This is a genomic window from Pseudomonas fluorescens (assembly GCF_902497875.1).
Taxonomy (GTDB): Bacteria; Pseudomonadota; Gammaproteobacteria; order Pseudomonadales; family Pseudomonadaceae; genus Aquipseudomonas; species Aquipseudomonas fluorescens_BR.
In genome coordinates this window covers 1-230686 of sequence record NZ_CABVHY010000005.1, presented here as the reverse complement: position 1 = coordinate 230686, position 230686 = coordinate 1, and the positions used below count along the sequence as shown (strand labels likewise).

The following is a 230686-nucleotide window of genomic DNA, read 5'->3' as shown; positions in this document are numbered from 1 at the left end:
CGCGGAACACCGTGAAGCCTTCCTTGAGCGACAGCTGGAACCAGTCGCGGCAGGTCACGCGGTTGCCTGACCAGTTGTGGAAGTACTCGTGGGCGACCACTGCTTCGACCCGCTGGTGCGCAGCGTCGGTAGCGGTTTCGGCACGGGCCAGCACGCAGCTGGAATTGAAGATGTTGAGGCCCTTGTTCTCCATGGCGCCCATGTTGAAGTCGTTGACCGCGACGATCATGAAGATGTCCAGGTCGTACTCGCGGCCATAGACCTCTTCGTCCCAGCGCATGGATTTCTTCAGGCTGTTCATCGCGTGTTGGCATTTGTCGATGTTTTCCGGTTCGACATAAATGCGCAGCGCTACAGAGCGCTCGGTCATGGTGGTGAAGGTATCTTCGACGCACCACAGGTCACCGGCCACCAGCGCGAACAGATAGGCCGGCTTCTTGAACGGGTCTTCCCAGGTCGCCCAGTGCCGGCCGTCTTCGCCGGGACCTGAGGCAATCGGGTTGCCGTTGGACAGCAGCACCGGATAGCTGTGCTGCTCGGCGACCACCGTGGTGGTGAACGTGCTCATCACGTCCGGCCGGTCGAGGTAGTAAGTGATCTTGCGGAAGCCTTCAGCCTCGCACTGGGTGCAGAACATGCCGCTGGATTTGTACAGACCTTCCAGGGCGGTGTTGGTTTCCGGATGGATCCTGACGCTGGTGTCTACGGTGAACGATTCGCTCGCCGGGTGCAGGGTCAGATGATTGTCAGTCAGCTGGTAGTCAGCGGCGCTCAGCTCGCGGTCGGCCAGTTGCACCGACAGTAATTCAAGCTGCTGGCCATCCAGCACCAGCGGCGGCAAGCCCGGGCCGCGTTCCGGGTTGCGGCGCATCACCAGTTGCGCATGGACCAGGCTGTGGTCCTCGAACAACTCGAAGGTCAGGTGCGTCTCGTCGATCAGGTACTCAGGCGCCTGATAGTCCTTCAGGTAGATCATCTTCGGTTGTTCGGTGCGCATGCTGGAGTCCTTCTACTGATGCACGGCGAGCTGGTAGGCCGTGTACTTGCGAATATTGATAACGCCGGTGTCGAAGATCAGGTACTGGCCCTTGATCCCCAACAGCGTGCCTTCGGCAATCGGATTCTTGTCCAGATTGAAGCTGACGATCTTGGCCGGGTACTGCTCGACCGGATAATGGATGTCGATCGGTTCGACGTCATTGATCACTTGGATGGCCTGCAGGCCAAAGCGTTCCTGCAAACCCAGCAGGCCTTCGGCACAGCTGTCGAACAGCTGCTGACGAACCTGTTTGAGATCCACCGACACGGCATCGCCCTTGAGCAAGGCCCGCCAATTGGTTTTATCCGCCACCTGGCTGCGAAACAGGTCCTCGACGAAGCCCGATTGCTGGCGGGTCGAGACCCGCATGATCGGCAACGCCTGGCTCGCGCCCTGGTCGAGCCAGCGCGTCGGCAGTTGGGTGGCGCGGGTAATCCCGACTTTGACGCCGGAAGAATTGGCCAGATAGACCACGTGATCGGTCATGCAGAACTGCTCGCCCCACGCCGGATCGCGACAGGTGCCGGCGTCGTAGTGGCAACGCTCCGGGCTCATGATGCAGATATCGCACTGGGCCAGCTTGGTCATGCACGGGTAGCAATAGCCCTGGCTGAAACTGGTTTTGGTCTTGCGTCCGCAATGGGTGCAGTGAATCGCCCCCAGGTATTCAAGGCGCACCGTGGTGCCGATCATTGGGTTGACCGGCACCTCGATGTCGTCCAGACGGAATGCATATTGAACGGCCGACGCTTCGAGACGCGCCGACATTTTGCTGATTGCACCACGGCCAATCTCGATCAATGGATGGCGTCCGACTTGAACAACAGGTTCGGAATCGGTTCCGATTTGGAGCCGCACTCCTGCGGGCCCATGTAACCGGTACGCTGGTCTTCCGGCAGGTTCTGGATTTCCCAGGCGATCATCGCTTGCAGCGACAGCTCGCGTTGTTCGGCGGTCAGCTTGCCGCCGTCTGGCCATTTGCCGATCTCTACCGCCAGTTTCAGGTTCTGGTAGATATCCGGGGTGATGTTGTTGATCATTTCGTTAAAAGACGACATCAGGTCTCCGTGCTCTCTATTCATACGGCAATTTTAGACGGCCAGTTTACGTCGGCTGAACAAGCCACCCAACAAACCGGTAAAGCATCCGACGAGCAACCCGCCGACATGCGCCGCGTTGGCAATTTCACCGAAGCCGATCATCGAGATCAGCCCGGACATACACAGCAGCAGCCACACCAGCATCATCACCAACACCCCACGGGGCAGACGATAAGCCGGATTCGGCGACAAAATCTGATAGATCCAGCAATGTCCGAGCAGACCGTAAAGTACCCCGGACAACCCGCCAAACAAGGTCGGGCCGCTGAACAGATACTGGGCGTAATTGGACACCAGGCTGAACAGCAGCGTCAGGCCAAGCAGGTTGATACTGCCCTGGCGCATTTCGATGCGCCGGCCCAGTTCCCAATACCACATGCCATTCATGGCCAGGTGCAGGATGCCGAAATGGATCAGCATCGGCGTCACCAGGCGCCACCACTGCCCTGCTTCGAGGCTGTCGGCCAGTGGCGTGAACTGGATGTACTCGCCAGCGATGCGGAATTCGAGAAAGGTCAGCCAGCGTATGACATCAAGGTTGTCACCGAGCATGGTCACGCCGCCGATGATCAGGCTCAGCAACAGGATCAGTGCGGTAACCGGGCTGTGGCGCAATTGCTCGACGAAGCCCGGACGCCGGACTGCGGCCCGGGTATTGGGAATGTCCAGCTGCTGATCGGGATCACCGGTTGGAAAACGTTCATACAGTGAACGGACATCCTCGCTGATCGAGTCCGGCACCCAGAGCACCTGCTCGCCGGCTTCTTCGCTGACCCGATGCGGGACCTGCATGCGCTGCAGCAGTTTGACGAAACCACTCAGGTCGACTGCCAGCGGCAGGCGCAAGACCGCGACGGCACTCATTGCAGCACCTCCGGACGTTCGACATCGACCCAGACGAACTTGCGTGGATCGAGGCGGGTTTCCTGGTCCAGCCGGTAGGCGACCAGTTTGCCGTAGAGCACTGCGCTGTAGTCCAGGCAAGCCAGGTTCGGCCGGATCGGTGCCGGTTTGCCGCTGCGCCAGTAGTGACCGACGAACAACAACGGCTCGTCGACGCCATAGCGCAGCAAGGTGTTTTTCTCGATGGACGACAGCGGTGTCTGGGCAATCGGCTCAGGTAAGGCGTCAGGTTGAAACACGATGTCTCCATAGGTTTGCGGGTCGTCTTCCCAGAACGTGGTGCGGAAGAACGCCCGGGTCAGGCCGTCGCCGCTGGTCATGGTCAGGCCGTGGGGCAAGCGCATGTCGGTGCCGCGCAACAGCCGGTCGAACACCGTGCAGGCGAAACTGCCGGGCACGGCGGCGGCCTGGAGGAAGTGTTCGTCGATACAGCCATTGTGAAACTGCGCCCGCAACGGTTCGATCAGCCCGGCATCCCAGCAGGCATGCACCACCCGGAAGCGCCCGGCATCGACGAACAGCGGCATCTGGTAAAACCACTCGAGGAAGTCGTGCCAGTCCGCGGGATGCTGAGCGAATTGAGTCAGGGTTTCGTCGATCAACCGCGCATGCCGGGGGGTGTGTTCGCGCACGTATTGCTTGCCACTGCCCGGGGGTGCGGGCGTGCTCCAGCCGAGCGCGTTGAACTCATGGTTACCCATGATGCACAGCGCCTGCCCGGCTTCGGTCATGTCGTGGACGATATGCAGCGCCTCGCGAATCCGCGGGCCTCGGTCGATGATATCGCCGAGGAACACCGCCATGCGCGAAGGATGGCGCCAGGTACCGCCCACCTTGTGATACCCGAGCCGGTCGAGCAAATGTTCAAGGGTATGAGCGCAACCATGCACGTCACCGATCAGGTCGTAGCTACGCGCGGGATCAAGCATCAGTCGCCTCCACCACCCAAGCGGCTGCCCCAGCCGAGCTTGGTCCGGCAAACTTCATAATAATTGTGGTCCAGAGGATGGATCAGCTGCAGCTTTTGCGGCTTCTTACTGATGGTGATGGTGTCGCCCGGGGCGCAGGTGAAGTGGTTCTGCCCGTCACAGGAGACTTGCGGATATATCTGCATATCCTTGGACACGACGATTTTCAGCTCACTGTTGCCATCGACCACAATCGGCCTTCCAGACAAGGTATGGGGGTACATCGGCACGATAACAATGGCATCGAGCTTGGGATGCATGATCGGCCCGCCTGCCGACAGCGCATAGGCGGTCGAACCGGTCGGCGTCGCGACGATCAGGCCGTCGGCTTTCTGGCTGCAGACGAACTGGCCGTCGATGTACAGCTCGAACTCGATCATCCGCGTCGACTTGCCGGGGTGCAGCACCACGTCGTTCAACGCATCGCCCTGGCCGATGGCCTCGGCGTGGCGGCGGACTTCGGCCTGCAACAGGAAGCGGTTTTCGACCAGGTAATGGCCGTCGAGCACTTCGGCGACCTTCACTTCCAGTTCGTCGGGACGAATATCGGTCAGGAACCCCAGGCTGCCACGGTTGATCCCCAGCACCGGAATGTTGTGTCGAGCCAGCGCCCGGGCAGCGCCCAGCAGGCTACCGTCACCGCCGACGACTATGACCATGTCGCAGACTTCACCGAGCATCTTGCGCGATGAGGTTTGCAGGCCGTGGCCTGGCAGGACTTCGGCAATGGTGTCCTCGAGGATCACGTGCATGTGCCGGTCGAGCAGAAACCTTTTCAGTCGGCGAACCGTGTCGAGTACCTGGGAACTGCCCAGACGACCGATGATGCCGATATTGCGAAATTGCTCCATGGGGTTCCTGCGAAGTTCTGGGACGGGCCGAAAAGGACGATTATGGGCGAAAGCCGGCCGCAGACAAAATCCTTTCAGCTTCAAGGGTGTGTTCTCGACATGACGGCGCGCCCGTGATTTATCGAGAACACACCCTTTTAGGCTATGCTCGCAGAATGATCCTGTTTCCTGGCTTGCTCAACTTACCCCGCCAGTTGCGCCACCCCGAGGTGCGCGACCTGGCTTGGGTCATCCTCGCGCCGCCGATGCTCAGTGAAACCCCGTGGCCCCAGCGCCATCCGCTGGCCGGCAGTGATTGGGTAGAGGCTCCCGAACAGCTTGCGCAGTGGCTTGAACAGCTGGATCAGGACAGCAGCCCGTTGCGCCACTGGCTGGCTCTGGGTCCGACCCGCCGTCTGGGCCTGTATTACGAGCGTCTGTGGCAATTCGCCGTGCAGCACGCCCCTGGCATCGAATTGATCGCAGCCAATATGCCGATCCGTCGTGCCGGCCACACCCTGGGCGAACTGGACATGCTGCTGCGCGATCGCGACGGCGTGCACCACCTGGAACTGGCGATCAAACTTTATCTGGGGCCACAACAGGGCGATGGCCATGACACAGCGCAGTGGCTCGGCCCCGGCTGTCATGACCGCCTGGACCGCAAACTGGCGCACCTGAGCCAGCATCAGTTACCGATTTCTGCCCGCCCCGAGAGCCGCGAAGTCCTGGCTGCACTGGACATCCAGCAGTTCAGTGCGCAGTTGTGGCTGGGCGGATACCTGCTGTATCCGTGGCCAGGCAAGGCCCAGCCACCGGCCGGTGCGCACCCGCAGCATTTGAATGGCCGCTGGTTGCACCAGCGCGACTGGTCGAAATTTGTCCTTGAACAGCCACCGGGACGCTGGCAACCCCTGCCCCGCCATGCCTGGCTGGCACCGGCGCATTATCCCGCCGATCAGACCTGGGATGCCGACCAACTGAATGCCTGGCTGGCCGCTCTGGAACCCCAGGCGCCTGCACAGTTGATGGTACGCCTGACGGAAAACATCGCGGGCGAATGGGAAGAAGCCGAGCGCTTGTTCCTGGTGGCGGATCTTTGGCCGAATGTGCCGGGGTCAGGGTAGACCCACCGACAACCGCACCGCCAACGCCGCCAATGTCACCAGCAGCACCGGCACCGTCAGCACTATCCCGACCTTGAAGTAATAGCCCCAGCCGATCTGGATGTCCTTGCGCGCCAGTACATGCAACCAGAGCAAGGTTGCCAGGCTGCCAATCGGAGTGATTTTCGGTCCCAGGTCACTGCCGATGACGTTGGCATAGATCATCGCCTCCTTTACCACGCCAACGGCCTGGCTGGCATCGATGGACAACGCGCCGATCAGCACCGTCGGCAGGTTGTTCATGATCGAGGAAAGCAACGCCGTCAGCAGGCCGGTGCCCATGGCCGCGCCCCAGATGCCGTAGCCGGCAAACCAGTCCAGCAGCCCGGCGATGTGCCCGGTCAACCCGGCATTGCGCAGCCCATAGACCACCAGGTACATGCCCAGCGAGAAAATCACGATCTGCCACGGCGCCTCTTTCAGCACCTTGCGGGTGGAAATCTTGTGCCCGTGGGCAGCAATTGCCAGCAGCAAGGCCGCGCAAACCGCCGAGATGGCGCTGATGGGAATCCCCAACGGCTCCAGGGCGAAGCAACCCGCCAGCAAAATCATCAGCACCCACCAACCGGCGATAAACGTCGGCTTGTCGTGAATCGCGTGCTCCGGTTGTTCAAGCTGCTGCGGGTCGTAACTGCGAGGAATGTCGCGACGGAAAAACCACATCAGCATACCCAGGGTTGCCGCCACGCTGACCAGGTTGACCGGCACCATCACCGCCGCGTACTGGTTGAAACCGATCTTGAAAAAGTCCGCTGAAACAATGTTCACCAGGTTCGAAACCACCAACGGCAGGCTCGCGGTATCGGCGATAAACCCGGCGCCCATCACGAACGCCAGGGTAGCCGTCGGAGAAAAGCGCAGGGCCAGCAGCATTGAAATAACGATGGGAGTGAGGATCAACGCCGCGCCGTCGTTAGCAAACAAGGCCGATACCAGCGCCCCCAGCAACACCATAAACGCAAACAACCTGCGCCCACTGCCGCGCCCCCAGCGGGCGACATGCAAGGCGGCCCAGGCAAAGAACCCGGCCTCATCCAGCAACAGGCTGATGATAATCAACGCGACGAAGGTTCCAGTGGCATTCCAGATGATCTGCCACACCAATGGAATATCGCTCAGCTGTACCACGCCAGAGAGCAATGCCAGCACCGCGCCGAACACCGCACTCCAGCCAACCCCCAGGCCTTTGGGCTGCCAGATCACCAGAGTAATGGTCAGCAGGAAAATCAGCGACGCTATAAGCATGCAAAAACAGCCTTCGTAAATTCAAAAGTGGTCATTTGAGTTGATCGGCACGGGCAAGACAGTCGAACTGACAGAGGGCAAGTAGCTCGATGCAGCGAGCGCGAAATATATGGATTTTCGTATATTCAGTAAAGCGGGGATTTCCAGGCAGGGTTCATTCGTGACTGACCATTGTGGGAGCGAGCAAGTTCGCTCCCACAGGTTTCGAGTCGATCACACTATAGTGGGCGGATCTGGATCTCATGTGGGAGCGGGCTTGACCCGCGAACCGCGAAGCGGCCATTCACCTCAAAGGCGGATCACATGCCCCTCAACCGGAGGCACCTGACCATGGAACAGGCGGGAAATGACATCCTGCGCCGCCTCCAGCCCTTCACTGACCACCACTTCCAGCAACGGATTCGAGGGCGCGGTCACCTGCTGATAAAACCGCTGCAATCCCTCGCCAATATGCTGGCTGACCCGCTCTGGCCCCCAATCGGCATTGCGTTTGCGAATCTGGATCGGTGCGAAGAAGAACACCGGCTGCGGGCCTTCAATGGCACTCAACTGCGCCTCATCGGTGCTTTGCGCCGAGCCGGCGAAGCAGCTGTAGCGCAACTGCCCGGCAAAGTGCTGATGCACTTGATCACGCAGCTTCAGGTCGCCGGAAAAATCCACGTACAACGTCGGCCGGTCTTTCTCCAGAAGGTCCAGCTCGGCATAGGAAACGGTCCGTTCATAACACCCAAGCCCTTCGACAAAGCCTTTATTACCCGCAGAAGTGAGGGCTACTCGTTCAAGCCCGGGCAGCCCTTCCAGACATACGGCAGTGCCATAAGCGGTCTTGCTCGAAGCACTGGAAAACACCAGCCGGGTCGCACCGAAGAACTGGTTGTCCTGCAGGAAGTCCGCGAGCATCGACGAAGTCAAAAACAGCGGTTTGAGCAGGATCTGCAAATTTTCGGTGGCCGGACTGTAGTACTGATCCCAACTGCATCGGGTGTACTGGTTATAGGCCGAAGTCAGTGCCTGACGATGCTCGGCGGCGTCATAAAAGCCGCGCTCGCTGACCCGTTCGGGACGCATCCAGACATGGCTGGCCAACGGAAAATAGCCATAGAACCGCTCTCCCACCTCAACCCCATCGATAGTCGAGGCAACCACATCGGCAAAACCCCAGGTCGGTATATGGCCCCACTCCGAGAGCCCCGTCGGAAAGAAACCCCAGTAGTTCATCGAATCACCATAGGCGGCATAGGTGATGTTATTGGTAGTCAGTGCGCAGCGATCGATTTTCAGAATCGCCTCGCCGGCAGCCGGAATCAGGCTGCGCTGCTGCTGTTCGATACGACTCTGGTCCAGAGCATTCTTGCGGGTGATCAGCCGTGTTACCGTGCTCAAACTTTGCATTTCCAGGCTCCTGCTGCGTAGATAGTGGCGAGTCGCACCAGAGTAGTGGTAGCCGATGAAGAACGGGTTCGGAAACTCCAGGAGCACTGCGTCCACCCTGAACCCCGGGCCAAGCCGCTGAAACGGCCCACTCAGGCGCGGGCAATCTTCACCGTCGAGGCGATTTACGAAGCCTTTGTTCGGATTTGGCGGCGCGATGGCTGGTCGGGGTTGACCACTCGCTCAGTGGCGCTGGAAGCCGGGGTTGCAATCGGTACGCTTTACGACTATTTCCCCAGCAAAGAGGCGTTGCTCTCAGGTTATGTCCGACATTGCGTTGAACAACTGCTGCAACGCCTGGATGAGCAGGTCATACGGCCCAGCGACCTCGACTGGCGAACCCGGATCAACCGTTTGCTGCGCCTGGGCTATGACCCGGCCGACGCCCAACAGCCCTTGCTCGACTATGAACTGCTGATGCTCGAACACCAGATCGCCGAGCCCAAGCATCATCACCGGGTGTTCCAGGAACTCTCGCGCAAATGGCATGAAGCCTTTGCTGTCTGCAGCGATCTGCCGGAAAAACCTTCAGCGACAAGTATCGATGCCTGGCTGATCATGGCCTGGGGCGGCCGTCGCTACGGCATCACCCTGCAGTCCCCTGCCGCGCAAACAGCCGCCTGGCTGACAGAACTCGAAGCAATGATCTGTGAGCGACTGACCAGCGCCGGGTAGCCCGCCAGCGCTGGCGCCGCAGGCTTCAGACCTTCTTGTGCTGCTCGACCCAGGCCCCGTAGGCATTGATAAATTTCTGCAAGATCGGCTGGATAGCCTCGGAAGGCTTGCCCGCGTCGTCGAACGCGGAGCCGGCACCACCTAGATAGGTTTCGGGTTGCTGCATGCACGGCACATCGAGGAAGACCAATGACTGGCGCAGGTGGTGGTTGGCACCAAATCCGCCGATCGCTCCCGGTGACGCGCTGATCACTGCGCCGGGTTTTCCGCTCCAGGCACTTTTGCCATAAGGGCGGGAACCGACGTCAATCGCGTTCTTCAAAACACCGGGCACCGAGCGGTTGTATTCCGGGGTCACGAACAACACCGCGTCGGATGAGCTCACTTGTTGTCTGAAAGTGCTGTAGGCTGCCGGCGGTGCGGCATCAATGTCTTCGTTGTAGAGCGGCAAATCACCAATCTCGATGATGTTCAGTTTAAGATTGGCCGGCGCCAGTTCTGCCAATGCCATTGCGACCTTGCGGTTGATCGACTGTTTTCTCAAACTGCCGACCAACACTGCAATCGTGTAGACGTTGCTCATTGAGGATTCCCGACTATCTGGCTTTAGGTGCCTGTAGTTATAGATGATTCGGGCGGCATCACAACCGGCCCGCTTCACGGAATCGGTGTTCATGACTATATTTTTCCTGTAGGAAAACTTACCGCGCCCAATTACGGTCTACAGAGCCGCAAATTGAGTGATTTATCTCCAGAGGTTCTAAGCAGATGGCAGCAGTACTCGTTGGACAATTCCATGCAAGAGACGCGGAAGGCCGTGTCTATTCGGTGCATGAGTTCCAGGAATCCACCCCGTCGCCAGATGGCCTGGCCGGCTCGGCGCCTGTTACCTCCTATCGCCTGGCCATTGGTGATCGGGTCGACAAACTGAATGATAACGAGTTTCAGTTGAAGCAGTCGGGCGTCACGATCACTCGCGAACCCGAAACCTACATCGCCTCATAACCCCGTGTTATGAGCTGAAGTCATATGCGCGGACTTGGGTTAGGATTCAGTCAATGAATCCCTCACCCGCTGGACATGGACTTCACGCATGCGTTTACGTCATATCGAAGTGATCCAGGCGCTGCTGCAAACCAGTCATCTGGGCACTGCCGGCGAGTTGCTGCGACTACCGGTGGCCGAAGTCGAGGCGATTCTGCGTGACGCCGAGGATCAACTCGGCTTCATGTTGTTCGCCAGCGTGCGCGGACGGCTGCAAGCCACCCGCGAGGCACGAGAGCTGCAGGTCGAGATCGCCCGAGTCTACGAGGCGTTTGAACCTGTGCAGCGACTGGCCAGCAGTCTGAAGCAATATCAGGCGCCGCCGCTGCGGATCATCTGCACCCCTCCGCTTGCGCAGCAACTGCTGCCGCAAAGCATTGCCAACCTGCGCCGAAATTTTCCCGATGCGCCCTGCAATCTCGCCAGCCAACCCACTCGTGAGATCGTCAAAAGCCTGCTGTTGCGCGAAAGCGACCTGGGCTTGAGCCTGCACAACCCCGACCACGGCGACCTCAACTGCGAAGTGCTGGCTCAAGGCAAGCTGCAACTGCTGGCGCCCCATGGCTGGCTGCAGCCCAAGCAAAAATACCTCTCCGTGCAGGAGCTGGCCGGCCAGTCAATGGTTGGCCTGGAAGGTCATGACCCGCTGAGCGTGATGCTCGACAGCAAGCTGCAAGCCCTGCGCCCGGCCCCGGTGATCCAGATCCGGGTGCAGACCCATCAGATGATGCGCAGCATGGTCGAGGCCGGGGAAGGCCTGGCGATCGTCGACCCCTTTACCGCCCTCGGTGCACGAGCCGGTGGCCTGGATGTGTGTCCACTGTCCCCGCCGGTACCGATCACGCTCTATTCCCTCACGCTCAAGAACAGCACGCCTTCGCCCGCCCTGCAGGCCCTGCTGGAGATTGTCACGGAGAAAGCCGCGGCGATGCTGGCGGGTTGAACAGCGGCTTAATCCAGCGGGTTTTCAAACAACCGATACCAGAAAATCGCCACCTCGGCGGTATGCGGGTCGATCCCCCGATAGCGCAGATGATCAATTCCACCGATCACATAACCGCAGCGTTCATACAACCGGCAGGCGCCCAGGTTGTTGTTCTGGGTTTCCAGCATGATGCCCGGCAACTTCTTCTTGCGACTCCAGAACTGCGCGACGTCCAGTAACGCCTTGGCCACCCCGTGGCGACGCGCCGGCGCATGCACCGCCAGCTCATCGATATGGGCGTAACCGTTCCAGTTGGTACTGACCACCACATGCCCCACGGGCTGATCATCGAGCCAGGCCATGAAAATAGCGCTGTCGGCGGCGTTGTGGTAACTGTTGAACTCTTGCGGGTCGATGCCGTAACACTTGCGATAAGGCGCGATGTTCTCCACCGGCCATTGGTCGACGCTTAGACCGACCTGCGCCGCCGCGTAGGTACTGACCTCAAAACTGAAATCGCTGCCCCAGATGTAGGCCGCGAAGCCGTCATCGGCCACGCGCACCGACAAGCCGGGATATTTGGGATTAATCATTGGCTGCATGGCAGGAAACGTCCTCAAACCTTGATGCAATCGACGGTGTAGCAACGTCCATTGCCTTCGTCTTCGTGCTGCAAGCCATGCACGTCCGCGACAAAGCCTGGAAAGCTGCTGTCGAAGGTGCGGGCGAACGCCAGGTAATCGATGATCGAACGGGTCGACTCGGTGAAGCGCTCGCCAGGCATGATCAGCGGGATGCCCGGTGGATACGGCACCAGCATCACCGCGGCGATCCGACCCTGCAGGGCGTCGATGGACACCGCTTCAACCTCGCCACGTACCAGTTGATCGTAGGCATCGGCCGGTTTCATGGCAATCTCCGGCAGGACTGTGTACATGCGCTTGAGGTGTTTGGCCGTGGCATTGCTGCGATAACAGGCATGCAACTGGTCGCACAGATCGCGCAGGCCCATGCCCTGATAGCGTGCAAGATCCTGTTTGGCCACGCACGGCAGGCAGGTCGCCAGGCTGACGTTGGCGTCGTAGCTGCGCTTGAACTCCAGCAGTTCGGTGAGCAGCGTGCTCCATTTGCCTTTGGTGATACCCATGGAGAACAGCACCAGAAACGAATACAGACCGGTCTTCTCGACCACCAGGCCGCGCTCCCAGAGGAATTTGCTGACCACCGCCGCCGGGATGCCGCACTCGCTCAAGGCACCGCCGGCGGTCAGCCCGGGCATGACCAGAGTGACCTTGATCGGATCGAGCAGGACGTAATCTTCGGCAATATCGCCGAAACCATGCCAGTCCGCCTCGGGCTCGAGCAGCCAGTCAGCGGTGACAACCCGGTCGATCCCCTCGACCGATGGCGGCTGCCAGATCGAAAACCACCAGTCATCCGCGGCGATATGCTGACGCAGATTGGCCAGCGCCCGGCGAAAACTCAGTGCCTCATCGAACATTTCCTGCAGCAGCGAACGACCCGCCGGCCCTTCCATCATTGCCGATGCAACGTCCAGCGAAGCGATGATGCTGTACTGCGGTGAAGTGGAGATATGCATCATGAAGGCTTCGTTGAACCGATCACGGTCCAGTTGTCGCGCGCCGCCGTCCTGCACGTGAATCATCGAGGCCTGGCTGAACGCCGCCAGGAGTTTGTGCGTGGAGTGGGTGGTGAACACCAGGGGGCTGTCGGCGGTGCGCGAAGTGCCCATGCCGTAACGCCCGGCAAAGAACTCGTGAAACGCCGCGTAAGCGTACCAGGCCTCGTCGAAGTGCAAGACCTCGACGCTGTTGCCCAGGGTCTGTTTGATCAGCTCGGCGTTGTAGCACAGGCCGTCGTAGGTGGAGTTGGTGACCACTGCCAGCTTGACCCTGGGTGGTCGGCCCTTGGTCAGCGGGCTGGCATCGATCTTGGCCTTGATCGACTCGGGGCTGAATTCGCTCAGCGGAATCGGCCCGATAATGCCCAGCTCATTGCGCTCCGGGCAGAGGTACAGCGGAATCGCGCCCGTCATGATGATCGAGTGCAGGACCGACTTGTGGCAGTTGCGGTCTACCAGCACCAGGTCGTCACGCCCGACCATCGAATGCCAGACGATCTTGTTGGCGGTCGAGGTGCCGTTGATCACGAAAAAGGTGTGATCGGCGCCAAAATTGCGCGCCGCGCGGGCCTCGGCTTCAGCCAATGGACCGGTGTGATCGAGCAGCGAGCCCAGCTCCGGCACCGAGACCGACAAGTCCGAACGCAGGGTGTTTTCCCCGAAAAACTGATGAAACGCCTGCCCCACCGGGCTCTTGTGATAGGCCACGCCACCACCGTGACCGGGGGTGTGCCAGGAGTAGTTGGAATCGGCAGTGTGTTGCACCAGCGCCTTGAAAAACGGCGGCAACAGGCCATCAAGGTAATTGCGCGCCGCTCGCGCCACTTGTCGGGCAAGGAACGGCACGGTGTCTTCGAACAGATAGAGAATACCGCGCAACTGATTGAGCTCGCTCATGGCGTCGGCCGGGGCGTTTTCCAGGGTCACCTGCTCGCCCAGGGCGAAAATCGGCAGGTTCGGCGCACGCACCCGCGCCAGGCGGATCAGTTGGGCCATATTCTGCAGTAGATGGGTATTTTCCCTGGCGTCCTCCGCGGCGATCAGCATGCAGGCCAGGCCGTGGTGAGTCGAGGCCACCAGCCGCCCCTCGGTGTAATCCACCGCAGAAACGATACTGAAACCTTCCTGCTCCAGCTCCCGGGCGATTCCGCGGACCCGATCACCGGCGACGGTGTCAGCCTTGATGTCGCGGTGCACGATAAGGACGGGGAATTTCAAGTCTTTATACATGGGGCGGGTGTCCTGAGAGGGCAGACCGCAGCCTGCCAATGACCTCAGGGTAGAGGGTTGAGGCTCTTGTGGCGAGGGGCTTGTCGGAACGCCGCACCGCCCCGTTGGGTCGCGAAGCGGCCCTAAAACCTGCAATCACATTTCGTCAGGCACACCGCATTCACAGGTTTGCGGCTGCTGCGCACCCGAGCGGGGGCAAGCCCCCTCGCCACAGGCAAGCTCCCTCGCCACAATGGATTAACCCTTGGCCTCAGCCAGCTGCACCCAAAGCGCTGGCGCGCCGGCAGATTTGGCAATCGCTTCCATCCGCGCCACGTGTTCGGCCAGGTCGGTTTCACTGGCACGAATGATCCGGGTCGGCTGGCGATCGGCTGGCAGACGGCGAATCTCGCTGGGCCGGTTGCCCGAACCTTCGCCCGAACCGTTGCCATCCGAGGCGTTGCCAGCCAGGGACAGGCTGGTCTGGCCGCCGGTCATGGTCAGGTAGACGTCGGCGAGGATCTCGGAGTCGAGCAAGGCGCCGTGCAGCTCACGACCGGAGTTGTCGACGCCATAGCGTTTGCACAAGGCATCAAGGCTGTTGCGTTGCCCCGGATGGCGCTCACGGGCCATCATCAGGGTGTCGAGGATCGTGCAGTGCTGAGTGATATCAGCCCGATCCTTGCGCCCCATCAAGGCGAATTCATTGTTGATGAAGCCGACGTCGAACGCCGCGTTGTGGATGATCAGCTGTGCGCCCATGATGAATTCGAAGAACTCTTCGGCCACTTCAGCAAACCGCGGTTTTCCCACCAGGAATTCGTTGGTGATGCCGTGTACGCCAATGGCGCCTTCATCACTTTCCCGGTCCGGCTGCAGATAGACATGGAAATGCCGACCGGTCAGGCGCCGACCGATCAACTCGACGCAACCGATCTCGACAATCCGGTGGCCGTCGGTCACCGGCATGCCGGTGGTTTCGGTATCGAGTACAACGGATCTGTTGGCCATCAGGGTCAGCTCTCAACGGGTCATTCGTGCAAAAGCGGCGATATTAACACGCCCGCTGGTGTCTTTCAGATACACCGTTTTGCGCCCATCGCGAGCAGGTCAAACAGTCATACCGAAATCAGGACTGCTTGTAACCGCGCACTTCGTCCACGCCTCGGTTGGCCAATTGGTCGGCGCGCTCGTTGCCGTGGTGGCCGATATGGCCGCGCACCCACTTCCAGGTGACGTTATGGCGATTGACCTGCTCATCGAGCAGCTTCCACAGGTCAGCATTTTTCACCGGTTCTTTAGCGGCGGTTTTCCAGCCGCGTTTCTTCCAGTTGTCCATCCATTCGTTGATGCCTTTCATCACGTACTGGGAGTCGGTCACCAACAGCACATCGCAGGAACGCTTGAGCTCTTCCAGGCCACGAATCGCCCCCATCAACTCCATGCGGTTGTTGGTGGTGTTGGCTTCGCCGCCCCAGAGTTCTTTTTCAACGCCCTTGCACACCAGTAACGCGCCCCAACCGCCTGGGCCGGGATTGCCCTTGCAGGCGCCATCAGTGAAAAGTTCTACGCTATCGCTATCGCTCATTCCAACCTATCCAGAAAATGCCTGTGGCTTGCCGATCGTTGACCGACAACGCCCGAGGCCGGGCAAGCCCGGCCGGCCAATATAATATTAAAGAGAAAGAGTGTTTTACGGCTCGATGTCGCGACGATTGACCTTGGCCATCGGCAACGGAATCAGCTTGCCCATCGGTTCGCGGCGAACCTGACGCACCGGCCTCAAGCCGACCACGATCTTGCGCGCGACCAGTAAATAGAAGCCGCCACCGGACAATTGCCAGTCACCGGCCTTGCGTTCCCAACCCGCCAGACGGGCCTGCCACGCAGGGGACGCGAGCGGCGGACGATAGCATCCGAAGCGGCGTTTCTCCAGCGCAAAGCCCAGCAGGTTCAACCAGTCACCGACCCGTGAAGGCGAAATGCAGCGAGCCTTGCGCAGCGCGTCATGGGCGAACACATGGCGCAAGCCCCAGCTACTCCAGGGGTTGATGCCGACAATCAGCAAATGTCCGCCGGGGCGCACACTGCTGGCCGCTTCACGAAGCAAGCCATGGGGTGAGAGGCAGAAATCCAGCCCGTGCTGCAATACCACCACGTCGGCGGCATGCTCGCTAAGGGGCCAGGCCTGCTCCTCGCAAACGATTTCCACACCAGGCAACGGCGCGCCAAGCCGGACATTGCGCTGCACCTGGGGCGCCGCTGGCGGCGTTTCGGCCGAGGGCCCGTAATGCACCAGGTAGCCGCCAAAGAACCGTCCAAGCTCGTCTTCGAGCATGCGCCGCTCTTCGTCCAGCAAAAATTGTCCGATGGGACCGGCCAGCCATTCACGGGCCGCGCCGATCAATGCCAGCCAGTCAGGATCAGCCTGAGCGAACGCTTTATCGGTCATTGCATTCTCCAACTCGCCAAGAAGTTCTAAGATGCGCCATTGTTTCCTGCTTGGCGAATCCAACGATGATACAGATCAGTGCCCTGCCTGCCTTCACCGATAACTACATCTGGTTGTTACAGGATCACCGCACCCAGTGCTGCGCCGTGGTCGATCCGGGCGATGCCGCGCCAGTGCAGGCGTGGCTCGAGCAACATCCCGAGTGGACCCTGAGCGACATTCTGGTCACGCACCATCACCATGATCACGTCGGCGGCGTCGAGCAGCTCAAGCAAAGGACTGGCGCCAGGGTCTACGGGCCGGCAAGCGAAAACATCCCGGGCCGCGATGTGGCGCTGCACGACAATGACAGCATCAGTGTACTCGGCTGCGAAATGAAAGTAATCGCCGTCCCCGGCCATACCCTGGGGCATATTGCGTATTACCATCATGGGCTGCTGTTCTGCGGCGACACGCTCTTCGCAGCCGGCTGCGGGCGGCTGTTCGAAGGCACGCCCGAGCAAATGCACCACTCGTTGAGCCAACTGGCAGCCTTGCCTGAAGACACCCTGGTGTATTGCACCCACGAATACACCCTGAGCAATCTGCGTTTTGCCCAGGCGGTCGAGCCGAACAATCCTCACATCACCGAACGGCTGGCGAACGTCACTCAACTGCGCGAAGACGGCCACATGAGCCTGCCCTCGACCCTGGCCCTGGAAAAGCTCACCAACCCGTTCCTGCGCACTGGCGAAACATCTGTTAAACAAAAAGCGGACGAACGGAATGGCCTCGATAACCGTTGTCCCAGTGCGGTTTTTGCTGCCTTGAGGGCTTGGAAAGATAAATTCTAGACGTACTACTGTTGACACAAAAATTCTGAATGGTTGACCGCACCTCGAGTGCTTTCTAGAATCGCCCGACATTTTTGCCCGGAACTTACTTCCAGCCAATGTCGTCATTTATTAGTAAAGCCATCACTTCAGACGCATTGACCCGCCTGGCTCAAGCCATCGCGGTGGCTGTGTCCGCCACACTGGCGGGCTGCCAAAGCACCAGTTATGCCCCGCAAACCGACGCGGCGCATGTCCCGAATCTTTCCCACCGGGTCAAACAAAAGCCTATCTGGCTCAGCGAAAAACCCACCCCGCAAGTGCCTCAGGATGTCTGGGAGCGCATGCGTCTGGGCTTCCAGTTACAAGATGGGCTCGGCGTCAACCCGCGCATCGAACAGCAGCGCCTGTGGTTCGCCAGCAACCCGTCGTTCCTGGAAAACGCCGGTGAGCGTGGCAGCCTTTATATTCATTACATCGTCGAACGCCTCGAAGAACGCAACATGCCGCTGGAGCTGGCGCTGCTGCCGGTGATTGAAAGTGCCTACAACCCGATGGCCTACTCCCGGGCCAATGCCGTCGGCCTGTGGCAGTTCATCCCGTCTACCGGGCGTTACTTCAACCTGCGTCAGACCCGTTTCTACGATGGCCGGCGCGACATCACCGCCTCGACCACCGCGGCGCTGGATTACCTGACCCGCCTGCACGACATGTTCAACGGCGACTGGATGCTGGCGCTGGCGGCCTATAACGCTGGCGAAGGCACTGTCAGCCGGGCCATCGAGCGTAACGAAAAACTCGGTTTGCCCACCGATTACTGGAACCTGCCGCTGCCTGCCGAGACCCAGGCTTACGTCCCCAAGTTGCTGGCCCTGTCCCAAGTGGTGCTGGCGCCGCAAGCGTATGGCGTGAACCTGAACCCGATCGCCAACGAGCCCTATTTCGAAGTCGTCGAAATCAACCAGCGCATGGACTTGTCCCGTGTCGCCGCCGTGGCCAACATCGACGAAGACGAGTTGTTCCAGCTCAACCCGGCCTTCAAGCAACGCACCACCATCGACGGCCCCCAGCATCTACTGGTGCCGACGTCCAAGGCACAGCTGCTGACCACCAGCCTGTCGACCATGAAACCGGAAGAACTGATCAGCAAGCGCTCGCTCAAGCCGGTGTTCGATGACGTGGCCAGCGACGAATCCCCCAGGTTGAAGCGCAGCTACCGGGTAAAACGCGGAGACAACCTGACGCTGATCGCCAAGGCCAACAAGGTCGACGTCAAGGACCTGCAACGCTGGAACAAACTGACCGGCAAGAACTTGAAAGCCGGCCAGACCCTGGTCATGCAGGACACTGGCAAAGGCAAAGGCAACAGCGTTGCCAGCAACAAAAAGTCGACCCAGTACAAGGTCAAGCGAGGGGATTCGCTGTACATGGTCGCCAAGCGCTTCAATGTCGAGATGCAACACCTCAAGCGCTGGAACCCACGCACCGGCCAGGCACTCAAGCCGGGGCAGATGCTGACGGTTTCTGCGCCGCATTGAGTTGATGGGACCGAAAAGATCGCAGCCTTCGGCAGCTCCTACAGGGATTTGCGTACACCCCCAACATCCCGGGTGTATTCGGTCGGCGCGTAGGAGCTGCCGCAGGCTGCGATCTTTTTGAGGTACTCCAGGTGCTTTGGTGCATAACCTTTTTCCTGTCGATACAAGCTGTTACTGTACCGATCACAAAGCCCAAGCCGCCCGGATCGGATCTCTGACTTGATGCGTCCCCTCCTCCTGCTCCTAATCAGTCTGGCCTTGAGCTTTCCCGCAAGCGCAACAATCAGCGAAAGCCACGGTTATGCGCAGTTCGGCACGCTCAAGTACCCAGCCAAATTCACCCATTTCGATTGGGTCAACCCGCAAGCGCCAAAAGGCGGTACCTTGCGGGTCATGGCATTTGGCACCTTCGATACGCTCAATCCCTATACTTTCAAGGGGTCCAGCCCGGTTTCGACGTCCAACTTCCTGCAATACGGCGTCAACGAGCTGAATGAAACCCTGATGGTCGGCACCGGCCAATACGCCCCTTCCGGTGATGAGCCGACTGCCAGCTATGGCCTGATCGCGCAATCGGTGGAATACAGCGAAGACCGCAGCTGGGTAGTGTTCAACCTGCGCCCCGAAGCACGCTTTCACGATGGCACGCCGATCACCGCCTACGACGTGGCGTTTTCCTACCGTCTGCTGCTCAAGGAAGGACACCCGCAATACCGGACCAACCTTCAGGAAGTCCTGCGGGTCGACGTGCTCAACCCGCAACGCATTCGCTTCGTGTTCAAACGTGCCGGCAACCCGCTGCTGATCCTGCGTCTGGGCGAGCTGCCGGTCCTGCCCCGGCATTACTGGAAAGGTCGCGACTTCAAGGCCACCACCTTCGAACCGCCACTGGGCAGTGGGCCGTACCGCATCACTGCGGTGCAACCGGGACGCCAGCTGGTGTTCGAGCGGGTCAAGGACTACTGGGGCAAGGCGTTGCCGGTCAATCGCGGCAAGTACAACTTCGACCGGGTCGAGGTGGAGTTCTATCGCGACAGTGATGTGGCCTTCGAAGCGTTCAAGGCCGGCGAGTTCGACATCTATATCGAGCACCAGGCCAAAAACTGGGCCAATGGCTACAACTTCCCGGCGGTTCGTCGTGGCGAGGTGATCAAGGCACAGATCGCCCATCAGATTCCAACCCAGACCCAGGGCCTGTTCATGAACAGCCGCCGCGGCACCTTCGCCGACATCAAGGTGCGCGAAGCATTGGGCATGATGTTCGATTTCGAGTGGACCAACCGCACGCTGTTCAGCGGCGCCTATAAACGCGCCATGAGTTACTACCCCAACAGCGAGTTTGCCGCCACCGGGGTTCCGATCGGCCATGAATGGCTGCTGCTCTCACCGTACCGCAGCCAGTTGCCGGCCAACCTGTTTACCGAGGCCTTCAGCCTGCCGCGGACCGAGGGTCGAGGCATTCCGCGAGCCACCCTGCGCCGGGCCCTCGGACTGCTGGCCGAAGCCGGCTGGAAGCTCAATGGCCAGCGCCTGCAGAACAGCGCCGGCCAGCCCCTGCGCTTCGAAATCCTGCTGGTCAATCCCAATCTGGAACGGCTGCTGCAACCCTACGCCGAGAACCTCGCCAGCATCGGCATCGATGCGCACCTGCGCACGGTAGATCGCGCCCAGTACAAACAGCGTCTCGACCAGTTCGATTTCGACATGATCCTGATGACCCTCGATCAAACCCTCAGCCCTGGCCTGGAGCAATGGCAGTACTTCCACTCCAGCCAGGTCGGGGTCAAGGGCAGCAAGAATTACGCTGGCGTCGCCAACCCGGTGGTCGATCATCTGCTCGAACAGTTGCTCGCGGCGAAAACCCGCGACGAACAACTGGCCGCCGGCAAGGCCCTGGACCGGGTACTGCTGTGGCAGCACTACATCGTTCCCAACTGGTATATCAACTATCATCGTCTGGCGTACCGCAACCGGTTCGCCTTCGTCACCACGCCGCCCTACGCCCTGGGTCTGAGCGCGTGGTGGCTGAAGTCTTCGGAGAAAGCCCAATGATGCCTTTGCGTGCCCTGCTCCTGCGGGCCTGCGGCCTGTTGTTCACGGGACTTGCGTGTGCCGCCCAAGCCGCCCCGCAACATGCCCTGACGTTGTATAACGAGCCGCCTAAATACTCGGCCGACTTCAAATATTTCGATTACGTCAACCCGGATGCGCCCAAGGGCGGCACCTTCCGCCAGGCCGGTTTCGGTGGCTTCGACAGCCTCAACCCGTTCATCAACAAGGGCGTACCGGCCGACGATATCAATCTGATCTATGACACCCTGGCCAAACAGAGCCTGGACGAACCCTTTACCGAATACGGGCTGATTGCCGAAAAAATCGAAAAGGCCCCGGATAACAGCTGGGTGCGCTTTTACCTGCGCCCCGAAGCCCGTTTCCACGACGGCCACCCGGTGCGTGCCGACGACGTGGTGTTCAGCTTCCAGACCCTGATCAAGAGTGGCGCGCCGCTGTACCGCGGGTACTACGGCGACGTCGAAGAAGTGATCGCCGAAGACCCGCTGCGGGTGCTGTTCAAGTTCAAGCACACCAACAACCGCGAGTTGCCGCTGATCCTCGGGCAACTGGCGGTACTGCCCAAACACTGGTGGGAGAGTCGCGATTTCACTAAAGGCAACCTTGAGATGCCGCTGGGCAGCGGTCCTTACAAAGTCAGCTCGGTCAAGGCCGGGCGCTCGATTCGCTACGAGCGGGTCAAGGACTATTGGGGCAAGGACCTGCCGGTCAATCGCGGCCAATACAATTTCGACGCCATGACCATCGACTACTACCGCGACAACACCGTCGCGCTGGAAGCCCTCAAGGCCGGTCAGTTCGACTACTGGATGGAGATGGCGGCGAAGAACTGGGCCAACGCCTACAACACTCCGGCGGTGGCCGAAGGCCGGCTGATCAAGGAACAGATCCCCAACGGCAACCCCACCGGCATGCAAGGCTTCGTTTTCAACCTGCGCCGCCCGGTGTTCGAGGATGTGCGGGTGCGGGAAGCCTTGAGTCTGTTGCTGGACTTCGAGTGGACCAACAAGCAACTGTTCAACGGCGCCTATGCGCGCACCCGCAGCTACTTCGAGAACTCGGAAATGGCCGCCACCGGCCTGCCGGACCCGGAGCAACTGGCGATACTCGAACCGCTGCGCGGAAAAATCCCCGAGCAGGCGCTCACCGAAGCCTTCCAGCCATCGAAGACCGATGCCAGCGGCATGATCCGCGCCCAGCAGCGCAAGGCCTATCAGCTGCTGCAGGAAGCCGGCTGGCGGATTGTCGATGACAAGATGGTCGACGCCACCGGCAAACCGGTGACCATCGAGTTCCTGTTGGCCCAGACCGAATTCGAACGTGTGCTGCTGCCATTCAAGCGCAACCTGAGTGACTTGGGGATCGAGCTGGTGATCCGTCGCGTCGACGTCTCCCAATACATCAATCGCCTGCGCTCGCGGGACTTCGATATGGTCGTCGGCAGCTTCCCGCAGTCCAGTTCACCGGGTAACGAACAGCGCGAATTCTGGAAATCGGAAAGCGCCGACAAACCTGGCAGCCGTAACTATATCGGTCTGAAAGACCCGGCCATCGACCAGCTCGTCGAACAGCTGATCAATGCCGATTCGCGCAAGAACCTCGTGGCCCACGCCCGCGCCCTCGACCGGGTGTTGCAGTGGGGCTACTACGTGATCCCCAACTGGCACATCAAGACCTGGCGCGTGGCGTACTGGAATCATATCGGTCACCCGAAAGTCTCCCCTACCAACGACGTTGGCATTTCCACCTGGTGGATCAAGCCCGACGCCGCGCCGGCGGTAGAAATCCAGACCCAGGTGCAAGCCGAACCCGCAGGCGTGGAGCAATAAGATGCTGGCGTATATCTTTCGGCGATTGCTGCTGATTATCCCGACCCTGTTCGGCATTTTGCTGATCAACTTTCTGATCATCCAGGCCGCCCCCGGCGGCCCGGTGGAGCAGATGATCGCCAAGCTCGAGGGTTTCGAAGGCGCCACCAGCCGCATCGCCGGCGGCGGCGCCGAAGTCTCGGTGGCCGGCCCCAGCTACCGTGGCGCCCAGGGCCTGGACCCGGCACTGGTCAAAGAAATCGAGCAAATGTATGGCTTCGATAAATCGGCGCCGGAACGCTTGTGGATCATGATCAAGAACTACGCCAGCCTGGATTTTGGCGACAGTTTCTTTCGCGACGCCAAGGTCATCGACCTGATCAAGGAAAAAATGCCGGTGTCCATTTCCCTCGGGCTCTGGAGCACGCTGATCATGTACATGGTGTCGATCCCGCTGGGGATCGCCAAAGCCACGCGGCACGGCAGCCATTTCGACGTCTGGACCAGCTCGGCGATCATTGTCGGCTACGCGATCCCGGCGTTCCTGTTCGCCATCCTGCTGATCGTGGTGTTCGCCGGCGGCAGTTACCTTGACTGGTTTCCGTTACGCGGCCTGACCTCGAACAACTTCGACGAGCTGAGCTGGAGCGGCAAGATCCTCGATTACTTCTGGCACCTGGCACTGCCGGTGACGGCCCTGGTGATCGGTAACTTCGCGACCATGACCCTGCTGACCAAAAACAGCTTCCTCGACGAGATCAACAAACAGTACGTGATCACCGCCAAGGCCAAAGGCCTGACCCATCGTCGAGTGCTCTATGGACACGTGTTCCGCAACGCCATGCTGCTGGTGATCGCCGGTTTCCCCTCGGCCTTCATCGGCATCTTCTTCACCGGTTCCTTGCTGGTGGAAGTGATCTTCTCCCTCGATGGCCTGGGCCTGATGAGTTTCGAAGCGGCGATCAACCGCGACTACCCGGTAGTGTTCGGCACGCTGTTCATCTTCACGTTGCTGGGGCTGGTGGTGAAACTGATCGGCGACCTCACCTACACCCTGGTCGATCCGCGCATCGACTTCGAAAGCCGGGAGCATTGAGATGACGCTTTCCCCCCTCAATCGCCGCCGCTTCGAATTGTTCAAAGCCAACAAGCGGGGCTGGTGGTCACTGTGGCTGTTTCTGATCCTGTTCGGCGCAAGCCTGGGCGCGGAGCTGATCGCCAACGACAAACCGCTGGCGGTGCATTACGACGGTGACTGGTATTTCCCGGCGCTCAAGCGCTACCCGGAAACCGCCTTCGGCGGAGAGTTCCCGCTGGAAGCCAACTACAAGAGCCCGTACATCCGCGAACTGCTGAAGGCCAAGGACGCCTGGATCCTCTGGGCAGCGATCCCCTACAGCTACCAGAGCATCAACTACGACCTGAAAGTCCCGGCCCCCGCGCCACCCTCGGCCGATAACTGGCTGGGCACCGACGACCAGGGCCGCGATGTGCTGGCCCGAGTGATCTACGGCTTTCGGGTCTCGGTGCTGTTCGCCCTGACCCTGACCATCCTCAGCTCGATCATCGGGGTGATCGCCGGGGCCTTGCAGGGTTTCTATGGCGGCTGGGTCGATCTGGCCGGGCAGCGCTTCCTGGAGATCTGGTCCGGGCTGCCCGTCCTGTATTTGCTGATCATTCTCGCCAGCTTCGTGCAGCCAAACTTCTGGTGGCTGCTGGGCATCATGCTGCTGTTCTCCTGGATGAGCCTGGTCGACGTGGTGCGCGCCGAGTTCCTGCGCGGGCGCAACCTCGAATACGTGCGCGCCGCCCGAGCGCTGGGCATGCAGAACGGCGCGATCATGTTCCGGCACATTCTGCCCAACGCCATGGTCTCGACCATGACGTTCATGCCATTCATCCTCACCGGCGCCATCGGCACCCTCACCGCCCTGGATTTCCTCGGTTTCGGCCTGCCGCCCGGCGCGCCGTCCCTCGGCGAACTGGTGGCCCAGGGCAAATCCAACCTGCAAGCGCCGTGGCTGGGCATGAGTGCCTTCGCCGTGCTGGCAATCATGTTGAGCCTGCTGGTATTTATCGGCGAGTCCGCTCGCGATGCTTTCGACCCGAGGAAGTAAAATGAATCAGCACACTCTGATCGAAGTCCGCGACCTCTCCGTCGAATTTATCGTCGGTGAGCGCCGTCAACGGGTGGTCGAAAACGTCAGCTTCAAAATCAAGCGTGGTGAAACCCTGGCCCTGGTGGGCGAAAGCGGTTCAGGCAAATCGGTGACCGCCCATTCGATCCTGCGCCTGCTGCCCTATCCCCTGGCACACCACCCTACCGGCGCCATCCTGTATGCCAACCAGGATTTGTTGAGCCTCAGAGAGAAAACCATCCGCCACATCCGCGGCAACCGGATCGCGATGATCTTCCAGGAGCCAATGACCTCGCTGAACCCGCTGCATTCGATCGAGAAACAGATCAATGAAGTGCTCGGCCTGCACAAAGGCTTGATCGGCAAGGTCGCGACCAAACGCACCCTGGAATTGCTCGAACTGGTCGGTATCCCCGAACCGCACAAACGCCTCAAGGCCCTGCCCCATGAATTGTCCGGTGGCCAGCGCCAGCGCGTGATGATCGCCATGGCCCTGGCCAACGAGCCGGAACTGCTGATTGCCGACGAACCGACCACCGCCCTGGACGTGACCGTTCAGCTGAAAATCCTCGAACTGCTCAAGGAATTGCAGGCGCGTCTGGGTATGGCATTGCTGCTCATCAGCCACGATTTGAACCTTGTGCAAAGAATTGCACATCGTGTATGTGTCATGCAGCGCGGTTGCATCGTCGAACAGGCATCGTGCGAAGAGTTGTTCCGCGCGCCGAAGCATCCTTACACTCGGGAACTGCTGGCTGCGGAGCCTCGCGGCAACCCGGCGAACACTGTGGCCGGTGCGCCGTTGCTGGAAGTCGAGGACCTGAAAGTCTGGTTCCCGATCAAGAAAGGTTTTCTGCGCAGCACCGTCGATTACGTAAAAGCGGTGGATGGCATCAATTTCAGCCTGCCCCAGGGCCAGACCCTGGGGATCGTCGGTGAAAGCGGTTCCGGCAAATCCACCCTGGGCCTGGCGATCTTGCGGTTGATCGGCAGCAAAGGGGCGATCCGTTTCGAGGGCAAGCAGCTAGACTGCCTGACGCAGCAGCAGGTTCGGCCGTTGCGACGGCAAATGCAGGTGGTCTTTCAGGACCCCTTCGGCAGCCTCAGCCCACGGATGTGCGTGAGCCAGATTGTCGGTGAAGGGCTGCGGATCCATAAGATGGGCACGGAGGCAGAGCAGGAACAAGCGATTATCGCGGCACTGGTGGAAGTAGGCCTGGACCCGGAAACCCGGAACCGCTACCCCCACGAGTTCTCTGGCGGGCAACGGCAAAGAATCGCCATTGCCCGGGCATTAGTGCTAAAACCGGCGTTGATTCTGCTGGACGAGCCCACTTCGGCGCTCGACCGGACAGTCCAGCGCCAGGTGGTGGAACTGCTGCGCAAGCTGCAAACCAAGTACAACCTGACGTATTTGTTTATCAGCCATGACCTGGCGGTAGTCAAAGCACTCAGCCACCAGCTGATGGTGGTCAAGCAGGGCCAAGTGGTCGAACAGGGTGACGCGCAAAGTATTTTTGCCGCACCGCAACATCCCTATACACAGCAGCTGCTGGAGGCCGCTTTCCTGGCCCCAACAGCTGTCGAATAACCTGAAGAGAGGAGCAACACATGGGTTTTCTCGCCGGTAAGCGCGTACTGATCGTCGGTGTCGCCAGCAAGCTGTCCATCGCATCCGGCATCGCTGCCGCCATGCATCGCGAGGGCGCTGAGCTTGCCTTCACTTATCAGAACGACAAGCTCAAGGGTCGTGTCGAAGAGTTCGCACAAGGCTGGGGTTCGAGCCCTGAACTGTGCTTCCCGTGCGACGTGGCCAGCGATGAAGAAATCGCCAAGGTCTTCGAAGCGTTGAGCAAGAAATGGGACGGCCTGGATTGCATCGTGCACTCCGTCGGCTTCGCCCCGGGCGACCAACTGGACGGCGACTTCACCGAAGCCACCACCCGTGAAGGTTTCCGCATCGCTCACGACATCAGCGCCTACAGCTTCGTGGCCCTGGCCAAGGCTGGCCGCGAAATGATGAAAGGCCGCAACGGCAGCCTGCTGACCCTGTCGTACCTGGGCGCCGAGCGCACCATGCCGAACTACAACGTCATGGGCATGGCCAAGGCTTCGCTGGAAGCTGGCGTGCGTTACCTGGCCGGCTCCCTGGGCCCGGACGGCACCCGCGTCAACTGCGTATCGGCTGGCCCGATCCGCACCCTCGCCGCTTCCGGCATCAAGAACTTCCGCAAGATGCTGGCCGCCAACGAAGCGCAAACCCCGCTGCGTCGTAATGTCACCATCGACGAAGTCGGCAACGCCGGCGCCTTCCTGTGCTCGGACCTGGCGTCCGGCATCAGCGGCGAAATCATGTATGTAGACGGCGGCTTCAACACCACCGCCATGGGCAACCTCGAAGAGTGATGCCCCTGCTGTGAAAAAACCCGCCAATTGGCGGGTTTTTTTATGAGATTCATGTGGGGTTGGGATTGTCCGCGAAGACGTCCTTTGAAGCGACAACGCGGACCGTAGCAGCTGGCGAAGCCTGCGTTCGGCCGCGCAGCGGTCGTAGAACCTGCACCCTCGGTCAACCTGACACACCGCAGTGCCGGGTATTGCGACTGCTGCGCAGCCGAACGCAGCCTCGCAGGCTCGGCAGCTGCTACGGTCCGCGTCGTCGTTTATTCCTCATCCAGCAAACACCGTGCAAACAACTGCTGAATCGGTTGATTACGCTGGCCATGCCGCACCAGCAGCACGATCTCGCGGTAGAACGTCAGTTCCCCCAACGGGATGATCCTGACTTTCGCGCCATATTCGAGCCAGAGACCGGCTTGGGGAATCAGCGCGACACCCAGGCCGCTTTCGACCATTTTCACAATGGCTTCCAGCTCATCCAGTTCCAGTGCAACCTGCACCTCGATCTGCTGTTCCCGCAGGAAACGCGTCACCAGTCGCCCGCCGAACGAGGTTCGGTCATAGCGCACATGGGGTTGTTCGGCGAGCAGTTGCAGCGGGTCCCCACCCTCCAGGTGCGGGGGCACGATCAGCACGAAAGGCTCCTGGCGAATGAGCTGGGCAGTCAACTCCTTGGGCAGCTCGAACGGCGGTTTGATCAGGATCGCCAGATCGACTTCGCCAGTGTCCACCTGACTCAACAGATTGAGCGACACGCCGGGCACCAGCTTGGGTTCGAGCTTCGGCGCCTGTTGACGCAAGCGCAATAATGCCTGGGGCAACAGACCGGTCTGGGCCGTGGCCACCGCGCCGATCTTCAACTCGCCGCGAAATTCGCTGACGTCATCGCTGACCGCCATGCGGTTGAAGGTCTCGAGGATTTCCCTGGCCATCGGCAAGGCGCGCTGCCCGGCCGCATTGAGGATCGCCTGGCGCCCGGTACGATCGAACAGACGAATGCCCAGCGCCTGCTCCAGATTGCGAATCTGCGCGCTGATCGCCGACTGGGTCAGGCCGATGTGCATGCCCGCCGCGGCAAAGGTGCCGTAGCGCGTCACGGCAATGAAGGTTTTCAGTTCCCGAAGCATCGCCGCCCCTCGATTGATCGAAATAATTTGAGCTGGAAGCGAAAATTATCGTCTTTTAATCGAAAACCACAAGGCTAGAATCAGTCCGACTCCCAGCGAACGAGGCTTGATCCCGATGCGAATTTCTCCCTTTCACCTGGCCATTCCGGTGTTCGATCTACCTGCCGCACGGCGTTTCTATGGTGAGGTGTTCGGCCTGGAGGAAGGCCGTTCGAGCGAGCAGTGGGTCGACTTCAATTTCTTCGGCCATCAACTGGTCATCCATGCACACCCCAAAACCACCGCGCAGGAATCCGCCCACACCAATGCCGTGGACGGGCACGATGTCCCCGTCCCGCATTTTGGGGTGGTGTTGGCAATGGATGAATGGCAGGCCTTGGCCGAACGGCTGAAGTCCCTCGATACCCGGTTCGTGATCGAGCCCGGTATCCGCTTCAAGGGCCAGGTCGGCGAACAGGCCACCATGTTCCTCTTCGACCCGTGCGGCAACGCCTTGGAGTTCAAGGCATTCAAGGACATCGATCAGCTGTTCGCCAAGTAAGCCCGAGGATGAAGTATTAACCTTTTCCGAACACTTGCTTATGGGTGTGTATCGCCCAGTCGGCATCGGCCAGCAGACCCTCGATCGATTCGTGACGCTGCGGGTCATATTCGATCTGGCCGACGCTGAAGCGGATGGCGTAGCCGCGCTGCAAGGTCGAGTTACGCTCATCCAGAATCTTTTGCAGGCGCGCCATGATTACCGAAGTTTCCACGAGATGGGAGCCGGTCAGCAACGCCACGAATTCATCCCCATCCAAACGGCCGATCACATCACTTTCACGAAATGCGATGCGAAGCACGTCAGCGAAGGTTTTAAGCGCGTGATCACTCTCGGCATGGCCGTACAGGTCGTTGATCTGCCTGAAGTCGTCGAGATAAAAAAATAGCAGCGTCGCCGGTTTTTTCAACCGTTTACAGGCGCTCAACCCGTGTTGGGCCAGGGCCTCGAAACCACGGCGATTGGACAGCAGCGTCAGTTCATCCATGCTCGCCACCTGCACTGCCGCCAACTCCTGCTCAGCCATGCGCGCCAGCTCACGCAGCAGCTCGCGCTCTTCGTCGTCCAGTTGGCGGGGTTTGGTGTCGATCAAGCACAAGGTGCCGAGTGTGCTGCCATTGGCGGCGGTCAGCGGGCAGCCTGCATAAAAACGAACGCCTGGATCGCCGACTACCAGCGGGTTGTCATGGAAGCGCTCATCGTGCTGCGCATCCGACACCATCAGGATGTGGTTCTCAAGGATCGCATGGCCGCAAAAAGAAATATCACGCCCAGTCTCACTGGCAGCCAGCCCATCACAGGACTTGAACCACTGCCGGTCTGCGTCCACCAGACTGACCAAGGCGATCGGCACATTGAACAGGCGCCTGGCCAAACGGGTCAGGCGGTCGAAGCGCTCCTCCGGAGCGGTGTCGAGGACATTCAACGAGCGTAAAGTCTTTACGCGGGTACTCTCATTGACAGGTTTGATTGGGGTCAGCATCACGCACTCCCTTGGCATGTATGTTCCTTTGACCAGTGCACACTATTTCTCGATATCTCTCACACTAAGCTGGGTCGTCTCCAGGCCTTGATCTAACGGACAAGGCCCTCCCGCCTCTGCCCAGAGTCGATAGCGGCATCGCCGGGGATGTGGCCGTGCTGGCAGCGCGGGCTCTGGCAGGCTTTCTGCACCGTGGTAAAGGCTGCCAACGCCGCCTCGTTGACGGCAAACAGGTCCGGGGCATAGCCGCCCAGGCCGATTAACATTATCGACCCGAGAAACAGGTGTCTTTTCATCCCACACCCCCGCCAGTTGCAATGGCAATTCGCGCAGGCGTTGACCGGCAGGCACCGCATTGCGCCATGCCACAGCCCAACCTGGTGCAGGTCAAGTGCGCAACGTCGCGCAGCACCCAGAGCAATGACATGTCATCGGCGACGTCGAATTGCTGCTCGTTGGCGTTGATATTCAGGGTAAGCATGACTAGCGCCTTCTGCCGATCGCAGGACCCACGTGGTCCTTGAGCTGCGTCGCTGTGACCTTTTCCGGTCTACGCGCGCATTGGGTTATCCATACAGCTAAGCGCACTTTGCAGCGCAGGCCACCTTCATCGACCACCGGTCATGCAAAGACCGCCTCATCCGCGCGGCTTTTTTCACTCAGGAGCGAAGCGGCCTTTGTCGATCTACGGCACGGCCAGACGACTCTCGGCGGGCTACGCTTTATTTCAGCGTGCCTACCGGAAGAGGAGAACCGCCATGCAACGCATTCAAAAGATCACCCCATGCCTGTGGTTCGACTATCAGGCCGAGGCCGCTGCCGGGTTCTATCTACAAAGTCGCAACGGGTCATGCAAGCCCTGTTGCAGATGAAAAAACTCGATATCGCCACACTCCAGCAAGCCTTTGCCGGCCAGAGCTAATACACTCCAGAACCGGCCTGCCGATGGACGCCTGAGATGACCCGAAACCTTACGAAAGATGCCGACAAGGCGCCACGTTTCTGGCGTGACCCGGGGCTGCCGTTCATCGAGGCACGCTCCATCGCGGACGGTCGTGAGGTCTGCTATGCCCGGCATTCCCACGAGCATTTTTCCATCGGCGCAATCACCGCCGGGCACAGCACCTATCTCCATGAAAGCAGCCAGCTGCGGGTTGGTGCCGGCACGGTGGTGCTGATGAACCCCGGCGAAGTCCACGCCTGCAACCCGATCGACGATCAACCCTGGTCTTATCGCATGTTCTACGTCGACACGCCGTGGCTGACCGAGCTTCAGCACCGGTTGGGTTTCAGCCCGGAGCTGGGTTTCCGGGCCTTTTCCACCACCCACAGCACCGATGCCCGCCTGTATGCAGAGTTGAACCGGCTGTATGAGGTACTGATCGACGAACAGCTCGAAACACGGCACAAACACAGGGCCACGGTGGCGTTTTTTTCCGAACTGCAGCAAAGGCTCAACCCGGCAGAACTCCCCGGTCGCGAAGTCAACCTCAAGCTGGAACGGGCCGCAGCCTACATTGACGACCACTGCACCTCGGCCCTGAAGCTCGAAGACATCTGCGAAGCGGCAGAGCTGTCGGCGTCCTACCTGATCCGCGCCTTCAAACAGCACTACGGCATGACGCCCCATGCGTACCTGGTCAACCGCCGCATCCAGTTCGCCCGGGCGCAACTGCGCAGCGGCAAGTTGATTGCCGATGTCGCGCTGGAGGCCGGGTTTGCCGATCAGGCGCATTTTCAGCGAGCCTTCAAACAGCATCTGGCCGCGACGCCGGGGCAGTATCGGGGCTAAGCGTCACCCGCGATCTCTGTAGGAGCAGCCGGTCGACGCTCGATTGCTCGCGATGGACTCAAGGGCGGCGCGTTCATTCAGAAAACACGCGTTATCGTTAACGATCATCGCGAGCAAGCTCGCTCCCACAGGGGTCAGCGTGCGACTTTTGAATACCCTTCGCAGGGCCTTCTCTGCCTACGGCAACACCAAATAAACCGCACTCGCCGCCAGCAGCAACGCCATCAACCGATTGAACAAACGCATGCCCTTGGGATTACCCAGATAGTGCCGCAGAAAAGTCCCGGCATAAGCCCAGCACCCCACCGACACGTAGCAGACCACCAGATACACCGCGGCAAACGTCCAGATCAGCGATGCCTCGCCATTCGCCGCGAACGCGCCCATCCCCGCCACGCAGGCGAGCCAGGCTTTGGGGTTGAGCCATTGCATGAGCGCACCGTAGAACATCGATGGCGCCCTGCCCGTGCCGTCCGTATTCAGTTGACCATTGTCGACCGCCAGTTTGAAGGCCATGAACAACAGAAACGCCACCCCAGCCAGTTGCACCACCCGGGTCAGCGACGGCCAGAGCAGCAGCACTTCATGCAGGCCCAGGCCCATCAGTACCAACAACAGCACGAACCCGAGGGTCGCGCCGGCCACATGCCGCAGGCTGGCGCGAAAGCCGAATTGCGCGCCCGAACTCAAGGCGACGATATTGACCGGCCCAGGGGTAATCGAGGACGCCAGCGCAAACGCGGCCATGGAAACAATCAAGCTCATTGCACACCTTCTTCAGATCAGTAGGGGTTATTCCAGGGTTCAAGTTAAAAGAGTGCCGTGCCCCCTGTATTGAAGAAAACACCCCTCGCAACCTGGCGGCGAACGTGCCCCATACGCCGGTGTCTAAACATTGAACGGGATCGCGACCAACCGTGGGCTTTCGGCCCTTTTCAATCGTTAACCAGGCTGCGAATCCCTGCACCGCACTCACTGCGAAGGAGATTCACAGATGGTCACCCACTACAGGACCGCCGGGCATCTAGCCTGCGGCCACCATGGCGACAACCTCAGTTCAACCACTGAATTTGCGCGGGTCAAATGCCGCAGCTGCCGCAACACCGACGCCTTCAAGAATGCTCAAAAAGACAGCCGCAACGCAGCACGCAGGGCCGCACGCAAAGCCAAGATCCCTCACGCAGCGGTTGACTGGCGCGTATCCTGGATACAAAGACTCACCGATATGCCAGGCCAGCAACGCCTGCCTAGAGGGTTCAGTGGTCAGCCTTACGTCTAGCGTCCACTGACCCATTGACCGGCGCGATGAGCGCTGCCCGCAGGGACGGGTAGCTATCGTCGGCGCCAGTGAGGTATTTTCCAGTCCGGACGACGGCCTGTATCGCAGCGCGTCACGTCAATAAAAGGAATTGAGATGTCTGGCTTTTTCAACCGTCAGGACGACACCCGCAACGAAATCGACCTGCAAGCGCTACAAGGCCCTTGGGAACAAATCGCCCTGGAAGACAGCGGCGTCTTGAACCCGCCGGATGAACATGGCGCACCTGGCGCGTTGACCACCATAACAGGCAACCAATTCACAGTGGTCGCCCCTGAAGGTGCTGTGCTGCTGGCCGGCAGTTTTACCCTCGATGCGTCCACCACGCCAAAATCCATTACCTGGATCGATTCGATGGGTGCGGACCAAGGAAAACAGCTGCCCGCCAGTTACACCCTCGAAGATGATCATTTCGTTTTCATTGCTGGCGACGAAGGCTGCGACAGACCCACAGAGTTCCGCACCAGACAGGGCGAAACCATGCGCACGTTCATTCGCCAGCGAGCGTCCTGAGCCCTACCCGAAAATCGATAGGGCTTGCCCGGCAATTCAATCGTATTCAGCCTCCAGATGATCGCCCAGCAGCCGCAACTGACGCGGTGTGGCGGCGGCCAGCACTTCAGGATTGAAGCGCCAGTGCAGGTACGGCGAGAATTTCTGCGCCACCATTCGCCGGCCATAGTGCACCTGCAACAGGTAGCGGCTGCGGTCCGGGGTCCGGTTGTTGCTGCCGGCGTGCCATAGTTCGCTGCGAAACATCAGGGCGTCGCCGGCCTGGCACAACACCGGTTGAGCTGCCCGACCTTGCCACTGGGTTTCGCCGACAACCGGCGCGCGGCCGGCGCGGTGGCTGCCGGGGATCACGCGGGTCGGGCACAGGTCGGCGTCGATATCATCCAGGTAGAGGTGAACGGTGCAGATCTGCATCGGCAACTGGAAACCCGGATCGGCCAACAGGTCGGGGGGCAGCTCCATCACCAGATAATCCAGGTGCAGTGCCAGGCCGGTGAAGCCAGGGTGACTGCGCCAGGCTGTCTGGCCGATCAGGTGGCAATCGTCGCCGAGGGCCGCTTCGGCCAACTCGATGATCCCGGGCAGGTCGAGAAACGGCAGCCACAGCGGATCGCGATTGAACACGCAGGCGTAATGCTCGAGCAGGCCGCTGTAGTCCCAGTGTTGAGGCTTGAGGTGATCAATAGCATTGCGCAGGCTTTCCATCTGCACCCCATTCAGCACCTTGGGCAACAGGACAAAACCGTCTGTGTGCAAGGCCCGCAGACGCCTGCTGGTCAGGCGTGGCGAAACTTCAGTGGTGGCCATGGCAGGCACCCCGGCAAGCGCGAATCTCTCCAGCCATCCTTGCACGGCGCGGGTTATCGCGCCAAGTACCCTCGGGTCGGCTCAAATCAACCGCTTCCTCCCCTGGCATATACTTCAAGTACCGAAACTCACTCGATGCGCCACGCCGTCGTACCCGACGTACCCGCGTAGCGTATCCAGTGCTCGCTCGCCCAGGCTGCGCAGCCTGCCTTCACCAGAGGAAACCACCATGACTCGCAAATACATCGATTGCCGCGAATTTCCGAGCGATATCAATTGTTCGGTCGCGCTATCGGCAGACTCCGAAAACGAACTGCTCGAGGCAGCCGTACAGCATGCGGTGGCTGCGCATAAACATAGCGATTCGGCGGAACTGCGCACGCAGCTCAAGCAGCTGTTTCACGACGGTACGCCGCCTGTCGAAGCACCGCGTAAAGGGTAATACGGCGTGACCCGCTAAACCGGCTTACCCCCTGGAAGCCAGGATGCCCTACCTGCCCGATCAACTGCCGCTCTTGACCTTGCTCCACACTCGGGTACGTACACGTTCCAGTTTCAGCGGCAATGGCTCGAGAGGGAACAGAGTGTCCAAGACCTCCTTGGTCGGGTAAATGGCAGGGTTGTTGCGAATTTTCTCCTCGACCAGCGACCTGGAATCCTTGTTGGCATTTGGGTAGTTCAGGTAGTTGGACGACTGAGCGATGACTTCCGGGCGCAACATGTAGTTGATGAACGCCAACCCTTGCTTCGGATTGGGCGCATCGTTGAGCAACACCATGCTTTCCACCCACACCGGTGCACCTTCACGGGGGATGCTGTAGCGAATCTTGCGACCATTGCCGGCAAACTCTGACGATGTTTTGGCGTCCTGGACTCCCCCCGCCCAACCCAGCACCACACAGACGTTGCCGTTGGCCAGGTCGGTGATGAATTTGGATGAGTCGAAGTAACGGATGTGCGGACGCAGCTTCAGCAGCAGCGCCTCGGCCTTGCGGTAGTCCTCGGGGTTCTGGCTGTTGTGAGGTAGTCCGAGGTAATGCAACGCGATCGGGATGATCTCGCCGGGCGCGTCCAGCATGGCCACGCCGCACTGGCTCAACCTGGCCAGGTTCTCCTCCTTGAAGATCAAGTCCCAAGAGTTCACCGGCGCGTCGGGGCCGAGGATCGACGCTACCTTGTCCTCGTCATAGCCAATCCCGGTGGTCCCCCACATGTACGGAGCCGCATAGCGATTCCCCGGATCATTGCTGTGCAATTTGGCGAGGATCTCCGGATCGAGATGAGGCCAATTGGACAATTGCGACTGATCCAGCTCTTTGAGCACTCCGGCCTTGATCAGGTTCGGCAGCAGGTCGCCGGTGGCAACCACGACGTCGTAGCCGCTGCGACCGGCCATGAGTTTGCTCTGCATGACATCGCTGTTGTCGAACACGTCATACATTGCCCGGATGCCCGTCTCCTTCTGGAAGTTTTTCGTCGCATCCGGGGCGATGAAGTCGTACCAGTTGTAGATATTCACCTGGGCCTCGGCGGCGTCGGCTTGGGCGAGACTGAAACTGAAGACTGAGGCCAGGGCCAGTTGCAAACAACGGATCGGAATCATCTGGATACTCCAGGGCGGTAGCGGCATGTCCGTGGATAAGCGCTGCGCCTGCTATTTTATGGATTGTTATGGCAGGACCGGCATCGACACGATCGAAGACCTGTCGTTGTCTGAAACGACTGGCGCGGATCAGGGAATCAGCAGTTCACGGCGACCGTCCGGGTGTTCGACCTGTTCGCCAGCCAGGAACAAACGGCGGTCGCCGAGGTAGTCGTAATCGCGGCGGGCGGTCTTGAGCTGGTCGAGATCCAGATGGACCACCTGCCGACACTCTTCGCGCCCGGCTTCAAACAACACCCGACCAAACGGGTCGATCGCCGCACTGCCGCCGGCGAACACCAGGCCGTCATCGCCTTCCCCCACTCGATTCACCATGACGGCAAACGCCTGGTTCTCCTGAGCGCGAGCCATGATTGCGGTGCGATGGACCGGGCCGTAAGGGTCCATGTTGCCGTTGGTGACGATGATCAGTTCGGCGCCCAACTGGGCCAGGGCACGGCTGCTTTCCGGCAGCTCGATGTCATAGCAGATCAGGATGCCGACTCGCACGCCCTTCCACAGCGCCGTGACATAGCGGTCTCCCGGGCAAAACACCCCGCGCTCCGAGGGCCACAGGTGGGTCTTGCGGTAGCGCAAGGCGATACCTTCGGGCGTCACCAGCACGGAGGTATTGTAAAAGATGCCATCATCATTCTCGGCGATGCCGACTACCACCGAGACATTACGCTCGCGCACCACCTGCTCGATGGCGTGCAAGGTCGGGCCGTCCAGGGGTTCGGCAACGCTCGGCAATTGCTCGCTATCGACGAATCCCGTCAGGTGGGTTTCCGGGAAGACCAACAGATCCGTATCAGCCGCGCAGGAAGCGATGGCCTTCAAGGTACGTCCCAGGTTATAAACTGTATCGCCGTCACGGCCAGCCAGCTGCACCAATTCAATCTTCATCTTTGTTCCTTGCACAGGTTAATCAAGGTCCCAATCTGCCAACAGCACCCGCCAGGGCTGGGCAGAGTATGGGGCGCCGCGCAGCGGCAAGAAATGACATCGATGGGGTACCCCTCAATGGGTAGCAACATGAATCTGACGTTGCAGGACGTGGCTTGGCATGACGCGGTTGGCCGGTTGATCGAAACGCTGGACCGACCCAATTTCTGGACGGCGCTGGTGCGTTTGCTCGGTCGTTACGTGCCCGTGGACAACTGGGTGGTGCTGATCTTCAGTTCGGGAAGGCCGCAGGTACTGGCGGAATCTCCCGGCGAGGACGGTGGGATGGATTCGCTGTTTCAGGACTATCTCAAGGGTCTGTACCTGCTCGACCCCTTCTATCTCGCCAACCGCGAGGCACCGCAGAGCGGCCTTTTCCGCCTGGACGATGTCGCACCCGAGTGCTTTGAGCAGACCGACTATTATCAGCGTTATTTCCGCCTCAACATCGTCACCGACGAGGTACACATCAACGTCCAGCTCGATACTGAGCGGACTCTCAGCTTGTCTCTGGGCAGCCAGTGCCGCTTCAGCCTGGAGCACATTGCCTTGCTCGGCCTGATCCAACCCTGGGTCGGCGCCCTGATGCGGCAACGCCTGGTGTTCGAGCGGGAGGTGAAAGAAACCCCGGAGCTGCCACCCAGCTGGCAAAGCCGCCTGGAGTCGGCCACCCGGCAGCTGAGTTCGCCTCTGTCCGCGCGTGAGATGGAGGTCGGCCGGCTGATGCTCAGCGGTTGTTCGAACAAGGAAATCGCCCGCAAACTGACGATTTCCGCGGAGACCGTGAAGGTCCACCGCAAGCACATGTACAGCAAGCTCGGGATCAAGTCCCAGTCCGAACTGTTCTCGCTGTTTCTGCAGGCGCAGGAATGAAAAACGCCCGACACTCGCAATGAGTGCCGGGCGCCACCCGCCTTGGCGGGATCCGGGAGCGGATCAACTCATCCGGGGCTGCCAGCCGACTTTGCGCATGGCCGACAAGAGTTGCTCGGGTTTGAGCGCCAATGCTCGATTGCCACACCCTTCAAGGTCGCTGGCGCCAAGCATTGCATTGAGGATCGCCTCCTCGACCGCGTCGGCGGCCGCCACGAACAGCGCCGAAATATAGTCGTTGTTGACCATCTGCAAGGCGGTCGTCGGCTCGCCCGGACAGCCATGATTGGCTATCGGCAAACCGCGATTGCCTACCGAAAACGCGATGAAGATATCGCCGCTGGAGTCTTCCGTGCCACCGCCGACCCGTGCCAGGCCAACGCTTGCGCGCTGCGCCAGGCGTGTGCACTGATGCGGCAGCAAGGGAGCATCGGTGGCAATGGTAATCACGATCGACCCCATACCCGGCTCACCGACGTTCGCGGCACCTTCAAATGGTGATGGCACGTCATCCAGAACCCCGCCTACCGGATAACCCGCCACACGCAGCGCACCGCGCACGCCATAGTTGGCTTGCACCAAAGCGCCCACGGTCCAGCCACCCTGCTCGGCACTCAGCACTCGCGAGGACGTACCGATGCCCCCCTTGAATTCGTGGCAGATCATACCCGTGCCACCGCCGACACAGCCCTCTTGCACCGGTCCGGAACGCGCAGCGGCCAAAGCCGCCTGGACATGCTCGGCGGTGACATGTTGACCCCAAATGTCACTCAATACGCCGTCGTAGGTTTCCAGGACCACCGGCATGCACCAATAGGTGTGGAGCTTTGCCATCTCCCGTTCGGCAGCCACCAGCGCGTCCCGCACCACACCGACGCTATGGGTGTTGGTGTAAGCGATTGGCGTGGTCAGCAAGCCCGCTTCGCGAATCCACTCCAGGCCCGTGGCATCGCCATTGCCGTTCAACACATGGATCCCGGCAAAGCAGGGTTCCAGATGCGCCGCGACCGCTCGCGGCTCGATAACGGTAACGCCGGTATGGATGGAGGTTTCGCCCGACTCGACATTGAGCGTGTGATGACCGACCCGCACACCTGGCACATCGGTGATGGCGTTGTGAATGCCCGGGTTGCCCAAACCAATAGTGATGCCTAGGTCACGTAAACGCATTGTTCCATTCTCCACATTCGATCAATCAAGGTGCTCGAAGTGTAGAAACCTGATGGGCACTTAGCGATAACCTGCATTCAGTACCCCAAAAGCGTTAGCGGTGGCAGCCAGTTTGTTTAAGGAGCGCAGAGGGTAATGACCATTGCCCTCATGGAGCCCTCATGGATCTCGCGGGCCCTCACACTGTTTTCCCGGGGCTTGGATGCATCAGGCCCACCTCCGCAGTGAGGACTTCTTGTTTCCGATGACGCCCTGGAAATGGCGGAACAGACGGAAGTCTGACCACCCACTGCGACGGTCGATGCTAGACCGTCGCTGTCCGACCCAAAGCAGCCGCTCGCAGCCCCCGGGGGCCGTTCACGCTCATACCTGATCCATACCCTCGGCCACCCCCCGATCCTCGCCCAGAAACCCGCCACTCTGGTGGTGCCACAGCCGCGCATAGATGCCGTTCTTTGCGAGCAATTCGGTGTGGGTGCCCTGTTCGATGATGCGTCCGTCATCCATGACAATAAGTCGATCCATTGCCGCAATCGTGGACAGCCTATGGGCGATAGCGATCACGGTCTTGCCCTGCATCATTTCATCGAGGCTTTCCTGAATAGCCACTTCGACTTCCGAATCCAGCGCGCTGGTAGCCTCGTCAAGTAGCAGGATCGGGGCGTTCTTGAGCATCACTCGGGCAATCGCGACGCGCTGGCGCTGGCCGCCCGAAAGCTTGATGCCGCGCTCGCCTACCAAGGTGTCGTAGCCGGAGTGGCCTTGTCGGTCACTCAGTTGGCTGATGAACTCATCGGCCTGAGCACTGGCCGCGGCACTGCGGATTTGCGCGTCGCTCGCATCAGGGCGGCCGTAGGCGATATTGTCGCGAATGGAACGGTGCAGTAGGGAAGTATCCTGGGTGACCATGCCGATGGCGCTGCGCAAGCTGTCTTGCGTTACGTGCGCGATGTCTTGCCCGTCAATGCGAATCTCCCCGTTGTCGACGTCGTAAAAGCGCAGCAGCAGGTTGATCAGCGTGGATTTACCGGCGCCAGAGCGACCAACCAGACCGATTTTTTCGCCCGGGCGAATGTTCAGGCTCAGGCCATCGAGCACCTGGCGTTCGCCGTTGTAGTTGAAGCTGACATTGTCGAATGTTACCGCCCCGCCGGAGGTCACCAGCACACCCGCGTCCGGCGCATCCTGCACCTTGGGGCCGCGGGTCAGTGTTGCCATGCCATCCTGCACGGTGCCGATGCTCTCGAACAGCGAGGTCATTTGCCACATGATCCAGTGCGACATGCCATTGATACGCAACGCCATGGCGGTGATTGCCGCCACGGCACCTGCGCCGACCTCACCCTGGTGCCATAGCCACAGGGCATAACCACCTGCTGCCATGATCAAGGCCACCACCAATGCCTGGTTGACGATCTCGAACTGGCTTACGAGGCGCATCTGGCGAAAGCCGGTCTGCTTGAAATCCTCCATGGCTGCACGCGCGAAGTGCGCTTCACGATTGGAATGGGAGAACAGCTTCACTGTCGTGATGTTGGTATAGGCGTCTGAGATACGTCCGGTCATCGAGGAGCGTGCATTAGCCTGTTCCTGCCCCACTTTCCCCAAGCGGGGTACGAAGTAGAGCATGGCTAGCCCGAACAACAGGATCCAGGCAATGAAAGGCAGCATCAGTTTCAGTGCGAAGCCGCCGGCCAGCGCAATGATCGCGATGAAATACACCCCGATTCCGGGTGCGATCTCAATAAGGGTAAACAGCACGTCGCGCACGGCCAGCGCAGTCTGCATCACCTTGGTGGTGACCCTGCCGGAAAACTCATCGGAAAAAAACGAAAGGCTTTGCCGTAGCATCAAACGGTGGAAGTCCCAACGCAGCCGCAACGGTAGGTTGATCGCCAATATCTGGTGCTGCACCATGGTGCGCAACGCCACCAGTGCGACACTGGTCGCCATTACGATGCCCATGCCCCACAACACGCGAGTTTCCTGCGCAGCCGCATCACCGCCTGCCTTCCAGGTCGAGAGTAGATCCACGACCTGACCGAGGAAAGAAAACAGCCAGGCTTCGTAGATCGACACACCGGCACTCAGCAGCGCAAACGCAAGAATATAGCCGCGAGCGCCCCGTGTGCACGCCCACAGGAACCGAGCCAGGCCCTCGGGTGGCGGTGGTACCTCGTCAGGCGGAAAGGGGTCGAGCCTTCGTTCAAATGCGCCAAGCATGGTGGTCTCCAAAACGATCAAGTTCAGGAGATTCTGCCATTGAACGGTTGCTTTGAGGGTTTTGCGGGGTTGAGGCATGTCGCTGTTGGCAGCTTGCTTTGTGTATAGGGTTGCCGGATATGCAAACTCGACGGCGAGATCACTGCGATCGCGACAAGCGAGCCGTCCGCCGTCCGTCTTCAACAGCTGCGCGGCGTCGGCCCAATGATCGCTACAGCGCTCGTCGTTACCCCATGGTTTCATGGGCTGGGTAGAGTCGATACTTGGGCCTGGGTGCGTCAAGGCATAATAATTTCAGCTTCCTCGGTGAGCCAACTCGTCGTAAGACATTCCTGCAACGCGGCTGAATTCATGCACATTGTTCGTGACGACCCGTAATTGCGGTGTCGCACCAGTGGTTTGGATGCCGCGCATCCAGCCATGGCCACAAAACGGTGGCTACGGCTGGTCACCCAAAGGCAAAACTGCATCAGCGCCCTATAAACCGCTTATGGCAGAAAGCGGTCATGGAACTCCTGGCTGGCAATAAAGCTACCCACCACCGTGATCTCAGACACTCCCGTGTTTTGCTGGTTAACCCAGTAATCAAAGCCCGCCTGCTCGGCCGGGCGGCCCAACAAGCCCAGGTAGTTCATCGCCACGCTCAGCTTGGTCTCACTGGCCGCCTTGTACTCAGCTGACTCCGTCAGGCCCAGCAGCACGACTCCCCTGCTGGCGTCAGCGACCAACTGGGTGGCCCACTGCGTTTGCTCCTGAACAGTTGCGCTGCGCCCCAGCACACTTTGGTATTGGGACTCGATAAAGGCGGGGTTGTCCAGTCCGGCGTACTTGAGTGTGAATTCAGGACTGGCGGCAAAGGCGGCAGCAATCTGGCTTAAGGGGGTGCCAAGTTGCTGCTTGTCCATCCAGTAGCTCATGCCCGGCGCATCCGGCAGACGATTCAGGGAACCAAAATACAGGCGGGCAATGGCGCCAGTGCCGCCTTGAAGTTCGGTTGAGTCAAGGAAACTGGTCGCCACTTCGGCGTGTGATACGCCGGCGTCAAGGCGACCCTGCCAGTACTGAACACCGGCGCCTTCACCCTCGCGGTACAGGATGTCGCGGTACATCTGCATGGCAAAGAGCTTGCTGCTGGTGAAGACGTTGTTGTCCATGACGCCCACCGTGAGGCCGTTGGCGGCTTCCAGCGCATCTGGAAACTGGTCATGGTCGGCGTCTTTGGTGACGGCCACGCTGAAGCCCACACCACCGGGGTCGGTGATGACGCCATTGATGGTGTGGTCATCATCAAATTGACCACCGTCGGTGATGGAAAAGTCCAGCCGGGTCTTGCCGCCCTCTGAGACAACCTTGCCGCCGTATTCGCTGCTGGCCAGGTTGACCCAGGTGCCCGCTGCATTTTGTTTAAAGTAAGCGTTGGCACCCACGCTGGGGTCGACGTACAGGCTGAAGGTCTCGGTCACGCCCACACCGGCCACACTGCTTACGCCTACGGTCGAACTGAAGGAGATCAAGCCCATGGGCAGCTTGAGGTCGGCAGGCAGGTTGGCTGGCGCGTCGAGCTGATGCACGTTGTTGAGCGTGGCGCTGCTAGCGCCAGCCTTGCCCTCGACCGCGCCGGCAACCAGTGTGACATACACCGGTGTTGCGCTGGCGGGGTTGCTTTGCGAAGTCGGCGTGCTCAGGAAGGCCACCGAGGCGACCGCGGCTTGCTGGCTGTCGGCAATGCCGTCGCCGTTGCCATCGCCGGCCACCGCGGCCCCGCCGTTTGCAGGAGTAAGGCCGGGGGCCGAATTTTCCTGGGCGTCGGGGACGCCGTCTTTGTCCAGAACTGGGGTCGGGGCTGGCGCAACGTTGGCGTTCAGGCTGTAGTTGGCAGGCGTGCTCACTGCGCCATCGCTGACGCTGATGCCGATGCTGGCGGCCCCGGCGGCGGTGGCGGTGAAGGTGGCCGCCGCCAGGGCGGTGTTGATGGCTGCAGCCGTGCCGCTGAGCTGGATGCCGGCAGTAACGTTATCCGTGTCGGTCACGCCGTTGATCGTGCCGTTGCTGGCGGTCAGGGTCACACTCAGGTTGGTGGTGCCTTGCTCCGTGTCGGCCACGGTGAAGTCAGCCAAAGCGGCGGCTACGCCCACGGTCACGGCTTGCGCGGTATTGGGAACGCCGGTGAGGGTGGGGGCGGTGTTCGGGATCGTAGCCATCAGCACCAGATCGTTGCCGTCGCCACCTTTGTAGCTCACCTGATAAATCTTGCCACCCTGGCTGAAGGTGCCGCCCTCGATGAGCATGGTGTTGCCAATCGTGACGGTGCCGGTGATCGCATCCGTACCATCGTTGCTGATCAAAACAAAGCTGTCGTTCACAGCGGGCGTGAAGTTGCTCAGGTTGATGGACAAATTGGCGCCCGTGAGGTTGACCGCGCCATACACCTTGATCTGGTCATAGCCGGTGCCAGCGGTGTTGCCATTGATCTGGGCGGCAATGGTACCGCCTGCGGCCACCGTCAGGCCGTTGTGCAGGGTCAGCGTGCCCACGCCGTTACCCGCAGCCAGCGTGCCGCCCGACTGTACCGTGACGGCGCCGCTGGTGCTGCCCGTGCCGATGCTGCCGCTGCCGCCCAGCGTGGCGCCGCTGGCCACGGTGACCGAACTGCTGTTGGCCAGCGCACCATTGACCAGCAGCGTGCCAACATTCACGAACGTGGCGCCGGTGTATGTGTCGGTAGCCGAGAGTGTCAGCGTGCCGCTACCTTGTTTAAGCAAGTGACCGGTGCCGCTGATAACACCAGAAAAGTCGGTGGCATTGCTGTTACCCACATTCAGCGTGTTGGCACCCAGCGTCACCGAACCGGCTCCTGCCAGCGAACCAATGGAACTGTCCGAACCCAGCATCAGCGTACCGTTCGTGGACACCGTAACGGCTGAGGAATTGGAGATGGACGTGAGGTCGGTCAGCGCCAGGGTGCCGTTTGATACCGTAGTGGACCCGGTATAGGTGTTGTGCCCGGTCAGGGTCAGCGTCCCGGAGCCGGTCTTGGTAAGGCCGTTGCCGATGCCGGAGATCACGCCGGAGAAGGTGGTGGAGCTGTTGTCGCCGCCTGTCGTCAGCTTGTAGCCCAATACGACGTTACCGGCGCCAGCCAGCGAACCGATGGTTTCGGCTCCGCTAGCCAGGGTCAGGGTTGCATGGCTGGCGACCATTACCGCGCCGGTATCGGCGATGCTGTTGCCGCCTTGCAGCGTCAGTCCACCGGCCGACACCGTTGTGGCCCCGGTGTAGGTGTTGAAGCCCGACAGCGACAGTATGCCGGAGCCTGTCTTGGCCAGCGCGCCGCTGCCGCTGATAGCCCCGGAGAGGGTTGTGCTGGTGTTGTTCGCGCCCGTGGTCAGTGTGTTGGCGCCCAGCGCCACCGTACCCGCACCTGCCAGCGAGCCAATCGTTTCTGAACTGGACAGCGTCAGGGTGGCCCCGCTGGCAACGGTGACGGACCCGGTATCCGCAATCGCCGCACCGCCGCTCAAAGTCAACCCGCCCGATGTCACCACGGTGGCGGCGTGGGTGTTGGTGCCGGACAGCGTCTTGGTGCCGCCAGTGAGCGTGAGGGTGCCCGACCCGGAGATGTTGCCGGAAATCGTGACCGGGGCGCCACCGTCAATGCTGCCACCACCCGTACCGATGACCATGGCGTTGGTGATGGTGGGGTTGCTCATGAAAGACAGACCTCCGCCGTCTAACGTCACCGTCCCAGAGCCGAGCCCGAGTTGATCCGGCAACTGCAGCGTGCCGCCTAAAATCGATGTACCCCCCGAATGGGTGTTGGTGCCGTACAGTTTGAGTTGACCAGCCCCTTCCTTGATCAGCCCACCCTCACCCGCCACCACGGCCCCACCGCTGTACATGCCCAGCGTTTTGCCGCTGCCGTTGCTAAACGTGAGGTTGACGCCAGCCCCAAGGGTCATTGTGCCACTGCCAAACGACGCACCACTGGCGGAATAGCCATCTACCTTCAGGCTTTTCGACAAGACTGGGTTATCTGACGCTGAAATAGATTGTCCGGTCAGGGTGCTGTCCAGCACCAGCGTCTGGGAGCCAGTGACATGAGCATTTGCAATCGCAATCGCCTCGCTGAAGCTGATGCCATTGCTGACGTCAATTGTGGCGGTGTCGGTGGTGTTGGTGACGTAAATGTAATTAGTGGTCACCGTCACGTCAGCGTTGGTGGCGGTAGCGCCGTCGCTTAAAGAAAAACGGATGGTGGTGTCACCTGTGGGGGTGTCATTCCGGTAGGAAATGCTCCGCAACACCGACTGGACCAGCGCCGTGCTCGCAATCTGATTGAAGTCCCCATCTCCCGAAGCAGCTGCGCCAAACTGGATAGTCAATGTTCCAGTTGCATAGGTATAAGACCAGCGGGCGAACCAGCCTCCGTTTGCTGTGTCGTTCAAAGCCCCCGTGGCGTTCTGCTGAGCCGCGTAGGCAGTCGCAATCGATTGAGTCGGATAGACCGAGTAGGCGTTTCCCTCTTGCAAAGAAAAACTGCCGTTATCGATAAACTGGAGCTGGTCCCTGCTTGTGCCATCGACGCTGCCACCCGTGACCCGGTGGATGGTCAGGGTTGCGCCGTTCCAATTGCCATTGCCGCCATTTAGCGCCTCAAAAGTGGTGTTGGAGACAGTGGCATCGGTGGCGCGGTCCAACGTCACCCAGCTGCCCACGCCAGCCCAGGCGATGCTGTCGCTCAGGTTAGAGATCACCATTTCAGTGCCAGGGACTGCCCTGCGATCAGGGTGTCGGCGTCAATGAATACGATTAGATTTTGTGGTTGAGGGGTATTCATAAGGGGCCTTGATGTTTTAAGTGGTTTTTTGATCCCTGGTGGGATGCCGTGCTGCGCAGATGGCGGATATGGCGGATATGGCATAAAGCCAGTCGTTAGTATTACGGTAACATCATGCGATGCCGCTGCGAACGTCACGGTTCAGAATGAGTGACAACAAACGCAAGTATCAGTAGCCCAGCGTTGTATGAAGAAGGGCATGCCTGGTTAGGGAGGCGCCGCGACAGGCGCGAATCAGGACAAGCCCCCGTGAGTGTCTTTTTTAAATAATCGAAGTTCGTTATCGTAATTCGATTATTGATTCACCTGTTCGAACCAAGAGGCGATTACATGGCCGACTCTCATGCCGATCACCGCAGCAGCGCATGGTCGGTGTTTCTCATCTTCATGCGCCTTGGGCTCACCTCTTTCGGCGGTCCGATTGCGCACCTAGGCTACTTCCGCAATGAGTTTGTCACACGACGGCAGTGGCTGAGTGAGCGCAGCTACGCGGATTTGGTGGCGCTCTGCCAATTCTTGCCAGGGCCAGCCAGCAGCCAGGTCGGCATCGCGCTGGGTATGTCTCGGGCGGGGTATTGCGGGGCGCTGGCTGCGTGGGCTGGATTTACCCTGCCTTCAGCTATTGCCCTGATCCTGTTTGCGCTGGGCATTTCCCATTACGGCAGTGCCATCTCATCCGGCGCACTGCATGGCCTCAAAGTGGTGGCCGTCGCGGTGGTTGCTCAAGCGGTATGGGGCATGGCGCGAAACCTTTGCGCGGACGTGCCGCGAGTCACCATCATGGCCATTGCTGCATGCGTCGCCCTGCTTGAACCGTCCGCCTGGGGACAGGTCAGCGTGATTGCCGCCGCGGGTGTTGCCGGCCTGCTGTTGTTCAAACCCAAGCAGAGTGCCGAGCACGATCCACTGCCGATTACGATCAGCCCCCGCGCCGGGGCGATCTGGCTGTCGCTGTTTCTGATATTGCTGGTTGGCCTGCCGCTCTTGACCCAGCTGCTGCCCAATCCAACCGTGGCGATGGTGGATGCCTTTTACCGGAGCGGATCGCTGGTATTCGGTGGTGGTCACGTCGTTCTGCCCCTGCTGCAAGCCGAGGTAGTACCCTCCGGCTGGGTTAGCAATGAAGTCTTCCTTGCGGGGTATGGCGCCGCGCAGGCCGTACCCGGCCCCTTGTTCACGTTTGCCGCGTTCCTCGGCGCGTCGATGAGCCTCGCCCCTTCAGGCTGGATCGGCGGCATGATCTGCTTGCTGGCGATCTTCGCGCCGTCCTTCTTGTTGATTTTCGGCGCCTTGCCTTTCTGGGAACGGTTACGCCAGAGTTTGCGCACACAGGCCGCGCTGGCCGGAGTGAATGCGGCGGTAGTCGGTCTGCTGTTGGCCGCGCTCTATCAGCCTGTATGGACGAGTGCCATTTTCCAGCCTCAAGACTTCGGTTTGGCACTGGTCGCCCTCGTTGCGCTGATGTTCTGGAAACTCCCGACGTGGCTGGTCGTCGTTGGAAGCGGGCTCGCGGGGTGGTTTTTGAGTGTTGCGTTGTGAGGCGTGAGAAATGACCGACAAAGACCTCTACTGTGGCTTGATCCGCCTACACATCCTCCATCATGCCGCCAAGGAATCCGTTTTTGGGCTGGGTCTGATTGAAGAGCTGAGGCACCACGGGTACGAGATGAGCCCCGGGACGCTTTATCCGATGCTGCATGGTCTGGAAAAGAAGGGCTATTTATCCTCGCACTCCGAACGTACCGGGCGACGTGGGCGGCGTGTGTATGACATTACCGAGGCAGGCCGTGGTGCACTCATCAATGCACGTACGAAGGTCAGGGAACTGTTCGGGGAATTGATCGAGGGTCACTGAGTTTGGGGCCTATGATGTCCCTGCGTGAACTCAGCCGCGCACCAGGTAGGCCCCGAACGGAACCCGCTTTTGCAATTTCTTGCACTTGCCGGGTGCGGGCTGATGCCCCGGCGGGCGATCAGCAAACCAGATTCGGCATTTACCCGGAGGCGGCCAATGGCCGCGGGGAATCTCAACCTCATCAGACGCGGATTCTGGCTCGACGGAAGCCACTGGCAATTGTCCTTCGGGACGTGGCCTGCCACCCGCCGGCGAGTCCGATAGCCACTGCGCCTCTGCGCGAGCAACGGTGCCGGCGTGGCGCTCAGTGTCCGCAGCGGATTGTTTAGCAGCGGCAGTTTCTGCCTCGCGGCGCCTTTCGGCTTCCGCTTCCAGACCCTTCTGTACTGCAACCCGATCCTCTTCAGTGTTGGGTGGGGTGCTCGAAGCCTGGGCCTTCTGCGCCGCCTGGATCAATTGGATGTTGCGGTTGCGTAACGCGACGTTGCGACCAACCCGCATGTTGGAGCGCGTCGCCAGCGCTTCAGCCTGCTGGTACTGCCCCTGCTGAAGACGCAACACACCCAGGTAGTGCAGCGTCGCGGGATTGTTCGGCTGGATATGCAGCGCACGCTCCAGCGTGGCAGCGGCTTGGTCCAACTGGCCATCTGCATACTGCTGCGAGGCGGATTCCATCAGGGTGATTGATGCGTTGTTACTTTGCGCGGAAGCCCTTCGCTCGGCACCAACCGAGCAAAGCGACGCGGCTGCGCAGAACGCCAGGATAAGACCCGGCAGAAAACTCTTGGTTGGCATCAGGGGAGGACTCGGCTGATCTCGGACGGCACTGTCGTAAAACAGGCCTCCAGCGCTGCTCGGCTGGGGTTGGTCACTGCCCCATCATCACCGATGCAGGGCCTCTATTGACCTGGCCATTACCCTGAAGTTCCCGCTGAAACGAGCACCGCAACAATGCTCGGCGCAGCAACCAAATCGGCACCATCGACGATTCTTTCTATCTGCTGGACGCTGCTACTTCTCATGCTGATTGTCTGCGCCAAGTGCCGGGTGATGTGCCGAACTGGCGTTTGAATGCACGGCTGAACGCGGCTTCGGATTCGTAGCCAACCGCAAAGCCGATTTGCGCCACATTACCGCGACCTTCGCGCAGCTGTTGAGCCGCCACGTGCATACGCCAGAGCGTCAGGTATTGCATCGGTGGCTGTCCGACCAATGCCGTGAATCGCTCGGCGAATACCGAGCGCGACATGCCCACTTCAAGCGCCAGGGCTTCTGCAGTCCAGCCCTCGGTTGGACGAGCATGGAGCAGCGCCAGTGCGCGCCCGATATGCGGATCTCGCAAACCCGCCAGCCACCCGCGCCGCTCAGCGGGGAGGCTCGCGACATACTGGCTGACGGCTTCGACGAATAGCAATTCGGAGAGCTTGGCGATGACCGTTGCCGAGCCGACGCGTCCTGCCGCGATCTCACTGACAGCGAAACGGAATGAGCTTTCAATCCAGGCGCCCGAAGGCGTCGCGCGTACGTCCAGTTTCAATAAGGATGGCAGCGACGAAAGCAACGGACTGAAGGGTATTTCAGAGCCGAGGAATCCGCACAATAACTGTGTGGCCTCGCCGCCCCCACCGTACTTGATTCGTGAAATGCCGCCGACTTCCGGCGGTTGAATAACTTCGCGCGCCGACATGGGCGCAATGCTTAGATCACTGCCAAAAGTATGAACGTCATTGCGAGGAAGCAGAATGAGTTCGCCTGCCCGCACGTCGAGGGCGGCACCACCGTCGATACGCAATTGCATGTTTCCGGCGGCGACAAAATGCGACGCAATGACATGTCGAGGTGCCGCCAGGAACGGTTTGCAATCGTCTGCAGAGATTCTTCCGTTGATGCACCAGGGCGCAGTGAATTCCGCCTCGAGGAAGACCCCTCCAGACAGCCGAATCACACGCAAGACATCAGAAAGCGCATCCAACAATTGCCAGCCCTCCTTTCCGGAGTCCGGAGCATGTAATCAGGCGCACGGGGCATTCATCGCCTGAAGGGCGAGGCCTAGATTAGCACCAACGTGGACTCAGTGATCGAGACGATCCCCAGACGCTTCACCAAGGGTCATTGGCTCCGACGTTAACCGTAATTGCCCTATCCCGACTCGACCAGGGAAGCAGGAGATCAATATGAACACCGTTGCCAACATACCCGGCCCGGATTCGGGCAACGCCGCCCGTTATGCTCAACTTGTCAGATCATCGAAGAAAGCGGAATGGCAGATCGATCGCGATTTGCTACAGGACCGCAGCTTCGACTTCTCGCGCAAATTCTTGCCTGACGGACTATCGAGGATCGACCGCCTGACCTTTCTCGCCGCGGACGAGGCGCGCCTGCTCAGTCAGATTCAGGGCCGAACCTATGCGTATATCTTTGGCCTGGTCGAGCGTTTTATCAGTGCCAAAATGCTCGATCAAGGTCGGGCCCATGTGTTTGACGATCAGCTCGCACTCGAAGCGCTGGTGCGCTTTTCCAACGAGGAGATCAAGCACCAGGAGCTGTTCCGGCGCATGGAGACGATGATGGGTTCGCAATTGCCAGCGGGATATCGGCAAGTTGCCGATCCAAACGCTGTGGCGCGCGCGGTACTTGCGGCCAGCACCTGGTCGGTGCTGGCGCTGACCTGTCATATCGAGCTGTTTGTTCAGGCGCACTACGTGCAAAGCATCGCCCCGCGCGAGGAGTTGTGCCCACTGTTCAAGGATGTCTTCAAATTTCACTGGAAGGATGAAAGCCGGCACGTCGTACTCGATGAACTGGAGTGGAAGGCGGAACACGCGAAACTCTCGCCAGCCGAACGCGACCAGGCAGTGAACGATCTGATTGCGCTGGTGACGGCCGTCGACGCAATCCTGCAGGCACAATCGGCATCCGATGCCGACTACTTTATTCGAAATGTCTCACGATCGTTCAGTGTCGATGAGACAGCGCAAATCAAAGCCTGCGTGCTGGGCGCCTACCGCTGGCAATACATTATTTCGGGTGTGCAACATCCACACTTTGGCCGGCTGCTCACGCGCATGACAACACCCGCACAGATGTCCATGATTCAGTCCGCACTGGCGCCCATCATGAGCAATTGATCGACAGGGGCGACCGACTACGCGCCGGCCGCGCGGCTGTGGGATGACGTGCTGAAAACGATTGATCGAGGATGGCAGCCATGACGATACCGATGTGGATGTTGCTTGGATTTGCGACCTGGACTTTGCTGCTGTTGATGGCAACCGTCGGGGTGTATCGCTGGGTCGCAATCCTGTTCTCGAATGTTCCGATTGCCTCTTTCCGAAGCGATCAGCTCGAAGGCGAGGATTGGTATCGGCGCGGGACAAGAGCACACGCGAATTGTGTGGAAAATCTGCCGGTCTTTGGCGCCATCGTGTTGGTGATTTCTGCCCTTGGGGTCGACGGCCCTGCAGTGAGCTACTTATCCATCATCGTCCTGATCGCGCGCGTGTGCCAGTCTCTGGTTCACGTATCCCATGTGCAAACCGATACCTTCGTGGCGGTTCGGTTTACCTTCTTTTGCGTTCAGTTGGTCTGTTTTCTCGCGCTCATTGTTATAGCCGCTTGTTACGGCGTATGAATATAGCGCTGTACCGTATTGGAAATTATTCACACTATCCGTCCTTGGCCGCACTCTGTGCGTGACTGTCGGTGTGGCGTACGACAGCAGCGCCGTTTCGGATGGCAACCGAACTTTTACCGTGCCCATGGGCGAATCCTGGCGCATTGCGGCCGGAGCCACCTATGCTCTGAACAAGGTCACTGACATCAATGTCAACTGGGCCATGGTCTGGCTCCGCGGCATGCCGGCGGACCAGACCAAACCCACATCAGGCACGCGAACTTCCGGTCAGTTCGACAATGCCTGGATTCAAGCCGTGACCGGAAACATGACCTGGCGTTTCGAATGCCCAGCTACCGAGTAAAACGACTTAATCCATGGAGCACACACCACTATGAATCTGTCCCGAAAACTGTTTATTGGCGCTGCGCTGGCCAGCCTGCTGCTCGGCGGTTGCACCTCGAAAGTCACCGAGCGTGAGCAGTATTCCGGCTTCCTGTCCAACTACAACAACTTGCAGCAGGTCACCACCACCAGCGGCGAAACAGCCATGCGCTGGGTGAGCCCGTCCTGGAATGCAAATGCCTATAACACCGTGGCTTTCAACAAGCTGGAGCTCTACCCGGCGCCACAGCCCAACGAGCGGGTTAACCGGCAAACCCTGGACGAGCTGCAGAACTACATGACCAGCAAGGCCAAAGGCGTGCTGGACCAGAAGTATCGGGTTGTCTCGAGCGCAAAATCAGCGCCGGCCGGTTCAAAAACCTTGATCTTGCGCGCGGCGATCACCGGGGTGAATGCCGAAAACGAAGGCATGAGGTGGTATGAAGTGGTTCCGGTCGCTGCCGTGGTGGGGGGTGTTTCCGCTGTCAGTGGCCATCGCGATCAGGACACCACGCTGTTCATCGAGGCCGAGTTTATCGATGCCAGCAACAACCAGACCGTGGCCAAAGTGGTGCGCAAAGTCTTTGGCAGCACACTGTCAAACGCCAGCCAGAAGATCACCACTAAGGATTTCAAACTGGCGATCGACAAGCTGACCAATGATTTGCAAGCTTTCATCAGATAACTGAAAACATTGTATCAGCAGCGTTTTTGAGAGCGGCGAGTACAGTAAACCACCGGGCGCTGAGAGGTGATCGGGCCTGTAAGCCCACTCTAGCGCCTGCCTCCCCATAACTCGTCGAGGTTGCGAAACCCCCAGGCTTCGGGCGACTCACGGGCAACAATCTTGTCGAGGCCCGCAGTCTTGGCCAGGTCGACCACTTTCGGCGAAATCGGGGTGCGCCCCTTGGTTAAAAAAAACACCTTCACTTTGGGCGTCAACAACGACTTTTCATGTTGTTCGATCACCACCCCCAGCGCCCCGCTTGCCAGTCGTACCAGGGACCCCACCGGATAAATCCCGACGGTCCTGACAAAGGCCTGGAATACCTTTTCATCAAAATGACCGTGCCATTCCGCCATTTTGTGGATGGATTCCGCCGGCCCCCAACCGCGTTTGTAAGGTCGATCCGAGGTAATGGCATCATAGACATCGCAGACGGCCGCCATGCGCGCCAATAGACTGATCCGTTCGCCATCGAGATGCCTGGGGTAGCCGCTGCCGTCGACTTTTTCGTGGTGATGCAGGCACGCATCCACCACCAGGGCGCTGACGTGCTGGCAGGAGACCAGGATCGCCGCACCCGCCTCGGGGTGATTGCAGACCGTTGCGTACTCGTTACTGGTGAGCTTTCCGGGTTTATTGAGAATGTCGTCGGAAATGGTCACCTTGCCGATGTCATGCAGCAGCCCGGCGATACCCGCTTCATGCACCAGCTCTTCGCCAAGCCCCAGTTGCCGCGCCAGGGCAATCATCAGCGCACACACGGCCACCGAATGCATGTAGGTGTACTCGTCGGCATTCTTCAGACGTGCCAGGCTAATCAAGGCATTGGGGTGACGCAGAATCGAATCGGAAATCTCGTCGACCAGGCTGACGATCTGCTCCTGTTCGATCACCGCCCCCATGCGCGCATGACTGAACATCTGCACTACCGCTGCCTTGGACCGGGCACAGATACTGAATGCCGCCACGACTTCATCTTCCATGCTGACATGGGATGGTGGCTGTTTTCCGACAACGGCCTCCAAACGAACCTCGGCTATGCGCTCGACCTCTTCGACCGACAGGCTCGGATGCCCCTCAAGCACATCGAGCCCCTTGCTCGTGTCGATCCAGACCTGCGTGATGGAAGAGTGCAGGATCTGCTGCAGTTCGTGTTCGTTAGTCAGGGTGAATCGATCTCTCCAGAAGGGGTGGTCCATCCAGGAGCCACACAATTCACTGACGTGCATACCCAGGCAGAGCTCGGTAGTATTTATACGTTTCAGCATGGCAAGCAGCCTGTATTCAGTTAGCTCTTCGAGGTTCCCCGTTGCCGCCGCTCATCACGACCCATCGGCAGGCGGGCTCTGACCAAAGTCGACATTCAGCTGTTCAAGGCTTTGTTGCAGTAACCTGCTCAATTCGTCATACCATGTTGCGTCGGCAAAGCAGCTCGCTACAGATTCTGCATTGCCGAACTTCAGTCTGTGCTCCAGGTTGCCAGCCAGCAGCGATACCTCCCTGGCCCCCATGGTGCCGCTACTGCCTTTAATGCCATGGAGCACTGAAGCGGCCCCCGCTGCATCTTGCCGCTGGATCTGATCGTGCAATCGGCCAAGCTGTTTTTCCAGCTCGGGGCCAAAGTTACGCAGCACGTTGCGGATCAAATCGAGGTTGCCGCCAAAGCGCTCGATGATCGCTGCCCGAGACTCGATGACGCCTTCGCCGGTAGTGGTCAGTCCCGGGACCAGAGAGGCCTGGCTATCCTCGCGGCCGGTTTGAAACAGCAATGTTGCGACGAGTTTTTCCAGGTCTATCGGTTTGCCGACATGCTCGTTCATCCCCGCCGCAAGACTGGCCACACGGTCGGTACTGGAAGCATTCGCGGTCATCGCCACAATCGGCAGCGCTGCAAAACGTGGATTCGATCGAATGCGCCGAGTCGCCTCCAGGCCATCAATATCCGGCATCTGGATATCCATCAACACGGCGTCGAAGGACACTTTCTCAGCCATCACCCTGCTCACACCTTCCAGTCCACCTTCAGCCAGCGTCACCTGAGCGCCTTCCCCTGTCAGCAACTCATCGGCAACCTGCCGGTTGAGCATGTTGTCTTCCACCACCAATAGCCGCAGCCCGGCCAGGCGCGGCGGCCTGCCAACCGTTGAATCGGACGCAAGTGACTGGCGAAGGTCCTGGCCGTTGCAGGCTCGCCGAACAGCGTCGGCTATCTGCCTGGGCGTGACAGGCTTGGTGAGAAACTCCACGAAGGGAGCGTCTCCCGTCTGCTGGGCATCGGCCAGGACTGCCCGACCATAAGCAGTGATCATCATGATCATTGGAGGCGGCGCAATGTTGCCCTGCTGCCGGATCAATTGCGCAGCGCTCAGCCCATCCAGGTCGGACATCCGCCAGTCCATCAGCACCACGTCGTAGGCTTCGCCTCGCGCCTGGGCATTGCTCAACCATTCCCCCGCTTGCGTGCCGCCACTCACGAGGTCTGCCTGCCATCCCAATGCATGAACGGTTCGTAGCAGAAATTCTCCCGCCAAGGCGTGGTCATCGACTATCAGTATCCGTACGCTGATATCGACTCCAGAGCAGTCAGGACCCGGCAGCGAAGTTGGCGCAACCTCCAGGGTGATATCGAACCAGAAGCGACTTCCGACGCCCTGCTGACTCTCCACCTGCAGCTCGCCGCCCATCAAGGTGACCAACCGCTTGCAGATCACCAGGCCCAGGCCGGTGCCACCAAAGCGCCGGGTGGTTGAAGCCTCGGCCTGAGTGAATCCTTCAAAAATGTGCGAAATCTGCTCCGGGCTGATACCGATACCGGTATCAGAAACGGCGATGCGCAAGCTCACAGTGTTGTCCGTGCGCAGCCGTTGCTCGACGCTGACCACGATCTGGCCTTCCATAGTGAACTTGAGGGCATTACCCGCCAGGTTGATCAGCACCTGTTGCAGGCGCAGGCTATCGCCTATCAGGTCGTTGGGCAGCCTGGAATCCAGGTCGAACATGACCTCGACCTCTTTCTGGCCCTGGTTGCCTGCCAGCACCACGGCGAGGTCACGCATGAGCAGTTCCAGTTCGAACGGGTGCACATAGAGTTGCAACTTGCCAGCCTCGATCTTGGAGTAATCAAGGACGTCATTGAGCAAACCCAGCAGTGATTTCGCAGCGCTCCGTGCCTTGGTCACATAATCGAGCTGGCGACCATTCAGGTCAGTGTTCTGCACCAACTGCAACATACCCAGCACGGCGTTCATCGGCGTGCGTAGTTCATGGCTCATGTTGGCCAGGAAGGCCGACTTGGCGGCACTCACTGCATCGGCCTGCTCCTTGGCGTAAAGCAGGTAAGACTCCAGTTCGCGTTGGGCAGTTATGTCCCGATTGATACCCGTCACCCGTAAAGCCGCACCGCGCGGATCGCGCTCAATCTGCGCGCCAGCCTGTATGAAGCGGATCTGACCGTCCGGACGAACGACGCGGAAAATGGTGTCGAACACACCCGCCCCCTCGACTGCGGCAGTCAGCTTTTGCGCCGCGGCCACAGCATCGTCGGGGTGAACACGCGAGTACCAGTGTATATAGCTCAGCCCCTCATTGCGCAACGTCAGTGGCTGCCCGTAGATCTCGAACATGCGGTCATTCCACTGCAAGGCATTGTCAGCCAACGTCCAGGACCAGACACCCAGTTCGGCCACTTCAGCAGCCATCAGCAACTGATGGTGCACCGCTATCAGTTCGCTTCGTTGTTTCTGTGTCGTCTCAAGGCTGGCCGCCAGCTCCTTTTCTGCCGCCTTGCGTTCGGTGATATCTACCGCGATGCCCAGGTAACCGCTCAACTTTCCATCGTCATCGAGCATCGAGGTCACCACCAGCGTGACAGGAAACCGCGAGCCGTCCTTGCGTAGGTAAGTCCACTCCCGGGTTTCTGCGCCTTCAAGCTCGGGTTTATGGGTAAACACACGGAAACCATCGATGGCCTGACCGTACTTCTCGGTCAGTTCAACGCCACGAGCCGCAATTTCCTCGGGTACATGAAGGAGCAGCGGGGTGTCGTTACCCAGTAACTCATCGGCGTCATAACCCAACAGATGCTCGGCGCCTTTGTTGAACACACGGATCACGCCATAAAGATCCGTCACAATGATCGAGACTTCGGTGGCCGAGCGCAGCACGGTCCCCAACAACAGATTGAGCTGCCGCAACTCGGCAGTACGCTGCGCAACCTGTTCCTCCAGGTTGGAATTGAGTTCGAGAATCCGAGCTTCTGCGGCTTTTTGCGCCGAGAAATCTCTTAGCGTCTCGGAGGCTCCAACAACGCGCCCACCCTCGTCGTAGATGGGTGAGACGCTGGCAGAGACTTCAATCAGCCGACCGCCCTTGCAACGGCGTTGGGTATTGAAGCTGGAGATACGCTCCCCCGCCCTGATACGCACAAGGATCCCTGCCTCCTCAGCGACCAGCGCCTCGGGCACAATCAGCTCTGCGATTGTCTGGCCCAAGGCCTCCTCGCTGGTATAGCCCAGAAGGTGTTCGGCTCCTTTGTTCCAGTTAGTGACGATGCCATCGAGCGTCTTGCCGATAATTCCATCGGCCGAGCTTTCGACAATCGCCGCCAGCTTTGCCTGTTCGGCGAATATCTGCCGCCTGCGTTGGCGACTGACACCCACGACATCCGCCAGCGTCGCCAGAAGCAGGGTGACCAAACCACCAATCAACAGGACGAACGTTGGTGAAATCTGATGCAGGTGCTGGATGAACAACGGACGCGCGCCGAGCTCGATTTGCCATCGCCGCCCATATACCTCGCGTTCCAACTGATGGCTCATCAGCGTTTCACGGCCCGGCGAGTCATCGGTGCTTTCGTAAAACAGCTTCTCTTGCCCAGGGACAGTGATATCCCTCAGTCGCAGATGCACCGTCTCATTTTCTATGCGCAGGCTTCTGAGTACTTGCTCTGTCTGCAACACGACAAAGCTCCAGCCAAAAGCTGCTGCCTCTCGTTCAGTCGCGGTCACCGGAGTCGCTCCGCCGCGAAAGATTGGCATAAATATCAGGAAAGACTTCTGCGGTTGCGCAGTGTGCTGTATCAGAGTGATAGGGCCGGTGATCCGCGACAAACCGCTCTGTATCGAGGATTGGGCAGCCTCTCGCCGCGATGTTTCCGAAGCGATGTCCAAGCCCATTGCAAGTTGGTTACCCTCGACCGGCTCGACATACTGGATAACGTAACGCTCGCCTGAATGGGCCGAGAACTGACGAAGGGAGAAATCAGCTGTGCCATCGGCCCGAGCGTGCTTGAGAAACTCGCCTTCATCGCGCTCCGCTACACGCCTGATAAAGCCCAAGGCACTAGCACCGGGGAACTCGGAAGCGAGGTCGCGGGTTTTGTGATATTGGTCAAAAACCTTGCGGCTGATGCCATGTTCACCGGCTGTCAGAACCGTTCCACGAGCGCCTCGCAACCCGTACTGGTAAAGATCGAGACGATTCAGAACCAACTCTGCGGCCTGCTCGGTAGCCGCTACTATCGCTTCTTGAGCATGTTGTTGGTTGACGCGTTCAAGGATCCACCCCCCCAGAATGCTTGCCCCCAGCCCCACCGCCAGGGTGATGGAGACTTCCCGGTTCAATGCAAAGAACTTAAGTTTTCTCACCCACCCCTCGCAAATCCGTTGCATTGAATAACAAAAGATCCTGGACCCGCTTTTCAGCAGCGGGACGCCCGGTCTGCATTCCCGAATACCCTCAGGCCAGACCCGCCATTCGTTGCAGTCTTTCGAGGTCCGCTGCAGGCTCTCCATTATTCATGGCCGCCCCAAGACGCATGACCACTTGTTCACGGTGTACCTGCATGGGAGGCAACGCATAGATCGCGCCTATCAACTCACGCAATGCCAAAGGAAGTCCCCAGCAGGCTTTCAAGTTGATGGCAAATGGGGCTGAAAAATCACGCAGGGCATGACTGAGCACTTCTTCGCCCACGCTGTTTCCCCGGTTCTCCCACTTTTGGGTTTGGAACAGCACACAAAACTCGCCTATCCGATGCAGCAACGCCGCACTCTGCAGGGGCAAGGGATCCAGATTGCAGAGTCGAGCCAGGGAAGCAACCTGGTCAGCCAGGCGCTCGGCATTGTCCAGATAGGACTGCATGCGGGTCATCAGCAGCTTGTTCGTTTGGGTATTGGCCTGGCGTAATGCCTGGCTCAATGCCAGATTCACACTGGTAAGCTCTCCCAATCGTTTAATGGCATCAATCAAACTTGTGCAGGGTTGGCCAACATCGTTATAGAGAGCACTGTTGGCTACCGCAATGAGACGGGCGCAAAGCGCCGGGTCATGCTGCCAATCCTGGACGAGTTCGCGAATGTCCATCGGTTCGCCCCCGTATCCCAGCTGAAGTCTTTCCTTTACCTGAGCGAGTAAAGGCAGGTCCAACTCGTCGGAGGACAAGCCACTGAGATAGTCGATCAGGCTCTGATCAATGACCGGAGGCAGTTGCACAGGCGCATCTGGCGGAAGGAGCGTTTTGAGGCATTCAAGGACACGCGACACCTGAAACGGCTTGGTAAAAAAAGCGCTGATCCCCAGAGGCCTTACCGTCAGGACACTGTCTCGATCGGAACGCCCGGTGATCATAATCAGCGGTGTTTCCCGATCCTGCTCACGAATCGTCTGCAACAGGCTTACACCACTGGCATCCGGTAGGTTCCAGTCGGCTATTACCATCTGGTAGGTACTCGGATGCCAGGCCTGCAAGGCATCGGTAACATTGCCAAAGCACTCTACTTGCGCAAGCGGGCGCAGGCTCAAGACCAACTGTTTCAACAGTTCGGCTATCCAGGGGTCATCATCCAGAATCATCACTCGCATTCGTTCACCGCTCTGGATTGATGCAGCATTTCGCAAAGTCTTGCGACCAAATATTGGCCGACGACTAAATAGAGGTCGTTGACGTCAGAAGGTAACGTTGTGATCGAGCAATGGGGTGTAAGCCAGAACGATATCCATTTCAATTTTGGGTGTATTTAGGTGAAATAAAGTTCATGACTGAATCTATTCCTTGCCAGCGAACTATACAAGTGGTCAATACGGCTAATAGCCATCATCTGGGTAGTATGTGTAGGGTCCAGTCGTATTCGCCCTCCTCATGCTCTCCCGGCAAACGCCGTTGTTGGGGCGTGGCGACGTGGGGGCAGTACGCTGGGGCCAAACGTTGGCCATTCGCCGATTTTCTCGCCGAGATTCACGTAACCATTTTCGAACGCAGCTCTGCAATGACAAGGGGGCTTGATTTGTGTGGCTTTGAAGAATCATGTCAGGCCCTGCAACTGTTTGAGCCTGAGCACAAGAGGCACAAACAGCCAATGTCAGTTCCTTCTCCCCTCTGGGCGGTCCGGCGGTCCGGGTGGGCCTGGGAGAGGGCTAGCCTGAGGAATCGACCCTATTTTGTGTTCGGCGTAGATCCGCCCCTGTATCTGCCCCTCGCTACATCTCGCTGAAAATCAGCCCGGCATTGGCGAACTGTTGGTTCGCCTTGTGGCCCAGCAAGTAGATGACAGATTCAAGGGTGAAGTTGCCGATGTACTTGCCTTGGGAAGCGATACACGCGGCGATCTGACCGAAGATACTCAGCTGGTTCTGGCTCAGGGCCAGATTCGACGCCAGCAACAGGTTTTCCGTGCCCACCAGGGTATTGGCGTCCGCCAGCAGGCTGCGATAGCAGCCTTCAAGCACACCTCCGTCGGGTGCACCGGCCAGTTGTCGCAAACGCTCTAGCATCTCATCGCCCAGGCGCAACTCGCGTAAGCGGTTATTGCGCAGGCGTAGCTCGCCATTACCGGGGTTGAGTCGGACGCGGCCCCGGCTCAACGCCACGCCCAGATTCTTCAGCAGATCGAGGTTCAGCGCTTCATCGCTCTTGGCCTCGCCGTACAAGGACACGCGGCCGTTGATATGGTTGTCCGCCAGCAAGGTGTCGGCATCGGCATCAGCCAGGGCCAAGGCGAAGCCGGTGCGGTTAAGCAGTAGCTCAGTGCGCAACCGATCCAGCGAGAGTGCGAGCCGGCGTTGGCTTGCCCCCGTCTGGATTTCCCTGCGCAGTGCCGACAAGGCCAACAGTTCATGGGTGTTGAGGACCAACTGAAGGCGGTCCACCTGTTGCCCGAAAGCCTTGCGCTGAGCCGCGCTGTACGCTGCCAGGACGTCGAGCACCTTGCTCGGGATCGCCGCAAAAAGCTCGCCCTCGTCTGCATTCAACGCATTCTTCAGGGGGGCGAGCAAGGGTATGGCATCCAGCAGATCCCGGGCGTGTTGCGGCCCACTCAACGAGTAGGCATTGATCAGGCAGGCGCTCAGGTCGATGCGCTGGGCGTCTTCGATCTGCACCAGGCTGATGCCGGGCACCGTCAGCCCCGACAGGCGCATCCGCTGCAAGCGCACTTGCTGACAGCCTAGAAAACGCAGGCACTGGTTCTCGCCCAGCACGATGATGTCGAAATCCAGAAACGTCAGGGAGGCGAAGTCGAAACAGTTGAATTCTTGGTTGCGCAGCACTAGCCGGCTGGCGGGGCCGCTGCCGTGGATGAAGAGATGGGTGCCCTCCGGCGCGACCTGGTCGATGCTGTCGGCCAGGCGGTGCTCGCCGGGGAGCAGGCACAGGCAGATGTCGCGCTTGCCCTGTTCGAGCAACGCCTTGAGAGCGATGTCGAGGTTCTCGAACTCACCGCCGACACCGACACTGGTGCAGCAGCCACCGCCGTGGGTTTTTTGACAGAGCGCGTCGAGGGCGTCCTGCACGGTATGAATGCCCTGGGCGGCCATGTCGGCGCACTTCGCCGGGTCATAGGCAACCTGTGTCGCCACGGACAGGCTGGCGGAAAAATGCACGACGTTGTACTTGCCCGCCGCTACCTGGCCGGCTTCGAGCAGTTGCACCGTGCAGGTCTGGTTCAGCACGTTGGGTGCCAGGCTCCAGGCAGCACTGGCGATACCGTCCGCGCCGGTGGCGATGATCTGACTATCGGTGCCGTTGGGCAGCGTGCCGTGGCTGACACTGAAGCTGACCTCGGCCCCGGCAACCGGGAACTGGCCATTGAACACCGCGACTTCCAATGGGCTGGGCAACGGCAGGTTTTGTGGGGCTAATGGATTGGGCATGACCTCCTGGCCGTCGCCACCGACGTAATAGAGATTGGTCAGTTCGGTCAGGGCGGGAAACAGCTGGCGACAGTCGGACAGCGTGCTCCAGACCCCGGCCTGGCAGTTGAGCAAGGCCAGCCGGGTGAAGGCGCGCAACACTCCCTGCGGCGCCTGGAAGGCGGGTTTGTTGGCCACCATCGGCCACTCGATATCGGCGGTAGCGGTACGTGCGGGAATGGTCCAGAAATCACCGACGCGGTATTTGCCGGGGATGAATTTGATCTCGACGCCATCCTCCAGCGTCACCCAGCCGCTGTTCGAATTGGCTGCCGCCGGGGCCATCTTCGCCCAACCCTCCCAGCGCCGCACACGCGGGTTGTTCAAAAACAGAGCCTTGTCGAGCGGCCCGGTGGCGCTGGCCAGATCGAGGGTGACCAGGTTGCCTTCGGTCTTGAGCACCTGGACCAGGGTCCCCGGCCGGCCGAGCAGTTCGAAGGTATCGTCGAAGAACTCCAGCCAGCAGCCGGCAGTGATCGCCAGGTAGGCATCACGGCCGATGCTGGCGACCTCGAACTGGTCCGCCGTCGGCTCGCCCAGCCACCGTGTCACGCGGGTTTCGATACTGCCGTTGTCACGCGACCATTTGTAGCGCTGGTCAGATGAAACGCTGCCATCGTCGTGGATCTCGACGCGATACAAGCGGTTTTCCAGGCGTCGGTAACCCGCTTCCGGCGCCAGCAGGCAGGGATCCTTGGGCGGTGTGCTCGGTTCGGCGCGGGCCGCCAGCTTGCCATCGGCGGCAGTGGTCAGGGCGGTCCAGGCCGGTAGCGCGCTCAGGCAGTTCAGGTTGGCGCCGAGGTCACCGGCACGCAGCAGCTTGACCTGCCACACCAGTTGATCGCGGGTCGCGCTGTCCGGCCCACCGAGGGCGACTTCGCGGATAAGCGGATCTTCCAGGGCAGTGATATGCCGCAGCCAGGCTTCGAGATAGCCAAGGTAGAGCCCATCTGGAGGGTCAATGGGCGCTGCGTTGTTGTCGTAGACCTTGATCTCGCCAAGCTGCGGTGCGTTTGCCGGGGGCAATGGCAGCAGACTGGCATTGGCCGGCAACACCGGTGAGGCGTTGCCCGGTAAGTGCGGCTGGCTGGTCGCCGTCACCTGGCTGGGGTTTTCGCAGAGTAAGCCTTCGACATAGTAACGGCCGACGCCGATGCCGATGTTCTTGCCGCTGCCGGTCAGCAGGAAACCCGGGTTGGCCAAGGGCCCGCCACTGTGGCCGAGGGTATCGACGGTTTCGGTCTCGATCCGGCGATTGAGAATATCCTGCTGCTCGTTCCAGTCCGCATCCAGCTGCACCCGCCCCTGCTGCATGCGTACGGCGCGGTAGTGCTGGTCCTGCTTGTCGGTGGAGCGGGTGAGATCGGCTTTCATATTGGTATTCCTGGCCCGTTATTCGCGTTCAGTCAGTTGACGAAGATCACCCCGGCCTCCAGGCCGAAGCGCAAGTATTCGTCCAAGGCCTGACGCAAATTGGCCTCGCGCTGTGGTTGTTGCAGCAGATTCCAGACGCCCATTTCGGCGCCGTCCTCGGCGCCGGTGCGCAGTTCTTGAGCACATGAAAGACGCAGCTGGGCATAAGCCGGATGGCTGAAACTCACCGAGGTAAAGGCGGGTGTCACCCGCACCTGTTCGCTCTTCGCCTGGGCGGTCGGCAGCCCCTGGGTCACCAGGTCCGGCAGGCAACGGTAGCGGCGCGGCGTCCGTGAGTCCGGCGGCACATAGCAGAAGCGCACGCAACCTTCCTGGCGTCGGGCGATATTCAATTTGCCGCTGAACAGGCTGTTGCTGGCTTCCAGCTCCCCGGCTGCGCTGGCGCCGAAGACGCTGCAGCGATCGAGCTGCAGACGCGTGTCCGGCAACTCGAAGGCCAAGGCATCACCGTTATCGAACACACTGTTGCGGCCCTCGACCCCGGCGATGGCCTTGCTCACCCGCAACGGCCCGCACAGGCAATGGGTCAGGCGCAGCCAGAGCTGGTTGCCGGTGCCGGTGTGGCGGATGCCGCCCTTGCTCGGCGTCAGGCTGCAATACCGCAGATTCGCCTCGCCCAGGGCGCCGTGCAGGCGCAGCTGACCGTCCAGCAGCAGCCCGGACAGGCTGAGCCGGGTGTTGAGGTTGCCGCGGAACCGCAGGTCGCCGATCAGTACCGGCCGCCGCTGGTTGGCGGCTTCAATGGCCAGGTGGGTATCTGGCAGGTTGAGATCGGGAGTCAGTTCCTGGGTCCCGTCGTCCAGCAGATAAATCAGCGTACTGGTCCCGGCAATGACGGCCGCCAGCGCATCGGCCAGGGTCGCGTGGTCGCCCGGGACCCGCAGCCGTACCTGGAAATCCGCCGGGTCGAGCAGGCCCTGCAATGGCTCATCGTCGCGACGCACCGGGCGTCGGTCGTAGGGGCCGGCACCGACATCGCCGGGGAAGCCATAGCTGTAGGCGACCTCCACCCGACTCACGGTCGTGCCGGCCGGCAAGGCGATACGTCCGAGCACGGGATCGAAGCCCACTAGAACCTGGTTGGCAGCGCCGGGAAAGGTTTGGTCCGGCTGGCCGGGCTTGCTCGATTTCACCGTCACGCTGGCCGGTGGTCGCCGCCATTCCTCCGGCACCACGCCGGGCAAGGGCGAGAGATTGCACACCAGCAGATGCTCCGGCGGCACTTCTACAGCGTCCAGCCAGATCCGCAGCACCGGACCACCCTCTTCCTCCCGATCGAGGGGAAAGTACACCGAGTTGGGTGTCTCGCCATCGGTCAGGGCCTGACGCAGCGCCGTCAGTTCGTCGTGCAGCAGGCGCCGCGAGAGTGGTTCCGGCACGTTTTCCGGTTGCGCCAGCTGAGTGATTTCCTGCTCGCTGCGCGGCCGGTTGAACAGCATGCCCTCGCCCCGCAGCAGCGGCCCGGCGACGTCGCGCCCCAGGGCATCAAAACTGTAGAAACCCTCCAGGCTGGTCATGGCCCGGGCCGTGGCGCGTTGTAGCGCGTAGGCCTGCAAGCGCCAGAGATAGAGACCGACGTTGGCAATGTTGTAGCGCCCGGCCGGGAGCGAACGCACCTCGACCGTATGGGCGCTGCGGTCAAAGGGTCCGTCGACCCGCTCCAATTGCGCGGCGTCACGCAGGTTCGGCGTGCGCACGCTGTGTAGGCGGCAGTGATCGAGGTATTGGGTCGTGCCCAGCAGTTCGAAAAACTCCACCGCCCGCGCGCGCCAGCCGGTGGTGTCGAACGCCAGCTGTTCCAGTACCGGCAGCGTGCCCTTGCGCCGTCGCAGGCGCAGGCTGTTGGCCACATAGGCGCGCAGGCCGAACGCCGGGGTGCCGCTGACCGGATACAGACCGCGCACACCCAGCAGGTCGCCGATATAAGGCACCAGCCAGTCGTCGCAGGTTTCGATAAACCAGTTGTCGTAGAGCCGGGTGATGTCCTCTTCCAGCACGGCGCCCTGCTCGGCGATGACCTCCAGCAGCGCCCGCAGCGGCCCGCCCATTTCGGCATCGCGCTCGCGATAGAAGGCCGGCAGCCGTGCCATGAGGAATTCGGCGTCGATGCTCATAGGCTAAGCTCCGTCAACGTGACGGCGGCCGGGTCCAGCAACAGCAGTTGTGCCGCCAGTATCTGCTGGCTCTGCCAGCGGGCGCCGCGGGCGCGCAGTCGACCATCCGGCCCCGCCACACTGCTGCTGGCCAGGCCCTCGTAGAGCCGCAGGCTATCCAGATCCACCCGCTCCACTCCCGGTACCCGTTGCATCACCGCCAGTACCTCGCTGCCGCTGACGGGCTGCCCGTAGTACCGCGGCGCAAACCCGAAGGCCTGCCCCAGGGCGCTGCGCACTGCGCTCAGGACCGCCACGCTCTGATGGTCCGGGTTGACCCGGACCCTGGCCGTCACACCGAAACGCAGCACCACACCGGGCGCCAGCTTGAGCGGCTGATGGGCCGGGCGCACCGCGTCGATGGCCGCCGCCAGGTTGCGGTAGAGCGCCGATCCGGGATCGATGCTGACGCCCTCCACCCCGCTGACCGTGAGGTGCACCAACCGCTGCTCGCCATCCCACAACCACACCGCCTGGGCCTTGCCGACGCCGGCGAAGGCCGCGGCGAAGTCTTCGAAATCCCGCAGCGAGACGATGCGGTCCAGGGTCCGTACGCTCAGCGGAGCGTTCTGCCGGGCACTGTCGCGGTCTTCCGGGTCGACCCCGCCAGCCGCGGGTACCGGGTTGATCACCTCCTTGACCCCCAACGGACGGGACAGCAGCAGGCTGATCCGCCCACTGCCGAGGTTGCCGGCTGCACCGATGCCGACGCGATAGCAAGCCTGCACATTCATCTGCCCCGTGGGCAGGCGGCTACCGTGCACACCGTCACCGAATTGCACGGTGACCCGGCCATCGTCGCCCCGTCGCAGCAGATAGGCACGGTCTTGCGCGCCGAGCTCACCCAGGCGTGGCGCCTCGGGCCAGCGCACACCCTCGATGCGTACTTGCAGCGTGCTCTGGATGCCCGAAGGGGTCGGTGAGGAAACATAGGTCAGCGGTTTTTGCTGCAGCAGGAAGCGCTGGAAGGCCTGGCTGGCGTCGCCACTGCCGAGGATTTCCGGCTGGATCTGCATCTGCTTGCTGTCGCCATGACTGGCCGGCGCCACATTGGCGTTGATCCGCACACTCAGCGGCAGATAGGCATGCTGCAGATCGCTCTCAAGCTCCAGGCGCGAGCGCGGGCCGCTGCTGTCATTACGTTGCAGGCGCCGCACTTCGCTGGCGAAGCCCAGCAGCACTTCATGGCGTGCGCCATCGGTGAAGGACAGGCTGGCGACCCGGCCGTCCCTGGCGATTTCCACCGCCACCAGCGGATCATTGGCCAACAGCCGCTTGAGCGCCGGCGCATTTTGCGCCACGTCCGCCAAGGTGTGGCCGCTGACCGAGAGCCAGCGACCCGCTTCCAGCTCCGGTTGCAGATCATCCAGCGTCAGTACATGACCGCTAAGCAACCCGGACCTGGGCCGGGTCGCCCACGGCAGCTCGGTGGATTCGCCGTAGGCCGTGGTCTCGCGCAGCCGCTCGTTGAACAGCTCGCGCAGGTGTTCGCCACGCAGGTTCAGGCGCGTAGTCTTGCTGCTCAGGGTGAAGGCGGCGCGGGCATCCTCGCGGCTGTCGAGGATCTGATACAACTCCTGATAATCGGGCAGCGCCAGCACCAGCCAACTGCCCGTGACCAGCCGCGGATAGCTGGCATCCAGATGCACGCTGTGTACGTCTCGGGGGTAGAGCCGGCTCTGGGGGATGATCTGTTTGGCAATGCCCGGGCCCTGCCAGCGCAATTGAATCAAGGCTGTGCCGGCGTTCTCGAAGTACTCCAGGCGCAGGTCGAGCTTTTGTCCGGCCTTGAGCTCGCGCAGGGTCGCGCTGAATTCAGTGGGGTCTTGCAGGTGCCACTGATTGACCAGCAACTGGCCGCCAAGCCACAGCCGCACGCCATCGTCGGCCTTGACGAAAAAACTGTAGTTGCCGCTCTCGGGTATTTGCAGCCAGCCACTCCAGCGCACCGAGAAGGTATCGGCGGTCAACGTCGGGTCGGGGCTGGCGCTGCCCCAGTCGAAATCAACGGTGGCGTCGGTGCGGCTGAGCTTGCGCGTCTTGAGGTCGATGCCTTCGAAATACTCCCCATACAGGCCGCTGCCGGTGGCCTGCCGCGTCGGCGGATCGGAAATGTCGGCCAGGGTGAAGCCCGGCCACTGGCCGTGCAGGCTGATGTTCGCCTGATTCTCGTCGTCCAGGCCCAGATAGCTTGCCCGCAGGCTGCGCGGCATCGCCCGCCAGTCCGGCGCCGCCTGGCCGAACAGCGCGGCCTTGGTCCGCAGGGCAAAACAGCGAGGATTGGCCTTGGCCGGCTCGACGTGGGGCACCACCTCACCCAGCGGCCGGTCGAGCGTCACGACCGTGTAGCCGGCCAGTGGGTCGGCGCTCGGCTCCAGCGGCGAAATCACTTGCAGGCGGGCGACGCGGCGCAGGTCCCAGTTTTCGCTACCAGGATTTTTCAGGCGTTCGTCGCCGACGATCAGCAGCGAGTCGCCGGCTTGCAAGCGGGTGTTTTGCCCCTTCAGATACAGGGTGCGTGCGCCCCAGTAGGGCGGCACCTCTTCCTGGGTCTGCAGGCGCAAGGCATTCCAGGCGGCACGCGCGTACAACGGCTCCAGCGTTTCGAAAACCTGGGCCTGTTCATCCTGCTCGGGAATGCTCTGGCTCTTGTTGCCGGCGTCGATCCGCGCGGTCAAGGGCGCGCCCGGCGCGGTCTCCAGAGAAAAAGCCAGAAACGTCGAGGCCGCCACGCCAGGGCGCAACTCGTAGCCGATGGAGCGCCCCAGTTCCAATACCGAACGCCGCTCCGTGGCGGTGCGCAGGAAGCCCTCGTTGACGATCCGCTCCTGATAAAAACTCAGCACATCGAGGACTCCGGCCCAGGCATCGAGCAGCGCCAGTGCCGGATCGTCGGCATCGCGGGTGCTCAGCCCGAGCAGCTGCGGCTGGCCGGACAGGCGTGCCAACTGGCTCTCGCGAAAACGCCCATGGGTGCCGACCCGATAGTGCAACGTCGTCTGCCCTGGGGGGTTCAGTTCGTCGACCGGCGTCAGCACCTTGATCCCGGCGCAGCAACCGCATTGTTCGCCATTGCTCATAAGCCACCTTGCATCGTCAGCAGCAGCCGGCCGTTTTCAGGGAAATTCGGATCGTTATCCAGGCGCAGCACTTCCAGCGGCGCGGCACTGATCAAGCCCTGCTGTATTTCCTGGTTAGGGGTTTTGCCCCAGCGCTGGAACACCTCGACCTGGAGCGAGGCCACGCCGGTCACCGAATGCGCCGCCTCCATCAGGGCGGAGAGTGCCAGGCCCTGGCCGAAACTGAAGTGATCGGGATGAAAGAAGCCGAGTCGGCCTTGGCCGTCTTCGCCACTGCTCAGGCGCTTGAGCAGACCGAGCTTGACCGTCGCGGCAAAGTGGCCCGGCACTACGCAGACGTTCAACTGAATATCCAGCGGGGCATAGATCGGTTCGCTGAGGTCCAGGTCATAGCCGGCCAGCCGGTAGCGTTCCAGGTGGTGCAGCATTTCCTCGCGAAACGGCGCATCCAGCGGCTTGCCGCCCTTGCGGTCGAGGCTGACGAACATGCTGTACCAGCTTCCGGTCCAGCGCAGCCGGGCGGCTGCCCGTTGCACTTGCGGATGACGCTCGGCGACCCGCGCGTAGTCAGCCTCGGTGACCGCCCGTTCCTGGGTGCGCAAAGCCTGCGGGGCAAACAGCTTGATCGCATCAACGCTCTCCGGCTCCGCGCCGCCGCCGGCCGGCAACGGGTTGCGCAGCATTTGGATGAAGTCCTTGATCAGAGGGTCTTCACAGACCACCTGGGTGATGCTCTCGGCGCCGACATTACCGACGCTGCCACCGCCTTGGCGGTAGCTGGCCAACAGCCGGCTGTGGGGTTGCGGCTGCATGCCGAAACGGTTGTCGCCAAAGCGCAGGTGTGCGCTGCCGTCGGCTTCGGTCTCCACCACGAACTCCTGGGCGAAGCGGTCACTGCCGAGCAGATCGCGGCGCGGTAACCACTGGCTGGCACCGGGTTTGGGCTGGTCGCCATACTGATCGGGATCGTCTTCGCGCAGTTGCATGCCGGCCGGACGGGCTTGCCGGGGATCCTGATACAAGGTGCTGCTGGCGGAGCGTGTCGGGTCATGCTCATAGGCCTGGGCATAGACGATCCCGGGCTCGCGCAGGCGTGGGCGGTACTGGCCGGCAGTCGGTACTGCGTCCGGCAGCAGCGACTCATCGGCGCGGGTCAGGCCGTGGTCGGCCAACACCACATTGCCGCAGACCCGAGCGACCCTGAAGGTCTCGCTGACACCGGCCTGCTGAATACGCGCGCTGATGCACAGCGGGAACGGCAGCGCGTCCTCGGCGTGCCAACTGATCAGCTGCAGCGGCGTGTCGGTCAGCAGGTCGTGCCCCGGCTTGACCTCGGTCAAGCGCACCGCATGCCGGTGGCTGCGGTCGGCATCCGGCGCACGGCCGGTGCCGGGGCTCAGCACTTCTTCGAAGACCAGCAGCATGCCCGCCTGCAAGCTCAGCGGCGGATCGTCGATCAGGGCGGCCTCCTGCGCGCCTTTGCCCAGACAAAAGTCCGGCTCGCCCCAATGATGGATATCAATGCGGTTATGGGCGGACTGCAAGGGCAACGCGTGCATCGTTTCGAAGACCTGGGTGGCGCCGTCAGGCAAGGTTTGCAGCGCGGCTTGCGGCAATACCGTCCCGGGCTCGGCACTGCGGGTCAACAGTCGCGTACCCGCGGCCAACGCCTGGCCATCGGCCTGGGCGGTAACGCTCAGGCTGACGAAGACCCGGCTGTTGCAGCCGTCGTGGATCGGGTAATCCAGCAGCCGTGCATGCCGGCGCAGGGAGACGCGGCGGCGGGCGGTGCCCAGATACGCCTCGGTGGCGACTGCATCCTGGTAATAACTGAGCTGATCGCCGATATGCGCGAGCATTTCCACCAGGGCCACGGAAAAATCTGCCGGGTTGCGCTCGCGAAAGCCAGGAATCAACTGCCCCATCCGGTCCAGCATCAACCGACGAAAGCTCGCGTAATCCTTGGCCAGGTAATCCAGCAGCGGCTCGGCCGGCACCGGCGGCGGGCAGAGCGGCTCGTCGGCACAATCGAATTCGGACGGGCACTGCGCCTTGAAACTGAAGCGGATGCTCGACAGGCAAGGGTCGAAGCCCGGTGGTGGGTCCTCGGGCGCCGTGGGGTTGATCAACACGAAGCGGTACCAGGAGAAATCACCGGCTTGGTCCAGCGTAATGTCGAGCTGATTGCCGCTGATACTCAGGCTCTCGATGTGCACGCCGGTGATGCGCACCCCACCCTCGATCCGGCAATGGGCAGCGGTGATGCCGGCCAACGGATGGACGAACACCACGCTGAGCTTGCGCTGATTCGGGGACACCACTTCCAGGTAGTCGATGCCGTTCAGGCTCGGCGGGTCGAGGTCACGCAGCAATTGCAGGCGATGGCGGTTGTCGGACAAAAACTGGCGTTTCATGGCGCAAGCCCTCGGCTGAAGGTCGCCAGTTGCCGCTGGCGATCCCGGCGCATGACGTACTGCACCGTCACGCCGAGGCGCGCATCGAGGTTCTCGACCGTCACCGCCTCGACCTCGATCAGCTCCCCCAGCCACTGTTGCAGCGAACCTTGCACGGTCATCTGCACGGCGGCAGCGAGGGCGTCGCTGTTGGGCGCGAACACCAATTGCAACAGGCCGCAGCCGAAGTCCGGACGGTTCACCCGCTCGCCCGGCACGGTGAACAGCACCTGCTCGATCATGTCCCGCACCTGCAAATCGGCGAAGACCTCGGCACTGCGCCCGCGCGAGTCGATGCTGAAGGGAAAGTCCAAGGCCATATCAGACTCCCGAGACCCGTAGCTGGGTGACTGTGACCAGCATCGGCGTGCCGGTGGGGACGCAGATCGAGGTGCTCGATTGCAGCAGCACCGGCAGCCCACCGGCGAACACCCGGGTCGCGCCGACCAGCCATTGGCCGGTCACGCAGGGGCCATTGCCGGAGGGCGGTGGCGGCATGCCGCAGCCGGCAATCACATAGGGCGCGGCCAGGGTCGTCACCGGCTGGCCGGAGAGTGTCACCCGCGCAAAAGGCGCGGTCGGCGTCGCTTGGCCGCCGTGGCTGCACATCACTGTGGCGCCCAGATGCAGGAGAAAACCGAGCATCAGCGGTCCTCCCCTGTGAGGGCCGGGTTCGGCTGTGGGCCAAGGTGCCAATCGCCTGAAATGTTCATTTCAAATCACCGTCAATGCGCCTTGATTGATATTCACCGCCGGGCCGTTGAGCATGATCGTCGCGCCCTGGCCGTTGCTGATGGTGATCCCGATTTCGTTGATCGAAATCATCGCCCCGGTCAGGGTCTTGAGCAGGATGCCGCCCGTGGGGCCCGGCAGGTCGGAGATCGTCAGGCCGTTCTGGTTGCCGGTCTGCAGCACAATGCTTGGCGACACCGGCAGCCCCGCCAGCGCCAGGGCTGGCACCTCCGCCGCGCTGCCCCAGAAGCCGCCGACCCAGATCGGGTAATCCTGGTTGCCCTGCTCGAACTCGACCCAGACCCCGGCACCGATCTGCGGCAGCACGAACATCCCGCTCTGCTGCCCGGCGAACGGCACGCAGGGCATGGCCCAGCTGGAGATGCCGAGCCCCAGCACATCCGGCACCTGGACCTGGACCCGGGCCATCTGCATCGGGTCGATATTGTTCAACACCACACCGCGGAACTTGCCGTAGTACTTGCCTTGCTCAGCGTTCATACCGGTACCCTCGGCAGCGTCGAGATCAGGCCGTTGCGGGTCAGCGTGAAGTTCTGCTTGAACTCGCCCGGTTTGAAGTTGCTGGTCACGCTTTTCACGTAATACAAACCGTCGAAGGCGCTGCCAGCGCCGCGCACGCCGACCAGTTGGCGCGCCTTCAGCACCGAGCCGTAACGCAGTACATCGACCGAACCGGTGGCGGTCACTACATCGGCCGAGCCCGCCGCCTCTGCCAACCCCTTGGACAAGGCTGCCATCGGCGAGAGCTTGGCGGTGTCCTTGAGCAAGTGGATCGACTTGGGGATGGGCACCAGCGCGCCCAGCGGCGGGTTGAGCAGACTGATGTCGGGGATCGGCAAGGGAATCGGGAATTTAGTCAGCGGGTTCTGGATAAACACGATCGGCAGGCTGGCCTTGGTGTTGTCCACGCTGAACGACAGCGCCTCGACATTGCTGTGGGCATCCATCCCCAGGTTCAGCGCCGGTTGCGGTATCCCGAGCTTGATCTCCGGGCCCCAGTAGGCAGTATTCATCCCCGGCAGCGGGCCGGGTTCGACGTAAAACACGTAGCCGGCATCCTTGGCCAGCTTCTGCACATAGGCCAGGTCGGTGCCGTCATGGGTGGGGATTTTTTCCACCGGGATCGGCACATCGCTGAAAATTTGCGGGATCACCAGCGGCACCATGCCAAAGATCGCGTACTTGGCGACGATCAGCGCCACCCGCGACTCGGCCGGCATGGCCGGATAGGGAATGCCGTTGAATTCCTGCTGGTCCATGGCCACCGACAGGTCCTCACCGGTGATGGTCAGCGTGCTCTGCCCCGGCTCGTTGGAGCCACTGACTTCCTGGCGGGTGATCAGGCCGTCCATCAACACCATCGGCAGGCTGTTGAGGGTGATCACGATCAGCACCCGCAGCCAGGGCACTCGCCCGCCGGTGAGCAACAACAGGGTATGCAGCGGTGAGTTGTTTTGCAGGGCGAAGCTGATCTGGAAGCCACTGCGGGCGCCCGCCGCCGACGTCACCTGGATGCTCTGCAAGGCATCGATCAGTGGCTTGGGCACCGGCAACGGTATCGCCGGGCCGACCAGCAACGAGACATGCATGCCTTTAAGCATCGCTCGGCCCCTGCATGCCTTCAGGCAAGGTCAGGCGGATTTGCCGGCCCAACTCTTCCAGCTCCAGCGGGTGGAGGCTGCCATTGGCATCCGGCAGGCGCCAGAACTGTTCTGGATCGCCGAGCACCGCAGCGGCCATGCGATCGATCCGGTCGCCCTCGATCACGGTGTAGATCTGCAAGGTGACAAAGCTTGCCGGGTCGGGGACGAAGCGCCGCCGCAGGTAGACCAGGCGTCGACCGTCGGGCTGGACCAGCTCGGCGGTTTCGGTCGGGTAGTAACGGCTGTTGGGTGGGAAGCGCTCGCTCATGGTGGTGGTCCTTTTGTTCTTCAGCTAGCCGTTGTTTTAAAAAAGCGCGCTCAAGCCCAGGCTGGCCAGGGTCGCGCTGCTGGCCTTGCGCGCCAGGCGTTCGCGGCTCTGGTGGTAAACCATATAGAGGTGCCCGCCTTTGTCGCCGAAGCCCAGGTCATTGATGTTGAGCACGCGCATGCCAAGGGTGATGCGCGCGCGAATCGGATTGAGGTTGACGTCAAACGCCTCCTCGACGATCGAAAAATCGGTGATGCGCACCGGCACCACGCGTTCCTTGCTCCACACGAACAAGGGCAGCGGCGCCTGCACCGGAACGATTTCCAGGGTGCCGGCGCTGGCCATCTGGTTGTTGCGGATCAAAGCGTTGCTGTCCGGGTAGACGATGGTTTCGAGTGCCGCGAGCTGCGGGTGGATACCGACCTCGATCGCGCCGGGATGCTGGTCGGAGAACTCCAGCTGGTCGGTGGCATCGATCTCGGCGTCGAGCTTGATGGTTTCCACCGGTGGCCCCTTCAACCGTAGCGGCTCGCTGATCGCCGCACTGGCGCCGGTGCTCTGGGGTTGCAGGCTGCGGGTCAGCAGGTCGGGGTTGTACTGCAGGGCGATCACCCGCAGCACGGCACCGCTGGCCGGGTCGATCAGGATCAGCCCGCCCTTGAGCACTTTCGGCGAATTGGAAAAACCGGTCATACCTCGTGCTCCTCACTCTTGGCGTTGCTGAACAGGTTGGAAAGCATCTTCGACGGATCGAGATTGAGCTGCTCGGGTTCCGGTTTGATGTCGGAGAGCCTGGGCATGCGAAAGCCGTCGATGCTGTCATAGTGCAGCGGCAGGCGCACGCCGAGTTTCAGGTCGGTGTCGACTTTGCCACCGAGCAGCTTCCAGGTTTTTTCGGTACGTATCTTGAACCGCCAGACTCCGGCTTCGGCATAGACCCGGGCCTTCAGCGCCGCGTCCAGCACCACGGCGCCGCCGATAAAGGCCTTGGCATCGACGCTGAATTTGTCCTTGCTGTAGGCGATCTCGCCGTCCAGTTCAGCCTTGCCTTCAAGACCGACCGAGGCCTCGACGCTGAGGCCGCCACCGACTTCGGCGAGGTACAGATCGATGACCACGTCAGCGCCGACTTTGCCGCTGATCCCCCCTCCCGCCGGGATGCGGGCGATGGCCTTGAGGTTGAAACTGAAGTCCGGGTCGGCTTCAAAGGGGCTGAACTTGACCGTGGCCTTGACCCCGGTGAGCACGCCGGGGCCGACATAGTAGTAATACCCCAGGCTGCCCCAGAGCTTGACCTTGAGCCCGATCGGGCCGATGGAGGCGCCAGGGATCGGAATGCTGCCCGAGGCCGAGAAAATCGGTTGATTTACGTCTTTCTCCGGAAAGCGCTTGAACAGGGTGATGTCGGGAAAGCTCAGCTCGCCGTCGAAGGTGATCTTTTGCTGTTCGTCCACGGTGATGCCGGCCGTGGCCACCATGTCCTTCTTGATTTCGTAGGAGAGCCTGCCCTTGCCAATGATCTTTTCATTGGGCAGCAACTCGACGACGATATTGCCCTTGGCGCGGCCCTTGTCGATCTTGATATCGCCCTTGCCGTAGACCTTCTCCTTGCCGCCTTTGTTCTCGTAGGTGGCATCCACGATGCCCTCGAGACCCGAGAAGGCGAATCCGGCCTGGCCCTTGGCGATGAACAGCTCGCCGTCGTACCAGAGGCTGGCCTGGATCGGCTTGAGGTAGGGGTTCTTGACCTTGATCTTGCCGTGCCCCTGGAACACCCACTTGCTGCGGGTGTAATTGAGCTCCAGCGAGGCCTCGTTGCCACCTGGCAGTTCCAGGTTGATCTTGCCGCTGGCGTCAATCTTGCCGGCCTTGAGGAACACATCGACAGCGCCGCTCTTCACATAGGGAATCTTGCCGGCCATCTGCCCCGACTCGATATGCGCCCCGCCACTCCACACGCCGGCCTGATACTTGATTTCGCCCTTGGCTTCATCGACCCCAGGCAAGTAGACGAAGAGGACCCCGGTCAGCACCAGACCATTCTCGTCGGCACTGACCTCGACTTTGCTCGCGGCGATTTTCTTCGTGGTGCCGAACTCGAACGCCACGCTGCCGACTGGCTTCAGTTTGGGCGCCAGTTCGATGGCCAGGGAGGCCTCGGTGATTTTCACCCCGGCGAACGGTGGCTTCAGCTTGTTCTTGTCCAGTGGCGCCTTGAGTCGGAAATACTCCGGTGAGAAGGCCACCTCGAGCCGTTGCAGCAAGGGCACTTTGGTCGGCGTGATGTAGCCCTCGCCGGCGACCCCACCGGGTACCAGATCCAGTTTGGTGAAGCGCCCGGGGCTCAGGTAGTCGTAGGTGAAAGCGATACCGGCGTTCTTCTTCGCCGCCTCGGAGAGGGTCAGGCCGCCGTCCTCGGCGACATCCAGCAGCACCCCGGTGCCCTTGGCCGGCAGACTGATCGGCAGGCGCGTGCGGTCACGGTTGTCGATCATCGCGTTGATGGTGTCCTTGCCCTTGCCGACCCGGCGCAGGGTCATCAACAACAGCCCGGGAAGGATTTCCGCGCCCGCGACGTTTTCCGGGATACCGGACTCGAAGATCGACGGCGTCTTGGTCTTGTCGCTGACCCGCAGCATCCGCGTGCTGCCGCCGGCCATGACCGGGTAGTCGATGAGGATTTCCGTGGACTTGTCGGCGCGCCCGTCCTTGCCGGGCTTGCCAAGCTTCTTGCCGGTTTGGCAGCAGGGCCCGCACTTGCCGGCACTCTTCATTTTGGAATCGGCGAACACCATGCGGATCTGCACCGGCGGCTCCTCGCCGCCCTCCTCGATTTTTTCCGCAATGGCTTGTGCCAGGCCGAACACCTGCTGCTTGATCAGGCTGCCGCTCATGCCGTTGTCAAGGCGGTCGAGCACCTGGATATTTTCCTGGGTGTTATCGCCGCCCACCTGCAATTCGATGATGTGATCCATCTCGCAGGTGCCACCGCCGACCTTGGGAAACTCGGCGTCGCCTCCGGCCTTTTGCCAGGCGGCGTCCAGCGCATCGCCCATCTTCCAGCCGCGCAGGTTGACCCAGCGCGAACGCAGCTCGTCGGAACTGACGCGCATTTGCCACAGACCCGCTTCCTGGGCCTTGGCCCCCTGCAGCGTGATGATTGCACGCAGGGCCTTGGCCTTGGCCTTGCTTTGCCATTCCTTGAGCACCGGGCCCTTGACCTCATGCAACTCAAGGAAATCGACGTCGAACGAGGCCAGCTCCTTGTCCTTGCCCTTCACTTTGGCGGTGGTTTTCTTCTCCGGCGTGACCTTGTGCCCGGTGGTCATTTCCAGGTCCCTGTACCGGCTCTCCACCTCATAGTCTTGCGACTTGCCCTTGCGTGACAGGCGCGGCCCGCCCTGGCTGAGCACGCCACTGGCCAGAGGCTGGCCGCGCATCACGCTGTCGGCGACGAAGTCGGCCTCACGCTCCAGCCGCTGGTAGTGCGGCCCCTGATCGGCCAGGTTGCTGATACCTGAGCGCTGCAGGCCTTGTTGTTGCACGGTGTGGGCCAGTTCGTGGGCCAACAGGTGTCGACCGCTGTCGCTGTGGGGCTGGTATTGACCGTCGCCGAACACGATGTCCTGGCCGACCGTGAAGGCATGCGCATCCACGTCCCGGGCGCTGGCCCCGGCGGCGCTGTCGTCGTGTATGCGTACCGCAGCGAAGTCGCTGCCGAAGCGGCTCTCCATGAAATCACGGGTGTCGGCATCCAACGGCCGACCGGGACGCGCCAGGGTCTCGCTGACCGAGGCCGGCACGCCTTGCCCGCTCTGGGCACCGTTGCCCTTGCGTTGCAGGTTCTGCTCGCGGCCGGTGGCACAGCTTTCGCACTCGCCGCTGCTACCGGCACCCGCGCCACAGGCGCACTTGCGCTGTAATAACAGACCGCGCACGGCGGTCTTCGGCGGCGAGGCGTCGCGTTCGGCACTGGGGGCGAGTGCGTGTTCGGTCATTGTCCCGGCCCCCGCAGTTGTTCGGAAATCAGCCGTGCCAAGCGCCGCCCGGTGCGCTCCGGGCGTTCACCGGCGGGCGTGGCGAACCGGGGAATTTGCACCTGCTCAAGCGCAAAGCCCGGCCCTGGCAGCGGTCCCTGGATCAGTAAGCGTCCCAACTCGCGCTCCAGGGCGCCGGCCAGTCGCTGGCCATTGCGCAACGAATAACCGGGCAGCGCCAGGGTCCCTATCGTCAGGCTGATGGTTGGGGCGGCGGGTGCCGGGGTGCGGGTCATTCCCAGTCCCCCACTTCCGCTGCCGGCAGCGGTTTCTCCAGTTTGACGAACTCCGCTTCGGCCGCTGCGCGCAGATGCTGCATGCCGATGGCCATGTCCTTGTCCGCCGCGAGGAAGGCCGCGTTCAAGGCCAGGTTGCGGATGTGCCCGCCAGACAGCGAAAGCCGCGCCAACTTGCCAATATCCAGCGCGCTGCACGGCGCATCGGGCGGAAACGCCCGCTGCCAGATGGCGCTGCGGGCTTGCACATCGGGAAAGGGGAATTGCACGATGAAACGGATGCGGCGCTGGAACGCCGGGTCGATGGCCTGCTTCAGGTTGGTGGTGAGAATCGCCAGGCCACGGTAAGTCTCGATCCGTTGCAGCAGGTAGCTGACCTCCAGGTTCGCGTAGCGGTCATGACTGTCGCGCACCTCGCTGCGTTTCCCGAACAAGGCGTCGGCCTCGTCGAACAGCAGGATCGCGCCGCTGCTTTCGGCCGCGGCGAATACCCGCGACAGGTTCTTCTCGGTCTCGCCGATGTACTTGCTGACCAGCGCTGCCAGATCGATGCGGTAAAGGTCCAGCCGCAGTTCATTGGCCAGCACCTCGGCAGCCAGGGTCTTGCCGGTGCCGCTGCCGCCGGCGAACAAGGCGCTGATACCCAGGCCTCGGTCGCTGCGTTCGGCAAAGCCCCAGTCGCGGTAGACCCGCGTGCGCTGGCGGACCTGAGCCGCCAATGTATGCAGACTGGTCAGGGCCGCGTCCGGCAGGACCAGATCGTCCCAACCGGCGCGGGCGTCCACCCGTTCGGCCAGGTGCTCGAGGCCGCGTCGAGCTTCTTCGCGACACACCTGCCAGAGGTGTTCGGCACCGCCTTGGGGCCTGGCCTTGAACCCCTCGGCGAGACGCAGGATGGTGCTGCTGCTGAGCTGAAACTGTTCCGCCAGCAGACCGAGACGGCCGTTGACGCCGGCGACTGACTCACCCAATTGTTGCTGCCAGAGCGTGAGCCGTGCCGACGCATCGCTGCCCTGGACACTGACCCGGCATTGACGGCGACGCAAGGTCGGCGCGCTGTCACCACTGAGCAGCAGCAGGCTCTGCAGGTGATCGAGGAAGTCGCCCAGGCGTTGCGCCTGCTCCGGATTCAGACTGTGCGGGTGCAACCAGAGCAGCACGCCGTGTAACAGCGCTTCACGCTCCCACAAGTGCGCCAATTGCTCGCGCTCGGCTTGCCCGACAGGCAGCTCATGCTCGGCCATCCGGTAAAGCTTGAGCCCCAGTTCTGTCGCCAAGGCTTGGGCGTAGCCTTCGCCGTCGCCGTCCACCAGTCGCGCGATCGGCGCCAGGGCCAGGCTGGGCGCTGCCTGCCACTGGGTAGCGATCTCGAGGATGCTGGCCCTGGCCTGATGCCTATCGATAGCGACCGACGCGGCGTCCGCCAGGTTTTCCTGACGAAACCAGGGTTCCAGACGCGGGTCGGGAAAGCTCAGGCCGGCGATCCGGTGCAGGATGATTTCATCCACCACCAGCCGCGCTTGCAGCACCCCGCCACTGCCGCACGGTTCGAGCAATTGCCAGCGCCGCAGTCGGCCGATCGGGGTGATTGCGCTCCACTCAGGTTCCGGCAGCAGGCGCAGGGCCAGCTCGAAACTCAACCAGGGTTGGTTCGCGTCGCCCTGCGCCTGGGCCAGCAGGTCGCGAAAGCGTGGGTCGAGGTCCACCGCGGCGGCCAGCAGCAACAGGTCCTGCTCGAATCGGCTCAGCCCCAACCGCTCGCTCAGCAGCGCCAGGGCCGGCGGGGTTTCCAGATAAGCGCCCAGGGGCGCCGGCTCGCCTGCCAGCCGCGCCGTCAGGTAGGCGGCAAACGCATTCAACGCCTGGGTCAGCACGCGGCGGTTTTCGGCGAAATCGCGGCGCTGGCTCATGGCAGCACCTGCGGCGCGCTGAATTGCCCATCCGCGCCCATGACCAGTGCGCTGGTTCCGGCATCCACCTGCACCCTTGCCAGGTAGGCCCCCTGGGCGACGCCCTGGAATTCGACGGTGATTGTCGTGCTCTGCTCGGCCGGCGGGAGAATGCCATTGCCGTCAATCGCGCTGAAACCATAGGCCCGTGCCGGCCGATCGCTCGGCGGGTGCTTTTCGTTGAGCAGCAGGCGCACCCGCTGCCGCGGGCCCACTGGCGGAGCGCAGGTCACCTCAATGCTGCCGGAGCGATAGGTCACGCCATCGACCACCGAACTGGTGGCGCCGGGCTGTACGACAAAACTCGCCTGCGGGTTGAGGATGAACACGCCAAGGTTCGATTGCACCGCCCCATGCGCGACGGGCGGCGTACCCAGCCATTGCCCATGGGCCACCTGCAATGTGCAGACCCCCGCCCGCAAGGATGAAGGCAGCGCCGGCGGATGGGGCGGATCCGGCAACAGAAAGCCGAACTCCAGGGTCTCGTTTTCGACTTTGCTCAGGCCGGCGCTCAGGTCCAGTCCGTTGACCATCAGTTGTACGGCCTGGGCCTTGAAGTTGGCGCCGCTGACCCGCACGTTGCCGTCCGGCAGAATCGGCATGGCCGCACCGGCCACCGACTCGACCCGGTCCACCCGTGGCGTACGCAACAGCACCACATAGAGGTTGCGTGCCAGTACCGGCAGCGGCGTGCGCTGGCTCCTGGCCGTCGATTGCAGCAGCACGCTGATCAGGTACGCCGCGCTGGGCCGCGCCGGCACCTGGATCGCCGACCAGATGCGCGAGAGTTCGTCGGTGCTGAGGTTGAGGGGCGTGATCCGTAGTTGCTCCAGCTGATCGGCCAGCCCGGCGCGTTCCAGCGCCTTGGGCACATTGGGTTTGTTCGGCGCCGGCTTGAGCGCCTCGCGGATGGCATCGCGGCCCATTCCCGGGGTGTCGTGAAGGATCTGCATGGCGGCGCCAAGCAGGATCTCGGCGTGGAAGTCGGCGACGCCATAGGCGCTGATCAGTACGTGCAGGTCCAGCGCCAGGGGCGGATTGCCGATGCGCTCGCCCAGGCTGTCGCGGCTCGGCAGGCCGACGTTGGCCCAGCCGGGATTGCGCGTCTGGTTGTAGAGAAAGAGGTTCAGTTGGTCGCCACCGCCGACGGCATCTATGCGGTCCGGGCCGATACAGGTGACGCTCGGCGCACCGCCCAGCACATCGCTGACTTTCAATTCGGCCAGACCGCTTTCGAGCATTTGTTGGAGCGTCGCGAGCGCGGCTGCCAGCCCCAGTGGCGAACTCATGACCGCGGCCCTGCACCCGAGTTACGCTCGCTCAGGTAGTCATCCAGGGACTTGGCCGGCAGGCGCCGGGGCGGCTCTTCCCGACGCGTTACGGGCGCTGCCTCGTGCGCAAGGATTTCGATGCGACCGATAGTGATCTCGACCCGTGGCGCGGCGGCTTGCCCATCGACCTGCGCCGGGTGCGGTTCCTGCCGGGCATGCAGTGACTGCGATGCCGGGGTGGCGCTGGGCGCTTGCTCGCGCAGGCGTTCGACACGACGTTCGATCAGCTCCCGACTCAGCTCGTGGCGCTCGATCCGCTGTTCACTGTGGGAGCGTTCGATCAACCGGGTTTCCAGGCGCAGGGCTGACTGCTCTTGGGTGGTATCGACAACCGGCGGTGACGGCAGCGGAATCTGCGGCAGCCCGGCCTCCTTCGGCGCTTCAAACACTGACGAAAGCACAGTCTGCGGCGGTCCCGGCATGGGTGGCGGAACTGTCGCCAGCGGCGGCGTTGGCTGCAGCAGCGAGGCTACCCGGTGCAACACCGGCGTAACCGGCAGCTGCATCGGCGTTGACAGCTCGGGCCTCGGCTGCGCCGCCACGGGTATCGCGGCAGTCGCGGTGGGCAGTTCACGAGTGGATGCCAGCTGCGACTGCGACTGCGGCGCAGGCTCAACATCGCGCGGCACGATCGCGTCGTTTTCAAAGCGCGAACCGATTCGCGGGCGAATCGCCGGCGGCTGCAAGGCGCGCCGGGCCAGGGCCAGCAGCCAGTCGCTCATGACTGCAGGCGTTGCAGATAGCGGGCGCGACGCTGCGGGCTCAAGGCGAGAATCTGCGCCTCGCTCCAACCGTAGGCCGCGGCCAGTAGATGCACCTGATCGAGTGTCCGGTGCGCCCAATGATCAAGGCTTTCCAGCAGGTAACTGCCGATATCGAAGGCCTCGCTCCAGCGTTCCTCGCACGCCGGGCAGCACATGTCCAACTCGATCAGCGCTTGTGGATCGGCCTGGCTCATGGCCTCGCTCAAGGCTTGCAGTAGCCCCTGCGGCAAGGTCTCGAGCGATACCGGCTGCGTTCCCTTCACAGCCTCCAGCACGCAACGCCGGACCAATAGCTGCCGCGCCTGCTCGATGTCCAACAATTGGGCCAGGACCGCCAGGTCGAGGCTGTCTGGCAGGCGAAAACGCAGGCAGTAATCTTGCCACTCCAATTGCAGCTCCGGCGCCTCGCAGGGCGGATCATCCAGACGCAGGTCGGCCGTGTTCAGGTTCAACTCCAGGCGTTCCGCGCAGTGCCCGCAGCAGGTCATGGCGGTCAATTGCGGACCGAGCAGTGCGCCATACAGATCCAGCAGATGGGCATCGCGTCGCCCCACCGGCAACCGCTCGGCGCCCGCCAGGCCGTCGGCCAGCAACGGCGCCAATAGCGCGCAGGATTGCAGTGCGGGGGGCAGCGTCTGGCTATGGTCCCAGATCGCCAGCCAGTCAGCGGAATCAAGCTTGGACACAGTCAGGGATCTCCGTCATGCAAACGCCAGCAGGCACGATGCCTCGTCAGTTCGGCTCGTTGAAGCTTGGCTCGCTCGGTTCGGCCACCTCGTAATCGCGCTCCCAGCCTTCGTTTTCCAGCTTCAGACGGGCGATGGCCACGGCGTTGGCATTGGCGTCCAGGTCCGGCAGCGACTGGAACTCGCTGACCCAGCAGCGGAACACCTTGTACGCCAGGGCCAATTGGCCGGCCTCGTTGTACAGCTCGATGATGATGTCCTTGCGAAAGTCCTTGAGCGACACCTCCGCGCCCAGGCCGGAGGCGAAGTTCCAGACCTTGTTCGCCCAGCGCTCGAAATCGGCATCGTGGGTCACCCCACGTTCCAGGGTGATCGCCTCGAACTCGGTGCGTCCCGGCGATTTGCGGCTGCTGCTGGGGTCGCCGCCCTCGCGGTGCTTGACCACTTCAGTGGTGCGCTTGAGCGCCGAGACCTTGCTGATGCCCGCGACATAGCGACCGTCCCACTTGACGCGGAATTTGAAGTTCTTGTACGGATCGAAACGCTGGGCGTTGACCGTGAACTGAGCCATGGCATATCTCCCCGATGCAGCGGTTCAGCGGTCACCCACCCGGGCGGCCGCAGCCTTGATCACACCTGAATCTGCCCAGCCAGCTGCTGGATCCTGATCACCACGAACTCCGCCGGTTTCAGCGGGGCGAACGCCACCAGGATATTCACCACGCCGCGATTGATGTCGTCCTGGGTGGTGGTTTCACGATCGCACTTGACCAGATAGGCCTCGCGCGGCGTCTTGCCCTGGAAGGCGCCCTGGCGGAACAGGCTGTTCATGAAGGCGCCGAGGTTGAGCCGGATCTGCGCCCAGAGCGGCTCATCATTGGGCTCGAACACCACCCACTGAGTGCCGCGATACAGGCTTTCTTCGAGAAACAGGGCCAGTCGGCGCACCGGTACGTACTTGTATTCCGAGGTCATCTGGTCGGCCCCGCGCAAGGTCCGGGCACCCCAGGACACCGCGCCGTAGACCGGAAAACTGCGCAGGCAGTTGACCCCCAGCGGGTTGAGACTGCCATTCTCGCGGTCGTTCAATTGATAGTTCAGCGCCTGCACCCCGATCAGGCTGGCTTCAGTGCCGGCCGGCGCCTTCCACACACCACGGTCGCCATCGGTGCGGGCGTAAAGCCCGGCCACGGTGCCGCAAGGTGCGCTGAGACGCAGCTTGCCGTTTTTCAGGGGATCGGCGATGTAGATCCAGGGGTAGTAGACCGCGGCATGATCGGACTTTGGCAACGCGGTGCCGGATACCGTCGCCACCATCTGCTGTGGATCGACAGCCGTTGGCGGCGAGTCGATCACGAAGAATGCCCGGCGCTCCTCGCAGTAGGCCGCCGCATCCATCAGCACGCCAGTGTCGGTGATACCCGGCAGACAGAGGATGTTGAACAGGTCCACCGCTTCCAGGGCATACAGCCCTTTGCGGGTGTCACGGTCAGCGATGAAGGCAGAATAGATATCCGCGGCGGCATAGGCTGTTTCACTGCCACCCTGCAGCGTGACGTTCACCGGCTGGGTGGTGAGCGAGCCCGCCAGCAAGTGCAGTTGGCTGGCGATGCTGTTTAGCGGCGAAGCCGAGACCGCGATACTCGAGGCCGCGCCTTGGGTGCCGGTGGCAAGGACCAGGGTGCTGCCGGCCACCGCGCAGGTAAAGTTCCGGTAGGCCGGATCGCCCGGTTTGCGCGCACGCACCGCCGCCTGAATCCGCGCTGCTACGTCGCTCAGTTTGGCCGCCAGGTCGCCGCCAACCGCCAGCGCGTCACCGATATCGATCACGTCGGGATTGCCATCGAGGCTGATGCGCAAGCCGGTGTGGGTCGCATCCGGCAGTGCATCCAGGTCGTTGGCAGCGAAGGTGTCGCTGGTCAGGGTCGCCGGATCAGGCACCGGCACCGGACGGATCGCCCCGACCGCGTCGACCTCGACTCCACCGGCCTCACTGCCCAGTTTGAGCGCGGCGCTGGCATTGCTCTTCTGCCCGGGCAGCACCCGCACACTGGAGAATTCACCGCCGACACCGGAAGTCATCAAGATCGTTTGCGTAGTGGCCGGCCGCCCACAGGTAAAGTTCTGGTAGGCCAGTTGGCTGTTCGCCTGCGCCCGGACCTTGGTCTGGATCGCGCCACACAATGAATCCAGACGCTGGGTCGCAGTGCCGCCGGCGATATCCGCCGGCAGCGCGATCAGCACCTTGACCGGCGGCAAATTGTTCACGCTGACCCGAAACTCGTTGTGGTTGGCGTCCAGCAGGGTCGTCACATCGGCCAGGTTGGCGCTGCGCGAAGTGCCGGCGGCCAACCCATCCAGCGCCGACTGACCGACCACCCGACTCAGTTTTACCAATTGTGAAACAGCATTGACCTGATCCAGCGCGTAGCGGGCATCCATCGAGTTCATCGACAGATTTTCATAGCGTTCGGCGCGTCCATCCGAGGCGCGGATGAACGTGATGTTGAATGAGCTACCGGGGTTGATGGTGAGGTGATCCACCCGTACTTCGATACCGTTGCCAGAAGAGCCTTCGTCCAGCGCCTCGACCTTCAGCACGTCGATCGGCGTCGCGTTCTGCAAGGTTTTGCTCGCGGTGCTGGCATCCTTGACGATACGCACCACGTAAGCCTCGGTACCGCCGTTCTGGAAGAACTGGCGGACCGCATAACCCATCTCGGAATCCACCGCCAGGCCGCCAAAGCGCCGCTCGTAATCGGCGAAACTGAACAGGTGCTGGGCATTATTGATCGGCCCGCGTGGCGCCGAACCGGCAAAGGCAGCCACCGAGGTCGCGACACCGGTAATGGTCCGCACGCCGCTGGGAAGCTCTTCGATATAGACGCCTGGATAGCTGAGTTGGACAGGCATGGCGGATCCTTTCCGGACAGGATGCAGGAGGTTGATGGCCTAATCCCTTCAGAGGCAGATAACACTTCGCCTCACAACCAACACAACTACATCCGAACCCACCCACTGCTCGGAAAACCGTTGATGACCTGGACGCGGTTCAAATTCCCGGGGGGAACTGACGTGCCCACGATCCGAAAGGTATGGATAGCTATAGATCGTTTTTTTTAATATGCAAATTCAAGCATTTCCATCTGGGCTAATGGCTCAATGACATAAACCATTCAGCAACTACCTGAACTTAAAGAACTGCCGCCAAAGGGCAATACCCAATCGTTATAAAACATCGGATTAAAACAACAAATAACATTAAAAGTTCAATGATTGTTTTACTGTAACTCTAATAACCAGACATTATTAAAATCGGCGAAGGCTCATCTGCAGTTTCGGATCAGGACGTATTTCAGGCGAAGGCCTTGGCCGCATTCCGCAGGCGTGTGCCCAGGGTTAATCCACAACAAACAGCTTCGCACCGCGAGTGGTGAACGAGCGGTGTCCCTCAGCGTGGTTGCCCACCTGATAGCTCATCCCGGGGGTCAGGGTGAACTGGCGACCATCCTCCAGTTCCGTGTGCAACTCGCCTTCCAGGCACAACAGGATATGGCCTCTCCAGCACCAGTGATCGGCCAGATATCCGGGACTGTATTCAACCATCCGCACCCGCGTCGAACCAAACTGGCAGGTCCGCCACCAGGCGGTACCCGTCTGTCCGGCATGCTGGACCGGTTCGACAGTCGACCAATCGGTCGTACCAAAGGGAATTGCCGTCAGATCCATGGTTGCCTCATCGATAAAAGAGCGTCTGTGGACCCTACCCATCCCGTGGTGCTTTCGATAGACACAGATGACCGGTAAATATGGGATACAGGCGCCCGGAAAAAATCTCGAACTCAAGCCATACCGCAGGATCCAAGGTGTAGGCCAATGGAGGTACGCGATATGAACAACGATGACACTGTTAACAACATCGAGTCAGCAACAACATCAAACATTCCGCCCAGCGAAACGTCTGGCAAACACGTCAATGTGCTCGAAAGAGATCTTGAGGACAGGGAGAGTGACGCCAACGATGTGGATCAAACCATTACGCCCTCTTCTCCTCAAACCAAGGAGCAGGAGGCTGAGGAGCTCCGTCGAAAAATAGCCGAGATAGAACGGAAGGTGGCGGATGGTAACTAGCAAAATGCTTGGAGGCGTTGCGACATGGAGCGCAACCTCCGAGCCCAATCTAACCGGCCCACCCATCCATAGGTGACCCTGGAATCGTTGACGGACCAGACTTGTGGCCATTTGCTTCTATCCAGCACGGTGCTGGGCACGGCTGTTGCCGACGGCACCGGCAATTGGAGCATCACCAGCAGCACACTGTCGCTGGGTGTCCATACGCTGACGGCCAAGCAAATCGACCAGGCAGGGAACGTGTCGGCAGCCAGCGTCTCACTGGCACTGACGGTAGAGGCGAGACCGACACCAGCCTCGCCGCCTGCCACAACGCCCCTTATCGACGGCGTTGCAGTCCCCCAGCACCAGGTCAGCCTGCCGGGCGGCGGCAGTGGCACTCAGATCATCGTGCCGATGGTCAGCATCGACCGCACCGACTCCAGCGGCAGCACGGGCGTGGCCGACAACAGCGCCAGTTCGGACGATCGGGTGGAAAACCATGAGGGCTAGCGTCTCGCTCTGGAGCGGATGCACTGTCATTGCAGACCACTGGTATCAGGTGGCAGTGACATCCGCTCAACGGGCCGTTCCGGCCCAGAGTCCACTGACACCGATGCCAGAGCCTTGGAGCATCCCGTTGCGCAGCATGTCCTGATTGGCCATCCCCCACCCCACACGCTACCCTCGCCCCCAATCGTCACAGTGAGTGACGGTCCGCATTGAATCAGGACGATGAACGACTATTCCTTCAAACTCGCGAACTACTGGCGCAATTCCCTGGCCGATGCCGAAAATGGCAGCGGCGCCTTGTCCACCAGCCAAGCCGCAAAGCTCACCGCTTTACCCATCGAGGCCATATTCGCAGGGTGTGTGCCGGCAGAGCAGGTGAGCCTGTTATTCGCCAACGAACCCGCCGAATTACCCTGCGTAGAAATCACCCTGCGGCCCTTGGTTTACACGTCACGCCTGGAGCACCGCAAAGCCCGCAACGGGCTGCCAGCGTTCATCACCCCGGTTGTATGTCGAGTGTTAGTCGCCCGCGATGGTCGTCTTTATCCGACATCGCAAACCCTGATGCCCCGCGACATTCTCGAACCGCTGGACCGCGACAATTTCGCCATCGGTGCCCAAGTCGATGTGGACGCGTTTTTGTCCGCCGAAGCGGTGCCGCAGTTCGATCCATCCACCGAGGGTGAAGAACTGACCGCAGACCAGCACCGCGACAAGTGGAATGCCTATCTGCAGTTCTGCATGAAAATGTTCCGCAAGGTCACCGACGGCTGGGAGGGGACAGAGGATGGCTTCGACCTGGTCAACTTCTGCTATGTGTTCAAGGAAGACAAAGCTGACGGCTTCAGCCGCAATATCGTCTGCCTCTACGACCACTTGCGCGACAGCAAGCCCGACGCACCGCTGTTCGACCGCTTCGCTCAGCGCGATTCCAGCCCTGACGAAGTGTGCTTGCCCGCCAACAGCCAGTTTGCCGCGCGACTTGGCCATGCCGGGGACGAATATGCCTTGGCGCCCGCCCAACGTGATAGCTTGGCTCATCTCCTTGTCGCTGATACGGGGGATGTGCTGGCCGTCAACGGGCCGCCGGGCACTGGTAAAACTACCTTGCTGCTGTCGGTCGTTGCCTCGCTCTGGGCCAAGGCTGCGGTGGCCGGTGGCGAGCCGCCGGTGATCGTGGCCAGTTCCACCAACAACCAGGCCGTGACCAACATCATCAAAGCGTTCGGCAAGGACTTCTCAGAAGGGAGCGGCCCCTTTGCGGGGCGCTGGCTGCCCGATATCAAAAGCTTCGGCGCTTACTTTCCCAAGTCTTCGGCCGAAGCGGAAATGGCCCGCACCTACCAGACCAAGAGCTTTTTCACCGAGCTTGAGTCGCAGGCCTATCTGGACAAGGCGCAACAGGCCTACCTGACCCGAGCAGCCATCGCCTTCCCCGATGACTTGAGCCCGAGCGTCCAAGGCGCGGTCAAGCAGCTCCAGGCCGCGATCCGCTCGCGGCAGCAGCAACTCACCGATATCGAGCAGGCCTGGGCCAAACTGGTTGGCGCCCGCGAAGCCATCCAGGCACTGCTCGGCGTTGATCCACAGGCAGGCATCGCGTGTCTTGACGAACAGCATCTCAACCAGGCCGAACAGCTTGCGAACGCGCAAGCACGTCTGAAGGATTTCAAACACTACCTGGCCCATGAGTCGCTGATCTACACGCTGTTCGGCTGGTTTGGCCCGGTCGCTGGCAAACGTCTGCGCTTGGCGAAATTACACCTCGATGAGACCAGCACCGAACTGCAAAACGCCGCCAATGTCAGCGAAATAGAAACCCGCTTGACGGTCGCCGTGGCTCAAGCCAGCAAGGCCCAGGAAGTCATCGAGGCCCAACTGCAGCAGGCCCGGCAATTGCTGCAAGTCGAGCAACGTCAGGTCTTGAATTGGCAGGCCGTGATTGCCGTTCTGCCGATCCCTGCCGACAGGCCTGCTGCCGAGGTGACGCTCAACGACTGCGACAGCTGGGCGGACACTTCCCTGCGTTTCGAAATCTTCCTGCTGACTACCCATTATTGGGAAGGCCGTTGGCTGATGGAAGTCGCCGAAAGCCTGCCAGAGATTCTCAAGAGCCGCGGCAAAAACGGTCGCAAGACCCTGGAAAAAAACTGGCGGCGGTGGATGAAGCTCACGCCTTGCGTGGTGGCCACCTTCTTCAGGCTGCCCAAGGAGCTGCACTGCAAGCGGCACGACGGTAACGGCTTCGTCGATGACTACGCGCTGAATTTCATTGATCTGCTGATCGTCGACGAAGCCGGGCAAGTCCTTCCTGAAGTCGCCGCGCCGTCGTTCGCGCTCGCCAGGCACGCGTTGGTGATCGGCGACACTCAGCAGATCGAACCCATCTGGTCGATTCCGGTTGCGGTCGATATCGGCAACCTGATGAGCGCCGGTCTGCTATCGCGCGACAAGGTCGATGACGACTATGCCGCCTTCTGCGATAGCGGCCGTAGCGCGGCCAACGGCAGCGTCATGGCCATCGCCCAGGCGACCAGTCGGTATCACTACGATCACGACCTCGCCCGAGGCATGTATCTGTATGAACACCGTCGCTGTTACGACTCGATAATCGATTACTGCAATGCCCTTTGCTACAAGGGCAAGCTGCAACCGCGACGAGGGCGAAAACCGGAAGGTGGCTTGCCGGGGCTGGGCTACCTGCATATTGATGGAATGTGTCAGCAGAGCAATGGCGGTAGCCGTCATAACCTCCTGGAAGCGCAGACGATCGCTGCGTGGATTCAAGCGAATGGAGCCGTGCTGACAAAGCGCTACAAGAAGGACCTGTGGGAAATCCTCGGCGTGATCACGCCGTTCGGCGCACAGACGCAGGCGATCGTTCAGGCCTGCACAGCACTGGGCATCAAGACCGGTAAAGGCGATGGCGAGATGACTGTCGGCACGGTTCACTCCTTCCAGGGCGCCGAGCGGCCGGTGGTGATCTTCTCGGCGGTCTATTCCAAACATGCCGATGGCGAATTTATCGACCGCAAGGACAGCATGCTGAACGTTGCCGTTTCTCGGGCCAAGGACAGTTTTCTGGTGTTTGGCGACATGGACCTGTTCAGCCAGGTGCCGATCAGCAAGCCGCGTGGACGTTTGTCCCGGTTTTTGTTGGCGGATTCGGCGAACGAGCTGATTTTCGATTATCACCCCAGGGAAGATTTACAAACGGCGCGTACCGGCTTGAGCCACCTGCACGAAGTTGAAGAGCATGATCGGTTTTTGATGCAGACGCTGGAAACGGCTCGCCAGCAGGTTCAGATCGTAACGCCCTGGGTGAAATTGCGATGGATGCAGGAAAGCGGCGCGATGGACATCATGGGCAATACGGTGCAGCGCGGCGTCCAGGTGGTGGTGTATACCGACCTGCGATTCAACACGGGTATCCAGCGCGGCAAGCCTGGGGGTGACCCCGAGAGAATCGCCGAATTCAAAGACGCGATTGCAGCGCTGAAAACCCGGGATGTTCAGGTGTGCGTGGTCAACAAGGTGCACAGCAAGATCGTTATGGCTGATGAGGAATTGCTGTGTATTGGCTCGTTCAATTGGCTGAGTGCGCAGCGCTATGGCGACTATGTGCACCATGAAACTTCCATGGTCTATTGCGGCCCGGATGTAAGCGGTGAACTTGCAATCAACCGCACTAGCTTGGCGCAACGGGTGACGTCCAGCGCACTGTAAATTGCCCGGGAGGGCAACGTCAGCTTGGCGCTGCTGCCGGGCATACCCTAATGCCGTTCAGTTAAGTGAATGGGGTCCACTGTAGGAACGCCGCCCGGCGGCTCCTACAGATGGCGGCTCTTGGGCCAGTGGCCGACGTGAGGCCGTCCTCAGGACCTTAAAGCTTGAACTGCGCTACCAGGGTATTGAAGGAGCGGGCCAGCCGCGACAGTTCCTGACTGGAAGCTCTGGTCTGGTTGGCACCAGCAGCGGTCTGGGTCGAGAGGTCCTGGATGTTCAGATGTGCATGCCGAGCGCATGCAGGATGCACCGCACAAGTTCGAGCAGGAGGTGCGCGAACGCCTCGAATTGTCGCGTGAAGTCAGGGGCTGGCAATACATCCGCGCACAGGCCAGCCAGGTACGGCTCAAGACGGCGATGGCGCGCTTGTTCGAGCGCTATGACTTCCTGGTCTCGCCCAGCGTACCGATTACCGCGACAGCAGTCGATGCGCGCGAGGTCCGGGTTGGTGAGCAGGACATCGATGTGCGCGCCGCGCTGCTCAGCCATACCAGTGCCTGGAACCTCACCGGGCTGCCTGCGATCAGCCTGCCGGTGGGGCTGCAGGTGATTGGCGCCGCGGGGGAGGATGATCGTTTGTTGCGGGTTATGGCGCAGCGATTCGTGCGGGACTAACGGGTCAGCAGCGACACATACCCTGTAGCAGCAGGCTTCGCCAGCTGCTACAGGGATCGCATTTTGGCTTAACTGATCGGTATGTCACGGATCAGGCGCACAGCGCCAACCGCCAGCTGGAATGAATGTGCCGAGTGAAGACATGACGGCTTCATTGGCAAAAATATCCGGGGCAAACGGGTCCACCGATGTTGGCAGCAGGAACTGGCCAGTTTTGGCGGGGAGCGTTGAGCACTCGATTTTCCATGGGGTTTCTCCAGCGTGATGCCGGCCAAAAGACAGTTCGCAGGCGAACAGGGAAGCAGGGTTTATTGAGCTTTCGGGTTGGCTGAACTTTTCGCGCAAATGAGCGCCCGGTGTCAGCGGTGTGGGACGGCTGGCGGCGAACAGAAAATAGTCCCCGACCAATAGCAGACAGCCCTGACGCGATGGCTCATCCATCGCTTGCAACCATTGGCCACGACAAGCGCCGAGGGAGTCGGGCAAGCGTTCCCAAATTTCGTAGTAACTTTCGTCCAGAGCGGTTTCGATCAGGCACTCACTGGTTTCAAAGTGCATGCGACCAATGTCTTCAGCGTCACTGACCGGCTGATAGTCCATTTTGCGATGCCATTGGCAAATGTCGGCGTCTATCTGGGTCACCCCGGCGAAACCTTTCTGTTCACACAACGCCAGATGTTGAGCGTGGCTGAGTTCTTCGAGCGCCAGACTGGGGAGCGGATTGGAGGGGATTCGCAGGTCGGCAAACAGTCGCTGTGTCTGTAGCCAATACACGGCCGTTTCGCTGTCCGAACGCCCTGAGCGGTGCTGGATCAAACGCCGCTTCCATACGCCAAGATAACATTGCGCAACCTGATGCATTGATATTCCCTGTGTTACGCGTTGCGTTTGGCCAATAGCGCGGCAGATACAGTCCCGGATAGGCATCGAACACCCGCATGCCTTCCTCGGCCATGCGCGCAGTGATCTGCCCGTACAGCTGCACTGAGTGGGCGTAGACGCAGTCGCCCAGCTCCATAGCCAGGGCAAAGACGTCGATACCTTTGGGCAGTACCGGCAGCTCGAAATGGCGATCGTACCGTTTGTGCATCAGGTCGCCAAGCTCGATGTCGTGCTGACGGTCAGCCTGGGTGACTTCGGTCAGCCCGTGCCGGGCGAGGATCAGTTGGCGGGCGGCAGCGTCTTCGCTGTAGTTTCGATCAGACGCGCTGACAGCTTTTGCCGCCAGCAATAAATAACGGCGAGATATGAATTTTTTCGTGTCCTCTTGTATCTGATCTAGAAGAAGCCGTGCCATCAAAAAGATGGCTTCGGCAAAGGCAGACCCATTTAGCCTGTGCCACACCGGGCTCAGCGGTTTGCGTCAAGACAGGTCAGTGACAGAGTGGCTCACATGAAATCACGTGAGAAGAACGTCAAACCGATTCGATTGAAAGACATCACCATTGTCGACGACGTCAAGATGCGCAAGGCGATCACTGCTGCTGCACTCGGCAACGCAATGGAATGGTTCGACTTCGGCGTCTATGGTTTTGTCGCCTATGTTCTCGGCAAGGTATTTTTCCCCGGCGCTGATCCCGACGTGCAGATGATCGCCGCGTTGGCGACCTTCTCGGTCCCTTTCCTGATCCGCCCCCTGGGCGGTTTGTTCTTCGGTACGTTGGGGGACAAGTACGGTCGGCAGAAAGTCCTGGCGGCCACTATCGTGATCATGTCGCTCAGTACCTTCGCCATCGGGCTGATACCGTCATATGCCTCGATCGGCATCTGGGCGCCCATCCTGTTGCTGCTGGCCAAGATGGTTCAAGGTTTTTCGGTGGGCGGTGAATACACCGGTGCCTCGATCTTCGTCGCCGAATATGCCCCGGATCGCAAGCGCGGTTTTCTCGGTAGCTGGCTGGACTTCGGCTCGATCGCTGGCTTCGTCTTCGGCGCAGGCGTGGTCGTACTGATTTCCACCATTCTGGGCGAAGAGCAGTTTCAGGAATGGGGCTGGCGACTGCCATTCTTCCTCGCCCTGCCTTTGGGCATGATCGGGCTCTACCTGCGCCATGCCCTCGAGGAGACGCCGGCATTCCAGCAACATGTCGAGAAACTGGAACAGGATGTTCGTGAAGGCCTGGCCAGCGGCCCGAAAGTGTCTTTCAAGGAAGTGGCCACCCAGCACTGGCGCAGCCTGATGACCTGCGTTGGCGTGGTGGCGGCCACCAACGTCACCTACTACATGCTGCTCACCTACATGCCGAGCTACCTGACACACAACTTGCACTACAGCGAAAATCACGGCGTGTTGATCATCATCGCGATCATGGTCGGCATGTTATTCGTCCAGCCGATGATCGGTTTGATCAGTGACAAGATTGGCCGCCGCCCCTTCATCATTTGCGGTAGCGTCGGCCTGTTCTTCCTCGCCATCCCGGCCTTCATGCTGATCAACAGCGGCAAGCTCGGCCTGATCTTCTCCGGATTGCTGGTGCTGGCCGTGCTGCTCAACTTTTTCATCGGAGTGATGGCGTCCACCCTTCCGGCGATGTTTCCCACCCACATCCGTTACAGCGCACTGGCCAGCGCCTTCAACATCTCGGTATTGATCGCAGGTCTGACCCCTGCCGCCGTGGCCTGGCTTGTGGAAAGCACCCACAACCTGTACATGCCGGCCTACTACCTAATGGTGTTTGCCGTGGTGGGTCTGATGACCGGCGTGACTATGAAAGAAACGGCGAACAAACCGTTGCGTGGTGCAGCTCCGGCGGCTTCCGACATTGAGGAAGCGCAAGAACTGCTGCAGGAACATCACGACAACATCGAGCAGAAGATCGAGGACATCGACGCAGAAATCGCCGAGCTGAAAGCTAAACGTGAGCATCTCGTGCAGCAGCATCCGCGAATCGAATAACGGGGGGCACTATCGTCCAGGAGCGGTCATTGGTCAAAAAGCAGCTCCAATCACCGAATCTCCTCACCCCTTCCAACGCTGTAGTCACGCATGATGTCGCTCAGCGATAGGCGCATGTTCTGCCATCAGCTCAGCGACCCAATCGATGAACACGCGCAGCTTGATGCTGATATGCCGGTTCGGCGGAAATGCCACGTACAACGGCATCGGGTCGAGGCGCCAGTCCTCGAACAAGGGCACCAACTCGCCGCGCGCGAGGTGGGCCTTGGACATATAGTCGGGTAGCCAAAGAACTCCCAGGCCGGCCAGCCCGGCCGCGATGTAGGCATTGCCATCGTCGACCGCCAGCACGTAGCGACCCTGGATATGGACACTCTCTCCGTTGCTGCGCATGGCATACGGTAGCGCTTTGCCGGTTCGCGCCCACAGGAAGCCGACGATGCGATGATTCGAGTCTTCCAGCTCTCGCGGGTGCGAGGGCGTACCGACGCGCTCCAGGTAGCTCGGCGCCGCATAAACGCCAAGCTGCAGGTCGCCTACCCGCCGGGCCATGAGAGACTGATCGGTCAGCTCGCCGCCGCGCACGACGCAATCCACATTCTCACCGATCAGATCCACAATGCGATCGCTTACGCCCATGTCGATCTGGATATCGGGGTATCGAGCGTGAAACGCAGGCAATGCCGGCACCAGTATCATGCTGGCCAGCGGGCTGGGCACATCCACTCGCAACCGGCCCCTGGGCAGCGTTGAGGCACTGGACAGGCTAGTCTCGGCATCGTCCAGGTCGGCCAGCAGCCGCACCACGCGTTCGTAATAGACGGCGCCGTCGGCAGTTACGTTGACCTTGCGCGTCGTGCGGTTGAGCAATTTGACGCGCAACCGTGCCTCCAATTGCTGCACCAGTTGCGTCACGCTGGTCTTGCTCATATGCAGTGTTTCGGCCGCCTTGGTGAAGCTGCCCGTTTCCACCACCCGAGCAAATGCCTGCATCGCATCAAAACGGTCCATTTTTACCCCGGATAGCTAGCGGATTGTTTGGTTTTCACAAACAGTGATAGCTACAGTTGCTCGTTTATCGGGCAAGTACAAGCCCGTAAAGTCCTTCCATTGTTAGTTCAGGGTCGGTTTTGACCCGTTGATGGAGGCACGATATGACCAAGCGCGACGTTGTTTTTCCGCCCGGGCGCCAGGCGCTTTATGAGCGCAATCGCTATTCGCCGGCGATCCGCTCCAATGGCTTTTTGTTCGTTTCGGGGCAAGTCGGTAGCACCGAAGACGGCTCGCCCGAGCCCGACCTGGAGGCGCAGGTCCGGCTGGCGTTCAACAACCTGAACGCGATCCTGGTGGCTGCCGGTTGCACATTCGACGACGTGATTGACATAACCGTCTTCATCGTCGATCCCGAATCGAAGTTCGAGACGATCTGGAAGGTTGTCCCGGAGTTCTGGGGTCACTCGCCGCACCCGACATTAACCGCCGTCGGCGTAACGTGGCTCTATGGCTTCCAGTTCGAGATCAAGGTGATCGCCCGGCTTCCAGAAACCTCCAGGAGCTGAGCTGACCAACGACAGCGATCGCCTGCCGCGCTTTCATGACGACACCCACGATGTGCCGGCGATCGACGTCCTCGCGCCACTCTTTCACCCCCAGATAATCAGCGCCGCGCATTTACGCAAGATGCGGATATCGACTTGCCGATATCGGCTTTTTCGCCCCTGCCCCCTCCCCTACAGTGAGTACGACTTCAACGGTGAGCAGCGCTCGCCCCGTACAGGAATCGTGCATGCCCAGCCTGTCTTTGCGTATTGAACGGATCGACCCGCTCACGCCCCATATCCGCCGCCTGATTCTGGTCGCTGAAGCCGACCAACTCCTGCCCGGCTTCACCCCCGGCGCCCATATCGAAGTGCAGATCCCGGGCAGCAAACCGATGTGGCGGGCTTACTCGCTGGTCAGCCTGCCCGACGACCAGTACTACGAAATCGCCGTGCAGCTGGAAGACCAGAGCAGCGGCGGTTCTCGCTGGATTCATGGGGTACAGGCCGGGCAGCAGCTGACAGTGCGGGCGCCGAAGAACCACTTCCCATTGGTGGACGAAGCCGGCGACTACCTGCTGATCGCCGCAGGCATCGGCATCACCCCGATGCTCGGCATGGCCCGTTCGCTCGCCGCCAACCAGCGGCACTTCAGCCTTCACTACGCCGGTCGTGATGCGGCTCGCATGGCATACCTGGAAGAAGTCCAGGCACTGGGCACGGCTCAATGCTGGATCAGCGGCGGCGACCCGGCGCGGCGCCTGCCGCTGGCCACACTGCTGGACTCGCACACGGCGGGGCGCCACCTCTACGTCTGCGGCCCCAAGCCGCTGATTGCCAGCGTGCTGCAAACCGCTCGCGACCTGGGCTGGGACGACAGCCAACTGCACAGCGAATTGTTCGTCGGCACCCTTAACACCGAGACCGAAGCCGGTTTTGAAGTGGAGCTGCGCACCAGCGGCGTGACGCTCCAGGTGCCCGCGGGCAAGAGCGTGCTGGAAGCGATGATCGAAGCCGATCTTGACCCGATGTTCGATTGCCGTCGCGGCGACTGCGGCGTGTGCGTGGCCCAGGTGCTCGAAGGTAACGCTGAACACCGCGATATCTGCCTGTCGGAGCGTGAGCGGGCCGGCGGTAGTTTCTGTACCTGTGTATCACGCGCCAGCAGCGCCCGGCTGGTACTCGACTTGTAAGTGCGCCGCTGCAACGCGCGCCTATTGATGGCTGTTAAAAAAAGGAGAAACCATGATTCCCTCGAATGATCAGATCGCGGCCCTGGTACGCGACGACAGCGTGCACAAAAGTGTCTACACCGACCCACAGTTGTTCGAACTGGAAATGCAGCGCATCTATGGTCAGGCGTGGATCTACGTGGGCCACGAGAGTCAGGTCAAGAACGTCGGCGACTACCACACCACGCGTATCGGCGACCAGGACGTGATTCTGGTTCGCGGTGCCGACAAGCGCGTCAACGTGCTCTACAATCGCTGCCCGCACAAAGGCGCCAAGTTGGTAGCCGAGGGTGACGGCAATGTCGGCAAGTTCTTCCGCTGCCCCTACCACGCCTGGACCTTCAAGCTCGACGGCCAGCACCTCTCGGCCCCCTTGAAGAACGCTTTCGAAGGCACCTGCTTCAACCCCCAACACCCGGACTTTTCCATGGTCGGGCTAGCGCGGGTCGACAGCTATCGGGGCTTCGTGTTCGCCAGCCAGATCGAGCACGGCCCGGACCTGAAAAGCTTTCTCGGTGGAGTGATCACTTCCATCGACAACCTCTGCGACCGCTCGCCGGTGGGCGAGGTCGAAGTCGCTGGCGGTATTTTCCGGGTCATGCAGCGCTCCAACTGGAAGGTTTTCTACGAAAACCTCCATGACACCATGCACGCCCGTGTCACCCACGAATCCTCGGTAGACGCGGCCCGCAGCGAAGCCGAAGTGTTGGGTGAAATGCCCTTCGAGCTGCTGATCATGGACGGCAACGGCGAGCCTTACGACTTCTGGGAGAAACTCGAGCTGAGGGCCTACAACAATGGCCACGGCTACATGGAGGCGATCTTTGACCCGGCGGCCGCCGAGCGCGACGAGGTGTCCAAAGCCCACTTCGAGTGCCTGAGCGACGCCTATGGCGAAGACCGCGCCAGAGCCATACTGGGAATGAACCGACACAACACGGTGATCTACGGCAGCGGCTCGCCGCACACCGTGTTCATGCAATTCCGGGTGATCCGGCCGATGGCCGTTGATCGTACCCTGGTGGAAATCCAGACCTTTCGCTGCAAGGGCGCACCGGATGCGGTGTTCGACCGGGCGCTGACCTACGCCAACGTTATCAACTCCCCCTCCTCCAATGTCATGCCCGATGACGTGGAAGTCTATGCCCGCTGTCAGGAGGGCAACATGACCCGCGGCGGCGAGTGGATCAGCATGCACCGCTATGTCGGCACCGATAAGTTACTGCCCGACGGCGCGGTCTCCACCAATGGCACGAGCGAGTTGCCGATGCGCAATCAGTTCGCCGCCTGGAAGCACTACATGACCGCCACCCTGATCGCCAAGGAGAGTACCCATGCTGCTTGATCGCGCCTTCGACGTCTCGACCCAGGCCTTGACCCCGGCTCAGGTCCCCAGCGAAACCTTGCGCCAGATCGAGCAGTTTCTCTATCGCGAAGCGCGCCTGCTGGACATGCGACGCTTCTGGGAATGGGACCAACTGTTCACCGATTCGGGCATGTACTGGGTGCCGCAGAAACACGGCCAGGCCGATCCGTTCGAACATATCTCGCTGTTCTGGGAAAACCGCATGCTGCGCGAAGTGCGCATCCGCCGGGTGGAAAACGTCCGCAACTGGTCGCAACAGCCACCAACCCAGACCGCCCACCTGATCGGTAACGTGATGATCGAAGGGCTCGACAGCCAAGGGCTACTGGTGGTCAGCGCGACCTTCCAGGTCAGCGAATGGCGCCTCGAGCAACGCCAGTTGGCCGGACGCTACACCTACAAGTTGGCCAGCCAGGACAGCGGCGGCTGGAAGATCCAGCTCAAACGGGTCGACCTGATCAACTGCAACGACGTGTTCGCCAACCTCGAGGTGTTCGTCTGATGAGCCGACCGACCGTACTTGCCCTGCACTACCAGAACGATGTGCTGCACCCGGACGGGCGCATCCGGGTCGGGCTCGGAGCCGACGATCCGGCTCGTAGCGCGGTGCTGGACGCCGCCGTCAGGCTTGAGCAAGGCGCCCGCGCCCGGGGCTGGCCGATCATCCATGTGCGAGTGGCCTACCGCCCGGACTATGCCGATCTGCTGCAGAACGCACCGATCCTGCGGGCCGTGGCGGCCAGCGGCGCGGTCCAGGAAGGCAGCTGGGGCGCGCAGTTCCATGACGCCCTGCGGCCACTGGAAAGCCCCGACGAATTCGTCGTGACTCACACTCGCATCAACGCGTTCTATGGCACTGTGCTGGACACCCTGCTGCGCCAGCTCGACGCGCGGCAGTTGTTGATCGCCGGGGTTGCCACCCACTCGGTGGTGGAAAGCACCGTGCGCCATGCCGTCGATTGCGGTTTCGAGGTTACGGTGCTGGCCGATGCCTGCGCCGCCGCCCAATCGGCCACCCATCTGGCGGCCCTGGAAAGCATGCGCTTGATCGCCACCATCAGTGACGTCGAGAGTGCCCTGGAGCAAACGCCATGAAACCGGTCCCCACTGCCAACCTGCAAGACCAGGTGGCGATAGTCACCGGCAGCACCCAAGGTCTGGGCACCGACATTGCCCGTCAGCTGTTGCAGGCTGGCGCCAGGGTCATGCTGGTGGGTCGCAACCGGGAAGCCGGCGCGACACTCGCCGCCGAACTGGGCGAACACTGCCGTTTCGTTGCCTGCAATGTCGAACGGGACGAAGACATCGACGACTGTATCGAAGCGACCCTCGCCGCCTTTGGCCGCCTCGACATCCTGGTCAACAACGCCTGTGTCTACGACGACCAGGGGCTGTTATCGGACCGGGCGCAATGGCTGCACACCCTCAACGTCAACCTGATCTCGGCCGCGATTTTCGTCCAGAAAGCCGCGCCACGGATGAGCGAAGGCGGCACCGTGATCAACATTGGCAGCACCGGTGGCAAATTCGGCGCGGCCGGGCGCGCCCTCTATCCGGCGTCCAAGGCCGGGCTGCTGCAACTGACCCGCAACCTCGCGGTGACCCTGGCGCCCGCCGCGATCCGGGTGATCAGCGTCTCGCCGGCCTGGACCTGGTCGCCCTCGGTGGCGAACCTCAGCGGCGGCGACCTCGCCGTGGCTGACCGCGTCGGCGCCGCCTTCCACCCGCTGGGTCGGGTCGGGCGCGGCGAAGAAATCGGCCAGGTTGTCGCCTTCCTTTGCAGCCAGGGTGCGTCCTGGATAACGGGCGTAGATATCCCGGTGGACGGCGGTTTCTCGATCCTGGGTCCCGATCAGGGACTCTCGCCGCGCGTCTGGTTCGAACGATTGCGAGACCCGGTTTGAGTGGTCCGATAAGCTCCAGCGGTTAGCCACCATGAATACTACAAACAAGACCTACTGATGAGTCGATAACGAGGAAATGACATGGGCACCATGATCAATGTACAAGCCAGCGACGGCAGCGGCAGTTTCGCCGGTTACCTGGCACTACCCGCCAGCGGCAAAGGCCCCGGGGTGGTAATTGGCCAGGAGATCTTTGGCATCAACAGCAACATGCGCGAGGTGGCCGATTTCTACGCCGAGGAAGGTTATGTCGCCCTGGTGCCGGACCTGTTCTGGCGCCTGGAGGCGGGCGTCGATCTGGGCTACACCGAGGCCGACTTCGCCCGTGCCATTGATCTGTTCCAGCGCATGGACCTGGACCAGGCCGTCGACGACATCGACGCCAGTTTCAAGGCCCTGCGCGGCCTGCCCGAGGTCGAAGCCGGCGGCCTGGGCTATGTCGGTTTCTGCATGGGCGGCAAGCTCGCGTACCTGACCGCGACCCGTACCGATGTCGCCTGCTCCGTGGGCTATTACGGCATGGGCATCGAACAGCTGCTCGAAGAAGCCAACAACATCAAAGGCCGCCTGGTGCTGCACTTCGCCGAACAGGATGGCTACTGCGACGCCGATGCCAGGTCGCTCATCAGCAAACGTCTGGCTGGACGCGACAAGGTCGAGATGTACACCTACCCCGACGTCGACCACGCCTTCGCCCGCAACGGCGGCATGCACTACAACAAGCCGGCAGCGTTGATGGCCCATGAGCGCACCATCGCCGCGCTCAAGCAGGAAATCGGCCCGCACTACAACCTGTCCGACCTGTGGGAAAAGCACATCGAACTCGAATTCGCCGTGCGCGATGTGCCGGCGACCATGGCGACCATGGTCGCAGAACCCTACGTCAACCATATCCCGACCATGACCGGTGGCGTGGGCAACCGAGAGCTGAGCCGCTTCTACCAGAACCACTTCGTCCACGCCAACCCGCCGGACATGAAACTGGTGCCGATCTCGCGCACCGTCGGCGCCTCGCAGATCGTCGACGAGTTCGTCATGTGCTTCACCCACACCAGCGAAATCGACTGGATGCTGCCCAATGTCGCCCCGACCGGGAAGTACGTCGAAATCCCGATGCTGGGCGTGATCAAGTTCCGTGGCGACAAGCTCTGCCATGAGCACATCTATTGGGACCAGGCCAGCGTCCTGGTGCAGATCGGCCTGCTCGATCCCACCGGCCTGCCGGTGGCTGGCATCGAAACCGCGAAGAAGCTGCTCGACGAACAACTGCCGTCCAACACCCTCATGGGCAAATGGCCGAGTAGTGCCGACCGCTAAACCCAACACGCTCACTCAAGAAAATCTCGAGGCGAACGAGGGACTTGTGGCGAGGGGGCTTGCCCCCGTTGGACCGCGCAGCGGTCCTGAAACCAGCTAACGCAGTCTTCCAGATGGGCTCAATATGCCGCTTTACGACCGCTACGCGGCCGAACGGGGGCAAGCCCCCTCGCCACAAGTGTGAGGGCTTGGTTCAGTCTGCCCGGGCGCTGGAGGTCTGGTGCGGCAATTCGCCAAAACGCTCTCGGTAGTAATGGGCAAAGCGGCCGAGATGACCGAAGCCATGCTCCAGGGCGACTTCGGTGATGCTCAGGTCGCGACGACCGAGCAAACGTTCACGCACCGCTTCAAGCCGCAGGTTGCGCAAGCGCTCCATGGGCGTTTGCCCGTAACAGCGCTGGCACAAGGTGTTAAGACTGCGCACGCTCATCCCCCCCGCCGCCGCCAGCTTCCCCAGGGTGAGCGCTTCACCAAGGTGGCTGCGCATCAAACCTTCGATCTTCTGCAGCTGACGCATTGCCTGACGCTGTGCCGGCGACTCGACGATTGCCGTCGGGGCCGAGTCGACTTTCGGCGGGTGAGTCAGCAAGAACAGCGGCAGGCTCTCCTCCAGGTGACGCAGCCAGTGCCCATGCACCGGCCCGCCGGCGCTGGAGCCCAGTTGTTCGAGCAAGTCGTCCACCAACCGCAGCCAGCCACGCGTCTGGTCGGTGTCGAGCCGATAGGCTGGCGGCAAGGTAAACCCCACGGCAAGTCCCCCTTCATCCACCAGCCGCTCTTGCATCATCCTCAACAGGCTGCGCGGTACCTTTAGCAGCAATTGTTCGCAGCCGCTGTGCCAGACCAGGCGGGCCTGGCGGTTGGGCGAGAGGACCGCCACCTGGCCCGCTTCCAGCTCCAGCGAAAGGCCATCGCATTCAATGCTCGCCCGGCCCCGCAAGGGCATCTGCATCAGCACGAAATCGGTAAAGGGGCGTGGCCGCACCTCGACCTCCGCGCCATAGCGCAACACGAACAACTGGCAGCGCCCCACTTCGGCGCGAAAGAACGCCGTATCGACACTGCCGCCGCGCCAGCTCAGGTCATGCTCGACAAGCTCACGAGCGAGCAGCCTATGGCTCTCTTGCCGCGACCGGCTGGTGAATACGGGGGTCTGGCACAGCCGCGACAGATCGAGCCCGGCCCCGGCGCCAGAAGCCGGGTTGGCGAATAGCGACGCCATGGTTCAAAACGACCGGTTACGGCGGGCTTCGTTGCGCTGCAAGGTCATGCTCGGCGTTTCATTGAACAGCTTGCGGTACTCGCTGGAGAAACGCCCCAGGTGGATAAAGCCCCAACCCATGGCGATCACGGAGATATTGCGCGCCGAATTGTCCTCGAGGATTTCCTGGCGAACCGCCCCCAGGCGGTACTTCTTCAGATAAGCCATGGGCGACAGGCCGAAGTACTTCCTGAAGCCTTCGAACAGCTTGAAGCGCGACACCCCCGACACCACCTCGATATCTTCCAGGTGCAACGCCTCCCGGGCGTTTTCGTGGATGTATTGCTTGGCCCGGATCAGGTAATGCGGCAGCTTCACGCCGAGCACATCGCGCAACTCTGCGGAGTAGTTATTCGGCTGGGCAAGGATCAGGCCCTTGATCAGCGAGTTCTCGATATCCCGGGTAAAAAAGGTCTGGTCATACAGCTCGCGACTGCGCTCCAGCTCGCCGATAAAGTAGCGCGCCATCCGCCACCACGATGCTGACGAACCGTTGACAGCGTCCATCAGCGGTTCGAAGCGCAGAGGGGTTTCCAGGGTCCGTTGCAGCATGTCCTCAAGGGATGTGCGCATGGCCGCTCGGGTGATGACCACCTGGATCTTGCGGCAATCGCCGGCAATCGACAGTTCCTGGTTTTCGTGGGGCGACACGATGATCCCGTGATCGGGATCCGAGGTGACCTGGCAGCCGTTCTTGCTCAAATACTGCTCGCCTGTGAGAGGCAGGGTGAGGCTGTAACTGCTCAGGTGTTCGGCGTCTTCGATGCCCACCGTGACGTCAGTGCCGTACTCGATGGTCCCCAGGGTGGTGGACATCGACTTGAGCACATTGCCGCTGTGATGGAAGCGGATCCGGTTGGGGGTGCTGGTCTTGAGCAGGTGCGGCCCGCATATGCCAGCCATCCATTGGCGAGCGCCATTGAGGTCATAACGCTCGATACGAATGTCTCGAACATGTACATCAGGACTTGTACTCATCACGGGGCACCCAAGGCTATTTTATGGACGAGCTCTAACGGCGCGCCTTTAACTCGAAAGAGCAATCTTCATGCCGCGAACAGCCCTCCAGGGGTCTGGCGAAATATGCGGATAACATTCACCGAATAAACGGACAAAATCGGCCCTGTGCAAGAATGGGCTGTATGCCACAACGCATTCCCGGTCCGCGAACACTGGGGCAGCGCGGTAAAAAAGCGCATGGACCCACGTCCGGCACCCTCGTCATGCATCCGAGGAATGAGCTGATTGGGTATTACCTGCCCAGATGCCAGGCAGGTGTTACCTCAAACGGTGTTGAATACCGGCCGATCGCAACCTGGCGCAACTCCTGCAGTCGACACTGGCCGAGGCTCGACCTACCAGAATTTCCAGGTGTAGGCGGTTATCAGGCGGTTCTCGTCGAAGTCGTTGCCATGCTGGAACTTGACGTTGATGTTGCGCAATTCGACGCTGACGTTCTTCAGCGGTCCGTCCTGGACCACATAGGAAAGGTAGATGTTACGCTCGGATTCGCTGTTGTCGCTCAACGCGCCACGATCGATATCGCTGCCGCGCATGTAGCGGGTCATCAGTTTCAAGCCGGGCAATCCCAGGCCGGCGAAGTCGTAGTCATAACGCGCCTGCCAGGACTTTTCGTTGGGCTTGATGAAGGCTATGGCCGACCAGTTCACCAGATAAGGCTGTGGCGCATAGCCGTTGAGGGTTGGGAAGGCACTGTCGCCGAGCATCCGCTGGTAACCCAGACCAATGGCGTGGGGGCCTTTGCGCAAGGTGGTCATGGCGCCATAGGAACGGTTGTCGATGCGCCCGTACAGGGCATCGCCGTCTTCCTTGTTGTTGAAATAACGCAGGTCGGTCTTCAGACCGTAACCGCCGCCCAGGTCAGACAGGTAGGTGGCACCCAGGTAATGCTGACGGTAGATGTCTTCCAGTTGCCCGTAGAAATAGCTGGCGGTCAGCGCCGGGGTGAACGCGTAGCTCGCTCCGCCGAAGTTCAGGCCGTCGCTGCGGCGCTGCACGTCAGGCCCGTTGAACAGGTACATCTTTTCGCTATTGGAAGATTCGCGGCCACTGATTTCAGTGAATCGCCCGCCGGTGAGGGTCAGCTTGTCGACCTCCCTGGACTCGATCAGGGTGCCGTGATAAGTGGTGATCAACTGCCGCGAGTCGTCGGTATAGGCCACCGGCAACGTTGGCCGGTGTTCACCGAATTTCAGTTCGGTTTTGGAGTAGCGCACTTTCGCCGTGTAACCACCGCGCCCGTAATCGCTAGCCTGTTCCTGCTTGCTGACACTGTACGGAATGATGCTGTCAGGTCCCCTGCCGCCGCCGCCATCGAGCCGGTAAGCGTATTGCATCGAAGCGTCCAGGCCGAATTGCAGCGGGCCTTCGGTATAGCCGGAAATAAAGCGCAGGTCGAAGCCTTGGGTCCAACTGCCGACACGGGAATTCTTCGGGTTCTCGCCCTTGAAGTCGCGATCGATATAAAAGTTACGCAAGCCCAGGGCCAGGTGACTGTCTTCGATAAAATCCGCCTGGGCCATCAGCGGAGTGAACATTCCGGCCAGGCTGGCCGCCTGCACACAACGGGTTAACCAACTCGCTTGAAACATGACATCTCCCCTTTATTTAATGCCAAACACATTAATTAGCGGCGCGATCAAAACGATCACCCCAACAGTTGATAGTTGTTTCTTTATTAAAATATTCAGCGCTGGTCGTTATCGGCAACCGCCGTCCCGAGAACCACTGCAAGACTTCGCCAGTGATTAGGCCGCATCGGCGCCAGACTCTCTAGCCCGTTAATTCGAAACTCATAGCCAATTAATTCGCACTTTCCAGCCAGCGCCAAGCCCAACCCGGGCTGGCGCTTCAAGACTTCCAGACCGCGCCGTGAGCCGCCTGATTTTATGGACTGTGTTTGCCGACAAAGCGGATAGACCCCCAGGCGGGAAACTTATTTAATGCCAACACGAAACACTTACTCCATGCACGAATTAGCCCGATGCAAAGAGGTATTGATTAATGAGCAGCGCAAAAAGCGTCGAACAATGGAAAGGCTTTATTGAGAGCTGCCTGGACTTTCGTCCGGCAGAAGGCATCTTCCGGATTGCCCGGGATATGTTTACCGAGCCGGAACTTTTCGATCTGGAAATGGAGCTGATCTTCGAAAAGAACTGGATCTACGCTTGCCATGAAAGCGAGCTGGCCAACAATCACGATTTCATCACTATGCGTGCCGGGCGCCAGCCGATGATCATTACCCGTGACGGCGACGGTCAGCTCAACGCCTTGATCAATGCCTGCCAGCATCGCGGCACGACCTTGACTCGCGTCGGCAAGGGCAATCAGTCGACCTTCACCTGCCCCTTCCACGCCTGGTGCTACAAAAGCGACGGACGCCTGGTCAAGGTCAAGGCACCTGGCGAATACCCGGAAGGTTTCGACAAAGCCACTCGCGGCCTGAAAAAAGCCCGCATTCAGAGCTACAAGGGTTTTGTGTTCATCAGCCTGGACGTGCACGGCGATAACAGCCTCGAAGACTTCCTCGGCGACGCCAAGGTGTTCTTCGACATGATGGTTGCCCAGTCGCCCACCGGTGAACTCGAAGTGCTGCCCGGCAAGTCGGCCTACACCTACGACGGCAACTGGAAACTGCAGAACGAAAACGGCCTCGACGGTTATCACGTCAGCACCGTCCACTACAACTATGTGGCCACCGTCCAGCATCGCCAGCAGGTCAACAGCGAAAACGGCACCAGCACCGGCACTACCCTGGACTACAGCAAACTCGGGGCCGGCGACGCCGACACTGATGACGGCTGGTTCTCGTTCAATAACGGCCACAGCCTGTTGTTCAGCGACATGCCCAACCCGGCGGTCCGTTCCGGCTACGCGACGATCATGCCGCGCCTGGTCGAGGAACACGGCCAGGACAAGGCCGAGTGGATGATGCATCGCCTGCGCAACCTGAATATTTATCCCAGTCTGTTCTTCCTCGACCAGATCAGCTCGCAGCTGCGGATCATTCGCCCGGTGGCCTGGAACAAGACCGAAGTCATCAGCCAGTGCCTGGGGGTTAAAGGCGAGTCGGACGCCGATCGCGAGAACCGGATTCGGCAGTTCGAGGACTTCTTCAATGTGTCCGGCCTCGGCACCCCGGACGACCTGGTGGAGTTCCGCGAGGCCCAGCGCGGTTTCCAGGCACGCCTGGAACGCTGGAGCGATATATCCCGCGGCTATGACAAATGGGTCACCGGTCCGACCCGCAACAGCGAAGCCATCGGTATCGCCCCAGCCCTGACCGGCACCGAATTCACCCATGAAGGGCTGTACGTCAACCAGCACAGCAACTGGCAGAAATTTCTGCTCAATGGCCTGGAAGCGAAATCCCTGAAGCTGCGTGAGGTGTGAACATGAATGCGCAATTGCAGTACCAGATCGAACAGTTTTTCTACCGTAAATCCGAGCTGTGCGACGCTCAGGACTGGGACGCCTACATCGAGCTGTTCGACGAAAGTAGCGAATTCCACCTCCCCCAGTGGGACTCCGAACATGTCTACACCAAGGACCCCAAGCGCGAGATGTCGTTGATCTACTACGCCAACCGCTCCGGCCTTGAAGACCGGGTGTTCCGCCTGCGCACCGGCAAGGCGGCCTCGGCCACGCCGATGCCCAGGACCCTGCACCTGGTCAACAACCTGCGCATCGAACCCACGGAAAACAATGGCCTCGAGGTGCGCCTCAACTGGCACACGCTGTTCTATCGCCAAGCCACTTCCGAGCAGTTCTACGGTCGCGCCACCTACCAGCTCAAGCCGGTCGGCGACAGCTGGAAGATCACCCGTAAGCATGTGCTGCTGCTCAACGACACCATCAACTCGGTGCTCGATTTTTATCACCTTTGATTGGCGGGGTTCTGGATCATGAATCACAAGGTAGCGTTCAGTTTTGCCGATGGGAAAACCTTGTTCTTCCCGGTACAGAACAATGAAATCCTGCTCGATGCAGCGCTGCGCAACGGCATCAATATTCCCCTGGACTGTCGCGAAGGCGTTTGTGGGACGTGCCAGGGTCGCTGCGAGTCGGGCCAGTACAGCCAGGACTACGTGGACGATGAAACCCTGTCGGCCGAGGATTTGCGTCAACGCAAAATGCTGGCCTGCCAGACTCGGGTCAAGTCCGACGCGGCGTTCTACTTCAACTTCGCCTCGAGCCTGTGCAATGCCTCAGGGCCAGATCGGCTAAAGGGCATCGTGCGGGCCGTCGAGCAGGTCTCGCCCAACACCGCCATCCTGCACCTGGACGCCGGCGCCGATGGCCAGCAACTGGACTTCCTGCCCGGCCAGTACGCCCGACTGCAAGTGCCGGGCACGGACGGCAAGCGCTCCTACTCGTTCGCCAACCGCCCCAACAACGGCAACCAACTGCAATTTCTCATCCGCCTGCTGCCCGACGGGGTGATGAGCAATTACATCCGCGAACGCAGCCTGATCGGCGATGAGATCATGCTGGAAGCGCCGCTCGGTGCTTTTTACCTGCGCCACGTCGACAAGCCGCTGGTGTTCGTGGCCGGTGGCACCGGGCTCTCGGCGTTCCTCGGCATGCTCGACGAGATCGCCGAGCGTGGCGGCTGCGGTCATCCGGTACACCTGTACTACGGCGTGCGTAACGCCGCCGACCTCTGCAAGACCGCGCACATCGCGGCCTATGCCGAGCGGATCCCTGGCTTTCGCTTCACTCCGGTCATCAGTGACCCGACGCCGGACTGGAGCGGCAAGCGCGGCTACATCACCGAGCATTTCGACCTCGCCGAGTTTCGCGACCAGGCCCTGGATATGTACCTCTGCGGCCCACCGCCCATGGTCGAGTCGATCAAGCAGTGGCTAGTGGAACAAGCCCTGGACCAGACCCACCTGTATTACGAGAAATTCACCGAGAGCAACACCTGACACTGGAATCGATAACAACCCATAAATTTCCAGTCAGGTGTGAACACTGACCCGTGGCGAGGGAGCTTGCTCCCGCTGGACTGCACAGCAGTCCCATTTTGGGGCCGCTACGCAGCCCGGCGCGAGCAAGCTCGCTCGCCACAGAAACGTACTCGACTCAAAACCGCTTGACTGACCAGACACTTTTTTACTGCCCTCAACTAACAACTACGTCACGCGCGATGCGGACATCACTAAAGGCGGCACTATGAAAAAACAACTCGTGGGTACCCTGCTGGCGGCCAGCTGCTTCACCAGCCTCATGGCCCAGGCCCAGGACCCGGTGCGCATCGGTTTTATCACCACCCTCTCGACCCCCGCCGGCTACCTGGGCGAAGACTCGCGCGACGGCTTTCAGCTGGCCATCGACCAGGAAGGCGGCAAGCTTGGCGGCGTGCCGGTGAGCCTGCTGGTAGAGGACGACGGTCTGCAACCGGCAAAGGCCAAGCAGATCGTCGACCGCATGAGCCTGGACGGCATTTCACTGTACACCGGGGTGATCTTCTCCAACGTGCTGGCCGCGGTGGTCAATACCGCGACCAAGGACGGTTTCTACATCAGCAACAACACCGGCCCCTCGAGCCTGGCCGGCAAGCAATGCAAGCCCAACTACTTCGTGGCCTCGTACCAGAACGACACGATCCATGAGATGGCCGGCGTCGCGGCTAACGACCTGGGTTACAAGAAGATGGTCATCCTGGCCCCCAACTACCAGGGCGGACGCGATGCCCTGGAAGGGTTCAAACGTACCTACAAAGGCGAAGTCACCGAGATCTACACCAAGCTCAACCAACTGGACTTCTCGGTCGAACTGGCGCGGGTCCGCTCCCTGGCACCCGACGCGATCTTCGAGTTCCATCCCGGCGGCGCCGGCATCAACTTTGCCAAGCAGTACGGCAGCTCAGGGCTGAACAAAACCATCCCTATGGTCGTGCCCGTGTTCTCAATGGACGAACGCATGCTCGCGGCCACCGGCGAAGTCGCCAAAGGCATGAACATCGTGACCCTGTGGAACCCGCAGTCGAACAACCCGGCCAACCAGGCGTTCGTCAAAGCCTTCAGCGAAAAATACAACCGGGTGCCAACGGTGTATGCCGCCCAGACCTATGACACCGCCAGGCTGATCGGTGCCGCACTCAAGACCGTGGACGGCGACATGAAAGACCCCGAGGCGTATCGCAACGCGCTGCGCAACGTCAAGTTCGACTCGATCCGCGGTGATTTCGCCTTCGGCAAGAACCAGCACGCGGTCATCGACTGGTACTTGCTGCGCGTAGAAGCCGACGCCAACGGCAAGCTGATCCAGGTGCCGGTGCAGACCATCGCCAAATCGCAAGTGGACAGCTTCGCCGCCGAATGCGCCCTGTGATCCGACCTTTCGGTCTCGTGCCTGCCTGCGTGAGCGGCCGGCACTTTTCGTAGGATTTCCCAGCATGCTGCTACTCGAACAAATGCTTAACGGTTTGCAATACAGCGCCCTGCTGTTTTTGCTCGCGTCCGGCCTGACGCTGATCTTCGGCATCATGGGCGTCATCAACCTGGCCCACGGCGCCTTTTACATGGTCGGGGCTTTCTGCGCCGCCTACACCGCTTCGGCCAGCGGTTCGTTCTGGCTCGCCGGGCTGGCCGCCATGGTCGGCTCCGCGCTGTACGGGCTGCTGATTGAAACCAGCATCATGCGCCGGCTTTACAGCCGCGATCACCTCGACCAGGTGCTGGCGACCCTGGCCGTGGTGTTTTTCACCAACGAACTGATCACGCTGCTGTTCGGCCGCAGCCCGCCTGCCATGCCGACCCCCGAGTGGTACGGCACGTTCGTCGAAGTGCTGCCGGGGCTGATGTACCCGGTCAGCCGCCTGCTGTTCATCGGCGCCGGGGCGCTGGTGGCCATTGCCATGTGGCTGCTGATCAACCACACCCGCCTGGGGATGCTGATCCGCGCCGGGGCCGACGACCACGAGATGGTCGGCGCCCTGGGGGTGAACATCGCGCGTCTCTACACCCTGGTCTTCGTCTTCGGCTGCGTGCTCTGCGGACTTGCCGGCTTCATGGCGGCACCCCTGCTGTCGGTGGAAATCGGGATGGGCGAAAAAGTCCTGATCACCACCTTCGTGGTCATCGTCGTCGGCGGCGTCGGCTCGGTGCGTGGCGCCCTGGTCGGTGCTCTGCTGATCGGCATGGTAGACGGCCTGGGCCGGGCCTATATCCCGCAACTGCTCGACCAACTGTTGCCCGCCGAAGTCAGCGGCACCTTGAGTGGCGGGCTGATTTCCGCCAGCGCCTACATCGTCATGGCCGTGGTCCTGCTGGTCCGCCCACGCGGCCTGTTACCCGCGCGCGCCTGAGGAGAAAAACATGTCCCGCCGAGTCATTATCGATCTGCTTTGTCTGGCGACCTTCGCCCTTCTGCCGCTGCTCGCGTCGTTGTTGCACGAACCCTTTCTGGTCAGTCTGTTCACCCGTCTGGCGATCTACGGCATGGCCGCGGCGAGCCTCGACCTGCTGATCGGCTACGGCGCGATGATCAGCTTCGGCCATGCGGCCTTTTTCGGCCTGGGCGGTTATGTGGTCGGGGTCATTGGTTTTCACACCTCCCAGGTCATGCCGTTATGGGGCTGGGAAGGTTCCAACAGCGCGCTGATCGTCTGGCCGCTGTCGCTTCTGGTCTGTGGGCTATTTGCACTGGTGGTGGGCTATCTCTCCCTGCGTACCAGCGGCGTACAGTTCATCATGATTACCCTGGCGTTCGGCCAGATGCTGTATTTCGTCCTCAGCTCACTGTCGCTGTACGGCGGCGACGACGGCATCCTGCTCAGCGAACGCAACACGCTGCCGGGCCTGGACCTGGAAAACCCGGTGCAATTCTATTACCTGTGCCTGGGGCTGCTGGTGGCCTGGCTACTGTTCTGCCGCAGACTGGTGAACTCGCGCTTCGGCTTTGTTCTGCGCGGTCTCAAGCAAAGCGAACGCCGCAGCATCAGCCTGGGACTGCATCCGCTGCGCTATCGACTGAGTGCGTTCGTCATTGCCGGTGTCGGCGGCGGCCTGGCCGGTATTCTGTGGGCCAACTACGCGATGTTCGTCAGCCCCGACATGGGCGCCTGGCACAAGTCCGGCGAGTTGATGGCGATGGTCATTCTGGGCGGCGTCGGCACCCTGCTCGGGCCAGTGCTCGGCGCAGCGGTGTACCTGGGGTTGGAGCAGGTGCTGAGTCTATGGACAGAGCACTGGTTGTTGATCTTCGGTCCACTGCTGCTGGTGGTGGTGCTGTTCGGCAAAAAAGGTCTGTACGGCCTGCTGCTCAGTCCATGGCCGCGCTGGCGCAAGACCCCGACAACGCAGGGCCCGTCCCCTATCGCCAACGGCGAGATCAGTGAGGTACGTCCATGAACCCGCAACTCTCGATCCAGGGTCTGGAAAAAGCCTTTGGCGCGGTCAAGGCCACCAACGGTGCGAGCTTCGATATCGCCCCCGGCGAATTGCACGCCATCATCGGCCCCAACGGCGCTGGCAAGTCCACACTGATCTCGCAGATCGCCGGGGAGATTCGCCCGGACAAAGGGCGGATCTTCCTCGCCGGGAGTGACATCACCGACGTGCCCGCCCATCAGCGCCCTCGCCTCGGGCTGGCCCGGGCCTTCCAGGTCAGCCAGCTGTACCCGGATTTCACGCTGCTGGAAAACGTCGCCCTGGCGATTGCCGCCCGCGACGGTCAGACCTTTGGTTTTTGGAAGCCCCTGGCAAGCGACCGCCGCCTGCTGGAGCCGGCCGGCGGTTATCTGCAGCGCGTCGGCCTGGGTGCCCGTGGCCAGTCCCTGGTCAGCGAGTTGTCCCACGGCGAACGGCGGCAACTGGAGATCGCCCTGGCCTTGGCCCAGGAAGCCTCTGTGCTGTTGCTCGACGAACCGATGGCCGGGATGGGCGCCGAGGAGTCGGCGCGCATGACCCAATTGTTGCTCGAACTCAAGGGTCGCTACGCCATCTTGCTGGTGGAGCATGACATGGACGCGGTCTTTGCCCTGGCCGACCGCATTACCGTGCTGGTGTACGGCCAGACCATCCTGACCGGCAGCGTCGAGCAGATCCGCAACGACCCGCAAGTACGCGCCGCCTACCTGGGAGAAGAACATGCTTGAAGTCAGTGGATTGCAGGCCGGCTACGGCCTGAGCCAAGTGCTGTTCGACATGCACTTGAAGATCGAACAGGGCCAGGTGGTATCGCTGATCGGACGCAATGGCATGGGCAAGACCACCACGGTCAAATCGATCATGGGCCTGCTCAAGCCCAGTGCCGGCAGCGTATTGATCCACGGCCGGGAAATGCGCGGCGCGGCGCCCTACCGGATCGCCCAAGCCGGACTGGGACTGGTGCCCGAAGGCCGGCGCGGCTTTGGCAGCCTGAGCGTGCGGGAAAACCTGCTGGCCACCGCCACCCGGGGTAAGTGGGACCTGGCGCGAATCTACCAGTTGTTTCCGCGCTTGCAGGAACGCCAGGACCAGCTGTCCAAAACCCTCTCCGGTGGCGAACAGCAAATGATGGTGGTCGCCCGGGCCCTGCTCACCAACCCGCAACTGTTGATTCTCGACGAAGCCACCGAAGGCCTGGCGCCGATCATTCGCGAAACCATCTGGAGTTGCCTGGCGAACTTGAAGGCCGAGGGCGAGACCATCCTGGTCATCGACAAAAACCTCAAGGAAATGGCCCGCGTGGTCGATTGCCATCACATCATCGAAAAAGGCCGCCAGGTCTGGCACGGCACCCCGGCGCAACTGGCCGAACAACCGGAACTGTCCCAGCGCTACCTGGGCGTCTGAGCCTCCATTGCTGATAAGAACGAGCTCGCGCGTAGCGGTGTATCAGAAAGACCGCTGATCGCGAGCAAGCTCGCTCCTACCGGTCATTGCAGCGGTGAAAAGCTCGCGGGCAGGTAGATCGTCGAGTGCATGTCGCGCAGTTGCGGGCCGGAGTTTTCCGGCGGCCAGACGCCCTCTTGCACCGCTCGGGTGCGGACATCCAGGCGCTCTTCAAGCGTGGCGTAGGGCCAGATGTGCAGGTAGCGCGGCAACTGGCCGTCGGTGGCGTAGAAGGCCCCATACACCGGCGAGTACTGCTCGGTGGTTCTTGGCCCGACAGCCTTCTCCCAGCCCTTGAGCGTCGGCGCCAGGCCCGACGGCACCAGGTCATAGACCCGAAGCTCGTAGAACGGCCCATGCCGGCCAGCGGGCAGCGGTTCGATAAAGTCAAACAGCGTGTAGTTCTCCACCCGCATGTCCGTCAGGCAGGCCTCGATGCCGAACGCATCGGTGCTCGACAGATAGCGTTCGCGCTCGGCCTGGCGCGAGGCCTCATCGACAAAACCGCGCAGGACCGCAATCTGGTTCAACGGGCCGATCTCGGACGCCCAGCAGCCCATCAATTTCACATTGGCATTATCGCCGGCCAGGCACAGCTCCAGGCTGGTCATGGCAGTGGCGACAGTGCGCACGCGCACGGTGAACGTGATCAGTTCGTACAGCTTCATGACAACCTCGACTCAGGATCAAACACGTGCGTGGATGACCTGCACCCACAACGAAAAAACCGACGCACCCGTTCCGGTGCGCCGTTGCCCGGCAGCAAGATCAAAAGATCGCAGCCTGCGGCAGCTCCTACGCCGACCGCGTACATCCCTGGGTTACTGGATGAACACACCCCCCCGTAGGAGCTGCCGCAGGCTGCGATCTTTTGGCGGTTTTGAAGGAAGCGAAGCTGTCGCAAACACACGTCAGCCCCGCGCTCAGGACGTTGTCACGGCACCGTTGAAGACCGGTGACAGCCCCATCAACTCGAGCTTGCGGGTAAACTCACCCAGCCTCTGAAGTTTGTAGGCTTGCAGATCAACGTCCTGGTAATCGTAAAATCCCTGGCCTTCACGCAAACCGTTGCGCCCCTGGGCCATGTTCTCGGCGATCACCCGGGGTGGCAGGAAGCGTGGGTCGATGGCCTTGGCCAGGTAATGGGAGGCATAGAACAGGATGTCGCCGCCACCCCAGTCGATGAACTCGAGCATTCCCAGCACCGAGAAGCGCAGGCCGAAACCCACGCGGATGGCGGTATCGATATCCTCGGCGCTGGCCACGCCCTCCTCGACCATCCGCGCCGCTTCATTCATCGCCAGCGCCTGGATCCGCGGCACGATGTAACCCGCCGCCGGAGAGCATTGCACCGGCACTTTGCCGATCCGTTTGAGCAGCGCCATAAGGCGCTGCACCACCTTCGGGCAAGTGGTCTCGCTGCGGCTGACTTCGACCAGCGGCATCAGGAACGCCGGGTTCAGCCAATGGGCATTGACGAAGCGTTCCGGGTGCGTGACCAGTGCCGCCAACTCGGTCACCAAGAAGGTCGAGGTGGTGGAAGCAATCACGGTTTCACTGCCGCAGGCGGCGCTGAGCCAGGCGAAGGTTTCGGCCTTTCGCTCAAGCACCTCGGGTACTGCCTCGAACACCACGGCGGCGCCTTGCAAATCGTCGCCACTGCGCTCGCGGTCACTCAGGCGCAGATGGCTCATGACGTGCCCGACCTGGGCCGGATCGAGGGAGCCCAGGCGCGCGAGGGTCGCCAGTTCGTCCCGCAGATGGGCCTCGACCTGTTGGAAGTAGTGGTCCCGGGCCTCCTCGTCGCGCTGCTTGATATCGATCAGGGTCACCGGCAGTCCGGCGTACATGAACGCCAGGGCAATACCCTCGCCCATGCGACCCGCGCCCACGATGCAGATACGTTCCAGGCTGGCGTTCATGCCTGCAATCCCTGGGTCAGGCGTTCCGCCATTTCGCTGCGGGTCAGTTGGTCCAGGCCAAGGTTTTCCAGGGTGCGGCCCTCGGCATACAGATCGATCCCGCTGACCACCGTGGCCAGGCTCAGCAAGCCCTGGGCAACCGGCGTCGGAACCCCGGCCCAGCGCCCGACCGACACCAGGAACGACAAGCCCAGACGCGTGTCTTCGAGCATGTAGCGGTGTTTTTGCAGGTCGATGTCTTCGCGCCAGTCGCCGCTGTCGGTCAGCTTGCCATGGGCGCCGCGACCATACATCCACTCATCGCCGTCGGTGGCGTAGTGATCGGCCAGGGGGAAGTGCGGCGCCCCATAGCCCAGCGCTTCACGCAGGGCTATGCGTTCGGCGTCGAGGGCATTGGTCACGCGGCGGATCGAAGGCACGGTGCCTTCGTTGTGAATGTCCCAGGTTTCGAAATGTTCGAGGGGACCGGCGTTCATCAGGATCAACGGCGGATGAATGATCGGCCCTGCATTCATCAGTGCGCCACTGAGGGCATCCTCGATCGGTTCGACACTCGGGTAAGCCTCGCGCAACACGGCGAACGCCGACTCGCTCAAGCGACTCGGAAAGACCCCGGTCGGCAAACGGGTCGCATAGCCGCTGATGACCACTTGGTTGTCGCCATGTTTGCGCGCCAGATAGGGCAATGTGCCCGTTTCGGCGAACGCCACCTTGCTGCGGTTGCCCGCCTTATCCATGGCCTGGGCGAACACCATGCTGCCAAAAGTGCCCGGCGGCAGAAACACCACCTGACCGTCGCGCAGCAGCGGCGCCAACTCGACGGCCAGGGCTTCGTGGGAAGTCGACGGCAAGGCAATGACCAACAATTGCGCATCGGCTACGACCTGCGCCAGGTCAGCGGACAGCGTCAGGGCATCGCCGGGCTGACCGAGGCTCAGGGTGCGTTCACTGCGAAAGTCGCGCACCGCCAAATGGCCGAGGCTTTGCAGTCTTTCCAGGGCGGCACTGTCTCGGCGCCACAGGCGCACTGAGTGACCTTTTTCCGCCAACTCGATGGCTGCCGCATAGCAACCGTGACCACCGCCGATAACACTGATATTCATGAATGCACTCCTGTAGATGAGCCTCGATCCTAGCAACGGCCCCTCAGGCCCGCTGCCCGAAACGCGCAAGCACCGTCCCGATTCTGCACACCAATGGTCCTGCTCGCCCTCTGCAGGCGCGGCGCTCGCCATGGAACCTTTGCCCCTGCGCGCATCCAGCTGGCAGGAGGGCCGCAGGGCCTTTTCAGGCCATGCGGCGCTGGAACAACGTGTCGCGATCAAGGTAGTTGAGGTGGGTGCAACCCATGAGATTCATAGTCAGTTTCAATTCGTCGGTCAGCAGATCCAGCGCCCTGCCGGCACCGGCTTCGCCTGCCACCGCCACGCCGTAAAGGGTCGAGCGGCCCAGCAGGACCGCGTCGGCGCCAAGCGCAACGGCTTTGACAATGTCACTGCCACGACGGACCCCGCCATCGAGCAGCAGGCTGAGTTTGCCCTTCGCTTCGGGCGCAATGGCCGCCAGTGCATCGAGGCTGCTCAGAGCGCCGTCCAGTTGGCGCCCGCCATGGTTGGACACCACCACACCATCGAGCCCCAAGGCGATGGCGCGCTCGACATCCGCCGGATGCAACACGCCCTTGAGCAGCAACCGCTCGCCCCACTGGTCACGCAAGCGCGCGAGCATGTCCCAGTTGAGCAAGGTGTCCATCTGTTTGCCGATAAAGGCCATGGACCCCAGCGGATTACGCTCGTTCTGCGGCAAGTAGGGCTCAAGGTTACCCATGCCGGGCAGCCCCGACGGCCACATCACTTGCTTGAGCCAGCGCGGGTGGCGCACCACGTCGAATGTGTTGCGCCACGACAACTGCCGTGGCCTGGCGAAGTTGCGTCGGTCCCATTCGCGATTGCCCAGGACCATCGCGTCGCAGGTCAGCACCAGAGTGCGGCAACCCACGGCGTCGGCCCGGCGCAACAAGTCGCCTTGCACCCGGGGGTCGCGCATGGCGTAGAGCTGGAACCACAGGTCGACCCCAGGTGCGGCCGCGACGAGTTGTTCCAGAGAAGTGTTGGACGCGGTGCTCAGGCTGAAGGGCAGCCCGCGTGCGGTCGCGGCCCTGGCCAGATGAATGTCGGCATCGCGGTGCAACAGGCCGTTGTAGCCGGTCGGGCCGATCAGCATCGGCACCGGCAGCACTCGCCCGAACAAGGCGCGTCGCATATCGGGGGTATGGCACGGGACCATGGCCCTGGCGTGCAGTCCATAGGACCTGAACGCGTCAAGATTGTCCTTGAGTGTCAACTCGGCTTCGGCCCCTCCGCTAAGGTATTCCCAGGCGAAATAAGGCAAACGCCGCCGGGCCATGTCGGCCAGTTCGGCAATGCTGTGAACACGACTCAGGTCGGTACCGGTATGGAAACGGCGCATAGGCGATCCTTGAGTAAAGCGGTAAAAAACCGCTGCGAAAAAAAGCCCGGAGGGAGCGATCCGGGCGAAGTAAACCACGTGTTTCGAAACCGTTTATGCCCGGATGCGCGGGCAGAACCAGGAACCACCAACGGTTCCCGGGGACTTCAGAACTTCCAGGTGTAGGTAGTGATCAGACGGTTTTCCTGATAGTCCGCACCCGAGGCGCTGCCATTGCCATAGCGGGTCTTGACGTCGATATGGCGCCATTCCACGCCCAGGTCCTTGAGTGCACCGCTTTGCACCACATAACCCAGGGTGATGTTGCGTTCGCTTTCGACGTTTTCGTCCAGGGCATTGCTGCCACGGTCGATGCCGGTGCCGCGCAGGTAGCGGGTCATCAGTTTCAGACCCGGCAAACCCAGGCCCGCGAAGTTGTAGTCATAACGCAGCTGCCAGGAGCTTTCGTTCGGCTTGACGAACGCCACTGCGGACCAGTTCACCAGGTAAGGTTGCGGCGCGTAACCGTTGAGCGTCGGGAACATCGAGTCTCCGAGCATGCGCTGGTAGCCGACACCGAAGGCATGGGCACCCTTTTTCAGGGTGGTCATGACCCCGTAGGACTTGTTATCGATAGCGCCGTACATCGCCTTGCCGTCTTCATTGTTGTTGAAGTAGCGAAGGTCGGTCTTCAGCCCGTAACCGGCACCCAGGTCATGGTTATAGGTCAACCCGAGGTAGTGTTGCTGATAGATATCTTCCAACTGACCGAAGAAGTAAGTAGCGGACAGATTCGGGGTAAAGGCATACGTTGCACCGGCAAAATTCAAACCGTCACTGCGGTGTTTGATATCGCGACCGTTGAACAAATACATCTTCTCGGTATTGGACGATTCCCGGGAACTGATTTCGGTAAAACGGCCACCCGTCAGCGTGAGATTATCCACCTCCTTTGATTCGACCTGGACACCGTGGTAGGTGGTAATCAGCTGCCGTGAATCGTCGATGTAAGCCACTGGCAACGTCGGGCGAAGTTCACCGACTTTCAGTTCGGTCTTGTTGTAACGAACTTTGCCGGTCAGCGCCGCTCGACCATAGTCACGGACTTGTTCGCCTTTGCTGTGGTCATAGGGAATGATGCTGTCCGGGCCACGGCCACCGCCGCCATCCAGGCGATAGGCGTACTGCGCCGAGAGGTCCAGGCCAAACTGCAAGGTGCCTTCGGTGTAACCCGAGATGGCGCGAAAATCAAAGCCTTGAGACCAGCTGCCGATCCGCGACTGGGGGGCGTCATGCTGTTTGAAATCACGATCGATGTAGAAGTTGCGCATCCCCAGGCTGACCTGGCGATCGTTGATGAAATCAGCGCGCGCAATCAACGGTGTGAAGACCCCTATGACGGCCGCAGCGGTGACTCCGCGGCTTACCCAGTTCTTCTGAAACATGAAACCTTCCTTCTTTACACATGCACACAGGCACGGCGAGTGGGGGCAGATCAAATCAGCAAAGGTGAAACTTTGGCAGTTAATCAACCGTATTATTTTTATAACCACTTACTGCAAAAAAAGTCGCGATACGAACATTCGAAAAACAACCGAATTCGTTTTATAGTTATTATTAAATGCTTAATGCTTTGAAAATTACTTTCGATAATCCAATGCTTCTACAGCGTCAGGAAGTTGCTTTTGAGGCATCCCCCAAGTGGTGATAAGCCCGATTGAAATACACCAGGCCTTCCTGGCTTTCGCTATTGCGAATACCCAGCACTTCGCAATAGAAAATCGTGTGCGACCCCACTTCATGGGCTTGGGCAATACGGCAGTCGAAACTCACCAGCGCCTCATCGAGCAAAGGTGCACCACTTTCCAGGGTGCTCCAGGACGCGCAGGAGAAACGCTGTTCGGTATCGAGATTGCGGTCGGAAAACGCCCCCGAGACTTCCCGGTGACCGGGAGTCAGCACGTTCACGCTCAGCACGCCGTTGCTCTTGAAATGCACGTTGGAAAACGACGAGCGATTCATGCACACCAACAGCGTCGGCGGCTGGTCGGTGACGCTGCACACCGCCGAGGCGGTGAAACCGAAACGGCCGGCAGGACCATCGGTGGTGATCACCGAAACCGCGCCACCGAGCATTGCCATTGAGTTACGAAATCCAGTTGTATCGACCATGGTCTTAGCCTCCGGTCTATCAGATATCCAGCACCAGCTTCTTTGACTTTGCCCGGGAGCAACACACAAGAATCTGGTCATTGGCGGATTTTTCATCATCCGTAAGGTAGACGTCGCGGTGATCCGGTTCGCCTTCGATGACGTCGCACAGGCAAGTGCCGCAGACGCCCTGCTCACAAGACACTTCAATCTTGATCCCCACGGCGCTCAGCGCATCGACGATGCTCTGGCCCTCGGCGACCTGCACGGTCTTGCCGCTGCGCTGGGCGACCACTTCGAAGCCTGCGCCCGAGGCGTCGACGTCGACCTGGAAGTATTCGCGGTGCACATGATCGTCGGCATAACCCAGTTCCAGGGCTTGGGCGATGACCCAGTCCATGAAACCCGCCGGTCCGCAGACATACACATGCACGCCCGCCTGCGGGGTGCCCAGGACCTGGGGCAGGTCGAGTTTCTGTTCAGCCGCTTCATCGTCGAAGTGGGTGCGCAGCCGGGACGCGAACGGGGCATCGCCCAGCTCTTCGAGAAAGGCACTGCGGCTGCGGGAACGGCCGCAATAGTGCAGTTCGAAATCGCTGTCGCGGGCATTCAGCGCGTAGGCCATGGCGACCATCGGGGTGATGCCGATACCGCCGCCGATCAGGATCGAGCGGCGGGCATCGCTGGCCAGCGGGAAGTGATTGCGCGGCAGGCTGATTTCGATTTCGCGACCTTCGCGCAGCAGTTCATGTACCGCCACCGAACCACCCCGAGAGGCCGGGTCCTTGAGCACACCGAGGCGATAGGCGCTGGTGTTGGCCGGGTCGCCGCACAGCGAATACTGCCGAACCAGCCCGGTCTTGAGGTGGATATCAACGTGTGCGCCCGCTTCGAAGGCGGGCAAGGACTGCCCCGACGGATCGCTCAGATCCAGCACGACGACACCTTCGCCCTGCTCTTCGCGCTTGCGCACGACGACTTTCAATAATTGATCGCTCATACAGGATCATCCCGATTTCGTTGTAAGGGGGCACACCTGGGCGGCCCCCGCTGCTGTTCTGAAACGTGAAACTGAAAGGTGAAGCTCAATCCTGGCGCTGACCCGCGCAGGCTCAGCGCATGAAAAGCCCGCCATTCACATCCCAGGTCGCCCCGGTGGTGAAGTAGGCGTCTTCGCTGGCCAGTTGCACGATCAACTTGCCGATAAAGGCGGCATTGCCCAGTTGCTTGACCGGGATCGCCTCGATCAGTTTTTCCAGGCGATCGGGCGGCACGGCGGCGCGTACCGCGGGTGACTCGATCGGCCCGGGGGCGATGGCATTGACCGTGACACCGGACGCCGCCAGCTCCTTGGCGAAGATCTTGGTCAGAGTGATGATCGCGCCCTTGGACGCGGCGTAATGCGCACCGGTGGCGGTGCCGCCGTTCTGCCCCGCCAGGGAAGCCATGTTGATGATCCGCCCGTAACCCTGGGCCGCCAGGTAGCTGCCAAACACCTGGCAACCGACGAAGGTGCCGCGCTGGTTGATGCTCACCACCCGGTCGAACTCTTCCGGGCTGATCTGCATCACCGGCGTGGTCATGGTCATCGCGGCGTTGTTCACCAGCACCTGCAGCACGCCCCAGTGCGCCAGTACCGCGGCCAGTGCGTCCTCGAAGTCGGCCTTGCTCGACACGTCGAGCTTGAGCGCCAGAACCCGCTCGCCACTGGCATCGAGTTCAGCCGCGGTGGCCTGGGCCGATTCCAGCGAACGGTCGCTGATCACCACCCGGTAACCGGCGCCCAGCAGTTGTTCGGCGATGCTCTTGCCCAGCCCCTGGGCCGCGCCGGTGACCAATGCTACCTGTGTCATGACAACGTCCTCAGAGGATGTAACCGATACCGGCGAGGGTGTCGGTGGAGTTGATCAACTGAATCAGCTTGCGCTGGATCTTGAAGCTGTCGCCGCTGCGCACCAGTTGGAAGGTGACATCGGCGGTGTACTGCTTGAGCACATCCTTGCGAAATTCGCGCAAGTTCTGCGCGCAACGCACCGTGATGATCCCGTCTTCATCCGACAACAGGCGAAAGCGCGACTGGCTGCGCACGGTGCGCGCACGCGGGGTGGTCGAAATCGACTCGCCGCTGGTCAGCCGGGTCACGCGCAACTGACGCATGTGATGATCGTCGTAGGCGTAGTTCAGGGTGTTCTCGAAATCGGTTTCCAGCGGATCGATCGGGATGATGTAGGTCGCGGTCTCGGCCCACAGATCGAGCCATTCGACGAAATCGCCGTGGTCGAGCATGTCCGCTTCCTGCCAGATGAAAGCGCTGACCTGGTTGAGCAATTGCAGATTAATCATGGTGTTCTCCGTCGACTCAGGCCGACATCATCTTTTTCCACTGCTGGTAGCCAGCGCGCATGCCGGTCTCGGCGCTCACATCGCTCACCAGCCCGTCTTCGGACTCTCTTTCACCCGGCAAGCCGCGATTAAGCATGATCCACAGATCGGTGCCGGCGCTGGCACCGCGCTGTACGCGTTCCCAGGCTTCGGAGTCGTCCGGGGTGCCGAAACCCATCGGGCCCTGGAAGTGTTCATGCAGGCGCAGGCGATAACGGTTGGCCACGGCCGGGCCCCCATCCATGGTGATCACCGCGTGATGGATCTCGGTTTCGTTCACCGCGATCGGTTGCAGCACCCGGAAGAACGCCATGGAACACGCGATGTTCGGGAACAGGTTGAGGTTGAAGCCCGAACCGCCTACCGCGCGCACGATGCGCCGCACCGATTGCTCGTCCTGGCCTTCGGCGCGCAGCTGCTCGGCCAGTTCCTCGAAACGCGCCGGGATTGGCAGATCGAGGTTGGCTTCCAGGTCGATCAGGTCGGGGATCATCACCATCACGCTGTGGCCGTTGCCCAGGTCTTCGACGTAACCCGGCCCTTCGACGAAATCGAACAGCGCCAGGGTTTGTTCATCCACCGAAGACAGGAACGACTTGTGGACCAGCGGAAAGTGGTAGGCATCGGTGGTGTTTTCCAGCTGGATCTTCCAGTTGCCGGGGAAGCGGAAGCGATGCTCGCCACCCACTTTGACCGGGTAACCGGCGCCCTGCTTCATGAACAGGTCGATCCACTTTTTCGCCGGGCCGAGGTAATCGGCGAGCGGCTCGATATCATCCTTGAAGGTGGCGAAGATCATGCCGTTGTACTGCTCGACACGCAGGCTCACCAGGGGCAGCTCGCTCTTGTCCAGGCAGTCGGCGTAACTTTCCGGGTGCGGCACGCCACGCAGGCTGCCATCCAGGGCGTAACTCCAGCCGTGGTATGGGCAGACGAAGCTGTTGGTCTTGCCCTTCTTGTGTTCGCAGACCGTCGCGCCACGGTGGCGGCAGCGGTTAAGCAGCACGTGGACGTCTTTCTTGCGATCACGTACGACAATCACCGGCTGCTTGCCGACGTAGGTGCTCTTGTAGCTGCCCGACTCGGGAATCTCGCTGGCGTGGGCCACCCAGATCCAAGTGCTGTAGAAAATCTTGTCCAGCTCCTGGTCGAAGATCTTCCCGTCGGTGTACAGCGACGTGTGTACGCGGTCATGCAGGACCAGGTCGGCCGGGTTGGCCGGGTTGGCCGGGTTGGCTTCCAGCGTTACGGTGTTTATCAGGTTACTCACGATCACTCCTCGTCGGCGTGGCTGGCCGACTCTAAGAATTCTGGGCATTACTTTCAGGACTGGCAGGACTGGCCGGGCTTACCGGGGACGGGCAGGTGCGCGTCGCTGTTCCAGCTGCCCACCGGACGGCTGAACAGGTTCTCGGTCTGGAAGTGCGCCATGCACCACTGCCCCTGTTCCTGGGCGAAGCGCACTGTCAGTCGGGCGCTGTTCAGGTGCGAGGCACCCGAGGCAAAGGTCGAGGTCTGCAACATCACCCAGCTGGCATCAGCGACATCGCCCCTGACCCGGATCAGTTCCGAGGCGAGGAAATGCACGTTGAGCGAAAAGTGCGCCGGTTCCACCATATAGGTCGCGAACATGGCTTTGATCGCCTCGCGCCCCCGGTAGCCGCCGAAGCTGTTCTGATACTTGGCACCCTTGCCTTCCCAGACCGCCTCCACGGCGAACAGCCCGGCCAGTTCGTCGAGCGGGGAGTCCACGCCCAGCTCGTCGCACAGAAACATGTAGCGGTTCATGCAGGCACGGATGGCGTTCTCGCTTTCCAGCTGTTCGAGCCGTTGTTCCAGGGCTTGAAGATGCTCTTGCGGTGACATGGCGACTTCTCTCGACTCAGCGTTGGATGATCAGTTCGCGACCGGTACGGGCCTCGACCTTGCAGTACTTCCAGAGTTTGTAAGGGCCATCGCCAACCGGGGTGGTGCGGAACAGATTGCACGCGGCATGGACGGTTTCGATGTCCGGCACATCGGCCAGCAGGTAGGTGGTCCAGGGCCAACCGGCGGATGGGCCGACCATGCTTTGGTCGTCGTCCATATTGCCCAGCACGGTGACGCCCGGCAGGTCGGCGATGCCGTGCCACATGGCGCCGAACGCGGCCCAGACTTCAAGGGCCTCGGGACGTGGTGCATCGAAGAAGTTCTGGTTGATGCCAATGCAGAACAGAACTCGCAGGTTTTTTTTATCGGTCATGGGGTTCACCAATCAGTAGGGAAAAATTACAGGTAGCCAGGCAGCGGTTTGTTGCCGAAGAAGATCGCGCCGGCGTTCTGGTAAGTCATGTCGCCCATGAAAGCGTGCTGGGTGATGACTTGGGTATCGTTGACGAAACGCGACAACGGACTGGTGCGATAAACCCCGCTCATGCCCGATAGCATTTGCGCGGTGCGCGCCACTTCGGCCGCCACGCGAGTGGCATGGGTCGAGGACAGCCGCAGCATGTTGGTCTGTTCGACATTCACCGGATCGCCGGCGAGCACGCTGCTCCAGGCATCGTCGATGGCCTGGTAGAACCAGGAACGCGCGGCGCGTAGCGAGGCTTCGGCCTTGGCCATTTCGACCTGGGCCAGTGGCCGGTCGGACAACGACGGCGCACCGGTAACGGAGATCCGTCCACTGGCCATGCCGCACAACTCATCGAGTGCCGCGCGGGCAACGCCCAGAGCGACCACCGACAACACCTGAGTGGCGAAGGACAACGACGGATAACGGAAGAGCGGTTCGTCCAGGTTTGACGGACCGCCACGCACGAAGGTCCACTCTTCCGGCACCACCACACCTTCGACCACCACGTCATGGCTACCGGTGCCGACCAGACCGACGACGTTCCAGGTTTCCTCGATCCGTACTTTTTCCCGCGGCATGACCGCCAGGCGTGGCAGGCCGAGCATCTCGCCGTTTTTCGGGCTGATGCCCACACCAATCAGCGAAGCCCCCATGCAGCCGCTGGAGAATTTCCAGCGTCCATTGACCTCCAGACCGCCCTCGACAAAGGCCGCGGGCTGCGGAGGGAAGATCCCGCCGGCGAATACCACGTCGGGCGAATCGGCATAGATCTTCTTGATGGTTTCCAGCGGCAGAGACGACAGGTAAACCGGGCTCATGCCGAAGCTGGCGACCCAACCGGCGGAACCGTCGGCGATGGAAATGTCTTCGACCATCTGGCAGAACTCGGCCGGCGAACGCTCGTCGCCACCGAAGCGCTTTGGCACCAGGGCTCGATAAACGCCAAGCTTGCGAAACTGCTCGATGACGTCCTGAGAGATGAATTTTTGCTGGTCGAATTCTTCAGCCCGGGCACGCGCACGGATCTCGACCAGCAGTTTCTGAAACTCTTCACTCGCCGTGATCGGCACACAGCGCTGGTGATTCAGCTCGCTTAGCGCAGTCATGGGTTTCTCCATAGTAAGCATGATTATTCTTCCAGGCGCCGGACCAGCTCGCGGGCGACTGCACACAGCAGTTCATCCGCGCCATGGGCGGCAATGAGTTGAAGGCCAACCGGAAGTCCCGAAGCGCCTTCCAGAGGAATGCTCAAGGCCGGGTGACCGGAAAGATTGAAAGCGCGCACCAGGGAAGTCATGCCCAGGGCGGCGCGGGTATCGACGGCATCGGCGACCAGCAACGGGTAGTCGGGCATGGTCGGCAGGGCGAGAATCGGGGTGCGGGCCAGTGCCGCATTCACCTCGGCGGTAAACGCTTGGCGGATGCGTTCGGCATCAGCGAGGGAGTCGGCGCTGGTCAGGCTGGCGGCTTGCAGGCGCTCGGCGACATCCCTTCCCACCCGACCTGTTTCAAGAAGATGACCGCAAGCTGCCCAGGTTTCGGCGTTGATGACCACCATTGCGGCGTCATAAGCCGCCGACATCCCAGGCAGCGATTGCTCGACCAGGTTGAAGCCCGACCGACCGAGGGCCTGATTCACCGCTGCGTGGATCTCTGCGTGGGCCTGGACCGCCACGACACCAATAGAAAGATTCTCGGGCACCGGCATGGTCTTGAACGTCGGATCGATGGCATGCATCGCTTCGATCAGTCGGTCCATATCCATTGCCAGGGGGCCGACGCAATCGAGGGTGCTGCGCGTCGGCATCACGCCCTGGCGGCTGACACGGCCGAAAGTCGGCTTGAGGCCGAAAACCCCACAGCACGTCGCGGGAATCCGCACCGAGCCACCGGTATCGGTGCCCAGGGCAAAGTCGCAAAGCTGCGCCGCCACCGCCGCCGCCGAACCGCTCGAAGAGCCTCCAGGAATATGTCCGGGATAACGCGGGTTAGGAGCAGTGCCGACCCAGGCATTAAGGCCGGTAGTGCCGAATGCCAATTCATGAAGGCTGGTCTTGCCGGTGATCTGGCAACCCGCATCCAGCAGAGCCTGGACCACCTGCGCATGCTCAACGGCAGCTGGCGCATCGGCCAGCGCATAACTCGAAGCGCGGGTCGGGTAGCCGGCGATATCGATGGTGTCTTTCACCATCACCGAACGACCGCTCCCACCTAACGCTAAATCCTCGACGACGATCGACATACCTTTTACCTGTTTGTTATGGCTCACCAGAACGGTTGCTCTCGGCACGAAGGCCGGGGTGAACGCTTAAATCTAAAATCGTAATATTTACGTGAATTGTCAATTGAATTTTCACAAATAAACGAGTGTGTATTTTGGTGCGATTTTTCACTTTCAGCACCAAGATCGTGCACTTTGGTAACACCGCAAAATAACTGATCAAAATTCGAATAATCGTATTTTTTCCTTATATATCAATGTGTTAATAAGTAACTAATAATCACTATCAATAAAACAGGTAAAAAAATACCGCTGGGAATTTGCGGTAGACAATGAATTTACAAATAAAAAAAACGAGAAAATATGGCGGAAATATCACCTAAAAAAACGCGTTTTTTTAGGTTGTTTTTATCAGGATTTTTGCGATTTTTGCGCTTCCTTGATCCAGATCAAGGCCTTGTTCGCCATGGCGTGATGGGGGTTTTTAGCGCACTCAAAATCACCCCCGGCAAACCACCGGAACACCTTGGCCGGATCACCTTGCACACCCTGCCCTTTAGCCCGGCGGTAACAGCCATCTGCTACCGGCCAGAAAATTTTCTGGCATGCAATCTGCTTTTGCCCTACTCGCTCTTGACCGATAGCTCATGGTCGATCGGCACCCACGGCTCTCGGTAACACGCCAGGGATGTCGCAGCAGTTCAATAAAAAACAGGCCGTACCTTGGGCCGCACTCGCATCACATCGTGGTCGGGGCGGCTGGCCGCCAGCCTTTGCAGCGCCTTGCAACTCTTCGGAGAAAATCATGCTTTTCAGAAAAGCCGTGTCCACGTTGTTGTTGAGTGCCGCCTGCGCCGCCGCCGCGCAGGCTGAAGTGAAAATCGGTGTCATCACCTCCTCCACCGGTCCCATCGCCTTGGTCGGACTGCCACAGAAAAACACCATACCCTTGCTGCCGGCCCAGGCCGGCGACCAGGCGGTGAAGTACATTTCCCTGGATGATGCGAGCGACCCGACCGCCACTGTGAAGGCGCTGAAAAAGCTGATCGACGAAGAAAATGTCGACGCCATCATCGGCCCAAGCGGTTCGCCCAACGCCATGGGCGTGATCCAGTTCGCCGCCGAGGCCGGCGTGCCGTTGCTGGCACCGGTAGGTACCGCAGCCGTGGTGCTGCCGATGACCGAGCAGAAGAAATGGGTATTCAAGACCACCCAGAACGATGACTTGATCGCCAAGGCGCTGTTCGAGCACATGGCCAAAAAAGGCGTCAAGACACTTGCCTTTATCGGCACAAGCGACCCCTACGGCGAGAACTGGGCCAAGGTCATGGCCGGTCTGGCAGCAGCACAGAACATCAAGGTCGTGGCCACCGAACGCTTTCAGCGCCAGGACACCTCGGTGACCGGGCAGAGCCTGAAGATTCTCTCGACCCGCCCCGACGCGGTACTGGTCGCGGCGCCAGGCAGTTCGGCGGTGATGCCGCAGACCACGCTGTTCGACCAGGGCTATCGCGGCCAGATCTACCAGACCCATGGCGCGGCACTGCAAGACTTCCTCAAGCTCGGCGGCAAGAAAGTCGAGGGCACCGTCCTGGCCGCCAGCCTGATGCTGGTGCTCGATGAAATCCCGGACAGCCACCCTTCGAAGAAGATCGCCAGCGACTACACCGCAGCCTACGAGAAGCTCAACGGCAGCAAACCGGCGACCTTCGGCGGCAACACCTTCGACGCCGGCCTGCTGTTGCAGCAAGCGATCCCGATCGCTGCCAGGAAAGCCGCCCCAGGCACCCCTGAGTTCCGTGCGGCCCTGCGTGACGCACTGGAGCAAAGCCAAGAGCTGGCCGGCACCCAGGGTGTTTACAACATGACGCCGCAAGACCACAGCGGTTTCGACGAGCGCGGTCGCGAGTTGATCCAGGTGAAGAACGGCAACTGGACGCTGTTGCACGACAACTGATCGACACCCCGGGCGCGCAGCCCATTGCTTGCCCTGCCTGCCCGCCGACGATTCGATCCGCGCCGGCAGGCACGCTTGATATTCAATCTGTAGAAAAGAGCTCTCATTATGAATTTCCAGATAGCCATGCTGCTGGGCCAGGACGGTATGACCAACGGCGCGATCTACGCGCTGCTGGCCCTGTCGATCCTCCTGGTGTTCACCGTGACGCGGATCCTGCTGATCCCCCAGGGTGAATTCGTTACCTACGGCGCCTTGACCATGGCCACCTTGCAGAGCGGTCATCCGAGCGCCCTGGTCTGGCTGCTGCTCGGCCTGACGCTGATCGATTGCGCACTCGACCTGTGGGGCGCGACGCGTTCGAGCCAGGTCTTTCGTTTTCCCAAACGCATACTCTTCAAGCTTGGCTATGCCGGGCTGATGGCGGTGCTGATCAACACCCTGCCGCTGGCCCAATTGCCGATGGCGATCCAGGCGCTGCTGACGCTGGCGCTGGTGGTTCCGCTGGGGCCGCAGATCTATCGCCTGGTGTTCCAGCCGATCGCCTCGGCCAGCTCCCTGGTGCTGCTGATTGTGTCGATCGCCGTACACGTCAGCATGGTCGGCATCGCCCTGCTGCTGTTTGGCCCTGAAGGCGCCCGGACCCGGCCGTTCTCCGAAGCGGGCCTGGAATTGGGCCCGGTGACGTTCAACAGCCAGACGCTCTGGGTACTGGCCGTGTCCCTGGGGCTGATCGTCGGGCTGTATCTGCTCTTCGAACGCACGCTCTACGGCAAGGCCTTGCGCGCCACGGCGGTCAACCGCATGGGCGCCCGGCTGATGGGCATCTCGCCGACCCTGGCGGGCAAGTCGACCTTTATGCTGGCGGCCCTGATCGGCACCCTGTCGGGGATCCTGATCGCGCCGATCACCACACTGTATTTCGATTCCGGCTTCATCATCAGCCTCAAGGGCTTCGTCGGCGCGATCATTGGCGGGCTGGTCAGTTACCCGGCCGCCGCCCTCGGTGCGCTGGCGGTGGGCCTGATCGAGGCGTTCTCGATGTTCTGGGCCAGCACCTATAAAGAAATCATCGTGTTCACGCTGATTATTCCGTTCCTGCTTTGGCGTTCGTTCACCAGCCGTCATGTGGAGGAAGAAGAATGAATCCGCGCTACCTGTTGCTTGCCCTGCTGCTGGTGGTGGGCGTCGCGCCGCTGCTATTGCCGCCGTACTACGTCACCCTGCTCAACTACATCGGCATGTACACCCTGGTGGTACTGGGGCTGGTCCTGCTCACCGGCGTTGGCGGCATGACCAGTTTCGGTCAGGCCGCGTTCGTCGGGCTGGGCGCCTATACCTCGGCCTACCTGACCACCACCGAACAATTGCCGGCCTGGCTTGCCTGGGCCGGGACTTCGCCCTGGCTGACGCTGCTGGTGGGCGTCGTGCTGACCGCTTCGGTGGCGCTGATTCTTGGCGCGCTGACGCTCAAGCTGTCCGGTCATTACCTGCCGCTGGGCACGATTGCCTGGGGACTTTCGCTGTACTACCTGTTCGGCACCCTGGAATCCCTGGGCGGCCACACCGGCGTCAGCGGCTTGCCGTCGATTTCGCTGTTCGGCCTGACGCTGGATAAAGGCGAGAAGATCTTCTACCTGATCTGGGCCGTCTTGCTGGTGGCCATCGTCATCACCCAGAACCTGCTGAACTCACGCGAAGGCCGGGCCATCCGCGCGCTCAAAGGCGGTCAGGTGATGGCCGAGTCAATGGGGGTCAACACCTTCCGTTCGAAGATGGTGATCTTCGTCATCTCGGCCGTCTTCGCGGCGATTTCCGGCTGGCTCTACGCTCACACCCAACGCTTCGTCAACCCTACCCCGTTCGGTTTGAACATGGGCATCGACTACCTGTTCATGGCCTTGATCGGCGGCGTGGGCAGCGTCTGGGGCGCCCTGCTCGGGGCCGGTATCCTGACCCTGCTCAAACAGTGGTTGCAGGACTGGTTGCCGCACCTGCTGGGTAACACCGGCAACTACGAAATCATTGTGTTCGGCATCCTGATCGTCGTGCTGATGCAGCGTGCCCCTGACGGTCTGTGGCCGCTGCTGACCCGCCTGGTGCCGACCCGCTTCAGGGTGCGCGCCAAGGTGCAGAACGTCGACGCCAGCGCCGAGCCCCTGCCCCGTCGGCAATTGCCGAAACACGGCGAGCTGATCCTCGAAGCCCGCCACGTGACCAAGCGCTTCGGCGGCCTGGTGGCCAACAACGACATGAGCCTGGAAATCCGCTCCGGTGAAATCCTCGCACTGATCGGCCCCAACGGCGCCGGCAAGAGCACCATGTTCAACCAGCTGTCCGGGGTCGATACACCGACCTCCGGCGACGTACTGTTCATGGGCCAGAAGATCAACGGCCTGAGCTCGCGGCAAGTGGCGCGCATGGGCATGTGCCGGACCTTCCAGCATGTGAAATTGCTGGGGAACATGAGCGTGCTGGAGAACGTCGCCATTGGCGCGCATTTGCGTGGCCAGCAGGGCGTGCTGTCGGCCGCCTTGCACCTGGATCGCCGCGAAGAGGCTGAGCTGCTGGGTGAAGCCCGGCGTCAGCTGGAACGCGTGGGCCTCGGCGACTACCTGTACGAAGAAGCCGGCAGCCTCGCCCTCGGCCAGCAGCGGATTCTGGAAATCGCCCGGGCCCTGTGCGCCGACCCATGCCTCCTGCTGCTCGACGAGCCCGCGGCCGGTCTGCGCCTGAAGGAAAAAGAAGCCCTGGGCATCCTGCTCAGCCGTCTGCGCAGCGAAGGCATGGCGATTCTGCTGGTCGAGCACGACATGGACTTCGTCATGGGCCTGGTGGACCGCGTGGTGGTGATGGAATTCGGCCAGCGTATCGCCCAGGGCCTGCCCGAAGACGTGCAGAAGGACCCTGCGGTACTGGAAGCCTACCTGGGAGGAGTCGAATGATGAACATGCACGTAGAGCCGCAACCCGCGCCGCGCAACCAGGTCAGCGATGCCGTACTGGAGATCAAGGACCTCAGCGTGGCCTACGGCAAGGTCGAGGCCTTGAGCAATGCCAGCCTGACGGTCGGCAAGGGCCAGATCGTGACCGTGATCGGCCCCAACGGCGCCGGCAAGACTACCTTGCTCTCGGCGATCATGGGCGTGCTCGGTTCCCGGGGCCAGGTGAACTTCGACGGTAGCCTGGAAAGCCTGCCGGAAGTGGAAGTGATGGTCTCGCGAGGCCTGGGCCTGGTGCCGGAAAAACGCGAGCTGTTCGCCAGCATGAGCGTGGCCGACAACCTGCTGCTCGGCGCCTTTCAACGCCATCGCCGGGGCGACCGTCGCTACAGCGAGACCCTGGGCGAAGTCTACGCATTGTTCCCGCGCCTGTGGGAGCGCCGCGAGCAACTGGCGGCGACCTTGTCCGGCGGCGAACGGCAGATGCTCGCCGTGGGCCGGGCGCTGATGGCCAAGCCCAAGCTGCTGATGCTCGACGAACCGAGCCTGGGCCTGGCGCCGCTGATTACCCGGGAGATTTTCCGGATCATCACCAACCTGCGCGAACAAGGGGTGTCGATCCTGCTGGTGGAGCAGAACGCCCGCGCCGCCCTGCGGGTCGCCGATTACGCCTATGTCCTGGAAACCGGCCAGATCGCCATGCAGGGCCCCGCCCGGCAACTGGCCGACGATCCGCGCGTGATCGAAGCCTATCTGGGCCTGGCCAGCAAGCACCAGGAAATGCTCGCCACCTGATACCCGCCCTGCCCCGCTGCCGTTGCTCAAGACGGCGGCAGGCAGGCGTCGAACCCGGCCTTTTGCGGGCCATTGTGAATATTCCGGAGTCACCATGAACGCTTGCGCCTTGCGCATCTGCATCGCCGGTGCCGGTGCCATCGGCTGCACCCTGGCAGCACGTCTGGCCGCCAGCGGTCAGACGGTGAAGGTACTGGCCCGGGGTGAAACCCTGGCCACCCTCCGTCGCGACGGCATTCACCTGTCCGACCTGGACGGCAACCACCATGTGCGGGTCGACGCCAGCGACGACGCCGCCAGCCTGGGCGAACAGGACCTGATCTTTCTCTGCACCAAGGCTCCGGCCCTGGCCAGCCTGCTGCCGCAGATCCAACCCATGATCGGTGCCGGGACGGTGGTGATCCCGGTGGTCAACGGCGTGCCGTGGTGGTATTTCCACGGCGAAGGCGGACGCTACGACGGGCAACGGGTGAACGCGGTCGATCCTCAGTCAATCCTCAGCCAGGCCCTGGACCTGCGCCATGTGCTCGGCTGCGTGGTGTTCATTACCGCCCATTGCCCGGCCAACGCCGTGGTCGAATCGCGCAACCCGCACCTGATGATTTTCGGCGAACCCGACAACAGCCTCAGCCCGCGCCTGGAGCGCGTGCGCGCGCTGATCGAAAGCGCCGGGATCGAGGCGCGGGCCACCGAACGCATCCGCGACAACCTGTGGACCAAGATCATCGCCAATATCACCTCCAACCCGCTCTCGGTAATTACCGGTGCCACCCTTGAGCAGCTTTACAGCCTGCCGGAACTGCGGGACCTGGTCAGCACCTGCCTGCACGAAACCCTGCTCACCGCCGCTGCCCATGGCGCCCGCGTAAGCATCGATCCGCAGACTTTTCTCGAACTCGGCGCCGGCATGGGCGCCGTGCGCACCTCGATGCTGCAGGACTATGAAAAAGGCCGTCCGCTGGAGCTGGCCGCCATCGGTGACGCGGTACTGGAGCTGGCCGATTACATGGCGATTCCAATGCCCGTCACGCGACACCTCATTGCCCTGGCGCGCTTTCGCGGCGAACAGGCCTGTCACTGCCCCCCTACGATAAGGACTCCGACATGAACCACAGCCTTCTGGAAAAACCCGAACAGTACAGCGACGAAGAATGGGCGCTGCGCGTGCAGCTTGCCCATTGCTACCACCTGGTGGACTTCTTCGGCTGGACCGAGACCATCTTCAACCATATTTCCGCACGTCTGCCCGGCCCGACACACCATTATCTGGTGAACCCGTTCGGCCTGAACTACACCGAGGTGACCCCGGCCAACCTGCTCAAGGTCGACCTGCACGGCAAGAAGCTCGAAGACTCGGCCTATGACGGCAACCCCGCCGGTTTCGCCCTGCACAGCGCGGTTCACGGTGCGCGCCCGGACATCCAGTGCGTGATCCACACTCACACCACGCCGATCTCGGCCGTCGTCATGAAAAAGGCCGGTTTCAGCCATAACGACTTCTACGGCGCGCAACTCTACGGGCGGATCGGTTACCACACCTTCGAAGGCATCACGCTGTTCGATGACGAGAAAGCCCGGATGATCGACAGCCTCGGCGACAAGCACATCCTGGTGCTGCGCAACCACGGCATTGCCGTCGGCGAAAGCAGCATCGCCAAGGCATTCTTCCTGTTGTGGACGGTGCAACGCGCCGCCGAAATCCAGTGCCAGGCCGGCGCCCTGGGCGGCGAAGACAATCCGCTGCCGGAGGACATCAGCCACAAGTGCGCCGAGCTCACCGCCATGCTCATCCGCGACAGCGGTTTCGCCGTGAAATTCTTCGACGCCATGGTTCGCAAAATGCACGCCGAACGCGGCCAACGCTGGTAATCGCGGGAGCGTGTAATGAGTAAGTCAGTAGTACTCGCACACCCGGTCGCCTCCTCGGCGCTGGAAGAAGTCCCGATCTCGCGTCTGGATGTCCAGGGCCATGTGCTCGCCTGCAATGAGGCCTATCTGGCGCTCTGCGGTTATGCCAGGGAGGAGTTGCTGAACCAGCCGCATGAGCTGATCAACCACCCGCTGATGCCCAAGCGGGTCATCGAGCGCATGTGGCAAACCCTGCGCAGCGGCGTGCCGTGGACGGCCCCCTTGATGGGCCGCGATAAACAGGGAATGACCTTCTGGTGCAACCTGTATGTGGTGCCGTTGTTCGAGGGCGGTCAGTTGAACGCCCTGGGCACGGCCTATCACCCTCTGGACAGAGTCCAAAGCCTGCGGGCGGAAAAACTCTATCGCCGCCTGAACCACGGCCACGGCCCACTGACGTTTGCCCAGCGCCTGCAAGAGCACGCCGGCAGCCAGGGCATCGCGTGGCTGCTGGGACTGCTGGTCACGGGCGCCATGATCGTCGAACAGATCGATCTGGTGCCGGGGCTGATGGTGCTCAGCGGCGTATTCGCGTCGGCCTGGCAGTGGCGGACCAAGCAGCGCGCCGACGCGCGCCGGATCATGGCCCGCCATGAACAGGTCTACAGCGATGCCTTGCTGGCATCGCTGCAGGGTGACACCTCCTGCGTCGCCGGCCGCTTCGACATGGCCCTCAACAGCCAGAACACCCGGATGCGCACGGTCATGGCGCGGATCCGGATCAATGGCGAGACCGTGCGCAAACGGGCCGAAGAATCGTCGATGCTGGTTCAGGCCCAATCGGGCGACCTGCAACGGCAACTCGAAGCAGCCGAGCAGTCGGCCGCTGCGATCCATCAGATGAGCGCCACGATCCAGGAGCTGTCGCGCAATCTGCAACAGACGGCCCACGCCACCCAGGCCGTGGATCGTCTGGCCCACGAGGGCGACCGGACTTCCGATCAGAGCCAGCTGTCGATGACCGGCCTGTGCACGTCGGTCGAAGAAATCGGCCAGGCGGTCAGCCGCCTGGCCGAGTCCATCGAGTCCATCAGCGGGGTCGCCCATGTGATTCGCAGCATCGCCGAACAGACCAATCTGCTGGCGCTGAACGCCGCCATCGAGGCGGCCCGCGCCGGAGAGAGCGGGCGCGGTTTCGCCGTGGTGGCCGACGAGGTGCGCAGCCTCGCCACGCGGACCCGCGAGTCCACGGAGCAGATCCAGCGGTCCATCGAACAGTTGCGTGACGGCAGTGTCCAGGCGCTGGCCACCGCGCAACGCGGCGAGTCGGCCGCACGGGAGTCCCGCAAGGATGTGCAGCAGGTGCAAACGGCGTTGCGGCGCATCTGTGATGAAGTCGGGCAGATCTCCGGCATGAGCTTGCAGATGGCCTCGGCCATCGAACAGCAAGGGCAAGTCGCCCAAGAGATCAACGGGCAGATTTCCCGGATCGTCACCCTGGCGCAAACCAGCAGCGATCAGTCCCGGCGCAGCACCCAGATTGGTGAGGAGTTGCACCAGCTGGCCAATTCCCAACTGGACCTGGCCCAGCGCTTTCTTCAGGGCTGAGTGGCTCAACCCTGAAGTATCAGGCCTGGCGCCGCAGGGTGGCGGACGGCAAGCAACCGTATTGCTTGCGGTACTGCGTGGCGAAATGACCGAAGCTGCTGACGCCGTGACGAAGCAGGATGTCCGTCACGCTGTCGGCCGGCCCGGCCTGCTGCAAGGCCAGGTGTACCAGCGCCAGGCGGCGGGTACGGACATAGTCGCTGGGGGTTTGCTGAAGAAAGCGGGCGAAGCCGTTCTGCAAGGTCCGGATGGACACATCGCAGAACTGCGCCAGGCTCGCCAGGGCAATGGGTTCGGCCAGATGCTGCTCGATATAGTCGCGAGCCTTCTTGACATGATGGGGCATCGGCTGGCGCTGATCTTCCAGCAGGTCGACGGAGTAGTTGTGCGGCAACTGGGTCAACAGCACCGACAGCAAGTAATCCGACAGGCTACCGCCCATGACCGAGGTGAGCAGCGTCTGGCTCGCCTCGCTATACAACTGACAGATGTAGTCCAGGGTGGTGCGCACCGTGGCCATGCCGTGGTGGTCGGAATCAACCTGGATATCAAAGACCAGCGGCTGGCGCAAACGCCGGTTGAGCAACACTTGCAACTGGCGCTCCAGGGCTTCGCGATCGACCCGCAGGATCAAGTTACGGCAGTCCTTGTCGATACGAATAAAGCTGCGCTCGGAAGGCGATGAAATGGTCAGCCCGCCCTTGCGCAGGATGGCGTTCTGCTTGCCCAGGCTGACCATGCCGCTACCTTCGAGGGTGACCCGGATCAGGTAGTAGTTGGTGATATCGCCGGCATCGATTTCCACTGGTGCGCCATAGTGCAGATCGAACAAGGCCGAGCTGCCGAAGAACACCCCATAGAGCTGCGATTGCAGGGAGCCGCCCTGCTGCATTTTCATCTGATGGGGCCACAGGTAATGGCTGACCCGGTCCTTGACCTCGCCGAAACCGGCCGAACTCAAGAGGCAATGGTGACGTAGCGAAGAGCGGGTATCGAGCATGTCAATGCCTCAAAAAGGATGTCGTTGCGCACATCGGGAATTTAGTGGAAATGGAAAGCAATTTTCACGCCATCGAAACGCTTTCTGCACGCGCGGAACAGCCTCTGCGCCTGGCGCATAGAGTCAGGACAAACAAGGGCTTAAAAAGGTCGGGCAACACACGCAAGCCAAGCAATTGGCAACTTGGAACGCATAACAAAACCAAATAAACGTACCAGGCAAGGCACTCAGGTTACGCCGGCGTCACCGTTCCACTCAACTGCAAGGACCCGCTGCCGCCGACCGCCTGATTGCCATCCCTGAAGGGGCCAAACAGCATGACCAGCAAAACACCGACCGAGGTCACCCGAAAAAGCTATGCCTACGAATGGTATGTCGTTGCCGTTTGTATGCTTGCCTACATTTTTTCGTTTATCGATCGTCAGATCCTGGCGTTGATGATCGAGCCGATCAAACACGACATGCAGCTTTCAGACACCCAGTTCAGCCTGCTGCATGGATTGGCCTTTTCGCTGTTTTACGCCTTTATGGGCATGCCCATCGCACTGCTGGCGGATAGATTCTCCCGGCCGAAAGTCATCGCCATCGGTGTCGCGTTCTGGAGCCTGGCGACGGCCCTGTGCGGCCTGAGCAAGAACTTCCTGCAGATGTTCATGGCGCGCATTGGGGTCGGGATCGGCGAGGCGGCACTCTCGCCGGCCACCTACTCGATGCTCAGCGATATGTTCCCCCGGGAAAAACTCGGGCGCGCTGTGGCGATCTACTCCATCGGTTCGTTTATCGGCGGCGGCGTGGCCTTTCTGATCGGCGGCTATGTGATCGACCAGCTCAAGCACCTCGACAGTGTGATCGTGCCGCTGCTGGGCGAGATGCGGCCCTGGCAGGTGACGTTCTTTCTGGTCGGCCTGCCGGGCGTGTTGGTTGCCCTGCTGATCGCCCTGACCATCCGCGATCCGGCCCGCAAGGGCTTGAAGCTGGATGCCGCCGGCAAGGTCCACACACCCAGCATGAAGCAGGCGTTCACCTTCCTGTCGGTGCACCGCAAGACGTTCTTCTGCCATTACCTGGGGTTTTCGTTCTACGCGATGACGCTATTCTGCATGCTCAGCTGGACCCCGGCCTTCTACATGCGCAAGTTCGGCCTGGCCCCCAGCGACACCGGCTACATGCTTGGGATCGTGGTATTGCTGGCCAATACCAGTGGGGTCTTTTGCGGCGGCTGGCTGATCGACTGGCTGGCGAAGAAAGGCTATAGCGATGCGCCGATCCGCGCCGGAGTCATCGGAGCCATCGGCATGGCCGTGCCGGCGATTGCATTCACCCAGGTCATCGAGCTGTGGATGTCCGTGGCACTGTTGGCACCCGCCATGTTCTTCGCCTCCTTCCCTATGCCAGCCTCGACCGCGGCCATGCAGATCTTGCCGCCGAACCAGATGCGGGCGCAGATTTCGGCGTTGTTCCTGCTGATTTCCAACCTGATCGGCCTGGGTCTAGGCACCACGCTGGTCGCCCTGCTGACCGATCGGCTGTTCCAGAGCCCGGCCATGGTCGGCTCGTCGATTTCGGTGCTCAATGCCTTCGCGATCGCCCTCACCCTTTTCTTGCTGATCAAGGGCTGCAGGCACTATCGCGAGAGCCTCAAGCAGGAGGGTCTGGCCTGACGCCCCCCACGGCACGCCGTTCCCGGCGTGCCTGCTGGTTTTTTGCGGCGGGCGGCGCGACAATGACACCCGCCGCTCCACTTGCCTGGTGAACCCTTTGCAGCCGCAGTCGACAGCGCGCGCTCAAGCCTCTATAACCCCACTTCATCAGAAAGACTACGCGAACCTTTATGACCACCCCGAAAAAGCGCCTGAGCCGATACAATCCCGCCAGCGAGGACTTCAAGAAGGAAGAGTTTCCCTTCTACTGGTTGGCTCGCCTGCACGGACGCTACTCCATGGCCATGGAGAAAGCGCTGAAGAAAATCGACATGGACATCCCGCGCTGGCGGATCCTGTTCATCCTCAAGGAGAACGGCGAGTCGAGCATTTCGGAAATCTCCATCCATGCCATCGCCAAGCTCTCGACCATCACCAAGATCGTCTACCGCATGAAAGCCGACGGCCTGGTGGAAACCAACACCAGCGCCAGCGACGGCCGAGTCACTCAGGTCTCGCTGACCGATGTTGGCCGCCAGACCATCGAAGAAATCCAGCACGGCACCAGCGATATTTTCCGCACCAGCTTCAAAGGCCTGACCGAAGCCCAGATCACCAAGCTGAACGCGACATTGGAAAAAATATTCAACAATTTACCGGAAGATTGAACCACCCTACCGTCCGCAATGAACCACACTCCCGACTTCCCCGTCGAGCTCCCCGCGATAGCGACCGGCGTACCCGCGGTAACGTCCACGCTGACGGCTTTTTTCAATCAGGGGAGCTAAATCGGCAGATCGAGCCTGGGTCGCTGGCGGCCGGTCACGCGAGTTTGATGGCTCCGCCCTGGATGTTGTCGCGGGCCAATCGCAAGTCATTGGCGTCCTGATTGAGCCGGTGAATCAGGTTGAGCAACCGTTGGCGCAATACCTCATCGTCGAGCTGCTCAGCTGCTCGCATAACGTCCAGGGCCGCGACCTCGTTGTTGGCGGCGACGGAGTCGAGCAGTTTGCGCAAGCTTCTTGATGGCCGATTCATCTTTAGCACCCTCGGTTTCCGTTGACGCGAATCATACGGCCCGAATGTTTCGCCAGTGTTTCAGTTGCAAGCGTTGGCGTGGCGTCACCAGCGCCGGCTGAATGGCCGTGTGTCGCCGAATGGAATTCGCGAGCAAAGGTGCAGTACCTTGTAGGTGTAACACCCTCGTGTCGCCATCCTGTTCAGGTTGAGAGGTGGATTTCATGAACAACATCGTCTACATCGTCGGGGCAGTTGTGATCGTCCTGTTTATTCTGTCGTTCCTCGGGTTTGCATAGGTTCGAAGACCGACATTATTCAACGTTTGTGTTCGATTTACCCTGACGTAAACGTCCGTCTCATCACCATTCCTTCGATGGTGGTCACGGGCGTCACCCGCCACACGACGTTGCCGAAACCGACCGCAACCTACTGTCGGTTAACGTAGCGTGAGCGAATGACTGCCAAGCGCCGGGATCCTCCCTTCGTGACGGGCAACAATCGGCCAGAACCGGTCACTGAAAACCCGCTCGAAAAAACTCCAAAAACGATTCCATGAATCGGTTACATGGCCGTAACGCGCTGTATCGTGGGAGTTAAAAGCTTTCAAAAGGCTGTTCGTTGCACAACGGCGCCCATCTATCCTTCGATCCATTCCCCTACATAGGCGTATCCCTGGCGGCAGAGTAAACTGCGCTCCAGGCTTGTCGGAGTAATTCATTTTAATATCAGGAATTAATGTGCCCAAATCTATTGAGGATAATGCGTCCCTCGAATCCTTCTCTCTCGAGAGCCCCTCCCCCCTGTATGCACGGGTCAAGCAAATCATCATGCAGAAGATTCGCTCCGGTGCCTGGCTGCCCAATTCCAAGCTCCCCTCTGAAAGTGAACTGCTGAATTTGCTGGGGGTGAGTCGCATGACCATCAACCGCGCCCTGCGAGAGCTGACCATCGAGGGCTCGTTGGTGCGCATGCAGGGAGTGGGTACCTTTGTGGCCGAGCCCAAGGGACATGCAGCACTGTTCGAGATCCACAATATCGCCGAAGAAATTGCTGCCCGGGGTCATGAGCATCGCTGTGAAGTGATCGTGCTCGAAGAAATGCCCGAACGTGCCCGTGCTTCAATGCCCTTCCCGCTCGAAGGGGTCAAGCGCGTGTTTCACTCGGTTGTGGTGCACCACGAGAATGATGTACCGGTGCAGATCGAAGAGCGCTTCGTCAATGCCGAAGTGGCACCCGCCTATCTGCAGCAGGACTTTACCAAGGTCACGCCTTACGCCTATCTGATCCAGTTGGCGCCATTAACCGAAGGCGAACATGTGGTCGAGTCCATCCATGCCAAATCCGCGGAGTGCAAACTGTTGCACATCAAGCGCTATGAACCGTGCCTGTTGATTCGCCGTCGTACGTGGGCGGCAAAGGGTCAGGTCGGTTGCGCACGCCTGGTTTATCCCGGCTCGCGTTATCGCCTGGAAGGTAAATTCGGCAATTGAATCACGAGGCGAGCGGCCCCCGCCTGCCGCTCGATAAGCCTGCCTTGCAGACATTCTGCTGACGCTGATACTGCCACCGCCCTGAGTGGCAGAAAGGTGACACATCAGCGTAACACGCGCACAAAAGTGTTACGCAATGCCCATCCTCTCAAAAAACATTTACAAAGTTGCAACATGATTTTCAAGCAGCCTCTCTTTGCCATCTTCTTGACGAAAATCTCAAGTCATTGAAATAAATCTATTTTTTCAGTTTTTAAATTTTTCTCTACGTCAACAAAACCTGTTTTGGCCCTTCGCTTGCATTCACTTGTACATACAGGTTGGTATAAGCATATATGTACATCACAAGCTGCGGCTGCCAACCCGCTAGCCACTGAATGAGGAGATGACCATGATCGCCAAGACCACCCGCCTGCGCGATGTCGAAATTCGCGCCGCCCGCGGCAACCAGTTGACCGCCAAGAGCTGGTTGACCGAAGCGCCGCTACGCATGTTGATGAACAACCTCGACCCGGAAGTCGCCGAGAACCCAAAAGAACTAGTGGTCTACGGTGGCATCGGGCGTGCCGCGCGTAACTGGGAATGCTACGACAAGATCGTCGAAAGCCTGACCAACCTGAATGACGACGAGACCCTGCTGGTGCAATCCGGCAAGCCGGTCGGCGTGTTCAAGACTCACAGCAACGCTCCGCGCGTACTGATCGCCAACTCCAACCTGGTGCCTCATTGGGCAAGCTGGGAACACTTCAACGAACTGGATGCCAAAGGCCTGGCCATGTACGGCCAGATGACTGCCGGCAGCTGGATCTACATCGGCAGCCAGGGCATCGTTCAGGGCACCTACGAAACCTTCGTCGAAGCCGGTCGCCAACACTACAACGATGACCTGAAAGGTCGTTGGGTCCTGACCGCAGGCCTCGGTGGCATGGGCGGCGCTCAGCCTCTGGCCGCTACCCTGGCCGGCACTTGCTCGCTGAACATCGAATGCCAGCAGAGCCGTATCGACTTCCGCCTGAGCAGCCGTTACGTCGACGAACAGGCCATTGACCTCGACGACGCGCTGGCCCGTATCGCCAGGTACACCGCTGAAGGCCAAGCGATTTCCATCGCCCTGCTCGGCAACGCCGCTGAAATCCTTCCAGAACTGGTCAAGCGCGGCGTGCGCCCGGACATGGTCACCGACCAGACCAGCGCCCACGATCCGCTCAACGGTTACCTGCCGGCAGGCTGGACCTGGGACGAGTACCGCGCCCGCGCCAAGACCGAGCCGGCTGCCGTGGTGAAAGCCGCCAAACAATCGATGGCCATCCACGTCAAAGCCATGCTCGACTTCCAGAAGATGGGCGTTCCGACCTTCGACTACGGCAACAACATCCGTCAGATGGCGCAAGAAGAAGGCGTGGAAAACGCATTCGACTTCCCGGGCTTCGTACCGGCTTACATTCGTCCGCTGTTCTGCCGTGGCATCGGCCCGTTCCGCTGGGTTGCACTGTCGGGCAACGCTGAAGACATCTACAAAACCGACGCCAAAGTCAAAGAGCTGATCCCGGACGATGCACACCTGCACAACTGGCTGGACATGGCGCGCGAGCGCATCAGCTTCCAGGGTCTGCCGGCACGTATCTGCTGGGTTGGTCTGGGTCTGCGCACCAAGCTCGGCCTGGCGTTCAACGAAATGGTCCGTAGCGGTGAGTTGTCAGCACCGATCGTGATCGGTCGCGACCACCTGGACTCCGGTTCCGTGGCCAGCCCGAACCGCGAAACCGAATCCATGCAGGACGGTTCCGATGCCGTGTCCGACTGGCCACTGCTCAATGCCTTGCTCAACACCGCCAGCGGCGCGACCTGGGTTTCCCTGCACCACGGCGGCGGCGTCGGCATGGGCTTCTCCCAGCACTCGGGCATGGTGATTGTCTGCGACGGTACTGACGAGGCGGCCGAGCGTATCGCTCGCGTACTGCACAACGACCCGGCCACTGGCGTTATGCGTCACGCCGATGCTGGTTACCAGATCGCGATTGATTGTGCCCATGAACAAGGCCTCAACCTGCCGATGATCGGCAAGGCGTAACCCTACCCTCGAGGAGTCTGCAACATGACCAGCAGCCCGTTTACACAGCAGCTACAGGGCGTTCGCGTTCTGGACCTGAGCCGCGTATTGGCCGGCCCGCATTGCACCGCAATGCTCGCGGATCTTGGCGCCGACGTCATCAAATTCGAAGTTCCCGGGCACGGCGATGACAGCCGCCACCTGGGTCCATTCAAGGATGGCGAAAGCATCTATTTTGGCCTGATCAATCGCGGCAAGCGCAGTGTCGAGATGGATTTCAAGTCCACCGCCGAACGTGCGCGCTTATATGAACTGGTGCGTGACGCCGACGTCGTCGTGGAGAACTTCCGCCCTGGCGTAACACGTCGCCTGGGCATCGACTTCGACACCCTCAAGCAATACAACCCCAAGCTGATCTATGCGAGCATTTCTGGCTTCGGCCAGCACGGTCCGCTGTCGTGCAACCCAGCCTATGACATCGTCGCCCAGGCGATGTCCGGGCTGATGAGCGTCACCGGCTTTGCCGAGACAGGACCAACCCGCAGCGGCGAGGCTATCGGCGATCTATGTGCTGGCGTTTATGCCGCCTGGGCGATCAGCTCGGCGCTATTCGCTCGCGAGCGGCATGCGCCTGGAGCGCAATACATCGACGTCGCCATGTTCGATGTATTGTTCAGCCTGCAAATGACCGGCCTGTCCAATCTCTTTGCCAATGGCGTAGCGCCGGGACTGGTCGGCAACCGTCACCCGGTTTCTACACCCTTTGATACTTACCGCGCCGCCGATGGCCAAGTGGTCATCGCAGTGGCGAGCAACAAGCTGTTCCAGCGCTTATGCGAATGCTTGGGCAAGCCTGAGCTGGGCAACGACACGCGCTTTGCCGATGACCCGCAACGCACGTTGAACGAACCCGCGCTGCGCGCTGAAATCGAAACCTGGACGCGCCAGCTGAGCGTCGACCAGGTCTGCGACATCCTGCTCGATGCCGGCGTGCCGTCCTCCCCAGTGTGGAACCTCGCCCAGGCCGCCGAAAGCGAACAAGCAGAAATCCGTCAGCTGCTGATTCGACCCGAGGGCTCAGCGCAGCCGCTAGTGCCGCAACCGGTTTTTTTCAATGGTCACAAACCCCATACCCTTACCCTCGCCCCACGCTTAGGCGCAGATAACGAGGCATTCGGACTGCACAAACAGGAGCTCTCCCATGAACTTTGAATTGGATCTGGTCGAACTGGCCGTTGTCGAAACCGTCGAAAAACTTGCCCGTGAGGTGATCCAACCACGCGCCCAACATTACGACGAAACCGAGACCTTCTGCGCCGAGAGCCTGCAGGCTTTGGCCGAGTTGGGTGGCATGAGTATCAACCTGCCAGAGGAATACGGAGGACTGGGTATTGGCAGCCTGGCCATGAGCCGCGTGGTTGAAGCCGTGGCGGGTGCTTGTGCCTCGACTGCATCGGCCTTGACCGCGCATTTCCTGGCGACCGATTCGATCCTGATCGGCGGCACCGAGGCGCAGAAACAACACTGGCTGCCTCGGGCCGCCAGCGGCGAATTGCTCGGCGCCTTCGCCCTGACCGAGCCGGCAGCCGGTTCCAATCCGGCCGACATGCGTTGCCGGGCGCACCGTGAAGAGGGCGGTTGGCGAGTGCGCGGCAGCAAACATTACATCACCAACGCCCGCGAGGCCGGTTTCATCGTGCTCTATGCCAAGACGGACGCAGACGCCGGGCACAAGGGCATCAGCGCCTTCATGATTCCCCAGGGCACCGCAGGAATCAGCTTCTCCAGCCCGGAAAAGACCATGGGACTGCGTGGCAGTACGATCTATGAACTGGCCCTGGACTGCTGGTTGCCCGATTCGGCATTGCTCGGCAGCGAAGGCGCCGGCTTCAACACCGCCATGGCCGTGCTCGACCGCGGTCGGGTCGAAGTGGCAGCCATGTCATTGGGCATCGCCAATGCCGCCTTGCAGGCGAGCCTGAACTGGGTCCGCGAACGGCAGATCGGACCCAAGCCGCTTGCCGCCTATCAAGGCACCCAATGGCGCCTCGCCGATATGTACGCGCAGCTGGAAGCGGCCCGCATGCTGACCTGGAAAGCCGCCGCCCGCCGCGACAGCGGTGAGCGCTTCAGCCTGGATTCGGCGACCGCGAAACTGGTCGCTGCCGAATGTGCCGGCTTCGTCACCGATGCCGCGCTACAGCTCCATGGCGGCTATGGCTACATTCGCGACCTGCCGCTGGAGCGCTACGTGCGCGACGCACGCATCCTGCGGATTTTTGAAGGGACCTCGGAAGTGCAGAAAATCATCATTTCGCGAAGTCTGCTCGACGCCCAGCGCTAACCGAGCGAAAAACCGGGGCCTGTCCTACAGGCCTCCTCCTTAGTGTCTCAACCCTGAGAAGGCTGTCGTATCCAACGACACCCGAGAGGAACCGCCATGTCCGCCTCCAAAGAAAGTGCGCAGCGCAAGACGTATATAGAACGGCGATCCATCGATTACATCCCCGAGTCGGAGCGCCATGGCCGACTGCTCAGCCAGTTCACGCTCTGGTTCGGTGCCAACCTGCAAGTCACCGCGATCGTCACCGGGGCGCTAGCCGTGGTGTTGGGCGGTGATGTGTTCTGGTCGCTGATCGGTCTGCTGATCGGGCAACTGCTGGGCGGCGCGATCATGGCGTTGCACGCTGCCCAAGGCCCGCAGCTGGGCCTGCCGCAAATGATCTCCAGTCGTGTGCAATTCGGGGTCTACGGCGCCGTCATCCCCATCGTCCTGGTCTGCATGATGTATGTGGGGTTTTCGGCCAGCGGCTCGGTGCTCGCCGGCCAGGCCATCAGCCAACTGGTCAACGTCAGTGACGCCACCGGCATTCTCATTTTTGCGGCGATGATCGTCGTGCTGACGGTGCTGGGCTATCGGACCATCCATTGGATCGGACGGTTGTCGAGCCTGATTGGCGTGGTGTCGTTCTTCTATCTGTTCTACCGGTTGCTGTCAGCCCATGACATCAGTGAGCTGCTCGGCAACCGACACTTTTCACTGAGTAGTTTTCTGCTGGCGATCTCATTGTCGGCGTCTTGGCAGATCGCATTCGGCCCTTACGTAGCGGACTATTCGCGCTACCTGCCGCGAAAAACCTCAGCCTGGAAGACCTTTCTCGCCGTGGGCCTGGGCTCAGTCATCGGCACACAAATCTCCATGGTCTTCGGCGTTTTCGTCGCGGCCCTGGCAGGTGACCAGTTTGCTGGCCACGAGGTTTCCTACATCGTCGGAATGGGTGCCAGTGGCATCGTGGCTTCCCTGCTGTTTTTCAGCATTGTGTTCGGCAAGGTGACCATTACCACTCTCAACGCTTACGGCAGCTTCATGTCGTTGGCGACGATCGTCAGCGGCTTTCGCGGGAACCAGGAAATTTCCAAAACCTTGCGCATGATCTACATCCTGGTCATGGTCGGGCTCGCGACGGCACTGGCACTTCTGGGAAGGCACTCGTTCCTTCACGATTTTTCCGCCTTCATCCTGTTCCTGCTGGCCTTTTTCACCCCTTGGAGCGCCATCAACCTGGTGGACTTCTACCTGGTGACCAAGGAGCGCTATGACATACCCGCGCTCTCCGATCCGGATGGCCGCTATGGACGCTGGAATGTGCCGGGTATTGCGGTCTATGTCCTCGGCGTGCTGATACAGATGCCGTTCATTGCCACCAGTTTCTACACCGGTCCTTTGGTGGAAACCTTAGGCGGGACCGATATTTCATGGCTGATCGGGCTGACGGTACCTGCCCTGATTTACTACTTGGTGGCACGCGGCTCGCGGCAACGGATCCCCGCACAACTGATTCTTCCGCAAGAGACCAGCCCGGCCTGATCCACCCTCACCACAGGGCGGCCTGCCAGGGCCGCCACTGCTCATCTGACTGACCAACGCCGAATGATCGCTCGCTCATCTTTCCTCATTGATGGACCCACCATGCTTGCAGCCATCGCATTAGCCAATCCGGCACTCAGCGCTCGCGACCGACTTCTTGACGCCGCAATCGAGCTTTTCGCAACACGCGGCTTTCAGGCAATCGGCTTGCGCGATCTGGCGGGCCACGTGGGACTGCATGCTGGGTCCTTGTACCATCACATCGAAAACAAACAAGGCTTGCTGTTCGAGCTCATTGAGTCAGCCTTGTCAGACTTGTTGGTCGATACCAAGCGTCGGATGAAAGGCGCCAGGACCGCCTCTGAACGTGTACGCCGCTTTGTCCACGCCTTCGTAACCTTCAATCTGAATGAAAAGCATCGATTGGTCCTGGTAACCCGCGAGTTCGTGAATCTCAACGAAGAACACAAGTACCAGGCGAACCAACTGAAAAATGCCTACTGGTCTCTATTGAGCGCAATTATCGCCGATGAGTACGAAGTGAAAGGCAAGCTCGATGGTGAGATCGGCCTGATCACCAATGCAGCCATTGGAATGCTGTACGGTCAGTCACAGTGGAATGATGTGGAGATAACCGAAAAGCACCTGACAGAAGTACTCACAAGCTGTGTCATGTGCATTATCGCAAGTGGCAAGAAAACTACGGACCAGACATGACTATCATGCATCGTCAACGACAAGTCATCATATGGCGTCCCCTGCGCTGTCTCAGAGGCAGTCATCAAGGCCCCTAGATGCCGTTCGAAAAAGACAGTTATGGGTCGATTGCAGCCGGTCACGACCGACCGGAATCGACCGAGGCTGTGTAAAAACGCAGACACCGTTTTGACGTGTACGTTGCTACGTAAAATCTGCTCGCATTTGATTAGTCAGCTGACTTGGAATTTTCGTAGGAGCGCGGTTTTCATTCCCGTTCAGACCGAGAAACCTACTCAAAAACGTTGTTACACAGCCCCGGCCAGAAGTGGACACCTGGATTCCCCCGACCTACATCGCCTTGGAAGAGATCGCATTGGCCAACCCAAAACGTGACTTGAGCAAACGCGGCTAGGCGCGTTCACGCCGCTATAGTCGACTCTATTGCCGACCGTACTTCCAGGAGCCTTTTCCCAGTGTCTGACATGCCGACCAACTTCGCTTACACAAAACGCTTCAATGCCGTACTCGCCTACATTGATGCCAATCTCGAAGGTGACCTGTCGGTGAAGACGTTGAGCCATGTGGCGAACTTTTCGGTGTTTCACTTCCATCGGCAATTCACAGCGTTCGTAGGCGTGCCTGTCTCACGATATGTACAACTGATGCGGCTACGACGCGCGGCACATCGCCTAGCCGGCCTCACGGATTACTCGGTACTGGACGCCGCACTCGGTGCTGGCTTTGAAAGTCCCGAGGCATTTTGCAGGGCGTTCAGGCGGGCGATCGGTATGACGCCGAGTGCGTTCAGGAAGGAACCGAACTGGCAGGTCTGGAATGCGGTATTCGCAATCCCTCACTTTTCCAGGACTATCATCATGCAAGTACGAATCGTAGATTTCCCTGAGGTCAAGGTAGCAGCGCTTGAGCACTGCGGACCAGCCGGGCTCGTCAGTGAGAGCCTGCGCAGGTTCATCGAGTGGCGCATGCAGAGCGGACAGTCGCCGGAGGCATCGAGTCGCACCTTTGGCATTCCCTATAACAACCCCGATACGACACCTCCACAAGCATTCCGCTTCGCAATCTGCGGCGAGATTCATGAGGCCGTGGCGCCGAATGAGTTCGGCGTGCACGAGATCGTCATTCCTGGCGGTCGCTGCGTCGTGGTGCGACACGCGGGGTCACCGGATCACATCGGCGAAACGATCTATCCGATTTACCGCGACTGGCTTCCTGCCAGTGGAGAGGAACTTCGTGACCAGCCGCTATTCTTCAATTACCTGAGCGCCTATCCCAAGACACCGCTGGATCAATGGCAAACTGATGTGTATGTTCCGTTGCAATAGCGGAGCATGCAGCTTTCGACCCTGACGGACGTTGACGAGTGTCCGCTCAGGGTTGCAGCCTGTTCGCAACAGGCAGTAGTCGGCCACAACCGGACCTTCTGACCTGACCTCCAGCATCGCCAAAAGCAGACTTTTGGGCCGTCGGTTTCTCGTCATTTAAAACTTATGCAGAACCCCGAGACAGAGCAATGAACGGAGGGAAGTGGTCATGCCGTAGAAGGCAATGCAAGCAGTCTTGAGGTGTTTGGTCGATGAAGTCATTTGTAGAGTCTGAGAGGCTGCCTAAATTTTTAGGCAGCCTTGTTTCATCAGAACTTCATGGACTCACCATCCTCAGGAATCATCACCCGATCCTGAATTTTGTTTTCTTGCACAAAAGCGCGTAATTCCTTACGGCTGAGCGACATGTGGTTCACGACATCCATGTGTACGGCAACGATGGCCGCATTGGGCGCTGCCTTGGTGGCCTGCAGTGTGTCTTGCTTGCCCATGATGATGGGATGCTCCTCAAAACCGCTCATGAGAGCGCTGCCCGTGTTCAGGATCACCACGTCTGGCTTGTGCTGCTTCAATGCTTGATCCACTTCCGGGCGCCATACGGTGTCGCCGGCGACATAGACCGTTTTGGCTTTGGGAGCAGAAAACACGACGCCCATGACGGGGCCCATCGCTTCAGCACGTTCAGGGTCTGCAAACCACAAATCACTGCCGTGCTGGCCGTCGGTCTTGCTCAGCTTCACGCCGTTGAACGTGGTTGTGCCCTTGAGGACACGCACATCCTTAAAGCCTTGACCCCGAATTGTTTTGGCATCGACTTCGTTTTGCACAAACACAGGCATATTCTTGGGAATCTGCTTTTGCGCAGCTTCATCCCAGTGGTCCGTGTGGGTGTGGGTCACCACGACGGCTTCGACGCTGTTCAACACCTCATCAACCGAGAAAGGCAGGTCTACCAATGGGTTGCGCAATTCACTGCGGTAGGTGCCTGGAAAGCCTGGGAACCCACCCTTGGCTGAGAGCATGGGATCGACCAGAAACGTGGTGCCAGAGAAGTCGATCTTGACGGTAGCGTTGCGAATTTGCTGGACTTGGACTGCGTTCGCCACAGACGTGGACGCTGCCGGGTCGCTGGTGCCGGAGTAGGCGGTGCCGCAGGCGAGGAGCATAGCGATGCCACTCAGGACAATGCCGCTGCGCAAAGGGTTCAAGACTTTCATGGGGTTTTCCTTTTCAATAATTTGCTGATTGCGCGCAATGGAGGTTTCGTTTGTGCGTTGGGGTCAATTTTGCGGATCGGCAGGTTTTTGCACCACTGGCCCAAATGACAATGACAGATATAATTGGGCCATTTTTTTCACTTATTTCTGGAGACTCCATGCAGCCCGTCCGTGTCGCAGTGCTTGCTTTCGAAGGTGTCAGCCTCTTTCACCTCTCGGTGCCTGGCATCGTGTTCGGCGTGGCGCCGGCACCCAGCGGACTGCCTCCGTACGAAGTGCGGTACTGCGCGCCGACGCCTGGCCGTGTTCGTTGCGACCAAGGCATGGAGATTGAGGTGCCTGGCGGCCTCGACGCCATGGAGGATGCCGACCTTGTCATCGTTCCTGCTTGGAACCATCCCGAAAACGTTGCCCCCGCTGTCCTGTCGAACGCCCTGCGCAAAGCCCACGCTCGCGGTGCCCAGGTGGTCGGCCTGTGCCTGGGCGCCTTCGTGCTGGGTGATGCAGGCTTATTGGACGGGCGGCGCGCGACGACCCATTGGGCCTGCCGCGACCTCTTCGCCAAGCGCTTTCCGCTGGCGAACTTTCTCCCTGACGTGCTGTATGTGGACGACGCTAACGTCATTACGTCTGCAGGGACGGTTGCGGCGATTGACTGCTGCTTGAACCTTGTGCGTCAGCGCCATGGCGCTGACGTTGCCAACCGCGTGGCGAGGCTGCTGGTGACACCACCGCACCGCCAGGGCGGACAAGCGCAATACATAGAGCAGCCGGTGCCTGCACTGCCCAGCGAGAACCGTTTACCCGGCGTGCTGGAGTGGGCACGCGAGCATTTGTCGGAGCCGCTGTCGCTGGATGTATTGGCCGACATAGCGCGCATGAGCCGGAGAACCTTCACCCGACGGTTTCGTGAGGCTACGGGCACCACCTTCGTCAAGTGGCTGGCTGCCGAGCGTATTGCGAGGGCACAGCAGTTACTGGAAACCACGGATTTGTCGATTGAGCGCGTTGCGAGCGAGGTAGGCTTTGGCACCGCGCTGTCACTGCGTCAACACTTTGCAAGCCAGCTGCACACGTCACCCTCTGCATACAGGCGGCTCTTCTGTGAAGGCCAACAAGGCTCTTTGGACGCCTCAATCACAAGAGAGTATTGACCGCCCATCCATGCCTGTGAACAGTCAGCCATCAGTGTCATCTATGGATGTGTATGGCCGCTTTGGCGAAAGACGTATGTCTCTTGTGGGTCGTTTTCTCCCAGTGCTGACCGGCAGCTATGGGTCGAGGCTGTGTGAAAACGTTTTAGAGCAGGTTTGACAGTCAGGACGGGGCCGAAAATCGCGTTCCTACGCAAATTTTCGGTTTGTTGATTAACCAAACGCTGGCAGATTTTACGTAGCAACGCAGACTTCAAAACGGCGCATACGTTTTCACACAGCCTGGGTCGTTTGCAGCCCGTCGCGAGAGGCATAAATCGGCTAGAAGCAGACATTCATGGATAGCCGCACTCCTCTTATGCAGCCTGTCGACGCATGGTCAGAATGGCAGCTGCGAAGCAGATGAACGTCGCCCCCACCACCCGGCTGACCCACCGTGACAGCTCGGGCCGTGTCAACACGCCCTTGGCCCGGGAGGCAAGCGCGGCATACAGGCTCAAGGACGCCACCGACAACGCCATGAAGATCGAAGTGAGGATCAGGAACTGCGGCAGCAGCGTCGCGCTCTGGTCGATGAACTGCGGGAACAGCGCGGTGAAGAACATCGTCGCTTTAGGGTTGGTCACCGCTGTCAGGAAGGCCGACTTGTACAGTTTGAAGCGAGTGGGCCTGCTCTTCTTCAAGCCATCCTGAATACCCTCCGCGAGCATCGGGCTCTTTTTGAACAACTGCCTGGCCCCCAGGTGGAACAGATAACCGGCACCGATGATCTTCACCGCATTGAACAGCCATTCGGAACTGGCAAGTAACGCCCCCAGCCCCAGCATGGCAGCGGCCGACAGGCAGAACAGGCCACTCGCATTGCCGAGGGAGGACCACACTGCGCTGCGCTGCCCATGGGCCAGGCTGTTGTTGATCGCCATCAAGGTCGCGGGCCCTGGGCTGGCGATGGCAATCGCGGCGACCAGGGTAAAGGCAAGAATCGAGTGAGGCTCCAAGTCTCGCGCAGGGTTGGGAGGCATATTACAGAAGGGGACGGCCCAACAGGTTAGATGTCGCGCGGCTCCACCAGACTTCGCCACAACAATGGCGACCGACATAACCGCAACTCAGATCTGCCTGAACACGGCCGCCACCACTATCCCTGCCGCAATCGCCGGTAGAGGTTTTCTGAGCAGCAGCATCACGATTGCCGTGGTCAGCAAGGCGAGCCGTGCGCCATTGTCGCCCGTGACCGCCAAAGGGGCCAGAACGGCCACCAGCACCGAACCCGACATAGCGTTGATGAACTGCTGGACCCGGTAGTTGATGGGGACGAAAGACATCACGAAAACACCGCCCCAGCGCGTGACAAGGGTGACCACCGCCATGATCAATATGATCAGGATTGTGCCGAAGCCTGCACTATCAATGCTCAATTTTCTTCTCCATCCACACCGCGCCCAAAAGACCGCCAGCCAATGCACCCACGACGACATGGCTATTTTCAGGCAGGTACCAGTAGGCCAGCAGCGAAGAGCCGGCCGCCACAGTCCAGATGATCAGCATGCGCAGGTCCTTTTTTCCTCCAAGTACCATTGCCAGCAAGAAGCAACCCATCACCATATCCAGCCCCAGGCTTACCGGATCCCTGATCGCGCTGCCAAAATACAGGCCCAGCCAGCTACCCAGTGCCCAGGCCGACCACAGCGCGATGCCGCCGCCCAGTAGCAGACCCAGGCCCGGCTTGCCGCGATTGAATGCCTGCATCGACATCGCCCAGTTGGCGTCCGATACCACCAGCATTACCCCGTAGCGCTTAGCCAGCGGAAGATCGCGTAGCCAAGGATACAAGGTCGCCCCCATCAATAGATGTCGGGCATTAATTGCAAAAACCGTAACTATTAGCGGAAGAATCGGGACGTGCTCGCCCCACAGATCGAGAACAGCGAACTGCGCTGCGCCGGCAAACACCAGGGCACTCATGAGCAGCGTCGAAGCGTCCTCCAGCCCTGTCTGCGCGGCAGCAAGACCAAAGGCTATCCCGAAGACGATAACGAACAGCGAAATTGGCAGGAGCTGCTTGAAGCCAAACCAGACATCCCTCAAGCCCAGCTCGACCGAGCCTTTATCAATACTCAACAAAATGTCGCCTCCTCTGTTACGGCGTGCTGCGGTTTGGGCGGTATTTTGCAGGCTGGGATTGGGTCCAGAAAAGCGAATAAGTGTTATAAGGCGCATTCGATTTACGAATGACAGGTAAACAGGTGCATTCTCGGGATTTGCAGATCGACTGGCTGCGCACCTTCGTCGCAGTTGTCGATACGGGCTCAATGACGGCCGCGGCGCGCCAGGTCTCACGCTCCCAGTCAGCAGTCAGCATGCAGCTGAAGAAGCTCGAGGACAGCATTGGCCGTCCCTTGCTCAACCGGGAGCCCAGGCAGCTCTCCCTCACCCCTGCTGGCTATGATCTGCTCGGCCACGCCCGCAAGGTGCTGGAGTCCCATTCGACCCTGGTGTTGGCGATGCATGGCGGAACGCTTTCAGGGCGAGTGACCTTAGGAGTTCCGGACGATTATGCGCTGACCTACCTTGTGCCGGTGCTACGTACCTTCGCCGCCCGTTTCAACGAAGTCGAGGTAACCCTGGTGTGCGAGGAGTCCACCGCCCTGTGGGCAAAGGTCGATCGCGGTGAAATCGATCTGGCATTGGTCACGCGTGATGCGCCCTCGCGGGGCGAGCTGCTGTTCAGGGAAGCCCTGGTGTGGGGAGCAGCCGAGCAGCATGAAGTATGGAAACGCGACCCCCTGCCTATAGCCGTACACGAACTTGGTGGACGTCTGCGCACCGAGATTCTTGCAACGCTTTCATCCCAGCGGCGTAAATACCGCGTGGTGTATAACAGCCCTAACGTGGGTGGCCAACTGGCCATGGCAGAGAGCGGCATGGCAGTGGCGGTACTCACCCGGTGCAGCGTGCCGGCCAGCTTGAAAGTTGTCGACACGCGCCATGGGTTGCCCGAACTCCCCGTGGTGGAAGTCGTTCTGATGCGCAGCAAGGATTCGAAGGGATCCCGAGCAGTGGATGCGATGTACGACCAGGTCATGCGAACACTCAAAGATCCACTTTGCACCTGAATCGCGGGAAGAACCTCAGTCCTCCAGGTTGGCCCACGAATGCCTGCCTGAAGGCGCGAGCCAGCTTCTATGCTTGTATACAGCGCCCCCTCTGGGGTTTTTCCACGCTTCGTTAGCGAGCCTCCAATCCCTTGTGTATGCGCATTGTAGTGCTGGCCCTGGTCCTGGCGCTGTTCGGCTGCGCTACCGCGTCGGGCCCGCCGAAGAGCGAGGGCGGCGGTTGGCGGTCCTTCTATGTGGTGAATCATGGCCTGCATACCGGGTTGGCGATTGCGCGCCTCGATTTGCTTCAGGTGCTTCCCGCACTGGCCGAAGAGTTTGGCGACGGCGACTTCGTTGAGTTCGGCTGGGGTGACGAGGACTTTTACCGGGCCCCACAGGCCACCTTGAGCCTCGCCCTACGGGCCTTGTTCGGGTCGACGGCAACCGTGCTGCATGTGGTCAAGATTGCCGGGGACCCCAGGCGACGTTTCGCCGCAAGCGAGGTCATCGAGGTGCGGGTGACGGAGGATGGCTACCGGCGACTGCTCGCGTTCGTGGCCGGGACCTTCACCCACTCAGCTGCGGGCACCTTGGCGGCGCTCGGGCCTGGCCTGTATGGCGAGAGCCGGTTCTACCAGGCCGAGGGCAACTATTCGCTGTTCTATACCTGCAATACCTGGGTCGCAGAGGCGCTGGCCGCGAGCGGCTGCCCAATGTCGCCTGCAGCGGCGGTTACGGCGGGGAACGGTATGTCGCAGTTGCGCCGGGCGACAGCGGCCGGTGCATCTTGCCTGGCTACCCGCTAACCCGCGCCCGACGGCGGGTGTGTATTGCAGCGATGCTGACACCCGGTTCCAGTGATTGTGACCCACCTGCGCTGATGATTCTGACCCCACTCATTCCAGTGATTGTGAGTCCAGGCAGAACAACACGCTCAGCCCGATTGGGCGATCCGGTTGAGCTCTGCCTGTTTGATTTACAACGCGAGTTGACGCAGCAACGTAAAGGCCTGCTTCATTTGGTCTTCACTGACGACGAACGCCCGTAGCTGCCCGGCCATGTCCAGACCTTTGGCTACCAGTCCCTGTGACTCAAGGCTGATCTGCCATTGCAAGTCCTTACGGCTGGTTTCTCCCGCCAGGTGCAGCGGCATTTCCGGAGTCTTGACCTTCACCAGCATCGCCGGGAACTTTACTTCCTCATTGCCACCCAGCACATTACGCGCCAGGGTCATGGCGCTTAGCTGTATGGGTTGCAGAAACGGCAGTAGCTTGCCCTGGATTTGCGCGCAATCGCCAACGGCAAATATGTGTGGGTCAGAGGTGCACATGCGTTCATCAACTTCAATGCCACGACCCACCCGTAAGCCAGCCTGCGTCGCTAACGTCGTATCAGGCTCCAACCCAATTGAGGCAATGATCACATCGGTGGAGATGTGCCGGCCATTGGACAAAGTCGCCACCAGGCTATCGTCTCTCTTTTCAATGGATACCAAAGCCTGGTTGAACACCATTTCCACACCCATCTGGCATAACCGGTGCTGCAGGCGGCTACTCACCTCGACAGGAAGCAACGAAGCCAGCAGGCTGCAGGACTTATCCATCAGTACCACCTGCTTTCCGGCACGATTGACATCCATGGCCAGTTCACTGCCAATCAAGCCGGCCCCCAGGATCAGTACGCGCTCTGCAGCTTTCAGTGCATGTTGCGCATGACGGTATTCCTGCTGACTGTTCAGAGTCACCATCCACTCCCGGCCGGGAATCGGCGGAACTATGGCTTGCGCACCCGTGGCAAGAATCAATTTGTCGTAGCTGAATGCCTCATTGCCGGCGCTGATACGCTTGTTTTCGCGATCAATTGCAGTGAGCTGGCAGCCAGAATTCAGGGTCAACCGATACATCTCGGCAAACTCTGCTGCAGACTGGCGAGTCATGTCGTCCGCTGTCTGATTGAGACTGATGACGTGACTCAGGTCGGGCTTGTTGTACTCATCGCAACTGTCTGCAGCGATCAATCGAATGGGCACCGCTCCATCGAGCTTGCGCAAGTTCTTGACCACCTGGCGAGCCGCGAAGCCGGAGCCCACAATGACGATTTCCTTGTTCATTTCGCCTCCGAAACCAGCTCATCGAATACCGATTTGCCCAGTGAACATTCGGGGCACAGGAAGTAATCAGGCACCTCACACCAGGCCGTACCGGCCTGCACATCCTGCATGGGCTCCCCGATCGCCGGGTCGTAAATCCACTGGCAGACACTGCATTGCATACGCGGGTCGTTGTCCGCGATTGTCACTGCCTGGGAAGTTGCAGTTGCTGCAGGTCGTGCGAGTTGTGCCTCCGTCAATGGTTGCAGCGCCCATTGGCGAGCGATTTCGCGACCATGAGCTCGGCAAACCTCCAGCGAGTCACCATCTGGCCGCCACTTGGCTTTGAGCGCCAACGTGGTTTCAAAACCAGCGTCCATCAAGCGCGTCTGGATACGGTCTACCGCCCCACCATTCCAGCCGTAACTGCCAAACGCCGAAGCTTTTTTGTTGCGAAAACGCAGACCGGTTATTTCCTCCAGCAGGGCGGCGACTTTCGGCATCATTACGTTGTTCATGGTGGACGAGCCCACCAGAACACCTTTTGAGCGGAACACGTTGGTCAGAATCTCATTCTTGTCGTGGCGCGCGACGTTAAAAATCTTCACCGCCACACCCGGATCAACTTCGTGAATGCCTTGTGCGATGGCATCGGCCATCATGCGGGTGTTGTTGGACATGGTGTCGTAGAACAGTGTGATGCGGTCCTCCTGATAATCCGCAGCCCATTCCAGATAGCGGTGCACAATCTGCGTCGGATTATCACGCCACACCACGCCATGAGCGGTGGCAATCATATCTACCGGCAGATTGAAACCGAGGATCTCGGTAATCTTCGCAATGACCAGACGACTGAATGGAGTGAGGATATTGGCATAGTAGCGTTGGCACTGTTCGAACAGTTCGTTTTGATCCACTTCATCATTAAACAGGTGTTCGTCGCAGTAATGTTGGCCAAAGGCGTCATTACTGAACAGTACGGCATCGCCGGTCATGTACGTCATCATGCTGTCCGGCCAATGCAGCATCGGAGTTTCCACGAAAACCAGCTGTTTGCCATTGCCGACATCCAGGGTGTCGCCGGTATGTACGACGTGGAAATTCCACTCTGGATGATGGTGATGACCATTGATCGAATCCACGCCATTGGCGGTGCAATAGATCGGCGTATTCGGGATCAGCGACATCAACTCTGTCAGCGCCCCTGCATGGTCCTCTTCCGCATGATTGATGACGATATAGTCCAGCGTGTTCAGGTCGATTTCCGCAGCCAGGTTCTGTATAAACTCCCGGCTGAACCTGTGATCAACCGTATCAATCAGTACGGTCTTTTCTTCACGGATCAGGTAGCTGTTGTAACTGCTACCTTTGTGGCATTTGTATTCTGTGCCATGAAAGTCCCGCACTTCCCAATCGCGCTGACCGACCCAATGAATGTTGCTCTTGACGTGAATTGACATGTCCTGCCTCGTTATCGAAATGATGTTCTACACCGAAGATGGCAAAGTCCGTGCCAAATCATATGCTATTGATTTTAAAGGATTAATAAAACAACCCTTGTCAATATGACAATAGCGAATTACTGTCTTTATGACTAATGCATTGTCAAAGTGACTAATATGAGTCTCTCTATTGAATCCCTGGCACACATCGCTATCCAGTTGCAAAGCGGCATTTCCCATCAGGACCGCTTTCAACGTCTGATCAATACCTTGCGCCAGTTGTTGGGTTGCGACGCCTCTGCCTTGTTGCGTTATGAACAGCAACAGTTCCGTCCGCTGGCAATTGATGGCCTGGCACCGGATGTTCTGGGGCGACGCTTCAGCCTTGATGCACATCCGCGCCTGGAGGCCATCGCCCGCGCCGGTGACGTGGTGCGCTTTCCGGCAGAGAGTCATTTGCCTGATCCCTATGACGGACTGATACCAAACCGGCAGGACCTCAAAGTGCATGCCTGCATCGGATTGCCGTTGTTCGCGGACCAGACACTGATTGGTGCGCTGACCATTGATGGCATGGACCCGGCACAGTTTGATCATTTCAGCGATGAAGAGCTGCGACTGGTGGGAGCCCTCGCCTCTGCTGCCCTGAACAACGCACTGCTGGTGGAGCAACTGGAAAGTCAGACCATTGCTCCGCGCTCCATAAGCAATGTCCCGGCGGGCAAGCCCGGCACCGAAATGGTCGGGCTCAGCGAGGTCATGCAACAGCTGAAAAGAGAGATCGAAATGGTCGCAGGTTCCGACCTGAACGTCTTGATCACTGGAGAAACCGGGGTCGGCAAGGAGCTGGTCGCCAAGGCCATACATGAAGGTTCATCACGCGCCAGTCAGTCTGTGGTCTATCTAAACTGCGCTGCGCTGCCGGAATCAGTGGCTGAGAGTGAGTTGTTCGGCCATGTCAAAGGTGCCTTTACCGGCGCTATCCATCATCGCACCGGCAAGTTCGAAATGGCCGATAACGGCACGCTATTCCTCGACGAAATCGGTGAACTGTCGCTGAGTCTGCAAGCAAAACTGTTGCGGGTATTGCAATACGGCGACGTGCAACGGGTCGGTGACGATAACGTCTTGCGGGTCAACGTACGGGTGCTTGCCGCGACCAACCGTGATCTGAAGCAGGAGGTGTTGGACAATCGGTTCCGTGCAGACCTGTTCCACCGTTTAAGCGTATTCCCGGTGCATGTACCACCACTGCGTGAGCGTGGGCAGGACATCACATTGCTAGCGGGTTTTTTCTGCGAGCAGAGCCGGGTACGCATGGGATTGAAACGGGTGGCTCTGGCTGCCAACTGTCTGTCGTTGCTCAAGCAGTACACGTGGCCAGGAAACGTTCGCGAACTGGAGCATGCTGTTTATCGAGCGACAATCCTTGCTCGTGCGACGCAGCAAAGTGAAGAGCTGCTGCTTGAAGCACAGCATTTCAATCAAGTACCAGAGCAGATGGATACACGGCCTGTTGCTGTGGATGCTCCTTCCGGCGGCGTTGACCAAGGTCTACGGGATGCGACGGATAACTTCCAGCGTCAACTGATTGAGAACACGCTGAAAAATTGCGCAGAGAACTGGTCTGCCTGTGCGCGAATGCTGGATATGGACGTGGCCAACCTGCACCGACTGGCGAAGCGGCTGGGATTGAAATAACACCCAAACCTGCTTTAAAACGTTTCCCCGTCCAGCGCTTGACTTCAAGCACCGGCCAGCATCCGACATTTCCAGCGCCCAGTCCCAAGCAGCGCTGGTTAACGCGCCAGAGCCGTTTCGATCGCCGCGATGTCGATCTTTCTCATCCCCATCATGGCGTCGAACGCGCGCTTGGCCGCCGCTTGATCAGGATCGGTTATCGCGGCCGTCAGAACGCGTGGTGTGATCTGCCACGACAGTCCCCACCTGTCCTTGCACCAGCCGCATGCACTTTCCTGGCCGCCGTTTCCGACAATCGCGTTCCACAAGCGGTCCGTTTCGGCTTGATCGTCGGTCGCAATCTGGAACGAAAAAGCCTCGTTGTGCTTGAACGCCGGGCCCCCGTTCAGTCCAAGACAAGGGATGCCCATCACCGTGAACTCGACCGTCAAGACATCGCCCTGCTTGCCCGCCGGATAGTCGCCAGGCGCGCGATGGACAGCACCCACAGCGCTGTCCGGGAACGTCTCGGCGTAGAACTTCGCAGCGTCCAGCGCGGTGCCGTCGTACCAGAGACAAATCATGTTCTTGCTGATCATCTTGGTTCTCCAAAATCGGGACTGATACGTGCATTCTAGCAGCGCAGGCAGCGGGACTACTTCGGCCACCTGCGCGACCTACTCAGAGCGACCCGTGGCGTCACGATCGTGCTCGTATCGTCTCGTGAACGGAAACGGCGGCAACCAGCACTCGCGACGGATGATCCAGCTTTCGTAGGTGGGCATCAGTTGGTCCGGGGCATCCAGGGATCCCAGGTTCACTTCGATTTCGTCGGCGGTGCGGGCGAAAACGGACGAGCCGCAGCGCGGACAGAAAAACCGCCCGGCGTAGTCGCGTGTTTCGCCCTCGATCGTCACCGCATCCTGAGGGAACACCGCGCAAGCGTTAAAAAGGGCCCCATGATGCTTGCGGCAGTCGAGACAGTGACAAAGGCCGACCCGGTATGGGAGCCCCGAAGCCTCAATTCGGACATTGCCGCACAGGCAACCGCCGGTGAATCGGTCCATGCTGCGCCTCCTTTAAAATCATCTCAGATAGTAAAAAGCCATCATTTACACAGACTGAATAGCGCCTACGATCAAGACTGATACTTTCGTTACAGGAATCAATGTCCGATGGACACGCTCAACAAGGCCGAAATCGAAGCGGCTCTAGCTGCCAGACTTCCAAGCTATCACGTTGAGTGCAGCCTTCATCCGGATGGTACCCTCTCAGCGATTTTGACCGGACCCAATGCCGATCATTTCGCAATAACCGGCATAGTCAGATCGAATTACCGCGGAGCCGATTTAATTGCAAAGCTTGCCCGGGAGATTCTCGAAGAAATGGTCTTGTCCAGGCAGGGAATCAAGTCGGCTCGGCTTTCACCACTGTCTGATGTTGAGTTTTCCAGCTATCAGCAGACCTCTGAATTGGGGTAAAGGCTCCCGGCACAAAGCCTTCAGCTCCCGCACCAGCCTTCACTAGCGACAATCATGGTGTCAGCCCGCCCGATTTGCGCCAGCAACCGGTCCTTCCCGCTTCGTTTTGGCCCCAGTACCAGGTCCTCCACACTGCCATCCTGCCTATGAGCCTTATCGCGATTGAGCGGTAAGGGAGAAATCCATCGGGTCTTGGCTCGACTTGCGGGGATCACATAAACTCTCGGGATCCGTCGGCTGAAGTCCCAAGCCAGGGTGAAAGCCACCCGGCACCGGCAATAGAAAAATGCCCCCATGGAGCCTCTCATGGATCTCGCCACCCTCACACTGTTTCTCCCGGCCTGCTTCGCCCTGAACATGGCCCCCGGCCCGAACAATCTGCTGTCGGTCAGCAACTCGACTCGCTACGGCTACCGCACTTCCTGCGTCGCCGGGATTGGCCGATTGTTGGCCTTCGCCGGGATGATCGCCCTCGCCTCGGCCGGCCTGGCGGTGGTGCTGCAGACCTCGGAGCTGCTGTTCTACGGGATCAAGATCCTCGGCGCGGCCTACCTGTTTTACCTGGCCTGGCAACTGTGGCGAGCGAACCCCGAAGCTGAGCAGGCAGCGGCGACTGCCCCCATCGGGGTACTGGCCCTGGCCCGGCAGGAGTTTTTGGTGGCCGCCGGCAACCCTAGCGATGGTCAATATAAACAACCCCTATAGACTGCTTTCGGCCAACAGCAGACTTGTAGGATTCATCCAATAAATACGGCGTCCAGAAGTCTCAGTGAAAGATCAGACGCAGACTTCGCGCAAAGGAACTCTTCCCTTTAGTTCAAGCCAATACGCCCCCTTGACCAGTACGATATCTCCACTCTTGAAGACTTCATTTCTATTAAAAGTTTGAACGGCGCGTGGTGCCGCACCGCTGTCCACCGCCTGGCACATGATCAGATAACAAGCAGCGCCCGCTTGAACCAACTTCACATGACGCAAGCGTTCATCAGCACCGAGGTCATGAGCTGGCGGGTTTTCTTCAGAAATCCAGATGAATCGTTTCTCGTCAATTTTCTGAGTACCATCCTGCCAGACACGCATAAAAACAGTTCCGTCTGACGCCCTGACACTTCCCCACGACCAGCGCAAGTTGTTAAGTGGAGCACCAAGCTTTTCGAACATTTCGGCTTGACTCATTTTTAGCATCCTTACAATTCACAATCAGAGTGCGCAACAGCCGTTCGCGCGTCCTAACATTTATAAAAACTCATAAAATCTGGATCGCCCCTAATTTCTTAGACACTGCGAAGGCTCCAATGGGTGCTAACTGCCTCTCGTCAGAGGTAGCAATCGGCCAGAAGCGGACGCTGGCGATAATTAAGATCCCGGCCGAAAGATCGAGATGCGTCGTACCCACCTGGCTCGCGGACCTTAGTTCCGAAAACTGGAATATGGCAGCGTGCATCTTTCATTCCTTCGTTCTCGCGGAAGCGAAAGCCGCACCCCTACGTCCTCGGCCCCGGTTTTAGGCCGGGCTTGGGATGCAGCGGGCGACTTTTACAATCTGCGTGACATTGATGTAGCGGCAGTAACTATTCTGTTCAGCTGCTTAGCATCTCTGTTACTCATCGCTAAGGCGGTAGCGGCCCGAAGTCGGCAATCGCAGAACGGTAAACTGTGACAGTGCTCGATGCTCACACGGGCATTAGCTCTGCGTCAGCAGTGCTACGCCGTTATCGATCAGCCCGGTGATCTGTATCGCCAATTCACTGGAAGCCAGGAAGCCTTCTATGACCTGCGCACGTCCCTCGGCACCTGGCATATTGGCCAACTGAGCCTGCCAGTACGCGCCCCCCCCTGAATCCGGAGCGCGATTGAACGCATTACCGTAGAGCTGGTTCAGGAAGGCGGCATCGGAAAGCGCTCCATTGCCAGCAGCGAATTCGTTGCTGGCAACGAATGACCTGACGATCTGGCTGGTGCTGGCGCCACTGACACCCACACCGACGTGATATTGCCAGCCAGCATCGTCCGGGTTGCGACCCAGTGCCAAGTGATACAACTCGGCAAGTTGCGCACTGGCCGAGGTGACATTGATTGCCAGCAGACTGTCGTTGAACTGCAGGCGCTCGACATTCTTCATCGCTACGTTTGCCGAAGAATCCAGCATGTTTTGCAGAGTAAAGGTGCCATCGCTGTTGTGCGTCAGGCTGTATTGATCGCGCGCGCCATTGAGCACCACGGCATCGATATCGTCACCCCCGTCAATTTGATCGGATCCGCCGTTGGGGTAGAAGGTGTCTTTGCCGCCTAACCCGGTCAGGACGTCGCTATAAATCGTGCCGTTGAGAGTGCCACCAGTCACAGGCGCGGAGATGATGACTCCGCTAGATCCACCACTCGATACCGGCGCAGTGGTATTGCTCACCGCTGTTGCAGTGAAGCTGGCAGCGTCGTTGCCCAAAGTGTTTTGCAACGCATTGAGGTCATCACCAGCAGTAGGGTCGGTGTAGGCCAGCGTTACCGACTGCCCAGCCAGCACAGGGTTGGTCAGTGTCAGAGTGACCTTGTGAGTGGAACCATCGATACTCAGCGCGGCAACGGCATTGGCAGTGCCTGCAACCATCACACTGTAATCATTCAAAGCCGGAGCATGCAGCGCATCAAGCGCGAGACTGTCGGTGTATTCGATCACCAAGCTCGTGCCGTTTACCGATGCAGACGCAAACACCGGTGCCGCTGCACTGACCAGAACACCGCTGGTGCTGCCAACAGCATTAAGGGTCAGGGCCATGTCGTTTCCGGCCAGATCGCGGATCGTTGCACCGTTGGCGGACAGCGCGCCCAGCGATATCCCGTCTGAATCAACATTGCCCGGGGCTACGGAGTAACGAAAGGTCAACGCTGATCCGCCACTGCCACTGACATAGTTAGCGTAGACAGTTCCCCCCGTGTTGAGTGTCAGCGCCACCTGAGGCGTGCCGCCGGTGGTGTCGACTGTCACCGCTTCAGTCAGATTGATCGTGAAGTCCAGTACGTCACCGATGCGGTAAGTCGCATCTGTCGGAACAGCGACGCTGGTGACGACCGGCGCCGTAGTGTCCAGGATATAACTCTGAGTGGCTGTGGCGCCGTCATTGCCTGCTGCATCAGTCACTTTGAGCTTGAGAGAATGACTACCTTCGGCGAGGGTGACACCCGTCCAGCTCAGAGTGGCACCGCTGACCTTGGAGGTAATGTCGGTCCATGTCGCACCACCGTCCAGCGATCCGTAGAGCACATCGTCCGCCGCGAGAGGACTGCTGAGGGTGGCAAGCACCGTTTGTGCAGCCGTTTTTGTGATCCAATCACTGCTGCTGGTCCCAGTATCGGCCGACAGGGCCAGGCTGCTGAGCGTTTGTCCAGGAGCCGTCTTGTCGATCATTACCGACAGCGCGGCACCGACAGAGCTGGTCAGGCTACCTGTGGCCGAGGTTACTTGAGCATAGGCATTGTAAATGCCGTCGCTTAAACCGGACGTACTCAACCCATTCACCGTCCACGAGCCATTGTTGAGCGTTGCGGTGGACGATGCGTCGGTACCCGCGTCGTAGACGCCGTTGTTGTTCGTATCTATGAAGACTCGAACCGTGCTGTTGGTATCACCCGCTGCACTAGTACCGCTGAAGCCCAGCGTGGCAGCATTAGTGATGTTGTCAGCGCTCGAGCGCCCGCTATCGCTGACGGAGGCCAGGTCCGGCGCGCCTGGCGTTGAGGGCGCGACGTTGACGGAAATGACCCGCGTAGCGGTGGCGCTACCATCGGAAACCTGCACGGTGAAGGAGTCGGCGCCGGCGAAGCCTGCTGCTGGCGTGTAGCTCAGCGTGCCCCCAGGGGAAATATCGGAGCTGCCTGAGGCGGCAGTGGCGGCGATGAAGCTTGCTGTACCATGCTGGGGCGCTGAGATAGCGCTCCAGGTCACGGTTTGCCCACTATCAGTATCGCTCACATGGAGTAGGCTTGCGACAGAGGTGCTGCCAGCGTTTTGCGAGACTGACACTGGGGTAGCTGCGCCAACAAAAACCGGTGCGGTGTTCGGCAACGTGATGGTTTCAAAAGCATTACCGTTGATATTCGAAACATCTCCGCCAAAGAAAGCCGTATCCTCCATCACCACCGCCAGAGCGCCACTTACAGCATCGAGCTGAAGCGTCAGGGTATTTGCCCCAATCGTCTGGGTCACCTTGTTCGAGGAGGGGCCGCCGTTAGGGTCGTTGTCAGCAGTAATGCCACTTGAGAAGTCGAAAATCGTAACTGCCATGTTGATACTCCGGACAGAGGGGGACTATGCCGGAGCTGATGCCGCAGTCACGACGTCCATGTTGATGATGTTAATCTGCCTTCCATTTAACTCAGATAGCAGGTGTGCGCAAGACTAGCAAAAGCATCAGCATTCTTTTCCTAGGCTTGCTCGACTCTCTACCAACCAGCTACCGGCCTGCGGTTAGCGGTTAGCGGTTAGCGGTTAGCGGTTAGCGGTAGGTTGATAGCAAGGTGCCCTTTAGCTGTGCCGTCAGTGTGAGCGGCTGGCTTACTGACCGACTTGTGGATGCCCTACGTCGGCGTAGTTGTTCAGGTGTTGGTCGCTAGGATGCAGACATCGAATCTGTCCGTGCCTCTATAGACGTTGAACGGCAGCTCCTGGCCGATTGCCGTCTGTCGTGGAGGGCTGGAACCGGCCAAAAGCAGTCGGTTGAGTCTGGCAAAAAAAACCAAGCTGCCGTTGGTCCGAAGCATCCAACTCCGGGTTCGTTCAATAGCCTATATCCGAATAATCCGTGCAGTGAAAACCGTCGCTGTGACGTTTCATGCCGTACGGGGAGCCGGCACGCTTCTTCACGCATTTACCCACTGCATCATGTTTGACGTAAGGGTCACCGTTTACCGGGTGCGGCGTACGCGGCCCAGTCCAATAGGTGCAACTGGCGCATAGGTGCTTGGTCGTCAATGCACTGATCTTGCGGTGTTTGAGGGTAAAGGTGTTGAGGTCCGGTTTCCTGTCCACCGGTTTGCGCTCACGTGGCTGGCGATCTTCGTACTCGTCATCCTCATCATGCTCGCGGCGACTGCGGCCAATACCTTGTACCGAAGTGGTGTTCGCAACGTTGCGCACAACTGTCCATGCAATGAACAACCCACCGATCACCAGCACCCAGATGAATGCCTGCTTCAACAGAACCTTGAGCCGGTTTGGCCATGACTCGGCCTCTTCCTTAGCCAAGCGCTGGCGCTCTGCTTCCTGGACGTGGGTTTGTTGTGATGCGATCTGTGCCCAGACTTGCTCGGTCACTGAACTGAAGGCCTGTGGCTGGTACAAAGCCTTACTGCCATCGATGTTGCGAGCAGCGATTTCCCCGGAGCAAGCCGTTGCGTTGGTATCGAACGCCATCCGGCTGATGCTCGATGTGTTCAGGCGTGCCGTGGCGTTTTCCAAGCAGCGGGTGAACTGTGCCAGTTCGGCGTTGTGCAGTGGCGCTAGGGACAAGCCGCTGACTGTGGTGTATGGCGTTTTTGATGCTGGATACCAACTAAAGGGGGCTTCGTTGAGTTCGGCAAATCGCGTGTCGAGGTCGCTGGCCACGCGCTGGAACGAATAGGCGGTCACCGGGTTGGCGGCCTGGAATAGTTCGCCAAGCTTCTTGGAGAGAAGCTGCACCTTCAGGGCCTTGTCGAAGTTGATCCACTGTGTTCGTGACTGCTCGTAGAGGTCGTTCTGAGCGCGAGTGAAGGTAACCGACACATAGTCGCCTTCGCGTAGGGAGCGCACCGCCGGATTGCTCACCCGACATTCGGCAATTGTTCCTGCTTGCCAGCGGTTGGCGGCGTAGGCGTCCTGGACGCATTGGATATAACCCTCGACATCGTTGGGGGCCTGTTCGATAGGCGGCGGGGCAGCGTGCACGACAGCGGAAAAGGCCAACAGGCCAGTTCTGAGAAGGGAGCGGAAGTGCGCATTCATCCGTGATGGGTCCGATGTCCGATGATGGAAAAAATCGCAAACAGTATATCTACAAAGCAACAGTCAACGACCGTCATCTATGTCTGATTGAATGAGGTCTCAAGAAGACCCCGCGCTCGCCCGCTTGGGGTCGAAAACGGTCTGTGGTGAAAGGCAGGGATCGGCCAAAAGCGGACAAAAATGGACGCTTCCATCTGTGCAGTATTAGGCATGGCCAGAAGCAGACATTCAGGGCCTGAGCGCCACCGCTATCCCACAGGCGCTCACCCTAGGCATAGCGGCGCAGGAAAGAGCAGCATCAATAGCCACCCAGCCCCAAAAAGCCCGATTCCGAACGTCAGATGAGCTATGACACTTCTGCGCCTTGCCACGTTCGGTGCCGCTGTCTTCGAAGCGGCGATGCCAAAACCGAACGCGGGCTGCATGATGAAGAAAGGTGCAATCACACTGATCAAGCCAGTCACCAGCGCGGGCATCAGAGAGGGGTTGCAGATCCAAGCAAGCCCTTGGGCACCGAAGAGCACCATCGCGAAGACGCTGCCAGTGATGTAATGGAACACCCAACCAACCAGGCGTTCATTCCGGACACGGGGCGCAGTCACAATCGAGGCGTGACGAAACCGCCCTTGTAACATGTGGCCCAACCAACGACCGACGAGCCCATAGTCAATCGACGCCAAGCCAAATACTCGCGTTTGAATAAAAGCCGATACGTCCATGATCAGCGTGGCCCCCATTCCAACGAACAGAATGCGCAGTACCGTCTCACCTACTCCCATGGTATTTCCCCTTGCCTTCAGCCTGTTTTGGCGGTTTGATCCCGGCAGTCTGCAAGTTCAAGTCGACTTGAGGTCAAGCATGAAAGAGATGGATATCGGTGAAGTGGCACGACGTTCCGGTCTGCCGTCTTCAACCCTGCGCTACTACGAAGAAAAAGGTCTTATCCGCTCGATAGGTCGTCGTGGCCTGAGCCGCGTATTTCGTGCGGATGTACTCCAGCGGCTGTCATTGATCGCGCTCGGTCAATCTGCGGCGTTTTCATTGGACGATATCGCCGCCATGCTGGACGCGGACGGTCAGCCTGCCATTGATCACAAGCGGCTTGCAGAAAAGGCTGACGAACTGGACCGCACCATCGAGCGCCTCAGTGCCATACGCGACGAGCTTCGTCGTGCTGCGTCCTGCCCTGCTCCCCGTCATATCGAATGCCCGACGTTCCAGCAAATGCTGAACGCTATTGGGACGGGGGATCTCAAGAGAAAAACCGGCAAGGGCAGTCTACGCAGACATGGCTCCTGAAACGGTCGCATGCCCACTTTGGGTCGATTTCCGCCTGTCACGAGGGGCTGCAATCGACCCAGGCTGTGTGAAAACGCATGCACCGTTTTGAAGTCTGCGTTGCTGCGTAAAATCTGCCAGCGTTTGGTTGGTCAGCCAGACCTGAAATTTGCGCAGGAACGCGATTTTCGTTCCGGTTCTGACCGTCAAACCTGCTCTAAAACGTTTTCACACAGCCTGGACCCTTTGCTGACATTCGACCACGGATTGAGACAGGCCTAAGTTGCGTGGGATGAATGCAGGTCATTGCACTGAAAGCGTTGGCCTCGTGAGTGGTGGATCACCCGCTTGAGTTCCCTTTATCTGGTAAAACTGGCGAACTGCCGGATTCGACCCAGTGTGTGTAAAAACGCCTCCGCGAACCCTTGACAGTCCTTTTCCTGCAAATACCCATTGATCACGGCGAAGATTCCCGCCGCCAGTAGGTGCTTCTCCAGCAGGTGCCGGAAATTCATGATCGTAGTGTCTTCTGGGATCGGGGCACTCGAGGTAAGCCGCGCAAATTGGCGCAGCGAAGTGATTTCATAGAGCGCCTCTTCCATCGCCGGGTCCCTCAGCGCAAACCAGTTCTGCAGGAGATGAATACGCAGCATGGTTTCCAGCGGATAAGGTTTTCGACCACCGCCTGTTTTGGGGGAATACGGTTCGATCAGCGCGAGCAAACCGCTCCAGGGCACCACCTGTTCCATCTCGGCGAGGAAGCGTTCGCGGCGGGTTTGTTTGCGCTTGCCGGCGTACTCGAAGTCGGAAAAGCTCAAATGACTCATGGGCGGCTCGGTCAGGTGGTGAGCGCGTATGTCATCACAATTGGGGACTTGTTCGGAAAGTTCCTAATAGGGGGCACTGGATGCATCATCCGTTCAACCATGAGGATGGTTAAGCTACCTTGTCAGAATGCAGTGTTTGGCTATCCATGGAAATTCGGACTGCGTCATGGCGCCAGAACTCGCGATCGCAATCAAGAATCTGTCCATGTTGATCATAGTTGACGCGAATGATCATTAACAGCGGACTGCCTTCTGGCAGATTGAGATAATTCGCCACGCTGGCCTGTGCCGCGGTCGGGTAAATATCAAAAGTGGCGCGGCCGCAATGGATGTCATAGTGTTTTCGGTAAATCAATGTCAGCGACTGAGTCAGATCCAGTTTCAATATGTCCGGGAAAAACTCTGGTTTCAGATAATGTTCTACAAACATCACGGGGCGCCCATCGACTGATCGTAGACGGCGTATACAGTGCAGCATGCTTAACGGCAGCACCGCCAACTTCAGGCATAACTCCGGGCTCGCCAATTCCGTACTGGTCGAAATGACCTGTGTGAGCGCCTTGCGCCCCTGACTTTCGACCATCTGGTGGAACAGCGAATTTGTGAAGGGGTTGTATACCAGTCGGGGTGGGGTAACAAACCAGCCGCGCCTGCTTTCCCGATAGATCGATCCTTCCGCTTCCATTCTTTGCAGGGCTTCTCTGAGCGTGATGCGGGTAGTGGAAAACAGCTCGCTCAGCTCTCGCTCGGAAAGGAGCTTGCTACCGGACGCCAGCGTGCCGTTGATGATTTGCGTTGCCAAGGCGTGATAGATGGTGGCAGCTTGGGTGGTGATTTTTTCTGTCACGGTGATGGTCTGGATGATTTTTGAGCGCTGATATTATCCCAGTTCATGATTTCATTCCCTTTACGAGACTCAACGGACTCTCTTCGGGCACACCTGGCCCACTGCCCCTCTGACGTTTGATCACCCGGAGCGGGTGCTCGACCTTCGTCCGCGTTTGCGCTCTGGTGCATCTTGGGATCGCGCTTACCTTCGTTGTTCCTAGTCGAGCCGGGCGGGTGAATGAGCGTGGCATCGACAGACGTTCCTTGGCGCAACGACAGCCCTGTTCTATCTCGGTCAGGTGCTTACGCATATTTCATCGCATTAGGGGACTGAGTCGGAGCGTCCCAAGTGTCACATTTCGGTCATTTTTTATGGGTAGCATCCAGTTTCCGCCCCAATCTGGTCTATACCACACGACTATCCTATGAAAAAAATGCTGATTACGAGTTTGCTTGCAGGTGCCTTGTCGATTGCAGTTTCTAGTGCGTACGCGCAGTCGGACCTGGATGTCTTAGTCGCCGCAGCCAAAAAAGAAGGCGCGGTCAATAGTTTGGGTATGCCGGACAACTGGGCGAACTGGAAGGACACGTGGGCCGAGATCACGCAAAAATATGGCCTGGTGCACCTGGATACCGACATGAGTTCCGGGCAGGAAATCGCCAAATTCGAAGCCGAGAAATCGAATGCATCAGGTGACATCGGTGACGTTGGCCAATCTTTCGGCCCGATTGCCGTCAGGAAGGGTGTAACCCAAGCCTACAAGCCGACTAACTGGGACGAAATTCCAGCGTGGGCCAAAGACGCAGACGGTCATTGGGTAGTGGCTTACAGTGGGACCATTTCCTTCATCAGCAACAACAAGCTGGTCAAGAATCCGCCTAAGACCTGGGGCGATTTGCTCAAAGGCAACTATAAGGTGACCGTAGGCGAAGTGGGTGTTTCGGCGCAGGCCAACAGTGCGTTGCTGGCAGCGGCGATTGCCAATGGCGGCAACGAAAAGAATCTGCAACCTGCGTATAAGTTGTTTGCCGAGCTGGCTAAACAAGGGCGGCTCTCCATGACCGATGCGAGTATTGCCAACCTGGAAAAAGGTGAAGTGGAAGTCGCGCTGTTATGGGATTTCACCTCATTGGGCTACCGCGACAAGATTGATCCATCCTTGTTCACGGTATCCATTCCCGAAGATGGAAGCGTGAGTGCCGGCTATTCAACCCTGATCAACAAGTACGCGCAGCATCCGAACGCCGCCAAACTGGTGCGTGAATACATCTTCAGCGATGCAGGCCAGATTAACCTGGCCCGCGGTTTCGCGCGTCCGATTCGTAGCAACGTCGTTCTGCCACAGGATGTAAAGGACAAGATGTTGCCTGCTGCACAATATAACAACGCCAAACCGATCCAGGACTTCGTGGCGTGGGAGACGACCACCAAGGCCATACCGCGGCAGTGGCAAGAACAAGTCATGATTTACAACAAGTAATGCCAGTCGCGTTAGGCCACCTCGACAAACCACTGCGCGAACGTTACTCGTTCACTACGGTTTTTAGAGGTGGCCATTAGAACAGTGTTCGGGGCATTGGCCGCACTAAAGCTTTACTGCCGCGGTGCCCCGCTATCACTTATCAAAACCCAAGGAACACGGAGTTGCTAGTCGTATGACAGCTGCATCGAACCCGCTGGCAACCCCAGTGACTATCGACACCCGGCATTATCCACGCTTTCGCCACTGGCGGGCGGCGCTGGTCCTGTTGCCCTTGTTATGTGTATTGGCGCTGTTTTCACTGGCGCCGACAGCATGGCTGCTGATCAACAGCGTGCAGGTTGATGGCGCTTGGTCGCTGGCGAACTTCAGCGAAATCCTGAACTCCCCGTTTTACCGTCAGGCCTTTGGCAACAGCCTCTGGGTTTCCGTCTGCTCCAGCTTGATTGGATTAGCCATCGCGCTGGTGGCCGCCGCTTCGTTGAAACGGGTGGATTGCACTGTTCGCGACATAACGGTGGCATTCACCAATATGGCGGGCAACCTGAGTGGGGTGTCATTGGCATTCGCCTTCATTATCGTGATGGGAACCAATGGTGCCGTGACTTTGCTCTTGCGGCAATGGGGTTGGCTGACTGATTTTGATCTATACACGCAGACCGGGCTGACGCTGATTTACAGCTATTTCCAGATACCGCTGGCAGTACTGTTGCTCTATCCAGCCTTTGATGCGCTGCAGGACGATTGGCAAGAGGCCGCCTCTTTGCTGGGTGCCAGCCGCGCCAGTTACTGGCGCCGGGTTGCGTTGCCGGTGCTGCTGCCGGCGGTTTTCGGTACGTTCATTTTGTTGTTGGCTAATGCCATGGGGGCGTATGCCAGTGCGTACGCACTGATGACCTCCAACTACAACCTGGTCACCATCCGCATTTCCAGCCTGGTAGCTGGGGACATTTCTCTGGAACCAAATCTGGCGGCAGCACTGTCCGTGCTTCTGGTGGCGATGCTGGTGTTCGTGTCGATGGTCAACCAGTTCTTTATAAAGAGAAGCTACCATGCACACTAACCGTTATCACCAGTTCGTGCTGTATGGCTTGATGGCTCTACTCAGTGTCCCTGTTCTGGCGACCCTGATTTATTCATTTTCCCAGCATTGGGGTGCAACGATATTACCCGACGGGCTGACGTTCGACTGGTATCTCAAGTTGTGGCAAGAGCCGCGCTTCTTGACCGCATTTAGCCACTCCCTGTTGATTGCACTGAGCACATTGGCCTTCAGCACAGTGGTCATCGTGCCTGCCACATTTGTCGTGTTCTATTATTTCCCGCACTTGGATCGTTGGATGAACATCCTGATATTGATCCAGTTCGCGGTGCCGCCTGTGGTCTCGTCGGTGGGCTTGTTGCAGATTTATGCCGACGGCCCGTTACCGCTGATTGGCACGCCGTGGGTACTGATAGGGTGTTATTTCACGATTGTTCTGCCGTTCATGTACCGGGCACTCGCCAATGGTCTGCAAGGGCTGAACGTGCGCGACCTGATGGATGCGGCGCATCTGCTGGGGGCAAGTACTCCCGCTGCTTTTCTACGGGTGGTCTTGCCGAATATCCGCAAGGGATTGATGGCAGCCTTGTTTCTCTCATTCTCCTTCCTACTGGGCGAGTTCGTGTTCGCCAACATACTGGTTGGCAGCCGTTACGAAACCTTGAACGTCTACCTCTATTCCGTGCGCTCCACCAGCGGCCATTTTGTGAGTGCCGTGGTGATGAGTTATTTCATATTTACGCTGGTCGTGACCTGGATTGCCACCCGCTTGAGTCGATAGGACTGTGCGATGAATTATCTTGAAGTATCCAACTTGTCGAAACATTTCGGCAAGGGCTCGGGCAAGACCCGCGTGTTTGACGACATCCATTTCAATATCAAGGAAGGCGAACTGGTGACCCTGCTCGGCCCCAGTGGCTGCGGCAAGTCGACCTTGTTGCGCTGCATCGCCGGTTTAACTGAAGTCGATAGCGGCCAAATCCATGTGGCGGGAAATAACATTACCCATGTTGCTCCGCAAAAACGTGGCATCGGCATGGTATTCCAGAGTTATGCGCTGTTTCCGAATCTGACGGTGATGGGCAATATTGCCTTCGGCCTGAAAATGCAGGGCGTTTCTGTCGATGAAACCTTCCAACGCGTAACCGAAGCGGTGCGCCTGGTTGAATTGCAGGGGCACGAGAACAAATTCATGAGTCAGCTCTCCGGCGGCCAGCGTCAGCGTGTCGCCCTGGCGCGGGCATTGGTGGTGCGGCCACGCATCCTGTTGCTGGATGAACCGCTGTCGGCACTGGATGCACGCATCCGCAAAAACTTGCAGGAAGAGATCAGACGGATCCAGTCGCAGCTGAAACTGACGACCATTTTCGTGACCCATGATCAGGAAGAAGCGCTGATGCTGTCCGACCGCATCATTGTCATGGATGGCGGTCGCATCGTGCAGGAGGGGAGCGCCGAGACAATCTACACCCGTCCAGCCAATGGTTTTGTAGCGCGCTTCATGGGCAGCTACAACCTGCTGGATGCCCGCCAGGCGGAACAATTGCTTGGCCTGCGCATACAAGGACAACTGGCAATCCGGCCCGAAGCGATCCATGTAGCACAAGCCGGCCGCAGCTATGGCCCACATCTGGGGGCGCCGTGCCGCGCCACGGTCCGTCACCATCAACTGCTCGGCAACGTCATTCGTTACCACGTCGATGCGCAAGGCTGCTCGTTGATGGTCGATATGCTCAATCGCAGTTCAGGATCCTTGCTGCCGGCTGGCGCGCAGCTTGATCTGCTGTTCAATCGTGAAGAGCTGCAGGAGGTCGCATGACGATTTTGGCTATTTTTGACATGGACGACACCCTTATCGATTGCGATAGCTCCAGTCTCTGGCTGCGCTATCTGGTGCAACGCGGTGTGGCAGCAGCTGACATGCTGGTCACCGAGCAGGCGATGATGCAAGCCTATTATCTGGGCGAACTCTCCATGGCGCAGTACATGGACTTTACGCTCCAACCGTTGTCTGGGGTGGCCGTCAGCGAAGTGGAGCGATGGGCTGATGACTTTGTCTCCAGCATCATTGCCACCCGCATATATCCAGCCGCGCGTCGGCAAATTGAGTGGCATCGCCAACAGGGAAACAAGCTATTGATCATCTCCGCGACGGCTGACTTTATCGTCCGCCGTGTCGCGGCCATGCTGGGCGTGAGCGAGGTGATCGCCATCGAGCTTGAACAGGTAGCTGGCAATTTTACCGGCGCGACTAAAGGGATACTCAGTTTTCGGGAAGGCAAGGTGGAGCGCTTGCAGGCGTGGCTGCAGAACCATGGCAACAGCTTGCAGGGCAGCTATGGCTACAGTGACTCGGTGAATGATTTGCCGCTATTGCACGCGGTCCAGCATGCGTGTGTCGTCAACCCCGCGCCAGCGCTGAAACAGGTCTCCGACCAGCATCAATGGCGACAGTATGACTGGCAGTTGGCGCAAGATGAGCACAGCGTCACAGGTCAGACCCAGGGGGCGGCATGCCGTTGATCCAGTCGCGCTTCGATGCATTATTGCGCCACAAAGCAGCGGGCCTGCCGGTGCCTCGGCTAACCCCGGCGCTGGCGAGCAAGCTGCTTGAACGACTCGATAGCCTGCGCTTGTTCGCCCATGCTTACCCCCAGCTGATGAAGCTGACCTATGGTACATACCGGCCGATTGACCTGCTGGATTTCGCCTATCGTCATGCACTCGACGGCATCAGCATTCATCTGCTGGATGGCGAAGAGCGCAGTCTTCAGCAGATGAGCGACGATCAACTGCGCATTGTCAGCCGAAGGGCCGAGGCGCTGGGGTTGGCCATCCACCTGGAAATCAGTAGTACCCAAAAGGCGGACGTGGATCGGGTGGTTGAGGTGGCGTATGTGATGGGGTTGCAGAACATCCGCGTCTACTCGCGCTATGGAGGACGGCTTTCCGAGGTTTTAGAAACCATCGAATCGGACTTGCACTACCTCGCCAAACAAGCCGAGCGGTATGACCTCTACATTGACTTTGAACAGCATGAAGAGCTGAAAAGTAGCGAGATTGTCACGCTGCTCGAGCGCATCAATCATCCGCGCCTGCACGTGCTGTTCGATTTCGGCAATATGATCAACGCCGCCGAACAACCGTTAACGGCTCTGAAAACCTTGGCTGCGCATATCCGGCAAGTGCACATGAAAGGTGTGCGTGTCGTTCCCGAGGAAAATGGAGTCGGTCACTATGGCGTGCTACAGGGCAGTGCCGAGGATGACCTGCCCAATGCCCGTATGTTGTTCGAGCTGTTGATGCTCGGAGAGAATGGGCCCCAAGTCATTGCCTTTATCCTGGAGCAGGAAAACCACTATATCGCCCCCGCATTCCGCCACGTGGACGAGGACGAAGACCCCATTATTCCTTACCGAGAGATGAGTCAAACCTCACTGCCCGAAGGTTTTACGCTGGAGCAGATGATGGCCGAGGAGGAGCGTTGGGCAATCAACCAGATCATTTATGTCCGCGGTCTGCTGCAAGAGTTCAGATTGCTGGCAGAACTTGTGCTTCAGCGGGAGGGAGAGTCAGCATCGCCCTGCCAGGATTTGCCATGAGCCGCCATGGGGATGCACTTCCAGGCAGAGGCCTTGTTCGTCATAAAGGCGGCAGGCCTTGTCCGGTGGCTTGGCGTTAAGGTAGTTGGGGTCTTTCAAGGGCATTGGTGGCACATCCTTTCCGAACGGATTGATGTGCCACCAGTTTTGATAACTTTGCGAAGTTGAACCACACATATAAGTGTCGAAAAGTCCTAAAAAACAACCTTCTTTCGTCGGTCTGTAGCGAGCCATCCAGGCCTCACGCCGTTCAGGCATGGCTGTCTGATGTTATCCGCACAGCATTAAGTAACCAGGTCGCGATTGCATCAAACGGTTTGTCGCCAGGTGAGATTCGGAACTCCCCAGACCGGCCACCCACCGTTATTGTGATTGTCACAGCTGTGCTCGCCTTCCAGGGGCTCATGTTCTGCGTTTGCGCCATAATGGGTATCCAGCTTTACCAAGGCTATCTAAGTGGTTCGGTTATTACGCACTATGTAGACGTTAGGCTTCGCTATCTTGCCGTAATCTATAGCGTCGTTATGCTCGCACTGGCTTTTACCGCTGGCGCATGTTCGCTTGGCGAATGGGGTTCTTGGCGCTTTTTGGGGCGGTAGCCATCCAGACGTTTGGCTTGCTTGTCCAAGAGGATTTTGACAATGCGCGTAGTCCGGCCTTGATCTTCTGAGTCGTTTCTTTGGTTATCGTGATCGTCTGGGCGCGTTGGTGGTATGCGCAACGCGTCCATTTTACGATTGATCGGGGGAAGGTCCGCTTTTGGCCGATATCGGTCCTTCATCAGAGGCGCACTGCAGATGCAATATCTCGTTCAGTCCAGGCAACCCGCAAGCCATTTTGATTTTCACCGCGTTCCTGCCGCAGTTCGTCGACTCGACACAAGCGGTCGCTCCACAGTTCGCGGTACTCGGTGTGTTGTTCCTGTGCCTGGAATGGATCGCTATCAGCGCCTACGCCTATATGGGTCTGCACATGCGGCGCTGGTTCGCCGAACCGCGTGGCAAGCGCATGTTCAACCGCTGCTGCGCCGGGTTGTTATCGGCTGCCGCGTCGGTATTGCTGATGGCGCGTCGCGCCTGAGCAGGCTATGTCGGCAGGTACCGACCGTGCCTGCGCTGCATAAAGTTTGAACGCAAGAGACGGGGTGCGGCTCTGCTGCCTCAGGTTCAGACTGCATGGGGTAGCCAATGCCCGTCTCAGGAATCCCGATGCCCGACACTTACCTTCACGCCAGCGCATTCCTGGCCTCGATCGACGAGGACTGGGCGCGGCATATCGCCGCCATCGGCCCATGCCTGCACCAGCCAAAACCGGCTCGTGATCCCTGGGAAGCACTGGTGCGGGCAATTACCTATCAACAACTGCATGCCCGCGCGGGCGATGCGATTCTTGGGCGTTTGCTGGCGCTTTTTCCGCAACAGGACTTCCCGAGTGCCGAGCAGCTTCTGGCAACGGAATTTGACGTGTTGCGAGCCTGTGGTTTCTCCGCGAGCAAGATCGCGACGATTCAGGGCGTTGCCCAGGCCGCACTCAATGACGTGGTCCCGGACTATCCGAGCGCACTGCAAATGGACGACGAAGCGCTGATCGAAAGGCTGACCAGCCTACGCGGGGTCGGTCGCTGGACCGTGGAAATGCTGCTGATCTATTCCCTGGAACGCTCGGACATCCTGCCCGCCGACGACTTTGGCGTGCGTGACGGTTATCGCCGTCTCAAAGGCCTGGAACAACAGCCGACCCGCAAACAGATGATCGACCTCGGTCAGCCCTGGAGCCCCTACCGAACCGTGGCAGCCTGGTATTTGTGGCGAGTGCCCAGCCGTTGAGCCGCCCGTTTCTGTTGCTCGGCCCCCAGGGCCAATCCGTGCAAAGTGCTGAACCCGGGACCCTCGGCGGTCATCGCCGATCACGGATCTACGGTCGCCTGGACTGCCCCGCCGCCTTGCGCGCGATTGCCCGGGGCGGTTACGTGGCCCAGCGCGTGTTCTTTCTCGACGAGGCCACCGCGCGTGCCGCCGGTTATCGACCTTGCGCAGTGTGCATGCCCGGGCAATATGCCGAGTGGAAGGCCCAACACTCACCTCGACCTCCCCGGCAGACAGACAAAACCCGCCCCCTCTTGTGAGGGTGGCGGGTTTTTTGTTTCAGTCAGCCGGTCAGCTACATTCCCAACCACGCAGGCAACGCCAGCGAGATGAACGGCACGTAAGTCACCAGGACCAGGAACGCCAGCAGAATCATCAGCCACGGCATAGCCGCGCGGATGGTCTCGCCGAGGGTCAGACCGGTCACCGCCGAGGTCACGAACAGGTTTAGGCCCACCGGCGGATGCACCAGGCCGATTTCCATGTTCACCACCATGACGATCCCGAGATGAATCGGGTCGATGCCCAGCTTCATGGCAATCGGGAAGAAGATCGGCGCAAGGATCAGCACGATGGCCGATGGCTCCATGAAACTACCGGCGATCAGCAACACCACATTGACCATCAACAGGAAGCCGATGGGCGACAGCCCGGCATCGATCACGAAGGCGGTGATTTCCTGGGGGATCTGTTCGGTCGTCAGTACGTGGGCAAAGAGCATGGCGTTGGCGATGATGAACATCAGCATGATCGACAGCCGCCCGGACTCCACCAGCACTTTCGGGCAATCGCGCAGGCGCATGTCCTTGTAGATGAACAGCGCGACAAAGGCCGAATACACCGCCGCCACCGCCGCCGCTTCGGTCGGGGTGAACAGGCCGCTGTAGATCCCGCCAAGGATGATCACCAACAACAGCAAGCCCCAGAACGCCCGGCGCGCCGTGGCCAGCCACACCCGCAACGACACTCGAGGTTGCGCCGGCAGTTTCTTGATCCGCGCGACGATGTAGATCGTCACCATCAATATCAACCCCAGCAACAGCCCCGGAATCACGCCGGCCATGAACAGCTTGCCGACCGAGGTTTCGGTGGCCGCCGAATACACCACCATCACGATCGACGGCGGAATCAGAATGCCCAGGGTCCCGGCGTTGCAGATGATCCCGGCGCCGAATTCCTTCGGATACCCGGAACGCACCATCCCTGCTACCGCGATCGAGCCCACCGCCGCCACCGTCGCCGGCGACGAACCGGACAATGCGGCGAACAGCATGCAAGCCAGTACCGCGGCAATCGCCAGGCCGCCCCGGATGTGCCCGACGCAGGCGTTGGCAAAATCAATCAGCCGTTGCGCTACTCCACCGGTGGTCATGAAGGCACCGGACAGCAGGAAAAACGGGATCGCCAGCAAGGTATAGGCTTCAGAGGTTTCGAACAGCTTGATCGCCAGTGAACTCAGGGAGTCCGGGCTGAACAACAGAATCGATACCGCACCGGACAGCCCCAGGGAAATGGCGATCGGAACGCCGAGAAACATGAACACGAACAACAATAAAAACAGGCAGAGAATGGCCATCAGTGCTGATCCCCGTTATGACTGGCCAGTTTGCTGGCTTCGGCGGCTTCATCTGCCAGACCGAGGTTGATCTGCCCGTGCATGAGAATGCGCCACATGATTTCCAGATATCGGATCAGCACCAGGGCGAAACCGATCGGTACGATCATCGCGATATGCGACAGGTGAATACCGAACTGATCGAGGTCCTCGGCTTCGATACCGGCATCGATCAACGCCATCAACCATTTGAAACTGGCGACCATGAACAGTCCGGCATAGGCCATGCAGCACAGGCAGGCGATGACCGCGAGCAGCCGCTGCATCGGCTTGGATGTCAGTTTTACCAGCGCATCCACGCCCAGATGACCGGCCGTGCGCACGCCATAGGAAATGCCGAAGAAGATCAGCCAGCCAAACAGCAACTTGGTCAGCGACACGCTCCAGGCCATCTCCTGCGCCAGGCCCATCAGCCAGTCGCCGATGCCAAGGAACAAGGCGCTGCCGCCCTGCCAGGCATCGCCAATCGAGTAAAACAGCGGGTACAGGTTGTTGAGCACTACGTACACGAAAGTCACCAGCGTCATGGCCGCCAGCAGAAAGGCAATGAACGCCTCTTCAAAATGTTCCCAGAACCGCCTCAGCGTGTGCATTGAGGTTCTCCGCCAATGTGCGAGTAGAGTGCAGCCAATGAGAAGCTGCGGATAACGGCCGCTTCGAACGAAGCGGCCGTGCCTGCGATCACTGCGCCTGGTTGGACGCTTCGGCAGACTTGATCAGATCGGCACCGATATCGCCTTCGAACTTCTTCCACACCGGCTTCATGGTCTCGCGCCATTCGTTGCGCTGCTCAGGAGTCAGGGACGCGATTTGACTGGTTTTGGAGTCGATGATTTTCTGTCTGGCGGACTGGTTCAGGGCTTCGGCCTGCTTGTTCACTTCGACCGAGACTTCGGCGATGATTTTTTCCAGCTCGCTGCGCATGTCCGGGGCCAGCCCGGTCCAGAATTTGGTATTGGTGATCACCATGTAGTCGATCAGACCGTGATCGGTCTCCATGAAGTACTTCTGCACTTCATTGACCTTCTGGCTTTCATAGTTCGACCAAGTGTTCTCGGTGCCATTCACCACACCGGTCTGCAGGCCTTGGTAGACCTCGGCGAAACTCATCTTGCGCGGGTTGGCGCGCACCGCCTTGAACTGTTCTTCGAGCACGCTGGAAGCCTGCACGCGGAATTTCAAGCCACGGGCATCTTTGGGTTCAAGCAGTTGTTTGTTGGCCGATAGTTGCTTCAGACCGTTGTGCCAATACGCCAGGCCGAGAATGCCTTTGTCCTGCATGGCGGTCAGCAGCAGCTTACCGTCACCTTGCTGGAAACGATCGACCGCAGCGAGGTCATCGAACAGGAATGGCAGGTCGTAGATCTGGATTTTCTTGGTGTAGTGCTCGAATTTCGCCAGGGACGGTGCCAACAACTGCACATCCCCCAGCAGCAAGGCTTCCATTTCCTTGCCATCGCCGAACAGTGAGGAGTTGGGGTAGACCTCGACTTTGACTTTGCCCGGCAAGCGCTCTTCGGCAAGCTTTTTGAAAAGCAAGGCGCCCTGGCCTTTGGGTGTGTTTTCCGCCACCACGTGGGCGAACTTGATGATGATGGGGTCTGCCGCTTGAGCGAAACCGGCGGTCAGCAATGCGGCGGCGCAGAACAGCGCCCGAGACAGCTTGAGCATGGTAATCACCTTGTTATTTTTATGTTGTCAGGCAAGTTGCCTGAAGCTGCGTGTATAGAGAATTTCGAATGTTCGATACCCGCGTTCGTCTGGGCCGAACGCGTTGCTTCCCGGTCGTCGCTGAGGCGGTGAGGGAACCCTTGGTAAATTCAGCCCAACGCCAACAACCGCTGCGCCCGCAGCAACACCGGCGCGTCGACCATTTGCCCATCGATCTGATAGGCCCCGGCGCCGTGACTGCCGGCGTCCACCACACGTTTAGCCCAGGCCAGGTCTTCGGCACTCGGCGCAAGCGCTTCATGGATCACCGTCACTTGTTTGGGATGGATGCACAGCGCACCGGAAAATCCCATTTCGTAGGCATGACGAATGGATTGGCGAAGGCTTTCGGGGTCGTCGATGGCTGGATGCACACCGTCCAGCGGCGCGACCAGTCCGGCTGCGCGGGAGTGCACGATCACCGCCAGTCGCGCCTGATCCAGGGCGAACTGCGCCGCCGGCGAACCACTGCTCAGGTTCAGATCCAGCGCCAGGTCCAGGCCACCGAAAGACAGCCGCTCGACCTGCCGGGCGCTGGCAATCTCGGCCAGGGCCAGGAGCCCGCGCGCGCTTTCGATGATCGGCCAGATGACTTTACCGGTCGCGGCCACCACGCGGATCTGTGCCGCGCTTTCAACCTTGGGCAACAACACCCCCACCACCCCCGGCCGGGCTTTGCAAAACGCCAGGTCGGCCGGGTGTTCGGCATGCTCCGGGGCATTGACCCGCACCCAGACGCACGCCTGGGGGTTGCTCTGGAGAAACTGCGCGAGGTTTTCACGGGCCTGGCGCTTGAGCGGTTCTTCTACCGCGTCTTCGAAATCGACAATCACCGCGTCGGCGCCGCTGGCCAACGCCTTGGCAAAACGCTCGGGGCGACTGCCAGGGACGAACAATGCGGAGCGGACTATGGGTTGAGGCATGGTTTGGTTTCCTTATTGTTTATAGGGGCCACAAAGGTATTCAAACCACCCCGCGCGCCTGCAATTGCTCGACCGCTTCCGGCGACAGACCCAGCCCGGCCAGAATCGCCGCGCTGTGCTCTCCCAGCCCCGGCACCCCGTCCATCCTCGGTTCGAACGCGGCATTGCGCGCCGGTGGCAACAGGGACGGCAACTTGCCCGCCGGGCTGTCGATCTCGCGCCAGCTGTCGCGGGCCTTGAGCTGCGGGTGGTCCCAGACGCCCTGCATGTCGTTGACTCGGGCATTGGCGATTTGCGCCTGTTCGAGGCGCGCACTGACTTGCTCCACAGTCAGTGTCGAGAAGCTGTCGACGATGATCTGGCGCAATGCATCGCGGTTGGCCGAACGAGTGAAGTTGGCCGAGAAACGCTCATCGACGGCCAGCGTTGGCGTCAGCAGGACCTTGTCGCAGAACGCCGCCCATTCACGTTCGTTCTGCAATCCGAGCATGATCGTGCCGCCGTCCCCGGCCGGAAACGGTCCATAGGGATAAATCGTCGAGTGCGAGGCCCCCGCTCGCGGCGGCGGTGGTGCGCCATCGAAGGCGTAGTACATCGGGTAACCCATCCACTCCACCAGGCTCTCCAGCATGCTGACGTCGATGCGACTGCCCTCGCCAGTCTTGTCTCGCAACAACAGCGCCGACAGAATGCCGCTGTAGGCATACATGCCGGCTGCAATATCGGCGATGGAGCAACCGGCCTTGGCCCGGTCGTCCTCGCCCGGCCCGCCGGTCACCGACAAGAAGCCGCCTTCACTCTGAATCAGCAGGTCGTAGGCTTTCTTCTTTTCGTAAGGGCCTCCTTCGCCATAGCCGGAAATGTCACAGACGATCAACCGCGGGAAGCGCTCATGCAGCGCCTCGAAGGACAGGCCCATGCGCGACGCCGCGCCTGGAGCCAGGTTCTGCACCAGCACATCCGCCTGACCGAGCAGGCCATCGAGGATCGCCCCCGCCTCGTCCTGCTTGAGGTCCAGGGTCAGGCTTTCCTTGGAACGGTTGGTCCAGACAAAATGCGAGGCCAGGCCGCGCACCCGCTCATCGTAGCCCCGGGCAAAGTCACCACTGCCAGGGCGTTCGACCTTGATGACCCGCGCGCCGAGATCGGCCAGTTGCCGGGTGCAAAATGGCGCGGCGATAGCATGTTCGAGGCTGACCACAGTGATGCCGTCGAGTGGTCGCGGTTTCGCTCTTGGTTGTACGTTCATAGTCTTACCTCGGTCCCTGTCAGAGCCATTCATTCATAAGCTCGACGGTGCGCAGATCCCAGACTTTGCCGATCAGCACGACGGCTTGTTCAGGTGTGCGAGCAGCGGAGAACTGCACCAGCCGCAAGAACTTGTCGGCCAGTTCGGTCCGCGTCAGGCTGTTACCTGGATCGCCCTTGGGTTCATCAATGGCACCGAACAAGGTGCGACCGTCGGTGGTGGTGACCACCACCCGCCCCAGCCAGCGTTGCGGATAGGCCCCGTCGACTTCAGGGTCGAGGGTCATGCTGACTTTCCCGCGAAAGGCCGACACCGCCGGATCGCTCAGTGCCAGCTCATGGAATTCAGTCAGTCCGGCCTTGCCATGCACGGCAATCAGTCCGAGCACCGTGCCCATGGAAAACTTCGCCTGATGCACGCTCTGCGGCACGCTCACGCGCCCCAGCACATCGATGGCGCCCTGATGCACGCGGGTTTCGACAGCCGTGATGTGCTCGTGACTCAGGCCTTCACGCTGCATCAGATCCAGCAGCGCATCGGCGGCCGGATGGGTATGCCGGCACGAGGCGTGGAACTTGAATGAGGTCTCCACCAGCGCCCAGCGGCTGCCGAGGCGATCGGACAGCTTTGCAGGGCAGGCATCGCTGGACATGCCCGCGGCCATGCCCTGCTCACCCTCGAGAATATTGCGCGCACCGGTCAGCCCGTCCCGGGTCAGATAAGCCGCGAGCAAACCATCGGCAGCGGCCTTGGCCGTGTGCAGCTGCTTGGAGTCCGCCGCATCCCGCAGAAACTCCCACAACCCGGCGGCTTGAGTACCCGCGGTGCCCAACAGATTGATGAACTGTTCCTGATTGAAGTCGAGCAATTTGCCCACCGCCACCGCGGCGGCCAGGGTCCCGACTGTCGCCGTGGTGTGGAAGGTCCGGTAATGGGAACGGCCGAGGAATTCACCAATGCGAATCCCCGCTTCATAGCCGGCCACCGCGGCCAGCAGCAGGTCACGACCGGATTTTCCCAGGTCCTGGGCTGCCGCCAGCGCCGCCGGGAACACCACCGTTGCCGGGTGCAGGACCGAGCTGTTGTGCAGGTCATCCTGCTCCACCAGGTGGGACGAAGCGGCATTTACCAGCGCGGCGAAATACGCCGAGCTGCTGCGACCGCTAACGATAATCTGCGCCGGCCCACTGGCCGGGCCCATGTGTTGCGCATAACGCTCGAACAGCGGAATCGGATGGGCATCCTGGCTGGCCAGCGCAGAACCGAGCCAGTCGAGAAACAGGTCTTCGGTACGCGCCAGGACAGACTCCGGAAGCTGCTCGTACTGCAAGTCGGCGAGAAATCCGGCAAGGGCTTGGGTATGGCTCATGGTCGCGACCTCAGAAGCTGCGTGGCAGCTCGAGCAGGTGCTCGGCCACATAAGACAGGATCAGGTTGGTGGAGATCGGCGCGACCTGATACAGACGGGTCTCGCGGAACTTGCGCTCGACGTCGTATTCGCAGGCGAAACCGAAACCACCGTGGGTTTGCAGGCAGGCATTGGCGGCTTCCCACGAGGCCTTGGCCGCCAGGTACTTGGCCATGTTGGCACTGGCCCCGGCGTTGACGCCGCTGTCGTATTCCTCACAGGCGCGCCAGCGCATCAAGTCAGCGGCTTCGATCTCGATATGGGCTTCGGCAATCGGGAACTGCACCCCTTGGTTCTGGCCAATCGGTCGGCCGAACACCACCCGGTCACGGGCATAGGCGCTGGCTTTTTCGATGAACCAGCGACCGTCGCCAATGCATTCGGCGGCAATCAGGGTGCGCTCGGCATTCAGCCCGTCGAGGATGTAGCGAAAGCCCTTGCCCTCTTCGCCAATCAGACTGTCCAGGGGCAGCTCCAGGTTGTCGAAGAACAGCTCGTTGGTCTCGTGATTGACCATGTTGGCGATGGGCTGCACGGTCAGACCGTTGCCGATGGCCTCGCGCAGGTCCACCAGGAAGATTGACATACCCTCGGATTTTTTCTTCACCTCGGCCAGCGGTGTGGTACGCGCCAGCAGGATCATCAGATCCGAATGCTGGATCCGCGAGATCCAGACCTTCTGGCCGTTGATCACATACTTATCGCCACGCTTGATCGCGGTGGTCTTGATTTTGGTGGTGTCGGTACCGGTGGTGGGCTCGGTCACGCCCATCGATTGCAGGCGCAATTCACCGGCGGCGATCTTCGGCAGATAGAAGCGCTTCTGCGCTTCGCTGCCGTGGCGCAGCAGGGTGAACATGTTGTACATCTGGCCATGCACCGTGCCGGAGTTACCGCCGCAGCGGTTCACTTCTTCGAGAATCACCGAGGCCTCGGCCAGACCCAGGCCGGAGCCGCCGTACTCGGTGGGAATCATCGCCGACAGCCAGCCGGCGTCGGTCAAGGCCTTGACGAAGGCTTCGGGGAAGCCCTTCTGTTCATCGATCTTGCGCCAGTAAGCCCCATCGAAATCAGCGCACAGGGCACGCACGCCTTCGCGAATGGCATTGAGTTCTTCGTTGTCGTTCGGGTTCATCAAGTGGCTCTCCGCCTGTTATTTTGTGCAGCAGTTGGTTGAGCAGCGTTAGTCGAACAGCGCTTCTGCGCGCTGCGCCAGACCGCCTTCGTTGCCGGCCCAGAGTTCGGCGACACCAGGACGAACGATTCGCCCGCCGACTTCGAACGGTTGCGGTGCGATCAACGGACGCAAGCCGCGATAAGAGAACCGGCGCAGGTTGGCTGCTGGATTGGCGCGGCAGAACGCCCGAAGATTCAGGGTCGCGATCATTGGCCCGTGCACCACCAGGCCGCCGTAGCCTTCGGTTGCGGTGACGTAGGGATAGTCGTAATGGATGCGATGGCCATTGAAGGTCACCGCGCTGTAGCGGAACAACAGGGTCGGAGTCGGCTCGACGACTTCGCGCCAGTCGCCTTGAATCAGGGCTTCACCGCTGCTTTGCTTGGGTGGGGTGGGTTCGCGATAGACGATGTCCTGCTCTTCGCGAATCGCCAGCCGCCCTTGCTGGGAGTAGTCGTGGCGCACGGTGACGAACAACAACGAGCCCGTGCGACCGGTTTTTTCTTCGATCCGGGTGATCGTCGACAAGCGCGTCGCATCCTGTCCGGCGCGTAGCGCTTCAAAGAACTCGATACGCCCGCCGGCCCACATGCGGTTGCGGTTTTCGGCCGGAGGCAGGAAGCCGCCGCGGGCGGGATGGCCATCGGTACCCAATGCCGTCTCCGGCACTGGCTCCTGGAAAAAACACCACTGCCACAGTGGCGGCAGTGCTTCGCCATGGGCCGGGGTTGGCTCGCCGAAGGTCGCGGCAATGCGCTTGAGCAGGTTGTGACTCAACTGGTCGTGCGCTTCTTCGGTTCGGCCGATCCAGGCAGTTGGAGCTGTCGCACTCATCGGGTCATGTCCTCGTGCAGTTATTGTTCTGTCCGGATCATGCAAGCCGACAACCGTTCTGAGAATCTGCATTTCAATAATCCAGCGTTCGGTTATGCTGAACGCCAACAACCCACGCGGGAGTCGAATATGCACTTCGATCTGGCTGATTTGCGCCTGTTTATCCATATCGCCGAATCGCCGAGCCTGACTCAAGGCGCCAAGCGCGCCTTTCTTTCGCCGGCGGCGGCCAGTGCGCGGATCAAGGCGCTCGAAGGTCAGCTCGAGACCCGGCTGCTGTATCGTGACAGCCGTGGTGTCGAGGTGACCCCGGCCGGCGAGCGCCTGCTGCAACACGCACGATTGATCATGCGCCAGGTCGATTACCTGAAAAGCGAGTTCACCCAGTACGGCGCCGACTCCGCCGGGCATATCAGGATTTTCGCCAACACCACTGCAGTGACCGAATTTCTCCCGGAAGTGCTGGCCGGCTTCCTGTCGCAACGACCAGGGGTCACGGTCGATCTGCAGGAGCGCCTGTCCCGCGACATCGTCCGTGGCGTACTCGACGGCACCACCGACATGGGCATCATCGCCGGGCCGGTCGAAGCCAGCGGCCTGCAAGTACTGCACTTCAGCACCGACCACCTGGTGTTGATGGTGCCGGTCGACCACCCATTGGCCAGCGAACAGTCGGTCACTTTCGAACAAACCCTGGCCTATCAGCACATCGGCCTGCACGAAGGCAGTACCTTGCTGACCTTCCTGCGCGAACATGTCGAACGCTTGGGCAAGCAGCTGTCATTGCGGATTCAGGTGTCGAGTTTCGAAGCCGTTTGCCGCATGGTCGAAGCCGGGGTCGGGATCGGCATCATTCCCGAGTCAGCCGCCGTGCGGCACAGCCGGACCATGGGACTGGTCACCGTGAAGCTGGACGAAGCCTGGGCGATTCGCGAACGCAGCATCATTGTCCGCGAACTGGAGGCGCTGCCCGGAACCATTCGCGCCTTGATCGCGACCTTGATGCCGGAGTCGGCGCCGCCGGCGTAACCTGAAAGCCCGGAGCGACTAGGCTGTCAGGGGAACGCCAATTGCCCTGTCGGAGGTTCCCATGCAGCTCGAAGGTTCCTGTCATTGTGGTGCGGTCAGTTTCAGCCTCAACAGTGCCCATCCCTACCCTTACCAGCGCTGCTATTGCTCGATCTGTCGCAAGACCCAGGGCGGTGGGGGTTATGCGATCAACCTGGGGGGTGAAAGCAACAGCCTGAAAGTCCGCGGCCGCAAGCAGATCGCGATTTATCACGCCCGCTTGAAAAATGAAGGTGACAGCCGCGCCCACCGCAGCACCGCCGAGCGGCACTTCTGCAAGCTGTGCGGCAGTGCGCTCTGGTTGTTCAGCCCCGAGTGGCCGGAGTTGATCCATCCGTTCGCCTCGGCCATCGACACACCACTGCCGGTGCCGCCGGAACATACGCATCTGCTGCTTGGTTCGAAAGCCGGTTGGGTTGAGGTCGAGGCGCACCGCGGCGACCAGCAGTTCGAGGTCTACCCCGAAGAATCCATCGCCCAGTGGCATGAGCGGCTTGGCTTGAGCCGATAGGCAATCGGGAGCAAGATCAAAAGATCGTCCGAACGCGGCCCGAACCTGCGGCAACTCCTACGGAAACGAGGGCACGCCGCTGTGAAAGCGAAACTCGACGTCCGCAGACTCGATCAACTCCTGCTCGGCCGCCCTGACCCTGTCGATCACCTGGGCGATGTCCTTGGCGTCGCCGTACTGGTAAGCCAGTTTCAGATACCCCTGGAAGTGCCGGGCTTCGCTTTTCAGCAGGCCGAAGTAGAACTTGCCCAGCTCTTCATCCAGATGCGGCACCAGCGCTTCGAAGCGTTCGCAGCTTCGCGCCTCGATAAAGGCCCCGACCACCAGGGTATCCACCAGTTTCACCGGTTCGTGGCTGCGCACCACTTTGCGCAGCCCCGAGGCATAACGCCCGGCGGAGAGCTGGCGCAGTTCGATCTTGCGCTTCTTCATCAGGCGCATGACCTGTTCATGGTGGACCAGTTCTTCCCGGGCCAGGCGTGACATCAGGTTGATCAGGTCGACGTGGGAGTGATACTTGGCGATCAGGCTGAGCGCGGTGCTGGCGGCCTTGAACTCGCAGTTCTTGTGGTCGATCAGCAGGGTCTGCTGATCCGCCAGCGCGGCCCGGATCCAGCCATCGGGGGTGCGGCAACCGAGGAACTCGTGAATTTCCGGAAGAATCATCGGCACGTTTCCGCAAGTTCAGGAGCGTGGCAAGGCAGGACGGTAGCGACTTCAGCGATCAGTAACATGAGGCTCACGAGAGAAAGGTTCACAGCGAAGGGCGCTGATTATACCGGCCGCGCCGCAGACCACCAGTCGGCTGACTTGACGTGCATCAACATCATGCTTGGCGCACAGCAACTATAGTTGTGCAACGCAGCGTCTTTTCACTATGGAGATTCCCGATCATGCAAGCCATTCGCAGCATCCTGGTGGTTATTGAGCCCGAGCATTCGGAAAGCCTCGCCCTCAAACGCGCCAAGTTGATCGCCGGCGTCACCCAGGCGCATCTGCATCTGCTGGTGTGCGACAGGAAACATGATCATGCAGGCCTGCTCAGCGTACTCAAGAGCAGCTTGCAGGAGGAAGGCCACAGCGTCACCACCGAACAGGCCTGGAATGAAAGCCTGCACGAAACCATCATCGACGTGCAGCAGGCCGAAGGCTGTGGGCTGGTGATCAAGCAGCATTTCCCGGATAACCCGCTGAAAAAGGCCTTGCTCACTCCCGCCGACTGGAAACTGCTGCGTTATTGCCCTTCGCCAGTGTTGCTGGTCAAGACCGCCAAGCCCTGGACCGGCGGCGTGATTCTCGCGGCCATCGACGTCGGCAACACCGATGGTGAACATCGCAACCTGCACGCCAGAATTGTCGATTACGGCTTCGACATTGCCAGCCTGGCCAAGGGGCAGCTGCATGTCATCAGTGCCCATCCGTCACCGATGCTGTCGGCAGCCGACCCGGTGTTCCAGCTCAGGGAAACCATCGAAGCCCGCTACCGCGAGCAGAGCAAGGCGTTCCAGGCCGAATTCGACATCGATGACGCGCACCTGCACATCGAAGAAGGCCCGGCGGACGTGTTGATTCCGCACACCGCCCATCAACTGCAGGCCGCAGTGACGGTGATCGGCACGGTGGCCCGCACCGGATTGTCAGGTGCGCTGATCGGCAATACCGCGGAAGTGGTGCTCGACTCGCTGGAAGGCGATGTGCTGGTGCTCAAGCCGGACGAGATCATCGACCATCTGGAGGAGATTGTTACCAAGCATTGAGAGCCGGAAGATCAAAAGATCGCAGCCTGGCGGCAGCTCCTACAGAAGAACGCGGTCGGCGTAGGAGCTGCCGCAGGCTGCGATCTTTTGCATTCAATCAGGCGCCAAGGCATCCCTGAGAAAACCTGGCGCAATGTAACGCTGATAATGCGCTTCAGACAGCAGGAAAAATTCCCGATCAATGGCGTCACGCAGCTCGGGCAGGTTCCAGTCGCGAAACTCCGGCAACAGCACCATCCCGTAGGCCTCCAGATTGTTGATGACCCGCGCGCCACGGGCGATCAACTGATAAGCCCAGCAATACTCGGACTGATGGGGCACGAAGCGGATTTTTCGCTGTTCCAGCTGCAGCCGTAGCCGCTGGGGTTCGAAAATCTCCAGCTTGCCGGCCATCACCTGCACCAACAGCTGCTCCAGGCGCAGCCATACCGCACGTTTTTGTTCCTCGTTGTAGCCGTTCCAGTGAATCACTTCATGGTGGAACCGTTTGCAGCCACGGCACACCAAATCACCGTAAACAGTGGAGCAAAGGCCGACGCAGGGGGTCTTGATGGTTTGATTGGGCATGGGTAGGCAGGACGCGAGAAAGCAGGACAGGTCGGCATGTTAGCCCTTTGTCTAACATTGATCACCCCTCAAACTTCAGGGGTGAACTTACCTTTAGAAAATTTTTGCCGTAGAATCAGCCAGCCTTTTAAGGCGCCAATGTCCGTTTGAAGCTGTTTTCAAAGCGTCACGAGCACAGTCGTTCCTTCAGAGCGGTGTTGGCGAAGGGTTTTTCCAGCGGGGAAAAGCCCAACGCCAACCCTCATCAGCTCCCCGTTCTGCAGGCGTAAAACTTTGAAAGCAGCTTCTGTAAGGAATTGTCGGTAATTCTGGCTAAGCGGCCCACAACGCCACGCAGCGCATGAGTACGGCAATTTCGGGATGAGCGTCCCGGACACCCATTTGGGACCACTGATGAGGGTAATAACTGTGCTTGAAGCCTACCGCAAACATATCGAAGAGCGTGCAGCACTGGGTATCGTTCCCCAGCCGCTTAACGCCGAACAAACTGCAGGCCTGGTCGAGCTGCTGAAGAATCCCCCGGCTGGCGAAGAAGCTTTCCTCGTTGACCTGATCACCAATCGCGTGCCGCCTGGCGTCGACGAAGCTGCCTACGTAAAGGCCGGTTTTCTCTCTGCCCTCGCCAAAGGCGAAGCAAAATCCCCTCTGATCGACAAGAAACGCGCGGTTGAACTGCTCGGCACCATGCAGGGCGGCTACAACATCGTGACCCTGGTCGACCTGCTGGAAGACGCCGAACTGGCGCCAGTCGCCGCCAAGGAACTCAAGCACACCCTGCTGATGTTCGATGCTTTCCATGACGTCGCGGAAAAAGCCAAGAACGGTAACGTTCACGCTCAAGGCGTACTGCAATCCTGGGCTGACGGCGAATGGTTCCAGAAGCGCCCGGTGCTGGCCGACAAGATCAGCCTGCGCGTGTTCAAGGTCACCGGCGAAACCAACACCGACGACCTGTCCCCCGCTCCCGATGCCTGGTCCCGTCCTGACATCCCGCTGCACGCCCTGGCCATGCTGAAAATGGCCCGCGACGGCATCGTTCCGGATGAGCAAGGCGTCACCGGTCCGATGAAGCAGATCGAAGAAATGCGCGGTCAAGGCTTCCCGATCGCCTACGTCGGCGACGTGGTCGGTACCGGTTCTTCGCGTAAATCGGCGACCAACTCGGTGCTGTGGTTCTTCGGCGACGACGTTCCTTACGTACCGAACAAGCGTGCCGGTGGTTTCTGCTTCGGCAACAAGATCGCTCCGATCTTCTACAACACCATGGAAGACGCCGGCGCACTGCCGATCGAATTCGACGTGACCAACATGAATATGGGCGACGTGATCGACCTGTACCCGCATGCTGGCAAAGTCTGCAAACACGGCACTGACGAAGTCCTGACCAGCTTCGAAATGAAGACTCCGGTGCTGTTGGACGAAGTCCGTGCCGGCGGTCGTATTCCGCTGATCATCGGCCGTGGCCTGACCGAGAAGGCTCGTACCGAGCTGGGTCTGCCACCTTCGACTCTGTTCAAGCTGCCTGAAGCACCGGCTGAAAGCACCAAGGGTTACACCCTGGCGCAGAAAATGGTCGGCAAGGCATGCGGCGTAGCTGGCGTTCGTCCAGGTACCTACTGCGAACCGAAAATGACCACCGTCGGCTCCCAGGACACCACCGGTCCAATGACCCGTGACGAACTGAAAGACCTGGCGTGCCTGGGCTTCTCGACCGATCTGGTGATGCAGTCCTTCTGCCACACCGCGGCCTATCCAAAGCCGATCGACGTGACCACCCACCACACCCTGCCTGACTTCATCATGACCCGCGGCGGCGTTTCCCTGCGTCCGGGCGACGGCATCATCCACAGCTGGCTGAACCGCATGCTGCTGCCGGACACCGTCGGCACCGGTGGCGACTCCCACACCCGTTTCCCGATGGGGATCTCCTTCCCTGCCGGTTCCGGCCTGGTGGCTTTCGCCGCAGCCACTGGCGTCATGCCACTGGACATGCCGGAATCGATCCTGGTGCGCTTCAAAGGCAAGATGCAACCGGGCGTCACCCTGCGTGACCTGGTTCACGCCATTCCTTACTACGCGATCCAGGCTGGCCTGTTGACCGTAGAGAAGAAAGGCAAGAAGAACGCCTTCTCCGGTCGCATCCTGGAAATCGAAGGCCTCGATAACCTGAGCATCGAGCAAGCGTTCGAACTCTCCGACGCCTCCGCCGAACGTTCCGCTGCCGGCTGCACCATCAAGCTGTCGAAAGAGTCGATCACCGAGTACCTGAACTCCAACATCACCCTGCTGCGCTGGATGATCGGCGAAGGTTACGGCGATGCACGGACTCTGGAACGCCGCGCACAAGCGATGGAAGCCTGGGTTGCCAACCCTGAGCTGATGGTTGCCGATGCTGACGCCGAATACGCTGAAACCATCGAAATCGACCTGGCCGACATCAAAGAGCCTGTGCTCTGCGCGCCAAACGACCCGGACGACGCCCGTCTGCTCTCCAGCGTAGCTGGCGAGAAGATCGACGAAGTGTTCATCGGTTCGTGCATGACCAACATCGGTCACTTCCGCGCTGCCGGTAAACTGCTGGAAAAAGTCGAAGGTTCGCTGCCAACTCGTCTGTGGCTGTCGCCGCCGACCAAGATGGACGCTCACCAGCTGACCGAAGAAGGCTACTACGGCATCTACGGCAAGGCTGGCGCACGCATGGAAATGCCGGGCTGCTCGCTGTGCATGGGTAACCAGGCGCGCGTTGAACCGAACTCCACCGTGGTGTCGACGTCGACCCGTAACTTCCCGAACCGTCTGGGTGACGGCGCGAACGTCTACCTGGCTTCGGCTGAGTTGGCGTCTGTTGCTTCGATCCTGGGTCGCTTGCCGACCGTCGAGGAGTACATGGCCTACGCGAAGGAAATCGACACCATGGCCAGCGATGTCTATCGCTACCTGAGTTTCGACCAGATCGCCGAGTTCCGTGAAGCGGCTGCGAATGCCAACATTCCGGTCATTCAAGCCTAACGCTGCAACGCCATAAAAAACGCCGCCCATCGTGAGATGAGCGGCGTTTTTTTATGCCTGCCGATTATGCATCTGGCACTCTGGTCGCCACCTGTACGGCGCCATCCACACTCAAGCCACTGAGTACCACCTGCAAACGCTCGGTCACCGGCAAGGCCGACAATGCCGCTTTGGCTTCATGCTTCAAGCGCGCCAACAGCAGTCGCTTGCCATCGGCGCTGACGCGAGCAAAGAACGTTTCCAGCGCCTCGATACTGGTTCCATCCAGGTTTGATGACTCTTCCAGACTCAAAATGACCGTATGGATCGGTTCTTCACTGTGGCCTATCAACCTGAGCGCCCTGCCCAGGACTCGTTCGACATTGGCGAAAAACAGGGGCTCCGCGGGGCGAAGAATAAGCACTCCCGGAATTTTCAGGGCCGCGGGATGGCGTTGCAGATCGACGTAATCATGCCCTCCGCCCATTTGCCCGAGGATCTGGATATCCGCCGAGGACATCTGTCGCAACATCAGCACGACGCTGATGGCGACGGCCACCAGCAATCCGTCCAGCACACCCAGCACCAACACCGCAGCCACGGCACAGATCAGCAAAATCCGGTCGCGACGCCAGACAAAATAGCGCCCCAACGGTTCCAGACTCAGACCGCGAGCCAGGGCATGAATGACAATCGCCGCCAGTACCGGTTCCGGGGTCAAGGCAATGTACGGCAGTACTGTCAGCACGATGACCAGCACCACCAGGGCCGCGACACCGCCCGCCAGACGCGAGCCGGCACCCGCTGCCTCATTGGCCGAGGTCGCCGAATAGCCGGCGCCCGCCGGCATACCCTGGAACAGGCCGGACAGCAGGTTGGCCGCCCCCAGCGCCAGTAAATCCCGGTTCGACGCCACCCGATCACCGTGCTTGAGAGCAAAGGAGCTGATCGAGCCGTACGATTCGGCATAGAGGATCATCACCATGGCAAAGCCCAGCTCCCCGAGGCGTAACCAGTCAGTGAACGGCAGTACCGGCAAATGCGGGATCTCCAGAGTCAGATCGATCACACCGATCAGCTTCACCCCATAGGCCGTCAGGTTCAGCCATTGGCCCGCCGCAATACCGGCCATCACCACCAGCAGCCCACCCGGCAAGCGTTTGACCCGTGCGCACAAGCACAACAGCGCCAGCGCTACCGCCGCTACACCAGCACCGACCCAGTTCCAGCGCGGCAACTGCTCCAGCAGTTCAGGCAAAGAGCGAAGCAGATTGCTGTTGGTCAGGTGCACGCCGACCACGGTTGCGAGCTGTTTGAATACGATGGTGATCGCCAGGCCAAAAGCGAACCCGCGCAATACCGGCTTGGCAATGAAGGACGTCATGCTGCCGAGCCTGAACAGCCCAGCCAGCAAAAAGAACGCTCCGGTGACCAATACCAGACCGAATGCCAGGCTCAAACGCAGCGCCGAATCGCCACCGGAAAGCGTCATGGTGGCCGCCGCCAGCACCGCTGCCGAAGAGGATGTCGCAGAGACAATGGCAAAGCGGCTGGTGCCAAACAGCCCGTAACACACTAAACCGGCGAACAGCGCGATAACCCCGGCCTGAGGTGGCAACGCAGCGATGCTTGAATAGGCAACGGCTTCAGGCAACAGCAAGCCGGCAATCGACAAGCCTGCCAGCAGATCTCGCGCTCGGCCTGGCGGCGGGGAGGAGGAGGATGGCACTGGAATGGGAGAATGCGGACTATTGGGCAATCGAACTGCCCCAACCCGACAGGTAACGGGCCTTCGGACCGCGTGCGAGATTCATGGTGTTGGCCTGAAGATTCTGACCCTGATCGATTACCGGGTCACGGGCGATTCGGCTCCGGGAACATCAGCCCGGAGAAACTCACTGAACGGCGTTGTGTCAGTGAGGCGCAGCATAGCTGCCAAACGCGACAGGGTATTGATATCAATCAACCGGGCAGCGCGTTGCACTACACAACACTGTAGGGCTGAGTCCGTAGCAGCTGCCGAGCCTGCGAGGCTGCGTCCGGCCGCGAAGCGGTCGTAAAATCAGGCAACACGCTCTTTCAGGTAAACCGCGTGTACAAGATTTGCGAGGACTGCATCCTCGAACGCAGCCTCGCAGGCTCGGCAGCTGCTACGGGCTCAGGCGGTAAGCGAGTAAATCAACGCGGTAATCGCCACCAGGCCCACCGCCGTCACAAAGACGTTGGAAGCCTGACCACGATACCGTGCCATGGCTGGCACTTTACGAATCGCGTACATCGGCATCAGGAACAGAATCGCCGCGATGATCGGGCCGCCGAGGGTTTCGATCATGCCCAGAATGCTCGGGTTGAGCGTGGCGACGATCCAGCAGACCACCAGCATGAAGGCTGCGGTCATGCGGTCCAGGGTCTTCGGCGCTGGACGACGACCACTCTTGACGATCAAGCCCTTGAGACCTTCGCTGGCGCCGATATAGTGCCCCAGGAACGACTTGGAAATCGCCACGAAAGCAATCAGCGGTGCGGCGAACGCAATCGTCGGGTTGCTGAAGTGGTTGGCCAGGTACGACAGGATCGACAGATTCTGCGCCTTGGCTTCGGCCAGTTGTGCCGGCGACAGGGTCAGCACGCAACTGAAGACGAAGAACAGCACCATCACCACCATCAGGCCGTGGGCGCGAGACAGGATCTGCGAGCTGCGTTCTTCGGCATGCTCGCCATAACGACGCTTCTGGTCCACCGCAAAGGCCGAGATGATCGGCGAATGGTTGAACGAGAACACCATCACTGGAATCGCCAGCCACAAGGTATGCAGCAGCGCCGAAGGCTCAGGCAGTGTGCTCGCGGTGGCGAGAATGCCGCCGTTCCAGTGCGGAACCAGGAACACCGCAAGGAACAGCAACGCGACGATGAACGGATAAACCATCAGGCTCATGGCCTTGACGATCGCCTGTTCACCACAGCGCACCACCGCCAGCAGGCCGAGGATCAGCACCAGCGACAGAATCACCCGAGGGGGCGGCGTGATGTGCAGTTGGTGTTCGAGGAAACTGCCCACGGTGTTGGTCAGCGCAACGCTGTAGATCAACAGGATCGGAAAGATCGCAAAGAAATACAGCAAGGTGATCAACGCCCCGGCCTTGATCCCGAAATGTTCTTCGACCACTTCGGTGATGTCGGCGCCGGCACGGCCGGAGAGCACGAAGCGGGTCAGGCCACGGTGCGCATAAAAAGTCATCGGGAATGCCAACAGCGCCAGAATCATCAGCGGCCAGAAGCCGCCGAGACCGGCGTTGATCGGCAAAAACAGGGTACCCGCACCAATCGCAGTACCAAACAGGCCCAGCATCCAGGTTGTGTCATGGCGATTCCAGCTACTGAGGCTCGCTGGTGTCGCCGCTTCATAGCGTTCGTCGACGCTATTGGCCTGATCATTCATCCGGTCGGATCTCCGCATTCCAGTCATTTGCCACACAGTCGGAGCGAGTCAGAAAAAGCTGACAGGCAGCGCCCCGGCCGTAACAGGGGCGCGATTGTCCGGGATTAGCTAACAGAAGCAAAGACTTAGCTGAGGAGCGGTAAGGCGGATCAGTTTGACGGTTAGAGATTGCGGTGGCGGCTGCACCCTCTTCGCGGGCAAGCCACGCTCACACAAATGATCGCATTCCCCACACCGCACCGCGCCAGCGACCCTTGCCAATCATCTCTCGGGCCAGCAGTCTTGAGTCTTTTTTGAGAGATGTCCCAGGAATGGGCTAAACATTAATGACAACTTCGGCAAATCCACCGATTGAAATCCACAGGAGCGCAGTATGCCCGTCACCGTTCTGGTACTGGTTGAAACCATTAACGATTACCTGCCGATCCTCGAACAAAGCGGTTTTCACCTGATTCTTGCGCCTACACCGGCCGAGCGAGCACAGGCCATCAGGACCCACGCCAGCCAGATCAAGGCTGTATTGACCCGCGGTCCGCTTGGCTTGACCGCCGAAGAAATCGCCGACCTGCCGTATCTGGAAATCATTTGCGTGATCGGCGCCGGCTATGAACACGTCGACCTGCAGGCCGCCAGCAACCGCGGTATCCGCGTGACCAACGGAGCCGGGGTGAATGCCTCATCGGTGGCCGACCATGCCATGGCACTGCTGCTGGCCCTGGTACGCGACATTCCCCGGGCAGATGCCGCGGTCCGGCGCGGTGAGTGGCCGAAAATCATGCGCCCGTCCCTCGCCGGCAAACGCCTGGGCATTCTCGGCCTCGGTGCCGTCGGCATGGCCATCGCCAAGCGCGCGGCCAAAGGCTTCGAAATGACGGTCAGTTACCACAATCGTCAGCTACGCAGTGACGTGCCCTATGGCTTTTGTTCGACGCCCACCGAGCTGGCCCGGGCCTCTGATTTTCTGATCATTGCCACTCCCGGTGGTCTCGGCACACACCACCTGATCAACAAACAGGTGCTGGACGCCCTGGGGCCCAACGGTTTTATCGTCAACATCGCCCGAGCCAGCGTGATAGTCACCGCCGACCTGATCTCGGCGCTGGAGCAGCGCCGGATCGCCGGCGCTGCACTGGATGTATTCGATGCCGAGCCGCAGGTGCCGCAAGCGCTCAAGGTGCTGAGCAACGTGATCCTCACTCCGCATGTTGCCGGGCTGTCTCCGGAAGCGACCCAGGCCACCGTGGAATTGGTGGGTGAAAACCTTCTGGCCTATTTCTCTGGCCGCCCTTTACTGACCCCCATCGACCTGCCGCGAGCGAAATGACCGGAGGTCGCTGCCGGGCATTCAAACGCTTGTATCAAAAGCAATGATTGCCCGGCAACACGCTCACCTATAACGGCTTGCCGCGGGTTGTGGGCTCAGGGCGGGCGCATTAGATTAGACAATAATGTCGAGCCTCCAAAATAAGCAGAAGGGATAAGCATGGCGCTTACTGATCAGTCCACCGATGTCCGCTCCGGCGAAGAACTCGATATCAACCTCATCGACCCATACCTCAAGGCACATATTCCCGGCCTGAGCGGGACGCCACGGATCAGCCAGTTTCCGGGCGGCGCTTCGAATCTGACCTACCTGCTGGAATACCCCGGGCAGGAGTTCGTCCTGCGTCGACCGCCGTTCGGCCACAAAGCCAAATCCGCCCACGATATGGGCCGCGAGTACCGCATTCTCAATCAACTCAAGGACGGCTTCCCGTATTGCCCGAAAGCCTATGTGCATTGCACCGACGAGTCGGTGATCGGCACCGAGTTCTATGTGATGGAACGGGTCAAGGGCATCATCCTGCGCTCCGACCTGCCACCGGAACTGGGCCTCGACGCGCAGAAAACCGAAGCCCTGTGCAAGAGCTTCATCGACAAGTTCGTTGAACTGCATCAGGTCGACTACAAGGCCTATGGCCTGGCCGACCTTGGTAAGCCAGAAGGTTATGTGGCGCGGCAGATTCGTGGCTGGAGCGACCGCTACGAAAAAGCCCTGACCCCGGATGCGCCGAAGTGGGAAGCGGTCAAGGCCTGGCTCAACAAAAAGATGCCTGCCGACCACCCGACCTCGAGCATCGTGCACAACGACTATCGCTTCGACAACGTGATCCTCGACCCGAACAACCCGATGCAGATCATCGGTGTACTGGACTGGGAACTGACCACCCTCGGCGATCCGCTGATGGACCTGGGCAACACCCTCGCCTACTGGATCGAAGCCGATGATCCGGCACCGGTGCAACTGATGCGCCGCCAGCCGAGCCATGCGCCCGGCATGTTGACCCGCCGCCAGTTCGTCGATTACTACGCCGAACGCGCCGGCATCCAGATCGACAACTTCGACTTCTACTACACCTACGGACTGTTTCGCCTGGCCGGTATCGTGCAGCAGATCTACTACCGCTTCTTCCATGGCCAGACCCAGGACAAACGCTTCGCGCAGTTCATTCAGATGAACAAACTGCTGGAGCAGATGAGCCTGCAAGTCATCCACAAATCCAGCCTCTGACTGCGCGCCTCGCGCCTGGCATACAACAAGGAAAAACCATGTCCAAGACTCAGTTGTTCGACCTCGACGGCAAGATCGCTTTCGTTTCCGGCGCCAGCCGCGGTATCGGCGAAGCCATCGCCAAACTGTTGGCCCAGCAAGGCGCCCACGTAATCGTCTCGAGCCGCAAACTCGACGGTTGCCAGCACGTGGCCGATGCGATCATCGCCGACGGCGGCAAAGCCACGGCCGTTGCTTGCCACATCGGTGAAATGGAGCAGATCAGCCAGGTCTTCGCCGGGATTCGCGAGCAGTTCGGGCGCCTGGATATTCTGGTCAACAACGCGGCGACCAACCCGCAGTTTTGCAATGTGCTGGATACCGATCTGAGCGCGTTCCAGAAAACCGTCGACGTGAACATCCGCGGCTACTTCTTCATGTCGGTGGAAGCCGGCAAGCTGATGCGCGAAAACGGTGGCGGCAGCATCATCAACGTGGCTTCGATCAACGGCATTTCGCCAGGCATCTTCCAGGGCATCTACTCGATGACCAAGGCCGCGGTGATCAACATGACCAAGGTCTTCGCCAAGGAATGCGCGGAGTACGGCATTCGCTGCAATGCATTGCTGCCGGGCCTGACCGATACCAAGTTCGCCTCGGCATTGGTGAAGAATGACGCGATTCTGAATACCGCCCTGCAGCAGATTCCGCTCAAGCGAGTGGCTGCGCCGAGTGAAATGGCCGGGGCGGTGTTGTATCTGGCCAGTGAGGCATCGAGCTATACCACTGGGGTTTCGCTGAATGTGGATGGTGGGTTTTTGTCCTGATTGAAGCGGGTTTGGGATGAACAAGAGGCAGCCTTCGGGCTGCCTTTTTTGTTTGGTTGGAATGGATATTCATTGGTGCACTCAGGCTTTGATGGCTGGCCAATCGCGTCAGATTTCAGTCATTCAAGCCGCCAACTGACCGTCGGCAATCGCCGCCGACGCCGCCAGCATCGCCCGCAACAGCACCGCGCATCCGGCCGCCAGATCGTCCGGTGTGGCGTTTTCGATTTCGTTGTGGCTGATACCACCTTCGCACGGCACGAAGATCATCCCGGCCGGGCCCAGTTCGGCGAGGAAGATCGCGTCATGACCGGCACCGCTGACGATGTCCATATGCGACAGGCCCAAGCCTTGTGCGGCATTGCGCACGGCGTCGACGCAGCCCTTGTCGAAATACAGCGGCGGGAAATCGGCGGTCGGCGTCAGATCGAAACTCAAGCCGTGGTCCTTGCAGGTGGTGTCGATCACCTGTTTGACCTCGGCAATCATCGAGTCCAGCCGCGCGGGTTCGAGATGGCGGAAATCCAGGGTCATGCGCACTTCGCCGGGGATCACGTTGCGCGAGCCTGGATAAGCTTGCAGGCAACCGACGGTGCCACAGGCATGGGGCTGATGGCTCAAGGCGACGCGATTGACGGCCGAAACCACAATCGCCGCGCCGACCAGAGCATCCTTGTGCAAGTGCATCGGGGTCGGACCCGCGTGGGCTTCGACGCCCTTGAGTGTGAGGTCGAACCATTTCTGCCCCAGCGCGCCCATTACCACACCGATGGTTTTGCGCTCATCCTCAAGGATCGGTCCTTGCTCGATATGCGCCTCGAAGTAGGCACCCACCGCATGGCCGCTGACCTGGCGACTGCCGGCATAACCGATGGCGTTCAGCGCTTCGCCGACGGTCACGCCTTGGGCATCGGTCTTGGCCAGGGTTTCTTCCAGGGTGAATTTCTCGGCGAACACGCCAGAGCCCATCATGCACGGTGCAAATCGCGAGCCTTCTTCGTTGGTCCAGACCACCACTTCCAGCGGCGCTTCGGTTTCGATGCCCAAGTCATTGAGGGTGCGCAGCACTTCGACACCGGCCAGCACGCCGAAGCAGCCGTCGAATTTGCCGCCGGTGGGCTGGGTGTCGATATGGCTGCCGGTCATCACCGGCGGCAGGTCCGGATTGCGCCCGGGGCGGCGGGCGAAGATGTTGCCGACGGCATCGATGCTCACGGTGCAGCCCGCCTCCTCACACCAGCGCACGAAGATGTCACGGGCCTGACGGTCGAGGTCGGTCAGGGCCAGGCGACAGACACCGCCCTTGACCGTGGCGCCGAGTTTGGCCAGCTCCATCAGCGACTGCCACAGACGGTCGCGGTTGATGTGCTGATGGCTGGACTGCAGAACGTCAAGGGCAGCGTTCATGATGATCTCCTCAGGCAATTATTATGGTTTTCTCAGGCGGATCTGGAGTCTCGGGGCTCACTCAAATCCACCTATCTAAAGGCCAGAACTCCCGTAGCAGCTGTCGAGTAGAACGAGGCAGCGTCCGAGGACGCAGTCCTCGTAAAACCTGTGCTCGCGGTTTATCTGAAACACCGAGGCGCAGGGCTTTACGGCTGCTTCGCAGCCGAACGCTGCCTCGCTCTGCTCGACAGCTGCTACGCCCTGCCAAGCATCAAAAAATGTGTAGATACCTATGCTGCAAAGCCCGCGAAGCTTCGGGCCATTACACCGGCGTCTTGGCCACCGCCGTGTCGCTGCGGCCCATCATGCACAGCCCGTAATACAACAACCCGCCCAGCGCCGAACCGGTGAACCAGCCGTAGTTGTAGAACCAGCTGAAGGCGTCACTGCCCAACGACAGCACGGTCAGCGCCACCGGGATGCCAAAGGCGATAAATCCGTTCCAGTTCCACGCCGGATACACATCGTCGCGGTACAGGCCCGCCAGGTCGAGTTGCTGTTTCTTGATCAGGAAATAATCCACCACCATGATCCCGGCAATCGGCCCGAGCAGGCTGGAATACCCCAGCAACCAGTTGGAGTAGACCGTTTCCAGGCTGATATCGGAGACCAGCAAACCGAGTTTCTTCAATAGTTCGTGGGCCATCAAGCCCAACCCCACCAGCCCGGTCAGCATCACGGCCTTGGTCCGGTTGATCAGTTTGGGCGCAAGGTTCTGGAAGTCGTTGGTCGGCGAAACGATGTTCGCCGCGGTGTTGGTGGATAGGGTCGCAACGATGATCACAAACATGGCCAGCGCCACCCAGACCGGGCTTTGAATATGCCCGATCAGGGTTACCGGATCGGAGACCGTCACCCCTACCAGCTTGGCCGAGGCCGCCGTCATCACCACACCCAGCGAGGCGAACAGGAACATGGTCAGCGGCAAACCGATGATCTGCCCGACGATCTGATCCTTCTGGCTTTTCGCGTAGCGACTGAAGTCCGGGATGTTCAGCGACAGCGTCGCCCAGAACCCGACCATGGCGGTGAGCCCGGCCATGAAGTAACTCGTCACTCCAGCGCCTTCCGGGCGTTTCGGCGGTTGCGCCATCAGTTCGCTCATCGAGACGTTCGGCAAGGCCCAGAACAGCAAGCCCGCACCCACCAGCACCAGCAGCGGCGCGGAGAGGGTTTCCAGCCACTTGATCGAATCCGCTCCGCGCAACACCACCCACAGGTTGAGCGCCCAGAACAGCATGAAGCCGATCACCTCGCCGGTGCCGCCCAGGGCCTTCCAGCCCTCGAACACCGAGCCCAGAAACAGGTGAATGGCCAGCCCGCCGAACATCGTCTGGATGCCGAACCAGCCGCAAGCCACCAGTGCCCGGATCAAACACGGCACATTGGAGCCGATCACCCCGAACGACGAGCGCAGCAGCACCGGAAACGGGATGCCGTACTTGGTGCCGGCGAAGGCATTCAGGGTCAAGGGGATCAGCACGATGATGTTGGCGAACAGAATCGCCAGCAGCGCCTCACCGACCGACAATCCGAAATACGCAGTGAGCACCCCGCCGAGGGTATAGGTCGGTACGCAGATCGCCATGCCGACCCAGAGCGCCGTGATGTGCCATTTGTTCCAGGTTCGTTGGTGCACCTTGGTCGGCGCGATGTCGTGGTTATAACGGGGGCTGTCGAGGACGTCGCTGCCGGCCTCAAGCTCGTACAAGCCGTCGCGCTCGGTCACTTGCGATCTGATCTGGTGCATGGCCGCTCCACTGTTCTTTTGATTATTGTGCTCATCGGACGGGTTGACGGATTGAGCCGAAAACCGGGCGATGGCCGGAGTACGAACGACTTTCACGAACCGGCCAACGTCGCAGCGGCGGCACTCAATAAACGTGCCGGATATCCCGTTTGCGCGCCTGCCAGTTTCGCGAAATCCATGTAAACAACTGATGTTCATCAGTTTTATTCAGTAACTCTTGAGGCCTGGCTTACTTGCTCCATCACTCAAGGATCATTTCAGGCAAGTTGTCCAAACAGTCAGGGCTCAATCTGGTGCAGCCATGTTTTTTCAAATGTTTGCACACGCCCATAGGCATAGCTCAAGCAGCTGATTTCACATAAGAAATCTTGACCATATTTGGTTCCTGTCAAGTGCGTCAAAATGGTGAATGCCCGCACCATTTTGCTGATTTTGTTATTTAATTCATATTTTTCAACACGTTATATTGGATATAAGCTTATAAAAAATAATCTTGCCGAATCCAGTATCTCCAGCTAGCGTCTATTCCTGACAGCGCTGACAGGAATACAACTTCCTGCAGCTTGCCGCAACTACAACACCAAGAACTGGCAGCAGCCGGTCAAGCCTGTGAGGAACTCGCAATGTCGCTGTTGATCCGTGGTGCCACCGTTGTTACCCATGATGAAAGTTACCGCGCCGACGTGCTGTGCGCTGACGGTTTGATCCAGGCAATCGGTAATAACCTGGACGTTCCGGCGGACTGCGAAGTGCTCGATGGCAGTGGTCAATACCTGATGCCCGGCGGCATCGATCCCCACACTCACATGCAATTGCCCTTCATGGGCACTGTTGCCAGCGAAGACTTTTTCAGCGGCACCGCGGCAGGACTTGCCGGCGGCACCACCTCGATCATCGACTTCGTGATTCCCAACCCGCAGCAACCGTTGCTGGAGGCTTTTCATCAGTGGCGCGGCTGGGCCGAGAAGTCCGCCGCGGACTACGGCTTTCACGTCGCCATTACCTGGTGGAGCGAACAGGTTCGCGAAGAAATGGCCGAGCTGGTCAGCCAGCATGGGGTGAACAGCTTCAAGCATTTCATGGCTTACAAGAACGCGATCATGGCCGCCGACGATACCCTGGTAGCGAGTTTCGAGCGCTGCCTGGAGCTGGGCGCAATACCGACGGTGCACGCGGAGAATGGTGAACTGGTCTATCACCTGCAACGCAAACTGATGGCCCAGGGCATGACCGGCCCCGAAGCCCATCCCTTGTCGCGTCCCTCCCAGGTCGAAGGCGAAGCCGCCAGCCGGGCTATCCGTATCGCCGAAACCCTTGGTACGCCGCTGTATCTGGTCCACGTCTCGACCCGCGAGGCGTTGGATGAAATCACCTATGCGCGCAGCAAGGGCCAGCCGGTCTACGGCGAAGTCCTGGCCGGGCATCTGCTGCTGGACGACAGCGTCTACCAGCACCCGGACTGGCAGACCGCCGCCGGTTATGTGATGAGCCCGCCCTTCCGTCCTCGCGGGCATCAAGAGGCGCTGTGGCATGGCCTGCAATCGGGCAACCTGCACACCACCGCCACCGACCATTGCTGCTTCTGCGCCGAGCAGAAAGCCGCCGGTCGCGACGACTTCAGCAAGATTCCCAACGGCACCGCCGGTATCGAAGATCGCATGGCCGTGCTCTGGGACGAAGGGGTGAACAGCGGACGGCTGTCGATGCAGGACTTCGTTGGCCTGACCTCCACCAACGCGGCGAAGATCTTCAACCTCTACCCGCGCAAAGGCTCGATTCGCGTCGGTGCCGATGCCGACCTGGTGCTCTGGGACCCGGAGGGCACCCGGACCATATCGGCCAAGACTCACCATCAGCAGGTCGACTTCAACATCTTCGAAGGCAAGACCGTGCGCGGTGTGCCCAGCCACACCATCAGCCAGGGCCGGCTGGTCTGGGCCGACGGCGACCTGCGGGCCGAACGCGGGGCCGGGCGCTACATCGAGCGCCCGGCTTATCCGGCGGTGTTTGATTTGTTGAGCAAGCGGGCTGAGTTGAACAGGCCGGTTGCGGTGAAACGTTAGGGCCACCAAACCGTAGGAGCTGCCGCAGGCTGCGATCTTTTGATCTTGATCTTGGCGATTGAGGCCGGAACTGTGGCGTCCGCCTAAAGATCGCAGCCTTCGGCAGCTCCTACAGGGACCGAGTTCAACTTCAGCGATGTGTGCAAACCAATGCCCATCAGAGGCAGCACCTCAATAACCGTGAGGCCAACACCGTGATCAAGACCCTGAACCACCTCCCGCATCCCCACGAGGACGCGGTCGCCCTTGCGGGCCATTTCACCGACCTGGCGCCGCCGCTCAACGCCCGCCAGGCCCATCTGGAAGCCTCGCGCTGCCTGTATTGCTACGACGCGCCCTGCGTCAATGCCTGCCCCAGCGAGATCGACATCCCGTCCTTCATCCGCAATATCCATCAGGAAAACGTTCAGGGTGCCGCGCAGAAAATCCTTTCGGCGAACATCCTCGGCGGCAGTTGCGCCCGGGTCTGTCCGACCGAAATCCTCTGCCAACAAGCCTGCGTGCGTAACAACGCTCAGGAATGCGCACCGGTGCTGATCGGCCTGTTGCAACGCTACGCGGTGGACAACGCGCAATTCAACGAACACCCCTTCCAGCGTGCCGCGCCGACCGGCAAACGCATCGCGGTGGTCGGCGCCGGGCCGGCGGGGTTGTCCTGCGCTCATCGTTCGGCCATGCACGGTCATGATGTGGTGATTTTCGAAGCCCGCGAGAAAGCCGGTGGCCTTAACGAATACGGAATCGCCAAATACAAACTGGTGGACGACTTCGCTCAGCGTGAGCTGGAATTCCTGCTCGGTATCGGCGGGATCGAGATCCGTCACGGGCAGAAACTCGGCGACAACCTCAGCCTGACTGAACTGCATCAACAGTTCGATTCGGTGTTCCTCGGCCTCGGCCTGGCCGCCAGCAAGCAACTCGGTCTCGCCCATGAAGACGCGCCCGGCATGCTCGCCGCCACCGACTACATCCGCGAACTGCGCCAGGCCGATGACCTGACTCAACTGCCACTGGCCGATCGCTGCATCGTCCTCGGCGCCGGCAACACCGCGATCGACATGGCGGTGCAAATGGCCCGCCTCGGCGCACGCGACGTGAACCTGGTGTATCGCCGGGGCCTGGAGGACATGGGCGCCACCGAACACGAGCAGCACATTGCCAAGGCCAATCAGGTCCGCCTGCTGACCTGGGCCCAACCCGAAGAAGTGCTGCTGGATGAACAGGGCCAGGTCCGCGGCATGCGCTTTGCCCGCACGGGAATGGTCGACGGTCGTTTGCAGACCACCGGCGAAACCTTCGAGCTGGCCGCCGACGGGATCTTCAAAGCCATCGGCCAGGCCTTCGACGACGCAGCGTTGAGCGACCCGCTGGCCGGTGAACTGAAGCGCCAGGGCGAGCGCATTCTGGTGGACGAACAGCTGCGCACCAGCATCCCCGGCGTGTATGCCGGCGGCGACTGCACCAGCCTCGATCAGGACCTCACCGTCCAGGCCGTGCAGCACGGCAAGCTGGCCGCCGAAGCCATCAATGCCCAACTCAAGCTCAATGTGGAGGCTGCGTAAATGGCCGATCTCTCGATAGTCTTCGCCGGTATCAAAGCCCCCAATCCGTTCTGGCTGGCCTCCGCGCCACCCACCGACAAAGCCTACAACGTGGTCCGAGCCTTTGAAGCCGGTTGGGGTGGCGTGGTCTGGAAAACCCTCGGTGAAGACCCGGCGGCGGTCAACGTCTCATCACGTTACTCCGCGCACTTCGGCGCCAACCGTGAAGTCATGGGCTTCAACAATATCGAGCTGATCACCGACCGCTCGCTGGAGATCAATCTGCGGGAAATCACCCAGGTCAAAAAGGACTGGCCGGACCGCGCGCTGATCGTGTCCTTGATGGTGCCCTGCGTCGAAGAATCCTGGAAAGCCATCCTGCCGCTGGTGGAAGCCACCGGAGCCGACGGCATCGAGCTGAATTTCGGCTGCCCCCACGGCATGCCCGAGCGCGGCATGGGCGCGGCGGTCGGTCAGGTGCCGGAATACGTCGAGCAAGTGACCCGCTGGTGCAAGACTTACTGCTCGCTGCCAGTGATCGTCAAACTGACGCCGAACATCACCGACATCCGCCTGGCGGCCCGCGCGGCCCATCGTGGTGGCGCCGATGCGGTGTCGCTGATCAACACCATCAACTCCATCACCAGCATCGACCTGGAGCGCATGGTCGCCCGTCCGATGGTCGGCAGCCAAAGCACCCACGGCGGCTACTGCGGCTCGGCGGTCAAACCGATCGCGCTGAACATGGTCGCGGAAATCGCCCGCGACCCACAAACCCGTGGCCTGCCGATTTGCGGGATTGGCGGCATCGGCAGTTGGCGCGATGCAGCAGAATTCATCGCCCTGGGCAGCGGCGCGGTGCAGGTGTGCACGGCGGCAATGCTGCATGGCTTTCGCATAGTCGAGGAGATGAAGGACGGTCTGTCACGCTGGATGGACAGCCAGGGCTACGCCAACCTGCAGGAATTCTCGGGGCTGGCGGTGAGCAATACCACGGACTGGAAGTACCTGGACATGAACTACCAGATCATTGCCAAGATCGACCAGGAGGCCTGCATCGGTTGCGGCCGCTGCCACATCGCCTGCGAAGACACCGCGCACCAGGCCATCGCCAGCCTCAAGCAGCCTGACGGCACGCACAAATACCAAGTGATCGACGACGAGTGCGTGGGCTGCAACCTGTGCCAGATTACCTGCCCGGTCCAGGACTGCATCGAGATGGTGCCCGTCGACAGCGGCAAGCCGTTCCTGGACTGGAATCATGATCCGAGGAATCCGTATCACGTGGCGGGTTGAGCCGAGATGTTTGTTGTCTGATCCGCCGCCATCGTCGGAACGCCGCCCGGAGCAAGCTCGCTCCCACATTGGTCTTCAGTGGACACATAATTTGTGTGCAACTGCGACCCATTGTGGGAGCGAGCTTGCTCGCGATGGGGCCCTCAGCCACACCACCCCCCTCAAGGCTCCAACCCAATCCCCCTGAGTCACACTGGTCACTGCTCGTTCGGATAACCTATCCAACTCCGAAAAAAGTGCGCCTCGAACTAGCAGTTCTGCTAGTAGACGCCGCTCGAAAAATATCCGAGCCTGACACGACCCAGTGAGCCAAAAAGAGTAGAGCCCATGTCACCGTCATCGATGAAGATACTGTGCCGCTATCAATACGATCCGCTGGATCGCCTCATAGGCTTGGCGCCCTGGAGCGCGCAAACACACAGCGTTTCTATCAAAAAAACTACCTGGCTACCGAGATAGAAGATCAGGCACAACAAACGATATTTCGCAATGACGCTCAGCCGCTGGCACAAAGACAATGCATGGCTGGTGTCACTGAAACGACTCTACTGGCAACGGATCAACAACATTCGGTTCTGAAAACGACGGGCACAAACCCCCAGCAAATGGCCTATACCGCATACGGTCACCACCCTGTCGAAAGTGGCTTGAGCAGTTTGCTCGGCTTCAACGGTGAGCGTCCTGATTCAATAACCGGTCACTATCTATTGGGTCAGGGCAATCGTGCTTTTAACCCGGTATTGATGCGCTTCAACAGTCCGGATGAGTTGAGTCCTTTTGGTGAAGGTGGGATCAATCCGTATGCTTATTGCGGGAATGATCCGATCAACCGATACGACCCGACCGGAAATATTCCTGTTGCCAACTTCAGACCATGGAATTTCACAAAACTATTCAGACCATGGAAAAAGCAACCGCTGAACCTTTCATCCACCACTATTTCTCGATCGAGATTGGTAACGAGAAATCCACGCCTGGACGCGCAATTAGGTCAGCGAGGTACAACCACACGTAGACCAGACTCTTCAACATTAGTATCTCAGGCCGAGCCGTTTACCGGCCACCTTCCTAAAACTACAACAACGGGACAAAAACACGAATCTCCGAAAAGCTATGAAGCTATTCGCCTCCGAAAACTCATAGAAAGAGGGGATACGTTCGATCGTCTCACGGCATCAACCCCAGACTACAAGGTCTGGTCCAATCCAGACCTGACAAGTAGATTAAATAGATACACCGATCGATTATCGGAGCTGCAAAAAACAAATGCGGAAAAACGCCCTTTGGATAAAGCCAAGTATCAGATCAGATACACACAATACAGAATTAAAGAATTCAGCCTCGAAATTAATGGCGACCTGATTCGTTCCCAGCAAAACAGGTGATATTTATCTTGCCAACGTACGTAAGTGACAAATCACGGCTACCGCGCTCAGATCAAGGCTCCAACCCAATCCCCCGCAAAATCACACTGGTCACCGTCTGCACCGCCCGCTCGAACTGCATGTCCGACAGCGGCTGGTGATCATTGAGGATCATCACCTGGTGATCGAAGTCGGCGTAATGCTGGGTCGAGGCCCAGATCATGTACAGCAGACTCGAGGGCTCTACCGCGAGGATGCGTTTGTCTTCCACCCACTGACGAATCTTCGCTTCCTTCATTTTCGCCCAGTCGTACAGGCTGGCATCCAGCGCCACACCCAAGGTCGGTGCGCCGTGGATGATTTCATTGGCCCAGACTTTCGAGCCATAAGGCCGGCTGCGGGAGTGGTTCATCTTGGCGCGGATATAGCTGCTGAGCACCACCCGCGGATCGTCGAACATCTCGAAGCACAGCGCGTCCTGCTTCCAGACTTCCAGCAGGTCGAACAATACCGCGCTGTACAATTCGCTCTTGGTGCTGAAGTAGTAATGCAGGTTGGAGCGCGGCAGTTGCACTTCCTTGGCAATATCGGCCATCGCGGTACTGCCATAGCCCTTCTCGGCGAAGATTTTTTCCGCCGCCAGCAGAATTTTCTCGACGTTACTGCGACGGATCTCGATCTTGTGATTGCCCATGAGGGCTCCCTGGCTACAGCGTTGCTCAAGACTAGCATCCGCTCTAGCTCGGGGCGACAGCCGAAAACGAATCTTCTTACGCTAGACTTCCCCCGCGGGCATTTCACTCCTCGCGCGCTTCATGTTCTATTGACGCCACGTTGTACTCATTGAAGGTGCCCAACGATGCTGCTCAAAAAACGCCTGACCCTCACCGCCCTGCTGAGCTCGCTGCTCGCCGTATCTTCGGTGTTCGCCCACACCCATCTGGAAAGCGCGATACCGGCAGCCGAGAGCACCGTTGTTGCACCCCAGGAACTGCGCTTGTTGTTTTCCGAAGGGGTTGAGGCAGCCTTCAGCAAAGTCAGCCTGAGCAAGGACGGCATCGATGTGCCGGTCAAAAGCATCACCACCGAAGCCACCGACAAAAAGACCCTGATCGTGACCCCGGCAGCGCCGCTGGCAGCCGGTGACTACAAGGTCGAGTGGCAGGCGGTATCGGTCGACACCCACAAAAGCCAAGGCCATTACCGCTTCAAGGTCGGCCAGTAATTCATGTCGAACGCGCTGGTGCTGTGTCGTTTCCTGCATTTCGCCGTGGTGTTGATGCTGTTTGGCGCCTGTATCTTCAGACCCTTGCTGTTGGGCCGCGCGCCGCTGACCGAGGCGCTCGCGACTCTGGATCGACGCCTCAACGGCGTGACAAAACTGCTCGCCTTGTTGGCCCTGGCCAGCGGGCTTTGCTGGTTACTGCTGATCACCGCCAGCATGGCCGGGTCATGGCCGGCGGCGTTTGACCTGCCGACCGTGCAATTAGTCCTGAACAAGACCTTTTTCGGACAGGTCTGGAGCTGGCACCTGTTGCTCAATCTGTTGCTGGTCGTTTGCCTGATGACCCGATTGCAAACCTCATTGACCTTACGTTTCGTCCTCACGAGCCTGCTGCTGGCCACATTGGCGCCGGTCGGCCACGGCGCCATGCTCGACGGTCTCGACGGCCAGCTGTTGATCCTCAATCAGCTGATTCACCTGGCCTGCGTCGGCGCCTGGCTCGGCGGGTTGATGGTGCTGGCATTGATCCTGCTGCAACCCGCAGGCCAACCGATCGGTGTGATACTGCGACGCTTCAGCGGTATCGGTTATGGACTGGTGGCCGGTTTGCTGGTCACAGGTTTGATCAATATCCGGGTACTCACCGGGGTCTTTTGGCCGACGCCGCTGCTCTCCGGTTTTGCGCTGATCCTGCTGATCAAGGTCGCCCTCGTCGGCGGCATGCTGGCGCTGGCGCTGTTCAATTGGCTGCGGGTGAACGACTGCGAGCAGCGCCTGTCGACGCTGCGTACCAGCGTGATCATGGAATGGCTGCTGGGGGTGGCCGCGGTGGCGGCGGTTTCGTTGCTGGGGACGATGCCGCCGATGGGTGATTGAGTTTTCGACACGAAGATCAAAAGATCGCAGCCTGCGGCAGCTCCTACACCAACCGGGTACAACCGCGAAATAACGGATGTACACGATTCTGTAGGAGCTGCCGCAGGTTGCGATCTTGGCGATCTCGCGTGCGTCAAAAATCTCTCGGTGTTCAACCATCAAACCTGCGGGTGAAGAGGTCCGCGTTCCAGGCGCTTGCGATACTCCGACGGTGTCTCGGCCATTTCATGGCGAAAGTGCCGATTGAAGTTCGACAGGTTGGCATAGCCCACCTCGAAACAGATGTCCGAAATCGAAAGCCGGCTTTGCAGCAACAGACGACAGGCGCGCTGGATTCGCAGTTTGCGGGTCAGGTCGACGAAGGTGTGCCCGGTGGTGCGTTTGAAGAACCGTGAAAAGGCCGGCTCGCTCATCTCCAGTTGGCGGGCGATCACCGACATGCGCAGCTCTTCATGCAGATCCTTGAGGATGTAATCGAAGACCTGGGCCATGCGCTCGGAGGTCAGGCTGTCGAGCATCGGCGCGTACTGCTGACTGGCCAGGGTCCGGCCCTCCCCGGCGCCCGCCTCGTTCAGGGTTTGCAGCAGCGAGACAAACAGCGCAAGGCGCTTCAGGCCGTGACTGCGGCCGATCTCTTCGAGCAACTCGGCGGCCTGACGCCGAGTCGCGCCGCTGAACTCGATGCCCTGCCGCGCCCGACTGAACAAGCCGTGCAATTCATCCAGTTCCGGCAGGGTCTCGCGCAGTTTCAACAAGCTTTCGCCATCGAACTGCAGCACCACATCGCGGCCGATAATCTGCTCGCCGGGCGCCAGGTCACCGATCCAGTCATGGGGCAGTCCAGGGCCGATCAAGGCCAGATGCCCGGAACCGAAGTGGCCGATGTAGTCCCCGGCGAACAACCGGCCGCTGCCATGGCGAATCAAATGGATCTCGAACTGCGGATGATGATTCCAGCGCGCCAACGGGTACGGGTAGTCATGCTCGTACCAGCGAAAACTGTGCTGTGGCTCGGTGAAGATCACTTCAAGCTCGGAGAGCTTTTCAGTTGTTTTCTTGCTGTTCATCACCCGTGGGTTCCATTCTGGCAGGTCAACTCAAGGTCGGGTCGAAACTGATTTGCAGCTTTACATCCCCCGGCAAGGCACTGGCTGCCCGCTCGAAGGCTTCGACGCCGCGGGCAAAGGGAAAGGTCGCCGAGACCAGCGGTTTCAGATCGACCTTGCCGCTGGCGATCAGGTTTACCGCCCGTTGGTAGACATTGGCATACCGGAACACCGTTTCGATACGGATTTCCTTGGCCTGGGCAGCCACCACGTCAAATGCCACCGGTTCGACCGGCATGCCCACCAGCACCAGCGCGCCGCCAGGGCAGACACTGGCCAGGGCATCGTCATAGGCGCGGGGGCTGCCGCTGGCCTCGAACACCACGTCGGCGCCCCAGTTGTCGGTCAGCTCGGCGACCCTGGCCGGCAACTCGGCTTCGCGGACGTTGAGCGTAACGATACCGTCATAGCGGCGAGCAATCGCCAGTTTTTCCTCCATCAGATCCGATACCAGCACTTGGCTGGCCCCGGCCGCGAGCGCCGCCAGGGCGGTCATGATGCCGATGGTCCCGGCACCGATCACCACCGCCACATCGCCGGGTTTGATCCGCGCTTTCACCGCCGCCTGCATGCCGATGGCAAAGGGTTCGACCAGCGCGCCTTCGGCAAAACTGACGTGGGCCGGGAGTTTGTAGGTAAACGCGGCCGGATGAATCACTTCCGGCGTCAGGCAACCGTGCACCGGCGGCGTAGCCCAGAACACCACTGCCGGGTCGATGTTGTAGAGCCCCAGGCGCGAGGCTTTCGAGGTGGCGTCGGGAATCCCCGGCTCCATGCACACCCGGTCCCCGGCCACCAGATGCCGTACCCGGCTGCCGACCTCGACCACGGTTCCCGCCGCTTCATGCCCGAGCACCAGTGGCTGATCGACCACGAACGGACCGATCTTGCCATGGGTAAAGTAATGCACATCGCTGCCGCAGATACCCACGGTGTGGACACGAATCCGCACGTCGTCCGGGCCCATGAGCAACGGCAGGTCAACGTCGCGGATCGTCAGGGTGTGTTGTTTTTCCAGAACCAGGGCTTGCATGGTGAACCTCGCTTGTCGGAAGGCCGGTTCGATGCCGTCTCCCTCGGGTGGAAAACACCTGAACAAGTTCGGCTGGCCGTAGCGCCAGAATCCCATCGGCGCGCAACGCCAGCTAGCGCGGTGGTTTCGCCGCAGCGGTGGTTTTTTGCAAGGACGTGGGGGTTCGCACACACCCTGTGGCGAGGGGGCTTGCCCCCGTTCGGCTGCGAAGCAGTCGTAAAACCGGCTGATGCGTTCTACCTGAAAAACCGCGATTGCCGGTTTTAGGGCCGCTGCGCGCCCCAACGGGGGCAAGCCCCCTCGCCACAGCAAGCTCCCTCGCCACAAAACCCCATCAGCCCTTACACCTGCTTATGCCTTGACCAGCATATAACCCGCCACGACGATGCAAATGCTCGCAAACCCCACCTGCAACCCTCTGGCCGGCACACGCGATGACACCCGTCGGCCCAGCAGCATGCCGACGATGCTCGCGACAATGAACAGCACACCCGTCGAATTGATCGAAACGCCCGCGTAGAACGCACCGATCATCCCTATCGCCGAAATCAGGCTGATTACCATCAATGAGGTGGCGACGATTCCGCGCATTTGCACATCGGTCAGTTGCTTGAAGGCCGGCACGATCAGAAAGCCGCCACCCACCCCAAGCAGCCCTGACACAACGCACAGTTCCGGGGCGAAGTGCGGGATCCCGGTGAAATCCAGTGCCTCGCCTTCGGTGAAAGTGTCGCCGATCTGGATGGTGCTGTGGTTGCGCAAATCGATGATGACGCCAAGCAATGCCTAAAGATGCTCAAGCGTCGCGCAAAGAAAAGGAAACAACCTTACAAGAAACAGATCTGTCTGAAAGAATTTTCCGAAAAATCAAACAAAAAATATCAGTTCTTGAAATTTCAAACCTCAAAAAATATACATACACCTACACAACACCAATCTCAACATCACACGCTGTCTTCTCAAAGCCGGGGCATTATGAAAAACGCAATATCACCTACAAGAAGTGAAAACTTTTCCGAATGGTATCAACAAGTCATCAGCCAGTCTGAACTGGCTGAAAATTCTCCCGTTAGAGGTTGCATGGTCATCCGCCCTTGGGGCTATGGTATATGGGAACAGATTCAACGAGAGCTTGATCAAAAATTCAAGGATACAGGCCATGTGAACGCATATTTCCCACTTTTGATCCCATTATCCTTTCTTCAAAAAGAAACAGAACATGTCGATGGTTTTGCCAAGGAGTGCGCAGTCGTAACCCATCACCGTCTGGAACAGACCGCAGATGGAAAACTCACTCCCGCTGGCGAACTGGAAGAGCCTTTGATCATCAGGCCCACCAGCGAAACGGTGATCGGTGCCTCCTTTTCACGATGGGTGCAAAGTTATCGGGATCTGCCGCTACTCATCAACCAGTGGGCCAACGTCCTGCGCTGGGAAATGCGTCCAAGGATCTTCCTACGCACCTCAGAGTTCCTGTGGCAGGAAGGCCACACCGTTCACGGCTCCAGTGAAGAGGCCTTGGACGAGTCGCTGAAGATGCTGGATATCTATGAGCGGTTTACTGTCGATCACCTGGCCATACCAGTAATCAAGGGCGAAAAGTGCTCATGGGAACGTTTCCCGGGCGCCGTCAGTACCTACACCATTGAGGCGATGATGCAGGACGGTAAGGCCTTGCAAGCGGGCACCTCACATTTCCTGGGACAAAATTTTGCCCAGGCATCAGACATCCGCTTTGTTAACAAGGAAGGGGTAAAAGAACTGGCCTGGACTACTTCGTGGGGCGTTTCCACGCGTTTGATTGGTGCCATGATCATGGCCCATGGCGATGACGATGGCCTGGTGATCCCACCGCTGGTGGCACCGACGCAGGTCATCATTGTTCCGATCGTACGCAGTGAACAGGATGCCGAAGCCATCCATGCTTACTGCGACAAGTTGCAAAAGCAGATCTCCCGAAAAAAACTGAAGGGACAAAACCTGCGTGTAAACGTTGATAAGCGGGACATGAATGGCGGCGAAAAAAAGTGGTATCACATCAAGCGCGGTGTGCCTGTTCGGGTCGAGGTCGGGATAAAGGAACTGGAACAGAACATGGTTTCTTATTCCTGCAGAGACAACAGCAAAAAAACATTAAAAGTAGAGATGAATAGCTTTGTTAAAGACTTGCCAAAAACCCTGCAGGCCATTCAGACAGGCATGCTTGAAAGTGCCAGGAAAAAGCTGTCAGACAATACCGAAACAATTACTACGCTTGAAAACTTTAAACAAGCCTTCCAACGCAAGAACAAACTCAATACATTCGTTATCGCCCCCTTCATTGATGACGAGAAAGTTGAGAAAACCATCAGCGAACTGGGTGTAACCGTTCGATGCATTCCTCTCGCTCAACCCAAGGTTACAGCCACCTGTTTATTTACAGGTCAACCCACCAAATCCTGGGCACTGTATGCAAAGTCATATTGATGCCTGATCAGCAACAGCCCCGGCAGTATCAGGCGCTGTAGAGGGCTTAGGCCTTGAACAACATATAACCCGCCACGACGATGCAAATGCTCGCGAACCCCACCTGCAAGCCTCTGGCCGGTACCCGCGATGACACCCGTCGGCCCAGCAGCATGCCGGCGATGCTCGCGACGATGAACACCCCGCCAGTGGCGTCAATGGACACTCCGGCGTAGAACGCACCGATTACCCCTATCGCCGAAATCAGGCTGATTACCATCAATGAGGTGGCGACGATTCCGCGCATTTGCACATCGGTCAGTTGCTTGAAGGCCGGCACGATCAGAAAGCCGCCACCCACCCCAAGCAGCCCTGACACAACGCCGGTGACCGCGCCTAATGCGGCGAGGGTCGCCGAGCATTTCACGGTCCAGGAAAAACGCCCGGTCTGCTGATCGAGCATGCAGTTTTTCTGCCCCCAGGAAGCACTGCCATGATCACTCGGCCCGGCATCCCGGGATTCGCGACGCAGCATTCGCCACGCCACGATGACCATCAGCAGGCTGAACAGCACCATCAGGGTTTTTTCCGGCAAGCGATGGGCGAAGTAGATACCCACCGGCGAAAACAAGGCCCCGAGCAAGGCAATCAACAACGCCGCGCGGTAACGCACCAGGCCGTGTCGCAGGCCATCGATGGCGCCCACCGCTGCGGCGCTGCCCACTGCAAACAGCGCCACCGGCGCCGCCTGGGTCATGCTCCAGCCCAATCCCAGCACCAGCGCCGGCACCGCGAGAATGCCGCCGCCGGCACCGGTCAAGCCGAGAACCAGGCCCATCACCACACCAAAGAATGTTGCCAGAAGCATAGAACGCTCTTGATCCACTTAAAATAAAACCGGAAAGAACCCGGCCATTGAATGGCGCCCACGATACAACTCCACAAAGGTTTGCATCATTTAAAATCACATCCAGACTAGTCAGTGTGCGGATAAAGTACTTAACCTCTAGACGTCTCCCGAATGGATCTGCCCCTATGTCAGCGTTGATTCAAGCCTTCCTGGACGAAGCATCATCGACCTACACCTACGTGATCTTCGAGGGTGATGACGGGCACTGCGCGATCGTCGACCCGGTGCTCGACTACGATCCTGTCTCAGGGCGCACCGCGACTGTTCACGCGGATCGGGTGATCGCCTTCGTCCACGAACACCGCTTGCAGGTGCAGTGGCTGCTGGAAACCCATGCCCATGCCGACCACCTGTCCGCCGCACCCTATTTGCGGCAGGAACTGGGCGGCAAGATCGCCATCGGCGAGTCGATCAGCAAGGTTCAGGAAGTATTCAAGACCCTGTTCAACCTTGAGCCGGAATTTTCCGTCGACGGCTCGCAGTTCGACCACCTGTTCGCGCCAGACGAGGAATTCGCTATCGGCAACCTCAAGGCCAAGGCGTTGCACGTGCCTGGGCACACCCCGGCGGACATGGCGTACCTGATCGAAGACCAGTTGATCCTGGTCGGCGATACGCTGTTCCTGCCCGATGTCGGCACCGCCCGCTGCGACTTCCCCGGTGGCAATGCGCAGCAGATGTTCAGCTCAATCCACAAGTTGCTGGCCTTCCCTCCCGAGACCCGCCTCTACGTCTGCCACGACTACCCGCCCGCGGGCCGTGAGTCGCAATGCCTGAGCAGCGTCGGCGAACAACGCAAAAGCAATATCCATGTGCATGATGGCGTCGAGCAGGCTGCGTTCGTCGCCATGCGCAACCAGCGCGACGCCGGGCGGACTATGCCGACGCTGTTGCTGCCGGCGATTCAGGTCAATGTGCGCGCGGGAAATCTGCCGCCGGCCGAGGACAACGGGGTGAGTTACCTGAAGATCCCGATCAATCGGTTGTGACTGCTTCACCGGCAGTCAGCAATACCCGGCACCCTGAAGCGCCCGCCCCCAGACTCCGACATTTCCCACAGCCATAGCTCAGCCACTGGGCGCAAGGTACCCGGCCTGACGAACACCGCCGAATAACAGGCTTTGAGATCTTCCGGCCGTAGCGCGCGCAACGCTTGTGTAGGGGTCATGCCTTTAACAGCGGCCAACTGCAAAAAAGCCTCCTCGTCGACCAGCCGTTGAAAGGCTCCGGTGTTCACCACCATCACGCTGTGGGTGCTGCTCAGCGGGACCTTCCACCTGGACTCCCAGCGATGGGTATGCCCATAGACAAACAAATCAAATGGCCCCACGGCCTCTTCACGAGCCCTTAGGTGGCGCTTGAAAATCGCCGTCTTGGGCACCAGCACGTCCACCACCAGCGCAGACAACGCCGGGTTGCACGGGTTGATTTTGGTATACACAACGGCATTGCGGCATAACATTTCCAGGTCTTCGGTCGACATGCTCTTGAGCAGCTCATCGAGCTCGCGGCGCAGTTCCTCGCCTTCCGGATTGGTGTCCTGGAGTAGCGCCTTGAATGAATCCCCCTCCGGTAACGAATAGCTGAAAAGCCGGTGTCCGACCTTCTCCGCCGCCGCGCGATTGAACGGCGGGTCATGGGCGCCATTAGTCGACAACGCACGGTATTTCTGGCCCGGAGTGGTTTCAAAAATGTTGAAGGCAATGAACCTGGCCAGGTCCTGAATGGTTCCCCCCACGCCCCGCTCGCTCATTCGATAACGTGCTCCGGCGGTTTCCGGGTTCAGGTTGTCGATGACCGGATAGTTCATCTCCTGTTCATTGAACAACTGCTGCACGAACCGCTCTCCCCAAGGACGAATCATCAGTTGAGTGCCGCTTGCGTCGGTGGTGGTGACCTTCGGCCAATCGGCAAAGGCATTCACGTCACTGCCGATCTGCTGCCCGTGTTCGGCCACGATCCGCTTGTCTGCGGAGATCCACAGCCCACTTTCGACGAATATCACCCGCCCGCTCTGCGCCCCGAGACGCTCGACCAGCGGCGCCCGGACGGAGGGAATGAGCAAGGCCGCATCATGGTTGCCGGGCACCAGATAGAGTCGATTGCTCCCACGCGTGGAAAACTCCTGCAACGCCTGCAGATCGGCGTCATGGGCCTTGATGATTCGCCGGCTCAGGTCGACCAGCTCGGCTACCGAACAGCCGGCGCCGGCTCCGCTTCCCTGGCAGTGAATGTCATGGGGCAACTGCCACAGTTCCAGGAAGTCACCGACGATAATCAGGTCGACCTGGTCATTGCCCTCTTTGGAGGCTGCGGTCAGGAACCCTTTGAGCGCCCGCGGCCATCTGAAATCCTCATAGGGATGCCAACCTCCGTCGGTAGTACGTCCGAGCCCGAAATGCAGATCACTGACGAACACGCTCAGACGTTCTTGTGCATCCCCGTCACCCACGACAAACACACTTAAACAGGCCAATACAGCACTCCGGAGGCGACGCTTCATTGCACACCTCGCGCTTTCTGGTTTGACGCTGTCGGGGCACTACACATGTGCAGTTCGGGATCACCAATGATCTGGAACTCCAGGGCCATATCCGCGTAGCCCGAGCCTGGGCCATAGGTCTCGATGGTCTTCTGCAAGGCCTGATTGAAGATATCGATGACCCGGGCAGACGTACCACTGGCCCGCAACTGCTGGGCCACCGCAACGAAACTGACCGACAGCCGGGTACCGAAATCGGTGTCCACGGGAAAGGGTGACGCCACCACGGCACCCACGCCTCGACGCACCAGCATGTTGACGAACGTCTGGCTGGCCGCGGAGACACCCAGGGTCGAACACGCCGCCAGGACCGCCACGCTACCCGGCACAAACTGGCGTCTCATATCCGAGTCCAGCACCCGGTCGGGAAGCCCTGACGCAGAAAACGTCACATCGCCCTTGCCATGATGGGCCAGCAGGACCAGGGCACTGCTGACCGCGGAAGGCGGCTCGGCCTGGGTCATGAATTTGAGCAAGTCGGTGTTGTCCTGATACCAGTTGACCTCGCGCCCCTGCATCCGCCAGTCATCCTTCATCAGCAACTCCGCGGACTCGGCATTCACCCCATCCAGCATCCTGGGAATGGCAAAGTCCCAACCGCTGAAACAGGCACCGGGCTGGAGCGTCCGGGCATCCTGCAATGGCTGGACCACGGTAATGCGATGACTGAACAACTGGTTAGGCGCGTCCGCCCCCAACAAGGCCAGCGGCAGATTCTGCATTTGCCCAAACGAGTCGAAATAACGCACCAACACCACCGGAGCTTCGCTGCGTTGGCTCAGGCGCTGCATCGCCGTCCTTGCCCCATTGGCATTTCGCTGATCCGTCTGAGTACGGCCGTTGAACAGAATATTGTTCATCTGCCTGACGACCTCGGTATAAGGCTGTGGGGTCTCCAGGCGCTGGCGGGTGTTCGCGATGGACGCTGGCAGCATGGAGTCCTGCTCCAGAAAATGCGTCAGATTGCCGGCAAGCTCCCACGCATACACGGGTAGTGTCTTGCCCTGACGCTGAGCCGCGTCAATCTCCGAGCGATCGACGAACACCGCCACCGTCGTTGCGTCCCCCTCGCCCCTCGGGATCGAGTCGAATAGATGCAAGGCCGCGTCCGTGGGCGAAGACAGCCGCGCTCTTTTCCCCACCTCCAGCAACTGCTCCATTCCGGACACCAGTTCACCACCTCGGAGACTGGTGTCGCAGGCTTGCGGGTCCTTCTGACCGACTTCGCTCACTGGCACGCTGACCACGATGTAGTCCAGAGGGCGCAGCCCCGCAGCGTCCCAAATCGACAGCACAACCTGCGCGCAACCCGCCTGGCGGGCAATAAGCGGCCACACCATGGGTCCATCGACACTCAACTCCTTGGCCAGGTCACTCAAGGTGATCAGGTGATTGCGCGCTTTTTCCCGCACAGACTGATCGTTGACCCTGGCCGGCAGGCGATCGCGCTGGACATTGAATCGGCGCGCGCGAAAATCCGTACCCGGTGCCGGCTCAAGTATGCCGCCCATCAATACGGGTCGAACCAGCAAGTGGATCTCGTCGCTGTCCGGATCCGCAGCGATCTCTTCCTGCAGCAAGCCGCTGATCCCGCTGCTCAACGCTCCGGGATAAATCCCCCGGCCAAGATCCAGCACAAAGTCATAGGGCTTGCCTGCAACCAACGAAGCCTTGACCTGCCTGGGCGAGGATTGGAACCAGGCATTCCAGTTGATGGACCAGGGAGCACTGAGCACGCTGTAACTCAGGGTGGAGATCGGATTGATGCGCGCCTCGTACACCAGCGATGAACCAATCCTCTCGATCGCCGGCGCCTGGCGCGCAGCCAATGCGTCCTGCCATTGCGCCCGCACGCCCGAATCAACGCCCATCCAGGTAATTTCCGAGGACGCGCGCACCGCGTCGATGGCCTCGCGCTCCCGCGCGGCAATGGTCGAGGAGACATGCTCCTCGGCGTAGTTGATGACCTGGGTAATACGTTGCCGTGCCGGATCAGGCAATGTTGAAAAACGCGCAACCTGGTAGATGGCAATCAAGCCGCTGAAGCGGTGATCGCTTTGGGTCACGAATGCGGCATTGATTTTCGTCACCCGATCCCAAGGCACCTCTGCTGCATCGACCGCCCCGGAGGCCATTGCCGAAGCCATTTGGGTTTCAGACATTTCGATGGACTCGGCACCCACGCCTGACAAGTCCATCAACTGCCAATCCTCGCCGGAAACCGCGACCCTGGCACCCTTGAAGTCCCAGGGTGAACGCCTGGGCAATTGACTGGCGATAACCCGCGTTCCGCCGTACCAGACTCCGCCCAACGCCTGCAAACCCTGCGCCTTGAGTTGCTCGGCCAGTTGCGATTGCAACCGCGATCTCATGAAAAAGGAATAGGGCTTGATCTCCGGGAAGGTGAATGGCAGGCCGTAGATACCGAACGCAGGGGCAAATTCACTCAAGGCCCAAACAGGGACGATCGCCAGATCCGTCTCCCCTTGCATGACACTTTTGATCACGCTACTGGCAGATCCCACCTCGTGACTTCTCACGGTGGCAACGCCCTCCAGAGCCTTCTGAATGGCGCCCGTTGCCTGGTCAAATGTCGGGTTGTGGGGAATGGCGATGTCGATCAGAACGGGCCGATCCTCGGCAGACACCAGCAGCGAGGCGACGCACAACAGCAGCGCCAGGAGCCACCTGTGCCAGGTTGACCAGGAAGCTGCGCCCTTGCACTCGCAAACTTCCCTTTGGCCCATCACATCACCTCACGCTCGGCAACGCTTGTCGGCATGCGCAGCTGAGGACGACTGACTCTCTTATGCACCTTTATGAATAAAGCACCACGCCGGTGTTACTGCAAAGCCCCGTGATGAATGGAGCGGCCCCCTCAATGGAGCTACCCCGCCAGCGTCAAGCCATTGGCCGGCAACGGTAACGCGGTCTTGTAGCGGACCTGCTTGAGCGCAAAGCTCGAGCGGATATTCGCCACACCCGGAACCTTGGTCAGGAAATCCATCATGAACCGCTCCAGGGACTGGATGGTCGGCACCAGCACGCGGATCAGATAGTCCGGGTCGCCGGCCATCAGGTAGCACTCCATCACTTCCGGCCGGTCGGAAATCGCTTCTTCGAAATGCTGCAGGGCTTCCTCGACCTGTTTCTCGAGGCTGACGTGGATGAACACATTGACGTGCAGCCCCAGCAAGTCAGCGTCGAGCAAGGTGACTTGCTCGCGAATCAGCCCCAGTTCTTCCATGGCCTTGACCCGGTTAAAACAGGGGGTCGGCGACAGGTTGACCGAGCGTGCGAGATCGGCGTTGGTGATGCGGGCGTTCTCCTGGAGGCTGTTGAGAATGCCTATATCGGTACGATCCAGTTTGCGCATGAGACAAAACCACCTGTTTTTTGTGTTTATGAAGATTTTTTATCCTCAAATGAGTTAAAGCGCAACGAAACAGAGATAAATATTCTTCTTGGCGAGGCCTATGATTGTTGTAGGACAGGATTTCTTTTACCCAAAGAAAGATTGTCAGCGAGCGCGCCCACTACAAGAAATTCACAAGATCGAGCGTAGAAGCCATGAACCAACCGTATGAACCGCTGCGCCTGCACGTTCCCGAACCTTCGGGCCGCCCTGGCTGCAAAACCGACTTCTCCTACCTGCGTCTGACCGACGCCGGCACGGTGCGCAAACCCTCAATCGACGTTGAACCCGCCGACACGGCCGACCTGGCCAAGGGCCTGATTCGCGTGCTCGACGACCAGGGCAATGCCCTCGGTCCGTGGGCCGAAGGCGTGCCGGTGGAGATCCTGCGTAAAGGCATGCGCGCCATGCTCAAGACGCGGATCTTCGACAACCGCATGGTCGTCGCCCAGCGTCAGAAGAAAATGTCGTTCTATATGCAAAGCCTTGGCGAAGAAGCCATCGGCAGCGCCCAGGCCCTGGCCTTGAACATCGACGACATGTGCTTCCCCACCTACCGTCAGCAAAGCATTCTGATGGCGCGGGAAGTGCCGCTGGTGGACCTGATCTGCCAGTTGCTGTCCAACGAGCGCGATCCGCTCAAGGGCCGTCAGTTGCCGATCATGTACTCCGTACGCGATCACGGCTTCTTCACCATTTCCGGTAACCTCGCCACCCAATTCGTACAGGGTGTGGGCTGGGGCATGGCTTCGGCGATCAAGGGCGACACCAAAATCGCCTCGGCCTGGATCGGCGACGGCGCCACCGCTGAATCGGACTTCCACACCGCCCTCACCTTTGCCCACGTTTACCGTTCGCCGGTGATCCTCAACGTGGTCAACAACCAATGGGCGATCTCCACCTTCCAGGCGATTGCCGGTGGTGAAGCCACTACCTTCGCCGGTCGTGGCGTCGGTTGCGGCATCGCTTCCCTGCGGGTCGATGGCAACGATTTCATTGCCGTCTATGCAGCCTCGGCCTGGGCCGCCGAACGCGCGCGCCGCAACCTCGGCCCGACCATGCTCGAATGGGTCACCTACCGCGCCGGTCCGCACTCGACGTCCGATGATCCTTCCAAATACCGTCCTGCCGACGACTGGAGCCACTTCCCGCTGGGCGACCCGATTGCGCGCCTCAAGCAGCATTTGGTGAAAATCGGTCACTGGTCCGAAGAGGAACACGCCGCCGTCAGCGCCGAACTGGAAGCCGAAGTCATCGCCGCGCAGAAAGAAGCCGAGCAGTACGGCACCCTCGCCGGTGGCCAGACGCCGAGCGCCGCGACGATGTTCGAAGACGTCTACAAAGAGATGCCGGAGCACTTGAAGCGCCAGCGTCAGGAGTTGGGGATCTGACATGAACGACCACAACAGCAATATTCAGTTGGACACCGCCATGACCACCACCACCATGACCATGATCCAGGCCCTGCGCTCGGCCATGGATGTGATGCTTGAGCGTGACGACAACGTCGTGGTCTTCGGCCAGGACGTCGGCTACTTCGGCGGCGTGTTCCGCTGCACCGAAGGCCTGCAGAACAAGTACGGCACATCCCGGGTGTTCGATGCGCCGATCTCCGAAAGCGGGATCGTCGGCGTCGCCGTGGGCATGGGCGCCTACGGTCTGCGGCCAGTGGCCGAGATCCAGTTCGCCGATTACGTCTACCCGGCGTCGGACCAGATCATTTCCGAAGCGGCACGCCTGCGCTATCGCTCGGCCGGCGAGTTCACCGCCCCGATGACCCTGCGCATGCCTTGCGGCGGCGGCATCTATGGCGGCCAGACCCACAGCCAGAGCATCGAGGCGATGTTCACCCAGGTCTGCGGCCTGCGCACGGTGATGCCATCCAACCCCTATGACGCCAAAGGCCTGTTGATCGCCTCCATCGAAAACGATGACCCGGTGATCTTTCTCGAGCCCAAGCGCCTGTACAACGGCCCGTTCGACGGCCACCACGACCGCCCGGTCACCCCGTGGTCGAAACACCCGGCCGCGCAAGTGCCGGACGGTTACTACACCGTCCCACTGGACGTCGCCGCCATCGCTCGTCCGGGCAAGGATGTCACCATCCTCACCTACGGCACCACGGTCTATGTGTCGCAAGTCGCGGCTGAAGAAACCGGGGTCGACGCTGAAGTGATCGACCTGCGCAGCCTGTGGCCGCTGGATCTGGAAACCATCGTCAATTCGGTGAAGAAAACCCGTCGCTGCGTGATCGTTCACGAAGCGACCCGCACTTGCGGCTTCGGCGCCGAACTGGCCGCCCTGGTGCAAGAGCACTGCTTCCACTACCTGGAAGCGCCGATCGAGCGCGTCACCGGTTGGGACACTCCCTACCCGCACGCGCAAGAGTGGGCGTATTTCCCTGGTCCGTCCCGTGTGGGCGCGGCTTTGCATCGGGTTATGGAGGTCTGAATGGGCACGCACGTTATCAAAATGCCGGACATTGGCGAAGGCATCGCAGAAGTTGAGTTGTCGGTGTGGCACGTCAAGGTGGGCGACATGGTCGTCGAAGATCAGGTGCTGGCCGATGTCATGACCGACAAGGCGATGGTCGACATCCCTTCGCCGGTGAATGGCAAGGTCATCGCCTTGGGCGGACAGCCTGGCGAAGTCATGGCGGTTGGCAGCATCCTGATCAGCATTGAAGTCGAAGGCGCGGGCAACGTTAAAGAGTCGGCTCAGCCTGCGGCCGTTGCCGTTAAAGAAGCTCCGGTTGCGGCACCAAAGGCTGAAGCTGTGGTTGAGAGCAAACCGGCTGCAGCCCCGCGCCCAGCCGCCGTATGCCAGGGCCCGATGGTTGCTCGCGAGGCCGATGAGCGTCCGCTGGCCTCCCCGGCCGTGCGCAAACATGCGCTGGATCTCGGCATCCAATTGCGTCTGGTCCGTGGCACCGGCCCTGCCGGGCGGGTTCTGCACGAAGACCTCGACGCCTATCTAGCTCAAGGTCAACAGCCGCAATCGACCGCGGCTGCCGCTTACGCCCAGCGTAACGACGAAGAACAGATTCCGGTCATCGGCATGCGCCGCAAGATCGCCCAGCGCATGCAGGACGCCACCCAGCGCGCCGCGCACTTCAGTTACGTCGAGGAAATCGACGTCACCGCCGTGGAAGAACTGCGCGCGCACTTGAATGAAAAACACGGTGCGACCCGCGGCAAGCTGACTTTGCTGCCGTTCCTGGTCCGCGCCATGGTCGTGGCCCTGCGGGACTTCCCGCAGATCAACGCCCGCTACGACGACGAAGCCCAGGTCATCACCCGCCTCGGCGCGGTGCATGTCGGCGTCGCCACGCAAAGCAACATTGGCTTGATGGTACCGGTGGTGCGCCATGCCGAAGCCCGCAGCCTGTGGGACATCGCCGCGGAAATCTCCCGCCTGGCGACTGCCGCGCGCAACGGCAAGGCCAGCCGCGACGAACTGTCCGGCTCGACCATTACCCTGACCAGCCTCGGCGCGTTGGGCGGGATCGTCAGCACCCCGGTGCTGAACCTGCCGGAAGTGGCGATCGTCGGCGTCAACAAAATCGTCGAACGGCCGATGGTGATCAAAGGCCAGATCGTGATTCGCAAGATGATGAACCTCTCCAGCTCCTTCGATCACCGGGTGGTCGATGGCATGGACGCGGCGCAATTCATCCAGGCCATCCGTGGCCTGCTCGAACAACCCGCTACCCTGTTTGTGGAGTAAGTCATGCAACAGACTCTGAACACCAAGCTGCTGATCATTGGCGGCGGCCCTGGCGGCTATGTGGCGGCGATTCGCGCCGGGCAACTGGGCATTTCGACCATTCTGGTAGAAGGTCAGTCGCTGGGCGGCACCTGCCTGAACATCGGCTGCATCCCGTCCAAGGCGTTGATCCACGTCGCCGAACAGTTCCACCAGACGCAGCACCACAGCCAGCATTCGGCCCTGGGCATCAGCGTTTCGGCGCCGACCCTGGACATCGGCAAGAGTGTCGAGTGGAAGGACGGCATCGTTGATCGCCTGACCACCGGTGTCGCCGCGCTGCTGAAAAAGAACAAAGTCCAGGTCATTCAAGGCTGGGCCAAGGTCATTGACGGCAAAACGGTTGAAGTCGGTGACACGCGCATCCAGTGCGAACACCTGGTGCTGGCCACTGGCTCGAAAAGCGTCAACCTGCCGATGCTGCCCATCGGCGGGCCGATCATTTCCTCCACCGAAGCCCTGGCGCCAACCTCCGTTCCAAAACGGCTGGTCGTGGTCGGCGGCGGTTACATCGGGCTGGAACTGGGAATTGCCTACCGCAAGCTCGGTGCCGACGTCAGCGTAGTCGAAGCTCAGGACCGCATCTTGCCGGCCTATGATGCCGAGCTGACGCAGCCGGTACACGATGAACTGAAAAAACTCGGCGTGAAGCTTTACTTGAAGCACAGCGTCGAAGGCTTTGATTCGCAAGGAAACACCCTGCAAGTTCGTGACCCGAATGGCGATATCCTGAACCTGGAAACCGATCAGGTGCTGGTGGCCGTTGGTCGCAAACCCAATACCCAGGGCTGGAACCTCGAAGCGCTGAACTTGGACATGAACGGTTCGGCGATCAAGATCGACAACCGCTGCCAGACCAGCATGCGCAACGTGTATGCCATCGGTGACCTGAGCGGCGAACCGATGCTGGCCCACCGGGCCATGGCTCAGGGCGAGATGGTTGCCGAACTGATCAGCGGTAAAACCCGCGAATTCAACCCGACCGCTATTGCTGCCGTGTGCTTTACCGACCCGGAGCTGGTGGTGGTCGGCAGGACCCCGGACGAGGCCAAGGCTGCAGGTCTGGACTGCATCGTTTCCAGCTTCCCGTTCGCGGCCAATGGTCGGGCGATGACCCTGGAGTCGAAAAGCGGCTTCGTGCGGGTCGTGGCGCGGCGTGACAATCACGTGATTGTCGGCTGGCAAGCGGTCGGTGTGGGCGTTTCGGAGTTGTCGACGGCGTTTGGCCAGAGCCTGGAAATGGGCGCCCGGCTGGAAGACATTGCCGGCACCATCCATGCACACCCGACACTCGGTGAAGCTGTGCAGGAAGCGGCGATGCGGGCGCTGGGGCATGCGTTGCATATGTGATTCAGGGAGGTCGATGGCGTAGGTGATGGCCTCATCGCGAGCAAGCTCGCTCCCACAGGGGATTTGTGGTGTTTGTACATTTCAAGGCAAACCGGGATCAAATGTGGGAGCGAGCTTGCTCGCGATTTTCGAAGGCGACATCATTTATATGCCAATCACCCGACAGTCCGGGCTGCGAAACAACCCCGGAATGAAGTATTGTTGTACCCATCCAGAAAAACGTCAGAAGCCTTGAACCGTTGCGACGGTTGTTAAGCGATAGAGGGTGTCATGGGTAACGAGAGCATCAATTGGGACAAGCTGGGTTTTGACTACATCAAGACAGACAAGCGCTATTTGTCGCACTGGCAAGATGGCGCCTGGGACAAAGGCACCCTGACTGAAGACAATGTGCTGCACATCAGCGAAGGCTCCACTGCCCTTCACTATGGCCAGCAATGCTTCGAAGGGCTGAAGGCCTATCGCTGCAAGGACGGTTCGATCAACCTGTTCCGTCCGGACCAGAACGCCGCGCGCATGCAGCGCAGCTGCAGCCGTCTGCTGATGCCGCACGTGCCGACCGAAGACTTCATCGAAGCCTGCAAGCAAGTCGTGCGCGCCAACGAGCGCTTCATTCCGCCTTACGGCACCGGCGGCGCGCTGTACCTGCGCCCGTTCGTGATCGGCGTGGGCGACAACATCGGCGTGCGCACCGCGCCCGAGTTCCTCTTCTCGATCTTCTGCATCCCGGTCGGCGCCTACTTCAAGGGTGGCCTGACCCCGCACAAGTTCCTGATTTCCAGCTATGACCGTGCCGCGCCGCAAGGCACCGGTGCGGCCAAGGTCGGTGGCAACTACGCCGCCAGCCTGATGCCGGGCTCCCAAGCCAAGAAGGCGCACTACGCCGACTGCATTTACCTGGATCCGATGACCCACTCGAAAATCGAGGAAGTCGGCTCGGCCAACTTCTTCGGTATCACCCACGACAACAAGTTCGTCACACCGAGTTCCCCTTCGGTGTTGCCGGGCATCACCCGCCTGTCCCTGATCGAGCTGGCCAAATCGCGCCTGGGCCTGGAAGTGGTCGAAGGCG

General features: G+C 60.1%; 196 protein-coding genes and 11 pseudogenes (1 of these 207 cut by a window edge). 98 read left to right on the top strand and 109 right to left on the bottom strand.

Annotated features, from left to right (window positions below; genetic code table 11):
* The 6 genes in view from pepN to F8N85_RS06875 are tightly spaced (at most 33 nt apart) and all read right to left on the bottom strand, a layout consistent with a single transcriptional unit that may run on beyond the window.
* Positions 1–997, bottom strand: partial view of an aminopeptidase N gene (pepN, locus tag F8N85_RS06900; protein WP_150802902.1) — the 5' end (the start) only. The gene continues 1661 nt to the left of window position 1, outside the view; only the first 997 of its 2658 coding nucleotides appear in the window; its start codon is at positions 995–997; its stop codon lies beyond the left edge, outside the window.
* 12 nt (positions 998–1009) lie between these two features.
* Positions 1010–1840: a DUF2797 domain-containing protein gene (locus tag F8N85_RS06895; protein ID WP_150802901.1), complete on the bottom strand. Its 831-nt coding sequence runs from the start codon at positions 1838–1840 to the stop codon at positions 1010–1012.
* Entirely contained in the window at positions 1837–2097 is a 261-nt protein-coding gene (locus tag F8N85_RS06890) for a YeaC family protein (RefSeq protein ID WP_150802900.1), read from the bottom strand. The genes F8N85_RS06895 and F8N85_RS06890 overlap by 4 nt, the downstream gene beginning before the upstream one ends.
* A gap of 33 nt (positions 2098–2130) precedes the next feature.
* Positions 2131–3003 (bottom strand): rhomboid family intramembrane serine protease, encoded by an 873-nt coding sequence (locus tag F8N85_RS06885; protein WP_150802899.1) that lies wholly within the window; start codon positions 3001–3003, stop codon positions 2131–2133.
* Positions 3000–3974 carry a metallophosphoesterase gene (locus F8N85_RS06880; RefSeq protein ID WP_191636133.1) on the bottom strand — a complete coding sequence of 325 codons (975 nt, stop codon included), beginning with the start codon at positions 3972–3974 and terminating at the stop codon, positions 3000–3002. The genes F8N85_RS06885 and F8N85_RS06880 overlap by 4 nt, the downstream gene beginning before the upstream one ends.
* Positions 3971–4861, bottom strand: coding sequence for an NAD(+) kinase (locus F8N85_RS06875; protein ID WP_150802897.1), 891 nt, complete (start codon positions 4859–4861; stop codon positions 3971–3973). Before F8N85_RS06875 ends, F8N85_RS06880 begins: the two co-directional genes overlap by 4 nt.
* A gap of 155 nt (positions 4862–5016) precedes the next feature.
* Between F8N85_RS06875 and F8N85_RS06870 the strand changes: the two genes are divergently transcribed.
* Positions 5017–5967, top strand: a complete 951-nt coding sequence (locus tag F8N85_RS06870; RefSeq protein ID WP_150802896.1) for a DUF1853 family protein — start codon at positions 5017–5019, stop codon at positions 5965–5967.
* On the opposite strand, the gene F8N85_RS06865 is transcribed toward F8N85_RS06870, so the two are convergent.
* On the bottom strand, positions 5959–7251 hold the full coding sequence (locus F8N85_RS06865; protein WP_150802895.1) for an arsenic transporter: 1293 nt from the start codon (positions 7249–7251) through the stop codon (positions 5959–5961). The two genes, F8N85_RS06870 and F8N85_RS06865, sit on opposite strands and share 9 nt — an antisense overlap.
* Before the next feature lie 288 nt (positions 7252–7539).
* The gene (locus tag F8N85_RS06860) at positions 7540–8643 is read right to left on the bottom strand and encodes a DUF2855 family protein (protein WP_150802894.1); all 1104 of its coding nucleotides are present in this window, start codon (positions 8641–8643) and stop codon (positions 7540–7542) included.
* 24 nt (positions 8644–8667) lie between these two features.
* Here F8N85_RS06860 and F8N85_RS06855 point away from each other — a divergent pair, with 24 nt between their 5' ends.
* Complete coding sequence (locus tag F8N85_RS06855; protein WP_224795657.1) at positions 8668–9357, top strand: TetR/AcrR family transcriptional regulator; 690 nt, start codon at positions 8668–8670, stop codon at positions 9355–9357.
* A gap of 25 nt (positions 9358–9382) precedes the next feature.
* Here F8N85_RS06855 and F8N85_RS06850 read toward each other — a convergent pair whose 3' ends face one another.
* The gene (locus tag F8N85_RS06850) at positions 9383–9940 is read right to left on the bottom strand and encodes an NADPH-dependent FMN reductase (protein WP_150802937.1); all 558 of its coding nucleotides are present in this window, start codon (positions 9938–9940) and stop codon (positions 9383–9385) included.
* A 185-nt stretch (positions 9941–10125) separates the two neighbouring features.
* Between F8N85_RS06850 and F8N85_RS06845 the strand changes: the two genes are divergently transcribed.
* Together F8N85_RS06845 and F8N85_RS06840 are read left to right on the top strand one after the other, a co-directional pair.
* Complete coding sequence (locus tag F8N85_RS06845; protein ID WP_150802893.1) at positions 10126–10362, top strand: hypothetical protein; 237 nt, start codon at positions 10126–10128, stop codon at positions 10360–10362.
* 88 nt (positions 10363–10450) lie between these two features.
* On the top strand, positions 10451–11344 hold the full coding sequence (locus tag F8N85_RS06840; RefSeq protein ID WP_150802892.1) for a LysR substrate-binding domain-containing protein: 894 nt from the start codon (positions 10451–10453) through the stop codon (positions 11342–11344).
* Here the strand turns inward: F8N85_RS06840 and F8N85_RS06835 are convergent.
* The 5 genes and pseudogenes from F8N85_RS06835 to F8N85_RS06815 all read right to left on the bottom strand — a co-directional run bounded on the left by F8N85_RS06835 (position 11310) and on the right by F8N85_RS06815 (position 16629).
* Positions 11310–11928 (bottom strand): annotated as a pseudogene (locus tag F8N85_RS06835) (GNAT family N-acetyltransferase). The gene F8N85_RS06840 and the pseudogene F8N85_RS06835 sit on opposite strands and share 35 nt — an antisense overlap.
* Positions 11929–11942: 14 nt before the next feature.
* The gene (locus F8N85_RS06830; protein ID WP_150802890.1) at positions 11943–14198 is read right to left on the bottom strand and encodes an arginine/lysine/ornithine decarboxylase; all 2256 of its coding nucleotides are present in this window, start codon (positions 14196–14198) and stop codon (positions 11943–11945) included.
* A 237-nt stretch (positions 14199–14435) separates the two neighbouring features.
* Positions 14436–15188, bottom strand: coding sequence for a DNA polymerase III subunit epsilon (gene dnaQ, locus F8N85_RS06825; RefSeq protein ID WP_150802889.1), 753 nt, complete (start codon positions 15186–15188; stop codon positions 14436–14438).
* Between the two features lie 118 nt (positions 15189–15306).
* A complete protein-coding gene (gene rnhA / locus F8N85_RS06820; protein WP_150640872.1) occupies positions 15307–15765 on the bottom strand; it encodes a ribonuclease HI in 459 nt (152 codons plus the stop codon).
* A gap of 105 nt (positions 15766–15870) precedes the next feature.
* Entirely contained in the window at positions 15871–16629 is a 759-nt protein-coding gene (locus F8N85_RS06815; protein WP_150802888.1) for a methyltransferase domain-containing protein, read from the bottom strand.
* A gap of 65 nt (positions 16630–16694) precedes the next feature.
* Between F8N85_RS06815 and gloB the strand changes: the two genes are divergently transcribed.
* From gloB to fabI, 8 genes are all read left to right on the top strand, one after another.
* The gene (gene gloB / locus F8N85_RS06810; RefSeq protein WP_150802887.1) at positions 16695–17462 is read left to right on the top strand and encodes a hydroxyacylglutathione hydrolase; all 768 of its coding nucleotides are present in this window, start codon (positions 16695–16697) and stop codon (positions 17460–17462) included.
* Between the two features lie 98 nt (positions 17463–17560).
* The gene (locus F8N85_RS06805) at positions 17561–18979 is read left to right on the top strand and encodes a transglycosylase SLT domain-containing protein (RefSeq protein ID WP_150802886.1); all 1419 of its coding nucleotides are present in this window, start codon (positions 17561–17563) and stop codon (positions 18977–18979) included.
* A gap of 222 nt (positions 18980–19201) precedes the next feature.
* The gene (locus F8N85_RS06800; RefSeq protein WP_150802885.1) at positions 19202–21031 is read left to right on the top strand and encodes an extracellular solute-binding protein; all 1830 of its coding nucleotides are present in this window, start codon (positions 19202–19204) and stop codon (positions 21029–21031) included.
* Entirely contained in the window at positions 21028–22881 is a 1854-nt protein-coding gene (locus F8N85_RS06795; RefSeq protein WP_150802884.1) for an extracellular solute-binding protein, read from the top strand. The genes F8N85_RS06800 and F8N85_RS06795 overlap by 4 nt, the downstream gene beginning before the upstream one ends.
* 1 nt (position 22882) lies before the next feature.
* Positions 22883–23956: a microcin C ABC transporter permease YejB gene (locus F8N85_RS06790; protein ID WP_150802883.1), complete on the top strand. Its 1074-nt coding sequence runs from the start codon at positions 22883–22885 to the stop codon at positions 23954–23956.
* A gap of 1 nt (position 23957) precedes the next feature.
* The gene (locus tag F8N85_RS06785) at positions 23958–24977 is read left to right on the top strand and encodes an ABC transporter permease (RefSeq protein WP_150802882.1); all 1020 of its coding nucleotides are present in this window, start codon (positions 23958–23960) and stop codon (positions 24975–24977) included.
* A 1-nt stretch (position 24978) separates the two neighbouring features.
* Positions 24979–26589 carry an ABC transporter ATP-binding protein gene (locus tag F8N85_RS06780; RefSeq protein WP_150802881.1) on the top strand — a complete coding sequence of 537 codons (1611 nt, stop codon included), beginning with the start codon at positions 24979–24981 and terminating at the stop codon, positions 26587–26589.
* Positions 26590–26609: 20 nt separating this feature from the next.
* On the top strand, positions 26610–27404 hold the full coding sequence (fabI, locus tag F8N85_RS06775) for an enoyl-ACP reductase FabI (protein ID WP_150802880.1): 795 nt from the start codon (positions 26610–26612) through the stop codon (positions 27402–27404).
* A gap of 257 nt (positions 27405–27661) precedes the next feature.
* On the opposite strand, the gene F8N85_RS06770 is transcribed toward fabI, so the two are convergent.
* The gene (locus tag F8N85_RS06770; RefSeq protein ID WP_150802879.1) at positions 27662–28525 is read right to left on the bottom strand and encodes a LysR family transcriptional regulator; all 864 of its coding nucleotides are present in this window, start codon (positions 28523–28525) and stop codon (positions 27662–27664) included.
* A 115-nt stretch (positions 28526–28640) separates the two neighbouring features.
* Between F8N85_RS06770 and F8N85_RS06765 the strand changes: the two genes are divergently transcribed.
* Complete coding sequence (locus F8N85_RS06765) at positions 28641–29066, top strand: VOC family protein (RefSeq protein ID WP_150802878.1); 426 nt, start codon at positions 28641–28643, stop codon at positions 29064–29066.
* A gap of 16 nt (positions 29067–29082) precedes the next feature.
* Here F8N85_RS06765 and F8N85_RS06760 read toward each other — a convergent pair whose 3' ends face one another.
* The 3 genes and pseudogenes from F8N85_RS06760 to F8N85_RS06750 all read right to left on the bottom strand — a co-directional run.
* Positions 29083–30048, bottom strand: coding sequence for a sensor domain-containing diguanylate cyclase (locus F8N85_RS06760; protein ID WP_150802877.1), 966 nt, complete (start codon positions 30046–30048; stop codon positions 29083–29085).
* 92 nt (positions 30049–30140) lie between these two features.
* Positions 30141–30344, bottom strand: coding sequence for a hypothetical protein (locus tag F8N85_RS06755; protein ID WP_150802876.1), 204 nt, complete (start codon positions 30342–30344; stop codon positions 30141–30143).
* 47 nt (positions 30345–30391) lie between these two features.
* Positions 30392–30529: pseudogene (locus F8N85_RS06750) on the bottom strand (2Fe-2S iron-sulfur cluster-binding protein); the annotation flags it as partial.
* 348 nt (positions 30530–30877) lie between these two features.
* On the opposite strand from F8N85_RS06750, the pseudogene F8N85_RS34875 reads away from it, so the two are divergent.
* Both F8N85_RS34875 and F8N85_RS06735 read left to right on the top strand, forming a co-directional pair.
* Positions 30878–30970, top strand: a pseudogene (locus tag F8N85_RS34875) (VOC family protein); the annotation flags it as partial.
* 36 nt (positions 30971–31006) lie between these two features.
* The gene (locus tag F8N85_RS06735) at positions 31007–31840 is read left to right on the top strand and encodes an AraC family transcriptional regulator (protein ID WP_150802874.1); all 834 of its coding nucleotides are present in this window, start codon (positions 31007–31009) and stop codon (positions 31838–31840) included.
* A 177-nt stretch (positions 31841–32017) separates the two neighbouring features.
* Here F8N85_RS06735 and F8N85_RS06730 read toward each other — a convergent pair whose 3' ends face one another.
* Complete coding sequence (locus F8N85_RS06730; protein ID WP_150802873.1) at positions 32018–32605, bottom strand: LysE family translocator; 588 nt, start codon at positions 32603–32605, stop codon at positions 32018–32020.
* A 229-nt stretch (positions 32606–32834) separates the two neighbouring features.
* On the opposite strand from F8N85_RS06730, the gene F8N85_RS34870 reads away from it, so the two are divergent.
* Both F8N85_RS34870 and F8N85_RS06720 read left to right on the top strand, forming a co-directional pair.
* Positions 32835–33119 (top strand): hypothetical protein, encoded by a 285-nt coding sequence (locus F8N85_RS34870; RefSeq protein WP_150802872.1) that lies wholly within the window; start codon positions 32835–32837, stop codon positions 33117–33119.
* A 135-nt stretch (positions 33120–33254) separates the two neighbouring features.
* A complete protein-coding gene (locus tag F8N85_RS06720) occupies positions 33255–33671 on the top strand; it encodes a TIGR03067 domain-containing protein (protein ID WP_150802871.1) in 417 nt (138 codons plus the stop codon).
* 36 nt (positions 33672–33707) lie between these two features.
* On the opposite strand, the gene F8N85_RS06715 is transcribed toward F8N85_RS06720, so the two are convergent.
* Entirely contained in the window at positions 33708–34478 is a 771-nt protein-coding gene (locus F8N85_RS06715; protein WP_150802870.1) for a phytanoyl-CoA dioxygenase family protein, read from the bottom strand.
* Between the two features lie 229 nt (positions 34479–34707).
* Here F8N85_RS06715 and F8N85_RS06710 point away from each other — a divergent pair, with 229 nt between their 5' ends.
* Entirely contained in the window at positions 34708–34920 is a 213-nt protein-coding gene (locus F8N85_RS06710; protein WP_150802869.1) for a DUF1059 domain-containing protein, read from the top strand.
* Between the two features lie 60 nt (positions 34921–34980).
* On the opposite strand, the gene F8N85_RS06705 is transcribed toward F8N85_RS06710, so the two are convergent.
* Entirely contained in the window at positions 34981–36081 is a 1101-nt protein-coding gene (locus F8N85_RS06705; RefSeq protein ID WP_150802868.1) for a polyamine ABC transporter substrate-binding protein, read from the bottom strand.
* Between the two features lie 129 nt (positions 36082–36210).
* Positions 36211–37026, bottom strand: coding sequence for a carbon-nitrogen hydrolase family protein (locus F8N85_RS06700; protein ID WP_150802867.1), 816 nt, complete (start codon positions 37024–37026; stop codon positions 36211–36213).
* Between the two features lie 129 nt (positions 37027–37155).
* On the opposite strand from F8N85_RS06700, the gene F8N85_RS06695 reads away from it, so the two are divergent.
* Positions 37156–37938 (top strand): helix-turn-helix transcriptional regulator, encoded by a 783-nt coding sequence (locus F8N85_RS06695; RefSeq protein WP_150802866.1) that lies wholly within the window; start codon positions 37156–37158, stop codon positions 37936–37938.
* 63 nt (positions 37939–38001) lie between these two features.
* On the opposite strand, the gene F8N85_RS06690 is transcribed toward F8N85_RS06695, so the two are convergent.
* From F8N85_RS06690 to F8N85_RS06675, 3 genes are all read right to left on the bottom strand, one after another.
* The gene (locus tag F8N85_RS06690) at positions 38002–39108 is read right to left on the bottom strand and encodes a P1 family peptidase (protein ID WP_150802865.1); all 1107 of its coding nucleotides are present in this window, start codon (positions 39106–39108) and stop codon (positions 38002–38004) included.
* 363 nt (positions 39109–39471) lie between these two features.
* Positions 39472–41331, bottom strand: coding sequence for an ABC transporter ATP-binding protein (locus tag F8N85_RS06685; protein WP_150802864.1), 1860 nt, complete (start codon positions 41329–41331; stop codon positions 39472–39474).
* Positions 41332–41819: 488 nt separating this feature from the next.
* Entirely contained in the window at positions 41820–46088 is a 4269-nt protein-coding gene (locus F8N85_RS06675; RefSeq protein WP_150802863.1) for a DUF4214 domain-containing protein, read from the bottom strand.
* Positions 46089–46498: 410 nt separating this feature from the next.
* Between F8N85_RS06675 and chrA the strand changes: the two genes are divergently transcribed.
* Both chrA and F8N85_RS06665 read left to right on the top strand, forming a co-directional pair.
* On the top strand, positions 46499–47707 hold the full coding sequence (gene chrA, locus F8N85_RS06670) for a chromate efflux transporter (RefSeq protein WP_150802862.1): 1209 nt from the start codon (positions 46499–46501) through the stop codon (positions 47705–47707).
* 10 nt (positions 47708–47717) lie between these two features.
* Positions 47718–48023 (top strand): PadR family transcriptional regulator, encoded by a 306-nt coding sequence (locus F8N85_RS06665; protein ID WP_150802861.1) that lies wholly within the window; start codon positions 47718–47720, stop codon positions 48021–48023.
* 30 nt (positions 48024–48053) lie between these two features.
* Here the strand turns inward: F8N85_RS06665 and F8N85_RS06660 are convergent, their stop codons facing one another.
* Positions 48054–48818: a tetratricopeptide repeat protein gene (locus F8N85_RS06660; protein WP_150802860.1), complete on the bottom strand. Its 765-nt coding sequence runs from the start codon at positions 48816–48818 to the stop codon at positions 48054–48056.
* Positions 48819–49041: 223 nt separating this feature from the next.
* Positions 49042–49998 carry an AraC family transcriptional regulator gene (locus F8N85_RS06650; RefSeq protein ID WP_150802859.1) on the bottom strand — a complete coding sequence of 319 codons (957 nt, stop codon included), beginning with the start codon at positions 49996–49998 and terminating at the stop codon, positions 49042–49044.
* 199 nt (positions 49999–50197) lie between these two features.
* Here F8N85_RS06650 and F8N85_RS06645 point away from each other — a divergent pair, with 199 nt between their 5' ends.
* The 4 genes and pseudogenes from F8N85_RS06645 (at position 50198) to F8N85_RS06630 (ending at position 52705) form a co-directional block, all read left to right on the top strand.
* A complete protein-coding gene (locus F8N85_RS06645) occupies positions 50198–51151 on the top strand; it encodes a diiron oxygenase (protein WP_150802858.1) in 954 nt (317 codons plus the stop codon).
* A gap of 80 nt (positions 51152–51231) precedes the next feature.
* Complete coding sequence (locus tag F8N85_RS06640) at positions 51232–51654, top strand: MAPEG family protein (RefSeq protein WP_150802857.1); 423 nt, start codon at positions 51232–51234, stop codon at positions 51652–51654.
* Between the two features lie 67 nt (positions 51655–51721).
* A pseudogene (locus F8N85_RS06635) lies at positions 51722–52000 on the top strand (outer membrane protein transport protein); the annotation flags it as partial.
* 30 nt (positions 52001–52030) lie between these two features.
* Positions 52031–52705 (top strand): DUF3313 domain-containing protein, encoded by a 675-nt coding sequence (locus F8N85_RS06630; RefSeq protein WP_150802856.1) that lies wholly within the window; start codon positions 52031–52033, stop codon positions 52703–52705.
* Positions 52706–52794: 89 nt separating this feature from the next.
* On the opposite strand, the gene F8N85_RS06625 is transcribed toward F8N85_RS06630, so the two are convergent.
* From F8N85_RS06625 to F8N85_RS06520, 22 genes are all read right to left on the bottom strand, one after another.
* Complete coding sequence (locus F8N85_RS06625; RefSeq protein ID WP_150802855.1) at positions 52795–54015, bottom strand: HD-GYP domain-containing protein; 1221 nt, start codon at positions 54013–54015, stop codon at positions 52795–52797.
* A 54-nt stretch (positions 54016–54069) separates the two neighbouring features.
* Complete coding sequence (locus tag F8N85_RS06620; protein WP_150802854.1) at positions 54070–58392, bottom strand: PAS domain S-box protein; 4323 nt, start codon at positions 58390–58392, stop codon at positions 54070–54072.
* Positions 58393–58483: 91 nt separating this feature from the next.
* Positions 58484–59599: an HDOD domain-containing protein gene (locus F8N85_RS06615; RefSeq protein WP_224795656.1), complete on the bottom strand. Its 1116-nt coding sequence runs from the start codon at positions 59597–59599 to the stop codon at positions 58484–58486.
* Between the two features lie 624 nt (positions 59600–60223).
* Positions 60224–63307, bottom strand: coding sequence for an Ig-like domain-containing protein (locus tag F8N85_RS06610; protein WP_150802852.1), 3084 nt, complete (start codon positions 63305–63307; stop codon positions 60224–60226).
* Between the two features lie 32 nt (positions 63308–63339).
* The gene (locus F8N85_RS06605) at positions 63340–65481 is read right to left on the bottom strand and encodes a hypothetical protein (RefSeq protein ID WP_150802851.1); all 2142 of its coding nucleotides are present in this window, start codon (positions 65479–65481) and stop codon (positions 63340–63342) included.
* Positions 65478–68600: a putative baseplate assembly protein gene (locus F8N85_RS06600; protein ID WP_150802850.1), complete on the bottom strand. Its 3123-nt coding sequence runs from the start codon at positions 68598–68600 to the stop codon at positions 65478–65480. The genes F8N85_RS06605 and F8N85_RS06600 overlap by 4 nt, the downstream gene beginning before the upstream one ends.
* A complete protein-coding gene (locus tag F8N85_RS06595) occupies positions 68597–71014 on the bottom strand; it encodes a putative baseplate assembly protein (RefSeq protein WP_150802849.1) in 2418 nt (805 codons plus the stop codon). The genes F8N85_RS06600 and F8N85_RS06595 overlap by 4 nt, the downstream gene beginning before the upstream one ends.
* Positions 71011–71373, bottom strand: a complete 363-nt coding sequence (locus F8N85_RS06590) for a GPW/gp25 family protein (protein ID WP_150798274.1) — start codon at positions 71371–71373, stop codon at positions 71011–71013. Before F8N85_RS06590 ends, F8N85_RS06595 begins: the two co-directional genes overlap by 4 nt.
* Position 71374: 1 nt before the next feature.
* Positions 71375–71698 (bottom strand): hypothetical protein, encoded by a 324-nt coding sequence (locus F8N85_RS06585; protein ID WP_150802848.1) that lies wholly within the window; start codon positions 71696–71698, stop codon positions 71375–71377.
* 69 nt (positions 71699–71767) lie between these two features.
* Positions 71768–72286 (bottom strand): phage baseplate assembly protein V, encoded by a 519-nt coding sequence (locus F8N85_RS06580; RefSeq protein WP_064677268.1) that lies wholly within the window; start codon positions 72284–72286, stop codon positions 71768–71770.
* A complete protein-coding gene (locus F8N85_RS06575) occupies positions 72283–73407 on the bottom strand; it encodes a hypothetical protein (RefSeq protein ID WP_150802847.1) in 1125 nt (374 codons plus the stop codon). The genes F8N85_RS06580 and F8N85_RS06575 overlap by 4 nt, the downstream gene beginning before the upstream one ends.
* Positions 73400–73717 (bottom strand): LysM domain-containing protein, encoded by a 318-nt coding sequence (locus tag F8N85_RS06570; RefSeq protein ID WP_150802846.1) that lies wholly within the window; start codon positions 73715–73717, stop codon positions 73400–73402. Before F8N85_RS06570 ends, F8N85_RS06575 begins: the two co-directional genes overlap by 8 nt.
* 36 nt (positions 73718–73753) lie before the next feature.
* Positions 73754–74410: a hypothetical protein gene (locus F8N85_RS06565; protein ID WP_150802845.1), complete on the bottom strand. Its 657-nt coding sequence runs from the start codon at positions 74408–74410 to the stop codon at positions 73754–73756.
* Positions 74407–77715, bottom strand: coding sequence for a DUF4157 domain-containing protein (locus tag F8N85_RS06560; RefSeq protein WP_150802844.1), 3309 nt, complete (start codon positions 77713–77715; stop codon positions 74407–74409). Before F8N85_RS06560 ends, F8N85_RS06565 begins: the two co-directional genes overlap by 4 nt.
* Positions 77712–77990: a hypothetical protein gene (locus tag F8N85_RS06555; RefSeq protein ID WP_150802843.1), complete on the bottom strand. Its 279-nt coding sequence runs from the start codon at positions 77988–77990 to the stop codon at positions 77712–77714. Before F8N85_RS06555 ends, F8N85_RS06560 begins: the two co-directional genes overlap by 4 nt.
* On the bottom strand, positions 77987–79900 hold the full coding sequence (locus F8N85_RS06550) for an ATP-binding protein (protein WP_150802842.1): 1914 nt from the start codon (positions 79898–79900) through the stop codon (positions 77987–77989). The genes F8N85_RS06555 and F8N85_RS06550 overlap by 4 nt, the downstream gene beginning before the upstream one ends.
* Complete coding sequence (locus F8N85_RS06545; RefSeq protein ID WP_150802841.1) at positions 79897–81228, bottom strand: DUF4255 domain-containing protein; 1332 nt, start codon at positions 81226–81228, stop codon at positions 79897–79899. The genes F8N85_RS06550 and F8N85_RS06545 overlap by 4 nt, the downstream gene beginning before the upstream one ends.
* Positions 81225–81992 carry a hypothetical protein gene (locus tag F8N85_RS06540; RefSeq protein WP_150802840.1) on the bottom strand — a complete coding sequence of 256 codons (768 nt, stop codon included), beginning with the start codon at positions 81990–81992 and terminating at the stop codon, positions 81225–81227. Before F8N85_RS06540 ends, F8N85_RS06545 begins: the two co-directional genes overlap by 4 nt.
* On the bottom strand, positions 81989–82720 hold the full coding sequence (locus tag F8N85_RS06535; protein WP_150802839.1) for a hypothetical protein: 732 nt from the start codon (positions 82718–82720) through the stop codon (positions 81989–81991). The genes F8N85_RS06540 and F8N85_RS06535 overlap by 4 nt, the downstream gene beginning before the upstream one ends.
* Positions 82721–82766: 46 nt before the next feature.
* Entirely contained in the window at positions 82767–83291 is a 525-nt protein-coding gene (locus tag F8N85_RS06530) for a phage tail protein (RefSeq protein WP_057399652.1), read from the bottom strand.
* 59 nt (positions 83292–83350) lie between these two features.
* The gene (locus F8N85_RS06525; protein WP_150802838.1) at positions 83351–85633 is read right to left on the bottom strand and encodes a phage tail sheath family protein; all 2283 of its coding nucleotides are present in this window, start codon (positions 85631–85633) and stop codon (positions 83351–83353) included.
* Positions 85634–86119: 486 nt separating this feature from the next.
* A complete protein-coding gene (locus tag F8N85_RS06520) occupies positions 86120–86449 on the bottom strand; it encodes a DHCW motif cupin fold protein (RefSeq protein ID WP_150802837.1) in 330 nt (109 codons plus the stop codon).
* A gap of 162 nt (positions 86450–86611) precedes the next feature.
* Between F8N85_RS06520 and F8N85_RS06515 the strand changes: the two genes are divergently transcribed.
* From F8N85_RS06515 to F8N85_RS06500, 4 genes and pseudogenes are all read left to right on the top strand, one after another.
* Positions 86612–86851: a hypothetical protein gene (locus tag F8N85_RS06515; protein WP_150802836.1), complete on the top strand. Its 240-nt coding sequence runs from the start codon at positions 86612–86614 to the stop codon at positions 86849–86851.
* 111 nt (positions 86852–86962) lie between these two features.
* Positions 86963–87343, top strand: a complete 381-nt coding sequence (locus F8N85_RS06510; protein WP_150802835.1) for an Ig-like domain-containing protein — start codon at positions 86963–86965, stop codon at positions 87341–87343.
* A 222-nt stretch (positions 87344–87565) separates the two neighbouring features.
* The gene (locus F8N85_RS06505) at positions 87566–91069 is read left to right on the top strand and encodes an AAA domain-containing protein (RefSeq protein ID WP_150802834.1); all 3504 of its coding nucleotides are present in this window, start codon (positions 87566–87568) and stop codon (positions 91067–91069) included.
* 279 nt (positions 91070–91348) lie between these two features.
* A pseudogene (locus F8N85_RS06500) lies at positions 91349–91744 on the top strand (amidase family protein); the annotation flags it as partial.
* Between the two features lie 84 nt (positions 91745–91828).
* Here F8N85_RS06500 and F8N85_RS06495 read toward each other — a convergent pair.
* Positions 91829–92560 carry a hypothetical protein gene (locus tag F8N85_RS06495; protein ID WP_224795654.1) on the bottom strand — a complete coding sequence of 244 codons (732 nt, stop codon included), beginning with the start codon at positions 92558–92560 and terminating at the stop codon, positions 91829–91831.
* 73 nt (positions 92561–92633) lie between these two features.
* Positions 92634–92936: pseudogene (locus F8N85_RS34865) on the bottom strand (TetR/AcrR family transcriptional regulator); the annotation flags it as partial.
* Between the two features lie 201 nt (positions 92937–93137).
* Here F8N85_RS34865 and proP point away from each other — a divergent pair.
* The gene (gene proP / locus F8N85_RS06485; RefSeq protein ID WP_150802832.1) at positions 93138–94640 is read left to right on the top strand and encodes a glycine betaine/L-proline transporter ProP; all 1503 of its coding nucleotides are present in this window, start codon (positions 93138–93140) and stop codon (positions 94638–94640) included.
* A gap of 84 nt (positions 94641–94724) precedes the next feature.
* Here the strand turns inward: proP and F8N85_RS06480 are convergent, their stop codons facing one another.
* Positions 94725–95651 carry a LysR family transcriptional regulator gene (locus tag F8N85_RS06480; protein ID WP_150802831.1) on the bottom strand — a complete coding sequence of 309 codons (927 nt, stop codon included), beginning with the start codon at positions 95649–95651 and terminating at the stop codon, positions 94725–94727.
* Positions 95652–95794: 143 nt separating this feature from the next.
* Here F8N85_RS06480 and F8N85_RS06475 point away from each other — a divergent pair, with 143 nt between their 5' ends.
* The 7 genes from F8N85_RS06475 to F8N85_RS06445 all read left to right on the top strand — a co-directional run bounded on the left by F8N85_RS06475 (position 95795) and on the right by F8N85_RS06445 (position 101997).
* Positions 95795–96199, top strand: a complete 405-nt coding sequence (locus F8N85_RS06475; protein WP_150802830.1) for a RidA family protein — start codon at positions 95795–95797, stop codon at positions 96197–96199.
* Between the two features lie 227 nt (positions 96200–96426).
* Entirely contained in the window at positions 96427–97371 is a 945-nt protein-coding gene (locus tag F8N85_RS06470) for a PDR/VanB family oxidoreductase (RefSeq protein WP_150802829.1), read from the top strand.
* Between the two features lie 52 nt (positions 97372–97423).
* Positions 97424–98755: an aromatic ring-hydroxylating dioxygenase subunit alpha gene (locus tag F8N85_RS06465; RefSeq protein WP_150802828.1), complete on the top strand. Its 1332-nt coding sequence runs from the start codon at positions 97424–97426 to the stop codon at positions 98753–98755.
* Entirely contained in the window at positions 98745–99278 is a 534-nt protein-coding gene (locus tag F8N85_RS06460; protein WP_150802827.1) for an aromatic-ring-hydroxylating dioxygenase subunit beta, read from the top strand. The genes F8N85_RS06465 and F8N85_RS06460 overlap by 11 nt, the downstream gene beginning before the upstream one ends.
* Positions 99278–99871: a cysteine hydrolase family protein gene (locus tag F8N85_RS06455; RefSeq protein WP_150802826.1), complete on the top strand. Its 594-nt coding sequence runs from the start codon at positions 99278–99280 to the stop codon at positions 99869–99871. The genes F8N85_RS06460 and F8N85_RS06455 overlap by 1 nt, the downstream gene beginning before the upstream one ends.
* Positions 99868–100680, top strand: a complete 813-nt coding sequence (locus tag F8N85_RS06450; RefSeq protein WP_150802825.1) for an SDR family oxidoreductase — start codon at positions 99868–99870, stop codon at positions 100678–100680. Before F8N85_RS06455 ends, F8N85_RS06450 begins: the two co-directional genes overlap by 4 nt.
* An 81-nt stretch (positions 100681–100761) precedes the next feature.
* The gene (locus F8N85_RS06445; protein WP_150802824.1) at positions 100762–101997 is read left to right on the top strand and encodes a dienelactone hydrolase family protein; all 1236 of its coding nucleotides are present in this window, start codon (positions 100762–100764) and stop codon (positions 101995–101997) included.
* A gap of 193 nt (positions 101998–102190) precedes the next feature.
* Here the strand turns inward: F8N85_RS06445 and F8N85_RS06435 are convergent, their stop codons facing one another.
* The 3 genes from F8N85_RS06435 to F8N85_RS06425 form a co-directional block, all read right to left on the bottom strand.
* Entirely contained in the window at positions 102191–103219 is a 1029-nt protein-coding gene (locus F8N85_RS06435) for an AraC family transcriptional regulator (protein ID WP_150802823.1), read from the bottom strand.
* 3 nt (positions 103220–103222) lie between these two features.
* A complete protein-coding gene (locus tag F8N85_RS06430; RefSeq protein ID WP_191636128.1) occupies positions 103223–104236 on the bottom strand; it encodes an AraC family transcriptional regulator in 1014 nt (337 codons plus the stop codon).
* A 377-nt stretch (positions 104237–104613) separates the two neighbouring features.
* Entirely contained in the window at positions 104614–105870 is a 1257-nt protein-coding gene (locus F8N85_RS06425; RefSeq protein WP_150802822.1) for an OprD family porin, read from the bottom strand.
* A 412-nt stretch (positions 105871–106282) separates the two neighbouring features.
* Between F8N85_RS06425 and antA the strand changes: the two genes are divergently transcribed.
* The 8 genes from antA (at position 106283) to F8N85_RS06385 (ending at position 114063) form a co-directional block, all read left to right on the top strand.
* Positions 106283–107671, top strand: a complete 1389-nt coding sequence (gene antA, locus F8N85_RS06420; RefSeq protein WP_150802821.1) for an anthranilate 1,2-dioxygenase large subunit — start codon at positions 106283–106285, stop codon at positions 107669–107671.
* A gap of 2 nt (positions 107672–107673) precedes the next feature.
* Entirely contained in the window at positions 107674–108165 is a 492-nt protein-coding gene (gene antB, locus F8N85_RS06415) for an anthranilate 1,2-dioxygenase small subunit (protein WP_150802820.1), read from the top strand.
* Between the two features lie 18 nt (positions 108166–108183).
* Positions 108184–109209: an anthranilate 1,2-dioxygenase electron transfer component AntC gene (gene antC, locus F8N85_RS06410; protein WP_150802819.1), complete on the top strand. Its 1026-nt coding sequence runs from the start codon at positions 108184–108186 to the stop codon at positions 109207–109209.
* Between the two features lie 247 nt (positions 109210–109456).
* Positions 109457–110617, top strand: a complete 1161-nt coding sequence (locus F8N85_RS06405) for an ABC transporter substrate-binding protein (RefSeq protein ID WP_150802818.1) — start codon at positions 109457–109459, stop codon at positions 110615–110617.
* A gap of 64 nt (positions 110618–110681) precedes the next feature.
* Positions 110682–111593 carry a branched-chain amino acid ABC transporter permease gene (locus F8N85_RS06400; protein WP_150802817.1) on the top strand — a complete coding sequence of 304 codons (912 nt, stop codon included), beginning with the start codon at positions 110682–110684 and terminating at the stop codon, positions 111591–111593.
* 10 nt (positions 111594–111603) lie between these two features.
* Positions 111604–112638: a branched-chain amino acid ABC transporter permease gene (locus F8N85_RS06395; protein WP_150802816.1), complete on the top strand. Its 1035-nt coding sequence runs from the start codon at positions 111604–111606 to the stop codon at positions 112636–112638.
* Positions 112635–113384: an ABC transporter ATP-binding protein gene (locus F8N85_RS06390; protein WP_150802815.1), complete on the top strand. Its 750-nt coding sequence runs from the start codon at positions 112635–112637 to the stop codon at positions 113382–113384. Before F8N85_RS06395 ends, F8N85_RS06390 begins: the two co-directional genes overlap by 4 nt.
* Positions 113377–114063, top strand: coding sequence for an ABC transporter ATP-binding protein (locus F8N85_RS06385; protein ID WP_150802814.1), 687 nt, complete (start codon positions 113377–113379; stop codon positions 114061–114063). The genes F8N85_RS06390 and F8N85_RS06385 overlap by 8 nt, the downstream gene beginning before the upstream one ends.
* Positions 114064–114146: 83 nt before the next feature.
* On the opposite strand, the gene F8N85_RS06380 is transcribed toward F8N85_RS06385, so the two are convergent.
* From F8N85_RS06380 to F8N85_RS06315, 14 genes are all read right to left on the bottom strand, one after another.
* Positions 114147–114770 carry an NIPSNAP family protein gene (locus F8N85_RS06380; RefSeq protein ID WP_150802813.1) on the bottom strand — a complete coding sequence of 208 codons (624 nt, stop codon included), beginning with the start codon at positions 114768–114770 and terminating at the stop codon, positions 114147–114149.
* A 255-nt stretch (positions 114771–115025) separates the two neighbouring features.
* Positions 115026–116024 (bottom strand): 3-hydroxybutyryl-CoA dehydrogenase, encoded by a 999-nt coding sequence (locus F8N85_RS06375; protein WP_150802812.1) that lies wholly within the window; start codon positions 116022–116024, stop codon positions 115026–115028.
* On the bottom strand, positions 116021–117127 hold the full coding sequence (locus F8N85_RS06370) for an NAD/NADP-dependent octopine/nopaline dehydrogenase family protein (RefSeq protein ID WP_150802811.1): 1107 nt from the start codon (positions 117125–117127) through the stop codon (positions 116021–116023). The genes F8N85_RS06375 and F8N85_RS06370 overlap by 4 nt, the downstream gene beginning before the upstream one ends.
* 184 nt (positions 117128–117311) lie before the next feature.
* The gene (locus F8N85_RS06365; RefSeq protein ID WP_150802810.1) at positions 117312–118493 is read right to left on the bottom strand and encodes an alpha-hydroxy acid oxidase; all 1182 of its coding nucleotides are present in this window, start codon (positions 118491–118493) and stop codon (positions 117312–117314) included.
* A gap of 146 nt (positions 118494–118639) precedes the next feature.
* Entirely contained in the window at positions 118640–119917 is a 1278-nt protein-coding gene (locus tag F8N85_RS06360) for an OprD family porin (protein WP_150802809.1), read from the bottom strand.
* Positions 119918–120143: 226 nt separating this feature from the next.
* Positions 120144–120644, bottom strand: coding sequence for a flavin reductase (locus F8N85_RS06355; RefSeq protein WP_150802808.1), 501 nt, complete (start codon positions 120642–120644; stop codon positions 120144–120146).
* Positions 120645–120663: 19 nt separating this feature from the next.
* Positions 120664–121623 carry a PDR/VanB family oxidoreductase gene (locus tag F8N85_RS06350; protein WP_150802807.1) on the bottom strand — a complete coding sequence of 320 codons (960 nt, stop codon included), beginning with the start codon at positions 121621–121623 and terminating at the stop codon, positions 120664–120666.
* Positions 121624–121735: 112 nt separating this feature from the next.
* Entirely contained in the window at positions 121736–122476 is a 741-nt protein-coding gene (locus tag F8N85_RS06345) for an SDR family NAD(P)-dependent oxidoreductase (RefSeq protein ID WP_150802806.1), read from the bottom strand.
* A gap of 10 nt (positions 122477–122486) precedes the next feature.
* Complete coding sequence (locus tag F8N85_RS06340) at positions 122487–122963, bottom strand: aromatic-ring-hydroxylating dioxygenase subunit beta (RefSeq protein ID WP_150802935.1); 477 nt, start codon at positions 122961–122963, stop codon at positions 122487–122489.
* Between the two features lie 19 nt (positions 122964–122982).
* Entirely contained in the window at positions 122983–124275 is a 1293-nt protein-coding gene (locus F8N85_RS06335) for an aromatic ring-hydroxylating oxygenase subunit alpha (RefSeq protein WP_150802805.1), read from the bottom strand.
* A 53-nt stretch (positions 124276–124328) separates the two neighbouring features.
* The gene (locus F8N85_RS06330; RefSeq protein WP_150802804.1) at positions 124329–124871 is read right to left on the bottom strand and encodes a nuclear transport factor 2 family protein; all 543 of its coding nucleotides are present in this window, start codon (positions 124869–124871) and stop codon (positions 124329–124331) included.
* Between the two features lie 16 nt (positions 124872–124887).
* Complete coding sequence (locus tag F8N85_RS06325) at positions 124888–125247, bottom strand: IacB protein (RefSeq protein WP_150802803.1); 360 nt, start codon at positions 125245–125247, stop codon at positions 124888–124890.
* Positions 125248–125273: 26 nt separating this feature from the next.
* Positions 125274–126446 carry an acyl-CoA dehydrogenase family protein gene (locus F8N85_RS06320; protein WP_150802802.1) on the bottom strand — a complete coding sequence of 391 codons (1173 nt, stop codon included), beginning with the start codon at positions 126444–126446 and terminating at the stop codon, positions 125274–125276.
* Between the two features lie 23 nt (positions 126447–126469).
* Positions 126470–127582 (bottom strand): amidase, encoded by a 1113-nt coding sequence (locus F8N85_RS06315; protein ID WP_150802801.1) that lies wholly within the window; start codon positions 127580–127582, stop codon positions 126470–126472.
* Positions 127583–127924: 342 nt separating this feature from the next.
* On the opposite strand from F8N85_RS06315, the gene F8N85_RS06310 reads away from it, so the two are divergent.
* From F8N85_RS06310 to F8N85_RS06275, 8 genes are all read left to right on the top strand, one after another.
* Positions 127925–128239 carry a hypothetical protein gene (locus F8N85_RS06310; RefSeq protein ID WP_150802800.1) on the top strand — a complete coding sequence of 105 codons (315 nt, stop codon included), beginning with the start codon at positions 127925–127927 and terminating at the stop codon, positions 128237–128239.
* 127 nt (positions 128240–128366) lie between these two features.
* Positions 128367–129518, top strand: a complete 1152-nt coding sequence (locus tag F8N85_RS06305; protein ID WP_150802799.1) for an ABC transporter substrate-binding protein — start codon at positions 128367–128369, stop codon at positions 129516–129518.
* Positions 129519–129626: 108 nt separating this feature from the next.
* Positions 129627–130664 (top strand): branched-chain amino acid ABC transporter permease, encoded by a 1038-nt coding sequence (locus tag F8N85_RS06300; RefSeq protein ID WP_150802798.1) that lies wholly within the window; start codon positions 129627–129629, stop codon positions 130662–130664.
* Positions 130661–132463 carry an ABC transporter permease subunit gene (locus F8N85_RS06295; protein WP_150802797.1) on the top strand — a complete coding sequence of 601 codons (1803 nt, stop codon included), beginning with the start codon at positions 130661–130663 and terminating at the stop codon, positions 132461–132463. The genes F8N85_RS06300 and F8N85_RS06295 overlap by 4 nt, the downstream gene beginning before the upstream one ends.
* Positions 132460–133254: an ABC transporter ATP-binding protein gene (locus F8N85_RS06290; RefSeq protein ID WP_191636127.1), complete on the top strand. Its 795-nt coding sequence runs from the start codon at positions 132460–132462 to the stop codon at positions 133252–133254. The genes F8N85_RS06295 and F8N85_RS06290 overlap by 4 nt, the downstream gene beginning before the upstream one ends.
* A gap of 94 nt (positions 133255–133348) precedes the next feature.
* On the top strand, positions 133349–134362 hold the full coding sequence (locus tag F8N85_RS06285) for a ketopantoate reductase family protein (protein ID WP_150802795.1): 1014 nt from the start codon (positions 133349–133351) through the stop codon (positions 134360–134362).
* The gene (locus tag F8N85_RS06280; protein WP_150802794.1) at positions 134359–135123 is read left to right on the top strand and encodes a class II aldolase/adducin family protein; all 765 of its coding nucleotides are present in this window, start codon (positions 134359–134361) and stop codon (positions 135121–135123) included. The genes F8N85_RS06285 and F8N85_RS06280 overlap by 4 nt, the downstream gene beginning before the upstream one ends.
* A gap of 15 nt (positions 135124–135138) precedes the next feature.
* Positions 135139–136710, top strand: a complete 1572-nt coding sequence (locus F8N85_RS06275) for a methyl-accepting chemotaxis protein (protein WP_150802793.1) — start codon at positions 135139–135141, stop codon at positions 136708–136710.
* A 19-nt stretch (positions 136711–136729) separates the two neighbouring features.
* On the opposite strand, the gene F8N85_RS06270 is transcribed toward F8N85_RS06275, so the two are convergent.
* Positions 136730–137710, bottom strand: a complete 981-nt coding sequence (locus F8N85_RS06270) for a helix-turn-helix domain-containing protein (protein WP_150802792.1) — start codon at positions 137708–137710, stop codon at positions 136730–136732.
* Between the two features lie 317 nt (positions 137711–138027).
* Between F8N85_RS06270 and F8N85_RS06265 the strand changes: the two genes are divergently transcribed.
* Positions 138028–139371, top strand: a complete 1344-nt coding sequence (locus F8N85_RS06265; RefSeq protein WP_224795653.1) for a spinster family MFS transporter — start codon at positions 138028–138030, stop codon at positions 139369–139371.
* Between the two features lie 170 nt (positions 139372–139541).
* Positions 139542–140018, top strand: a complete 477-nt coding sequence (locus F8N85_RS06260) for a MarR family winged helix-turn-helix transcriptional regulator (protein ID WP_150802791.1) — start codon at positions 139542–139544, stop codon at positions 140016–140018.
* A gap of 154 nt (positions 140019–140172) precedes the next feature.
* Here the strand turns inward: F8N85_RS06260 and F8N85_RS06255 are convergent, their stop codons facing one another.
* Positions 140173–140388, bottom strand: coding sequence for a hypothetical protein (locus F8N85_RS06255; protein WP_150802790.1), 216 nt, complete (start codon positions 140386–140388; stop codon positions 140173–140175).
* A 719-nt stretch (positions 140389–141107) separates the two neighbouring features.
* Between F8N85_RS06255 and hutC the strand changes: the two genes are divergently transcribed.
* The 7 genes from hutC (at position 141108) to F8N85_RS06220 (ending at position 149820) form a co-directional block, all read left to right on the top strand.
* Positions 141108–141860, top strand: coding sequence for a histidine utilization repressor (gene hutC, locus F8N85_RS06250; RefSeq protein WP_093425609.1), 753 nt, complete (start codon positions 141108–141110; stop codon positions 141858–141860).
* 391 nt (positions 141861–142251) lie between these two features.
* Positions 142252–143931 (top strand): urocanate hydratase, encoded by a 1680-nt coding sequence (gene hutU / locus F8N85_RS06245; protein WP_150802789.1) that lies wholly within the window; start codon positions 142252–142254, stop codon positions 143929–143931.
* A 24-nt stretch (positions 143932–143955) separates the two neighbouring features.
* Positions 143956–145122: a CaiB/BaiF CoA transferase family protein gene (locus tag F8N85_RS06240; RefSeq protein ID WP_150802788.1), complete on the top strand. Its 1167-nt coding sequence runs from the start codon at positions 143956–143958 to the stop codon at positions 145120–145122.
* Positions 145112–146254 carry an acyl-CoA dehydrogenase family protein gene (locus tag F8N85_RS06235; protein WP_150802787.1) on the top strand — a complete coding sequence of 381 codons (1143 nt, stop codon included), beginning with the start codon at positions 145112–145114 and terminating at the stop codon, positions 146252–146254. Before F8N85_RS06240 ends, F8N85_RS06235 begins: the two co-directional genes overlap by 11 nt.
* A 96-nt stretch (positions 146255–146350) precedes the next feature.
* The gene (locus tag F8N85_RS06230) at positions 146351–147778 is read left to right on the top strand and encodes a purine-cytosine permease family protein (protein WP_093425600.1); all 1428 of its coding nucleotides are present in this window, start codon (positions 146351–146353) and stop codon (positions 147776–147778) included.
* Positions 147779–147880: 102 nt separating this feature from the next.
* Complete coding sequence (locus tag F8N85_RS06225; RefSeq protein WP_150802786.1) at positions 147881–148495, top strand: TetR/AcrR family transcriptional regulator; 615 nt, start codon at positions 147881–147883, stop codon at positions 148493–148495.
* 455 nt (positions 148496–148950) lie between these two features.
* The gene (locus F8N85_RS06220; protein ID WP_150802785.1) at positions 148951–149820 is read left to right on the top strand and encodes an AraC family transcriptional regulator; all 870 of its coding nucleotides are present in this window, start codon (positions 148951–148953) and stop codon (positions 149818–149820) included.
* A 308-nt stretch (positions 149821–150128) separates the two neighbouring features.
* On the opposite strand, the gene F8N85_RS06215 is transcribed toward F8N85_RS06220, so the two are convergent.
* A complete protein-coding gene (locus F8N85_RS06215) occupies positions 150129–151037 on the bottom strand; it encodes an MBL fold metallo-hydrolase (protein ID WP_150802784.1) in 909 nt (302 codons plus the stop codon).
* Between the two features lie 158 nt (positions 151038–151195).
* Here F8N85_RS06215 and F8N85_RS06210 point away from each other — a divergent pair, with 158 nt between their 5' ends.
* Positions 151196–152191 carry a GlxA family transcriptional regulator gene (locus F8N85_RS06210; RefSeq protein ID WP_150802783.1) on the top strand — a complete coding sequence of 332 codons (996 nt, stop codon included), beginning with the start codon at positions 151196–151198 and terminating at the stop codon, positions 152189–152191.
* Positions 152192–152547: 356 nt separating this feature from the next.
* On the opposite strand, the gene F8N85_RS06205 is transcribed toward F8N85_RS06210, so the two are convergent.
* The 3 genes from F8N85_RS06205 to F8N85_RS06195 form a co-directional block, all read right to left on the bottom strand.
* The gene (locus F8N85_RS06205) at positions 152548–153189 is read right to left on the bottom strand and encodes a LysE family translocator (protein WP_150802782.1); all 642 of its coding nucleotides are present in this window, start codon (positions 153187–153189) and stop codon (positions 152548–152550) included.
* Between the two features lie 111 nt (positions 153190–153300).
* Positions 153301–153609, bottom strand: a complete 309-nt coding sequence (locus F8N85_RS06200; RefSeq protein WP_150802781.1) for an AzlD family protein — start codon at positions 153607–153609, stop codon at positions 153301–153303.
* Positions 153599–154315 (bottom strand): AzlC family ABC transporter permease, encoded by a 717-nt coding sequence (locus F8N85_RS06195; RefSeq protein ID WP_224795652.1) that lies wholly within the window; start codon positions 154313–154315, stop codon positions 153599–153601. Before F8N85_RS06195 ends, F8N85_RS06200 begins: the two co-directional genes overlap by 11 nt.
* Before the next feature lie 107 nt (positions 154316–154422).
* On the opposite strand from F8N85_RS06195, the gene F8N85_RS06190 reads away from it, so the two are divergent.
* Both F8N85_RS06190 and F8N85_RS06185 read left to right on the top strand, forming a co-directional pair.
* Positions 154423–155307: a LysR family transcriptional regulator gene (locus F8N85_RS06190; protein ID WP_150802779.1), complete on the top strand. Its 885-nt coding sequence runs from the start codon at positions 154423–154425 to the stop codon at positions 155305–155307.
* 149 nt (positions 155308–155456) lie between these two features.
* Positions 155457–156095: a DUF2459 domain-containing protein gene (locus F8N85_RS06185; RefSeq protein WP_191636126.1), complete on the top strand. Its 639-nt coding sequence runs from the start codon at positions 155457–155459 to the stop codon at positions 156093–156095.
* A 170-nt stretch (positions 156096–156265) separates the two neighbouring features.
* On the opposite strand, the gene norW is transcribed toward F8N85_RS06185, so the two are convergent.
* Positions 156266–157399 carry an NADH:flavorubredoxin reductase NorW gene (gene norW / locus F8N85_RS06180; RefSeq protein ID WP_150802777.1) on the bottom strand — a complete coding sequence of 378 codons (1134 nt, stop codon included), beginning with the start codon at positions 157397–157399 and terminating at the stop codon, positions 156266–156268.
* Complete coding sequence (norV, locus tag F8N85_RS06175) at positions 157396–158838, bottom strand: anaerobic nitric oxide reductase flavorubredoxin (protein ID WP_150802776.1); 1443 nt, start codon at positions 158836–158838, stop codon at positions 157396–157398. Before norV ends, norW begins: the two co-directional genes overlap by 4 nt.
* Before the next feature lie 159 nt (positions 158839–158997).
* Between norV and norR the strand changes: the two genes are divergently transcribed.
* The gene (gene norR, locus F8N85_RS06170) at positions 158998–160521 is read left to right on the top strand and encodes a nitric oxide reductase transcriptional regulator NorR (protein ID WP_150802775.1); all 1524 of its coding nucleotides are present in this window, start codon (positions 158998–159000) and stop codon (positions 160519–160521) included.
* A 98-nt stretch (positions 160522–160619) separates the two neighbouring features.
* On the opposite strand, the gene F8N85_RS06165 is transcribed toward norR, so the two are convergent.
* Both F8N85_RS06165 and F8N85_RS06160 read right to left on the bottom strand, forming a co-directional pair.
* Entirely contained in the window at positions 160620–161099 is a 480-nt protein-coding gene (locus F8N85_RS06165) for a VOC family protein (RefSeq protein WP_150802774.1), read from the bottom strand.
* Between the two features lie 78 nt (positions 161100–161177).
* Positions 161178–161567 (bottom strand): GFA family protein, encoded by a 390-nt coding sequence (locus F8N85_RS06160; RefSeq protein ID WP_150802773.1) that lies wholly within the window; start codon positions 161565–161567, stop codon positions 161178–161180.
* Positions 161568–161675: 108 nt separating this feature from the next.
* Between F8N85_RS06160 and F8N85_RS06155 the strand changes: the two genes are divergently transcribed.
* Both F8N85_RS06155 and F8N85_RS06150 read left to right on the top strand, forming a co-directional pair.
* Complete coding sequence (locus F8N85_RS06155) at positions 161676–161981, top strand: hypothetical protein (protein ID WP_150802772.1); 306 nt, start codon at positions 161676–161678, stop codon at positions 161979–161981.
* Between the two features lie 306 nt (positions 161982–162287).
* Positions 162288–162656, top strand: a pseudogene (locus F8N85_RS06150) (LysE family translocator); the annotation flags it as partial.
* Between the two features lie 102 nt (positions 162657–162758).
* On the opposite strand, the gene F8N85_RS06145 reads toward F8N85_RS06150, so the two are convergent.
* The 4 genes from F8N85_RS06145 to F8N85_RS06130 all read right to left on the bottom strand — a co-directional run bounded on the left by F8N85_RS06145 (position 162759) and on the right by F8N85_RS06130 (position 168737).
* On the bottom strand, positions 162759–163157 hold the full coding sequence (locus tag F8N85_RS06145; protein WP_150802771.1) for a hypothetical protein: 399 nt from the start codon (positions 163155–163157) through the stop codon (positions 162759–162761).
* Positions 163158–163665: 508 nt separating this feature from the next.
* Entirely contained in the window at positions 163666–166260 is a 2595-nt protein-coding gene (locus F8N85_RS06140) for a DUF4214 domain-containing protein (RefSeq protein WP_150802770.1), read from the bottom strand.
* A gap of 492 nt (positions 166261–166752) precedes the next feature.
* Entirely contained in the window at positions 166753–167919 is a 1167-nt protein-coding gene (locus F8N85_RS06135) for a hypothetical protein (RefSeq protein ID WP_150802769.1), read from the bottom strand.
* Between the two features lie 302 nt (positions 167920–168221).
* Positions 168222–168737 carry a DUF2938 domain-containing protein gene (locus F8N85_RS06130; protein WP_150802768.1) on the bottom strand — a complete coding sequence of 172 codons (516 nt, stop codon included), beginning with the start codon at positions 168735–168737 and terminating at the stop codon, positions 168222–168224.
* 79 nt (positions 168738–168816) lie between these two features.
* Here F8N85_RS06130 and F8N85_RS06125 point away from each other — a divergent pair, with 79 nt between their 5' ends.
* Positions 168817–169257: a helix-turn-helix domain-containing protein gene (locus tag F8N85_RS06125; protein WP_150802767.1), complete on the top strand. Its 441-nt coding sequence runs from the start codon at positions 168817–168819 to the stop codon at positions 169255–169257.
* A gap of 413 nt (positions 169258–169670) precedes the next feature.
* Here the strand turns inward: F8N85_RS06125 and F8N85_RS06120 are convergent.
* The 3 genes and pseudogenes from F8N85_RS06120 to F8N85_RS06110 all read right to left on the bottom strand — a co-directional run.
* A pseudogene (locus tag F8N85_RS06120) lies at positions 169671–170063 on the bottom strand (transposase); the annotation flags it as partial.
* 109 nt (positions 170064–170172) lie between these two features.
* On the bottom strand, positions 170173–170910 hold the full coding sequence (locus F8N85_RS06115; RefSeq protein WP_191636125.1) for a UTRA domain-containing protein: 738 nt from the start codon (positions 170908–170910) through the stop codon (positions 170173–170175).
* A 143-nt stretch (positions 170911–171053) separates the two neighbouring features.
* Positions 171054–171173, bottom strand: a pseudogene (locus tag F8N85_RS06110) (IS5/IS1182 family transposase); the annotation flags it as partial.
* Between the two features lie 143 nt (positions 171174–171316).
* On the opposite strand from F8N85_RS06110, the gene F8N85_RS06105 reads away from it, so the two are divergent.
* The 6 genes from F8N85_RS06105 to F8N85_RS06080 all read left to right on the top strand — a co-directional run bounded on the left by F8N85_RS06105 (position 171317) and on the right by F8N85_RS06080 (position 177016).
* Positions 171317–172372, top strand: a complete 1056-nt coding sequence (locus F8N85_RS06105) for an ABC transporter substrate-binding protein (RefSeq protein WP_150802765.1) — start codon at positions 171317–171319, stop codon at positions 172370–172372.
* A 175-nt stretch (positions 172373–172547) separates the two neighbouring features.
* Positions 172548–173435 (top strand): ABC transporter permease, encoded by an 888-nt coding sequence (locus F8N85_RS06100; protein WP_150802933.1) that lies wholly within the window; start codon positions 172548–172550, stop codon positions 173433–173435.
* Entirely contained in the window at positions 173425–174195 is a 771-nt protein-coding gene (locus F8N85_RS06095; protein WP_150802764.1) for an ABC transporter permease, read from the top strand. Before F8N85_RS06100 ends, F8N85_RS06095 begins: the two co-directional genes overlap by 11 nt.
* A gap of 9 nt (positions 174196–174204) precedes the next feature.
* The gene (locus F8N85_RS06090) at positions 174205–175233 is read left to right on the top strand and encodes an ABC transporter ATP-binding protein (RefSeq protein WP_150802763.1); all 1029 of its coding nucleotides are present in this window, start codon (positions 174205–174207) and stop codon (positions 175231–175233) included.
* A complete protein-coding gene (locus F8N85_RS06085) occupies positions 175230–175937 on the top strand; it encodes an HAD family hydrolase (RefSeq protein WP_150802762.1) in 708 nt (235 codons plus the stop codon). The genes F8N85_RS06090 and F8N85_RS06085 overlap by 4 nt, the downstream gene beginning before the upstream one ends.
* A complete protein-coding gene (locus F8N85_RS06080; protein ID WP_150802761.1) occupies positions 175928–177016 on the top strand; it encodes a sugar phosphate isomerase/epimerase family protein in 1089 nt (362 codons plus the stop codon). The genes F8N85_RS06085 and F8N85_RS06080 overlap by 10 nt, the downstream gene beginning before the upstream one ends.
* On the opposite strand, the gene F8N85_RS35410 is transcribed toward F8N85_RS06080, so the two are convergent.
* A complete protein-coding gene (locus F8N85_RS35410) occupies positions 176987–177121 on the bottom strand; it encodes a hypothetical protein (protein WP_263596369.1) in 135 nt (44 codons plus the stop codon). The two genes, F8N85_RS06080 and F8N85_RS35410, sit on opposite strands and share 30 nt — an antisense overlap.
* 714 nt (positions 177122–177835) lie before the next feature.
* Here F8N85_RS35410 and F8N85_RS06065 point away from each other — a divergent pair.
* The 3 genes and pseudogenes from F8N85_RS06065 to F8N85_RS06055 all read left to right on the top strand — a co-directional run.
* Positions 177836–178096, top strand: a pseudogene (locus F8N85_RS06065) (LysE family translocator); the annotation flags it as partial.
* A 128-nt stretch (positions 178097–178224) separates the two neighbouring features.
* Positions 178225–178842 (top strand): DNA-3-methyladenine glycosylase family protein, encoded by a 618-nt coding sequence (locus F8N85_RS06060; RefSeq protein WP_150802760.1) that lies wholly within the window; start codon positions 178225–178227, stop codon positions 178840–178842.
* A complete protein-coding gene (locus F8N85_RS06055) occupies positions 178839–179141 on the top strand; it encodes an Ada metal-binding domain-containing protein (protein ID WP_191636124.1) in 303 nt (100 codons plus the stop codon). Before F8N85_RS06060 ends, F8N85_RS06055 begins: the two co-directional genes overlap by 4 nt.
* 35 nt (positions 179142–179176) lie before the next feature.
* Here the strand turns inward: F8N85_RS06055 and dctM are convergent, their stop codons facing one another.
* From dctM to F8N85_RS06015, 8 genes are all read right to left on the bottom strand, one after another.
* Positions 179177–180457, bottom strand: coding sequence for a C4-dicarboxylate TRAP transporter large permease protein DctM (gene dctM / locus F8N85_RS06050; protein ID WP_150802758.1), 1281 nt, complete (start codon positions 180455–180457; stop codon positions 179177–179179).
* Positions 180457–181089 (bottom strand): TRAP transporter small permease, encoded by a 633-nt coding sequence (locus F8N85_RS06045; RefSeq protein WP_150802757.1) that lies wholly within the window; start codon positions 181087–181089, stop codon positions 180457–180459. The genes dctM and F8N85_RS06045 overlap by 1 nt, the downstream gene beginning before the upstream one ends.
* 88 nt (positions 181090–181177) lie before the next feature.
* Entirely contained in the window at positions 181178–182167 is a 990-nt protein-coding gene (locus tag F8N85_RS06040; protein WP_150802756.1) for a TRAP transporter substrate-binding protein, read from the bottom strand.
* Positions 182168–182316: 149 nt separating this feature from the next.
* Positions 182317–183129, bottom strand: a complete 813-nt coding sequence (locus F8N85_RS06035; protein ID WP_150802755.1) for an HpcH/HpaI aldolase/citrate lyase family protein — start codon at positions 183127–183129, stop codon at positions 182317–182319.
* A 40-nt stretch (positions 183130–183169) separates the two neighbouring features.
* Complete coding sequence (locus tag F8N85_RS06030; RefSeq protein WP_150802754.1) at positions 183170–184378, bottom strand: CaiB/BaiF CoA transferase family protein; 1209 nt, start codon at positions 184376–184378, stop codon at positions 183170–183172.
* Positions 184379–184397: 19 nt separating this feature from the next.
* Positions 184398–185747, bottom strand: coding sequence for an MmgE/PrpD family protein (locus F8N85_RS06025; RefSeq protein WP_150802753.1), 1350 nt, complete (start codon positions 185745–185747; stop codon positions 184398–184400).
* A gap of 10 nt (positions 185748–185757) precedes the next feature.
* The gene (locus tag F8N85_RS06020; protein WP_150802752.1) at positions 185758–186921 is read right to left on the bottom strand and encodes an acyl-CoA dehydrogenase family protein; all 1164 of its coding nucleotides are present in this window, start codon (positions 186919–186921) and stop codon (positions 185758–185760) included.
* Positions 186922–186969: 48 nt separating this feature from the next.
* On the bottom strand, positions 186970–187797 hold the full coding sequence (locus tag F8N85_RS06015; RefSeq protein ID WP_150802751.1) for a MaoC family dehydratase N-terminal domain-containing protein: 828 nt from the start codon (positions 187795–187797) through the stop codon (positions 186970–186972).
* A gap of 129 nt (positions 187798–187926) precedes the next feature.
* Here F8N85_RS06015 and F8N85_RS06010 point away from each other — a divergent pair, with 129 nt between their 5' ends.
* Positions 187927–188826: a LysR family transcriptional regulator gene (locus F8N85_RS06010; RefSeq protein ID WP_150802750.1), complete on the top strand. Its 900-nt coding sequence runs from the start codon at positions 187927–187929 to the stop codon at positions 188824–188826.
* A 61-nt stretch (positions 188827–188887) separates the two neighbouring features.
* Positions 188888–189376 carry a GFA family protein gene (locus F8N85_RS06005; protein ID WP_150802749.1) on the top strand — a complete coding sequence of 163 codons (489 nt, stop codon included), beginning with the start codon at positions 188888–188890 and terminating at the stop codon, positions 189374–189376.
* Between the two features lie 57 nt (positions 189377–189433).
* Here the strand turns inward: F8N85_RS06005 and F8N85_RS06000 are convergent, their stop codons facing one another.
* On the bottom strand, positions 189434–190042 hold the full coding sequence (locus tag F8N85_RS06000) for a tRNA-(ms[2]io[6]A)-hydroxylase (protein WP_150802748.1): 609 nt from the start codon (positions 190040–190042) through the stop codon (positions 189434–189436).
* A 227-nt stretch (positions 190043–190269) separates the two neighbouring features.
* On the opposite strand from F8N85_RS06000, the gene F8N85_RS05995 reads away from it, so the two are divergent.
* Entirely contained in the window at positions 190270–191133 is an 864-nt protein-coding gene (locus tag F8N85_RS05995; protein ID WP_150802747.1) for a universal stress protein, read from the top strand.
* A gap of 93 nt (positions 191134–191226) precedes the next feature.
* On the opposite strand, the gene F8N85_RS05990 is transcribed toward F8N85_RS05995, so the two are convergent.
* The gene (locus tag F8N85_RS05990; RefSeq protein WP_150802746.1) at positions 191227–191700 is read right to left on the bottom strand and encodes a DUF1289 domain-containing protein; all 474 of its coding nucleotides are present in this window, start codon (positions 191698–191700) and stop codon (positions 191227–191229) included.
* A 408-nt stretch (positions 191701–192108) separates the two neighbouring features.
* Here F8N85_RS05990 and acnB point away from each other — a divergent pair, with 408 nt between their 5' ends.
* Positions 192109–194709: a bifunctional aconitate hydratase 2/2-methylisocitrate dehydratase gene (gene acnB / locus F8N85_RS05985; RefSeq protein ID WP_150802932.1), complete on the top strand. Its 2601-nt coding sequence runs from the start codon at positions 192109–192111 to the stop codon at positions 194707–194709.
* Positions 194710–194773: 64 nt separating this feature from the next.
* Here acnB and F8N85_RS05980 read toward each other — a convergent pair whose 3' ends face one another.
* Positions 194774–196417, bottom strand: a complete 1644-nt coding sequence (locus F8N85_RS05980; protein WP_224795650.1) for a SulP family inorganic anion transporter — start codon at positions 196415–196417, stop codon at positions 194774–194776.
* A gap of 429 nt (positions 196418–196846) precedes the next feature.
* Positions 196847–198127 (bottom strand): serine/threonine transporter, encoded by a 1281-nt coding sequence (locus F8N85_RS05975; RefSeq protein ID WP_150802745.1) that lies wholly within the window; start codon positions 198125–198127, stop codon positions 196847–196849.
* A 373-nt stretch (positions 198128–198500) separates the two neighbouring features.
* Between F8N85_RS05975 and F8N85_RS05970 the strand changes: the two genes are divergently transcribed.
* The 3 genes from F8N85_RS05970 to F8N85_RS05960 all read left to right on the top strand — a co-directional run bounded on the left by F8N85_RS05970 (position 198501) and on the right by F8N85_RS05960 (position 201484).
* A complete protein-coding gene (locus tag F8N85_RS05970; RefSeq protein WP_150802744.1) occupies positions 198501–199451 on the top strand; it encodes a 2-hydroxyacid dehydrogenase in 951 nt (316 codons plus the stop codon).
* Positions 199452–199610: 159 nt separating this feature from the next.
* Complete coding sequence (locus tag F8N85_RS05965) at positions 199611–200678, top strand: phosphotransferase family protein (RefSeq protein ID WP_150802743.1); 1068 nt, start codon at positions 199611–199613, stop codon at positions 200676–200678.
* Positions 200679–200716: 38 nt separating this feature from the next.
* A complete protein-coding gene (locus F8N85_RS05960; protein WP_150802742.1) occupies positions 200717–201484 on the top strand; it encodes an SDR family oxidoreductase in 768 nt (255 codons plus the stop codon).
* 123 nt (positions 201485–201607) lie between these two features.
* Here the strand turns inward: F8N85_RS05960 and F8N85_RS05955 are convergent, their stop codons facing one another.
* Both F8N85_RS05955 and F8N85_RS05950 read right to left on the bottom strand, forming a co-directional pair.
* Complete coding sequence (locus tag F8N85_RS05955) at positions 201608–202891, bottom strand: Zn-dependent hydrolase (RefSeq protein WP_150802741.1); 1284 nt, start codon at positions 202889–202891, stop codon at positions 201608–201610.
* Between the two features lie 304 nt (positions 202892–203195).
* On the bottom strand, positions 203196–204683 hold the full coding sequence (locus F8N85_RS05950; RefSeq protein WP_150802740.1) for an NCS1 family nucleobase:cation symporter-1: 1488 nt from the start codon (positions 204681–204683) through the stop codon (positions 203196–203198).
* A gap of 623 nt (positions 204684–205306) precedes the next feature.
* On the opposite strand from F8N85_RS05950, the gene hydA reads away from it, so the two are divergent.
* The 4 genes from hydA to F8N85_RS35710 all read left to right on the top strand — a co-directional run bounded on the left by hydA (position 205307) and on the right by F8N85_RS35710 (position 210968).
* On the top strand, positions 205307–206746 hold the full coding sequence (gene hydA / locus F8N85_RS05945; protein ID WP_150802739.1) for a dihydropyrimidinase: 1440 nt from the start codon (positions 205307–205309) through the stop codon (positions 206744–206746).
* Positions 206747–206940: 194 nt separating this feature from the next.
* The gene (locus F8N85_RS05940) at positions 206941–208308 is read left to right on the top strand and encodes an NAD(P)-dependent oxidoreductase (protein WP_150802738.1); all 1368 of its coding nucleotides are present in this window, start codon (positions 206941–206943) and stop codon (positions 208306–208308) included.
* On the top strand, positions 208309–209583 hold the full coding sequence (gene preA / locus F8N85_RS05935) for an NAD-dependent dihydropyrimidine dehydrogenase subunit PreA (protein ID WP_150802737.1): 1275 nt from the start codon (positions 208309–208311) through the stop codon (positions 209581–209583).
* Between the two features lie 521 nt (positions 209584–210104).
* Positions 210105–210968 (top strand): RHS repeat-associated core domain-containing protein, encoded by an 864-nt coding sequence (locus tag F8N85_RS35710; RefSeq protein WP_412072482.1) that lies wholly within the window; start codon positions 210105–210107, stop codon positions 210966–210968.
* A gap of 52 nt (positions 210969–211020) precedes the next feature.
* Here the strand turns inward: F8N85_RS35710 and F8N85_RS05925 are convergent, their stop codons facing one another.
* Entirely contained in the window at positions 211021–211641 is a 621-nt protein-coding gene (locus tag F8N85_RS05925) for a TetR/AcrR family transcriptional regulator (RefSeq protein WP_150802736.1), read from the bottom strand.
* 165 nt (positions 211642–211806) lie between these two features.
* On the opposite strand from F8N85_RS05925, the gene copC reads away from it, so the two are divergent.
* Together copC and copD are read left to right on the top strand one after the other, a co-directional pair.
* Positions 211807–212172: a copper homeostasis periplasmic binding protein CopC gene (gene copC / locus F8N85_RS05920; protein ID WP_150802735.1), complete on the top strand. Its 366-nt coding sequence runs from the start codon at positions 211807–211809 to the stop codon at positions 212170–212172.
* 3 nt (positions 212173–212175) lie between these two features.
* Positions 212176–213048: a copper homeostasis membrane protein CopD gene (gene copD, locus F8N85_RS05915; protein WP_150802734.1), complete on the top strand. Its 873-nt coding sequence runs from the start codon at positions 212176–212178 to the stop codon at positions 213046–213048.
* A gap of 158 nt (positions 213049–213206) precedes the next feature.
* Here the strand turns inward: copD and F8N85_RS05910 are convergent, their stop codons facing one another.
* The 3 genes and pseudogenes from F8N85_RS05910 to F8N85_RS05895 all read right to left on the bottom strand — a co-directional run.
* Complete coding sequence (locus F8N85_RS05910; RefSeq protein WP_150802733.1) at positions 213207–214115, bottom strand: helix-turn-helix domain-containing protein; 909 nt, start codon at positions 214113–214115, stop codon at positions 213207–213209.
* Positions 214116–214140: 25 nt separating this feature from the next.
* Entirely contained in the window at positions 214141–215187 is a 1047-nt protein-coding gene (locus tag F8N85_RS05905; protein ID WP_150802732.1) for an NAD(P)-dependent alcohol dehydrogenase, read from the bottom strand.
* A gap of 351 nt (positions 215188–215538) precedes the next feature.
* Positions 215539–215853: pseudogene (locus F8N85_RS05895) on the bottom strand (TSUP family transporter); the annotation flags it as partial.
* 126 nt (positions 215854–215979) lie between these two features.
* Between F8N85_RS05895 and proS the strand changes: the two are divergent.
* Positions 215980–217653, top strand: coding sequence for a proline--tRNA ligase (gene proS, locus F8N85_RS05890; RefSeq protein ID WP_224795649.1), 1674 nt, complete (start codon positions 215980–215982; stop codon positions 217651–217653).
* Positions 217654–217699: 46 nt separating this feature from the next.
* Here proS and F8N85_RS05885 read toward each other — a convergent pair whose 3' ends face one another.
* Positions 217700–218500, bottom strand: coding sequence for a sulfite exporter TauE/SafE family protein (locus F8N85_RS05885; RefSeq protein WP_150802730.1), 801 nt, complete (start codon positions 218498–218500; stop codon positions 217700–217702).
* Positions 218501–218667: 167 nt separating this feature from the next.
* Between F8N85_RS05885 and F8N85_RS05880 the strand changes: the two genes are divergently transcribed.
* Positions 218668–219531 carry an MBL fold metallo-hydrolase gene (locus F8N85_RS05880; protein ID WP_150802729.1) on the top strand — a complete coding sequence of 288 codons (864 nt, stop codon included), beginning with the start codon at positions 218668–218670 and terminating at the stop codon, positions 219529–219531.
* Between the two features lie 5 nt (positions 219532–219536).
* On the opposite strand, the gene F8N85_RS05875 is transcribed toward F8N85_RS05880, so the two are convergent.
* From F8N85_RS05875 to bkdR, 3 genes are all read right to left on the bottom strand, one after another.
* On the bottom strand, positions 219537–221045 hold the full coding sequence (locus F8N85_RS05875) for a metallophosphoesterase (RefSeq protein ID WP_150802728.1): 1509 nt from the start codon (positions 221043–221045) through the stop codon (positions 219537–219539).
* Positions 221042–223831 carry a TRAP transporter substrate-binding protein gene (locus F8N85_RS05870; protein WP_150802727.1) on the bottom strand — a complete coding sequence of 930 codons (2790 nt, stop codon included), beginning with the start codon at positions 223829–223831 and terminating at the stop codon, positions 221042–221044. Before F8N85_RS05870 ends, F8N85_RS05875 begins: the two co-directional genes overlap by 4 nt.
* A 140-nt stretch (positions 223832–223971) precedes the next feature.
* Positions 223972–224460 (bottom strand): Bkd operon transcriptional regulator BkdR, encoded by a 489-nt coding sequence (gene bkdR / locus F8N85_RS05865; protein WP_018929722.1) that lies wholly within the window; start codon positions 224458–224460, stop codon positions 223972–223974.
* Positions 224461–224654: 194 nt separating this feature from the next.
* Between bkdR and F8N85_RS05860 the strand changes: the two genes are divergently transcribed.
* The 5 genes from F8N85_RS05860 to F8N85_RS05840 all read left to right on the top strand — a co-directional run.
* Positions 224655–225890, top strand: a complete 1236-nt coding sequence (locus tag F8N85_RS05860; RefSeq protein WP_150802726.1) for a 3-methyl-2-oxobutanoate dehydrogenase (2-methylpropanoyl-transferring) subunit alpha — start codon at positions 224655–224657, stop codon at positions 225888–225890.
* Position 225891: 1 nt separating this feature from the next.
* Entirely contained in the window at positions 225892–226950 is a 1059-nt protein-coding gene (locus F8N85_RS05855) for an alpha-ketoacid dehydrogenase subunit beta (protein WP_150802725.1), read from the top strand.
* Positions 226951–228225: a dihydrolipoamide acetyltransferase family protein gene (locus tag F8N85_RS05850; RefSeq protein ID WP_150802724.1), complete on the top strand. Its 1275-nt coding sequence runs from the start codon at positions 226951–226953 to the stop codon at positions 228223–228225.
* 3 nt (positions 228226–228228) lie between these two features.
* Complete coding sequence (gene lpdA, locus F8N85_RS05845) at positions 228229–229614, top strand: dihydrolipoyl dehydrogenase (protein WP_150802723.1); 1386 nt, start codon at positions 228229–228231, stop codon at positions 229612–229614.
* Between the two features lie 270 nt (positions 229615–229884).
* Positions 229885–230686 (top strand): branched-chain amino acid aminotransferase (locus F8N85_RS05840; protein WP_150802722.1); only part of this gene is annotated, 802 nt, incomplete at its 3' end.

Excerpts from the sequence above, each read along its gene's own strand:
- F8N85_RS06890 (WP_150802900.1), bottom strand. The coding sequence starts at position 2,097 with ATGTCGTCTTTTAACGAAATGATCAACAACATCACCCCGGATATCTAC.
- F8N85_RS06885 (WP_150802899.1), bottom strand. The coding sequence starts at position 3,003 with ATGAGTGCCGTCGCGGTCTTGCGCCTGCCGCTGGCAGTCGACCTGAGT.
- F8N85_RS06875 (WP_150802897.1), bottom strand. The coding sequence starts at position 4,861 with ATGGAGCAATTTCGCAATATCGGCATCATCGGTCGTCTGGGCAGTTCC.
- F8N85_RS06870 (WP_150802896.1), top strand. The coding sequence starts at position 5,017 with ATGATCCTGTTTCCTGGCTTGCTCAACTTACCCCGCCAGTTGCGCCAC.
- F8N85_RS06865 (WP_150802895.1), bottom strand. The coding sequence starts at position 7,251 with ATGCTTATAGCGTCGCTGATTTTCCTGCTGACCATTACTCTGGTGATC.
- F8N85_RS06860 (WP_150802894.1), bottom strand. The coding sequence starts at position 8,643 with ATGCAAAGTTTGAGCACGGTAACACGGCTGATCACCCGCAAGAATGCT.
- F8N85_RS06850 (WP_150802937.1), bottom strand. The coding sequence starts at position 9,940 with ATGAGCAACGTCTACACGATTGCAGTGTTGGTCGGCAGTTTGAGAAAA.
- F8N85_RS06845 (WP_150802893.1), top strand. The coding sequence starts at position 10,126 with ATGGCAGCAGTACTCGTTGGACAATTCCATGCAAGAGACGCGGAAGGC.
- F8N85_RS06840 (WP_150802892.1), top strand. The coding sequence starts at position 10,451 with ATGCGTTTACGTCATATCGAAGTGATCCAGGCGCTGCTGCAAACCAGT.
- F8N85_RS06830 (WP_150802890.1), bottom strand. The coding sequence starts at position 14,198 with ATGTATAAAGACTTGAAATTCCCCGTCCTTATCGTGCACCGCGACATC.
- dnaQ (WP_150802889.1), bottom strand. The coding sequence starts at position 15,188 with ATGGCCAACAGATCCGTTGTACTCGATACCGAAACCACCGGCATGCCG.
- rnhA (WP_150640872.1), bottom strand. The coding sequence starts at position 15,765 with ATGAGCGATAGCGATAGCGTAGAACTTTTCACTGATGGCGCCTGCAAG.
- F8N85_RS06815 (WP_150802888.1), bottom strand. The coding sequence starts at position 16,629 with ATGACCGATAAAGCGTTCGCTCAGGCTGATCCTGACTGGCTGGCATTG.
- gloB (WP_150802887.1), top strand. The coding sequence starts at position 16,695 with ATGATACAGATCAGTGCCCTGCCTGCCTTCACCGATAACTACATCTGG.
- F8N85_RS06805 (WP_150802886.1), top strand. The coding sequence starts at position 17,561 with ATGTCGTCATTTATTAGTAAAGCCATCACTTCAGACGCATTGACCCGC.
- F8N85_RS06800 (WP_150802885.1), top strand. The coding sequence starts at position 19,202 with ATGCGTCCCCTCCTCCTGCTCCTAATCAGTCTGGCCTTGAGCTTTCCC.
- F8N85_RS06795 (WP_150802884.1), top strand. The coding sequence starts at position 21,028 with ATGATGCCTTTGCGTGCCCTGCTCCTGCGGGCCTGCGGCCTGTTGTTC.
- F8N85_RS06790 (WP_150802883.1), top strand. The coding sequence starts at position 22,883 with ATGCTGGCGTATATCTTTCGGCGATTGCTGCTGATTATCCCGACCCTG.
- F8N85_RS06785 (WP_150802882.1), top strand. The coding sequence starts at position 23,958 with ATGACGCTTTCCCCCCTCAATCGCCGCCGCTTCGAATTGTTCAAAGCC.
- F8N85_RS06780 (WP_150802881.1), top strand. The coding sequence starts at position 24,979 with ATGAATCAGCACACTCTGATCGAAGTCCGCGACCTCTCCGTCGAATTT.
- fabI (WP_150802880.1), top strand. The coding sequence starts at position 26,610 with ATGGGTTTTCTCGCCGGTAAGCGCGTACTGATCGTCGGTGTCGCCAGC.
- F8N85_RS06770 (WP_150802879.1), bottom strand. The coding sequence starts at position 28,525 with ATGCTTCGGGAACTGAAAACCTTCATTGCCGTGACGCGCTACGGCACC.
- F8N85_RS06765 (WP_150802878.1), top strand. The coding sequence starts at position 28,641 with ATGCGAATTTCTCCCTTTCACCTGGCCATTCCGGTGTTCGATCTACCT.
- F8N85_RS06760 (WP_150802877.1), bottom strand. The coding sequence starts at position 30,048 with ATGCTGACCCCAATCAAACCTGTCAATGAGAGTACCCGCGTAAAGACT.
- F8N85_RS06755 (WP_150802876.1), bottom strand. The coding sequence starts at position 30,344 with ATGAAAAGACACCTGTTTCTCGGGTCGATAATGTTAATCGGCCTGGGC.
- F8N85_RS06735 (WP_150802874.1), top strand. The coding sequence starts at position 31,007 with ATGACCCGAAACCTTACGAAAGATGCCGACAAGGCGCCACGTTTCTGG.
- F8N85_RS06730 (WP_150802873.1), bottom strand. The coding sequence starts at position 32,605 with ATGAGCTTGATTGTTTCCATGGCCGCGTTTGCGCTGGCGTCCTCGATT.
- F8N85_RS34870 (WP_150802872.1), top strand. The coding sequence starts at position 32,835 with ATGGTCACCCACTACAGGACCGCCGGGCATCTAGCCTGCGGCCACCAT.
- F8N85_RS06720 (WP_150802871.1), top strand. The coding sequence starts at position 33,255 with ATGTCTGGCTTTTTCAACCGTCAGGACGACACCCGCAACGAAATCGAC.
- F8N85_RS06715 (WP_150802870.1), bottom strand. The coding sequence starts at position 34,478 with ATGGCCACCACTGAAGTTTCGCCACGCCTGACCAGCAGGCGTCTGCGG.
- F8N85_RS06710 (WP_150802869.1), top strand. The coding sequence starts at position 34,708 with ATGACTCGCAAATACATCGATTGCCGCGAATTTCCGAGCGATATCAAT.
- F8N85_RS06705 (WP_150802868.1), bottom strand. The coding sequence starts at position 36,081 with ATGATTCCGATCCGTTGTTTGCAACTGGCCCTGGCCTCAGTCTTCAGT.
- F8N85_RS06700 (WP_150802867.1), bottom strand. The coding sequence starts at position 37,026 with ATGAAGATTGAATTGGTGCAGCTGGCTGGCCGTGACGGCGATACAGTT.
- F8N85_RS06695 (WP_150802866.1), top strand. The coding sequence starts at position 37,156 with ATGAATCTGACGTTGCAGGACGTGGCTTGGCATGACGCGGTTGGCCGG.
- F8N85_RS06690 (WP_150802865.1), bottom strand. The coding sequence starts at position 39,108 with ATGCGTTTACGTGACCTAGGCATCACTATTGGTTTGGGCAACCCGGGC.
- F8N85_RS06685 (WP_150802864.1), bottom strand. The coding sequence starts at position 41,331 with ATGCTTGGCGCATTTGAACGAAGGCTCGACCCCTTTCCGCCTGACGAG.
- F8N85_RS06675 (WP_150802863.1), bottom strand. The coding sequence starts at position 46,088 with ATGGTGATCTCTAACCTGAGCGACAGCATCGCCTGGGCTGGCGTGGGC.
- chrA (WP_150802862.1), top strand. The coding sequence starts at position 46,499 with ATGGCCGACTCTCATGCCGATCACCGCAGCAGCGCATGGTCGGTGTTT.
- F8N85_RS06665 (WP_150802861.1), top strand. The coding sequence starts at position 47,718 with ATGACCGACAAAGACCTCTACTGTGGCTTGATCCGCCTACACATCCTC.
- F8N85_RS06660 (WP_150802860.1), bottom strand. The coding sequence starts at position 48,818 with ATGCCAACCAAGAGTTTTCTGCCGGGTCTTATCCTGGCGTTCTGCGCA.
- F8N85_RS06645 (WP_150802858.1), top strand. The coding sequence starts at position 50,198 with ATGAACACCGTTGCCAACATACCCGGCCCGGATTCGGGCAACGCCGCC.
- F8N85_RS06640 (WP_150802857.1), top strand. The coding sequence starts at position 51,232 with ATGACGATACCGATGTGGATGTTGCTTGGATTTGCGACCTGGACTTTG.
- F8N85_RS06630 (WP_150802856.1), top strand. The coding sequence starts at position 52,031 with ATGAATCTGTCCCGAAAACTGTTTATTGGCGCTGCGCTGGCCAGCCTG.
- F8N85_RS06625 (WP_150802855.1), bottom strand. The coding sequence starts at position 54,015 with ATGCTGAAACGTATAAATACTACCGAGCTCTGCCTGGGTATGCACGTC.
- F8N85_RS06615 (WP_224795656.1), bottom strand. The coding sequence starts at position 59,599 with ATGATTCTGGATGATGACCCCTGGATAGCCGAACTGTTGAAACAGTTG.
- F8N85_RS06610 (WP_150802852.1), bottom strand. The coding sequence starts at position 63,307 with ATGAAAGCCGATCTCACCCGCTCCACCGACAAGCAGGACCAGCACTAC.
- F8N85_RS06605 (WP_150802851.1), bottom strand. The coding sequence starts at position 65,481 with ATGAGCATCGACGCCGAATTCCTCATGGCACGGCTGCCGGCCTTCTAT.
- F8N85_RS06600 (WP_150802850.1), bottom strand. The coding sequence starts at position 68,600 with ATGAGCAATGGCGAACAATGCGGTTGCTGCGCCGGGATCAAGGTGCTG.
- F8N85_RS06595 (WP_150802849.1), bottom strand. The coding sequence starts at position 71,014 with ATGAAACGCCAGTTTTTGTCCGACAACCGCCATCGCCTGCAATTGCTG.
- F8N85_RS06590 (WP_150798274.1), bottom strand. The coding sequence starts at position 71,373 with ATGGCCTTGGACTTTCCCTTCAGCATCGACTCGCGCGGGCGCAGTGCC.
- F8N85_RS06585 (WP_150802848.1), bottom strand. The coding sequence starts at position 71,698 with ATGCTCGGTTTTCTCCTGCATCTGGGCGCCACAGTGATGTGCAGCCAC.
- F8N85_RS06580 (WP_064677268.1), bottom strand. The coding sequence starts at position 72,286 with ATGAACGCTGAGCAAGGCAAGTACTACGGCAAGTTCCGCGGTGTGGTG.
- F8N85_RS06575 (WP_150802847.1), bottom strand. The coding sequence starts at position 73,407 with ATGCTTAAAGGCATGCATGTCTCGTTGCTGGTCGGCCCGGCGATACCG.
- F8N85_RS06570 (WP_150802846.1), bottom strand. The coding sequence starts at position 73,717 with ATGAGCGAGCGCTTCCCACCCAACAGCCGTTACTACCCGACCGAAACC.
- F8N85_RS06565 (WP_150802845.1), bottom strand. The coding sequence starts at position 74,410 with ATGACCGGTTTTTCCAATTCGCCGAAAGTGCTCAAGGGCGGGCTGATC.
- F8N85_RS06560 (WP_150802844.1), bottom strand. The coding sequence starts at position 77,715 with ATGACCGAACACGCACTCGCCCCCAGTGCCGAACGCGACGCCTCGCCG.
- F8N85_RS06555 (WP_150802843.1), bottom strand. The coding sequence starts at position 77,990 with ATGACCCGCACCCCGGCACCCGCCGCCCCAACCATCAGCCTGACGATA.
- F8N85_RS06550 (WP_150802842.1), bottom strand. The coding sequence starts at position 79,900 with ATGAGCCAGCGCCGCGATTTCGCCGAAAACCGCCGCGTGCTGACCCAG.
- F8N85_RS06545 (WP_150802841.1), bottom strand. The coding sequence starts at position 81,228 with ATGAGTTCGCCACTGGGGCTGGCAGCCGCGCTCGCGACGCTCCAACAA.
- F8N85_RS06540 (WP_150802840.1), bottom strand. The coding sequence starts at position 81,992 with ATGAGCGACTGGCTGCTGGCCCTGGCCCGGCGCGCCTTGCAGCCGCCG.
- F8N85_RS06530 (WP_057399652.1), bottom strand. The coding sequence starts at position 83,291 with ATGGCTCAGTTCACGGTCAACGCCCAGCGTTTCGATCCGTACAAGAAC.
- F8N85_RS06525 (WP_150802838.1), bottom strand. The coding sequence starts at position 85,633 with ATGCCTGTCCAACTCAGCTATCCAGGCGTCTATATCGAAGAGCTTCCC.
- F8N85_RS06520 (WP_150802837.1), bottom strand. The coding sequence starts at position 86,449 with ATGGATCTGACGGCAATTCCCTTTGGTACGACCGATTGGTCGACTGTC.
- F8N85_RS06515 (WP_150802836.1), top strand. The coding sequence starts at position 86,612 with ATGAACAACGATGACACTGTTAACAACATCGAGTCAGCAACAACATCA.
- F8N85_RS06505 (WP_150802834.1), top strand. The coding sequence starts at position 87,566 with ATGAACGACTATTCCTTCAAACTCGCGAACTACTGGCGCAATTCCCTG.
- proP (WP_150802832.1), top strand. The coding sequence starts at position 93,138 with ATGAAATCACGTGAGAAGAACGTCAAACCGATTCGATTGAAAGACATC.
- F8N85_RS06480 (WP_150802831.1), bottom strand. The coding sequence starts at position 95,651 with ATGGACCGTTTTGATGCGATGCAGGCATTTGCTCGGGTGGTGGAAACG.
- F8N85_RS06475 (WP_150802830.1), top strand. The coding sequence starts at position 95,795 with ATGACCAAGCGCGACGTTGTTTTTCCGCCCGGGCGCCAGGCGCTTTAT.
- F8N85_RS06470 (WP_150802829.1), top strand. The coding sequence starts at position 96,427 with ATGCCCAGCCTGTCTTTGCGTATTGAACGGATCGACCCGCTCACGCCC.
- F8N85_RS06465 (WP_150802828.1), top strand. The coding sequence starts at position 97,424 with ATGATTCCCTCGAATGATCAGATCGCGGCCCTGGTACGCGACGACAGC.
- F8N85_RS06460 (WP_150802827.1), top strand. The coding sequence starts at position 98,745 with ATGCTGCTTGATCGCGCCTTCGACGTCTCGACCCAGGCCTTGACCCCG.
- F8N85_RS06455 (WP_150802826.1), top strand. The coding sequence starts at position 99,278 with ATGAGCCGACCGACCGTACTTGCCCTGCACTACCAGAACGATGTGCTG.
- F8N85_RS06450 (WP_150802825.1), top strand. The coding sequence starts at position 99,868 with ATGAAACCGGTCCCCACTGCCAACCTGCAAGACCAGGTGGCGATAGTC.
- F8N85_RS06445 (WP_150802824.1), top strand. The coding sequence starts at position 100,762 with ATGGGCACCATGATCAATGTACAAGCCAGCGACGGCAGCGGCAGTTTC.
- F8N85_RS06435 (WP_150802823.1), bottom strand. The coding sequence starts at position 103,219 with ATGGCGTCGCTATTCGCCAACCCGGCTTCTGGCGCCGGGGCCGGGCTC.
- F8N85_RS06430 (WP_191636128.1), bottom strand. The coding sequence starts at position 104,236 with ATGAGTACAAGTCCTGATGTACATGTTCGAGACATTCGTATCGAGCGT.
- F8N85_RS06425 (WP_150802822.1), bottom strand. The coding sequence starts at position 105,870 with ATGTTTCAAGCGAGTTGGTTAACCCGTTGTGTGCAGGCGGCCAGCCTG.
- antA (WP_150802821.1), top strand. The coding sequence starts at position 106,283 with ATGAGCAGCGCAAAAAGCGTCGAACAATGGAAAGGCTTTATTGAGAGC.
- antB (WP_150802820.1), top strand. The coding sequence starts at position 107,674 with ATGAATGCGCAATTGCAGTACCAGATCGAACAGTTTTTCTACCGTAAA.
- antC (WP_150802819.1), top strand. The coding sequence starts at position 108,184 with ATGAATCACAAGGTAGCGTTCAGTTTTGCCGATGGGAAAACCTTGTTC.
- F8N85_RS06405 (WP_150802818.1), top strand. The coding sequence starts at position 109,457 with ATGAAAAAACAACTCGTGGGTACCCTGCTGGCGGCCAGCTGCTTCACC.
- F8N85_RS06400 (WP_150802817.1), top strand. The coding sequence starts at position 110,682 with ATGCTGCTACTCGAACAAATGCTTAACGGTTTGCAATACAGCGCCCTG.
- F8N85_RS06395 (WP_150802816.1), top strand. The coding sequence starts at position 111,604 with ATGTCCCGCCGAGTCATTATCGATCTGCTTTGTCTGGCGACCTTCGCC.
- F8N85_RS06390 (WP_150802815.1), top strand. The coding sequence starts at position 112,635 with ATGAACCCGCAACTCTCGATCCAGGGTCTGGAAAAAGCCTTTGGCGCG.
- F8N85_RS06385 (WP_150802814.1), top strand. The coding sequence starts at position 113,377 with ATGCTTGAAGTCAGTGGATTGCAGGCCGGCTACGGCCTGAGCCAAGTG.
- F8N85_RS06380 (WP_150802813.1), bottom strand. The coding sequence starts at position 114,770 with ATGAAGCTGTACGAACTGATCACGTTCACCGTGCGCGTGCGCACTGTC.
- F8N85_RS06375 (WP_150802812.1), bottom strand. The coding sequence starts at position 116,024 with ATGAACGCCAGCCTGGAACGTATCTGCATCGTGGGCGCGGGTCGCATG.
- F8N85_RS06370 (WP_150802811.1), bottom strand. The coding sequence starts at position 117,127 with ATGAATATCAGTGTTATCGGCGGTGGTCACGGTTGCTATGCGGCAGCC.
- F8N85_RS06365 (WP_150802810.1), bottom strand. The coding sequence starts at position 118,493 with ATGCGCCGTTTCCATACCGGTACCGACCTGAGTCGTGTTCACAGCATT.
- F8N85_RS06360 (WP_150802809.1), bottom strand. The coding sequence starts at position 119,917 with ATGTTTCAGAAGAACTGGGTAAGCCGCGGAGTCACCGCTGCGGCCGTC.
- F8N85_RS06355 (WP_150802808.1), bottom strand. The coding sequence starts at position 120,644 with ATGGTCGATACAACTGGATTTCGTAACTCAATGGCAATGCTCGGTGGC.
- F8N85_RS06350 (WP_150802807.1), bottom strand. The coding sequence starts at position 121,623 with ATGAGCGATCAATTATTGAAAGTCGTCGTGCGCAAGCGCGAAGAGCAG.
- F8N85_RS06345 (WP_150802806.1), bottom strand. The coding sequence starts at position 122,476 with ATGACACAGGTAGCATTGGTCACCGGCGCGGCCCAGGGGCTGGGCAAG.
- F8N85_RS06330 (WP_150802804.1), bottom strand. The coding sequence starts at position 124,871 with ATGTCACCGCAAGAGCATCTTCAAGCCCTGGAACAACGGCTCGAACAG.
- F8N85_RS06325 (WP_150802803.1), bottom strand. The coding sequence starts at position 125,247 with ATGACCGATAAAAAAAACCTGCGAGTTCTGTTCTGCATTGGCATCAAC.
- F8N85_RS06320 (WP_150802802.1), bottom strand. The coding sequence starts at position 126,446 with ATGACTGCGCTAAGCGAGCTGAATCACCAGCGCTGTGTGCCGATCACG.
- F8N85_RS06315 (WP_150802801.1), bottom strand. The coding sequence starts at position 127,582 with ATGTCGATCGTCGTCGAGGATTTAGCGTTAGGTGGGAGCGGTCGTTCG.
- F8N85_RS06310 (WP_150802800.1), top strand. The coding sequence starts at position 127,925 with ATGGCGGAAATATCACCTAAAAAAACGCGTTTTTTTAGGTTGTTTTTA.
- F8N85_RS06305 (WP_150802799.1), top strand. The coding sequence starts at position 128,367 with ATGCTTTTCAGAAAAGCCGTGTCCACGTTGTTGTTGAGTGCCGCCTGC.
- F8N85_RS06300 (WP_150802798.1), top strand. The coding sequence starts at position 129,627 with ATGAATTTCCAGATAGCCATGCTGCTGGGCCAGGACGGTATGACCAAC.
- F8N85_RS06295 (WP_150802797.1), top strand. The coding sequence starts at position 130,661 with ATGAATCCGCGCTACCTGTTGCTTGCCCTGCTGCTGGTGGTGGGCGTC.
- F8N85_RS06290 (WP_191636127.1), top strand. The coding sequence starts at position 132,460 with ATGATGAACATGCACGTAGAGCCGCAACCCGCGCCGCGCAACCAGGTC.
- F8N85_RS06285 (WP_150802795.1), top strand. The coding sequence starts at position 133,349 with ATGAACGCTTGCGCCTTGCGCATCTGCATCGCCGGTGCCGGTGCCATC.
- F8N85_RS06280 (WP_150802794.1), top strand. The coding sequence starts at position 134,359 with ATGAACCACAGCCTTCTGGAAAAACCCGAACAGTACAGCGACGAAGAA.
- F8N85_RS06275 (WP_150802793.1), top strand. The coding sequence starts at position 135,139 with ATGAGTAAGTCAGTAGTACTCGCACACCCGGTCGCCTCCTCGGCGCTG.
- F8N85_RS06270 (WP_150802792.1), bottom strand. The coding sequence starts at position 137,710 with ATGCTCGATACCCGCTCTTCGCTACGTCACCATTGCCTCTTGAGTTCG.
- F8N85_RS06265 (WP_224795653.1), top strand. The coding sequence starts at position 138,028 with ATGACCAGCAAAACACCGACCGAGGTCACCCGAAAAAGCTATGCCTAC.
- F8N85_RS06260 (WP_150802791.1), top strand. The coding sequence starts at position 139,542 with ATGACCACCCCGAAAAAGCGCCTGAGCCGATACAATCCCGCCAGCGAG.
- F8N85_RS06255 (WP_150802790.1), bottom strand. The coding sequence starts at position 140,388 with ATGAATCGGCCATCAAGAAGCTTGCGCAAACTGCTCGACTCCGTCGCC.
- hutU (WP_150802789.1), top strand. The coding sequence starts at position 142,252 with ATGATCGCCAAGACCACCCGCCTGCGCGATGTCGAAATTCGCGCCGCC.
- F8N85_RS06240 (WP_150802788.1), top strand. The coding sequence starts at position 143,956 with ATGACCAGCAGCCCGTTTACACAGCAGCTACAGGGCGTTCGCGTTCTG.
- F8N85_RS06235 (WP_150802787.1), top strand. The coding sequence starts at position 145,112 with ATGAACTTTGAATTGGATCTGGTCGAACTGGCCGTTGTCGAAACCGTC.
- F8N85_RS06230 (WP_093425600.1), top strand. The coding sequence starts at position 146,351 with ATGTCCGCCTCCAAAGAAAGTGCGCAGCGCAAGACGTATATAGAACGG.
- F8N85_RS06225 (WP_150802786.1), top strand. The coding sequence starts at position 147,881 with ATGCTTGCAGCCATCGCATTAGCCAATCCGGCACTCAGCGCTCGCGAC.
- F8N85_RS06215 (WP_150802784.1), bottom strand. The coding sequence starts at position 151,037 with ATGAAAGTCTTGAACCCTTTGCGCAGCGGCATTGTCCTGAGTGGCATC.
- F8N85_RS06210 (WP_150802783.1), top strand. The coding sequence starts at position 151,196 with ATGCAGCCCGTCCGTGTCGCAGTGCTTGCTTTCGAAGGTGTCAGCCTC.
- F8N85_RS06190 (WP_150802779.1), top strand. The coding sequence starts at position 154,423 with ATGACAGGTAAACAGGTGCATTCTCGGGATTTGCAGATCGACTGGCTG.
- norW (WP_150802777.1), bottom strand. The coding sequence starts at position 157,399 with ATGAACAAGGAAATCGTCATTGTGGGCTCCGGCTTCGCGGCTCGCCAG.
- norV (WP_150802776.1), bottom strand. The coding sequence starts at position 158,838 with ATGTCAATTCACGTCAAGAGCAACATTCATTGGGTCGGTCAGCGCGAT.
- norR (WP_150802775.1), top strand. The coding sequence starts at position 158,998 with ATGAGTCTCTCTATTGAATCCCTGGCACACATCGCTATCCAGTTGCAA.
- F8N85_RS06165 (WP_150802774.1), bottom strand. The coding sequence starts at position 161,099 with ATGATCAGCAAGAACATGATTTGTCTCTGGTACGACGGCACCGCGCTG.
- F8N85_RS06160 (WP_150802773.1), bottom strand. The coding sequence starts at position 161,567 with ATGGACCGATTCACCGGCGGTTGCCTGTGCGGCAATGTCCGAATTGAG.
- F8N85_RS06155 (WP_150802772.1), top strand. The coding sequence starts at position 161,676 with ATGGACACGCTCAACAAGGCCGAAATCGAAGCGGCTCTAGCTGCCAGA.
- F8N85_RS06145 (WP_150802771.1), bottom strand. The coding sequence starts at position 163,157 with ATGAGTCAAGCCGAAATGTTCGAAAAGCTTGGTGCTCCACTTAACAAC.
- F8N85_RS06140 (WP_150802770.1), bottom strand. The coding sequence starts at position 166,260 with ATGGCAGTTACGATTTTCGACTTCTCAAGTGGCATTACTGCTGACAAC.
- F8N85_RS06130 (WP_150802768.1), bottom strand. The coding sequence starts at position 168,737 with ATGGGAGTAGGTGAGACGGTACTGCGCATTCTGTTCGTTGGAATGGGG.
- F8N85_RS06125 (WP_150802767.1), top strand. The coding sequence starts at position 168,817 with ATGAAAGAGATGGATATCGGTGAAGTGGCACGACGTTCCGGTCTGCCG.
- F8N85_RS06105 (WP_150802765.1), top strand. The coding sequence starts at position 171,317 with ATGAAAAAAATGCTGATTACGAGTTTGCTTGCAGGTGCCTTGTCGATT.
- F8N85_RS06100 (WP_150802933.1), top strand. The coding sequence starts at position 172,548 with ATGACAGCTGCATCGAACCCGCTGGCAACCCCAGTGACTATCGACACC.
- F8N85_RS06095 (WP_150802764.1), top strand. The coding sequence starts at position 173,425 with ATGCACACTAACCGTTATCACCAGTTCGTGCTGTATGGCTTGATGGCT.
- F8N85_RS06090 (WP_150802763.1), top strand. The coding sequence starts at position 174,205 with ATGAATTATCTTGAAGTATCCAACTTGTCGAAACATTTCGGCAAGGGC.
- F8N85_RS06085 (WP_150802762.1), top strand. The coding sequence starts at position 175,230 with ATGACGATTTTGGCTATTTTTGACATGGACGACACCCTTATCGATTGC.
- F8N85_RS06080 (WP_150802761.1), top strand. The coding sequence starts at position 175,928 with ATGCCGTTGATCCAGTCGCGCTTCGATGCATTATTGCGCCACAAAGCA.
- F8N85_RS35410 (WP_263596369.1), bottom strand. The coding sequence starts at position 177,121 with ATGCCCTTGAAAGACCCCAACTACCTTAACGCCAAGCCACCGGACAAG.
- F8N85_RS06060 (WP_150802760.1), top strand. The coding sequence starts at position 178,225 with ATGCCCGACACTTACCTTCACGCCAGCGCATTCCTGGCCTCGATCGAC.
- dctM (WP_150802758.1), bottom strand. The coding sequence starts at position 180,457 with ATGGCCATTCTCTGCCTGTTTTTATTGTTGTTCGTGTTCATGTTTCTC.
- F8N85_RS06045 (WP_150802757.1), bottom strand. The coding sequence starts at position 181,089 with ATGCACACGCTGAGGCGGTTCTGGGAACATTTTGAAGAGGCGTTCATT.
- F8N85_RS06040 (WP_150802756.1), bottom strand. The coding sequence starts at position 182,167 with ATGCTCAAGCTGTCTCGGGCGCTGTTCTGCGCCGCCGCATTGCTGACC.
- F8N85_RS06035 (WP_150802755.1), bottom strand. The coding sequence starts at position 183,129 with ATGCCTCAACCCATAGTCCGCTCCGCATTGTTCGTCCCTGGCAGTCGC.
- F8N85_RS06030 (WP_150802754.1), bottom strand. The coding sequence starts at position 184,378 with ATGAACGTACAACCAAGAGCGAAACCGCGACCACTCGACGGCATCACT.
- F8N85_RS06025 (WP_150802753.1), bottom strand. The coding sequence starts at position 185,747 with ATGAGCCATACCCAAGCCCTTGCCGGATTTCTCGCCGACTTGCAGTAC.
- F8N85_RS06020 (WP_150802752.1), bottom strand. The coding sequence starts at position 186,921 with ATGAACCCGAACGACAACGAAGAACTCAATGCCATTCGCGAAGGCGTG.
- F8N85_RS06015 (WP_150802751.1), bottom strand. The coding sequence starts at position 187,797 with ATGAGTGCGACAGCTCCAACTGCCTGGATCGGCCGAACCGAAGAAGCG.
- F8N85_RS06010 (WP_150802750.1), top strand. The coding sequence starts at position 187,927 with ATGCACTTCGATCTGGCTGATTTGCGCCTGTTTATCCATATCGCCGAA.
- F8N85_RS06005 (WP_150802749.1), top strand. The coding sequence starts at position 188,888 with ATGCAGCTCGAAGGTTCCTGTCATTGTGGTGCGGTCAGTTTCAGCCTC.
- F8N85_RS06000 (WP_150802748.1), bottom strand. The coding sequence starts at position 190,042 with ATGATTCTTCCGGAAATTCACGAGTTCCTCGGTTGCCGCACCCCCGAT.
- F8N85_RS05995 (WP_150802747.1), top strand. The coding sequence starts at position 190,270 with ATGCAAGCCATTCGCAGCATCCTGGTGGTTATTGAGCCCGAGCATTCG.
- F8N85_RS05990 (WP_150802746.1), bottom strand. The coding sequence starts at position 191,700 with ATGCCCAATCAAACCATCAAGACCCCCTGCGTCGGCCTTTGCTCCACT.
- F8N85_RS05975 (WP_150802745.1), bottom strand. The coding sequence starts at position 198,127 with ATGAATGATCAGGCCAATAGCGTCGACGAACGCTATGAAGCGGCGACA.
- F8N85_RS05970 (WP_150802744.1), top strand. The coding sequence starts at position 198,501 with ATGCCCGTCACCGTTCTGGTACTGGTTGAAACCATTAACGATTACCTG.
- F8N85_RS05965 (WP_150802743.1), top strand. The coding sequence starts at position 199,611 with ATGGCGCTTACTGATCAGTCCACCGATGTCCGCTCCGGCGAAGAACTC.
- F8N85_RS05960 (WP_150802742.1), top strand. The coding sequence starts at position 200,717 with ATGTCCAAGACTCAGTTGTTCGACCTCGACGGCAAGATCGCTTTCGTT.
- F8N85_RS05955 (WP_150802741.1), bottom strand. The coding sequence starts at position 202,891 with ATGAACGCTGCCCTTGACGTTCTGCAGTCCAGCCATCAGCACATCAAC.
- F8N85_RS05950 (WP_150802740.1), bottom strand. The coding sequence starts at position 204,683 with ATGCACCAGATCAGATCGCAAGTGACCGAGCGCGACGGCTTGTACGAG.
- hydA (WP_150802739.1), top strand. The coding sequence starts at position 205,307 with ATGTCGCTGTTGATCCGTGGTGCCACCGTTGTTACCCATGATGAAAGT.
- preA (WP_150802737.1), top strand. The coding sequence starts at position 208,309 with ATGGCCGATCTCTCGATAGTCTTCGCCGGTATCAAAGCCCCCAATCCG.
- F8N85_RS35710 (WP_412072482.1), top strand. The coding sequence starts at position 210,105 with ATGGCTGGTGTCACTGAAACGACTCTACTGGCAACGGATCAACAACAT.
- F8N85_RS05925 (WP_150802736.1), bottom strand. The coding sequence starts at position 211,641 with ATGGGCAATCACAAGATCGAGATCCGTCGCAGTAACGTCGAGAAAATT.
- copC (WP_150802735.1), top strand. The coding sequence starts at position 211,807 with ATGCTGCTCAAAAAACGCCTGACCCTCACCGCCCTGCTGAGCTCGCTG.
- copD (WP_150802734.1), top strand. The coding sequence starts at position 212,176 with ATGTCGAACGCGCTGGTGCTGTGTCGTTTCCTGCATTTCGCCGTGGTG.
- F8N85_RS05910 (WP_150802733.1), bottom strand. The coding sequence starts at position 214,115 with ATGAACAGCAAGAAAACAACTGAAAAGCTCTCCGAGCTTGAAGTGATC.
- F8N85_RS05905 (WP_150802732.1), bottom strand. The coding sequence starts at position 215,187 with ATGCAAGCCCTGGTTCTGGAAAAACAACACACCCTGACGATCCGCGAC.
- proS (WP_224795649.1), top strand. The coding sequence starts at position 215,980 with ATGCTCAAGCGTCGCGCAAAGAAAAGGAAACAACCTTACAAGAAACAG.
- F8N85_RS05885 (WP_150802730.1), bottom strand. The coding sequence starts at position 218,500 with ATGCTTCTGGCAACATTCTTTGGTGTGGTGATGGGCCTGGTTCTCGGC.
- F8N85_RS05880 (WP_150802729.1), top strand. The coding sequence starts at position 218,668 with ATGTCAGCGTTGATTCAAGCCTTCCTGGACGAAGCATCATCGACCTAC.
- F8N85_RS05875 (WP_150802728.1), bottom strand. The coding sequence starts at position 221,045 with ATGAAGCGTCGCCTCCGGAGTGCTGTATTGGCCTGTTTAAGTGTGTTT.
- F8N85_RS05870 (WP_150802727.1), bottom strand. The coding sequence starts at position 223,831 with ATGGGCCAAAGGGAAGTTTGCGAGTGCAAGGGCGCAGCTTCCTGGTCA.
- bkdR (WP_018929722.1), bottom strand. The coding sequence starts at position 224,460 with ATGCGCAAACTGGATCGTACCGATATAGGCATTCTCAACAGCCTCCAG.
- F8N85_RS05860 (WP_150802726.1), top strand. The coding sequence starts at position 224,655 with ATGAACCAACCGTATGAACCGCTGCGCCTGCACGTTCCCGAACCTTCG.
- F8N85_RS05855 (WP_150802725.1), top strand. The coding sequence starts at position 225,892 with ATGAACGACCACAACAGCAATATTCAGTTGGACACCGCCATGACCACC.
- F8N85_RS05850 (WP_150802724.1), top strand. The coding sequence starts at position 226,951 with ATGGGCACGCACGTTATCAAAATGCCGGACATTGGCGAAGGCATCGCA.
- lpdA (WP_150802723.1), top strand. The coding sequence starts at position 228,229 with ATGCAACAGACTCTGAACACCAAGCTGCTGATCATTGGCGGCGGCCCT.